Source organism: Marinomonas sp. 63XJN7_7_ISO-PGPR-S23-202 (genome assembly GCF_056173505.1).
The window spans coordinates 3,771,379-4,002,064 of sequence record NZ_CM149677.1 but is presented as its reverse complement, the minus strand read 5'-3'; the positions used below and the strand labels follow the sequence as shown (position 1 = coordinate 4,002,064).

Annotated in this window: 215 protein-coding genes, 2 pseudogenes and 1 riboswitch (2 of these 218 running past the window's edge); of the genes and pseudogenes, 126 read left to right on the top strand and 91 right to left on the bottom strand. The window is 44.3% G+C overall.

Annotated elements, in window-relative coordinates:
• The 21 genes from AC0VYG_RS18565 to AC0VYG_RS18465 all read left to right on the top strand — a co-directional run.
• On the top strand, positions 1–666 hold the 3' portion of the coding sequence (locus AC0VYG_RS18565) for a CheR family methyltransferase (RefSeq protein WP_475429397.1). It extends 165 nt beyond the left edge of the window; the window shows 666 of its 831 coding nt (coding positions 166–831); its start codon lies beyond the left edge, outside the window; it ends in the stop codon at positions 664–666.
• Positions 667–949: 283 nt separating this feature from the next.
• A complete protein-coding gene (gene flgB, locus AC0VYG_RS18560; RefSeq protein ID WP_475429396.1) occupies positions 950–1,345 on the top strand; it encodes a flagellar basal body rod protein FlgB in 396 nt (131 codons plus the stop codon).
• A 5-nt stretch (positions 1,346–1,350) separates the two neighbouring features.
• Positions 1,351–1,803, top strand: coding sequence for a flagellar basal body rod protein FlgC (gene flgC, locus AC0VYG_RS18555; protein WP_475429395.1), 453 nt, complete (start codon positions 1,351–1,353; stop codon positions 1,801–1,803).
• Between the two features lie 9 nt (positions 1,804–1,812).
• Positions 1,813–2,568, top strand: coding sequence for a flagellar hook assembly protein FlgD (locus AC0VYG_RS18550; protein ID WP_475429394.1), 756 nt, complete (start codon positions 1,813–1,815; stop codon positions 2,566–2,568).
• A 12-nt stretch (positions 2,569–2,580) separates the two neighbouring features.
• Complete coding sequence (locus AC0VYG_RS18545) at positions 2,581–4,281, top strand: flagellar hook-basal body complex protein (RefSeq protein WP_475429393.1); 1,701 nt, start codon at positions 2,581–2,583, stop codon at positions 4,279–4,281.
• A gap of 188 nt (positions 4,282–4,469) precedes the next feature.
• A complete protein-coding gene (gene flgF, locus AC0VYG_RS18540) occupies positions 4,470–5,210 on the top strand; it encodes a flagellar basal-body rod protein FlgF (protein WP_475429392.1) in 741 nt (246 codons plus the stop codon).
• Positions 5,211–5,278: 68 nt separating this feature from the next.
• Positions 5,279–6,064: a flagellar basal-body rod protein FlgG gene (flgG, locus tag AC0VYG_RS18535; protein ID WP_475429391.1), complete on the top strand. Its 786-nt coding sequence runs from the start codon at positions 5,279–5,281 to the stop codon at positions 6,062–6,064.
• Positions 6,065–6,078: 14 nt separating this feature from the next.
• Positions 6,079–6,954 carry a flagellar basal body L-ring protein FlgH gene (locus AC0VYG_RS18530; protein ID WP_475429390.1) on the top strand — a complete coding sequence of 292 codons (876 nt, stop codon included), beginning with the start codon at positions 6,079–6,081 and terminating at the stop codon, positions 6,952–6,954.
• 55 nt (positions 6,955–7,009) lie between these two features.
• Positions 7,010–8,101, top strand: coding sequence for a flagellar basal body P-ring protein FlgI (locus tag AC0VYG_RS18525; protein WP_475429389.1), 1,092 nt, complete (start codon positions 7,010–7,012; stop codon positions 8,099–8,101).
• A gap of 21 nt (positions 8,102–8,122) precedes the next feature.
• A complete protein-coding gene (gene flgJ, locus AC0VYG_RS18520; protein WP_475429388.1) occupies positions 8,123–9,163 on the top strand; it encodes a flagellar assembly peptidoglycan hydrolase FlgJ in 1,041 nt (346 codons plus the stop codon).
• 105 nt (positions 9,164–9,268) lie between these two features.
• Positions 9,269–11,245 carry a flagellar hook-associated protein FlgK gene (gene flgK, locus AC0VYG_RS18515; RefSeq protein ID WP_475429387.1) on the top strand — a complete coding sequence of 659 codons (1,977 nt, stop codon included), beginning with the start codon at positions 9,269–9,271 and terminating at the stop codon, positions 11,243–11,245.
• Between the two features lie 4 nt (positions 11,246–11,249).
• Positions 11,250–12,587, top strand: a complete 1,338-nt coding sequence (gene flgL / locus AC0VYG_RS18510) for a flagellar hook-associated protein FlgL (RefSeq protein WP_475429386.1) — start codon at positions 11,250–11,252, stop codon at positions 12,585–12,587.
• 21 nt (positions 12,588–12,608) lie between these two features.
• Complete coding sequence (locus tag AC0VYG_RS18505; protein ID WP_475429385.1) at positions 12,609–14,168, top strand: HD-GYP domain-containing protein; 1,560 nt, start codon at positions 12,609–12,611, stop codon at positions 14,166–14,168.
• A gap of 353 nt (positions 14,169–14,521) precedes the next feature.
• Complete coding sequence (locus tag AC0VYG_RS18500) at positions 14,522–15,631, top strand: flagellin (RefSeq protein WP_475429384.1); 1,110 nt, start codon at positions 14,522–14,524, stop codon at positions 15,629–15,631.
• A gap of 144 nt (positions 15,632–15,775) precedes the next feature.
• Entirely contained in the window at positions 15,776–16,132 is a 357-nt protein-coding gene (locus tag AC0VYG_RS18495) for a flagellar protein FlaG (RefSeq protein ID WP_475429383.1), read from the top strand.
• A 38-nt stretch (positions 16,133–16,170) separates the two neighbouring features.
• Entirely contained in the window at positions 16,171–17,604 is a 1,434-nt protein-coding gene (gene fliD, locus AC0VYG_RS18490; protein WP_475429382.1) for a flagellar filament capping protein FliD, read from the top strand.
• A gap of 45 nt (positions 17,605–17,649) precedes the next feature.
• Entirely contained in the window at positions 17,650–18,087 is a 438-nt protein-coding gene (fliS, locus tag AC0VYG_RS18485) for a flagellar export chaperone FliS (protein WP_475429381.1), read from the top strand.
• On the top strand, positions 18,087–18,380 hold the full coding sequence (locus AC0VYG_RS18480) for a hypothetical protein (protein ID WP_475429380.1): 294 nt from the start codon (positions 18,087–18,089) through the stop codon (positions 18,378–18,380). Before fliS ends, AC0VYG_RS18480 begins: the two co-directional genes overlap by 1 nt.
• On the top strand, positions 18,370–20,478 hold the full coding sequence (locus AC0VYG_RS18475; protein WP_475429379.1) for a motility associated factor glycosyltransferase family protein: 2,109 nt from the start codon (positions 18,370–18,372) through the stop codon (positions 20,476–20,478). The genes AC0VYG_RS18480 and AC0VYG_RS18475 overlap by 11 nt, the downstream gene beginning before the upstream one ends.
• 2 nt (positions 20,479–20,480) lie before the next feature.
• Positions 20,481–21,500, top strand: a complete 1,020-nt coding sequence (pseI, locus tag AC0VYG_RS18470; protein WP_475429378.1) for a pseudaminic acid synthase — start codon at positions 20,481–20,483, stop codon at positions 21,498–21,500.
• Positions 21,497–22,480, top strand: coding sequence for a PseG/SpsG family protein (locus tag AC0VYG_RS18465; protein ID WP_475429377.1), 984 nt, complete (start codon positions 21,497–21,499; stop codon positions 22,478–22,480). The genes pseI and AC0VYG_RS18465 overlap by 4 nt, the downstream gene beginning before the upstream one ends.
• Here AC0VYG_RS18465 and pseF read toward each other — a convergent pair.
• From pseF to AC0VYG_RS18445, 4 genes are all read right to left on the bottom strand, one after another.
• Positions 22,466–23,194 (bottom strand): pseudaminic acid cytidylyltransferase, encoded by a 729-nt coding sequence (gene pseF / locus AC0VYG_RS18460; RefSeq protein WP_475429376.1) that lies wholly within the window; start codon positions 23,192–23,194, stop codon positions 22,466–22,468. The two genes, AC0VYG_RS18465 and pseF, sit on opposite strands and share 15 nt — an antisense overlap.
• Before the next feature lie 2 nt (positions 23,195–23,196).
• On the bottom strand, positions 23,197–24,384 hold the full coding sequence (gene pseC / locus AC0VYG_RS18455; RefSeq protein WP_475429375.1) for a UDP-4-amino-4,6-dideoxy-N-acetyl-beta-L-altrosamine transaminase: 1,188 nt from the start codon (positions 24,382–24,384) through the stop codon (positions 23,197–23,199).
• Positions 24,371–25,366, bottom strand: coding sequence for a UDP-N-acetylglucosamine 4,6-dehydratase (inverting) (gene pseB / locus AC0VYG_RS18450; RefSeq protein ID WP_475429374.1), 996 nt, complete (start codon positions 25,364–25,366; stop codon positions 24,371–24,373). The genes pseC and pseB overlap by 14 nt, the downstream gene beginning before the upstream one ends.
• 133 nt (positions 25,367–25,499) lie before the next feature.
• Positions 25,500–26,069: a DNA-3-methyladenine glycosylase I gene (locus tag AC0VYG_RS18445; RefSeq protein ID WP_475429373.1), complete on the bottom strand. Its 570-nt coding sequence runs from the start codon at positions 26,067–26,069 to the stop codon at positions 25,500–25,502.
• Positions 26,070–26,196: 127 nt separating this feature from the next.
• Between AC0VYG_RS18445 and AC0VYG_RS18440 the strand changes: the two genes are divergently transcribed.
• From AC0VYG_RS18440 to AC0VYG_RS18410, 7 genes are all read left to right on the top strand, one after another.
• On the top strand, positions 26,197–26,814 hold the full coding sequence (locus AC0VYG_RS18440; protein WP_475429372.1) for an NUDIX domain-containing protein: 618 nt from the start codon (positions 26,197–26,199) through the stop codon (positions 26,812–26,814).
• A 206-nt stretch (positions 26,815–27,020) separates the two neighbouring features.
• Positions 27,021–27,473: a DUF1249 domain-containing protein gene (locus AC0VYG_RS18435; protein ID WP_475429371.1), complete on the top strand. Its 453-nt coding sequence runs from the start codon at positions 27,021–27,023 to the stop codon at positions 27,471–27,473.
• 39 nt (positions 27,474–27,512) lie between these two features.
• The gene (locus AC0VYG_RS18430) at positions 27,513–28,100 is read left to right on the top strand and encodes a YqiA/YcfP family alpha/beta fold hydrolase (protein ID WP_475429370.1); all 588 of its coding nucleotides are present in this window, start codon (positions 27,513–27,515) and stop codon (positions 28,098–28,100) included.
• A 184-nt stretch (positions 28,101–28,284) separates the two neighbouring features.
• Positions 28,285–30,186, top strand: coding sequence for a DNA topoisomerase IV subunit B (parE, locus tag AC0VYG_RS18425; RefSeq protein WP_475429369.1), 1,902 nt, complete (start codon positions 28,285–28,287; stop codon positions 30,184–30,186).
• Between the two features lie 72 nt (positions 30,187–30,258).
• Complete coding sequence (locus tag AC0VYG_RS18420) at positions 30,259–31,392, top strand: AAA family ATPase (protein ID WP_475429368.1); 1,134 nt, start codon at positions 30,259–30,261, stop codon at positions 31,390–31,392.
• Position 31,393: 1 nt separating this feature from the next.
• Complete coding sequence (locus AC0VYG_RS18415; protein WP_475449872.1) at positions 31,394–32,140, top strand: hypothetical protein; 747 nt, start codon at positions 31,394–31,396, stop codon at positions 32,138–32,140.
• A gap of 234 nt (positions 32,141–32,374) precedes the next feature.
• Complete coding sequence (locus tag AC0VYG_RS18410; RefSeq protein WP_475429366.1) at positions 32,375–32,995, top strand: UPF0149 family protein; 621 nt, start codon at positions 32,375–32,377, stop codon at positions 32,993–32,995.
• A gap of 128 nt (positions 32,996–33,123) precedes the next feature.
• Here AC0VYG_RS18410 and AC0VYG_RS18405 read toward each other — a convergent pair whose 3' ends face one another.
• Positions 33,124–34,320: an amino acid aminotransferase gene (locus tag AC0VYG_RS18405; RefSeq protein WP_475432558.1), complete on the bottom strand. Its 1,197-nt coding sequence runs from the start codon at positions 34,318–34,320 to the stop codon at positions 33,124–33,126.
• 167 nt (positions 34,321–34,487) lie between these two features.
• Here AC0VYG_RS18405 and AC0VYG_RS18400 point away from each other — a divergent pair, with 167 nt between their 5' ends.
• Entirely contained in the window at positions 34,488–35,666 is a 1,179-nt protein-coding gene (locus AC0VYG_RS18400; RefSeq protein ID WP_475429365.1) for a methyltransferase, read from the top strand.
• Positions 35,667–35,953: 287 nt separating this feature from the next.
• Here AC0VYG_RS18400 and AC0VYG_RS18395 read toward each other — a convergent pair whose 3' ends face one another.
• Positions 35,954–36,718 carry an EAL domain-containing protein gene (locus AC0VYG_RS18395; protein WP_475429364.1) on the bottom strand — a complete coding sequence of 255 codons (765 nt, stop codon included), beginning with the start codon at positions 36,716–36,718 and terminating at the stop codon, positions 35,954–35,956.
• Positions 36,719–36,964: 246 nt separating this feature from the next.
• Here AC0VYG_RS18395 and AC0VYG_RS18390 point away from each other — a divergent pair, with 246 nt between their 5' ends.
• Positions 36,965–37,699 (top strand): alpha/beta fold hydrolase, encoded by a 735-nt coding sequence (locus AC0VYG_RS18390; protein ID WP_475429363.1) that lies wholly within the window; start codon positions 36,965–36,967, stop codon positions 37,697–37,699.
• A 60-nt stretch (positions 37,700–37,759) separates the two neighbouring features.
• Here the strand turns inward: AC0VYG_RS18390 and AC0VYG_RS18385 are convergent, their stop codons facing one another.
• Positions 37,760–38,470 (bottom strand): pirin family protein, encoded by a 711-nt coding sequence (locus AC0VYG_RS18385; RefSeq protein ID WP_067013528.1) that lies wholly within the window; start codon positions 38,468–38,470, stop codon positions 37,760–37,762.
• Between the two features lie 178 nt (positions 38,471–38,648).
• Between AC0VYG_RS18385 and AC0VYG_RS18380 the strand changes: the two genes are divergently transcribed.
• Together AC0VYG_RS18380 and AC0VYG_RS18375 are read left to right on the top strand one after the other, a co-directional pair.
• Positions 38,649–39,554 carry a LysR substrate-binding domain-containing protein gene (locus tag AC0VYG_RS18380; protein WP_199473972.1) on the top strand — a complete coding sequence of 302 codons (906 nt, stop codon included), beginning with the start codon at positions 38,649–38,651 and terminating at the stop codon, positions 39,552–39,554.
• A 44-nt stretch (positions 39,555–39,598) separates the two neighbouring features.
• Entirely contained in the window at positions 39,599–40,552 is a 954-nt protein-coding gene (locus tag AC0VYG_RS18375) for an AEC family transporter (RefSeq protein WP_475429362.1), read from the top strand.
• Between the two features lie 90 nt (positions 40,553–40,642).
• Here the strand turns inward: AC0VYG_RS18375 and yjfF are convergent, their stop codons facing one another.
• From yjfF to AC0VYG_RS18330, 9 genes are all read right to left on the bottom strand, one after another.
• Positions 40,643–41,614, bottom strand: coding sequence for a galactofuranose ABC transporter, permease protein YjfF (yjfF, locus tag AC0VYG_RS18370; protein ID WP_475429361.1), 972 nt, complete (start codon positions 41,612–41,614; stop codon positions 40,643–40,645).
• Positions 41,611–42,732, bottom strand: a complete 1,122-nt coding sequence (locus AC0VYG_RS18365) for an ABC transporter permease (protein ID WP_475429360.1) — start codon at positions 42,730–42,732, stop codon at positions 41,611–41,613. Before AC0VYG_RS18365 ends, yjfF begins: the two co-directional genes overlap by 4 nt.
• Positions 42,733–42,743: 11 nt before the next feature.
• The gene (locus AC0VYG_RS18360; protein ID WP_475429359.1) at positions 42,744–44,318 is read right to left on the bottom strand and encodes a sugar ABC transporter ATP-binding protein; all 1,575 of its coding nucleotides are present in this window, start codon (positions 44,316–44,318) and stop codon (positions 42,744–42,746) included.
• A gap of 102 nt (positions 44,319–44,420) precedes the next feature.
• Positions 44,421–45,410 carry an ABC transporter substrate-binding protein gene (locus AC0VYG_RS18355; RefSeq protein ID WP_475429358.1) on the bottom strand — a complete coding sequence of 330 codons (990 nt, stop codon included), beginning with the start codon at positions 45,408–45,410 and terminating at the stop codon, positions 44,421–44,423.
• A gap of 253 nt (positions 45,411–45,663) precedes the next feature.
• Complete coding sequence (locus tag AC0VYG_RS18350; RefSeq protein WP_475429357.1) at positions 45,664–46,704, bottom strand: Gfo/Idh/MocA family protein; 1,041 nt, start codon at positions 46,702–46,704, stop codon at positions 45,664–45,666.
• Positions 46,705–46,780: 76 nt separating this feature from the next.
• Complete coding sequence (locus AC0VYG_RS18345; protein WP_475429356.1) at positions 46,781–47,458, bottom strand: YceH family protein; 678 nt, start codon at positions 47,456–47,458, stop codon at positions 46,781–46,783.
• A 13-nt stretch (positions 47,459–47,471) separates the two neighbouring features.
• Positions 47,472–48,305, bottom strand: coding sequence for a sterol desaturase family protein (locus AC0VYG_RS18340; RefSeq protein WP_475429355.1), 834 nt, complete (start codon positions 48,303–48,305; stop codon positions 47,472–47,474).
• 164 nt (positions 48,306–48,469) lie between these two features.
• Entirely contained in the window at positions 48,470–48,862 is a 393-nt protein-coding gene (locus tag AC0VYG_RS18335; RefSeq protein WP_475429354.1) for a DUF1801 domain-containing protein, read from the bottom strand.
• 61 nt (positions 48,863–48,923) lie between these two features.
• Positions 48,924–50,078, bottom strand: a complete 1,155-nt coding sequence (locus tag AC0VYG_RS18330; RefSeq protein ID WP_475429353.1) for a MalY/PatB family protein — start codon at positions 50,076–50,078, stop codon at positions 48,924–48,926.
• Positions 50,079–50,414: 336 nt separating this feature from the next.
• On the opposite strand from AC0VYG_RS18330, the gene betI reads away from it, so the two are divergent.
• From betI to choV, 4 genes are all read left to right on the top strand, one after another.
• Positions 50,415–51,002, top strand: coding sequence for a transcriptional regulator BetI (betI, locus tag AC0VYG_RS18325; protein WP_475429352.1), 588 nt, complete (start codon positions 50,415–50,417; stop codon positions 51,000–51,002).
• 112 nt (positions 51,003–51,114) lie between these two features.
• Entirely contained in the window at positions 51,115–52,056 is a 942-nt protein-coding gene (locus AC0VYG_RS18320) for a choline ABC transporter substrate-binding protein (RefSeq protein ID WP_475429351.1), read from the top strand.
• A 105-nt stretch (positions 52,057–52,161) separates the two neighbouring features.
• On the top strand, positions 52,162–53,007 hold the full coding sequence (gene choW / locus AC0VYG_RS18315; RefSeq protein WP_475429350.1) for a choline ABC transporter permease subunit: 846 nt from the start codon (positions 52,162–52,164) through the stop codon (positions 53,005–53,007).
• A gap of 2 nt (positions 53,008–53,009) precedes the next feature.
• The gene (choV, locus tag AC0VYG_RS18310; RefSeq protein ID WP_475429349.1) at positions 53,010–54,197 is read left to right on the top strand and encodes a choline ABC transporter ATP-binding protein; all 1,188 of its coding nucleotides are present in this window, start codon (positions 53,010–53,012) and stop codon (positions 54,195–54,197) included.
• 80 nt (positions 54,198–54,277) lie between these two features.
• On the opposite strand, the gene AC0VYG_RS18305 is transcribed toward choV, so the two are convergent.
• From AC0VYG_RS18305 to AC0VYG_RS18280, 6 genes are all read right to left on the bottom strand, one after another.
• Positions 54,278–55,666 carry an FAD-dependent oxidoreductase gene (locus tag AC0VYG_RS18305; RefSeq protein ID WP_475429348.1) on the bottom strand — a complete coding sequence of 463 codons (1,389 nt, stop codon included), beginning with the start codon at positions 55,664–55,666 and terminating at the stop codon, positions 54,278–54,280.
• Positions 55,667–55,716: 50 nt separating this feature from the next.
• On the bottom strand, positions 55,717–56,043 hold the full coding sequence (locus tag AC0VYG_RS18300) for a (2Fe-2S)-binding protein (protein WP_199474006.1): 327 nt from the start codon (positions 56,041–56,043) through the stop codon (positions 55,717–55,719).
• Positions 56,021–57,142 carry an NAD(P)/FAD-dependent oxidoreductase gene (locus AC0VYG_RS18295; protein ID WP_475429347.1) on the bottom strand — a complete coding sequence of 374 codons (1,122 nt, stop codon included), beginning with the start codon at positions 57,140–57,142 and terminating at the stop codon, positions 56,021–56,023. The genes AC0VYG_RS18300 and AC0VYG_RS18295 overlap by 23 nt, the downstream gene beginning before the upstream one ends.
• A 68-nt stretch (positions 57,143–57,210) precedes the next feature.
• Complete coding sequence (gene dctP / locus AC0VYG_RS18290; protein ID WP_199474010.1) at positions 57,211–58,215, bottom strand: TRAP transporter substrate-binding protein DctP; 1,005 nt, start codon at positions 58,213–58,215, stop codon at positions 57,211–57,213.
• Positions 58,216–58,259: 44 nt separating this feature from the next.
• Positions 58,260–59,558, bottom strand: a complete 1,299-nt coding sequence (locus AC0VYG_RS18285) for a TRAP transporter large permease (RefSeq protein WP_199474012.1) — start codon at positions 59,556–59,558, stop codon at positions 58,260–58,262.
• Position 59,559: 1 nt separating this feature from the next.
• Complete coding sequence (locus AC0VYG_RS18280; protein WP_475429346.1) at positions 59,560–60,081, bottom strand: TRAP transporter small permease; 522 nt, start codon at positions 60,079–60,081, stop codon at positions 59,560–59,562.
• A 161-nt stretch (positions 60,082–60,242) separates the two neighbouring features.
• On the opposite strand from AC0VYG_RS18280, the gene AC0VYG_RS18275 reads away from it, so the two are divergent.
• A complete protein-coding gene (locus tag AC0VYG_RS18275) occupies positions 60,243–61,175 on the top strand; it encodes a LysR substrate-binding domain-containing protein (protein ID WP_475429345.1) in 933 nt (310 codons plus the stop codon).
• A gap of 560 nt (positions 61,176–61,735) precedes the next feature.
• Positions 61,736–63,019 (top strand): MFS transporter, encoded by a 1,284-nt coding sequence (locus AC0VYG_RS18270; protein ID WP_475429344.1) that lies wholly within the window; start codon positions 61,736–61,738, stop codon positions 63,017–63,019.
• Between the two features lie 68 nt (positions 63,020–63,087).
• Here AC0VYG_RS18270 and AC0VYG_RS18265 read toward each other — a convergent pair whose 3' ends face one another.
• A complete protein-coding gene (locus AC0VYG_RS18265; RefSeq protein WP_475429343.1) occupies positions 63,088–63,693 on the bottom strand; it encodes a LysE/ArgO family amino acid transporter in 606 nt (201 codons plus the stop codon).
• Between the two features lie 108 nt (positions 63,694–63,801).
• Here AC0VYG_RS18265 and AC0VYG_RS18260 point away from each other — a divergent pair, with 108 nt between their 5' ends.
• A complete protein-coding gene (locus AC0VYG_RS18260) occupies positions 63,802–64,692 on the top strand; it encodes an ArgP/LysG family DNA-binding transcriptional regulator (protein ID WP_475429342.1) in 891 nt (296 codons plus the stop codon).
• 50 nt (positions 64,693–64,742) lie between these two features.
• A complete protein-coding gene (gene galU, locus AC0VYG_RS18255; protein WP_475429341.1) occupies positions 64,743–65,573 on the top strand; it encodes a UTP--glucose-1-phosphate uridylyltransferase GalU in 831 nt (276 codons plus the stop codon).
• Between the two features lie 131 nt (positions 65,574–65,704).
• On the opposite strand, the gene AC0VYG_RS18250 is transcribed toward galU, so the two are convergent.
• On the bottom strand, positions 65,705–66,493 hold the full coding sequence (locus tag AC0VYG_RS18250) for an inositol monophosphatase family protein (RefSeq protein ID WP_475429340.1): 789 nt from the start codon (positions 66,491–66,493) through the stop codon (positions 65,705–65,707).
• A gap of 298 nt (positions 66,494–66,791) precedes the next feature.
• Here AC0VYG_RS18250 and trmJ point away from each other — a divergent pair, with 298 nt between their 5' ends.
• On the top strand, positions 66,792–67,514 hold the full coding sequence (gene trmJ / locus AC0VYG_RS18245) for a tRNA (cytosine(32)/uridine(32)-2'-O)-methyltransferase TrmJ (protein ID WP_475429339.1): 723 nt from the start codon (positions 66,792–66,794) through the stop codon (positions 67,512–67,514).
• 132 nt (positions 67,515–67,646) lie between these two features.
• Here trmJ and gndA read toward each other — a convergent pair whose 3' ends face one another.
• The gene (gene gndA, locus AC0VYG_RS18240; RefSeq protein ID WP_475429338.1) at positions 67,647–69,170 is read right to left on the bottom strand and encodes an NADP-dependent phosphogluconate dehydrogenase; all 1,524 of its coding nucleotides are present in this window, start codon (positions 69,168–69,170) and stop codon (positions 67,647–67,649) included.
• Positions 69,171–69,667: 497 nt separating this feature from the next.
• On the opposite strand from gndA, the gene AC0VYG_RS18235 reads away from it, so the two are divergent.
• The 4 genes from AC0VYG_RS18235 to AC0VYG_RS18220 all read left to right on the top strand — a co-directional run bounded on the left by AC0VYG_RS18235 (position 69,668) and on the right by AC0VYG_RS18220 (position 73,454).
• The gene (locus AC0VYG_RS18235) at positions 69,668–71,224 is read left to right on the top strand and encodes a phosphoenolpyruvate carboxykinase (protein WP_475429337.1); all 1,557 of its coding nucleotides are present in this window, start codon (positions 69,668–69,670) and stop codon (positions 71,222–71,224) included.
• 124 nt (positions 71,225–71,348) lie between these two features.
• Complete coding sequence (locus AC0VYG_RS18230) at positions 71,349–72,146, top strand: TatD family hydrolase (RefSeq protein WP_475449871.1); 798 nt, start codon at positions 71,349–71,351, stop codon at positions 72,144–72,146.
• Complete coding sequence (locus tag AC0VYG_RS18225) at positions 72,143–73,024, top strand: SDR family oxidoreductase (protein WP_475429334.1); 882 nt, start codon at positions 72,143–72,145, stop codon at positions 73,022–73,024. The genes AC0VYG_RS18230 and AC0VYG_RS18225 overlap by 4 nt, the downstream gene beginning before the upstream one ends.
• Before the next feature lie 19 nt (positions 73,025–73,043).
• The gene (locus tag AC0VYG_RS18220) at positions 73,044–73,454 is read left to right on the top strand and encodes a hypothetical protein (RefSeq protein WP_475429333.1); all 411 of its coding nucleotides are present in this window, start codon (positions 73,044–73,046) and stop codon (positions 73,452–73,454) included.
• Positions 73,455–73,580: 126 nt separating this feature from the next.
• On the opposite strand, the gene AC0VYG_RS18215 is transcribed toward AC0VYG_RS18220, so the two are convergent.
• The 3 genes from AC0VYG_RS18215 to AC0VYG_RS18205 form a co-directional block, all read right to left on the bottom strand.
• Positions 73,581–75,497 (bottom strand): beta-ketoacyl synthase, encoded by a 1,917-nt coding sequence (locus AC0VYG_RS18215; protein ID WP_475429332.1) that lies wholly within the window; start codon positions 75,495–75,497, stop codon positions 73,581–73,583.
• A 161-nt stretch (positions 75,498–75,658) separates the two neighbouring features.
• Positions 75,659–76,579, bottom strand: coding sequence for a glucosaminidase domain-containing protein (locus AC0VYG_RS18210; protein ID WP_475429331.1), 921 nt, complete (start codon positions 76,577–76,579; stop codon positions 75,659–75,661).
• Positions 76,580–76,744: 165 nt separating this feature from the next.
• Positions 76,745–77,722 carry a glutathione S-transferase family protein gene (locus AC0VYG_RS18205; protein WP_475429330.1) on the bottom strand — a complete coding sequence of 326 codons (978 nt, stop codon included), beginning with the start codon at positions 77,720–77,722 and terminating at the stop codon, positions 76,745–76,747.
• Positions 77,723–77,829: 107 nt separating this feature from the next.
• Here AC0VYG_RS18205 and AC0VYG_RS18200 point away from each other — a divergent pair, with 107 nt between their 5' ends.
• The 3 genes from AC0VYG_RS18200 to AC0VYG_RS18190 all read left to right on the top strand — a co-directional run bounded on the left by AC0VYG_RS18200 (position 77,830) and on the right by AC0VYG_RS18190 (position 80,714).
• Positions 77,830–79,005, top strand: a complete 1,176-nt coding sequence (locus AC0VYG_RS18200; RefSeq protein ID WP_475429329.1) for a GGDEF domain-containing protein — start codon at positions 77,830–77,832, stop codon at positions 79,003–79,005.
• A 441-nt stretch (positions 79,006–79,446) separates the two neighbouring features.
• On the top strand, positions 79,447–80,094 hold the full coding sequence (locus AC0VYG_RS18195; RefSeq protein ID WP_475429328.1) for a TetR family transcriptional regulator C-terminal domain-containing protein: 648 nt from the start codon (positions 79,447–79,449) through the stop codon (positions 80,092–80,094).
• The gene (locus AC0VYG_RS18190) at positions 80,094–80,714 is read left to right on the top strand and encodes a LysE family translocator (RefSeq protein WP_475429327.1); all 621 of its coding nucleotides are present in this window, start codon (positions 80,094–80,096) and stop codon (positions 80,712–80,714) included. The genes AC0VYG_RS18195 and AC0VYG_RS18190 overlap by 1 nt, the downstream gene beginning before the upstream one ends.
• A 106-nt stretch (positions 80,715–80,820) precedes the next feature.
• Here AC0VYG_RS18190 and upp read toward each other — a convergent pair whose 3' ends face one another.
• Positions 80,821–81,477 (bottom strand): uracil phosphoribosyltransferase, encoded by a 657-nt coding sequence (gene upp, locus AC0VYG_RS18185; protein WP_475429326.1) that lies wholly within the window; start codon positions 81,475–81,477, stop codon positions 80,821–80,823.
• 321 nt (positions 81,478–81,798) lie between these two features.
• On the opposite strand from upp, the gene lon reads away from it, so the two are divergent.
• Both lon and AC0VYG_RS18175 read left to right on the top strand, forming a co-directional pair.
• Positions 81,799–84,237 carry an endopeptidase La gene (lon, locus tag AC0VYG_RS18180; RefSeq protein ID WP_475429325.1) on the top strand — a complete coding sequence of 813 codons (2,439 nt, stop codon included), beginning with the start codon at positions 81,799–81,801 and terminating at the stop codon, positions 84,235–84,237.
• A 180-nt stretch (positions 84,238–84,417) separates the two neighbouring features.
• Positions 84,418–85,800 (top strand): MATE family efflux transporter, encoded by a 1,383-nt coding sequence (locus AC0VYG_RS18175; protein WP_475429324.1) that lies wholly within the window; start codon positions 84,418–84,420, stop codon positions 85,798–85,800.
• A gap of 12 nt (positions 85,801–85,812) precedes the next feature.
• Here AC0VYG_RS18175 and AC0VYG_RS18170 read toward each other — a convergent pair whose 3' ends face one another.
• On the bottom strand, positions 85,813–86,580 hold the full coding sequence (locus AC0VYG_RS18170) for a TlyA family RNA methyltransferase (protein WP_475429323.1): 768 nt from the start codon (positions 86,578–86,580) through the stop codon (positions 85,813–85,815).
• An 84-nt stretch (positions 86,581–86,664) separates the two neighbouring features.
• Here AC0VYG_RS18170 and AC0VYG_RS18165 point away from each other — a divergent pair, with 84 nt between their 5' ends.
• A complete protein-coding gene (locus tag AC0VYG_RS18165) occupies positions 86,665–87,498 on the top strand; it encodes a sulfurtransferase (protein WP_475429322.1) in 834 nt (277 codons plus the stop codon).
• Positions 87,499–87,576: 78 nt separating this feature from the next.
• Here AC0VYG_RS18165 and AC0VYG_RS18160 read toward each other — a convergent pair whose 3' ends face one another.
• The 7 genes from AC0VYG_RS18160 to AC0VYG_RS18130 form a co-directional block, all read right to left on the bottom strand.
• Positions 87,577–87,894 (bottom strand): hypothetical protein, encoded by a 318-nt coding sequence (locus tag AC0VYG_RS18160; protein ID WP_475429321.1) that lies wholly within the window; start codon positions 87,892–87,894, stop codon positions 87,577–87,579.
• Between the two features lie 192 nt (positions 87,895–88,086).
• A complete protein-coding gene (locus tag AC0VYG_RS18155; RefSeq protein ID WP_475429320.1) occupies positions 88,087–89,121 on the bottom strand; it encodes a glycosyltransferase family 4 protein in 1,035 nt (344 codons plus the stop codon).
• An 11-nt stretch (positions 89,122–89,132) separates the two neighbouring features.
• Positions 89,133–89,918: a glycosyltransferase family 2 protein gene (locus tag AC0VYG_RS18150; protein ID WP_475429319.1), complete on the bottom strand. Its 786-nt coding sequence runs from the start codon at positions 89,916–89,918 to the stop codon at positions 89,133–89,135.
• A gap of 10 nt (positions 89,919–89,928) precedes the next feature.
• Positions 89,929–90,684, bottom strand: a complete 756-nt coding sequence (locus tag AC0VYG_RS18145; RefSeq protein WP_475429318.1) for a glycosyltransferase family 9 protein — start codon at positions 90,682–90,684, stop codon at positions 89,929–89,931.
• A 182-nt stretch (positions 90,685–90,866) separates the two neighbouring features.
• Entirely contained in the window at positions 90,867–91,871 is a 1,005-nt protein-coding gene (waaF, locus tag AC0VYG_RS18140) for a lipopolysaccharide heptosyltransferase II (protein WP_475429317.1), read from the bottom strand.
• Positions 91,864–92,811, bottom strand: coding sequence for an ADP-glyceromanno-heptose 6-epimerase (gene rfaD / locus AC0VYG_RS18135; RefSeq protein WP_475429316.1), 948 nt, complete (start codon positions 92,809–92,811; stop codon positions 91,864–91,866). The genes waaF and rfaD overlap by 8 nt, the downstream gene beginning before the upstream one ends.
• A 61-nt stretch (positions 92,812–92,872) precedes the next feature.
• On the bottom strand, positions 92,873–94,021 hold the full coding sequence (locus AC0VYG_RS18130; RefSeq protein WP_475429315.1) for an AGE family epimerase/isomerase: 1,149 nt from the start codon (positions 94,019–94,021) through the stop codon (positions 92,873–92,875).
• A 97-nt stretch (positions 94,022–94,118) separates the two neighbouring features.
• Here AC0VYG_RS18130 and hldE point away from each other — a divergent pair, with 97 nt between their 5' ends.
• The 7 genes from hldE to AC0VYG_RS18095 all read left to right on the top strand — a co-directional run bounded on the left by hldE (position 94,119) and on the right by AC0VYG_RS18095 (position 103,100).
• Positions 94,119–95,546, top strand: a complete 1,428-nt coding sequence (gene hldE / locus AC0VYG_RS18125; protein WP_475429314.1) for a bifunctional D-glycero-beta-D-manno-heptose-7-phosphate kinase/D-glycero-beta-D-manno-heptose 1-phosphate adenylyltransferase HldE — start codon at positions 94,119–94,121, stop codon at positions 95,544–95,546.
• The gene (gene msbA / locus AC0VYG_RS18120) at positions 95,547–97,355 is read left to right on the top strand and encodes a lipid A export permease/ATP-binding protein MsbA (protein ID WP_475429313.1); all 1,809 of its coding nucleotides are present in this window, start codon (positions 95,547–95,549) and stop codon (positions 97,353–97,355) included.
• Between the two features lie 2 nt (positions 97,356–97,357).
• Positions 97,358–98,584 (top strand): 3-deoxy-D-manno-octulosonic acid transferase, encoded by a 1,227-nt coding sequence (locus AC0VYG_RS18115; protein ID WP_475429312.1) that lies wholly within the window; start codon positions 97,358–97,360, stop codon positions 98,582–98,584.
• A gap of 22 nt (positions 98,585–98,606) precedes the next feature.
• Positions 98,607–98,719, top strand: a riboswitch (TPP riboswitch).
• A 49-nt stretch (positions 98,720–98,768) separates the two neighbouring features.
• Positions 98,769–99,770: a thiamine ABC transporter substrate binding subunit gene (gene thiB / locus AC0VYG_RS18110; protein WP_475429311.1), complete on the top strand. Its 1,002-nt coding sequence runs from the start codon at positions 98,769–98,771 to the stop codon at positions 99,768–99,770.
• On the top strand, positions 99,770–101,374 hold the full coding sequence (gene thiP / locus AC0VYG_RS18105; RefSeq protein WP_475429310.1) for a thiamine/thiamine pyrophosphate ABC transporter permease: 1,605 nt from the start codon (positions 99,770–99,772) through the stop codon (positions 101,372–101,374). Before thiB ends, thiP begins: the two co-directional genes overlap by 1 nt.
• Positions 101,361–102,062 (top strand): thiamine ABC transporter ATP-binding protein, encoded by a 702-nt coding sequence (locus tag AC0VYG_RS18100; RefSeq protein WP_475429309.1) that lies wholly within the window; start codon positions 101,361–101,363, stop codon positions 102,060–102,062. The genes thiP and AC0VYG_RS18100 overlap by 14 nt, the downstream gene beginning before the upstream one ends.
• A 150-nt stretch (positions 102,063–102,212) precedes the next feature.
• The gene (locus tag AC0VYG_RS18095; RefSeq protein ID WP_475429308.1) at positions 102,213–103,100 is read left to right on the top strand and encodes a DMT family transporter; all 888 of its coding nucleotides are present in this window, start codon (positions 102,213–102,215) and stop codon (positions 103,098–103,100) included.
• 146 nt (positions 103,101–103,246) lie between these two features.
• On the opposite strand, the gene AC0VYG_RS18090 is transcribed toward AC0VYG_RS18095, so the two are convergent.
• Complete coding sequence (locus AC0VYG_RS18090) at positions 103,247–103,987, bottom strand: MipA/OmpV family protein (RefSeq protein WP_475429307.1); 741 nt, start codon at positions 103,985–103,987, stop codon at positions 103,247–103,249.
• 267 nt (positions 103,988–104,254) lie between these two features.
• On the opposite strand from AC0VYG_RS18090, the gene rpsF reads away from it, so the two are divergent.
• From rpsF to dapB, 7 genes are all read left to right on the top strand, one after another.
• On the top strand, positions 104,255–104,668 hold the full coding sequence (gene rpsF / locus AC0VYG_RS18085) for a 30S ribosomal protein S6 (protein ID WP_067013621.1): 414 nt from the start codon (positions 104,255–104,257) through the stop codon (positions 104,666–104,668).
• 23 nt (positions 104,669–104,691) lie between these two features.
• A complete protein-coding gene (rpsR, locus tag AC0VYG_RS18080; RefSeq protein WP_067013623.1) occupies positions 104,692–104,922 on the top strand; it encodes a 30S ribosomal protein S18 in 231 nt (76 codons plus the stop codon).
• 22 nt (positions 104,923–104,944) lie between these two features.
• A complete protein-coding gene (locus tag AC0VYG_RS18075) occupies positions 104,945–105,811 on the top strand; it encodes a YybS family protein (RefSeq protein ID WP_475429306.1) in 867 nt (288 codons plus the stop codon).
• Positions 105,812–105,830: 19 nt separating this feature from the next.
• Entirely contained in the window at positions 105,831–106,274 is a 444-nt protein-coding gene (gene rplI, locus AC0VYG_RS18070) for a 50S ribosomal protein L9 (RefSeq protein WP_475429305.1), read from the top strand.
• Positions 106,275–106,397: 123 nt separating this feature from the next.
• On the top strand, positions 106,398–107,774 hold the full coding sequence (gene dnaB, locus AC0VYG_RS18065; RefSeq protein ID WP_475429304.1) for a replicative DNA helicase: 1,377 nt from the start codon (positions 106,398–106,400) through the stop codon (positions 107,772–107,774).
• Positions 107,775–107,864: 90 nt separating this feature from the next.
• Positions 107,865–109,427: a methyl-accepting chemotaxis protein gene (locus AC0VYG_RS18060; protein ID WP_475429303.1), complete on the top strand. Its 1,563-nt coding sequence runs from the start codon at positions 107,865–107,867 to the stop codon at positions 109,425–109,427.
• A 171-nt stretch (positions 109,428–109,598) separates the two neighbouring features.
• Positions 109,599–110,399: a 4-hydroxy-tetrahydrodipicolinate reductase gene (gene dapB, locus AC0VYG_RS18055; protein WP_475429302.1), complete on the top strand. Its 801-nt coding sequence runs from the start codon at positions 109,599–109,601 to the stop codon at positions 110,397–110,399.
• Between the two features lie 97 nt (positions 110,400–110,496).
• On the opposite strand, the gene AC0VYG_RS18050 is transcribed toward dapB, so the two are convergent.
• The 6 genes from AC0VYG_RS18050 to AC0VYG_RS18025 all read right to left on the bottom strand — a co-directional run bounded on the left by AC0VYG_RS18050 (position 110,497) and on the right by AC0VYG_RS18025 (position 117,074).
• Positions 110,497–111,702, bottom strand: a complete 1,206-nt coding sequence (locus AC0VYG_RS18050) for a quaternary amine ABC transporter ATP-binding protein (protein ID WP_475429301.1) — start codon at positions 111,700–111,702, stop codon at positions 110,497–110,499.
• Positions 111,695–112,594 (bottom strand): ABC transporter permease, encoded by a 900-nt coding sequence (locus AC0VYG_RS18045; protein ID WP_475432557.1) that lies wholly within the window; start codon positions 112,592–112,594, stop codon positions 111,695–111,697. Before AC0VYG_RS18045 ends, AC0VYG_RS18050 begins: the two co-directional genes overlap by 8 nt.
• 61 nt (positions 112,595–112,655) lie before the next feature.
• Positions 112,656–113,660 (bottom strand): ABC transporter substrate-binding protein, encoded by a 1,005-nt coding sequence (locus AC0VYG_RS18040; protein WP_475429300.1) that lies wholly within the window; start codon positions 113,658–113,660, stop codon positions 112,656–112,658.
• A gap of 279 nt (positions 113,661–113,939) precedes the next feature.
• Positions 113,940–114,419, bottom strand: a complete 480-nt coding sequence (locus tag AC0VYG_RS18035; protein ID WP_475429299.1) for a MarR family winged helix-turn-helix transcriptional regulator — start codon at positions 114,417–114,419, stop codon at positions 113,940–113,942.
• A gap of 231 nt (positions 114,420–114,650) precedes the next feature.
• Positions 114,651–116,048 carry a deoxyribodipyrimidine photo-lyase gene (phrB, locus tag AC0VYG_RS18030; protein ID WP_475429298.1) on the bottom strand — a complete coding sequence of 466 codons (1,398 nt, stop codon included), beginning with the start codon at positions 116,046–116,048 and terminating at the stop codon, positions 114,651–114,653.
• A gap of 27 nt (positions 116,049–116,075) precedes the next feature.
• Complete coding sequence (locus AC0VYG_RS18025) at positions 116,076–117,074, bottom strand: YbgA family protein (protein ID WP_475429297.1); 999 nt, start codon at positions 117,072–117,074, stop codon at positions 116,076–116,078.
• A 245-nt stretch (positions 117,075–117,319) separates the two neighbouring features.
• Between AC0VYG_RS18025 and AC0VYG_RS18020 the strand changes: the two genes are divergently transcribed.
• Positions 117,320–118,210 carry a MerR family transcriptional regulator gene (locus AC0VYG_RS18020; RefSeq protein WP_475429296.1) on the top strand — a complete coding sequence of 297 codons (891 nt, stop codon included), beginning with the start codon at positions 117,320–117,322 and terminating at the stop codon, positions 118,208–118,210.
• Between the two features lie 150 nt (positions 118,211–118,360).
• Positions 118,361–118,600, top strand: coding sequence for a DUF2061 domain-containing protein (locus AC0VYG_RS18015; protein WP_475429295.1), 240 nt, complete (start codon positions 118,361–118,363; stop codon positions 118,598–118,600).
• Between the two features lie 103 nt (positions 118,601–118,703).
• Here the strand turns inward: AC0VYG_RS18015 and AC0VYG_RS18010 are convergent, their stop codons facing one another.
• Positions 118,704–120,050, bottom strand: coding sequence for a sodium-dependent transporter (locus tag AC0VYG_RS18010; protein ID WP_475429294.1), 1,347 nt, complete (start codon positions 120,048–120,050; stop codon positions 118,704–118,706).
• Positions 120,051–120,550: 500 nt separating this feature from the next.
• On the opposite strand from AC0VYG_RS18010, the gene ectA reads away from it, so the two are divergent.
• From ectA to AC0VYG_RS17985, 5 genes are all read left to right on the top strand, one after another.
• Entirely contained in the window at positions 120,551–121,039 is a 489-nt protein-coding gene (ectA, locus tag AC0VYG_RS18005) for a diaminobutyrate acetyltransferase (RefSeq protein ID WP_475429293.1), read from the top strand.
• Between the two features lie 57 nt (positions 121,040–121,096).
• Positions 121,097–122,410: a diaminobutyrate--2-oxoglutarate transaminase gene (ectB, locus tag AC0VYG_RS18000; RefSeq protein ID WP_475429292.1), complete on the top strand. Its 1,314-nt coding sequence runs from the start codon at positions 121,097–121,099 to the stop codon at positions 122,408–122,410.
• A gap of 178 nt (positions 122,411–122,588) precedes the next feature.
• The gene (locus AC0VYG_RS17995; protein WP_067013657.1) at positions 122,589–122,978 is read left to right on the top strand and encodes an ectoine synthase; all 390 of its coding nucleotides are present in this window, start codon (positions 122,589–122,591) and stop codon (positions 122,976–122,978) included.
• A gap of 80 nt (positions 122,979–123,058) precedes the next feature.
• Positions 123,059–124,057: an ectoine hydroxylase gene (gene thpD / locus AC0VYG_RS17990; RefSeq protein WP_475429291.1), complete on the top strand. Its 999-nt coding sequence runs from the start codon at positions 123,059–123,061 to the stop codon at positions 124,055–124,057.
• Between the two features lie 87 nt (positions 124,058–124,144).
• Entirely contained in the window at positions 124,145–125,584 is a 1,440-nt protein-coding gene (locus AC0VYG_RS17985; RefSeq protein ID WP_475432556.1) for an aspartate kinase, read from the top strand.
• A 111-nt stretch (positions 125,585–125,695) separates the two neighbouring features.
• On the opposite strand, the gene AC0VYG_RS17980 is transcribed toward AC0VYG_RS17985, so the two are convergent.
• The 15 genes from AC0VYG_RS17980 to AC0VYG_RS17910 form a co-directional block, all read right to left on the bottom strand.
• A complete protein-coding gene (locus tag AC0VYG_RS17980; RefSeq protein WP_475429290.1) occupies positions 125,696–127,918 on the bottom strand; it encodes a bifunctional diguanylate cyclase/phosphodiesterase in 2,223 nt (740 codons plus the stop codon).
• A gap of 225 nt (positions 127,919–128,143) precedes the next feature.
• Positions 128,144–128,728, bottom strand: a complete 585-nt coding sequence (locus AC0VYG_RS17975; RefSeq protein WP_475429289.1) for a HupE/UreJ family protein — start codon at positions 128,726–128,728, stop codon at positions 128,144–128,146.
• A 28-nt stretch (positions 128,729–128,756) separates the two neighbouring features.
• Positions 128,757–129,401, bottom strand: coding sequence for an urease accessory protein UreG (gene ureG / locus AC0VYG_RS17970; RefSeq protein ID WP_067013664.1), 645 nt, complete (start codon positions 129,399–129,401; stop codon positions 128,757–128,759).
• 149 nt (positions 129,402–129,550) lie between these two features.
• Positions 129,551–130,228: an urease accessory protein UreF gene (locus AC0VYG_RS17965; protein ID WP_475429288.1), complete on the bottom strand. Its 678-nt coding sequence runs from the start codon at positions 130,226–130,228 to the stop codon at positions 129,551–129,553.
• Positions 130,206–130,652: an urease accessory protein UreE gene (ureE, locus tag AC0VYG_RS17960; RefSeq protein ID WP_475429287.1), complete on the bottom strand. Its 447-nt coding sequence runs from the start codon at positions 130,650–130,652 to the stop codon at positions 130,206–130,208. The genes AC0VYG_RS17965 and ureE overlap by 23 nt, the downstream gene beginning before the upstream one ends.
• 25 nt (positions 130,653–130,677) lie before the next feature.
• A complete protein-coding gene (gene ureC / locus AC0VYG_RS17955) occupies positions 130,678–132,384 on the bottom strand; it encodes an urease subunit alpha (RefSeq protein WP_475429286.1) in 1,707 nt (568 codons plus the stop codon).
• Positions 132,384–132,701, bottom strand: a complete 318-nt coding sequence (locus AC0VYG_RS17950; RefSeq protein ID WP_475429285.1) for an urease subunit beta — start codon at positions 132,699–132,701, stop codon at positions 132,384–132,386. The genes ureC and AC0VYG_RS17950 overlap by 1 nt, the downstream gene beginning before the upstream one ends.
• 24 nt (positions 132,702–132,725) lie before the next feature.
• Positions 132,726–133,028, bottom strand: coding sequence for an urease subunit gamma (locus AC0VYG_RS17945; protein ID WP_067013674.1), 303 nt, complete (start codon positions 133,026–133,028; stop codon positions 132,726–132,728).
• Positions 133,029–133,151: 123 nt separating this feature from the next.
• Positions 133,152–134,093 (bottom strand): urease accessory protein UreD, encoded by a 942-nt coding sequence (locus AC0VYG_RS17940; protein ID WP_475429284.1) that lies wholly within the window; start codon positions 134,091–134,093, stop codon positions 133,152–133,154.
• Between the two features lie 66 nt (positions 134,094–134,159).
• Entirely contained in the window at positions 134,160–134,891 is a 732-nt protein-coding gene (gene urtE, locus AC0VYG_RS17935) for an urea ABC transporter ATP-binding subunit UrtE (protein WP_475429283.1), read from the bottom strand.
• Positions 134,888–135,760, bottom strand: a complete 873-nt coding sequence (urtD, locus tag AC0VYG_RS17930) for an urea ABC transporter ATP-binding protein UrtD (RefSeq protein ID WP_475429282.1) — start codon at positions 135,758–135,760, stop codon at positions 134,888–134,890. The genes urtE and urtD overlap by 4 nt, the downstream gene beginning before the upstream one ends.
• Positions 135,757–136,923, bottom strand: coding sequence for an urea ABC transporter permease subunit UrtC (gene urtC, locus AC0VYG_RS17925; protein WP_475429281.1), 1,167 nt, complete (start codon positions 136,921–136,923; stop codon positions 135,757–135,759). Before urtC ends, urtD begins: the two co-directional genes overlap by 4 nt.
• Entirely contained in the window at positions 136,920–138,545 is a 1,626-nt protein-coding gene (gene urtB, locus AC0VYG_RS17920) for an urea ABC transporter permease subunit UrtB (protein WP_475429280.1), read from the bottom strand. The genes urtC and urtB overlap by 4 nt, the downstream gene beginning before the upstream one ends.
• Positions 138,546–138,721: 176 nt before the next feature.
• Complete coding sequence (gene urtA / locus AC0VYG_RS17915) at positions 138,722–140,002, bottom strand: urea ABC transporter substrate-binding protein (RefSeq protein ID WP_475429279.1); 1,281 nt, start codon at positions 140,000–140,002, stop codon at positions 138,722–138,724.
• Positions 140,003–140,788: 786 nt separating this feature from the next.
• Positions 140,789–141,487 (bottom strand): helix-turn-helix transcriptional regulator, encoded by a 699-nt coding sequence (locus AC0VYG_RS17910; protein WP_475429278.1) that lies wholly within the window; start codon positions 141,485–141,487, stop codon positions 140,789–140,791.
• A 267-nt stretch (positions 141,488–141,754) separates the two neighbouring features.
• Between AC0VYG_RS17910 and nudK the strand changes: the two genes are divergently transcribed.
• Both nudK and AC0VYG_RS17900 read left to right on the top strand, forming a co-directional pair.
• Positions 141,755–142,336: a GDP-mannose pyrophosphatase NudK gene (gene nudK / locus AC0VYG_RS17905; protein ID WP_475429277.1), complete on the top strand. Its 582-nt coding sequence runs from the start codon at positions 141,755–141,757 to the stop codon at positions 142,334–142,336.
• A gap of 110 nt (positions 142,337–142,446) precedes the next feature.
• The gene (locus AC0VYG_RS17900) at positions 142,447–143,079 is read left to right on the top strand and encodes a LysE family translocator (RefSeq protein WP_475429276.1); all 633 of its coding nucleotides are present in this window, start codon (positions 142,447–142,449) and stop codon (positions 143,077–143,079) included.
• Positions 143,080–143,255: 176 nt separating this feature from the next.
• On the opposite strand, the gene yiaY is transcribed toward AC0VYG_RS17900, so the two are convergent.
• Entirely contained in the window at positions 143,256–144,404 is a 1,149-nt protein-coding gene (gene yiaY, locus AC0VYG_RS17895) for an L-threonine dehydrogenase (protein WP_475429275.1), read from the bottom strand.
• A gap of 253 nt (positions 144,405–144,657) precedes the next feature.
• On the opposite strand from yiaY, the gene AC0VYG_RS17890 reads away from it, so the two are divergent.
• Positions 144,658–145,974 (top strand): MFS transporter, encoded by a 1,317-nt coding sequence (locus AC0VYG_RS17890; protein WP_475429274.1) that lies wholly within the window; start codon positions 144,658–144,660, stop codon positions 145,972–145,974.
• A gap of 30 nt (positions 145,975–146,004) precedes the next feature.
• Here AC0VYG_RS17890 and AC0VYG_RS17885 read toward each other — a convergent pair whose 3' ends face one another.
• Positions 146,005–147,093 carry an OmpP1/FadL family transporter gene (locus AC0VYG_RS17885; protein ID WP_475429273.1) on the bottom strand — a complete coding sequence of 363 codons (1,089 nt, stop codon included), beginning with the start codon at positions 147,091–147,093 and terminating at the stop codon, positions 146,005–146,007.
• A 287-nt stretch (positions 147,094–147,380) separates the two neighbouring features.
• Here AC0VYG_RS17885 and AC0VYG_RS17880 point away from each other — a divergent pair, with 287 nt between their 5' ends.
• On the top strand, positions 147,381–147,644 hold the full coding sequence (locus tag AC0VYG_RS17880; protein ID WP_475429272.1) for a DksA/TraR family C4-type zinc finger protein: 264 nt from the start codon (positions 147,381–147,383) through the stop codon (positions 147,642–147,644).
• 241 nt (positions 147,645–147,885) lie between these two features.
• Entirely contained in the window at positions 147,886–148,470 is a 585-nt protein-coding gene (locus tag AC0VYG_RS17875) for a hypothetical protein (RefSeq protein ID WP_475429271.1), read from the top strand.
• Positions 148,471–148,872: 402 nt separating this feature from the next.
• On the opposite strand, the gene AC0VYG_RS17870 is transcribed toward AC0VYG_RS17875, so the two are convergent.
• Positions 148,873–149,769: a LysR substrate-binding domain-containing protein gene (locus tag AC0VYG_RS17870; RefSeq protein WP_475429270.1), complete on the bottom strand. Its 897-nt coding sequence runs from the start codon at positions 149,767–149,769 to the stop codon at positions 148,873–148,875.
• Between the two features lie 124 nt (positions 149,770–149,893).
• On the opposite strand from AC0VYG_RS17870, the gene AC0VYG_RS17865 reads away from it, so the two are divergent.
• A complete protein-coding gene (locus AC0VYG_RS17865) occupies positions 149,894–150,862 on the top strand; it encodes a TDT family transporter (RefSeq protein WP_475429269.1) in 969 nt (322 codons plus the stop codon).
• A gap of 192 nt (positions 150,863–151,054) precedes the next feature.
• Positions 151,055–151,438: pseudogene (gene tnpB, locus AC0VYG_RS17860) on the top strand (IS66 family insertion sequence element accessory protein TnpB).
• A gap of 141 nt (positions 151,439–151,579) precedes the next feature.
• On the opposite strand, the gene AC0VYG_RS17855 reads toward tnpB, so the two are convergent.
• The 3 genes from AC0VYG_RS17855 to AC0VYG_RS17845 form a co-directional block, all read right to left on the bottom strand.
• Positions 151,580–152,311, bottom strand: coding sequence for an AAA family ATPase (locus tag AC0VYG_RS17855; protein ID WP_475429268.1), 732 nt, complete (start codon positions 152,309–152,311; stop codon positions 151,580–151,582).
• Between the two features lie 157 nt (positions 152,312–152,468).
• Positions 152,469–152,882 carry a Rossmann-fold NAD(P)-binding domain-containing protein gene (locus AC0VYG_RS17850; RefSeq protein ID WP_475429267.1) on the bottom strand — a complete coding sequence of 138 codons (414 nt, stop codon included), beginning with the start codon at positions 152,880–152,882 and terminating at the stop codon, positions 152,469–152,471.
• Between the two features lie 2 nt (positions 152,883–152,884).
• The gene (locus AC0VYG_RS17845; RefSeq protein WP_475449870.1) at positions 152,885–153,229 is read right to left on the bottom strand and encodes a hypothetical protein; all 345 of its coding nucleotides are present in this window, start codon (positions 153,227–153,229) and stop codon (positions 152,885–152,887) included.
• On the opposite strand from AC0VYG_RS17845, the gene AC0VYG_RS17840 reads away from it, so the two are divergent.
• Positions 153,218–153,388 (top strand): hypothetical protein, encoded by a 171-nt coding sequence (locus AC0VYG_RS17840; protein ID WP_475429265.1) that lies wholly within the window; start codon positions 153,218–153,220, stop codon positions 153,386–153,388. The two genes, AC0VYG_RS17845 and AC0VYG_RS17840, sit on opposite strands and share 12 nt — an antisense overlap.
• Before the next feature lie 106 nt (positions 153,389–153,494).
• On the opposite strand, the gene AC0VYG_RS17835 is transcribed toward AC0VYG_RS17840, so the two are convergent.
• The 3 genes and pseudogenes from AC0VYG_RS17835 to AC0VYG_RS17825 form a co-directional block, all read right to left on the bottom strand.
• On the bottom strand, positions 153,495–154,712 hold the full coding sequence (locus AC0VYG_RS17835; RefSeq protein WP_475429264.1) for a ribose-phosphate diphosphokinase: 1,218 nt from the start codon (positions 154,710–154,712) through the stop codon (positions 153,495–153,497).
• Positions 154,713–154,898: 186 nt separating this feature from the next.
• Positions 154,899–155,114 (bottom strand): annotated as a pseudogene (locus tag AC0VYG_RS17830) (tautomerase family protein); the annotation flags it as partial.
• 247 nt (positions 155,115–155,361) lie between these two features.
• Positions 155,362–156,894, bottom strand: coding sequence for a DUF3612 domain-containing protein (locus AC0VYG_RS17825; RefSeq protein WP_475429263.1), 1,533 nt, complete (start codon positions 156,892–156,894; stop codon positions 155,362–155,364).
• A 167-nt stretch (positions 156,895–157,061) separates the two neighbouring features.
• Between AC0VYG_RS17825 and AC0VYG_RS17820 the strand changes: the two genes are divergently transcribed.
• From AC0VYG_RS17820 to AC0VYG_RS17800, 5 genes are all read left to right on the top strand, one after another.
• On the top strand, positions 157,062–159,230 hold the full coding sequence (locus AC0VYG_RS17820; protein WP_475429262.1) for a malate synthase G: 2,169 nt from the start codon (positions 157,062–157,064) through the stop codon (positions 159,228–159,230).
• 49 nt (positions 159,231–159,279) lie between these two features.
• Positions 159,280–160,887 carry an isocitrate lyase gene (locus tag AC0VYG_RS17815; RefSeq protein ID WP_475429261.1) on the top strand — a complete coding sequence of 536 codons (1,608 nt, stop codon included), beginning with the start codon at positions 159,280–159,282 and terminating at the stop codon, positions 160,885–160,887.
• A 59-nt stretch (positions 160,888–160,946) separates the two neighbouring features.
• The gene (locus AC0VYG_RS17810; RefSeq protein ID WP_475432512.1) at positions 160,947–162,158 is read left to right on the top strand and encodes an IS256 family transposase; all 1,212 of its coding nucleotides are present in this window, start codon (positions 160,947–160,949) and stop codon (positions 162,156–162,158) included.
• A gap of 486 nt (positions 162,159–162,644) precedes the next feature.
• Entirely contained in the window at positions 162,645–164,279 is a 1,635-nt protein-coding gene (locus AC0VYG_RS17805; protein WP_475429260.1) for an ATP-binding protein, read from the top strand.
• 156 nt (positions 164,280–164,435) lie between these two features.
• Complete coding sequence (locus AC0VYG_RS17800) at positions 164,436–165,845, top strand: esterase-like activity of phytase family protein (protein ID WP_475429259.1); 1,410 nt, start codon at positions 164,436–164,438, stop codon at positions 165,843–165,845.
• 68 nt (positions 165,846–165,913) lie between these two features.
• On the opposite strand, the gene AC0VYG_RS17795 is transcribed toward AC0VYG_RS17800, so the two are convergent.
• Positions 165,914–166,222: a hypothetical protein gene (locus tag AC0VYG_RS17795; protein WP_475429258.1), complete on the bottom strand. Its 309-nt coding sequence runs from the start codon at positions 166,220–166,222 to the stop codon at positions 165,914–165,916.
• A gap of 282 nt (positions 166,223–166,504) precedes the next feature.
• On the opposite strand from AC0VYG_RS17795, the gene AC0VYG_RS17790 reads away from it, so the two are divergent.
• The 3 genes from AC0VYG_RS17790 (at position 166,505) to AC0VYG_RS17780 (ending at position 169,296) form a co-directional block, all read left to right on the top strand.
• Positions 166,505–166,777, top strand: coding sequence for a hypothetical protein (locus tag AC0VYG_RS17790; protein WP_475429257.1), 273 nt, complete (start codon positions 166,505–166,507; stop codon positions 166,775–166,777).
• 240 nt (positions 166,778–167,017) lie between these two features.
• On the top strand, positions 167,018–167,761 hold the full coding sequence (locus tag AC0VYG_RS17785) for a YccT family protein (protein ID WP_475429256.1): 744 nt from the start codon (positions 167,018–167,020) through the stop codon (positions 167,759–167,761).
• Positions 167,762–167,880: 119 nt separating this feature from the next.
• Complete coding sequence (locus AC0VYG_RS17780) at positions 167,881–169,296, top strand: mannose-1-phosphate guanylyltransferase/mannose-6-phosphate isomerase (protein WP_475429255.1); 1,416 nt, start codon at positions 167,881–167,883, stop codon at positions 169,294–169,296.
• Positions 169,297–169,302: 6 nt separating this feature from the next.
• Here AC0VYG_RS17780 and AC0VYG_RS17775 read toward each other — a convergent pair whose 3' ends face one another.
• Positions 169,303–170,181 (bottom strand): carboxylate/amino acid/amine transporter, encoded by an 879-nt coding sequence (locus AC0VYG_RS17775; RefSeq protein ID WP_475429254.1) that lies wholly within the window; start codon positions 170,179–170,181, stop codon positions 169,303–169,305.
• Between the two features lie 321 nt (positions 170,182–170,502).
• Between AC0VYG_RS17775 and AC0VYG_RS17770 the strand changes: the two genes are divergently transcribed.
• Together AC0VYG_RS17770 and AC0VYG_RS17765 are read left to right on the top strand one after the other, a co-directional pair.
• The gene (locus AC0VYG_RS17770; protein WP_475429253.1) at positions 170,503–171,120 is read left to right on the top strand and encodes an OmpW family outer membrane protein; all 618 of its coding nucleotides are present in this window, start codon (positions 170,503–170,505) and stop codon (positions 171,118–171,120) included.
• Positions 171,121–171,339: 219 nt separating this feature from the next.
• A complete protein-coding gene (locus AC0VYG_RS17765) occupies positions 171,340–173,544 on the top strand; it encodes a bifunctional diguanylate cyclase/phosphodiesterase (RefSeq protein ID WP_475429252.1) in 2,205 nt (734 codons plus the stop codon).
• A gap of 132 nt (positions 173,545–173,676) precedes the next feature.
• Here AC0VYG_RS17765 and AC0VYG_RS17760 read toward each other — a convergent pair whose 3' ends face one another.
• The 7 genes from AC0VYG_RS17760 to AC0VYG_RS17730 all read right to left on the bottom strand — a co-directional run bounded on the left by AC0VYG_RS17760 (position 173,677) and on the right by AC0VYG_RS17730 (position 178,309).
• Complete coding sequence (locus AC0VYG_RS17760; protein ID WP_475429251.1) at positions 173,677–174,123, bottom strand: MarR family winged helix-turn-helix transcriptional regulator; 447 nt, start codon at positions 174,121–174,123, stop codon at positions 173,677–173,679.
• 239 nt (positions 174,124–174,362) lie between these two features.
• Entirely contained in the window at positions 174,363–175,451 is a 1,089-nt protein-coding gene (gene modC / locus AC0VYG_RS17755) for a molybdenum ABC transporter ATP-binding protein (RefSeq protein WP_475429250.1), read from the bottom strand.
• Positions 175,451–176,146 (bottom strand): molybdate ABC transporter permease subunit, encoded by a 696-nt coding sequence (modB, locus tag AC0VYG_RS17750; protein WP_475429249.1) that lies wholly within the window; start codon positions 176,144–176,146, stop codon positions 175,451–175,453. Before modB ends, modC begins: the two co-directional genes overlap by 1 nt.
• A 50-nt stretch (positions 176,147–176,196) precedes the next feature.
• Positions 176,197–176,925 (bottom strand): molybdate ABC transporter substrate-binding protein, encoded by a 729-nt coding sequence (gene modA / locus AC0VYG_RS17745; RefSeq protein WP_475429248.1) that lies wholly within the window; start codon positions 176,923–176,925, stop codon positions 176,197–176,199.
• Positions 176,926–177,002: 77 nt separating this feature from the next.
• The gene (grxB, locus tag AC0VYG_RS17740) at positions 177,003–177,674 is read right to left on the bottom strand and encodes a glutaredoxin 2 (RefSeq protein ID WP_475429247.1); all 672 of its coding nucleotides are present in this window, start codon (positions 177,672–177,674) and stop codon (positions 177,003–177,005) included.
• A gap of 103 nt (positions 177,675–177,777) precedes the next feature.
• On the bottom strand, positions 177,778–178,128 hold the full coding sequence (locus tag AC0VYG_RS17735) for a Rieske (2Fe-2S) protein (RefSeq protein ID WP_475429246.1): 351 nt from the start codon (positions 178,126–178,128) through the stop codon (positions 177,778–177,780).
• Positions 178,129–178,159: 31 nt separating this feature from the next.
• Positions 178,160–178,309: a hypothetical protein gene (locus AC0VYG_RS17730; RefSeq protein WP_475429245.1), complete on the bottom strand. Its 150-nt coding sequence runs from the start codon at positions 178,307–178,309 to the stop codon at positions 178,160–178,162.
• 215 nt (positions 178,310–178,524) lie between these two features.
• Between AC0VYG_RS17730 and AC0VYG_RS17725 the strand changes: the two genes are divergently transcribed.
• Both AC0VYG_RS17725 and AC0VYG_RS17720 read left to right on the top strand, forming a co-directional pair.
• Positions 178,525–180,801 (top strand): transglycosylase domain-containing protein, encoded by a 2,277-nt coding sequence (locus AC0VYG_RS17725; protein ID WP_475429244.1) that lies wholly within the window; start codon positions 178,525–178,527, stop codon positions 180,799–180,801.
• Positions 180,802–180,911: 110 nt separating this feature from the next.
• Complete coding sequence (locus AC0VYG_RS17720) at positions 180,912–181,784, top strand: substrate-binding periplasmic protein (protein ID WP_475429243.1); 873 nt, start codon at positions 180,912–180,914, stop codon at positions 181,782–181,784.
• A 90-nt stretch (positions 181,785–181,874) separates the two neighbouring features.
• Here AC0VYG_RS17720 and glgA read toward each other — a convergent pair whose 3' ends face one another.
• Positions 181,875–183,311: a glycogen synthase GlgA gene (gene glgA / locus AC0VYG_RS17715; RefSeq protein WP_475429242.1), complete on the bottom strand. Its 1,437-nt coding sequence runs from the start codon at positions 183,309–183,311 to the stop codon at positions 181,875–181,877.
• Between the two features lie 90 nt (positions 183,312–183,401).
• Here glgA and glgC point away from each other — a divergent pair, with 90 nt between their 5' ends.
• The 8 genes from glgC to acpS all read left to right on the top strand — a co-directional run bounded on the left by glgC (position 183,402) and on the right by acpS (position 191,338).
• Positions 183,402–184,655, top strand: coding sequence for a glucose-1-phosphate adenylyltransferase (gene glgC / locus AC0VYG_RS17710; RefSeq protein WP_475429241.1), 1,254 nt, complete (start codon positions 183,402–183,404; stop codon positions 184,653–184,655).
• 348 nt (positions 184,656–185,003) lie between these two features.
• Positions 185,004–185,636 (top strand): riboflavin synthase subunit alpha, encoded by a 633-nt coding sequence (locus AC0VYG_RS17705; protein WP_475429240.1) that lies wholly within the window; start codon positions 185,004–185,006, stop codon positions 185,634–185,636.
• Between the two features lie 243 nt (positions 185,637–185,879).
• Positions 185,880–187,685, top strand: a complete 1,806-nt coding sequence (gene lepA / locus AC0VYG_RS17700) for a translation elongation factor 4 (RefSeq protein ID WP_475429239.1) — start codon at positions 185,880–185,882, stop codon at positions 187,683–187,685.
• Between the two features lie 59 nt (positions 187,686–187,744).
• On the top strand, positions 187,745–188,569 hold the full coding sequence (lepB, locus tag AC0VYG_RS17695; RefSeq protein WP_475429238.1) for a signal peptidase I: 825 nt from the start codon (positions 187,745–187,747) through the stop codon (positions 188,567–188,569).
• Between the two features lie 13 nt (positions 188,570–188,582).
• Complete coding sequence (rnc, locus tag AC0VYG_RS17690) at positions 188,583–189,260, top strand: ribonuclease III (RefSeq protein ID WP_475429237.1); 678 nt, start codon at positions 188,583–188,585, stop codon at positions 189,258–189,260.
• On the top strand, positions 189,260–190,162 hold the full coding sequence (gene era / locus AC0VYG_RS17685) for a GTPase Era (RefSeq protein WP_475429236.1): 903 nt from the start codon (positions 189,260–189,262) through the stop codon (positions 190,160–190,162). Before rnc ends, era begins: the two co-directional genes overlap by 1 nt.
• Positions 190,163–190,189: 27 nt before the next feature.
• Entirely contained in the window at positions 190,190–190,927 is a 738-nt protein-coding gene (gene recO, locus AC0VYG_RS17680) for a DNA repair protein RecO (RefSeq protein WP_475429235.1), read from the top strand.
• Positions 190,928–190,954: 27 nt separating this feature from the next.
• Positions 190,955–191,338, top strand: a complete 384-nt coding sequence (acpS, locus tag AC0VYG_RS17675) for a holo-ACP synthase (protein WP_475429234.1) — start codon at positions 190,955–190,957, stop codon at positions 191,336–191,338.
• Here the strand turns inward: acpS and AC0VYG_RS17670 are convergent.
• Positions 191,319–194,147, bottom strand: a complete 2,829-nt coding sequence (locus AC0VYG_RS17670) for an ATP-binding protein (RefSeq protein ID WP_475429233.1) — start codon at positions 194,145–194,147, stop codon at positions 191,319–191,321. The two genes, acpS and AC0VYG_RS17670, sit on opposite strands and share 20 nt — an antisense overlap.
• A 55-nt stretch (positions 194,148–194,202) precedes the next feature.
• The gene (locus AC0VYG_RS17665; protein WP_475429232.1) at positions 194,203–194,433 is read right to left on the bottom strand and encodes a hypothetical protein; all 231 of its coding nucleotides are present in this window, start codon (positions 194,431–194,433) and stop codon (positions 194,203–194,205) included.
• Positions 194,434–194,565: 132 nt separating this feature from the next.
• Between AC0VYG_RS17665 and cysM the strand changes: the two genes are divergently transcribed.
• The 8 genes from cysM (at position 194,566) to AC0VYG_RS17625 (ending at position 205,546) form a co-directional block, all read left to right on the top strand.
• Positions 194,566–195,459, top strand: a complete 894-nt coding sequence (gene cysM, locus AC0VYG_RS17660) for a cysteine synthase CysM (RefSeq protein ID WP_475429231.1) — start codon at positions 194,566–194,568, stop codon at positions 195,457–195,459.
• 85 nt (positions 195,460–195,544) lie between these two features.
• Positions 195,545–196,861 (top strand): 23S rRNA (uracil(1939)-C(5))-methyltransferase RlmD, encoded by a 1,317-nt coding sequence (gene rlmD, locus AC0VYG_RS17655; protein ID WP_475429230.1) that lies wholly within the window; start codon positions 195,545–195,547, stop codon positions 196,859–196,861.
• Positions 196,862–196,877: 16 nt separating this feature from the next.
• The gene (relA, locus tag AC0VYG_RS17650) at positions 196,878–199,130 is read left to right on the top strand and encodes a GTP diphosphokinase (protein ID WP_475429229.1); all 2,253 of its coding nucleotides are present in this window, start codon (positions 196,878–196,880) and stop codon (positions 199,128–199,130) included.
• Positions 199,127–200,008, top strand: a complete 882-nt coding sequence (gene mazG, locus AC0VYG_RS17645; protein WP_475429228.1) for a nucleoside triphosphate pyrophosphohydrolase — start codon at positions 199,127–199,129, stop codon at positions 200,006–200,008. Before relA ends, mazG begins: the two co-directional genes overlap by 4 nt.
• 84 nt (positions 200,009–200,092) lie before the next feature.
• Positions 200,093–202,723: a phosphoenolpyruvate carboxylase gene (gene ppc, locus AC0VYG_RS17640; protein WP_475429227.1), complete on the top strand. Its 2,631-nt coding sequence runs from the start codon at positions 200,093–200,095 to the stop codon at positions 202,721–202,723.
• A 225-nt stretch (positions 202,724–202,948) separates the two neighbouring features.
• The gene (gene adk, locus AC0VYG_RS17635; protein ID WP_475429226.1) at positions 202,949–203,608 is read left to right on the top strand and encodes an adenylate kinase; all 660 of its coding nucleotides are present in this window, start codon (positions 202,949–202,951) and stop codon (positions 203,606–203,608) included.
• A 4-nt stretch (positions 203,609–203,612) separates the two neighbouring features.
• Entirely contained in the window at positions 203,613–204,338 is a 726-nt protein-coding gene (gene tsaB / locus AC0VYG_RS17630; RefSeq protein WP_475429225.1) for a tRNA (adenosine(37)-N6)-threonylcarbamoyltransferase complex dimerization subunit type 1 TsaB, read from the top strand.
• Positions 204,339–204,754: 416 nt separating this feature from the next.
• Positions 204,755–205,546: a class I SAM-dependent methyltransferase gene (locus tag AC0VYG_RS17625; protein WP_475429224.1), complete on the top strand. Its 792-nt coding sequence runs from the start codon at positions 204,755–204,757 to the stop codon at positions 205,544–205,546.
• A gap of 41 nt (positions 205,547–205,587) precedes the next feature.
• On the opposite strand, the gene AC0VYG_RS17620 is transcribed toward AC0VYG_RS17625, so the two are convergent.
• A complete protein-coding gene (locus AC0VYG_RS17620) occupies positions 205,588–205,809 on the bottom strand; it encodes a SlyX family protein (protein WP_475429223.1) in 222 nt (73 codons plus the stop codon).
• A gap of 279 nt (positions 205,810–206,088) precedes the next feature.
• Here AC0VYG_RS17620 and AC0VYG_RS17615 point away from each other — a divergent pair, with 279 nt between their 5' ends.
• Positions 206,089–206,559 (top strand): cold-shock protein, encoded by a 471-nt coding sequence (locus AC0VYG_RS17615; RefSeq protein WP_475429222.1) that lies wholly within the window; start codon positions 206,089–206,091, stop codon positions 206,557–206,559.
• A gap of 103 nt (positions 206,560–206,662) precedes the next feature.
• Positions 206,663–207,157 (top strand): thiol peroxidase, encoded by a 495-nt coding sequence (gene tpx / locus AC0VYG_RS17610; RefSeq protein ID WP_475429221.1) that lies wholly within the window; start codon positions 206,663–206,665, stop codon positions 207,155–207,157.
• An 83-nt stretch (positions 207,158–207,240) separates the two neighbouring features.
• Here the strand turns inward: tpx and panD are convergent, their stop codons facing one another.
• The 4 genes from panD to dapE all read right to left on the bottom strand — a co-directional run bounded on the left by panD (position 207,241) and on the right by dapE (position 209,480).
• A complete protein-coding gene (panD, locus tag AC0VYG_RS17605) occupies positions 207,241–207,621 on the bottom strand; it encodes an aspartate 1-decarboxylase (RefSeq protein ID WP_475429220.1) in 381 nt (126 codons plus the stop codon).
• Positions 207,622–207,687: 66 nt separating this feature from the next.
• Positions 207,688–208,062 (bottom strand): hypothetical protein, encoded by a 375-nt coding sequence (locus tag AC0VYG_RS17600; RefSeq protein WP_475429219.1) that lies wholly within the window; start codon positions 208,060–208,062, stop codon positions 207,688–207,690.
• 3 nt (positions 208,063–208,065) lie between these two features.
• Positions 208,066–208,305: a hypothetical protein gene (locus AC0VYG_RS17595; RefSeq protein ID WP_475429218.1), complete on the bottom strand. Its 240-nt coding sequence runs from the start codon at positions 208,303–208,305 to the stop codon at positions 208,066–208,068.
• A gap of 38 nt (positions 208,306–208,343) precedes the next feature.
• Positions 208,344–209,480 carry a succinyl-diaminopimelate desuccinylase gene (gene dapE, locus AC0VYG_RS17590; RefSeq protein WP_475429217.1) on the bottom strand — a complete coding sequence of 379 codons (1,137 nt, stop codon included), beginning with the start codon at positions 209,478–209,480 and terminating at the stop codon, positions 208,344–208,346.
• A 77-nt stretch (positions 209,481–209,557) separates the two neighbouring features.
• On the opposite strand from dapE, the gene AC0VYG_RS17585 reads away from it, so the two are divergent.
• Positions 209,558–209,758: a hypothetical protein gene (locus AC0VYG_RS17585; RefSeq protein WP_475429216.1), complete on the top strand. Its 201-nt coding sequence runs from the start codon at positions 209,558–209,560 to the stop codon at positions 209,756–209,758.
• Positions 209,759–209,842: 84 nt separating this feature from the next.
• Here the strand turns inward: AC0VYG_RS17585 and AC0VYG_RS17580 are convergent, their stop codons facing one another.
• The 5 genes from AC0VYG_RS17580 to map form a co-directional block, all read right to left on the bottom strand.
• Positions 209,843–210,187 (bottom strand): ArsC family reductase, encoded by a 345-nt coding sequence (locus AC0VYG_RS17580; protein ID WP_475429215.1) that lies wholly within the window; start codon positions 210,185–210,187, stop codon positions 209,843–209,845.
• 114 nt (positions 210,188–210,301) lie between these two features.
• Entirely contained in the window at positions 210,302–211,339 is a 1,038-nt protein-coding gene (gene dapD / locus AC0VYG_RS17575; RefSeq protein ID WP_475429214.1) for a 2,3,4,5-tetrahydropyridine-2,6-dicarboxylate N-succinyltransferase, read from the bottom strand.
• 39 nt (positions 211,340–211,378) lie between these two features.
• Positions 211,379–212,593 (bottom strand): succinyldiaminopimelate transaminase, encoded by a 1,215-nt coding sequence (gene dapC / locus AC0VYG_RS17570; protein WP_475429213.1) that lies wholly within the window; start codon positions 212,591–212,593, stop codon positions 211,379–211,381.
• Positions 212,594–212,601: 8 nt separating this feature from the next.
• A complete protein-coding gene (gene glnD / locus AC0VYG_RS17565) occupies positions 212,602–215,295 on the bottom strand; it encodes a [protein-PII] uridylyltransferase (protein WP_475429212.1) in 2,694 nt (897 codons plus the stop codon).
• Positions 215,296–215,384: 89 nt separating this feature from the next.
• Positions 215,385–216,242 carry a type I methionyl aminopeptidase gene (map, locus tag AC0VYG_RS17560; protein ID WP_475429211.1) on the bottom strand — a complete coding sequence of 286 codons (858 nt, stop codon included), beginning with the start codon at positions 216,240–216,242 and terminating at the stop codon, positions 215,385–215,387.
• 382 nt (positions 216,243–216,624) lie between these two features.
• Between map and rpsB the strand changes: the two genes are divergently transcribed.
• The 15 genes from rpsB to rnhB all read left to right on the top strand — a co-directional run.
• The gene (gene rpsB / locus AC0VYG_RS17555; RefSeq protein WP_067013797.1) at positions 216,625–217,359 is read left to right on the top strand and encodes a 30S ribosomal protein S2; all 735 of its coding nucleotides are present in this window, start codon (positions 216,625–216,627) and stop codon (positions 217,357–217,359) included.
• 86 nt (positions 217,360–217,445) lie between these two features.
• Positions 217,446–218,306, top strand: a complete 861-nt coding sequence (tsf, locus tag AC0VYG_RS17550; protein WP_475429210.1) for a translation elongation factor Ts — start codon at positions 217,446–217,448, stop codon at positions 218,304–218,306.
• Between the two features lie 126 nt (positions 218,307–218,432).
• Positions 218,433–219,155: a UMP kinase gene (gene pyrH / locus AC0VYG_RS17545; protein ID WP_475429209.1), complete on the top strand. Its 723-nt coding sequence runs from the start codon at positions 218,433–218,435 to the stop codon at positions 219,153–219,155.
• Positions 219,156–219,162: 7 nt separating this feature from the next.
• Positions 219,163–219,720 (top strand): ribosome recycling factor, encoded by a 558-nt coding sequence (gene frr, locus AC0VYG_RS17540; protein WP_067013803.1) that lies wholly within the window; start codon positions 219,163–219,165, stop codon positions 219,718–219,720.
• Positions 219,721–219,770: 50 nt separating this feature from the next.
• Positions 219,771–220,502, top strand: a complete 732-nt coding sequence (gene uppS / locus AC0VYG_RS17535; RefSeq protein WP_475429208.1) for a polyprenyl diphosphate synthase — start codon at positions 219,771–219,773, stop codon at positions 220,500–220,502.
• A gap of 3 nt (positions 220,503–220,505) precedes the next feature.
• Positions 220,506–221,309, top strand: a complete 804-nt coding sequence (locus AC0VYG_RS17530; protein WP_475429207.1) for a phosphatidate cytidylyltransferase — start codon at positions 220,506–220,508, stop codon at positions 221,307–221,309.
• On the top strand, positions 221,309–222,484 hold the full coding sequence (gene dxr, locus AC0VYG_RS17525; RefSeq protein WP_475429206.1) for a 1-deoxy-D-xylulose-5-phosphate reductoisomerase: 1,176 nt from the start codon (positions 221,309–221,311) through the stop codon (positions 222,482–222,484). The genes AC0VYG_RS17530 and dxr overlap by 1 nt, the downstream gene beginning before the upstream one ends.
• Positions 222,481–223,824, top strand: a complete 1,344-nt coding sequence (gene rseP, locus AC0VYG_RS17520; protein ID WP_475429205.1) for a sigma E protease regulator RseP — start codon at positions 222,481–222,483, stop codon at positions 223,822–223,824. The genes dxr and rseP overlap by 4 nt, the downstream gene beginning before the upstream one ends.
• Before the next feature lie 10 nt (positions 223,825–223,834).
• Positions 223,835–226,156 carry an outer membrane protein assembly factor BamA gene (gene bamA, locus AC0VYG_RS17515; protein WP_475429204.1) on the top strand — a complete coding sequence of 774 codons (2,322 nt, stop codon included), beginning with the start codon at positions 223,835–223,837 and terminating at the stop codon, positions 226,154–226,156.
• A gap of 32 nt (positions 226,157–226,188) precedes the next feature.
• Positions 226,189–226,683, top strand: a complete 495-nt coding sequence (locus AC0VYG_RS17510) for an OmpH/Skp family outer membrane protein (protein ID WP_475429203.1) — start codon at positions 226,189–226,191, stop codon at positions 226,681–226,683.
• Positions 226,684–226,686: 3 nt separating this feature from the next.
• Complete coding sequence (lpxD, locus tag AC0VYG_RS17505) at positions 226,687–227,727, top strand: UDP-3-O-(3-hydroxymyristoyl)glucosamine N-acyltransferase (RefSeq protein WP_475429202.1); 1,041 nt, start codon at positions 226,687–226,689, stop codon at positions 227,725–227,727.
• The gene (gene fabZ, locus AC0VYG_RS17500; RefSeq protein ID WP_475429201.1) at positions 227,724–228,161 is read left to right on the top strand and encodes a 3-hydroxyacyl-ACP dehydratase FabZ; all 438 of its coding nucleotides are present in this window, start codon (positions 227,724–227,726) and stop codon (positions 228,159–228,161) included. Before lpxD ends, fabZ begins: the two co-directional genes overlap by 4 nt.
• On the top strand, positions 228,162–228,938 hold the full coding sequence (gene lpxA, locus AC0VYG_RS17495; protein WP_475429200.1) for an acyl-ACP--UDP-N-acetylglucosamine O-acyltransferase: 777 nt from the start codon (positions 228,162–228,164) through the stop codon (positions 228,936–228,938).
• Positions 228,939–229,007: 69 nt separating this feature from the next.
• On the top strand, positions 229,008–230,162 hold the full coding sequence (lpxB, locus tag AC0VYG_RS17490) for a lipid-A-disaccharide synthase (protein WP_475429199.1): 1,155 nt from the start codon (positions 229,008–229,010) through the stop codon (positions 230,160–230,162).
• On the top strand, positions 230,162–230,686 hold the 5' portion of the coding sequence (rnhB, locus tag AC0VYG_RS17485) for a ribonuclease HII (protein WP_475429198.1). It continues 75 nt past the right edge of the window; 525 of the gene's 600 nt are visible here — the first part of the coding sequence; the start codon lies at positions 230,162–230,164; its stop codon lies beyond the right edge, outside the window. Before lpxB ends, rnhB begins: the two co-directional genes overlap by 1 nt.

Here is a 230,686-nt window from a genome sequence, read left to right as displayed (position 1 = left end):
GTTGATGTTCTTGAACGTGCCGGAAGTACAAAATTAAAAGAAGAAGTGATTAACGCGATGACGACCAATGAAACCTTATGGTTTCGTGACTCTCATCCGTTTAAAATTCTGAAAGAAAAAATTCTGCCTGAAATGACGAAGTCGCCTCTGAAAATATGGTCGGCTGCTTCTTCAACAGGACAAGAACCTTACTCCATTAGTATGGTAATAGAGGAGTTCAAAGCGTCTCGTCCTGGTGTGTTAAGGCCAGGTGAAAAGATTGTTGCGACCGATATTTGTACCAATATTTTACAGCATGCTAAACAAGGTGAGTATGATAGCTTAGCCATTGCCCGTGGTCTGGGTGATGATATGCAACGCAAGTATTTCGATAAAATTAACAATACTACATGGAAGGTGAAACCTTCTTTAAGTGCACGTATTGATTTTCGCTACTTAAATTTGATTGATTCATTTTCAGGACTTGGCAAATTTGATGTCATCTTTTGTCGTAATGTGCTGATTTATTTTACCGCAGATTTGAAGATGGATATCTTGAGGCGAATGCATGCTTCTTTGAATCCTGGCGGTTACCTGTTTCTCGGTGGTTCTGAAGCCTTAAGTGGTTTATCCGATTTGTTTGAGATTGTCCAATGCCATCCAGGGATTGTTTATAGAGCGAAATAACAACAAATTATTATGACTTTGTTGCAGTAAAGAGGCCGTATGTTAGTCTCCTCTTTGAAAGCGACCTTTCAAGGCTCCTCTTGCCGTTACGCCAAGAGGAGCCTTTTGCGTTCATGTCTTCTTCCTCTTCGTGGGGCCTCGCCTTTATGGATTTTGTTACGTTGCCGCTTTTTGCCGATTACCAATAAAAAATTCATAATCAATTGATTTTAAAGTATTTTTTAATTTGGCATTATTATTGCTTTTTACTTTATACGTTTGATCATTGTATGAAGAGAGAAGCATGGCTATATCATTTGAAAAAGCATTTGCAGGGCATGACAAAATGCTGGAGTTTCGCAGTGCTCGCGCTGCTGTATTGGCAAATAATATTGCGAATGCGGATACGCCAAATTACAAAGCCAGAGACATTACTTTCGACTCCATGTTTAACAATGAGAAAAACAAACTGTATTTAGCGGTAGATAATAAGCGACATATAAATGGTGTGAGTGAATTTGGCGACGGCGATAATGGCCTTTTGTATCGCAATCCAAGTCAGCCCTCTTTGGATGGCAACACGGTTGATATGCAAAGAGAAAAAGCAGAATACGCTAAGAACTCTTTGCAATTTGATACCAGTTTTATGTTTTTGGATAGAAAAATCAGTGGCATGAAAAAAGCGCTTAGCGGGAATTAATCAGTATGTCTTTAGGTAATATTTTTAATATCGCAGGGTCTGCAATGAGTGCCCAGACCATTCGCTTAAATACAGTAGCGAGTAATATGGCGAACGTTGATAGTGCGGCAAGCTCAGCAGATCAAACGTATCGAGCCCGTAAGCCTGTTTTCTCTGAAATGATGGTCAACTCCATGAAGGACAATGGTTGGGGTGATACTACAGATGATGATAGTGGAGCGGGAGTGGGTGTCAAAGTTGATGGCATCGTGGAATCCTCAGCACCGCTTAAGCCAAGGTATGAGCCGGATAATCCAATGGCGAATGCGAAAGGGTATGTCTATTACCCAAATGTTAATCCGATTGAAGAAATGGCGGATATGATGTCTGCATCGCGTTCTTTTCAAACGAATGTCGATATTATGAATTCAGCTAAAAGCATGATGCAAAAGATGCTCACGCTTGGACAGTCATCATAGGGGTGATGTATGGCAAATATATCTGATAACAATGGTTTAAAAAACCTGATTGCTCAGTACGGCACAGATGGTGCGAAAGCGAGTTTGAAGAAAAGTGAGCATAAGGGGAGTGTAAAAGACCCTGCTGCCGCTGATGCTCATAATATAAAAGACCCAAAGAAAGATCCGACGAAAGGGTTGGCGGATAAAAACGTATTTTTAAAGCTGTATATTCAACAGCTTAAAAATCAAGACCCAACCGCTCCGCAAGACACTAATGACATGGTAGCCCAGATGTCAGAGTTTAGTTCTTTGGAAAAGTTATCGGGTATTTCAGACCAACTCAAGAATATGACAACGGCTCTTACATCCAATCAGGCGATTGGTGCTTCGAGTTTAGTGGGGAAGTCGTTATTGATGCCTGGAAATAAACTTTCAGTAAGTGATTCTCAGCACTCTATTGATCTTAAAACAGATATCCCCAAGGGCTCAACTTCCGCAGAGCTAAAGATTTTCGACGCCAATAATAAGTTGGTTCGTACGCAGAAATTGACAGAAAACGATGTTAAGTGGGATAGGAAAGACGATAAAGGTAAAGAATTGCCACCTGGCGAATATCATTTTGCCGCTTCATCAGTCAACAAGAAAGGTCAAGTAGCTGCTATGCCTATTCAATTACCCGCTCGTATTCAGGGCGTAACGATTAATGGCAAAGACGGTACTATGTTAAATGTCGAGAATCATGGAAAGATTAAACTGACTAACAAATTGGAAATATTAGGTTAACCGGAGCAGATTATGGGATTTAATACAGCGTTATCAGGCATCAAGGCATCCGCTGATTACTTGGATGTAACAGGTAACAACATCGCTAACGCGGATACAACAGGTTTTAAAAAGTCTCGTGTCGAGTTTGATGATCTATATAGTACCAATGTGTTAGGGGCAGGCAGTAATAACTCCATTGGTTCGGGGGTGGGGGTATCTAAAGTTGCGCAAGAATTTTCTTCTGGTAATTTGAAATACACAGATAACAATTTAGACTTGGCTGTGGATGGTACAGGTTTTTTTGTAATCAAACAGCCAGATGGTACCCAAGCTTACACTCGTGCGGGTGATTTTAAATTGGATGCCAATGGCAATTTGGTGACGAATACTGGCCAAAAAGTACAAGGCTACAACGCGAAGAATGGTATTTTAGGCGGTAATTTAGAGGATTTGGTTGTACCTACTGAGCGAATCCCTCCTAAAGCAACGTCAGATGTAAAGCTTAAATTAAATTTAAACTCAGAAGGTGAAGATGTTCCACCTTATATTCGTGCCGAGTTTGATCCCAAAAACCCAGATACTTATGATTATACTCAAACCCAAACGGTAACCGATGCGAATGGTAACAATCATATTATCAGTTACTATTATGCAAAAGGTAAGGATCCTGATACTTATCGTGTTTATGCGACGGTAGACGGTAAAACCAAAGACGATGCTGGGGCTGCTTTTTTGCCGCCCACCTACGCGACCTTCAATAGTGCCGAAGGCAATACGGATTACAACGGTGATGGGATTAAAGAAAAGCCTTTTCAGCTTTTATATTTGGGAAATACCGAGCCAACAACGGCGAAAATCGCCTCTATGGCGCAAACACCGCTAACCGTCAGTGGCACATTAGGTGGGGTGGCTATTACTGCTGGCTTGACGCCAACGGAGTTGCGTGAACCTAAACAAGTGGCGCGACCTGCATTTGATCCGAATAATCCGAAGTCATACAGTTATGGTAATACTAAGAACATTTACGATTCGTTAGGGCAGACTCACACCTTGGGTTATTACTTTATTCAACAAGGTGAAAATAACACGTATGAAGTGAGAGCGACGGTAGATGGGAAGGAAACCTATACCGATCCAATTACGGGCAAAGAAAAGTCATTCTTACCAAAAGACAGTATGGTGAAGTTCGATGCCACGGGTAAATATCAAGGCACGTTTCAAGGGATTCCTCCTTTTGGGACACCACAACCTGTTAACCTACAAATTACTGGCTTTGATCCGACGAATCGTGATTCCATTATGCCTATTGACCTTGCAGGGTCGACTCAGTTTGCTTTGGCGAGTACCGATAACTTTGAGCAAAATGGCTATACTGCTGGTGAGTTGCAAGGGGTTTCGTTTGATCGTGATGGTAACTTAAAAGCTACTTATACCAATCAGCAAACGTCCGTTCTTGGTCAGATTGCTTTAGCGTCATTCGATAACGTAGATGGTCTGACGCCAGCGGGTGATACCTCTTGGGTAGCAAGTTCTAATTCTGGTCAGGCGAATGTTGGCCGACCTAATAGTGGTACCTTGGGGGGAATCCAAGGAGGAGCATTAGAGCAGTCCAATGTGGATCTTACCTCTGAATTGGTTGCTCTGATTGAAGCGCAACGTAACTATCAGGCAAACAGTAAAACGTTAGAGACGGAAAATACGGTCACGCAAACCATCATTAATTTGCGTTAGTGAGATAAAAGAGATGTTCCTGGCCGGAGTGGTTGCCCACTTCGGCTTTTTTTTGCCTTATGTTTGCTTATTTTTGATGGGTTTTTAATTAAATCCTTATATATCAATGAGTTAGATATTTTCTGAAACTTGGTATGATTCTTGATTGTAAGTGATTAGATGGTAAAAAAGCGTAACGAGAGGGTGTAATGGATAGAGCGTTGTATCTAGCAATGAGTGGTGGTGTTGAAACAATGAACGCCCAAACCATTCACGCGAATAACTTAGCAAATGTTAACACGACAGGGTTCCGCGCAGACTTTGAGCAGGCGCGAGCGATGCAGGTTTACGGAGAATACTATCCAAGCCGTGTCTATGCCATGACGGAGAATCCAGGTACGCGTTTTACCCCAGGCAGTATGATTCAAACAGGGCGTAACCTAGATGTGGCAATCAAAGGCAAAGGCTTTTTAACCGTTTACGACTCAAAAGGACAAGAAGCTTACACCCGAGCTGGCAACCTGCAAATTAATGCCGCCGGGCAATTGGTAACGGGCACCGGGTTACCTGTCGCAGGGGTGAATGGTCCCATTTTTTTACCGCCTTTGCAGAGTCTTACGATTACCTCAGATGGCTCCATTTCGATTATTCCACAAGGGGGAGCTGCGAACCAGGTAGCTGTTATTGGTCAGCTTAAGTTGGTGAATCCTGACCCTGATGATTTGCGTAAAGGTGAAGATGGCTTGATTCACAGTAAAGATGGACAAGTGTTTAATCAGGACGTAAATACGCAGGTTGCTTCTGGTTTTGTGGAAGGGAGCAATGTGAATGCGGTGGAAGAAATGACGCACATTATGGATTTGTCTCGTCGCTTTGAAATGAATATTAAAATGATGAATACCATTCGGGAAGACAGTGCTGCGTCTTCGAGAATTTTACAAAGAGCATAATCGTTTTCGCGCTAATTATTTTCGTTGATCGATTGCTGTTGCGTTATTAAATTTGCAAAGAGGCTTATATGAACTCAGCACTTTGGGTAAGTAAAACCGGCTTAACGGCCATGGACAAACAACTGAATGTAATATCTAACAACCTGGCGAACGTCTCCACCACGGCGTTTAAAAAAGACCGAGCCGTGTTTGAAGATCTGATGTACAAAACGGAGCGAGCGCCAGGTGGCCTCAGTGCTCAAAATGCCGAACTGCCATCTGGATTGCAGTTAGGGACAGGGGTGAAAGTGGATGCCACTCAAAAAGACTTTTCTAATGGGGATTTTAACGTGACAGGCCGAAAGCTGGATGTTGCTATTCAAGGAAAAGGTTTTTTGCAGGTTTTACAGCCTGATGGCACGATGGCTTACACACGTGATGGTAGTCTTCAACTGAGTAGTACAGGACAACTTGTTACAGCAAATGGGCTAGTCGTGCAGCCACCTATTCAAATCGATCCGGATGTGACGAGCATTAATATAGCTAAGGACGGGGTGGTCTCAGTACAAAAAAAAGGCGTGACGGATATGCAGCAAGTTGGCGTAATTAATTTAGCCGGCTTTGTTAATCCAACTGGGTTGGATGCTATTGGCGGGAACCTCTACACTGAAACCAATGCCAGTGGACCACCAATTGTGGGAGCGCCAGGTACTGACTCACTCGGTTCTCTTGGGCAAGGTATGTTGGAAGCGTCTAATGTCAACTCGATTGAAGAGTTGGTGAATATGATTACGACACAACGCGCTTATGAAATGAATTCTAAAGTCATTTCTTCTGCTGATGGTATGATGAGCTTTGCTATTCAGCAGCTCTAGGATAAGTGGATAATATGAAAATTAAACTGGCGCTTTTAGTTTTGCTTTCGACTTGTTTAAGTGGTTGTTTAACTTGGAAGGTTGACAAGCAGGAGGTGGCTAACGCTGCTGGAGCTGCGGCGGGAGCCGCTGCAGGTGCGGCAGTGGGTAATGCGGTAGCGAATGCTGCAACCAACACAGCCGCTCCTGATAAACCTCCAGCGAAAGATGAAAAACCGAAAGAGCCAAAAAGAAAAGGATATGTCCCAGATCCAAATGATCCTATGAAGGGGCCTCCACGAACTCAAGCGAATATTCAAGAAGATGATCCATATTATGCGCCAGTGGAGCCTGATGGATTGAAGCCAGCGCAGGCACCTAATGGCAGCATTTATAGAACGAGCATGGGTGATGTCATGTATGGAGATCAGAGAGCCAGCAAGGTTGGCGACATACTGACTGTCAATTTAAATGAAAGCACTTCCTCAACTAAGGATAATGCCGCGACCATATCGAAGACCTCGTCTGCAACGGGAGATAACCCAACGGTATTAGGGCAAAAACTTCGTGCTGATTCCACGTTGCCACAGCAAAAAACAAATTTTTCTGGCAGTGCCTCGGCGAATCAGGATAACAGCTTAACGGGGACGATTACGGTAACAGTTTATAAGGTGTATTCGAATGGATTGCTGGCCATCCGTGGCGAAAAGTGGCTTAGGCTAAATCAAGGTGATGAATACATTCGTTTTACTGGTTTAGTGCGTAAAGCCGATGTGTCACCACAAAATACGGTTGACTCTTCACGGGTGGCAGATGCTCGTATTACCTATTCAGGTAATGGGGATGTGGCGGCGGGTAGTCAACAAGGCTGGGTGACTCGTCTTTTAAATAGTCCTGACGCGCCAAGGTAATGGGTGTCCGAATAGCAATCATTCGATCAATCGTTTTTTATAGGTGGTTACGAACATGAAACAGTTAGCTCTCGTCTTTTTGTTGATTGCGTCCTTCGGGGTGCAAGCTGAACGCTTAAAAGACATTGCCAGTGTTCAAGGGGTTAGAGATAACCAATTGTTTGGCTATGGTCTGGTGATTGGGTTAGATGGAACCGGTGACAGTACGCCTTTTACCAATCAGAGCTTTGCTAACATGCTGTCACGATTTGGAGTGACTTTGCCTGCTGGCGTGAGCGCGACCTCTAAAAACGTTGCGGCTGTGTCATTGACGGCCACTTTGCCTGCATTTTCTAAACCAGGACAAAAGATTGATGTGACCGTTTCCTCAATTGGTAACGCAAAAAGCCTTCGCGGTGGTACGCTCTTGCTGTCTACCTTGAAAGGGGCGGATGGGCAAGTTTATTCTATCGCACAAGGTAATGTGATTGTTGGTGGTTTTGGAAATAATGGTTCTGATGGTTCGAGAAATTCATTAAGTGTGCCGACGGTTGGCCGTATTCCAGATGGCGCCAGTGTTGAGCGAGTGGTGCCGACGAGTTTTGACTCAGGGGACTCGTTAACTTTTAATTTAAACCGTCCAGACTTTACTACAGCAAAAGACGTGGCGGATAAAATCAATGGCCTTTTAGGAAAAGGGGTCGCAGAAGCCTTGGATGCGACTTCGATTCGTGTCAGAGCCCCGCGAGATCCAGGTCAGCGAGTGACCTTTATTTCGATTCTGGAAAATCTTGATGTGAAGCAAGGTGAAGAGCGTGCACGGGTTGTGATTAACTCTCGCACTGGCACTATTATTATTGGTCAGCATGTGCAAGTGTCTCCAGCGGCGATTACCCATGGTAGTTTGACGGTCACCATCCGCAATACGCCAAAAACAACGGGTCAAAATGGCACGGTAACAGGAGGGCAGACGATTGTGTCCCCCAGAAATGGTGATCCTCAAGTCGATAAAAACAGCGGACATATGTTTTCATTTGCTCCAGGAGCGTCATTGGATGACATTGTTCGAGCGGTGAATCAAGTCGGCGCGGCGCCAGGGGATTTAATTGCTATTTTAGAAGGTTTAAAACAAGCTGGAGCCATTAATGCTGACTTTGTCGTTATCTAAGTAAAAGAATTTGAGACGCTTATGAACGCTTTACCACCCACTAATCCTGATGACTTCTTTGCCGATTTTTCATCTTTGGAATCGTTAAAAACTAAAGCGAAAAAAGATCCAGAAGCGGCTCTTAAGGAAGTTTCACAAAAATTTGAGGCTATTTTTATTGGCATGCTATTAAAAAATATGCGGGCTGGTAATGAAGCCTTGGGAGACGGTTTGTTTTCTAGTCAACAAACGAAGCAGTATCAAGGTATGATGGATGACCAAATGGCGCAAGTATTGGCCAAAACGGGTGGTTTTGGGGTATCCGAGGCGCTGATTCGTGAGTATCAGGCGCAACACCCAAAGGCTCATAAAGCAAGTGCTTCTGATGACAATGATTTTATTAAGCGGGTTTCTAATCAGGATTTGGTGCGGGTGAAAGCGTTGGCCCACCAAGCTTCTACTGAGTTTTTAAAAGCCACACAAAAAGAAGCGTCGGGGGCAACGATTAATCCATCCAGTCCGAGTTCTTCGGCCAAAGATCCTGCTGTTAGTCACTCCCCTTCCTTACCTAATGGTAAAGTGGAAGCGACTAAGCCGACGGCGCAGTCTGTTGCGTTTGATTCCCCAGAGGCTTTTGTAAAAGCCATGTGGCCTCATGCAAAAGCCGTAGCAGAAAAGCTGGGTGTGAGTGCTAAGGCAATATTGGCGCAGGCTGTGTTGGAAACTGGTTGGGGGAAACACCCCATAGCGAAGGACGATGGAACGGCCAGTTATAATTTATTTGGCATTAAGGCGGATCATCGTTGGAATGGTGATCGTGCGGTGGTGAATACGCTAGAGTTTCGCCATGGTATCGCCCAGCGTGAAAAAGCAGCATTTCGTGCTTACGACTCTTTTTCGCAAAGCTTCAATGATTATGCCAACTTTTTAACCGCTGATGAACGGTATAAAGACGCTTTGAAGTCGGGCAATGATCCATCTTTGTTCGCCGCCTCATTGCAAAAAGGTGGTTATGCAACCGATCCTGAGTATGCACAAAAGATAGATCATATTCTGTCTAGTAAGTGGTTTGAGTCTTTATAGGTCAGCGTTAGTTTTCTTTTGTATCGGGTAAAGTTCTTGCGTTAGCAGTCGATAAGTCGTTATGGCGTAGGTGTCATTTTAGAAATTATCCTTAGAGGTGTGAGCATGGGCTCAAATTTATATGCGATTGGTTTGTCTGGCCTGCAGAGTAGTCGGGCCCGTATTGATACGACCGGTCAAAATACATCGAATGTGGATACTGCTGGTTATAGCCGCCAGAGAACCTCTACCATTGCAGAAGCCAATGGCACCGTTAGGATTAAAGATACCGCACGTATTGTTGATAAATTTGTCAATGAACAGGTGCGCAATGATGTGTCTACATACTCATACTATGATACTTATCACTCCATTATGTCGACATCAGACCAATTGTTGGGGGAAAAAAGTGTTTCTTTGAATTCTTATTTAAGTAAGACGTTTAAGGCTATACAAGACGCCAATAATGACCCAACTTCCTCTTCCTTACGTGACATTGCCTTTTCCAATATTAAGGATTTGGTTCAGCATTACCACACCCTGTCTAATTTGGTGGGTGAACAAAAAACCATTGCCGATAAGCGCTTATCAACTTCTGTGGCGGAGTTGAATAATATTACTGGGCAAATTGCACAGTTGAATGGCGATATTCTCAAAGAAGAAAGCCAATCCACTTCACCTGCCAATGAACTGCGGGACAGGCAAGAAGAGCTGGCTAAAAAGCTTTCTGGCTATTTGCATGTCAAAGTGGATTACTCTAAAACAGGCGTCATGACAGTGGCTCTTGCTAATGGACAGCCTCTGGTGATGGATAAAACACCCACTAAGCTTAAAGTCGAAGAAGACCCTAAAAACCCACAAAACAAGAAACTCTACATTGATTTTGGTAAATACCAAGTGGGCGTCAATAACGAAAACTTAGGTGGCTCTATTGGTGCTTTGGTCGATTATAGTGCCGACTTTGCTGTGAAATCGGATCGTTTATTAGGACAAAGTGCGATCGCTATCGCCGACCAGATGAACCAACAAAATAAGCTTGGTTTGGACGGTGATGGTAATTTTGGACAGGATCTATTTCGTATTGGTCGCATCAGTTTTCATCCCGGGCAACATAATATTGGCAATGCATCGGGGCTGGCGGTGCGAGTGACTCCTGGAAAATCCGCTGAAATAACCACCGATACCTATGAGTTATCAAAGGCCGATAACAACCGTTTTTTGATTAAGGCCTATGATGAGCATGGTCATCTCAGAAAGCATGTCACGGAGATTAACACTAGTACGATGAAACCGGATGATAAAGGCTATTATCGGGTGCCTGGTCTCGGTTTCGATATTCGTTTGGGGGATACCAGTAAATATTCGATTAATGATGTATACAACTTTTCACCAACAGAAGGCGCTGCGACAGGATTGTCTTTACAGGCTAATGGTGGAGAAGATTTGGCACTTCGAGCCCCCATTGGCGTACAAACGAATCCAAACAATATGTCGGACGCGAAACTCACGTTAACGTCTGTTACAAATACTAATCCTGATCATTCTGCCTTTAAGAGTAGTGATGAACTCTATCAAAATGCCCCACATAGTATCCTGTTTACGGGGGATCATTCTTTCGAAGTCCGTGATGGTAGTGGAAAGGCTTTAGCAAAAGTCGATAACATGACGAATTTTAAAGACCTTCTAGCTCAGGCTGGATTAGCAAAAGAGGCTGGTTTTGATTTGTCTCTGAAGGGAAGTCCTAAGGCGGGAGATGAATTTAATTTAGGTCCTCAATTTACGGGGGCTGCAGACGATTATAACGGTTTAAAATTAGTGTCTTTGCAGGACAAACCTCTTATTGGAGGAAAAACGTCCTTATCTGAGTCTTTTGCTGACCTTGTCGCCTCTGTCGGGAGCAAAACGGCATCGTTGGAAACCAATAAAGAGTCGAGTAATGTGGTTATGAATCAAAGTATTGCGAGACGTGATTCTGTGTCTGGAGTCAGCTTGGATGAGGAAGCCGTTAATCTACTAAAGTACCAGCAGGCGTATTCCGCTTCCGCGCAAGTGATCACGGCAGCCCGAAGTACATTTGATACACTATTAGCGGCGATGAGGTAAGTTTATGAGAGTCACTAATAATCAAATATACGGTCAGTCCAGCCGTGCTATTAGTCAGGCGAATGATCGTGTGATGGATATTCAAAAGAAAATTACTGAAAACACCAGTATTGTTTCTCCTAGCGATAATCCTGTTGGCGCGCGGGAGGTGCTGCAATATGAGTCGAGCAATCAGTCTTTAAAGCAGTATGATAACAACATGAAAATGGCGAAAGGCCATTTGGAGTACGAAGAAGTGGCCTTGCAGAGTTATAATGGCCTACTAGATGAAGCTAAAACCATGTTGATTCAAGCGGATAATACGGCGAATACGCATCAGGATATCGGCGCGATTGCCGATCAAGTTTCTTCCATGGTGGACTCTATGGAAGATTTGATGAACTCACGCAGTGCGGATGGTAGCTATATTTTTTCAGGGACTAAGACTCAAGCCCCAGCTTTTACTCATTTACCTGATGGTACCTTTAAATGGGCTGGTAACGAGGGGCAAAATTTTGCACAAATTTCAGAGAATCGTAAGGTGGCAGTGAGCGATTCTGGTAAACACATTTTTGAAGATGTTTGGAAACGTAATAGGTTTTCCAGTAAGTTAAGGGTGGGGAACACTGATGTGGTTTCAAACGTCACTAATCAGGATGACTTTGATAAGTTTTTTAAAAGCCACTTTAGTGCCACCAATAAAGATAATAACCACTTTGTGCTGACCACAACACCTTTGTCCATGACTAAACCCGATGCCGCTGCAATTCAGGCTTTAGCGAACCAAAGAGCACTTCATGGTAGTGATAATAATGCCGCTAACAAGGATGACCAAGGCGATGATAAAAATCATTCTGGTCTACAAGGGCGGTATTTTTTTGCCGACTCTGCAGGTAATATTATTTCCTCAGGTACCTATGATCCGAACAAAAAACTCACTATTCACGGGATGTCTTTTTCGTTAAAAGGTCCCCCGGGGGCGATTGTTGACGTTGATTTTAATAAACCTGAGCGTGACAATGTGGTCAATGTGCTACGTAATACAATAAAAGTGATGAAAGACCCTCATGCATCAAGTGACGCTCTCGACATTGCTTTGAAAAATGGGCAAGTCAGTATTAATAATACTCAGACATCGATTGGCCGCGTGCGCTCAATGGTGGGAGCGAGGCTCAATAGCATGACGGAACGGGGTGATTTTTCCACAGCGAACCAGATGGCCAATACCATGGCTCAGGAGCGGGTGGCTGGGCTGGATATGGGAAAAGCAGCGACTGAGTTATCCTCGTCTGAAACGGCCTTAAATGCTTCGCAGAAGTTATTTACTAGAATGAATAATTTGTCTTTATTCAACAAAATTTGATGGCTTGGAAGGTAGTGAGTGATGTCAGCGTTTCAAGTGGAGTCATGTTTTGGGACTGATTTGAGTTCAGGGTTCTTTAACCTTGATGAAATTCTCAGTCAATTTGGCATTAAGAGTGAAGTTCTTAATCACAAACATATTCGTAGTTTGATCCGAACACGTGGGAGAAAAAGTCGTATTGCTAGTGTCGCCATGCGTCAAGTGACGTTTGATTTAGTAAGGCCTGCATTAGAAACCGACTTCTTGCCCTATGACCCTTCTTTTACCTTTGAAAAACTATTGAATACAAAGCGAGAGCGTCTGTATGACGCACAAGAACGATTTTTGTTGCTGTGCTACTCCATGACTCAAGGGAAAACAGTAAAAAGCTTAAAGAAGATTCATAGTTCATTAACCACCAAAGATTGGCGGGATAAAGCCAATAAAGGTCAAAGTCTGTTTAAGTATTTCCGTCAAGAGCTTGATGATAATACCCGTGAGTACATTCTCGCTTATAAGGCACAACAAGCGGATAAGACAAAAAAGGGAAATAGAGCAGAAAAAGCTGAAAAAGAAACGGACGAGTCTCAGGAAAACGCATCGACCTCCTTGTCTTCACAACGTCAAGCTAAGACCAGCTTAGCAGAGAAAAAACTGGCACCGACTTCATTTAATGATGAGGTTATCAAAGCGCTAAAGTTGTTTGATGATGGTTACCTTTTACTCAGGGATCAGGCAGACATAGCTAAAACGGGCTCCCCATTAGACATAGATAAACTACGGGCATTTTGTCAGCAATTGATGCAATCTTATACCCGTAACTCTTTTGCTCTGCTTGCTATTCGTCATATAAAAGACGCTTCTACTTACCTAGAGCAACATGCAATGGGGGTAGCGGTATTGGGTATTCATTTTGCCAAAGCCTTAGCATTATCTGAGCCCTATATTGAAGCCATTGCATTGGGTGGTCTACTTTTTGATCTGGGGCGTTTTCGTTTGCCCATGGCCATCAGCCATAAGGCAGGAAAAATGACGGAGGCCGAATTTGACTTGTTTCGAAAACACATCACATTTGGTGAGCAAATGTTTAAGCAGAGTGACAGTATCCCTAAAGTGGCTTACCAAATGTTGATCGATCACCACGAAAGAGTGGATGGTGCGGGGTATCCCCATGGAAAGCAGGATCAAGAAATCTCTGTGTACGGAAAAATAGCTGGCATTATTGATGCTTATGATGCTATGACCTCGGAGCAAGTTCACAAGCAGTCCATGGGACCATTGCGAGCGCGTCAGCAATTAAAAAAAGAGGCAGGACTGGCATTTGATAAATCTCTCTTAGAGGTTTTTCTAAAAAGCATTGGAAAAATACCAGTGGGCTCCTGTATTGTGTTGTCGAATGGTCGCGTAGGTTTTGTATTGACCCTAAATGCTTCTTTGGAGCCTGCTTTAGTTCGTCAGGTGTATAGCCTGACTCATAAGAGTTTCATTGCGGTATCAGATATTGATCTGAGTAAACCCGGCTACTCTCAGGAGAGCACTAAAATCATCAAAGATATTGTGCCTCAGTCTTTGGGAATTCAGTTTATTAACTACCTTTCTTAATGTACTTTCCCTCTATAGACATGCTGCATGCGCCGTATCACGACGACCTGTTGTTGTCATGAGTATTTTTTTGTTTGTAGTAAATTGTAAATAAGATTTAAATAGTCATTTTTTACATACGATCGTGGGGATTCTTGGCGTATTGGCCTTTGTTATCCTCAATGTAAAGGGCTTTCAGAGAAAATAGAAAAAAATAGAAAAAAAGGTTAAAGATTGAAAATAGAGTGTCGATAAAGGGTATATGGAGTTTGATAACACAATTCAAACGAGCATTTGGTAGATCGCGGTGTATGTGAGTGCCAAGTTGATTTTAGAGCGTTATCTCTCTTTTTTATCACTCAGGAGAAAGCAAAATGGCTTTATATGTAAACACAAATACTTCTTCTTTAAATGCTCAGAACCAGCTGATGAAATCGGGTAAAGCATTGGATAAAGCGTACGAGCGCCTATCGTCTGGTAACCGTATAAACAGTGCTGCTGATGATGCTGCTGGTTTGCAAATTAGCGACCGTTTAACTTCCCAGATTAATGGTTTGAACCAGTCAGTACGAAACGCGAATGATGGTATTTCTGTTGCTCAAACAGCTGAAGGTTCTTTGAATGAATCGACCAACATGCTGCAGCGTATGCGTACTCTTTCTATTCAAGCTGCTAACGGTTCAAACACAAACCAAGACCGTAAAGCGATTCAACAAGAGGTTAACCAGTTGTCAACTGAGATTAACCGTGTTGCGTCTGATACTACTTTTGGTGGTCGTAACTTACTTGATGGTACCTATAAAGGTGTGTTCCAAGTCGGTGCGGACTCAAATCAAACGATTAGTTTTGATATGACCAAAGGCGATAATAAAGATTACGCAGACAACGGCGGCTTTACCATGGATGGTTTGTCTTCTGATGCTAAGAAGGAGAATGATTACAAAAAAGCACAAGAGAGCTATGAAGTTCGCTTGCAAGCTTATGACACCCAAAAAGCCCAACAGAAAGCAGCTGACAAAGCCGCGGCAGAGAAAGAAGGTAAAACATATGTTGACCCTGAAATCAAAGCACGTGCTGAGGCTCAAGCTCGTGGCGAAGTATATGTTGATCCAAATGCGCCAAAACCACCTCAAGTGCCAGATAGATCTCGCAACTTTGGTGACCCATCAAAAGGTTTTGCAACGCCTTCAGTGACAAGTATGGCTAATGCCCAGAGTATGATATCTATTATCGATGGTATGGTTCAAGCGATTGACTCTAAACGTGCTGAGTTGGGTGCGGTTCAAAACCGGTTTGGTGCTACTATCAATAACTTGAGTAATATCTCTGAGAATGTATCTTCTGCTCGTGCTCGTATTAAAGATACTGATTATGCTAAAGAAACTGCAGCATTAACCAATGCGCAAATTCTTCAGAAAGCTAGCTCTTCTATTTTAGCTCAAGCAAATCAGCGTCCACAAACAGCGTTGTCATTATTGGGCTAAGATAACTCAACGGCAAAAATAACCTAGTAGTCTATAGTGGCTACTAGGTTGTTTTGCTAATAGAGGGCATATAGTATGTCGATTAATTCAACTGATGCTTCAAACCAGACATTTAGTAGTTTGCAATTTAGGAAGGATCAACGCATGGGCGACGAAGTACGTGCTCATCGTCAATCTGAAGGAGCAACTGTTCAGAACTCTTCTGGAGCAAATGCAACCCATAATAAAAAAGAAGATGGTCAAGGGGCTGCTGATTCTCAGAAAATTCGCCCAGATGATATTGAACAGATGAATAAAAATCTATCGCAACTCAATCTTCGTCTTCAATTTGAAATGTCAGATGATGGTCGTGATAGTATTGTACGAGTCGTCGATCAGTCTACGGGTAATGTTGTACGACAGATACCGACGGAAGAATATCTAAAAATGTCTAAACAAATTCATGACGTTGCTACGCAAGTGAGTGATATTAAAGGTGTTCTTTTTAACGGCCAAGCGTAAGTGTATAGAGATGATGCACCTGCATCAGGGGATTTATTATGGCGGTAGGCTCATTAGGGTCAGGGGTAGATGTTGACTCTCTCGTAAACAAATTGGTGAGCGCTAGGAAAGACGATAAAGTAAAACTCTTCAATCAAAAAATAGAAGGGTATAACGCAAAACTGTCTGCTTTAGGAACCATTAACTCCGCCATCGATAAATTTAGTGCGTCAGTCAACAAGCTTGACAATCAAATGTTGTTTACTGGTCATAATACCCTTATTGATCAGCCTGATAATGCCAAAGTTCTTGATGTCTCAGCAGGTGGCGCTGCGTCCAACGAAAATTATCTAATTGGTGTAGAGCAGCTTGCAAAAGGTAGCCGTACTATTTCTAAACCGGATACCTTCCCTTCGGCCAATGCTGTGTTGGCCGAGTACGGCGGCAAGCTGAAATTTGAAGCCGGAAAGGATTCCTTCACTCTTGATATTAAACCAAAAACAACCCTTTCAGACCTAAGAAGTCAAATTAATAACGCCAAAGATAACTTTGGCGTTTCTGCAAACATTGTTGATGATGGTAAGGGACATACTTTTTTTACCATTGGTTCAGACAAAGCGGGGAAAGGAAATACACTTAAGATAACGGCGACTGACAACCCTCCGCCTAAGAGCAAAGTACCTATTTCTGACTCCTTGAGCAAAACAGATGCTGAAAGCTTTACGCAGCCTGCATTATCAAAAAATATTTTGTCGTTATCTTCTGTGGCTACAGAAGGTGCCAATCATGGTATGTCAGTGCCTGCAGATGGTCATGCGAAAGATGCCATCATTACTATTGATGGCATTAAAGTATTCAAGGATTCTAATACTTTCGATAAAACCGTTCCTGGACTGGTTATTAAACCTTTAGCCGTTTCAAAACCAGTAAGTGTTCAGGTTACATCTGACAAGAAAACAGTCAAAGATTCTCTTAATACCTTTGTCAAGTCCTACAATAGCCTTGAGGCGATTCTAGATAAGAGTAGTGCAAAAGGTTCCGTACTAAATGGCAATAGTATGATAAGAAACCTGCAATCGGGTATGTCTAGTAGTTTGATGACTCGTTATTCTGGGGCGGGTAATTTGGGCTCTGTTTTTGATATAGGTCTTCAATTAGATCGTTCAGGTATGCTAAGTCTCAATGAGAAAAAGTTTGATAAGGCTTTAGAGAGTAATTACTCCGAGCTTCCTAGGTTGTTCACTGGGAAAAATGGTGTGGCTAAAAACATGTCAGCTATGCTTCAGAATTATACGGGAATTCGTGGCGTAGGTCAGACGATGGTCAATTCGCTTCAAGATTCTAAAAACACGACCCAGCAGAACTTAGATACTTTCGAAGAGAGCATGAAAAAGTATGAAAATACTTTACGAGACAGATTTACACGTCTAAATACTCAGTTAGCAAATATGAAGTCCCAAAGTGAGTATTTGGATAATATATTGGCGAAGTAAGCTAAGTCAGTAGTTCCGAGTTTAACAAGCAAGGTTGTATAGAATATGTACGAAAAAAAAGGTATTCATGCCTACAAAAAAGATTCGTTGAAGTCTGATCTTGCATCGGCTGATCCTCACCGTATCATTCAGTTGCTGATGCAAGGAGCCTTAGAAAGGCTTGCATTAGGGAAAGGGTGCATTGAACGTGGTGATTGGGAGGGCAAATCTAGTGCGTTGACAAGGGCTGTTGAAATTATTAACGCCTTGAGAGATGCCCTAGATCGTGATGCCAATCCGGAGCTTGTTGATAACTTAGCATCCTTATACGATTATATGGTTAGTAAGATTAATGAGGCTAGTGTCAATAAAGATATTGCTATGATTGACGATGTCATTGAGCTTATTTTACAAATTAAAGGGGCTTGGGATCAAATTACTGAACAAGACAAAAAAGAAGCTTATGCTGAGAAACAAATAGAGCGTGTTGAGGGACAGCTTTAATGCAAGATCTTTCTCGTATTGAGGCCCTAATTGAAGCCTTGGAGAATAGCGTTATAGAGCAAGATATAGAGACAACTTTGTCTTTGTGTGAGAATAACGACAGGCTAATTCGTTCCTTGACGCTTTCTGATGATGAACAGGTGAACGTGACTATTTCTCGTTTGGCTGGTGTTCATCGTCTTGCCATTGAGTTAGTTCAAGATGCTCATGGAAAGATGCAAAAAGAGTTGTTTCAATCAACGCAAAATCGTAAAAATGTTTCGACCTATAAAGGCGTGAAGAATGCAGAATGAGAACTTCTATTCATCGGTTGAAGATATTGAAGCATTTATCGCGTTTTACGAAAAAGGGGTCGAAAGGTTAAGAGAAAAAGATCCCGAGCTAATTGCTCGATATAAATCAAATATGGCACTGTTTTCAGAAGTAGTACCTGACATCTATGAGAGCTTCCGAGACTATCAGCCACAAAATCATTACATATACATGGAAGAAAGTGGTGATCTTAACATTTATTGTGAGGAATTAGGGGCCACGCTTTTTTCTCGGCAGCCAAAAGTACAAGCCAAGCAACACCTTCTTGATTCTCTACAAACCCCGAATAAGACGTTCCTGAACTTAGATCGCACAGAGCGAAATGAAAGCCGTCATGTGTTTTATAATAATAAAATGATGGATACTGCTTTAGAAGCATCGCATGGTCTAAAAAAACAGACTGCTTTGCCAAAATTTGTCGGTGCGACAATTTTTTTTGGTATTGAATTTGGATACCAACTTGAAACCTTTATTGAATTGCAGGATACCAAACACCTGTACTTATATGAGCAAAATCTAGATTATTTTTATTACTCTTTGTTTGCGATTGATTGGCAACCTATATTAGAAATATTTAATCGCGATGGACGTACTGTTCACTTTTTTTTAGGAGTGAGTTCCGATGAATTCACTAGTAAATATCTGCTGCAATTAGCTGAAAATGGCTACTTTATGGCGCCGGAGACGTTTCTTCACGTTTCTTACACCAGTCCCTCAAATGAGCAAGCTATTAACTACTTCAAAAAACACTATGCTTCTCAAGTAATGGGATGGGGTTTTTTTGACGATGCATTGATTGGCATTGCTCAGGGATTACGCTCTTTGCCTAATACTCGTTTAGCTCGCTTTAAAGGACGTGATGAGCTCCCGAAATGGGTATTGGATATCCCCGTTTTTATCTTAGGGAATGGGCCATCCCTTGATCAGGGTATTGAGTTGGTGAAAGAAGTACGAGATCGAGTATTAGTGATCAGTTGTGGTTCCACCATCAACACGCTTAAGAAATTAGGCGTTACGCCAGATATTCATGTGGATATCGAACGTATGAAGCAAACTATCGACAAATTTGTCTTCCTGGATCAAGATTATCTGGATCAAATCTGGGGGCTGTCTGTGGATGTGATGCATCCTGAGTATTTCCAATACTTTAAGCATTCTGGTATGGGGCTAAAGCCTGGGGAGGCCGTTACCAGCTTAATTCTGCATCAAGCCCGCGCCCAAGGGGATATGGAAGAATACGTACAGTTGAATTTTTGCAATCCGATCGTTGCGAACTTAGCGTTATCCTATGTGCACTTGTTTGGCTTTAATACGGTGTATTACCTTGGGGTCGACAATGGCTTTAAAGACAAAAGCAGTCACCATTCTATCCACAGTGGTTATTATAAAGATGGCAAAGAGTCCGGCTTTCAAAGCTTTCAAGATGCCTCTTTACTTCAACGTGAGGGTAACTTTGGTGATGTGATCTATGCGACAAGCATGATGGATACGTCTCGGGTCCAGCTAGAGTCCTTAACGCGTCTGTTGAAGAAACGTCGAGGGTTTAATAGCTACAATTTATCCGATGGTGCGAAAATCGAAGGAGTTGAGCCGCTCAAACCAGAAGATCTGATGATTCTTGATCCTAAGATTGACCAAAAAACCGTAATTCATTTACTGGATCAGTGCTTCTTCACAGAACCGCCTGCCAGTGTACTAAAAGAAGCGCCAGAAACACTCATCTCCATCGAAGATTTTTGCAAGATAGCCAAGCAGTTACAACAAGGCTGGGACGACTCCGTCACAACCCGTGAAGCAGTCTGTGATTTATTGTGGTCTCATCACCGTAGACTGTTCCTTCTTCGTTCGAGTGTGCAGTGCCATATTCATGACTTGCTTATTGGCTCTTTTACTTATTCCGCTTTTTTGATTGTGAAATTTATTTTCGCACACGAAGATGAGGCTGAAGCCGTACGTCGTGCACGTAAGATGTTTGATGTTTGGTGCGAGTTTTTAGACGAAATGCCAAGCATGTTACAGCAGGCGTCTGACTTTATAGACAAAGGTAATGATCACCTTATAACCTTTTACAACGGTTAATTATGTTCGAACAAGACCCATTTATTATTGCCGAGCTTTCTGGCAACCATAATCAAGACTTTGAGCTAGCGAAGGCAATGGTTCATGCTGCTGCCAAGGCGGGTGTTGATGCCATTAAATTGCAGACGTACACACCTGATACCATGACCCTCGATGTGCGACGTGATGAATTTATGGTCTCAGAAAGTGATAGTCTGTGGAAAGGGAATAATCTTTACGACCTATATGCCAAAGCGTCAACCCCTTGGGAATGGCATAAACCCTTGTTTGAGTTGGCTGAATCGCTTGGCTTGGTGGCGTTTAGCTCGCCCTTTGATATCAGTGCGGTGAATTTTCTTGAGTCTCTTAATGTGCCAATGTACAAGATCGCCTCGTTTGAAATGACCGATATCCCATTGATTCAAGCTGTGGCGAGAACCAATAAACCGATCATTATGTCGACAGGAATGGCCACGTTTGCAGAAATAGAGGAAGCCATTTCGACCATCCGTGCAATCGGTAATAACCCTCTGACACTGCTGAAATGCACCAGTACTTACCCAGCGAAAATTGAGGACTCAAATCTGATGACCATGGCGGATCTTGCCAAACGTACAGGCTGCCAAGTGGGTTTATCCGATCATACCCAGGGATTAGGGGCGGCTGTTGCCGCAACGGCACTGGGTGCAACCGCAATAGAAAAGCATTTTGTGTTGGATCGTCATGCCGGTGGTGTCGATGCGGCTTTCTCTATGGAGCCTGCTGAAATGGCAGCGTTAGTAAAAGCGTGTCGTGATGCAAAAGCCGCATTGGGGGGTGTTGTTTATGGTGGTTCTGAGGCCGAGCAAGCAGCGAAAAAATATCGTCGTTCTATCTATATCGCACAGGACTTGCCTGCAGGAACGGTACTGGGCGAGGCTCATTTAAAAATCATCCGCCCGTCTTTTGGTCTAGCGCCTAAGTATTGGTCAGAGGTGTTAGGAAAAGTACTGAAAGTGGATGCCATAAAAGGTCAGCCACTGGCGTGGAATATGATGGAATGAAAGCGCTGATCCGAGCTGATGCGTCCATAGAAATAGGTATGGGGCATCGTGTTCGTTGTCAGGCGTTGGCCAGTGCCTTTGAGCGATTAGGCTGGATGTGCCAGTTTGTTGTTCACCATCGTTATCGACAGTTTGCATCGGATGATGATCTTTTTATTGACTGCGAAGACGGTTTGTTGCCATTGGCAGAACAGGCAGACTTGGTGGTTTTAGACCATTATGGTTATCAAGCGGATGACATAATGCGTTTGTTCCTCTCTCAGCCAAACCTTTTAGTAATAGACGATATGAATGACAGAGGCATCTTTCCCGCTAAGTGGCTAGTCAATCCTCTTAATCAAGCGTATTCCTCTCAAGTTGTCATGCCTCTTACTGGCGGACAATACGCCTTGTTACGCCCCTTTTTCTCACAGCATTACTCTGAGTCGATTACTCCAGATAGATTACTCGTGACCCTTGGTGGCACTGACCCATTGGCGCTGACTTTACCTTTGCTCAAAGCATTAGAAAAGGCTAAATTTTCATTAGACAAGGTGCAAGTGATGCTGGGTAAGAACGCCAGAAATAGCGCAGAGGTGCTTGCTTATTGCGAGGAAAAACACATCGCATGCTTGCAAGGTGTGAGTGATGTCACACCATTAATGCGTCAAGCAAGAATGGCCATTTCTGCGGCGGGTGGCACTTTGTTTGAGTTGGCCTGTATGGGAGTGCCAACGGTGTTTGCCCAAGTGGCAGAGAATCAAACACGCTCTCTAGAGCAACATGTACCACTGGCTTGGTGTGATACCGTTCGGTTTGATGAGGTGAACGAAAGACAGCAAATAGAACGCATTGAGCATCTTATTCGTCTAGTGATGATCTATTGGCAGGATGATGTCTGGCTGACTAAGGCCAGACAGGTTGCTCAACGTCTTGTCGATGGCAAAGGAGCTGATCGTGTTGCCAAAACCGTTCACCAAGAATTCTCAGTGATGATATAGCGCCATTAGTTGTGTTAATCGCTGCCAATCTTCCTCCGTATCCAAATCTTGAATGCGATGTCTTGGTAACATGATAGGTTTGGATTTGGCACCAAAAATAACACCATCTTCTAGCCAGTCTTGAACACTTGCCCAGTAAAACTGTCCTGCATCATGAATGGCTTCTGTTAAATCTTGCGAGCGTTTGGCAATGTGTTCTGGAAACATTGGTACAAGTTGGCCATTCTGATCGAGATGCAATGCCCTCTGGATAGGAAAGTCAAAGGTGCAGGCGGAAAAGCAAAATGTAGCATTTTCCAAGCCATTAAAGCCTTGTTGTAAGTCTTCCGGGGTTAAAAGGGGGCAGGTTGCATAGATCAAGCAAGCTTGGGTAGGGCGTTTGGAGTCATCAAGGGACGATTGTTTGATCAGTGTGTGTAGAGCGTGTTGCATCACTGGTGTAGTGCCTGTCATATGGTCAGATAAGTCGCGTGGGCGCATAAATGGAATGTCAGCACCGTATTCCCGTGCGACTTCAGCAATTTCCTCATCATCTGTCGATACGACAATGCGATCAAATAGGCCAGACGCTTTCGCCACCTCGATGGAATAAGCCAACAAAGGTTTGCCGTTTAGCAAACGAATGTTTTTTCTTGGTATCCGTTGGGAGCCTCCGCGGGCGGGAATCACGGCTACCCGATGGTGATTTTCTTGTAGAAGGGCGATGTCTTTCATGGTCAGGCACTCATGACTCGATTAGCAATCAACGCATGTTTTAAAATCAGCGCGACACGTTCCTGTTGTGCCGTGGTTAGGTCGGCAAAAAGCGGCAAACTCAGGGTTCGTGAATAATAATCCTCTGCAACCGGAAAATCCCCCAGCTGAAACCCCAGTGCTTGGTAATAGGGCTGTGTGTGCACGGGTATATAGTGTACCTGTGTACCAATACCAGCATGGCGTAAAACCTCAAACACCCCTTTTCGGGCAGCGTTATTATGTTCTGGCAATAAAATAGGATACAAGTGCAGGGAGGAGTGCGTGTCCTCCGCTTGGAATGGCAAGGTGATCGGAAAATCTTTTAGCAGCTTTTCGTAATATTTGAATTGCTGGTGGCGCTTCTCGATAAATTGATCAAGTCGTGAGAGTTGAGACAAACCAAGGGCCGCTTGCATTTCTGTCATGCGGTAGTTAAAACCCAATGTGTGTTGCTCGTAATACCAATCACCAGGGGATTGTGTCAGTTCATCTGACGCTTTAGTAGTACCTTGTTGGGCATGCGTGCGCATATGCTTGGCAAGTTTGGTGTTGTTTGTGACGGCCATGCCGCCTTCTGCTGAGGTGATGATTTTCACCGGATGAAAACTAAACACACAGATATCGCTATAGCGGCAATCACCGATAGGGTGATCTTGATATTGGCCACCAATGGCGTGAGAGGCGTCCTCAATGATGGCAAAGCCATATTCTTGAGATAAGCGATGGATAGCTTCCATATCACAAGACTGCCCAGCAAAATGTACAGGGATAACCACCTTTGGCAAGGTATTAAGACGTTTTGCTGAGATTAGCTTCTCTTCTAACTTTTCTGCGCTTAAATTGTAAGTACGTGGGTCGATATCGACAAAATCCACTTCAGCACCACAGTAGCGGGCGCAATTAGCGGAGGCAATAAAGGTATTAGGAGAAGTCCAGACGCGATCCCCAGCCCCTACGCCTAACGCCAAACAAGCCAAATGCAAAATGGAAGTGGCGCTGTTGCCAGCAATGGCAAATTGAGCACCGACTTTTTCGGCAATAGCTTGCTCAAATGCTGTGACGCTTGGGCCTTGTGTGAGAAAGTCCGACCTTAAAACCCGAACAACCTCGGCAATATCGTCATCGCTGATGGATTGTTTGCCATAAGGGATAAAATCAGAGTGAGTCATCGAAGGTTAATATCTCGTCAACCGTTAAAAAGTGCGGATTATTACCCGAATGGTATTCGTAACCTGCTTCAACTAAGGAACCTCTTTCTCCCAGTTTGTTGCAATCGAAACGAATGTCTTCTTGATAAAACTTAATACTGGGGGCAATCACGTAATGGTCTGCAAACTCAAAAGTATGGTAAGAATCATCAGAAGGGCACATCACCTCGTGGAGTTTTTCTCCGGGTCGAATGCCGACTTCTTTTGTGGGAATCTCTGGGGCGTAAGCACTCGCGAGGTCCATAATGCGCACAGAAGGAATTTTCGGTACAAAAATCTCACCGCCGTGCATGCGCTGAAAATTGCTGAGCACAAAATCGACGCCCATTTGCAAAGTAATCCAAAAACGCGTCATATCCGGATGAGTAATGGGAATGCTTTGTGCGCCTTCATTGACCAATTTCTGAAAGAAAGGCACAACGGAGCCACGGGAACCAACCACATTACCATAGCGCACCACAGAAAAGCGTGTTCGACCTTGACCAACCATATTATTTGCTGCGACAAAAAGTTTGTCAGAGGCAAGCTTGGTTGCACCATATAAATTAATCGGTGCCGCCGCTTTGTCCGTTGACAGCGCAATCACTTTCTCCACATTGGTTGCAATGGCGGCGGCAATCACGTTTTCGGCCCCATGAATGTTGGTTTTAATACATTCCATTGGGTTATATTCCGCCGCAGGAACCTGCTTAAGAGCCGCTGCATGAATCACATAATCCACATCTCGCATGGCTTGGGTTAAGCGCTCTTTATCGCGTACATCCCCAATGAAATAACGCATGCAGGGAGCATTGAACATTTGCTGCATTTCGTATTGTTTTAGCTCATCACGGGAGTAGACAATCAGACGCTTTGGTTGATAATGCGCCAGAAGCGTTGTGACGTATTGGTGGCCGAAAGAACCTGTACCACCGGTAATAAGAATACTTTTGTTGTTAAACATGAAAAACAATACCAAACCAGAGTGTATTAAATGATATATCGGAAAACCGTTTAAAAACATGAATAAAATCAAGAAACTGATGCCGTTTTTCGATTTAATTTTGGGTAATTAAGGGATCAACCGATCAGACTTGTTAAGCGTCATTCGTTTGACGCGCGATACAGTCAGTAACATGATCATTCACCATGCCTGAGGCTTGCATAAAAGCATAGCAGGTTGTGGGGCCGAAGAAACGGAAACCACGTTTTTTCATATCTTTCGAAAGGCGAGTCGATAATTCGGTTACAGCAGGAACGTCAGAGAGTGAAGAGGGGGCTGTGTCGATCACCTGATGATCGCTAAAGGCCCAATAATAGTCACTAAAAGAGCCGAATTCTTCGGCGATGGCTAAAAAGGATTGTGCATTGGCAATCGTTGCTTCGATTTTTCCTCTATGGCGTACGATACTAGGGTCTTGCACCAGTCTCTCGACATCGTCTGTGGTCATTTTGGCCACTTTTTCTGGATCAAACTGATGGAAGGCGGCTCGGTAACCTTCACGTTTTCGTAAAATTGTTATCCAGCTTAGACCTGCTTGGGCACTTTCCAGTACAATGCATTCAAATAAGGTTGGGTCGTCATAAATGGGCTTTCCCCATTCATTGTCGTGATACTCTATGTATTCTGGTGAACTTAAACACCAACTACAGCGTATTGCTTCCATTGACTTGACCTCTTAATTGTATTTTCTTGGCGCTGTCTTGCTTTTTGAATCAGCATACCCTGTTATGAAAATTCGTAAAGAAAAATGATTGCGTGGCATCAATGGACAGAGACTAACGGGATAAACCATGAGCTTTAAGCCAACTTATACTAAAAACGATGTAGAAATTCTAAACGATGAGTGCGTTTACAAAGGTTTTTTTGAATTTCGTAAATTGACGTTAAAACACAAAAAGTACAATGGGGAGTGGAGCCAACCCATGGTACGAGAAATGATGGTACGCAGTGATGCGGTCTGTGTTTTGTTGTTTGATCCAGTGGCGGATAAGGTGCTATTGATCGAACAATTTCGCCCAGCGGTCTATCAAAAGGATTCCCCTTGGTTGATTGAGCTTGTGGCGGGTATGGTTGAGAAAGGCGAAAGTGACGAAGATGTGGCGCGCCGTGAAGCACTGGAAGAAGCGGGTGTGACCATTAAGCGCCTTGAGTACATGTTTAAATTTGTGCCATCCCCAAGCGGGTTGGTGGAATACATTCGTATGTACGCTGGAGAGTTTGATGCAAGTAAGGTCAATCCAGATGAAACCCATGGCTTAGACAGTGAGCATGAAGACATTAAACTGCATTTGATGAGTGCGGATGAGGCGATTGCTTTATTGGATGATGATATCGAAAATGCCAGTACTATCATGGGCTTACAATGGTTTGCATTAAATAAGCAGCGCTTGCTTGATCGTTGGAAATAAAAGATAGCGAACATTTGCTAAGCTGGTCTGGTTGAATTTGTCTATACTGTCTCGATATAGACATGTTTTATGAGATAGCATTTAATCGTGCTAAGCTAATCATAAAGCGATCAGTTTTTAGTCAACGTGTTTAACTTCTAGATGTTTAACCCCAGATAATGTAACGAAGGAAAGTCGTTTTTATAATGACCAAGGTGATGAAGAGAATGCCAAAGTATGTTCCCGATTTAACCAGTTTGCAGATGCTCGGCGAATTAAATTATCGCCGCGTAGCGAAACTGATGCGTGGGCATGAAAGCGATACCCAGTGGCATTTCTCCATTCATAGTGCTGGGGATCAAGAAAGCCGTTTGCGTTTGACGCTTGGCAACGAGAGTCGTTTCACCACAGACGTCGCACTAGAGTTTGGCCCTGAAATCAAAAATAAGCTGTTATTTGAAAGCAAAGTGAATATGACTATTCGCCTTTATCACGATGTGGGCATCGCGGAAATTACCGATGGCCATCGCCAATACAGCGGGGCTTATCCTTATCCCAATGATGCAATGTATCATAGGGATGAAAAATTCCGTCTGAATCAGCAACTAGCGGATCTACTCGAGCTATGTTTAAAGCATGGTCATCGTTTATACGAAACCACGTATTTTCAATTTGCCTAATGGTTTGTTCACATAACCGCGAGTTTTAAAGGTTGTAGCATGAATACCTTATTGTATATTCACGGTTTTAATAGCTCGGAATTGTCTGAAAAAGCCACCCTATTGGCACAAGCGGTGCGTCAACATGGCGTGCAAGAGGCGGCGTTTTTAGCCCCCCGTTTGGTATGGCAACCCGCCAAAGCTTTGGCTCAGTTAGAGTCGATGATAACCGAACAGCATTCCCAAGGTAATCGAGTGACCTTAATGGGCAGTTCACTTGGCGGCTTTTATGGCAGTTGTTTAGCGGAAAAATACCAAATTCGCTGTATTTTAGTGAACCCAGCTGTACAAGCACCGACTCTATTGGTCGAGCATCTTGGGCCTCAGCATAACCCGTACACAGACGAGCATTATGTGCTGACTCAGGCGCATATGGCTGAACTGCAAGCCATGACGGTCGCTACCCCAACCCCTTCCCTTTATTGGCTAATGGTGCAAGAGGGCGACGAAACACTGGACTACCGTGCCGCTTTACGGGCTTTTCCTGAAACCGCCCGTTTAACTCATGAGCCAAATGGCAGTCATCGTTTTGAGGGCTTTGAGCGCTTTACAGACGATATTCTTCGCTTTGCCAATATCATTGTTTAACGCGTCATTTCATCTCGGTCTCTACATAGTGGCTTAGAAAATATAAAAGAGGATCACACGGCATGTTTTAGCTATTTCACAGTACTGAACAGCAGTGATAGACTTCGGGTCATATTTTTACATACCTACTCGATAGTGTGCTTTACTCCACTATCGCAATCTTAAATTGGAAGAACAAACACGCATGTCTGCTAAAGAATATAATGCCGGATCGATTGAGGTTCTAAGCGGTTTAGAACCTGTCCAAAAACGCCCAGGAATGTACACTGATACCACTCGCCCTAATCATTTGGCTCAAGAGGTGATTGATAACTCAGTGGACGAAGCGCTTGCTGGCCATGCTGATCGTATTGAAGTCACTCTCTATGAAGATGGCTCGTTAAGTGTGGAAGATAATGGACGAGGGATGCCAGTAGATATTCACCCAGAAGAAGGGGTGTCAGGTGTCGAATTGATCCTAACCAAACTGCATGCTGGCGGTAAGTTTTCTGGCGATAACTATCAGTTTTCTGGTGGTTTGCATGGTGTGGGGGTCTCTGTAGTAAACGCCCTATCTACCTCTTTAGAAGTCTGGGTAAAACGTGATGGCAAAATCCACCATATTGCCTTTGCCGACGGTTTTAAAACCGTTGAATTAAATGAAGTTGGTACGGTTGGTAAAAAGAACACGGGGACCAAGCTGAAATTTACCGCCGATGGGAAATACTTCGATAGTCCTAAATATTCCCTATCGCGCCTAAAACACTTGCTTAAAGCCAAAGCCGTCTTGTGTCCTAGCTTACATGTCATCTTTATCGATCAAAGTGGCAGCGAAGAAGTACGCGAGGAATGGTTCTACGAAGATGGTTTAAAAGACTACCTAGCTCAAGCCAATGAAGGGTTTGAATTATTGCCAGAAGAGCCTTTCCTTGGTGGGTTAACAGAAAAAACACAAGGGGTAGACTGGGCCGTGCAGTGGCTTCCCGAAGGGGGAGAGCTGATTACCGAAAGCTATGTCAATTTGATTCCTACCGCTCAAGGCGGTACCCACGTCAATGGTTTACGTACGGGCTTATTAGAAGCCATTCGAGAGTTCTGTGACTTCCATAATCTGCTACCGCGTGGGGTAAAATTGACCGCAGAAGACGTGTGGGATCGTTGTAGCTACGTGTTATCGGCAAAATTACAAGAACCGCAGTTTTCAGGCCAAACCAAAGAGCGTTTATCATCTCGTCAGATTGTTCCTTTTATTTCTGCTACAGCAAAAGACGCCTTTAGCTTATGGCTAAACAAACATGTGGAGGATGGGAAGAAAATTGCTGATCTTGTTATTAACAGCGCGCAAAAGCGTCTGAAAGCCAGCAAAAAAGTGGTGCGTAAAAAAATCACCCAAGGGCCAGCGCTCCCCGGTAAATTGGCCGATTGTGCGGGACAAGACTCCAGCCGAAGCGAATTATTCCTAGTGGAAGGGGATTCCGCAGGTGGCTCTGCTAAGCAAGCCCGTGATAAAGACTTTCAAGCGATCTTGCCATTGCGCGGTAAAATCCTCAACTCATGGGAAGTGGAATCTAGCCAAGTACTTGGCTCCCAAGAAATACATGATATTTCTGTTGCCCTTGGGGTGGATCCTGGAGAAGAAGACTTATCTGGTCTACGCTATGGAAAAATCTGTATCCTAGCCGATGCCGACTCGGATGGACTGCACATCGCCACCTTGTTATGTGCTTTATTTGTACGCCATTTTTCCAGCCTTGTGAAAGCGGGCCATGTATTTGTCGCCATGCCGCCTTTATACCGTATCGATTTGGGTAAAGAAGTGTCCTACGCCTTAGATGATGAAGAAAAAGACATCATTCTACATAAAATGGCGGCAGAGAATAAACGTGGCACGCCAAACGTACAGCGCTTCAAAGGCTTGGGTGAAATGAATCCATCGCAACTGCGTGAAACCACCATGGCACCAGACACCCGTCGTTTGATTCAACTGACCATGGATGACCCAGTCGACACTGGCGAATTGCTCGATAAACTGTTGTCCAAAAAACGCGCTGGGGATCGCAAAAACTGGCTAGAAACCTACGGTAACCTAGCCATCGTAGAAGTGTAATAGGGAGGTCTGGTCTTTGACTTCATGACCAAAGGTGCCAGGTAATGAAATCTAGATTTATTGGTGACAAATATGATCCGTAATATAAAAATCGATAATTTTAAATCACTTGTGGATTTTGAGTTTACGCTGGCAAATTTCACCTGTTTAGTGGGTCTTAATGGCGCAGGTAAATCTACCGTTTTACAAGCTTTGGATTTTTTATCCCAATTGATGATTGGTGAAATGCATGATTGGCTGAACCGCCGCCATTGGGTGAGTGCTGATTTGAACTCAAAGTTGTCTAAGCGAAGTAATATTTCTTTTGTTATTGAGTTTGATATAGAAGGTGAAAGAATATTTTGGGAAGGGAGTTTTAATCGAAGCTCATTAAGTTGTACGAAAGAAACCATTTATGATGGGGATAGCAAAAAAGTGCTTTCTATTGAGGATGGTTACTACACTTTTGAATCCAAACGATATGAGATAGTGTTTGAATATCAAGGCTCTTTTCTTTCCGTTTTTAAAGGCAGTCAGCAAAATAAAATATTACGAAAAGTGAAAGAGTTGATGATGAATATCAATTCTTTAGAGTTAATTTCGCCGGAATTATTGCGCAGCCGTGCACGTTCATCGGATGGAAAGTTAGGGCTAGGCGGAGAAAAACTATCAGCTTATATAGATGAGTCCGGCCCAGTTGTGAAAAAACACTTGGCTGAAAAACTGAAGACAATATATAAAAGCTTGGATGAAATAAAGACGAAGTCACTTGCGTCTGGCTGGAAGCAGTTGGAGGTTGTCGAGCACTATGAAAAGCAAAAAATCACGACGACAGCTAGACATCTTAATGATGGCATGTTGCGCTTGATGGCGATTCTCGTTCAGCTTGAGCTAGGCAATGCCTTCTTGCTATTTGATGAAATTGAAAATGGCATCAACCCTGAACTTATTGAATATCTTATTGATCATTTGGTTGATACTAACGATCAGGTCTTAGTGACAACTCATAGTCCAATGATTTTAAATTTTATGGAAGATGACATTGCTAAAAAAGGTGTTGTGTACTTATACAAAAACGCGAAGGGCCACACCCAATCGATTCGATTGTTTGATATTCCCAGTATGTCTAAAAAGCTTGAATTTATGGGGCCTGGTGAAGCGTTTGTTGATACGGACTTAACGCAACTTTATGAAGAAATAGCCAGTTTGGAAGCAAGGAGCTCTTAACGTGTACTTGTTGTTAAGCGGGGAAGGAGCCACTGATATTGGAGTATGTAATAATGCGACATCAAGTTGCTCAAGCAATATGTTTTCAGCAGGCCCTATGGCACACATTATAGATAGCTTGATTGAGTGTACCCAAGGATACGTTTTATCTCATATTGATACCGAGAGAGTCACCTATGTATCAGAATCTTATCTTGCCGAAAACAAACCAAGATCAAGTAAAAAAGCGCTGTCTATGCCAGGCAAAAAGAAACGAACTGAAACCAAGTATTATTATGAGAATGCCAGAGCGCTAGCGATTAAAGCAAAGTCGTTGTCTGATGAAGTAGATGATGATGTCGTTGCTGTGTTGTTCCGCGACTCTGACGGTACCGCATCCGCTGGGCGAGGCGATTGGACTAATAAAAGACAATCCATGTTAAATGGCTTTTTGGCTGAATCGTTTGATTATGGTGTTGCCATGATGTCTAAACCAAAATCTGAAGCGTGGTTACTTTGCGCTACCAAAGATAACCCATACCAACACTGCGCAAGGCTTGAAAATGAGTCAGGCAACGATAATGTAGATAACTCGCTAAAAGATCAACTTGATCGGGCCTTAAATGGACGGTCTTCTGCTCAGCAGATGAATGAGTTATTGCTAAATAATAATATCGATATTCACCGAATCTCTATGCCTTCTTTCGATGCATTCAAGAGGGATTTAGAGCAAGTAGTTCGTCGTGTTATTGGTGGTCGACTTTTATAGATATTGCTGTTATGAAATGCCCAAATGCTGAATCCAATGGTGAGGTTAGCTAGGTCGTGGTATCTGGACTCCTAATCAGATTTTAATGTACGCCAGAGAGCTATCAGGCCAACAGGGATAAGATGAACCTTTCTCTTGTGAACGGTTTATCTTATTGCATAGCATTTTTCTGCAGGCAAATTTACGTGAATCGCGTTAAAATAAAAGAAACACACATGAAGCGGAATGCAGTCAATGTCTGAGAATGAAGACCAAAGCGTCATAAGTGAAGAAGAGTTATACGAGCGATTAGACTATTATCTGTCTGCCTACGGGTGCGAGCGTTCCTTGCTGTGTGTGTCTGAGTTGGATGGTTTTTTAACCGCTATCGGTTGCAGTGCACAAGAGCTGGCACCAGATCAATGGCTCGCCACCATTTGGGGAGCAGAAGAAGATCAACCTGAATGGTTAACACAAGAGGAAGAAGACGAGTTCCTAAGCCTTGTGTTGATCATGTACATGGAAACCATGAATGCCCTGATTCATGGTGAGATCTCACCCGTCTATCTAGAACAAGAGTTAGAGGGTGAATTTAAGTTAGTGGTCGAAGAGTGGTGTCTTGGGTTTGTGCGTGGTGCTCGCTTGGCAGGTTTAGGCTTAGACGAAAGTAACCGTGATTTTTACAATGAAGTACTTGCGCCTGTACGTCTGTTTGGCACCTCAACTGGCTGGAAAAAGCTGGAGAATATGGTCGAAGAAGAAGTGGAGTTTTGGCGTGATACCATCGAGCCGTCAATCTTACGCTTAGCGCAATTTAACCACCCTGAAATCCAAGGGGCACAACAACAGAATGAAAAACCGCATACCTTGCATTGAAGTATTTCAAGTCAGCTGTCTTGGCTGATAATAGTGTGCTGTTTAAATCTGTATTTGAATATCGATCATAAAAAAAACCGCGAGAGGCTCAGTTGACCTTCGCGGTTTTTTGCTATTTTTGGGTAAAATTAACCAACAACCTTCGCGATACTTTCGCATAGGTAGTCGATGTTATTGTCGCTTACGCCTGAGACGCTCATGCGGCCAGTGTCAGCGATATAGATAGAATATTCGCTGCGCAAAGTACGTACTTGCTCAAGTGTTAAACCTGAGTAAGAGAACATGCCGCGCTGGTCTTTGATAAAGCTGAAGTCTTTGCTCACACCAGAAGTGGCTAATTTTGCAACTAACTTTTCACGTAGGCCATTGATGCGATTGCGCATCTCGGCGACTTCTAGCTCCCATTCCGCTCTTAATTCTGGATTGCTCATAACGGTATACACGACTGCTGCACCGTGTGCTGGTGGCATAGAATAGTTAGCGCGAATCGCTTGGCCAATAATAGACAATGCCGCATCGGCTTCGTCTTTGGTTTCGGCAATCACGCTTAAACCACCACAGCGCTCGCGGTAAATGCCAAAGTTCTTTGAGAACGAGTTGGCGATTAACATATCTGGCACACGGGCCGCCATATAACGAAGGCCTGCTAGATCTTCATCTAAGCCATCGCCAAAGCCTTGATAAGCCGCATCAACCAATGGCAATAAACCTCGCTCGTTGACAAAATCTGTTAGGGCTTTCCAGTGATCGAGTTGTAAGTCAATACCGGTTGGATTGTGGCAGCAAGCATGCAGTAATAAGACATCGCCTTCTTTAACTTCGGCTTTCAGAGTCGCCATCATATCGTCAAAGCGTAGTCCGTTTGTTTCAGGGTCGTAGTAAGGGTAATCTTTGACCTCGACACCAGCAGAATGAAAAATAGACTTATGGTTTCCCCAAGTTGGATCACTCACCCATAAACGCGCATCCTGCAAATTCGCGCTGATAAAGTCCGCCGCCACTTTTAAAGCGCCGGTACCGCCGGGTGTTTGTGTTGAGCGAATACGGCCAGAGCGGATCAACTCATTCCCTTCACCCAATACTAGGTTTTGAATAATGGGCTCAAATTCAGACGCACCAAAAATCCCTAGATAACTTTTTGAATCCTCTTGCTCAAGCAGTATCGCTTCGGCTTTTTTTACCGTGTTTAAAATTGGCGTATTACCAAAATCGTCTTTATAGACGCCCACACCCAAATCAATCTTCTTTGGGTTAGGATCATTCTTATGGGCAATGATAAGGGCTAACAGCGGGTCGCCAGAAACGGCTTTAAGGTGCTTGAACATGATAAATATGGAGTCCTTGTTGTTGGTCACAGCAAAATGACTGCGAATAGGTCGTTGCTTTAGTTGCCTCTTCATTTTGCCGTTTTTATGGCAAAATACAATGTAAAATCTGCGGAAATATTACCCTGTCTGTAAAGAAAAAAAGACAGCCCAATAAGAGCTAAATTATGTCCTCATTACCTGCCACTTTCCAACACATTGATGGCTGGCTAAGAACCCATCAGTCTCTTTGGAAAATCGATACCTTTGTCGATTTAGACATTCCTTGGAAGGGGAACTATCCCGAACTGGCACACTATTTGGCTCGCGTTCGTTTTGCTGAGAAAGACGCCGATCGTAAAGCGGATCTGATCGAACACTTTCCCTTTCTTGCTCCTTGTCAAACCTGGTTGAGGGCTCCCTCCTTGAGTCGCATCATGGAGCGCGACAAAGCCGTACCAAGCTATTTTTCTGTGGGCATCAAAGGACGAAAGTGGCAGCAGATAACCGCTTTTGCTAACGTTACCCCCATTGCTGAGGACTACCTTGAATGGTGTGCAGGTAAGGGGCATTTAGGTAAATTACTGGCCTTTCAAGGCAATACAAAAGTCCACAGCCTAGAATGGCAACAAAGCTTGTGTGAGGCAGGAAAACAAGATGCAGAGCGTCTCAACCTACGTCAAACTTTCAGCCACGCAGATGTGCTCAAAGGAGAAGGGCGCTCAGCATTAGCGAATGCTCACTGCGCTGTCGCGCTGCATGCCTGTGGGGATTTGCATCTTGAACTGATCAAACAAGCCGTGGCCGCTAAGACCCCCGTTTTGTGCCTTTCTCCCTGTTGTTATCATCTCACTAAAGATGAATTTTATCAGCCATTATCGCAAACCGCCCAACAATCGCCATTGATCTTGCGCCAAGCCGACCTGAAACTTGCTGTTAAAGAAGTCGCCACCGCTGGCGCACGGGAACAGCGCCTAAAACAACTTGAACTGACCTACCGACTAGGCTTTGATTCCTGGCAGCGAGCCGCCCGTCAACAAGATGATTACCTACCTGTGCCCTCGGTACAAAAAGCCATACTGACACAAGGCTTCGATGCTTTTTGTCACTGGGCCGCTAAGCAAAAAGGTCTTACGGATTTCATTGCAGCCAATCCATTCGCAGAATTCGAACCTATCGGCGAAGCCAGAGCAAAACAGGTGCAAAAGCTGGAAACCATCAGCCAGCTATTTCGACCAGCATTGGAATACTGGCTTATCCTCGACCGTGCCATGTACCTAGAAGAAAACGGCTATCAAGTGGAGATCGGCACATTCTGCGAGAAAAGCCTCACCCCAAGAAACTGGATGATCAGGGCAACTCGTTGATGAGTCAGTCAATGGGTAAACGAAGCATGGATTGATCTAAATACTAAAGGACGCCAATTGCTATTTGGTTCCCCGAACACACGGGGATAAACCGGGTCTATTGTTACTGGCTCCGAGCTTCCGACTGTGTTCCCCGAACACATGGGGATAAATTGTGAGCTATCAAAACCTACAACAATAGAAATAAACGTTCCCTCGAACGTGCGGGAGTAACGAGATTGATCTATGAGCCAGAAGAGCTGCGGTGATACGTTCGCTGTCGCAGGTGCGGCTTAGGTCAGGTCGATTTACCCCCAGTTGATTTCGGCAAGGGATTCAAAGCTGGGTTTGGCGAAGTAGTAGCCTTGGAATAGGTGGATTCCCATGTCTTCTAGGGTGTGGTATTCGGCTTGTTTTTCGATGCCTTCAGCGATGATGGTGATATTAAGATCGTTAAATAGGTTGATGAGGTTTTTGACGATGGTTTGTCGGGTTTTGTCTTGGTCGATATTTCTGATCAAGGCGATGTCAATTTTGATGATGTCGGTTTGTAGGTCAGCAAGTTGATTGAGGCCATTGAAGCCTGCGCCAAAGTCGTCTGTGGCGGTGAGAAAGCCTTGGTCTTGATAGTATTCGATGATGGATTTTAAGTGCTGGCTATCGATAATTTGTTCGTTTTCGGTGAATTCAAAGATGATTTTTTCTTGCGGAAATTGGTATAACTCGGCGGCGTTTAGTGTGGTGCGCAGGCACAGTTCTGGCTTGTAAATGGCGTTGGGCAGAAAGTTGATGCTTAAGCGGCTGTCGGTTGTTTGTATGCCCAGTTCTGAAGCCAATTTGATGGCTTTTACGCGGCAACTTTGGTCAAAACGGTAGAGGTTGGTTTGGTTGACGTTTTGCAGGACTTGATAAGCACTTTCTTGGTTAAGCCCCCGCACGAGCGCTTCTTGTGCGTAGATGCTTTTGTTCTTGGTGTTAATAATGGGCTGAAACGCCATAGTGAAGTCAAACTCAAGATCGCAAGCGTTGGCGCATTGGGTGCAGCCAAGTGGTTTAAAGTCTGTTTGTCTCATTGAGTTTAAGCCTCTTTTGTTAAGTGGTGACGCTTTATCAGGTGATGCTGCCTTTTTTACCTCGACAAGATTCTAGGTGGTTGTGATTGTGATGCGAATCAAGAGTCTTTTAAATTGTAAGTGACCTTTTAGCGGATTGTCCTTTTGTTTTGTGTGATCTTTTGTTTTTATGGACAGGGGTGAATGGTTAAGTGAAACATGAGTAGGCAGTGTTTATCATGAAAACTTGATAAAAAGGAGGGCGTGATGTCGTATCTATTCCTACCTGGTTTGTTATGTGATGCTGCTGTTTGGCAGTCAGTGTTGTCTCCGTTTCCTCGTGATGAGGTGTCGGTGGTGGATTATGGGGATGCCGATTCCATAGAAGCCATGGCGGAGGTCGTGTTGCAATCGTCCCCAGAGCGTTTTGCTCTGGTGGGGCATTCTATGGGAGGCTTGGTGGCGTTAGAGGTTTATCGTCAAGCACCGGAGCGCGTGAGTCATTTGGTTTTGTTGGATACGGGCTATAAGGCGCTTCCGAAAGATCACAAAGGGGAGCAGGAAAAAGCCTCTCTGCTCGCTTTGCTGGCACTGGCTAAAGAGAAAGGGATGGCAGTGATGGGGCGCCAATTGCTTGCGGAGATGGTTCATCCAGATCGCTTAAAGGACGATCCTTTGGTCACGTCTATATTAGCGATGATGGAGCGGCAAACGTTGGCAACCTTTACGGCTCAGGTCAATGCATTGGTACAGCGTCCCGATGCGACTTGTGTGTTACGTGAGGTGGCGTGCCCTGTATTATTGATGTGTGGTCGTCAGGACAGTTGGACCCCTGTTTCGCTGCATGAGGCGATGTTGTTGCTGGTGCCGGATGGCGAGTTGCATGTGATCGAGGAATCGGGGCATATGACGTCGATGGAGCAGCCGCAGGCGGTGGTCAGTCAGTTGCAAGCTTGGTTAGCGCTTAATCAAGCAGATAAAGAAAGAGAAAGCCTAATTTGATAATAAATTAGGCTTTTTTTATTTCTGTCAGATTGGTCAAAGTCGTCCGATATAAGGAGGTTAGTGCGCGGCTTCCACTAGGTCAAACACTAGGGCTTTGACGGTGTCTTGGCCTGTATTGTGAAGTTGCACTTTGCCCTCTTCGGTGATTTTTGCACCGTCGCCTGGATGGAGTACTGTGCCATCTTGTAGGGTTAGTTCGCCTTCAATTTGATGGATGTAGAGACTGCGTTTGTTTTCCACATTTAGATCCTGTGCTTTGTCTGCTGATAAGATCAATTGATGAAGGCTGGCATTTTGCTTGATGCTTAAGGTGCCGTCGCGGCCATCAGGTGTGATGACGGTGGTTAGGCCTTCTTGTTGACCAAAATCCTTTTGTTGGTAACCAGGTGTGCCACCAAATTCGTTTGGTTGAATCCAAATTTGTAGGAATTTTAGCGTCTGCGAATCGGAGGCGTTGAATTCGCTATGGTAGATGCCTTTGCCAGCGGACATCAGCTGGAATTCCCCTGCGGGTAGCTCTTTGATATTACCAGTACTGTCTTTGTGGGCTATACGGCCTTGTAATACGTAGCTGATAATTTCCATGTCTTTGTGACCATGGGTTTCAAAGCCTGCGCTTGGGGTGACGGTATCGTCGTTGATAACACGCAGATGTGAGAACCCCATGTGTTTAGGGTCATAGTAATGGCCAAATGAAAAAGTGTGGTGACTGTTTAACCAACCGAAGTTTGCGGTGCCACGATCTTCTGCTTTTCTAATGGTGATCATACAGCTTCTCCTAATAGTGTGTTTGTGGCGAGCAGGATGTATGCCTGTTGTGAGCTTGTGTTAAGTCACGTCGCCTAAGGTATAGAAGCAGTGTAGGCGTTAAGAAAGGCAAAGAAAATCGGAAGCTTTTGAGGTAGTATTTCAAAAATATTGAAGGCTAATGGATAAGGGTGTGTTTATGGCTCATGCGGTTACGTTAGAGGCATTACGGGTGTTGGAGGCGATTGAGCAATTTGGCAGTTTTGCTGCCGCTGCGGATGCATTGTATAAAGTGCCGTCTGCCTTGACCTATACGATGAAAAAATTAGAAGAAGATTTAGGCGTCAGTTTGTTTGATCGCTCTCGCCAACGGGCGGTGCTTACTCCCGCTGGACGGCTTGTGCTTGATAAAGGGCGAACGATATTAGACGCCGCGGCGCGCTTGGAGGATTCGGTTAAGCAGTTAGAGTCTGGCTGGGAGCCAAAGCTGCGAATCGCCCGTGATACGGCATTGCCAGAGTTGCCATTATTGACGGTAGTGGGGGCGTTTTTGGCGCAAAACCGTCCAGTGCAGATCAGTTTATCGGAAGAAGCCATTGCCGGGGCTTGGGATGCTTTACAGGATGATAGGGTGGATTTGGTCGTCGGAGCATCAGGGGATTTACCTAAAGGACGCTTTCATACCCGCCCAATTGGGGAACTTGAATTTGTCTTTACGGTGGCACCGACTCATCCGCTGGCGTTAACAGAAGGCCCGATTACTGCAGCTCAGCTGCGTGAACATCCGTCGATTGTGGTGGCAGATTCAACCAAAATTTTGCCACAACGGGATTCTGGACTGTTTGAAAGCCGCCAGGTGCTTCGAGTTGATAATATGATGAGTAAAGTTCAGGCCTTGTGTTTAGGGTTGGGCGTAGGGTATTTGCCGAGGCACTTTGTCGATCATGAAGTGATGTCTGGACGACTGGTTATCAGAGAGTGTGAACTACCAAGACAGAATCACATGAGTTATATCGCTTGGCGCAAAGATGACCCAGGCCGAGGATTGAGCTGGTTTATTGAGGCTTTAGCAGCACAAGACTGGCAATTGTTGAAGGCTGAATAGACGCTAACGCATTTTGCTTAATGAGATGATAAGAAGGACGTGTCATGTTGTCGTTGTCTGTTTCGATTGTTCCGATTTTTTTATTGCTGATGATAGGCGCATTGTGCCAGCGCTGGCGTTTTCCGGCAGACGGTTTTTGGAGTGGTGTTGATAAGCTGGCTTACTGGGTGTTGTTTCCTGCACTGTTATTCAATCACACCTCGACAATGGATTTTTCGAATCCTTTGCTATTTCGTTATGGGTTGATCTTACTGTTGGCTATGGCGGGGACGGCGGTGTTTGTTTTTGCTTGTGCTTTTATGCTTAAGGTGAAAGCGCCTGTCACCTCATCCATGTTGCAAGCTGGGGTACGCTTTAATACGTTTTTGACGCTGGCATTGGCATCCAGTTTGTATGGCGCACAAGGTTTAACGCTGGCGGTGCTTGGGGCGTCTGTGTTGATTCCATCCATTAATGTCTTTGTGGTGGTATCGATGGTGTTGCTGCATGGCAAATCAGCAGCATTACAGCGAGGAAAAACCGCGCCGTCTCTTTCTCAATTGGTGATTAATGCGTTAATACGTAATCCTCTGATTGTTTCTATCGTGCTAGGAGCGGGGCTGAATTTGGCTGGGCTAACGCCCATACCGCTGGTCTCGGATACGGTGTCTATTTTAGCGAAGGCGGCGTTGCCAATGGTGTTATTGGCGGTGGGCGCCAGTGTGCGCTTTGAGGTGATTCGTTCTGTAGGCATGACGTTTGTGTGGTCGGCTGTGGCTCGCTTTGTGGTCTTTACCGGGTTGGTGGCTTTGTCATGTTGGTGGCTGGATATAACCGGTGTGCCTGCCTTGGTGGCGATCTTATTTGGTGTGGTGCCAACGGCGGCCTCTGGGTATGCTTTGGCGCGGCAGTTAGGAGGAGACAGTGAGCGCATGGCGGCGTTTATCACCTTACAAACGTTACTTTGTGTGGTGACCTTGCCAGTGAGTGTGTTATTGAGCCAGCACATCTTTGGTTAGTTGGTTAGTTGGTTAGGATGGCAGGGCATTTGCCATCCTAACGCTTACTCGTGACATAAGATGTGAATATGTATCAGGTGTGATCCGTTGTTATGTGGCAGGGCTACGTTTTTTGGCCCAGAAAACAATGGCTTTTTGCAGCAAGATAAAAAAGAGCAAGAGGCCGCCAATGGCGAGTTTAGTCCACCAACTATTGAGGCTGCCATCAAAGGTAATAAGGGTTTGAATCACGCCTTGGATCATGGCCCCTAAAAAAGAGCCGAAGACATAACCGACTCCGCCAGTCAGCAACGTGCCGCCGATGACGACCGCAGCAATGGCGTCTAATTCCACTCCCACGGCGGCCAAAGGGTAGGCGGAGCTGGTGTAGATGGCAAAGATAACCCCAGCCAGAGCGCTGTATAAACCACTTAAGGCATAGATTTTGACGGTGGTTTTTTTGATGGGGACCCCCAGTAAGGCGGCCGACTGTTTGTCTCCGCCAATGGCATAGACGTTCATGCCAAAGCGTGTGCGACGAGCGATCAAAATTCCTACAACTAAGAGCACCAACATCGCCATGGCGATAAAGGTTAAACCGCCACGCCCTGGCACACTGACATAGATGTCAGACAAGGCAGTGATAAAAGGGTGGTTAATCGGGACGGCATTTAAATTGATTAAATAGGCGAGCCCTCTAAAGAGAAACATACCCGCCAAGGTGACAATAAAGGGCTGAATCTCAAATACAGAGATAATCATGCCCATGGTCGCGCCAAAGGCAGTGCCGACAATCAGTGAAATGGCGATGGCAAGGATGGGATGAATGTGCAAGCTGGTGATTAGATAGGCCATTAACACACCGATGAAGGCGATCATGGAACCGACGGAAAGGTCGATCCCACCCGATAAAATGACAAACGTCATTCCCACTGCGGTGACGATTAAAAAAGCATTGTCTGTTAATAGATTGGTAAAGACAAGGGTGTCGCGAAAGCCTTTGTATTCATACATGCCAAACCCATAAAGTAAGAGAAACACGGTGAGTGTGGCGAAAATAGGAAGATTACGCTCGTTGATCATTGATCTGCTCTCCCATGATTCTGAGATGATGTACTGTTTTGTCCTTTTTTAGCGTTTTGCCCTCTTTTAGATTGGAAGCGTTTTGCTAACCATTGCCTTGTGGTGGGGGATTGAATAAGCAACACCGCCAGAATGATGGTGGCTTTAACAACCAGATTGTATTGTACAGGTAAACCGCTGGTTAAAATCGCGGTGGTAAGGGTTTGAATAATCAATACGCCAATAATGGTGAGCCCTAGATAGATGCGTCCACCCGCGAGGGAGGCCCCCGCTAGCACGACGGCAAGAATGGCATCCAGTTCGAGCCACAAGCCAGCATTATTAGCATCCGCTCCGCGAATATCGGCCGCGATGATAATACCACTTAAGGCGGCGCAAAAGCCGGAAAACATATAGGCGGATAGTACCAATAGGCGTGCTTCAATGCCGACTAAGCGACTGGCTCTAACATTGGCCCCGACGGCTTCAATAAACAACCCCAGTGAGGTTTTACGCATCACGACTATGGTTAGTATTATCATACCAAGGGCAATCCACACACGAATGGGAAAGGCTAAAAAGAATTCATTACCGATGGCATTAAGCACCGTTGAATGAAAGGTAACGATTTGTCCTTCGGTAATCATTTGGGCAATGCCTCGCCCAGCCACCATTAAAATAAGCGTGGCAACAATGGGTTGAATATTAAAAATCGATACCAACAGGCCGTTCCAGAGTCCGCAGACTAAGCCACTGCCCAGTGCACAGGCAATGACGATCCAGACAGGCCAATCTGTGTTTACCGTGAGTACAGCGGTGACCGCACCGGAAATAGCGATGACCGCACCGACAGACAAATCGATGCCTCGTGTTCCAATAACAACTGCCATGCCCAGAGCCACTAAGGCCGTTGGGGTGCCACGATGGAGAATATCGATTAAGCTGCCATATAGATGACCGTTGACAAATTTAACCTCTAAAAAACCGGGTGTGATCAGAGCGGTAACGCTAAGAATCAACAGCAGGGAGACAAAGGGGGCAAGGGTTTTAGGCTGCTTCTGCAGCCGTTTTAATAGATGTTGTAATGCGTGATGTTTTTTCATATTGGTGGCTTTTATGGGAGGTCTAATGTCTATCATAGCGTGTCCATTTAGCTCGCAATGGTATGAAGGATAGCTTGTTCTGAGACATCGCTACCGCGCAACTCAGCGACTTTGTGATGATCTTTCATGACCACCACACGGTGAGCAAACATGACTAACTCTTCGAGTTCGGATGAGGCCACTAATAGGCCCATACCTTGTTCGCAAAGCTCTTGCATGATTTGGATAATTTCGTGATGTGCGCCAATATCAATGCCTCGGGTGGGTTCGTCTAGAATAAGCAGTTTTGGATGGGTAATCAGCCAACGCGCGAGAATGACTTTCTGTTGATTACCGCCACTTAATTCGCCCACGGGTTTGTCCATATCTGGGGTTTTTATGGCTAGGCGTTTGATCATATCGTCAACCAGTTTTTTCTGTTCAGACATGGCAATGGAGCGCCACCAGCCTTTGCTGGCTTGTAAGGCCAGAATCATGTTTTCACGTATACTTAACTCGGCCACGATGCCGTCTAATTTACGATCTTCTGGGCAATAGCCCATTCCCGATTGAATCGTCTGACGCAGCGACTTTTTTGTTAGTGAGGTGGGCTCAGCTGTTGGTGTTGCTGATGAGTCTTGGTGGAGTGTAATGTGACCTTGGTCTGGCTTTGTCGAGCCATAGGCCAGTTCGCATAACTCGGTTCGTCCTGAGCCCAGTAAACCGGCCACACCGACAATCTCACCGGCATGTATGGTCAAATCAAGGGGATGTAGAAAACGTTGTTTTCCGACATGTTGCATGGTCAGTAGAGTGTTTTGAGGCTTTCCAGTGGTTTGATGGTCGCTGGAGGTGGCAAGATCGTCTAACGATTTACCAACCATATGGCTGACAAGATCGGAACGGCTTAACGAGGCGGTGGGAAACGTTCCCACGCATTCGCCATTGCGTAATACCGTGATAACGTCAGTGATGTCATACACTTGGTCGAGAAAGTGGGTGACAAAAATAATGCCCATGCCTTGGTTTTTGAGTTGAGTCATCAAGCTAAAGAGCTGCTTGATTTCACTGGCATCAAGGCTGGCGGTCGGTTCGTCTAAAATCAGCAGTTTTGCCTCATTGCTTAGGGCCCTGGCAATGGCGATAAGTTGTTGTATGGCAATGGAGTAGCGGTCGAGTTGTCGGGATGGATCGATGTTTTCCAGTCCCACTCTGGCCAATAGGGCTCTGGCGCGTGCATCGGCTTTTTTCCAGTTGATTAGGCCAAAGGATTTTTCCTGTTGCTGTAGGGTTAGGTTTTCAGTGACCGACATACTGGGGATTAAATTGACTTCCTGATAGACAGTGCTTATGCCTAATTGCTGAGCATGGCCGCTATCACGGGCGTGGATGGCTCGGCCATCTAGCTTTATATCGCCCTCGTCTCTTGGGTGGACGCCTGTGAGGACTTTGATGAGGGTCGATTTCCCTGCGCCGTTTTCGCCGAGCAAAGCATGAATTTCGCCTTTATTCACTTGCAGGGAGACGGCGTTTAGTGCCTGCACACCTGTAAAGGATTTGGAGAGGGAACGAATTTCTAACAAGGCAGAGCGGTGATCGCTTGTCGTTCTTGAGTGGTCTTTTACATTGCTATGAGGTGCCATGGGTAAGCGCTCCTGTTTGGCCTACTTCATACGTCATTCACGCCTGTGAGCGTGCGGCATCCTAATGAGAAACAGATGACGCACGCCCAAGGGGAAGCCACATTATTTGCGTTTGTTATACTCTGCGGCGGCGGTATCAGGTAAGTACAGCGGGCCGTTGGCTTTGATCCATTTAGGCACTGTTTTTCCTGCACGATAGGCAAGAATGGCATCAAAGGCAGGCGCTCCTAAATGTGGATTAAGCTCAATGGTGGCGTTACTTTCACCATCCATCATGGCTTTGAAAATATCTGGCACACCATCAATCGAGACGACAAGAATGTCTTTGCTAGGTTTGATCCCCGCTTCTTTCATGGCAAGAATGGCACCTAAGGCCATGTCATCGTTATGGGAGAACAGAGCGCAGATGTCTTTTTTAGGATTGCTTTCGGCTTTCAGGAAGCTTTCCATAACTTCTTTACCACCGGCGCGAGTGAAATCCCCAGATTGAGAACGGATGATTTTCATATTTGGGAAATTACTGATAACCGCATCAAAGCCAGCTTTGCGATCAATGGCCGCAGAAGAGCCCACCGTGCCTTGCAATTCGACGATATTGCATTTGCCGTTGGTTTTTGCTGCTAGCCAAGAAGCAGCAAGGGCGCCTTCTTCCCTAAAGTCGGAAGCAACTTTGGTGAGATATAGGTCTGGATTAGCATCCACGCCACGATCCACTAAGACTACGGGGATATGGGCACGCTTTGCTTCTTTGAGCACTTGATCCCAGCCAGTTTCGACGACAGGGGCAAGCAAAATCCCATCAACCCCTTGAGCAATAAAAGAGCGCACCGCTTTGATTTGGTTTTCTTGCTTTTGTTGGGCGTCGGAGAATTTTAGATTGTAGCCACGGCGTTCCACTTCGGCTTTGATGGATTCTGTTTCTGATGTGCGCCAGCCGCTTTCGGAGCCGATTTGCGAAAAGCCAATGGTTAAGTTTTCTGCGCTGGCAGAGACAGAACACACAGGCAATGCGACACAGAGTACGGTCGTTAGGATATGTTGCTTGAGTGTGCCGAACCATGATAACTGTTGACGTCTTGAGCGATCGATCATACGAAATTCCTCTTATTTTTATTATTTTCCATGAGAGAGTTAGCGACTTACTAAGTTCTCTGACGTATTGAGAATAGAGTTCTCTATGAGGTGATTCAAATGCCAGTTGAGGGAATGAATATATCAATATTGGTATAACGAGAAGGGGTGAGAGAGTGTTTTGCAGAAGGTGGCCTAAACCTCCCAAAGAGCAGGAGATTTAGGTCAGATGCTTAGGTCAGATGCTTAGGTTAGATAGCACTGCTTTGCTCAATCAGTGCTTATGATGGTGGTGCTCATGATGGTGATGTTCCAAGTCTTCTTCGTAAAAATCCGGTTCTCCAGGATATTGAAGACCGATGTCTTGACGGACTTCGTCAAGGGTAGCGATCAGTTCTAGGGTGTCTTCCCAACGGTGGTTTGGGCTTTCCAGTAGTTCTTCCATCAGACAACGGTTAACTTCATCTACTTCGAATTGATAGCCGAGTCCTGGAAAATCAAACTCCACGGCGCGTTCTTGTCCTTCGTGATTGATCAAACGACAGGATTTTGCCATGAACCAAGGGGAGTCAATTTCGATGTAGCCTTTGGCTCCCGATAGGACCGCTCGGTTGGGGTTGCAAGAGATTAATGAGGCTTCTAAGGAGGCCAATTGTCCGCTGTTCCAGCCTAAGAGTAACTGCTCAAAAACATCCACATTGGTCTCACCAATAACGGCTTGGTTTTGGATAAAGTCGGGTTTGCCACACAACAATTGTGCTAAGAAGACAGGGTAGATACCAATGTCAAGCAAAGCGCCGCCGCCCATTTCTAGGTTCATTAAGCGATGCTCTGGATCGGTTGGTGCTAGAAAGTTGAAATTGGCTTGAACACTATGAAGCGTACCAATTTCCCCTTCTTCGACCCATTCAATCACTTGCTCTATGACGGGATTAAAGCGTGTCCACATGGCTTCCATAACAAAGACTTCTTTTTCCGCAGCCAGTTCAAAGAGCTCCTGAGATTGTGCCTCGTTGATGGTGAAAGGCTTTTCACACAAAACAGACTTGCCCGCCATAATGCAGGCTTTAGTCAGGTCAAAGTGAGACATGTGTGGCGTGGCGATGTAGATCACGTCGACTTCATTGCTGTGGATCAAGGAGTAGTAATCAACAAAGGCTAATTCAATGTCGAATTCAGCAGCAAAGTTATCCGCTGAGGTCTTTTCCCGTGAGGCAACGGCACGCAGTTCACCGGATTTCGCATGGCAAAAGTCGCTTGCAAATAGGCGGGCTATGTTGCCTGTTCCAATGATTCCCCAGCGTATCTGGTTCATGGGTGTCTCCTTAATGTGAATGTCTGGTGAGCAGAGCCGTTTATATTAAAGACGGCTAGTCTGACGCTAATTGCTATTATAGTCCACTGGCATTTTCGAGGCGCTCAATTCGCTCCAATAGGCTTAGGACTTGTTCTTCCAGGTCAGTGATTCGTTTGATAAGTGAAGGGTCTTGGTCACTTTGCTGGTGGCTGTGAGGTTCACCAAAGGTGGCGGTCACGGCCTTGTCTTGTTCATTATGCTCAGTGCAGAAGCATTCCCGATAACGTGACTCTCTTTTTCCAGGTTCTCTGGCCAGCTGCTCAACATAAGGGCCACCCGTTTTTTCGTGAAGACTTTGTAAGGCGCTTTCCACTTCGTCACGGCTTTGAAAGCCGTATAAACGGCCACTGCGTGAGCGTAATTCCCCTGGGGTTTGTGCGCCACGTACAAACAATAAGCAGATAATCGCGGTTTCCGCAGGCGAAAGTTGTAAGTCTGAAAATTCGGTATTACAAAAGCGGTGTTGATATTTACTGACACGGCTATGGGAGCCCGATATTTCAGTGACTAGGCCGCGATCCACTAATGCATCAAGGGCGTCTTGTACGTCTAATTCGCTGTACTGGGTGACGGGTTCACGATTGGACTTTTGGTTACATGCGTTGATGAGCGCATTCAGGCTTAATGGGTATTGGTCTGGTGTGGTGATTTCTTTTTCGATCAAACAGCCAATAATGCGCATTTCAATTTGGTTAATAGCGTGATAACTCATAGTGTTCCCTATACTATTTATCCCGTTTAATGGGGGGCTTGTTGCTGGATACGTTATGTCCTGTTGCGATAGAAGGTGAAACAAAGGGCATAACGAGAAGGTTAATAAAAGAATGTGGGGGTGAGTAAGCGGGGCTAGGTAGGCCGATGCTCAGTTGCTCATCCCCGTCCAGAGGGCGTGTTGTATTGCTGCGGAAGCATCTGTCCCAAATGCTTAAGCAAAAGCCAAAGTTGCTATGGGCTTCTTGTGGACGCCGTGAATGATGGATGCGGTGCATGTCTGGTGTGACGATAAGCGCGCGTACCCAAGGCTCAAGCCAGTTGGGTAATCGTGTATTGGTGTGGTTAAACATAGCAAAGCCGTTAAGCAAAATATCGAATACTAAAACGGCGGCTAGGGGAATGCCCAATAGCCAAATTGCACAGGCTTTGATCATCAACGATAGGATAATTTCAACTGGATGGAAGCGAACAGCGGAGCTGACATCCAGTTCGGGATCGCTATGATGGACTTTGTGAATACGCCACAACCAAGGAATACGATGGAATAGCCTGTGTTGCCAGTAAATGAGGGCATCAAGCAACATTAAACTGAGAATAAAGGTAAGCCAGTAAGGCAGATTGAGACTGTGCAGGAGTCCATTATTGGTATTGAGTAGCGCGACGAGGGAAAGTAACAGCGGTTGTAAGAGCCGTACACACAATGCATTCGTTAGCATTAAGGCGGCGTTATGTCGCCAGCGTTGTACTGCCAAGCGCAGTGGTTTACGCGGGCGCTGCCATTGCCAAACCAGCAATGTACTAAGTAGCATCAAGAAAATACCTATGCGTTCGGTAAAATCGATCATCAAGCGTGTCGCCTTTATGCGAGCCTTTCTTTTTTCGTTATCTTGTTTTATCAGTGGTTTCTATCTTAAACGTACCGATCAGCAATGACACGCTTTAATTGTGTTATGGCTGATCGGCCTCAAAAGAATGATGGTCAATATTACGCGGCAGCAGTCACAATGGATCAATGTAAATAATGTGTCTGTCGCTCACGATTGCGTTTTACGGCGCTGGCTTTGATTTGGCTGAGTAGCTCAGTAAAGACATTGACATTGATCTCATTAAGGCGATGAAAGCGTAGGCAATTTTCACCAAATTGAGCATGATTCAGACGCTGGGCAAAGGAATAAAACAGGCTGGTATCTGAAAAATAGATACATAGGTGATCTTGGCGGGCCGCCACACCAAAAAGCCAGTCTGATTCTTGTTGGAAATAAGGGATGCCGAGGTCAAAAGAGAGCTCGGCATCCGGCGCTATTATAGTCATTATATCAATGATTTCATGCAGATCATCGCGCATTGCTGAGGCCGCGTGCTGGATATAATAATCGATAAAATTGCTTGCAGGTAACGTCATCGCAATAACCTCTTTTAGTAGAGTTTATTTTTGCCTAACAACCTGTTTTTAAAGAATAACTCTATAAAACCCTATTCTTTTTTAAGGCGACTTCAAGGCGCTCAATTGCTTGTTCAAGTTGACGCATGGGACACCCAAAGTTTAATCGAATAAAGGCCGAATTACCAAATTCTTTACCATCCGAGACACCAACACCTGCCTCAAGAAAAAAATGATGAGGATTATCAACATCTAAGGCCGAAACATCGATCCAAGCGAGGTAGGTTGCCTCAAGTGTTTGCATCGAAAACGGCGTTTTTTCTAGCCATTGTTGCAAAAAATTACGGTTCTTGGTGAGGTAGTTCAACAATGCTTGGTGCCATTGTTGGCCTTCTTGGTAAGCGGCCGTGGCCGCAACCAAACCAAGCATGTTGGGGTAAGGAATTAAGCCGCTTTTGGCGTCGTTAAATGTCTGTCTTAGTTTCGCGTTTTCTATAATGGCAAAAGCGTAGCCCAATCCTGCTATGTTGAAGGTTTTACTGGGGGCCATTAGTGTGATGGTTCGCTTAGCGGCGTCGTCGTTTAGACTGGCAAAAGGGATATGTTGCAGGCCATCAAAAATCAGGTCACAGTGAATTTCATCACTGACGACAAGCAAATCATATTTTTTCGCGAGTGTATGGATTTGCGTTAATTCTTCTCTTGTATAGACGGTTCCACCAGGATTGTGAGGGTTACATAGGAGAATCATTTTCGCATTAGCTTGCGCGCAGGCCTTTTCTAATTGATTGAAATCCGGCACCCAACGGTCTCGTTGGATGGTCATATCAACTGTTATTAGCTGGCGCTTTGCGAGCTGTGGGGCTCGGTTCAGGTGGTAATACACCGGACCGGGTACGACGATGCCATCGCCTTCGTTGGAAAACGCCCTGACCGCCAAATGCAAAGCACAAACCAGTCCCGGCAGATGGGAGAGAGCTGCAGGAGAGATGGACCAATGATATCGATGTTCTAGGTGGTTTAGGATGGCATTGTTTAAGGACTTGGATGCGTGGGTGTAACCAAAAACCCCCTGATCGATGCGTTTATTTAAGGCGCTTTTGATGCATTCAGGCGAGTCAAAGTCCATGTCTGCGACCCACATTGGGATAACATCGTCTGGGTATTTTGCCCATTTATCACTTTGTGTCTGAGTGCGATCTATGAGGGTATCGAAATCAAAATGTGGCTTTTTCATGTGATTTTTCCTTGTTAAATTATTTGAACTCTATCCAATATTATCTTGTCAACACGTATTTTGTAGAATTTTCAATGTGTTATGTCATATTTATGTTGAATTTTTAAGCACATCATGAGCACTTTTTAGTTTTATTTCCTTATTTTTTATCTTTAAGCGTCCATTATATGCCAAAAAAAAGATGTAAATTTTTTTTAAAGCTTATTTTTATTATAAAAATCAATATCTTATGTTCATTAGTGTACTAATATTTAGATTTGTCAAGGGTTGACCATTATTATAAAAAGAGCCTAGTATGTTTTCATTAAACGACCGTTTAATAAAAAAGGATGCATTATGCCAAAAGTTGGAATGCAAAAAATTCGTAAACCTCAGCTTATTCAGGCGGCTATTGAAGCCATCAATGAATACGGTTTTTCTGGTGCAACGGTCAGTATTATCGGTAAAAACGCCGGCGTTTCTCCTGCCATTATTAATCATTATTTTGGTGGAAAAAATGGTCTATTCGAAGAAACCATGAAAAGTTTGATTCGTGAGTTTTTTGACATTTTGAGAGAGCAAGTTCAACAGGCACACAATGCCAGCGCAAAAGAAAGGGTGATGGCCATCGTTCGAGCCAGCTTTAGTCAATCTCAAACGAACCCTGAAGTGGTTAAAGCTTGGATGGGGTTTTGGGCTTCGGCCATGCATACACCGTCATTGTACCGATTGCAAAATGTTTATAACCGTCGTTTGCTTACCTCATTAGTAGTGGTGTTGCGAGATCATTTTGATATTGACGAGGCGCGTAACATTGCGCAGACGGTTGCCGCTTTGATTGACGGCATGTGGCTACGGGGGTCTTTGTCTGGCGGCATTGATAAAGCGCGGTCTGCGAAACAAATTCAAACTTATTTAGATTTTGTTTTTAAACAAGTTTTCTAGGTCGAGGGTTGGCCTGGAAAGGTGGTCGCAAGACGTTTCTTGCATTGCAACCTAGGGTAAGCATTGGTGCTTATTGCTTCATGATGAGTTTTTAAAAAAAAGAGGATAAGTTATGTTAAAGAAGGCTACTAAAACCGCATTGCTGGTTGGTATTGCCAGTATTTCTGGCTTAACGATGGCAGCAAACAGTTGTTCGACGGTGCGATTTTCGAATGTGGGTTGGACCGATATTTCTGCAACAACTGGATTAACGACTCAAGTGCTTCACGGCTTAGGCTACAAAACGACAATAGATCTTTTGTCCGTTCCGGTGACTTTCTCGTCATTAAAAAATAAAAACATTGATGTTTTCCTAGGGAATTGGATGCCAACCATGAAAGGCATTATTGAGCCCTATGAGAAATCTGGTGCGGTACAAGTTATCGGCCCTAATCTTGTGGGGGCGAAATATACATTGGCTGTCAATAGAGAAGCTTACAATGGTGGTGTGCACAGTTTTGCAGACATTGCCAAATATCGTAAAGAATTTAATGGCCGCATTTACGGTATAGAGCCTGGTAACGATGGTAACCGTTTGATTTCCGAAATGATCAAGAAAAATGCTTTTGGTCTAGGTAAATTCCAACTGGTCTCCTCCAGTGAAGCGGGGATGTTGTCTCAAGTAAAACGTGATATTCGTCGTCATAAATGGATTGTTTTCTTGGGTTGGGAGCCACACCCAATGAATACTGAATTCAAAATGAATTATCTAAAAGGAGGCGATGCTTACTTTGGTCCAGATTACGGTGGTGCGAAAGTATATACGAATGTGCGTAAAGGCTACCTTAAAGAATGTCCTAATGTTGGCAAGCTTCTCACCAATCTTAAGTTCTCATTGCCAATGGAAAACCAAGTTATGGGTTACATCATGAACGATGGTCAACAACCCTCTGCAGCCGCTAAAAAATGGCTGAAAGCAAATCCCGAAGTGCTGACTCGCTGGTTAGCTGGTGTCAAAACCAAGTCTGGCGGTAACGGTCTTGCGGCTGTGAAAAAATATCTTGGTGTGAACTAGTTCCCTTATGCATCTTAAGTAATACATAAGGTTGTTAGTGAAAAGGTATGTATTGACGGTTCGCCATGAACCGTCAATACAAAGAAATTAATTCGGGAGAAGACTATGAATTGGCTAACGGACCATAAAATTCCTCTTGGCGCATGGATGGAAACATTTGTTAATTGGCTAGTAAATAATGCCTCCGGTTTTTTTGACATGATTTCTAATGTATTAGGAACCATGATCACATCTATGGTTGACGCTCTGATGTGGATTCCTCCGCTGGCCGTCGTTGCGATTGTTGTGGTGGGTGTTTGGTTTTTACATAAGAACATTGGTTTGATGGTGTTTATCGCCGCTTCCATGTTGCTTATTATGAATTTAGGTTACTGGCAGGATACGGTTGAAACCTTGGTGATGGTGATATCGGCGACGGCATTTAGTGTCCTGATTGGCGTACCTATCGGTATTGCCGCGGCTCATAGACCTTGGTTGTATATGATATTGCGACCCATTTTAGATTTGATGCAAACCATTCCGACGTTTGTGTATTTGATTCCTACCTTGATTTTATTTGGATTGGGCTACGTGCCTGGTTTGATTTCTACCATTATTTTTGCCATTGCCGCACCGATTCGCTTGACCTATTTAGGCGTGAGTAAAGTGCCAAATGAATTGTTGGAAGCCGGGCTCGCTTTTGGTTGTACAAAATCCAAACTGCTGTACAAAGTGGAGTTGCCTGCCGCTATGCCAAGCATTATGGCGGGGGTCACTCAATGTATTATGTTGTCTCTGTCTATGGTTGTGGTCGCAGCATTGGTGGGGGCTAATGGTTTAGGACGCCCTGTGGTTCAAGCATTGAATACGATTAATATCTCGCAAGGTTTTGAAGCGGGTGTATCCATCGTTTTGGTGGCGATCATGTTGGATCGTATTTGTAAAACACCATCAATGACTCGTGAGGGATAATCATGGCTGTTGTTAAAATTGAAAATATAGACATTGTGTTTGGTAAAAACCTCGCTAAGACGCTACCACTCATGGATAAAGGCCATGGCCGCGATGAAATTATTGGTATGACTGGGGATGTGGTTGGTGTACGAGATGCCAATATTGAAGTAAATGAAGGCGAAATTTGTGTCTTGATGGGCTTATCAGGTTCTGGTAAATCGACTTTGCTGCGAGCTGTGAATGGACTCAATAAAGTTGCTCGTGGTCGTTGCATGGTTCGTGATGGAGACAAGATGGTCGATATGGCTTCTTGTGATGATACAACCTTGCGCCGTATGCGTACTCATCGAGTGTCAATGGTCTTTCAGAGTTTTGCTTTGATGCCTTGGCTAACGGTATTAGAAAATGTGGCGTTTGGTTTAGAAATGCAGGGCATGCCAAAACCCAAACGCTTAGAGAAAGCGGAAGAGCAATTAAAAATGGTGGGGCTTGATAAATGGGCTTCTAAATATCCCGATGAGTTGTCTGGAGGGATGCGTCAACGGGTAGGGCTAGCGCGTGCCTTTGCGATGGACACTGATGTGTTGTTAATGGATGAGCCTTTTTCGGCATTGGACCCACTGATCCGCTCTCAGCTGCAGGATGAGTTGATCGAGTTGCAAAAGCGTTTGAAGAAAACCATCATTTTTGTGAGTCATGATCTAGATGAGGCTTTGAAGATTGGTTCTAAAATAGCCATTATGGAATCGGCTCGTATTGTTCAACAAAATACTCCTGAACAAATAGTCCTTAACCCAGCGACTGAGTACGTTGAGCGATTTGTTGCTCATACAAACCCATTGCATGTGTTGTGTGGTAATTCATTGATGACGCCAATTGCAGAGTTACCCATAAAGGATAATCGTTATTCTTTAACGGAAAACCTTTGGATGACGTTGAAAGAAGGTGAGTTTGTCGATGTGCACTCTGCTCAAGGTGACAGTGTCGCAACTGCTCAATGGGAAGAAGGAATGGACATTGAGGATCTTCAAGAAGGCGTTATTGTTCGTGTTCCAGAGACCATTAAAATGCGTGATGCGGTGGAAATTCGCTACCAATCGAAGCAACCTCTTTTACTAGAAAATGCAGGGCAATGCGTTGGTTTATTAAATGACCATAATTTCTATCATGCTTTACTGGGTAAACATTTTAGTCGTGATGATGTGTAACTGCGAGAAGTTGTTAGATGAGACCTTTGCTCGCGATGTCGAGTAAAGGTCTTTAATCGATCAGTGTTTATGGTATGAGGTTAGTCACTTAGGTCCGCTAGCTCATTGAGTGTGAGGGGTTTGATTGGCATACGAATGTGGTAGTAGCCGACTTGCTCTTCTTCTACTTGGAGGGTTTGTGCAATGAGGTTACTGACTGTTAGACCACATAAGCGACCTTGACAAGGTCCCATTCCCGCTCGGCAAAATGCTTTTGCTTGGTTGGGCCCCGTGCAACCTTGTTTGGCTATCCGCCTAATTTCCCCAGCGCTGACTTCCTCACAACGACATACTATGACATTATCTGGCGGTGTTAGAAAGGTTTGAGCAGGTTGATAGAGTTTATCTAAAAAAGGCCTTATGGCTTGGTGTTTATTGAGGGCATTTTTTGCTTCGTTAATCTCGCCTTTTAAGTCTTGGTCATGGATGTTATTTATTTGCTGGTGTATTGTTAATGCACTCAATTTTCCTTGCCATTTGGCGGCTATCGCGCCTGCAATACCTCTGCCGTCACCAGCGATAAAGATGTCCTTTCTAGAGCTTTCTCCAAAGTCGTTAACAACAGGCTTCCAGCACATTTGCAAGTGGTCCCATTTGTGCTCAAGGTCTAGTGCTCGGCTTAACTGTACATTGGGAACAACACCTTGATGAACCAGCAGAGTTTGGCAGTCAATCTTTATGCTGGTGTTTTTGGTTGTTGCAATAACTTGAGCTAATTGTCCGGTATCGCCTTCCAAGGCTGTCAGTTCGTTTACTTGTTTGATGATGCGTATATTGGATTTTTTAAGTTTCCAAAGTAACCCTGTGCCTTTTAACAACAGGGGAAGGTTTTTTAATGCATCAGGGAAGTAGGGAAAGGCTTTCCATAGTTGCCCTTTTCGAGTCGTGTCTAAAATGGCGGAGATGGGGATACCTGCTTGCATAAGCTGCACCGCAACCAATAGCATAAGAGGGCCACTGCCAGCTAGAACCAAGGGGGTTTTAGGAGTGATGCCAGTTGTTTTTAACAGTATTTGTGCAGCGCCACAGGTCATTACACCAGGCAATGTCCAGCCAGCAAAAGGTACAGGACGTTCTAGAGCACCAGTAGCTATGAGAATTTTCTTAGCGCTAAGAAGCTGGCTTTTGCCGTTGCAACTAAACGCAATTTGATTTTTTTCGTCGATCGACCACACCATGCTACTGGAAAAATAGTTTACTTGGCTTGCCTCAAATGGCTGGAGTAACGTTCTTCCAACGTAATAGTCTTTTCCTAGTATTTTGGAGTCACTTAGAGGGGCATCTTTGATACCACGATAGATCTGTCCTCCAGGGGATGCTTGTTCGTCTAGTATGGCAACGGATAGGCCTTTGGAGGCCGCAGTGGTGGCGGCACTCATTCCAGCAGGGCCAGCCCCGATAATGATGAGGTCATAGTTTTTTTGCTTCATATCGTTTGCTTTCATGTTGTTTGGTGTGATGTATTGTTCTTCTATACAAATTAGCTTGGGTTCAGATCATGATGAATGAGTCTGGCGCCATTTTGGGTGCGTATGTCCATATTAGCTTCCACCTTAGTCATGCAAGCTTGGATATTTTCTTTGCCATTGATTTGTACTAAGCAATCAAAGCACACACCCATCATGCAATAGGGTGCGCGTTTTTTTCCGCTGATAGGGGTTCTGCGATTCATCTCTATACCGGACAATAAAATAGCAGCTGCGACACTGTCATTGGGTTGAACCATAATTGTTTGCCCATTGATAGTGACTGGAATAGGTGAAGATTCACGGATGGCTTGTCTATTAAAGTGTGAATCGGTTGGCATTAAACACCTCCCAAGCAGGATCAAAGTCATTATTAGCAATCCAGTCAGCCAGTGGTCCTTGGTGGAAAGCGCCCAAGGTGACGCCGCTGTGACAAGTCACAAGGTACGCTCCTGGATTGGATAGAGACTGTTGGTAAATAGGATAGCCATCTGGTGTCATTACGCGTAAAGCTCCCCATGCTCTGACAAGACGGAGATCTTTGAGAATGGGAAACATCTTGCGGGCGCGTGAAGCAATCAGGGCCATCGTTTCGAGTGTTGTGCCTTGATTAAGCCCAACGTCTTCTTTGGAATCGCCAATTTGCACTGTACCTTCTCCCGTTTGGCGAACATGGCCTGTTGGATAATGGAGAAAGTTCCGAACTCGCTCACTGACCAGTACTTGTCCTCTGTTAGGCTGAACGGGTGCGTTTAGGCCTACCATAGGGGCTAATCTTTGATTCCCCAAACCAGCGGCTAATATGACTTTTTCACAGTGAAAAACAGTATTATTTTGCGTGGTAATGGTGAAGTCTTTGTCTTGTTGTTTGAGACTGATAACTTGGCCTTGGTGAACCAATTTTCCACCGTGTTTTAGAAAAAGTTCTGTCATGGCACGCAGGTAAAGCAATGGATTTAAATGCCCGTCTTCTGGACACCAAGTGGCTCCTGTTACCTCTGGGCCAGCTTCTGGAAAAAACTCTCTAACTTGTACTAAATCTAGGGTAGAAAATGGGTAATCATTTTTCGCTGCTTGCTGTATTTTTGTAAGCATTGCTTGACGTGCTTGCAGTTCATCTTCGCTCAAGCATAAATACAATCCACCTTTTTGTTCTAGCTGAATGTCGATGCCTGTTTCTGCGTTTAGGTGATCAGCAAATGGTTTCCATAATTTGGCGGATTGGCGAGTAATGGTTGCATATTGAGGTAGAGTATCTCCTTTCCCTTGAACCCACACTAAACCAAAATTACCACGAGAGGCTCGAAGTCCATTGTCGTTTTCATCAAGCAAGGTAACATTGTGTCCGTTACGTAATAGGCCTAGTGAGATGGCTAAACCCACAATACCACCGCCGATTACGCAGGTATCTGAGCTTTTTTGATTCTCAGAAATATACATGATTTGAATTGTCCTTATATTATAGGTGGTTCGAAAAATATCGAACCACCATGTTAAATGGTGCTAAATCAATGAGTACCGATGGCTTTATCTAAAACACCATCTGCCCATTTCGCCCCCATATCTTTAATCACCACGGGCCATACTTTTTGACGAACAATTTTTGAGGTCTCTTCAATTTGCTGATCTGTAACGGGTAAAATAGTGGCTCCCGCTTTTACCAACAGTTGTTCGTTACGCTTCTGATCTGCTTCCGCAGATTCCCAACGAGCACTCTCAAACTTTGCTGCTGCTGTCATAAGCGCATTTTGTTCTTGCTTATTCAGGTCATCAAAGGTCTCTTGGTTGATAATGAGGTACCACATTTCAAAATGCGTATTGAGTGGAAGGTAGTATTTGGTGACGTCTCTAAAAGAGGCGTAATATCCTTCCGCTCCTGATCCCATTACACCGTCTACAACACCTGTTTGTACTGCTGTAAAGGCTTCTGAAAAGGGGAGAGGAGAACCAATATAGCCGATATCGTCAGCGGTAAGCTGGAAAGCTTTGACTGGTGGAACACGTAATTTAATCCCTTTTTTAACATTAGGATCTGCCGCGTTAGCGACATATTTATTAAGCGAGATACCTCCAAAGTAAACAGGCCATCCCGCTAGAACTTTAATACCCTGTTTGGCATACAGCTGGCTGACTGTGTTACGAAGGGGGGAATTTGGGGCAAAGACCTTTTTAGCCTCTGCCCAGTTATTGACAAGGTAAGGTAGATACACTATCTGAAAGCGCTTATCTACAGAAGATGAAGGGGGTTGAACTGCCATATCGACAGCACCAAGTCCCACCCGTTGTTGCACTAATGTGTAATCCCCCAGAGCACTGGCAGGGTAAACCTGAATTTTGATCTTGTTGTTTGTGGCTTTGGCGACATCATCAGCAAAGTGTCTGACGTCTACATCTATTGTGGCGCCTTCGGGACGAACGTGGGAAAGCTTTAATGTTGTTGCATACAAGGGGGCAGCAGCAAAAAGACAAACCGATGTTATAAGTGTCCATTTTTTAAGTTTCTTGATAGTCATTTGTTTTCTCCAGTTGTGATTATGAGTTGTTATTCATGCTTTTTTTAATAACCAAATGCTTTGGGGATGTACTCTGATAGGCTAGGCCAGGCGGATACTAGGATCACCACTGGAATGTAACCAAACAGTAAAAGTATCATGGAGGGTTTAACCACCTCAGTGAACTTCACTTTACCTATGCGAGCCCCCAAATATAGAATGCTTGCATAAGGCGGCGTCACACCTCCCATAGCCGTATTAACGCCTATGATGGCTGCAAATTGGATTGGGCTAATATGTAATGCTGTCATTAAAGGCAGGAGCAGTGGGGCGGTTAAAATGATGGCAGTAATATCGTTTACTATCATTCCTATGACAAATAGGAACAAATTGACGAGTATCAACAGGATAATTTTGTTTTCAGTTATATGAAAAATTCCATTAACAATTGCTTGGGGGATATTTTCCATAACAAAGATTTGGCTGAGCATAAGACTGAAAAGAATCATGATCAAAATACTGCCAACTGCTGTCGCAGACTCTTTACCTGCCTCAAAGAAACTTTTTAGAGTTAGTCCTTTGTATATGAAAAAGCCAACGGGAAGAGCGTAAATAACGGCAATAGCGGCTGCTTCGGTCGGTGTCATGATGCCACCATAAATGCCTCCTAAAATGATAAGTGGCATAAGCAGGGCTGGGCCAGCGTGAATAGTTCGCTTGGTAGCCAATTTGACCAGTTCAGAAGTATCGAGTGATTCATCTAATACTAAAGGAAACTTACGCACCATCACTAAATTCACAATCGCAAAGCCTAGCATGATGAGCAGTCCAGGTCCTAAGGTGGCAAGAAAGCTCGCTAGAATAGAAGTATCTGTGACCCACCCATACACTATCATGGTGACACTTGGGGGGATGAGTAGGCCAAGAACAGAAGAATTAGCAATCAAGGCGGTAGCGTAGGCTCTCGGGTAGCCTTTTTTTTCCATTTCTGGAATCAATAGAGGGCCGATAGCGGCGATACCCGTGAGACCACTTCCAGATATAGCGCCAATAATCGCACAACATACTGTGGCAACCACTCCTAATCCGCCACGTATTCTGCCGACAAAGACATTTACAAAATTCAATAAACTTCCAGCAATGCCGCTTACGCTCATAATGGTTCCGGCAAAAACAAACAGAGGAATGGCCAACAATACGGGGTTGGTTAGCTGACTAAAGCCCCAGAGCATCATACCGCGCATTGTGGATTCGCCTAGTAGGGTCATGACCATTAAGGCTGCACCAAAGCAGTAAGGAAGAGGTACGCCAAGTGATAAAAATAGCACCAATACTACAAAGGCCAATATGGCTATTTCGATCATTTTAATGGTCCTTTTTTGTCATGGAGAGAGAGGATATTGATGAGGAATTATTAGGGGGATTTTGATTTTTTATCAGCTTAAGGATGTTTTTGTATAAGTGGCTAATGGTAAATAACGTCATTAAAGACAAGCCTATGAATAAGGATGATTCGTAGGTAAAGGTAGGAATATAGAGTGTTGGCGTTTCTTTCCAGATGCGAATTGAGTATGCAAAGTAACGCCAAGCCCACCATGTTAGCCATAGAGAAACCATGATGCTAAGAAAATCGGAAATGATGTGTAAAACTAACTTCGCTCTGTCTGTTTTTAGAAAAATCTCTAGCACATTTGCGCGTATTTGTGTGTCTTCACGTGAAGCATTTACACTGCCTAAAATATAGAGCCATATGGTTGGTATGAGAGCTATTTCTTCTAACCCCATTACGGGAGTTTGAAGCACATAGCGGGTGACGACTTGTACAAATTGGCTTGCCGCAACAATACTAATGAGTATGGTTAAGACATATTTAAAGACTTGTTCCATTGTGACCTCTTGATTGTCATATTTTTTAATTAGATGGTTATCTGACCGTCATGTTTTTCTTATTAGTTTAGTGATTGATCAATAATGATGGCTTGAATTAATAGCATCAAATCGTTTATAAGTATGAGTTGATCATATTTTGTTATGAACTGGAGAGAGTTTTGGCTCGTCTTACTTATCGTCAAATAGAAGCATTTCGTGCTGTGATGCTAAACGGCACGACCAGTGGTGCTGCCGATATGATGTGTATTAGTCAGCCAGCAGTGAGCCGCTTATTGAGCGACTTTGAAGCAGAGTTGGGCGTTACCATGTTTGAAAGGCACAAAAAAAGGTTAATTGCGACGCCTGAAGCTCATGTATTTTATGCCGAAGTAGAACGCTCTTTTATCTCACTTGAGCGTTTAGCGAGAGCGGCCGACGATTTGAAAGAGTGCCACCTTGGCTTTCTCCGTATTGCTTCCATGCCTGCTGTATCCATTGAGTTTATTCCTACAGTCATCCATGCTTTTAATGCTGCACATCAAGGTGTTTCTCTGTCATTTCAAGTTAGAAGTACTCAACAGGTTGTGGATCTTGTCGCCAGTCAACAATATGATGTGGGGATTGTGTCGGCTATTCCGGTTGCTGATAGAGCGGTTGGCTCCGAGATATTGGCGAAAGCTCGGATGATTTGTATTCTTCCTCCGAATCATCAATTGGCCAATAAAGCCGTAATTTCCCCAGGAGATTTAGCTGGGGAATCGTTTATTTCTCTTGGGATCGAGCAAAGTATTCGTTCTAAGATAGATAATGTTTTTGAAAGTGCTAATGTGTATGTCAAAAAAACGATGGATACTCAACTCGTGCACAGTGCCTGTGCTATGGTTTTACAAGGAGATGGAGTGTCAATTGTAGAGCCTATTGCAGCGTTGCATTATCAAAAGCTAGGCTTGTTATTAAAGCCTTTTGAACCGCTGATTGAATATCGTTACAATTTGATTTACCCCGCCCACAAAGCCAAATCGAGCTTGGTGCAATCTTTTGTTGCGTTGCTTCGGAAGGAGCTCGGCATATTGCGAGAAAATAGTAATGGCATTCTGGAGTTTATCGATTAGGACAAAGCTGTTTAGTTCTAATTTAGATCTTTAACACTTAGAGACTTTTGCACGACTACTGCGCTTGCCAATACTTTGTTAAAAACAGACTCAAAATGCTCATTTATAGGGATAAACTCCGCTTTTTCGTCTGTTTTTGCCGCGTCTTGGCGTCGCTCGTGACATCGTGCAAAGGTCTCTTAATAATATACGAACAAACTTTCTTGCCTTTGTGTTTTTAAAGAGCCGGTCATTCAATGTCTATACTGTATGAGACGTGTGGGTCTATTGTTCCGTCGTGGGTTGCGATGGCAGATGCTACAGTGTATTGGAGCTGTTTTAATGTGCTTTACTTCACACCCCCACGTTTTGTTTGGTAATGGCTATTTAAAAGTTGAAAAGGCTCTTTTTTTATCTATTTATAAGGTGCTCCTTAATTTTGTATTCGTCATTAAATGGACAGGGAGCTAGTCGTTATTTTTGTAACGTCAATTGGTGTTGCATTCCAAATTTCTGCCTGTATAGTTTGCCGAAATTATGACCACTACAATGTTTATTATCGCTAATTCAAAGGAATCTGCATGATCAAGCAAACCCTTTTCCCAATTTGGAGCCTACTTTTCGGTATTGCTATTATCACGATGGCGAGTGCCTTACAGAGCTCATTAATTGGTATTCGTGCCGCGATTGAATCGTTTGATACGACGGCAACGGGTCTGATTATGTCGGCCTACTATTTAGGCTTTATTCTTGGGTCACAGTTAGTACCTACTTGGGTTAAGAGCGTCGGTCATATTCGGGTGTTTGCTGCTGTGGCTTCTTTGGCGTCTGTTACCATCTTAATGCAATCTGTGGTAGTGAACCCATGGTTCTGGATGCTGATGCGTATGGGAACAGGCCTGTGTTATGCTGGTTTGTTCATCGTGACCGAAAGCTGGCTGAACGATATTGCGACGAATAATACTCGTGGACGTTTGTTTTCGATTTATGTTATCGAAATATGGGCCAGTCAAACCTTGGGGCAGTTTTTACTTAATGTCTCCTCGCCAAGTGGTTACGGATTATTTATTTTAACCTCTGTATTAATTTCCCTTGCGTTGGTGCCTTTATTATTGGTGCGTACACCATCACCCACCATTCTTGTGCCAGAAAAACTCAATATTCTTGGTCTGATAAAAACCGCTCCCTTGGGGGTAACCGGTGTCACCATTGCGGGTGTCACTTCTGGGGCGATTTTGGGGCTGGGGGCTCTGTATGCCCAGCGAATGGGCATGGATGTTGGCAAAATCTCGCTCTTTATTGGGGCCAGTTATCTCGGTGGTATGCTTTTACAGTGGCCGATTGGTAAGTTATCTGATCGTCAAGATCGACGAGTGACCATTCTTTGGGTTGGCATAATGGGGGCCATCGGTGCCTTTGTCGTGCCGCTTGGTGCGTCGATGAAGAGTGAAATCGTTATGATGATTGGCATGTTCTTTATTGGAGCCTTTACCTTCCCTATGTATTCCTTGGCCTCATCCCATATTAATGACCAGTTACGACCTGAGCAAATTCTCTCTGCGAGTAGTGGGATGATTCTACTTAACGGGGTTGGTGGGATTTTCGGACCTTTGTTTGCGTCCGCCTTAATGGATTTGGTGCGTATCGATGCATTGTTTTGGTTTATTTCCGCGATGAACTTAAGCGTTGCGCTGGTCGCCTTGTATCGCATAAATTACCAACCACCAATGATCATCGAAGAACAAGGGGATCAAATTCAAGTGGCCTTGGCGGTCAGTCCGGTGGTGACGGCAGAAATGTTGGTCGAAGCCGATTCTTCTATTTCGCCTGTGGAAGAGAGTCATGAGGTAGAGATCAAACTATAAGGTTTGTTGCTCATTGGCTCTTTCAAAACGCCACACTCTTATCGTCAATTGCGCTTTTGTTGATGCGACTAAAACGATGATTGTGTGGCGATTTTTATGGCAATGATACTGATGAGCAGGGCATTTGCTCGATTAAACCAGCGCCAGAAACGAACAGAGCTTAGCCAATTCGCGCACAGGTGGCCGAGAATAGACAGTGATAAAAACCATATAATGGATGCGCTAATTCCACCAAGAACAAAGAATAGTGTGCTGTCTGAAAATTGATTGGCCAAACTGCCCATTAAGACCATGGTATCTAAATAGAAATGTGGGTTTAACCAGGTGACAGCCAATGCCATTAAAAACAGAGGCCATATCGATAGCCTTGATGTTATGTGTTGTACAATAAGGTGCTCTTCCTGAAAAGAGCTTCGCCATTTTTGGTAAGCAAACCAAAGTAAAAATAGTACCCCAAACCAGCGAAATAGTTCCAGAAGACCTGCCTGATGATGTATTAGCACGCCAACTCCAAACGCACCTAAGGAAATCGCTAATGCATCGCTTAGGATGAATAATAGAGCGATGGGGAACGCCATGTGTCGCTTTAGGGCTTGCTCCAATAGAAAGCTATTTTGTGCTCCCACGGCGACAATGAGGCCACCGCCCGTAATCAATCCACTTAGGAATGCCATGATGTTGTTTCTCTGTAGGTTTTTGCTTGCTGATACGTTTAGCTTGATCTTAAACGGATTTTTCGATAAAAATAAATTAATAAAATTTTAATTACATTAGAATATATTATGTTGGATTATCATTCTGTTGCCTGTTTTTGCTCGGTTGTACGCTTTCAAAGTTTTGAAAAAGCGGCTCAGCACTTAAACTTAACGCAATCAGCCGTTTCCCAACGAGTGAAGCGTTTGGAAGAACAGTGTGGCGGGCCACTATTGATTCGAGCTAGACCCATTGAACTTACGGTCTTGGGAGAGCAACTGCTTGCCCATGCCAATAAAGTGGCGATGTTAGAAGACGGTCTGTTTGGTATCTTAAAAGCTGGAAATGCTCGCCAGCCTTTGTCTATTGCGGTGAACAATGATGTACTGGCGACTTGGTTTAGTGAGGTGGTGACGGACTTTTCGCGACTGGATGATACGCGTTTGCATATCAAGGCGGCAGATCAGGGTAAAACGCGAGAGTTGTTACAACGTGGGGAAGTGGTGGCTTGTATTAGTCAAATTGGTACTCCTGTTTCTGGTGGGACTTCCACCTTGCTAGGTTATATGGACTATGAGCTGTTTTCCTCGCCTGAGTTTATAGAAAATGTACTTAGATGTGATAGGTGTAAGATTAATGTTAGGTCGGTGGCTCGTGCGCCGTCATTGATTTATGATGAGAATGATGAGTTATGGGCACGTTATGTGAAAGAGTGCTTAGGAATGCCGTTGGATTCTGATACGAGCCATTGGTACCCATCCTCTCATGGGTTTGTCTCTATGGTACTTGGTGGTACAGTCTGTGCATTAATTCCAAGTATACAAGTAAAGCAAGCGGTGGAGGATGGTCGGCTCGTGTCTTTGTTTCCACAAAAAAAATTATCTGTGCCAGTCTATTGGCATTGGTTTAAGTTAAACTCACCCGTTTTGGAGCGGCTATCTTCTGTTGTTCAGAGAGTCTCTGGAAGGGTATTAAGTTAAAATGACCATGGTTGTGGTTGCTGATAAACTTGTTTATTTAAGGAAAGAGTATGATTCGCAAATGTTTGTTCCCTGTTGCTGGTTACGGTACACGCTTTTTGCCAGCGACTAAATCGATGCCAAAAGAAATGCTTCCCGTCGTTAACAAACCGCTGGTTCAGTATGGTGTGGAAGAAGCCGTACAGGCGGGTTTGGATAATGTCACGTTTGTGACTGGCCGTGGTAAGCGTGCCATTGCTGATCATTTTGATGTCAGCTATGAGCTTGAACATCAGATTTCTGGTACCAGCAAAGAACAGTATTTAGATGGTATTCGTCATTTAATTGACAATGTTAATTTCTCTTTTATCCGTCAAAACAATATGTTAGGTCTTGGACATGCGATTCTGACAGGTGAGCCACTGATTGGTGATGAAGCGTTTGGTGTCGTATTAGCCGATGACCTGTGCTTTGGCGAAGGAGAAGGCGATGGAGTTATGGGGCAAATGGTGAAGCTGTATAATCAGTTCCGTTGTTCCATTGTTGCCATTGAAGAGGTGCCTGAAGATGAAGTTCACAAGTATGGTGTGATTCAAGGTGACTCTATGATGGAAGGTTTATACCGTGTGACGGACATGGTTGAGAAGCCTAACAAAGAAGAAGCGCCTTCTAATTTAGCCATTATTGGTCGCTATATTCTAACGTCTGATATTTTTGATAAAATTCGTAATACGCCTCCTGGTCGCAATGGTGAAGTACAAATTACCGATGCTATTTTGCAGCAAGCAAAAGAGGGCTGTGTGTTGGCTTACCAATTCAAAGGTCGTCGTTTTGATTGCGGTAGTGTGGACGGTTTTGTCGAGGCAACCAACTACTGTTACCAAAATATCTACAAAGCATAAATGTTGGTTAATTCGTTAAACATTAAAAAGCCCGTTTATGTGTTGCCATAAACGGGCTTTTTTATATTACTTATCTGACATAAACAGATAGAGTGGTCGAACCGGTATGCGTCAGCGACCTTTTTACACTGTTAAAGTAGGTGCTTGTTCAAAATAGGCAGCAGTACTTTGAAGAGACGTGCGTTCGCGCACAAAACATCGCCACTTTCAATGTTAGGAGAGCCATCAAAGGTGGCATATAGGCAGCCTGCTTCTTTGGCAATAAACAAAGCGGCTTGCATTTCCCATTCTTGCAGCTTGATGCCCCAAGCTGCATCTAAACGACCTGCAGCAGCGTTTACCAACATCAGTGCTGGTGCATCTTGCATGACAACGCGAGCACCTTTTTGAGCAAGATCCGATAAGACGTCTAATTGGCCTGCTAAATAAGGCGCGGTGCGATCGGTGGCAGGAAATTGTGCTGCTAGAGTGGTTTTGTCCAGATCACGTGCCGTGCTGGTACGAATGCGAGAATTATTAAGATAAGCTCCACGACCTTTGCTAGCGTAGAACTCGTCTTTCGTATGAGGGTTAAGCACCAATGCGTGCTCTACTTTACCAGCAACTAAGTAACTCATGGTAATAACATGGCCAGTTAGACCACGGGTGAACAAATGCTGTCCTTGGATCGCGTCAATAATCCATTCACCTTCTTCACCTGTCTGTACAGTACCTTGTAGACGAGTCGTGATGGTGTCGCCAGGGTAGGCTTTTTCAAGGTGGTATACAATGCTACGTTCTGCACCAGAGCATACAGTTTGGTACACCTGTGCGGCATTTTGGCCTTGTTCTTTGTCGAAAAGGAGCTTTTCTTGAGAGTGGATGATGTATTCAGCTGCTGCGCGAGCGGCTTTGATTGCGACATTAATTCTAGGTTGCATAGGTTACCGTCTTTCTAATGAAAATGCGTCCACGGCCTAAAAAGGGCAGTAGAAGTTGCTAATAAAGTGTTAAAGAGCATAGGCCTATCCAGAGTGAAAAAGAGAACGAAACGAATGGTTTGCCGCTTTTTTATAAGATGCTCTGGATCTGCTTGAATAAGAGGGCGGATTCTAACGTAAAGGTTGTTTGTTGGCTAGTGAATAATTGGTGAAAAACTGAGCAGTTTAAGGTTTTTACTAAAAAAGCTGTTAACATTCGCAGCAATCTTCGTTTTTAGAAAAATGGATAGTGTCTAGCATGCAGAATAAAGTAAGAATTGTCCTTGTTAATACCTCCCACCCTGGCAATATTGGTGGGGCTGCACGGGCAATGAAAAATATGGGGTTAGCCAATTTGTACCTGGTCGCTCCAAAACATTTTCCAAGTGATGAAGCAATTAGTCGAGCTTCTGGCGCGGCCGATCTGCTCGACAATGCGGTTGTGGTAGACACGTTAGAAGAAGCGATTGCTGATTGTCAGTTGGTGATTGGTACCAGTGCTCGTGAACGTCATATTCCTTGGCCTTTAGTGGATCCTCGCCAAGCGGCTGATTTGGCTTTTGATGAAGGGTTAGAAACGGCCTTTGTTTTTGGTCGTGAGGATCGTGGTTTGACCAATGAAGAATTGCAACGTTGTCACTACCATGTGCATATTCCTTCAGTGGAGACCTTCAGTTCATTAAATTTAGCGGCCGCCGTGCAAGTGATCGTCTATGAACTGAGGATGAAATACTTGTTAATGAAGGATGCACCTGTCGTCGCTTCTAGGTGGGATTTGCCCGCAGCGACCGCTGAGCAGATTGATTTTCTGCTTGAGCATTTGGAAACCGTTTTGGTAAAAACAGAATTTTTAGAGCCGAAAACACCTGGAAAAGTGATGACGCGCTTTCGTCGTTTGTTTCAACGATCGCAGTTGGACCAACAAGAATTGGGAATGTTGCGTGGTATGTTAACAGCCATGGAAAAGCAGATGAAAGAGTAGGTAAAGGAAAAGCTACATTGTGCCTGTGTTGCCCTAAAAAAGCCCAAATAATATTTGGGCTTTTTTAGGTATAAACACTCGTTGATAAGTTGCGTTTTGTTCGCTATCTAAAGTGTTGTAATAACTCGCTACTTACACTTTACGCTCAGGGCGACCTTCTTCTTGCCAGAAAGTGTGGTATTTCTGACCTGGTTCACCATCGACGCGCTCATAAGTGTGAGCCCCAAAGTAATCTCGTTGGGCTTGTAGTAGGTTTGCCGGTAACACCTCTGAACGGTAACCGTCGAAGTAAGCCAGAGCAGAGAAGAAAGCGGGAGTAGGCACGCCTGATTGGGCGGCTAATACTACGGCCTTACGAAGTCCAGCTTGTTTTTTGGCCATTGTTTCAGCGAAGTAATCGCTTAATAACAGGTTTTCAAGCTCACGATTACCATCAAACGCATCGGCAATTCTTTGTAGGAAAGACGCGCGGATGATGCAACCACCACGCCAAATTTTCGCGATATCACTGAAGTTGAATGTCCAGTCATATTCTTTTTCTGCTGCACGCATGAGTTGGAAGCCTTGTGCATAGGCACAAATTTTAGCGCAATACAGAGCTTCTTCTATGGCTTTTTCAACCTCTTCCGCAACAATATCGCCGCTTTCTAGCTCTGCCGTCAGGATGCCAGCAGCATGTTCGCGTTCTGTTGTGAGTGTGCTGAGCGCGCGAGCATAAACAGATTCACTGATAATACCAGCAGGGACACCCATTTGTGTTGCGCTGATGGAAGTCCAGCGTCCTGTTCCTTTTTGGCCAGCACTGTCCAATATCATGTCAACCAGTGGCGCCCCTGTTGCTGCATCATATTGCTGCAGAATATCAGCGGTGATTTCTACTAAATAGCTGTCTAGATCCCCCTGATTCCATTGTTCAAACAGTTTGCCAATTTCTTCTGGCTCGTAGCCAAGTAAAGAACGAACCAAATGGTAAGCTTCACATATGAGCTGCATATCGGCGTATTCGATGCCATTGTGTACCATTTTGACATAATGGCCAGCGCCATTGGGTCCAAGATAAGCCGTACAAGGCTCACCTTCGGTGACTGGCTTGCCTGGGGTGTTGCTGATAATTGGCTTGCCGTTTTCATCAACTTTCGCCGCCACGGCTTCCCACATTGGTTGCAAGTGTTTCCATGAGTCTGCGTCTCCACCTGGCATTAAGGAAGGACCAAAACGTGCGCCGACTTCACCACCTGAAACGGCGGTGCCGAAGAATTTAAAATAGTCTTTGTATTCTGCTTCGCGTCGAATGGTATCTGTCCATTGGCTGTTGCCGCAGTCAACGACGATATCATCCGATTCTATTCCGGCTTTAATTAGGTTGTTACAGACGATATCAACAGGTTTGCCTGCAGGAACGAGCAAAACGACCACTCGAGGTTTGGCAAGGTTGCTTAACATGTTTTCCATGTTAGGGCAGCCGATTATACGGGCTTCCTTTTGAGTATCTGGACGCTCACGCTCTTCGGTATCAAGAACGTCTTTAATTTTATTGGCGTCAAGATCAAAACCTGCAACTCGATAGCCATGGTCGGCTAGATTAAGGGCGAGGTTTTTGCCCATGACTCCTAGGCCGACAAATCCAATATTGCAGTTCTGATTTGTGTTTAACATAAGCTTCGATCAACCTTTTAGAATAGGGGGGATTCGAGAACCAATCTTATCATGAAGCCCCCAAGTTAAGGGGCAGAATGACGAGAAAAAACTTAATAATTGTGAAATTTTAATGTTGTTGGCGATAAATGCTCCTTATTTCGTTAACAAAAGACACTTTGTTATTGAAATGAAATGATCAAAAAAAGCAGATCACACCAAGAGGTAGCTTACTATTTAGTCACATAATCACCAAAAAGAAAGAAAATAACAAGAAATAGAGCAATAATGCCAACCTGCACAACGTCGTTTTTTTGTTTTTTTAAATAAAATTATTTAAATCAACTGGTTACCTTGATTTGTGAAATTACAAAACAGTAATAAAATAACATGTTGTTATAACAATACTTTTTTTTAGATTGTTTTGTTACTATCAATCTTACCAGTTTTAATTTCCTATAATAAATGGAAATGCCCAGTACAGGTAAACTTTTTTTAGTTCAGAGGATTTAATACAAATGAGCGCCGCATCAGAGGTTACAACCATTCATTTAAATTTAACGACACCGCAGTTAGTTGAAAAAGCCCTGCAAAATGGCGAAGGTGTACTTGCCGATAATGGTGCACTTGTTGTAGAAACGGGTGCGCGTACAGGTCGCTCTCCTATGGATCGCTTTATTGTGGAAGAAGCATCTAGCAAAGACAGCATTCATTGGGGGCCTGTCAACCGACCTTTCCCAGAGGCGAAGTTCGCTCCCTTGTGGGATCGTGTGGAAGCGTATTTGAATGCTAAAGAGTCGTTTGTTTCTAAGATTCATGTTGGTGCGGGTGATGAATATTATTTACCTGTAATTATGCGGACAGAGACCGCTTGGCATCATCTGTTTGGACGTAATTTGTTTATTCGGCCAGAAGTGTATAACCCTGGTGATAAAGGAGAGTGGCAGGTTCTTAATGCGCCAAATTTTGTGTGTGAACCTGAACGCGATGGCACCAATTCAGATGGTTGTGTGATTTTGAACTTTGCTGAACGTAAAGTACTGATTGCAGGTATGCGTTACGCAGGTGAAATGAAAAAAGCCATGTTCTCTGTGCAGAATTATTTGTTGCCTGCTCACGATGTATTGCCAATGCACTGCGCGGCGAACGTTGGCACAGAAGGCGATGTGACATTATTCTTCGGTTTGTCTGGTACGGGCAAAACAACCTTGTCTGCGGATCCTGAACGCTTCTTGATTGGTGATGACGAACACGGTTGGGGCAAAGACACAGTTTTCAATATTGAAGGTGGTTGCTACGCGAAAACCATCGATCTTTCTCAAAAGAATGAACCTATTATTTGGGATGCGATTAAATTCGGTACGATCGTGGAAAATGTTGTGTTAGATCCAGAGACGCGAGTGGCGGATTATGCTGATACGTCTTTAACACAAAATGGTCGTGCTGGTTATCCTCGTGAGCATATAGAAAAACGCGCTGCTGACAACCGCGCGGGTGAGCCAAATGCTATTATCTTTTTAACCTGTGATCTAACAGGGGTTCTTCCTCCCGTTTCTATCCTGTCAAAAGAATCGGCAGCTTACCATTTCTTGAGCGGTTATACCGCACTAGTTGGCTCTACGGAAATGGGGGCAGGTACGGGGATAAAATCGACTTTCTCGACTTGTTTTGGCGCGCCTTTCTTTCCACGATCTGCGGATGTTTATGCCGACCTGTTGATTAAGCGTATCGAAGAGTTTGGTAGTAGAGTGTATCTAGTGAACACTGGTTGGACGGGGGGCGCCCATGGTCAAGGTGGTAAGCGCTTTAGTATTCCTACGACCCGCGCAGTAATTGCTGCTATTCAATCGGGCGCACTGGTTGATGTGGAGACGGAGCATTTAGATGATGTGAACCTAAACGTTCCAACTCAAGTACCTGGTGTTGATAGTGTGCTGTTGAATCCTCGTAAGACTTGGTCTGACGAGACTGCTTATCATGAGCAGGCGAAGACGTTGATCAGCCAGTTTGTTGAGAATTTTAAAAAGTTCGACACCGTATCGGAGAAAATCGTTAAGGCTGGTCCTGTTTTATAGTAGTTTGTTTATTGTGCTGTTTATTAAGTTGAGTTTTATTTTTGCTTAATAATTTTCAAAAGCCGTGTTTTTTAGCACGGCTTTTGGCTTTCTTATGTCGGTCTATCTGGCCTGATGGCGTCTCATGTTGTACTCTTTACGGATGTATGTGGATACTCATTGCCATTTAGATTTTGCTGCTTTTGATCGTTCTCGTTCTGAGTTGATGTCTGCTTGTCTGGAAAATAATGTTCGGCATTTTTTGGTGCCTGCGACAACTTATATGAGTTGGCAAAAAGTAGCGCAACTTGCGCTTATTTATCCTATGTGGCGAGTGGCGTTTGGTTTACATCCCTATTTCTTGCGTAGCGAATCTATCAAGAGTGTTGAGAAGCTTGGTGACGTCTGCGAGCAGGAAAAGGCGGTGGCCATCGGCGAGATAGGTCTCGACTTCTGGCCTGATGCAGTGGCCGTGGAAGTGCAAAAGCGCTTTTTTGCGGCTCAATTAAATGTAGCAAGAGAGTTAAGGCTGCCAGTTATTTTACATGCTCGTAAAAGTTATGATGTGGTTTTAAAGATGATTGGTGATGCAAATCATACCTGTGGTGGGATTGTTCATGCCTTTAATGGTAGTCTAGAGCAAGCTAACCGATTTGTTGAGCGAGGCTTTTTGTTAGGGGTAGGCGGCACCATTACTTACCCTCGGGCAAAAAAGGCCCATCGAGTGGCACAACAAATAGACGGTCAGGCGTATGTATTGGAAACGGATTCGCCTGATATGCCGTTACATGGTTTTCAAGGGCAAGTGAACACGCCTTTGAATGTCCCTAAAGTGGCTTTTTGCCTGGCCGAGTTAAGAGGTCAGGAGGTAAATGATATTGCAAAACAAGCAAAAAAGAATCTGCTTAGAGTCTTTCCTGAGTGGTATGAGGATGAACGTTGAGTAACCAACACGATATTAATGCGCCAATACGTATTTTGCTATTAGGGTCAGACACGGAAATTGGGAACGCCTTATTGGCTTTTTCGAAGGATCAGAATGAGTTTGAATGGCTTTGTCCCTCAGAAAATATATTGTTGGGGAGCCAGGTTGAGGCGGAATTGGAAGCGCTGCAGTACGATGTGGTTATTGACGCATTAAGTCTGCGCCATGCATTGCAAGATGACTATTCCAAAGTGCAATATGTATTGTCTTTGTTAAGTGAAAAGAAGACCGCACCGATTGTGATGATCAGCTCAGTAAGAGTGTTTTCGGGGGAGAAGTCTGGCTCCTATCTAGAGACAGATGAACCGGACGGAACAGACTCCTATGCTCGTATGTTGATTGCATCCGAAGAGATTGTGCTGCGTTATGAGCAGAATATTGTATTACGAACGGGCTGGTTGTTTAGTGGGCACAGTGATGACTTTGTTTGTCGCACACTTGGCCTGATTCAAGATGGCGTTAATTTGGCTTATAAAGATAATTTGGTGGGATGTCCTACACCGGTATCGGATCTTGCTCGTGTGGCATTGTCTGTGATTAAGCAGCGCCATTATGGGGCAAAAAACACAGGGATTTATCATTATTGCTGTGCTGAAGAAATTAGCTGGATCGGTTTGGTTGAGGCAATTTTGGCGACGTCTGGTCAAATAGACCCCAAGGTCAATGTCGAGGTGGAAGCGATAGAGGATTCTCTGTTGGTCATGGATGGCGAGGTAACACAAATAAAAAGGCAGTCTTTGTCCTGTCGTAGGGTATTTAACCATTATGGTGTTAAGCAGCGTCCTTGGCGATCTAACCTGCGCAATTTAGTCAAAGAGCTTTATAAAACGAATTAATCATTAGTTAGGGTTTGACGTGAATAGAATCAATCACAAAGCGGTCATATTAGTGTTTTTATTGCAACTTCTGGTTGGATTTTTGTGGTACTCAGCCGCGCCGTCTTCACTGTTAAGCAGTGGTCAAAGTGCGGCGCCTTTGCCAAGTCCGAAAACGGTGGTGTTTTTCTGTCTGGCTGCTTTTGTGTATGTGTATTTTACCGCGTGGTTATTGATAAAAGTGAAGTCTCCATCAAGCTTTTCCATGATGCTGGTGATTATTGGGGTTTGGGTGTGTTGCGTGCTACCTAATTTTGTCTTCATAAGCGTGTATTTGCACTTAACGGAATCAACCTGTATTTACCTATTGTCGTTTGGCGCCGTCAGTTGCTTGATATCTTCTATCGTGTTGCCTTTGTGGCGTTCTTCTCGATCTATTTTTAAAGGTTAGGTAGGCGCTATTTTCAAAGCGGACTAGCCTAGCAAATATTCTGAATAGACTTTATAAAAAAACGCAAAGAGCTTTGGGTTCTTTGCGTTTTTTTGTGTTATGACCGATGGATTGGGCGGTTATGGGCTAGCAAATATCATCAAAATCGTTATTAACCTTTAACGACACTGGGATATCATAGCCTGGCAGTTGGATTTCAGACTCCGACATGATTAAGTCTTCACCGCCCAAAACGTGGAAACCAAATTTATAAATAGGATGGCTTTCACCGTGAATGGCCGCTTGGTTATAGGCTTCTGCAGCGATTTGAATCTGTTGGTTTTTCTCTTTATAGTCGGCCATTTGTTCTTGTGAATAGCGTTTGCTTAGCATACTCATCACTTTGTGAGGAGCAAGGAGGATAGCTGTCGCATTGTTGCCGCCAAAGCCTTTTGAATTGAGAAGAGCGGCATCAAAATACTCGCTGCCATATTCTTGGTGTTTCAATTGGAAGTGCAAGCCTTCTTGGTATACGTCATCCGCTAAGGCTTGAGAGGTAATTATTCCAGGAAGAATGCCGTGCTTCCACACTCCTAAAGAGAGATGTAGTTGATCGCCACCAGCGGTGCCTTGAGAGTGGCCAATATAGGCTTTTACGGCCGTGACGGGCATGTCTGTCGCCCCAAAGCTGGTTGCTGCTTTGCTCAGCACATGAGATTCTGTGACACGGTTTTGGGGGGTGCTGGTGCCATGAGCCTGAATGAACGTTCGCTCAGTTAAGCCTGTTTTACCGATCATGTTCTGTAGGTAAGCCATGGCTTTTGTCATGGTGAGATAGTTGCCAACACCGGGGGCCGAAATGGATTTTTTATGGCCGTCAGCGTGTGAGTAAACGGCAGGAATGGCGCCATAAATTTCCGCACCAAGTTCTATTGCCAGTTCATCATCCATGAGTAGCGTCCATTGGCTAGACTCTCCAATGGTAAAACCGCAGTTTTGTGCGAATGGGCGACAGCTGCGGGTATGATCTGGTTCCGCCTGATTGGATATCTGATCAAGTGCGAGCAGTGCGGTATCTTCTGCTAAGGCGCCCATAGTGCGAAAGCCTTCGATGACTTCAGGGGTGATCGGAGCGTCACTTCCCCCTACCATGGCGACACGGAATTTCCCTGTCTTAATGCCTTCAACGGCTTTTTCCAGATTGAAGAAATAGGTCGCACAGGCACCAATGGATGTGCCGACACTACCAACACTGCCTAGCAGGTAAGCGTTCACAAAATCGGCTGGCATTTGGGCATAGCCCAATGGCAAATGTTTAGACGTGGTACGTTTACCCATCAAAGCCGATTTGAGCATGCCGCCAAAACCTAAGTCGTCCATTTGACCAATAGAATTGGCTGCGTAAACGGCCATTTCATCGGGGGCTACTTTGCTGCGAATCACTTCCCAGTCAATCCCTGTGCTTTGTAATGCATCCGAAGCACCGTAAACCGTCATTTGCAAACCGCGAGGATGGTTGCGGCTTTGGTAAAGCTTGGCCGCATCAAAGCCTGTGGGAAGTTGTCCAGCAGATTTGACCGATAACGATTTCGTATCTTTGATAAAGGTTTCTAGGTTACCGTCTACTGTCACCCGGGAAAGGTGGTCTGAAATCGCCGCAACATGCCAATTACTTGGGCGATCATCGGGCAGTGAGCGCGTCTTGATCGTAAAGCTGAGTTTTTCTTCTTGGCTGTTTGGTGCAAGGATAGACTTCTTGTGAAGCGTGACATGGTCAACATCAAACAGACTTGGGTGAATGCGGCGAATCAGAGTTTGGGCGAGTAGCGTTTCGCCGATGCTATCGATTAGCGCGATATCGTCTAGCGCCTCACCGTCTTCGGTGTACCATAAGCCATTTTTATAGTCAGCTGCGTTTGTTAATGTCGCAAGATCAAGTAGCACATCTTGCTGCATATGACTTGGTAGGAGGTCAAAAACAATACGGCGATAGGCTTGATGTGAAGAGCTGCGGCCAGCTGAATTTATTCCGCCAAAGCCAATAATAACAGGTAAACGGGCCAATTGAATTTCCTCGTTTTAAAATGGGTAAAAGTTAGAGCTATTGTAATGAAGGGAGGCTCAGTTAGCCACCCTACGATATGGAAATAGATGTTATTCCAATCGGCTCAACAGGTTTTTAAGAGGCTTTTTTGCTTAGCCTCTGTTTTGTTTCTTTTAGTATATTAGTTAACACTTACTTTTGGGGCATTTAGTGTATTAAAACGCCACAATTTATTGTATTCAATAAGTCCTTCTATTTCGTCAACATAGGCCTGTCCGCGTTGCGAGTAGTTATCTAAGCCATGAACAAGAGCGAGCCCTGTAATGGGGTCGTGGTCTTTGCGCAAGTTGGCTCGGATCGTTCTTAGCTTTTTGTAGGCGGGGTTTTGGTTAAGGTTGTCAATGTAGGAAAACACGGATTCTCTAGCATCATTAAATTTCCTTACTTCATGTGCAGCACCATCATCCCTTGCTTCAGGTACTAGTCCACAACCTTTTTTAAAACACCACTGACCAAAATAATTATTTCCTTCCGTCGCAAATCTAGAGGTTCCCCATGCCGATTCATTTGCCGCCTGAGCAAGTACTAAGGAGCTTGGCACAATGTCGATATAGTTAAGCAATTGCTTTATGTCATTGACACTTGGGCTGTCCACTTTATCAAGACCGCTGCTGGATCTTAAGTCCGCAAGCCAAGCTTTATCTTTTGCTGACAAAGAATCCCCTTTTTTCAGCGTAGCTAACAAAGAGAACAAGCGCTTTCTTTGTTGAAGAATTTGGGTATTTTTTTCATTGACAAAAGGTTTAATAAAACTGAAAAAGACTTTTTTGCGCTTATTCACATCTTTTATCGCCGCAAAGTCAGGTGTTTTAACTGTAATAGGGTGCTTCTTGAAATAATCTTGTTCTTCTGCTGAGCTCTTGCCAGATGCATTTGCCTGATCCTCTAAGCTTGCTTCTTCATCAGATGATTGTTCACTAGACATCTGTCCAGATGAAGCAGGTGATGTGCTTTTTTTGTTCAACTTGCTGACGGATTCTATTTTTAACCAGAGGATAAAAATGAGAGCAAATGATATAAGCCAGAGAATTTTTCTTTCCATAAACGACAACGGGTCTCGATTTCGCAAAGCTCATTGATTTAAATGAGGCTTTTCTTCTTAAGTGTATTTTTATAAAAAAGTGAACCCATTATCTCGAAAAAACGCTCACTTTAATAGCTTTATCATTTATCTCCTTGGCTTTATCTTAATATTGGTTATCTTTCACTAAGTTTGACGAAACAGTGTAGTTGGGCCCTCTGGAACGATTCTGGTCGGGTTTATCATATCGTGACTGTAATAGTAATGGCGTTTTATATGTTGTAAATTGACGGTATTAGAGACATTTTTTGTATTGAAAAGTTTTTGTAAGTATCTGTTTAGATTAGGGTAGTCTATTATTCTTTTCAGGTTGCATTTGAAGTGACCAAAATAGACAGCATCAAAGCGAATGAGAGTGGTAAAAAGGCGCCAATCCGCTTCCGTTTGTTCATCACCAACGAGAAAAGCGGAGTGTTTTAGTGTCTCTTCGATGTCATCTAAAGTGCTGAATAATGGCTCAAGTGCTTCTTGATAAGCCTGTTGAGTGGTGGCAAAGCCACATTTATATACACCGTTATTGACGGTATCATAAACTCGCTGATTAATGCTATCTATGTCAGATGAGCGTTCGCTGGGATAAAAGTCCAGAGTGTTGCCTGTGAGGCTATTGAACGCCGAGTTAAACATGCGAATAATGTCGGCGGATTCATTTGATACAATGGTTTGCGTTTGCTTGTCCCATAATATGGGGACCGTAACACGGCCGCTGTAGTCTGCTTTGGCTCTTGTATAAAGTTGATGAGCAAAGTTTGAGTGATAGAGTGGATCGCCCATGTCGATATACGGATCCTGAAAGTTGGGATCTTCTTTGAACTCCCAGCCATTTGACAGCATATCGGGGTGGACACAGCTAACGGATATGAGATCTTCTAAGTCTTTGAGTTGGCGAAAAATAAGTGTTCGGTGAGCCCAAGGACAAGCAAGAGAAACATAAAGGTGGTATCGACCTGGCTCTGCTGGAAAATGGTTTGAGTTGGCGCTGTCATAATCGGTTGGGCTGACGATCCAGTTGCGGAATGCTGATTCGCTGCGTACAAATTTTCCGCCAGTGCTGTCAGTGTCGTACCATTTGTCTGCCCATTGGCCGTCAATGAGTAATCCCATGTGGTTCTCCTAGTGAGTATCAATCTGTTTATTATCAATGAATATCGAGTAGTTTCGGAGCGTAATATTGATCCTTTTTAATCGAATGATTCGATGTGTTGGTATCTATGATTGAGCGTTTTCAGTCGTTGTTGATACCGTGCTTTATCTTACTGGCTAGTGTGTACGGTAGTTTATACATCAGCCATCTGCCACCTCTGTGGATTGCTTTATTGCCGTGGCTACCTGCCATTTTATCGGTTGTTGCGGTGTTGTTAGCTTGGCACTTCAACAAAGGGCGTGTGCTTGTTGTGATCTGTTTGCTGTTGATACCCAAAGTATATGGGCTTTCCAGCTCGGAATCAGTAAGTGCTTATTTGTCTGTATCCTGCTTTTGCATTGCCTTATTAAGTTTTGTGCGTGAACGTGGTTTTTTCAACCGCTTTGTTGTGAACCGCTTTTTATTCATTTCCATGCTACTGGCATGGTGTTACGCCGTTGATGCTAAATGGGTGTCTTTTTCCTTTCTGGATCAGCCATTTTTATCTTTCCAAATAACATGGTCTACGCTGTTGTTGTGGTGTGTTTTGGCGGTTAGTTTGATGGTAACTGGCTGCTCATGGTGGTTTGCCAGTGATGCTTTTTGTGCCAGTTCCTTGATGAGTATCGTTGGTTTAATGATCATGAGTCTGTTTTCTGTTTCGCAGAATCAGGTCGATGTGCTGTTGTCTGCACAGTGTCTTGTGTGGCTGCTCTTTTTGTTGATGGAAAGCCATCGAATGGCGTATCTGGATGAGTTGACAACCTTGCCAGGGCGACGTGCTTTGAATGAAAGCTTACTTGGATTATCAGGGAAGTATGCTTTGGTGATGGCAGATGTGGATCATTTTAAGGCATTTAATGATACTTATGGACATGATATGGGGGATAAAGTATTGGCTCATGTGGCCCGTCAATTACAGCGTTTTTCTTACCCTGGGAGAGCGTATCGCTTTGGTGGTGAGGAGTTTACTGTGGTCTTTCGCGCCAAAGTGCTGAACGATATTGAGCCAATTTTAGAGGAGGTTAAAACTCAGATTGAAACCATGCCTGTTGAAGTCTATGACCCTAAAAAGAAGAAAACCATTGAGGCCAGTGTAACCGCCAGTTTTGGCGTTGCTCTATCGACCCCAGGGGAGCTGGCTGATGAGGTATTAACACGTGCGGATAAGGCGTTGTATCAGGCTAAGCGCAAAGGGCGAAATTGTGTTGTGTTTTCTAAGCCGACCAATAATCAGTCGAGTAAAAATAAAGCAAATGTGTAAATTTGTACAAACGGTCAACTTTTTATTTCATAGCTATTGCGTTGAGCAAAAAGATGCCTATAATTCTTAAAAATTAAATTACTGACCATTTGGTTATTTTTCTAAACGAAAAGAAGCCAAGTGGTTTGGGGCGATCTGCCTCAGAAGAATATGGTGTTATGAGTTATGAATGGCTTAATAGCACACATAAAAGAGCCAACGTGGTGCAGCAGTTAGCGTAAATGATGAATGCCTAATCATCTTTTTTCGTCTCTGCTGTGAGGGGAAATGGGGAGCTTTTGCTCCCTTTTTTTATGCCTTGTCATCGCTTTCCATCCTTTAAGTCGTGTGTTTTTAATCCATTGTCGTTTTTTCTAGTAATTTCTCTAGTGCCAAAGCCATCCATCTTCGCGTTATAATGCTATTTGCCCATTTCATGACGTCAGTTAAAGAGGTTTTATTTTGTCAGAAGCAAAACGACCAAAAGATCAATTAAAAACTCATATCCGTGAGCATAATCAAACCTTAATTTTGGATGCAGCGGAGCGTGTGTTTGCACGTCAGGGATTGGCTAAAACCACGACACAAATGATTGCCGATGAGGCAGGTTTGCCGAAGGCAAATGTTCATTATTACTATCGCTCTAAAAAAGATTTATTAGAAGCGGTACTCGAAAAAATTCTAACGCTATGGTTGGATTCGGTGAGTCGTTTTACTCTTGAAGAGGGTCCTAAAGCCAATTTGACTCGCTATATTAGTGAGAAAATTGATCAATCGCGAATGAATGTAAGTGCTTCGAAAGTCTTTGCGATGGCTTTGATCGGCGAAGAGGCTTTTGTGCTGGATTTTCTTCGTGAGTATTTTGTCTCTGAATTAAGCCGAGAATCTAAGACGATTCAAGCATGGGTGGATCAAGGGTTAATGGACCCCATTTCTACCGAGCATCTTTTTATCAGTTTGTGGGCGATGACACAAACCTATGCGGATTTTGATGCTCAAGTAAAAATTGTGCTGAAGAAAGATCAGCTTGAAGAGTCTGACTATGATGAAGCAAAGCAATTTTTGACACGTATGGTGTTGGCAGGTTGTGGTGTTAGGGAGGAAAGCTGATGACCATTCAGAGTGCTCTAACGTTCTTTGTGGCGATTTTTATTTTTAGTATCACACCAGGCCCTGGGGTGTTCGCAATTATTGGTCGAAGCTTAGTGAAAGGAGCAAGGCAGTCCATCGCCCTGTGTGCTGGCATGGCCTTAAGCGATATCGTGTATTTGGTCATGGCCTGCTATGGCTTAGCCGCCATTGCGGCTAAATGGGAACTGTTATTTTCCGTGATTCGCTATTGTGGTGCGGCTTATCTGTTGTATCTTGGTTGGAAAATGTGGACCGCTCCTATTACTCAGGATCTGTCCGTCACGGATAATAAAGTGGCTAAGCAGGGAATCGCGAGCTTTTTGCAGGGCTTTCTGATTTCGGCTTCTAACCCGAAAGTCATCTTATTTTATGTAGCATTTTTGCCAAGCTTTATGGATGTGACGGCTTTGCATGGGACGGATATTGTCTTGGCCGCCGCATTGGCCTTTTCTGCTTTGATGCTGGGGTTAATCTTGATTGCGGTGAGTGCCTCTCAGGCTCGGCGTTACATGAAATCTGAAAAAGCGGTGAAAGGATTGAATCGCTCGGCAGGTAGCATTATGGCCTTGGCAGGAGTCTATCTTGGTGTGAAAGGCTAGGCGATCAAGCTTTCCACTGTTTACTCAATGAAAAAGCGCCTGTTGATATCGACAGGCGCTTTTTGCGTTTATATCGTTAAGCTAATGTTTTATAGCTTTTGTCTGATTAACGAGTACCGTAAATGCGGTCACCTGCGTCCCCAACACCTGGTCGAATATAAGCATGGTCGTCTAACTCACGGTCAATCACGCCGATAAACATGGGGACGTCTGGATGTGCTTTTTTAAACGCTTCAATGCCTTCTGGGGCGGCAAATAGGCAAATAAAACGAATGTCTTTCGCGCCCATGTCTTTCATTTTACTAATTGCGGCAATGGCAGAGTTACCTGTTGCAAGCATTGGATCGACTACGATAATGGTTCTTTCGTTGATGGAATGTGGCATTTTAAGGTAGTACTCAACGGGCTGTTTGGTATCTGGGTCGCGGTACATGCCCACATGACCGACACGGGCGGAAGGGGATAGTTTTAATACTCCTTCTGCTAAACCGTTTCCAGCTCGCATGATGGTGACGATACACAGCTTTTTGCCTTTGAGGACTGGGCTTAATGTTGTTTCCAGGGGGGTCTCAACTTCTGTATCAACCGTTTCCAAATCCCGTGTTGCTTCATACCCAATGAGTGTGCCGAGCTCTTCGACTAACATGCGAAATTCACGGGTACTGGTGTTTTTGTCTCGAAGACTGGTTAGCTTGTGTTTGACGAAGGGGTGTTCAATGATTGAAATGTCAGTGTAAGTACTTAATATCTCGTCACGAGTCATGTTGGTGTCCTTTTTTCGAATAGAGAACCAAGCGGATGCTATGCCGTTATTTCTGGTTGCTTGCAGGAATAATACCACAATGCTTTCTCTGTGAATAAATAATCCTGTCTACTCAGTCATAATCGATAAATCATTGTATGAATGAATGGTGACGTTTATGACATCTGACAAATGGATAAGGATTTAAGAGCCCGTTTCATTTCCTTAGGGATTGTTTTTATTCAGTTTGTCACTACATAAATAAGCAAACTTAACAACTGTTTTTATTGAATTGTTTGCCACAAAGCAAGACACACTAATCTTGACGTATTGGGAATATATATGAGTAACGAGGAACAGTACCCAGATCAATATGATGAGTCATTGATGGATGATACTAATGAAGAGGTGGTGATTAGCGACCCACAGGCGTTGGCGTTACCGGACGACGTGCTGCCAGATACTTTGTACATTTTGCCGATTTCTAGTCGTCCGTTTTTTCCAGCCCAAGTGCAACCCGTTATGGTGGATGCGGATCCATGGGAAGAATCATTAGAACGTATTGCCGATAATCCACAAGCGGCAGTGGGTTTGGTGTATACCGATAAAGTCGCAAGTGGAGCGCCACCAGTTGACTCTTTCCGCACTATTGGTTGTGTGGCGAGGGTTCATAAGGCGGAAAAACAAAACGATAAAATCACCTTTTTAGCACAAGGGATTAAGCGTTTTGAAATTGTTGAATGGCTGAGTGATAGCACGCCTTATTTGGCGCGGGTGCGTTATTTAACGGACTCAAAAGAAACGGACAAAGAGTCGAAAGCCTACTCGATTGCCATTTTAGATGCCATTAAAGAGCTCATTCGGTTGAACCCTTTATTCAGTGAAGACTTACGCCAATATTTAGGCCGTTTTTCCTTTAGTGAACCTGGTTTGTTGGCGGATTTTGCTGCCTCCATTACCTCTGCTGATGGAGGGGATCTGTACGAAATTTTGGAGACCATTCCGGTGCAGCCTCGTATGCATTTGTCGTTGACATTGCTGCGCAAAGAGTTGGAAATTGCACGTTTGCAGCATGAAATCAGTGCTGAAGTGAATACTAAGATCAGTGAGCATCAGCGAGAGTTCTTTTTGAAAGAACAGTTAAAAGTGATTCAAAAAGAACTGGGCATTTCTAAAGATGACCGAACTGCCGACGTGGAAGCCTTTGAGGCGCGCTTAAAAGACAAAACGGTTCCGGACTCGGTGAGGGAAAAAATTCAAGAAGAGCTTCATAAGTTGAGTATTCTAGAAACCGGATCACCAGAATACGGTGTGACGCGTAATTATTTGGATTGGGCAACCGCTTTACCATGGGGCGTTCAGTCAAAAGACAATTTAGATATTAAAGCAGCGCGTGAGGTACTGGACTCCCATCACTCTGGTCTAGGGGATATTAAAGACCGCATTGTTGAATTCTTGGCTTTAGGGGCTCAGCGAGGAGAAATGGGGGGCTCCATTTTGCTATTGGTTGGCCCGCCAGGTGTGGGTAAAACGTCCATTGGTAAGTCCATCGCAGAATCACTTAATCGTAAGTTTTACCGCTTTAGTTTGGGAGGGATGCGCGATGAAGCGGAAATCAAAGGTCATCGTCGAACTTATATTGGGGCCTTACCAGGAAAATTTGTCCAAGCATTAAAAGACGTTGAAGTGGAAAACCCTGTGATCATGCTGGATGAGGTGGATAAGATCGGCTCTTCTTTTCAAGGTGATCCGGCATCAGCGCTTCTAGAAGCTCTGGATCCTGAACAGAATAGTGAGTTCTTAGACCACTATTTAGACATGCGCATCGATTTGTCTAAAGCCTTATTTGTGTGCACGGCTAATCAGCTGGATACCATACCCGCACCGTTGCTGGATCGCATGGATGTGATTCGTTTATCAGGCTATATTGCCGACGAAAAGTTGATGATTGCCAAGCAGCACTTGTGGCCTAAGCTGTTGAAGAAAAACAAACTGTTGAAAAAACAGCTAAACATTACCGATGCCGCATTGCGCCACATTATTGAGCATTATGCTCGTGAGGCGGGTGTGCGTGGCTTGGATAAATTACTGCAAAAAGTATTGCGTAAGTCGGTCGTGGAACTGCTCACCGGAGAAAAAGAAACCATCAATGTGGGGGTGAAAGACGTAGAGACTCTATTGGGTATGCCTTACTTCCGTCCAGAGAAAAACTTGCAAGGTGTAGGCGTTGTAACGGGACTCGCGTGGACCTCTATGGGCGGTGCGACCTTGTCCATTGAAGCCAATAAGGTGCATGAATTAACCCGTGGTCTAAAACTCACCGGGAAGCTAGGGGATGTGATGAAGGAATCGGCTGATATTGCGTATTCCTATGTTTTTTCTCATACCAAGAGTTACCAAAGCCATCCGGAGTTTTTCGATAAATGTTTGGTGCATTTGCATGTACCAGAAGGGGCTACCCCAAAAGATGGCCCAAGTGCTGGGGTGACCATGGCAACGGCTTTACTGTCCTTAGCGAAAGGAAAACCAATACGTAAAGGCTTGGCGATGACAGGAGAGTTAACGCTCACCGGCCAGGTGCTTGCCGTTGGCGGTATTCGTGAGAAAATCATTGCCGCCAAGCGCAGTAAAATCAGCGAAGTGATTCTACCGGAACCTAATCGTCGTGATTATGAGGAGTTACCGGAGTCAGTGAAAGAAGGCATGACTGTGCATTTTGCAGAGCGTTTTGCGGATGTGGAAAAAGTGGTGTTTGATCGTCGTAGCAATGATATCCACTAAAGCTGGCAGGTAAAGTGGACTGAGTGTCATGATCGTATTGTGATATATTCACAAAGAATGCGTTCTCACTAAGCTAGAGACATGAGAAAATATCGCAGCCGGGCAGGCGAAAGCTTGTCCGGCTTTTTCATGTCTTTGAGCTATAATTTTGCGGCTCAATTAATCGTATAGGGGAAATGAATGCCTGATCAGGCAAAACTCACACAAGGTTCGACGTTAAAGCATGTGGTGGTGATGTCTTTTACCAATGCGCTTGGCTTGATGTGCATGTTTTTGGTGGATTTGGTGGATATGCTGTTTCTGTCCTTTCTGGACGAGAAAGAGGCCTTGGCTGCTGTTGGCTATGCCAGTACCGTGATGTTTTTTACTATTTCCATCAGTATTGCGGTGTCGGTTGCGGCCACCGCATTAGTGGCAAGAGCCATTGGTGAAGGGCGAATTGAAGAGGCTAGGCAGCGGGCCGTTAGTGTTTTGGTGTTTGGGGTATTTTTTTCCACCGCGATAGTGGCTTTGCTCTGGCCTAATGTGTCGATGATCTTGTCTTTTATTGGTGCAAGTGGTCGTTCTTTATCTTTGGCATCTGGGTATTTGCATATTTTGATACTTGGCATGCCTGCTGTGATGATTGGTATGATTGCCTCTGGCATTATGCGTGCGCTAGGCGATGCGAGACGAGCGATGTATGTCACTTTGGTTGGTGGCATTATTAATGCTGTGTTGGATCCGATTTTTATTTTTTCCCTTGGGCTAGGAGTGGAAGGAGCCGCGTTGGCTTCTCTGATTGCTCGTCTTTCAATGGTTGTGGTGTCGTATTACGGTGTGGTGTATATCCATAATATGCTGGGAAAATTCCATCTCTCACATTTTTGTCGTGATATACGGCCGATTTGTGTCATTGCCTTACCCGCCATGTTAACCAATATGTCTTCACCCTTGGCCAATGCGATTGTCATGGAACATACCGCGACTTTTGGTGACGGTGCTGTCGCTGCGATAGCCATTATTGGTCGTATCATTCCTGTGGTATTTGGTGGTTTATTTGCTTTATCCGGTGCGGTGGGACCCATTCTGGGACAAAACTATGGGGCGGGACATTTTGACCGTATGCACAGAGCCATAGGCAGTGCCGTGCTCTACGCTTTTGCTTATTGTTTGGTCTTGTGCACGGTTTTATATTTGGTTCAGGATTGGTTGGTAGCGATTTTCCATGCTACGAAAGGGACGGCGGATTTGATTCATTTTTTTGCGACCTATGTTTCCTTTAGTTTTTTCTTTCAGAGTTTGTTGTTTATCGGTATTGCGGTGTTTAACAACCTAGGTAAACCCTTTAATAGCACCTTGTTGAATTTTGGCCGTGCCACCTTGGGGACTTGGCCGTTGATCATTGTTTTTGGTTGGTTTATGGGGGCTGAAGGGGTGCTGTTAGGGCAGGCTGTTGGGTCGGTTATTTTCGGTTGTTTAGGGTTCTTTTTAGGTCGTCGTTATATTCATACCCTTGAGAAAAAGGAAGCACGAGACCTTCGGATTAATGGCAGTCTAGCCTATGATGACCCTCTTCTTTAGATGTTACTTTTGCTAGTCTTGTATGGATCTGCTTGCCCAAAGTAAGAACTCTTGGTTGCCATCGCCACCTTTAATAGGGCTCTCAATATAGCATTTTACTTGGAACCCCAAGGATTGCACAAAGTGTTGCATATCTTCAGACAGCTGCTCGATACGTTGCTTGTCTTTGACTAGGCCACCTTTGCCAATGAAGGCTTTGCCGACTTCAAATTGAGGCTTTACTAACGTAATGAGTTGTCCTTGAGGGCTTAATAGGGCGGGAAGTTGCGGTAATATTTTAGTTTGAGAAATGAATGATACGTCCATCACAGCGATATCAAAGCCTCCCGTTGGGAAATGCGCACCAAGATCTTGCTGGCTTAAATGACGAGCGTTGATACCTTCTAGGCAAATCACTCTGGGATCCGCTTTTAATCGCTGATCCAGTTGGTCATGACCCACCTCAATGCCAACGACTTGAGCTGCCCCATGTTGTAAGGCGCAGTCTGTAAAACCGCCGGTCGATTGGCCGACATCCAAAACTTGATAGCCTTGAATATTTAATTGTGTATGGGCAAGGGCGCCTTCCAGTTTGAGCGCACCTCGCGAGACATATTTGTCAGCATCCGTTGCGGTGACATGTAACTCACAGTCTGAGTCTAATTTTAAGCTGGGTTTGGTAACGGCTAACCACTTTCCATCCTGACAATAGGTCACTCGACCTTCACTGATAAAGGTTTGGGCCTGCGAGCGTGATTTTGCGAGGCCACGTTCAGTCAGTAATAAGTCGATTCGAGTCATTGGTAAAGCTCAGTGGTTAATGGTAAAAAGACCTCATATTAACAAAAAGTTCCAATCCACAGTAGATTTTAAGGAAGCGAATGTATGCCATTAAAAACATTAATCACCGTTGATGAGTTAAAGGCGTGTGCAGACGATAGCAAGGTGGTGATTTTAGATTGTCGTTTTTACTTAACGGATCACGGGAAAGCAAAGCGTGAGTACGATAAGGGACACATACCGAAAGCGATCTTTGTTGATGTCCATCATGAACTAGCTAGTGCAGAAACGACAACCAGCGGACGGCACCCTTTACCAAGTGAAGAGGTGTTTGCTAAACAGCTACAACAGTGGGGTGTGGATCTCGATAGTCATGTGGTGGTTTATGATGATGCGAGTGGCGCTATTGCTGCACGGGCTTGGTGGATGCTAGCGCAGCAGGGAATCGATGTGCGGGTATTGGATGGTGGACTACCCGCTTGGGTTCGTGCAGATCTGCCCTTGTCGAATACAAACGGAGTGCCTATTGCTTCGTCAAAGGTGATGTCTGTTGCTTTTCCATGGGTCGTAGATGTGACTCAAGTGATTGAAAACATGGAAACAGATATATTTCAGTTGGTGGATGCCAGAGCAGAAAGTCGTTATCAAGGGGAAGAAGAAGCCATCGACCCAGTGGCAGGTCACGTGCCTGGGGCGTTGAACCATCCATACTCGCAAAACCTTGATGAAAATGGCTGCCTAAAAAGTCCTGAAGCGCTGCGTGGTGTCTGGCAAGATCTTGTCGATCAAGATAAAACCTTGGTTAGCTACTGTGGTTCAGGAATCACGGCTTGTCATAATATTTTAGCGTTGAATCATGCCGGGTTGGATTTTAATCAGGTGTATGTTGGCTCATGGAGTCAGTGGTCAAAAAGAATGGTGCAAGCCGCTGGCTTGTAAATAACCCACCTCAAAAAGCTCTTCTACATTGGTGTAGCAGAGCTTTTTGGTTTTTTTAGGAAGAGTGTTCTCTAAGGATTATTTGGGGGTAATGCCAGCGATGAAGGTTTGTACTTGCTGGTGGTTTTCTCCCCAAATGTGTGTTTTGATCGCCTGTAACATTTTTTCTGCTTCTTTTAAGGACACCACGCCGTCTATTAGTTTTACCCCTACCCCTTCTTGTGTAAAGAAAAAATGCCAAATGTGGCCGTCAATGCGAACTTCGCCTTCGCCATTACTATAACTTAATTGCTCAAATGGGTAATCTGCAGGTACAAAACAAGCGAGTTCTTTGCCAGCGCTGCCGTAATTTAGGTCTGGGATATAGCCTTGTCGGTCAACTAGTTCAAACTTCATATACCACTCCTCATTGTTATTGTTGGTCATTTCTTACGTCGGGGGAGCCTTGTTCATCCCGTATTACCAAGTTAGCACGAGAGAAGGGCTGGGTGTGACAAAAATAAGCGAAAGATTGATCTTTCGCTTATTTTTTAAGGGGATATCGTTGCCGCATGATATGAAGTGCTTAGATGACCCGAGGGAGTGAGTTTAACGAGTATATATTGCCATATAGCGCTCGGCCATTTTTTGCGGCGTGTAGTTGATGAGTCTGGCGGTCGCACCAGCTTTCAACTGTTCTTGTAGGGAGGGACTTTCGTATAAGGTGACAATGGCTTCTTTAAGAGCCTTGCTGTCATTGGGGGGTACGAGTAAGCCGGTTTCTTGGTCTAAGATGATGTCAGGAATGCCACCTACACGGGAGGCAATAATCGGCACTCCTGCATCCATCACGTCTAATAAAGTAGAGCCTAACCCTTCATTTCTAGAGGGGAACGCAAACATATCCAAGAAAGGCAGATAATCTCCAATGTTGTTCTTAAAGCCCATCCAAGTGATATTGCCAAGGTCTTTTGCGTATGCTTTGAGTTCTTCTTTATCAGCACCATCACCAAAGAATACAAAGTGTAGCGCTGGGTGGCTTTTTTCAAGCAGAGCGGCGGCATCTATCAGGACTTTTTGCCCTTTATGACGATCCACCAAGGCTCCCACGTGGCCCACGAGGACTTTATTGGGAAACTTGGCTTTAAAGGCTTCGCCTTCTTGGCGGTTCGCTTCTAGGTGTGCCAAGGTGCTGGGAATTTGTTCTACTTCTCCCCAGTGTTTATCGCGAATATGCTCCGCAATCAAAGTGGAAATCCCGACACGCATCTTGGCGTTGCGATAAGACGCTTTATTCGACCATTTTTCTTTGATTGGTGTATCAACACGGCGAGTCAATATGTAGGGAACTTGTCGCAAAAGCTTGTGAAGATAAGCCCAATGTACGGCTTTGGCTTCATGAGCGTGAACGATATCCACACGAGGAGCGGCAAAATGCCCGTTTAATTGGTGGTTAGCGGTTAAAAACGAGACGTTTGGCACGCTTGCTAGTCGGTCTCTCAGGGGCGAGGCGTCGCGGCAGGCAACCACTTGTTTGACCGAAAAATGTTTGGCAAGCGCCTTGATAAGCAGCTCTGTTTGTCTTTCTCCACCACGAAAACCCTTAGCTAGGTTGACGTGCATGATTGTCGGTGTTTTAGTCAAAATAAGCCTACTTACCAGATATTATTGAAGTCGTCTTGCTTGGTGACACTTGGATCTCGCTGATATTCAAGCAGTTTTGCGTATTTTAAGTAACTATTAATCGCGGAACTAAGAGCAATGGTCATGCCATCGACGCCACCTAAAAAGCCCCGTTGAAAAATATACTTGCGAATAAACGCATTGAGCCCGTGAAGAAAAGGGGAGAACGCATGGGCTTTTTTGCCCTTGGCATACATGATTTTTGCCGCACGACCGCTGAAATTGCGCCCAGGTTTGGCAAATAATTCACCGATGTGATTGAAAGAAAAGTGAATAATGTCTGCGTTAATGTCTTGAGTCGTTTTCGCTTGCACACTGGCATGTTGTTTGACGTCAGAAAAGCGTGTCTTATCCGTATCATAAAGGCGAATACAGCGGTCAGGGTACCAGCCGCAGTGTTTTATCCAGCGGCTACCAATGCGGTTTTGTCGACGAAAGGAATAGCCTTCCACCGTTGAAACGGCTAAATCCAGTTGTTGGATGGCTTGCGTCATTTCAGGTGTGAGGCGCTCATCGGCATCCAAGCTGAGTACCCATCTGTGTTGGGTATGGGCCAGAGCAACGTTTTTTTGTATGCCGTCACCGAGATAAGGCTGATGTACTACGGTGGCACCGAGTTTAGTGGCGATTTCCACTGTCTTGTCTGTGCTGCCTGAATCGACAACCACGATGTCATCGCACACGGTTTGCATTGATTCTATGCAGGCGGCGATGTTTCTTTCTTCATTTAGGGTAATAATGTTGCCGGAAATCTTCATGATGGGCTCTTTAGTATTGACTCTCTAATAGATGAACAGCGTGCTCTGTCACGCTTTCGATGTCGATGGTTTTAATATCTTGGCCTGTTTGTGGAATCACTTTACGAGACAAGGTGTGGTTAAGAAACCATTCGGGATTGGGTTCTCTGTAGATACCGATATAGGGTTTTTGTAAGCACTGAGCAATATGGGATGGACCACAATCGTTGGCGATGGTTAAGTCGCACAGACTGGCTAATTGGGCAATGTCTTTAATCGGTATATTGGTGTGCAACGACAAGTTATCAGATGTGACCACTAATGCTTTCATGATATTGATTTCATCTGTTTCGTCTGGCCCTAATAAAACATGAAGATGGCAGGTTTTATTCAATTTTGTCGCGATTTCATTGCCCGCCGTGATGAAGTTATCAATACCCCATTTTTTAATTTCGCCTGCTCCCCCTCCAGGCATTAACAGCAGGTTGAATTGTGTTTTCTCCACTTCTAAAGAAGAGCGTTGAGCCAGAACTTGGAATGGGGCTGCCAGTGCTGGTAAAAGTGCCGATTCTTCTTTTATGAATATCTTTAAGTAGTTGAGGGCTCGATATTCATCGTCACACATTTTATTGTATTGCGTAGCCGTTAATTCAATCAAAAAGTCATTAGCTACTAAATCAAAGACTTGCCCCCCCTTAAGCGCTTTATACATAATCATAAGGAATCGATTGTTGGGGCGTAAATTCAACAGATTGTCGCACTTGTTGAGTTGTTTTACGTCGTCCATGCGATGTCTTGAATGGATACACTCCTGTACCCAGGGTAACTGGCTATAAATCCAAGACACGTTGTTTTTAGATAAGAGTACCAGTGGCTTTTTTTGGCAATAGTGCTCACTAAAAAAGTGGAGTACTGGAATCGTTGTGATTTGAGCACCAAAGTGTGGCCTGTTCCTGAGTAAGACGACGTTCATTGTGGGAGAATGGTCCTTATGACGATGTCAGGAGTGAGTTGGTTTTGACAGTTTGTGTGCCCAAGAGGGCAGGTTCGTTTAAAACAAGGTGAGCAGTCCAAATGAAGGCTATGAATGGTTTTGTTCTGTGTTAAGGGGGGAGTGAACTTCTCGCTGGTCGAACCATAAATACCATGGACTTCGGTCCCCACGGCGGCGGCAACATGCATTAAACCAGAATCATTGCTGACCGCTTTATTGGCGGCGGCAAGCAAGTCGATTGCATCGACCAGTTTGGTTTTTCCACATAAATTAATCGCGTATTGTCCCAGTCCTTGAATGATTTGTTCTCCCCCTTCCACATCTTTTGGTCCCCCTAATACCCAGACCTGATAGCCTGCTTCAATGACACTTTTTGCTAAATCGTGAAAATAGGCAAGAGGCCATTGTTTCGATGGGCCATATTCTGCGCCAGCCATAAGGGCAATGGCAGGACGATCTGATAATTGGTAAGTGTGGTAAAGTGCTTGTTGATTGTCCAAGTCGACTTGCAGTGACGGGTGAGGGATAGTGCTTGGCGCACTATTCAAGTTTTCTGGCAGTCCAAGGGAGACAAAATGCTTAACTGTCTGATCAAGAAGCTTTTTATCGAGCTTACGGCGTTCATTGAGCAATAGGTAGCGCTGCTCGCCTAAAAAGCCTACGCGATGTTTTGCTTTAGCAAAGAAGGGGACTAAAGCCGATTTCCATGAGCGTGGCATGACAATGGCGTGGTCATACTGTTCATCGCGAAGGGAATGACCGAGCTTGCGGCGCGTACTAATGCCCCATTCCCCATGCCCTGTCGGTAGTGTAATAGCGCGGCGAACTTCCGGCATTCTAGCCAGTATCGGTGAGGACCAGTTAGGGCCAATAACATCAATAATTGCCTCTTTATCACGTTGTTTTAACGTAATAAAGAGACTTTGAGCCATGACCATGTCACCTACCCATGAAGGGCCGACGATTAGGTATTTAGCCATTCGTATCCAACCAGTTCAGATAGTCTTGAACACCTTGTGCTAAGCCACGGAAACAACCTTGATAGCCCGCTTCACGAAGCTTGCCGATGTCCGCTTGTGTGAAGCTCTGGTAGGCTCCTTTTAAATGCTCAGGAAAAGGAATGTATTCAATCTCGCCACGCTGGTAATGGTCAATCACGGTTTCAGCGATGGTTCTAAAGGGTTCTGCTTTACCTGTACCCAAGTTAAAAATACCGGATTTATCGGTATTGTCTAAAAACCACAGTTTGGTTTTGACTAAGTCTTCAACATAGATGAAGTCTCGGCTTTGACCACCCGCTTCGTAACCATCGTAAGCACCAAATAATTTTGGGTTTTCACCTTCTAAGACCTGATTACGAAGGTGGAAAGCGACACTGGCCATACTGCCTTTGTGCTGTTCACGGGGGCCATATACGTTAAAGTAACGAAAGCCGACAATCTGGCTACTAGCTGCGGGAAGAACCGCGCGAATATATTGGTCAAATTGGAATTTTGAGTAAGCGTACATATTCAGAGGTTTTTCATTTTCTCGCGCCTCTTTGAATACAGGACCAGAGCCATACACAGAGGCTGAAGACGCGTAGGAAAAAGGGACTTTATGGCGTAAACAGAAGTCCAATACGGCTTTAGAGTATTGGTAGTTCACATCCATCACAAACTTACCATTCCATTCGGTTGTGGCCGAACAAGCGCCTTCGTGGAAAACGGCAGTAGGAATGATGCCGAGCGTATCGTTTTTAATGGCATCAAGGAAATCGTACATGTCCATATAATCGGCAATATCAAGATCCGATAGATTAAGGCATTTTTTGCCATCGGTTAGATCGTCGACAAGAAGAATGTTCTTGATGCCTTTTTGGTTTAAGGCTTGAATAATATTACTGCCAATAAAGCCAGCGCCGCCTGTTACAATATACATAATAGTTTGTCCTGCTAATAAAGAGGTCTCGTGGAAGTCTCATCGACTTAAATGGCTGTTGTTAACGCAATCCGTTAAAGCCTGTATTCAGTTGAGCCCATGTTATCACTTCCGTTAGACCTAGAAAAATATGATAGCTGCTTGTGCCGGGTAAGGGGTAATCTTTTGCTTGGTTATGCTCATCTAGGTATTCATTCCAGCGTCCATTCTCTAAAAAATAGTGACATTGCATAAAGTCTAATGCTTTTGCTAAACGGTGTGTTTTTTCTTCCTTACCAATGGGCATCACGGTAATGGCTTTTAAATACTCTGTTATCGGCCAGATACGCTTTTCTTTATCGATGGCCTGATAGTGATTACCATCAATTTGATTGTAGATGCCACCATTGCTGGCCATGCCGTATCGGGTGGCGGTTAGCCAGAGTTGCTGTGCCAGATCGGTATAGTCACTGTTAGGAAAGATGGCGTTGGCCTGATAGAGCAACCAAACCCATTCAAAATGATGCCCAGGCTCGACCTGATGACCTGTATCTGGATCCGGTTGCCAATCCGTGGTGAAGAACTCGCGTAAGGTTTGACTCTTTTTATGATAAAAATGTTCGAGGGCTAAATCGAGTAGTGAGCGGATGGTGTCTTTATAGGCGTTCGTTCCTGTGGCGTTGAAAGCCGCGATATAACCCTCCAATAGGTGCATATGAGGATTTTGACGGCGCGTTTGTTTTTCATCCACAGGAAAGGATTCGTAAAAACCACCAGTCTGGGCTGTCATATTAGCCAGCAGAAAATGATGGGTTTTCTCCATATAGGGCAAAGCACGCTTATCTTGGCTAAGCTGATAGTAATAACTAAAAGATAGTAGGATAAACGCGAGGGCGTAAGCATCCGATTGAGTATCTTGAATGCTTAAGTTGTCATCTAGAGAGAAAATCCAGCGGTTGTCGACAAAGTAATGGTGGGTAATAAAGTCGAACAAAGGGGTGAGTTTTGCCTGCCACTCGTCATTGTTTGTTAAAAGGCACGCATGACTATAAGTGTAGAGTTGGCGGCATTGGGTTAAAAGGCGAAGACGCCCTGTCTGATTTCTTGTCCAGTCGTGATGCATGCTTTCGTAGCTGTACCCTTGGGTGGCATCTAAACCATAATTGGCCCAATGGGGAAGTAGCTTGTCAAAAACAAAAGCCTGACAAGAAGATAGTGCGGAATTCAGCATGGGGTAAACAGCCTTATTTCGTGTGTTTTAGGTATGTCCAACTTATATAGGGAGTATGATAAGATGGGCGCTCTCAAAAATCGATTATTATGTGCTTATGAACTCTTCGTATCTAAATTTTAAGGATAAACACATTCTCGTTGTTGGGGATGTTATGTTAGACCGCTACTGGTATGGCGGCACGTCACGTATTTCTCCAGAAGCACCAGTCCAAGTGGTGAAAGTTTCAAACATTGAAGATCGCCCAGGCGGTGCCGCGAACGTTGCGCTTGGCTTATCTAAACTTGGCGTGTCTGTGACGCTGATCGGTGTGGTAGGCAGAGACGATAATGCGGCTGTCCTTTCCCGTTGTTTAGAAGCAGCAGGGGTGAACTGTCGTTTTGTTTATTCTGATACCTTGCCAACAATCACGAAACTAAGAGTGATGAGTCGCCATCAACAATTGATTCGTTTAGATTTTGAAGAGCGAGAAGACAGCCTGTCGCAAAATGAAGCACTGGCAAAAGAAGTGGCTGCCTGTTTACCGGAATCCGATGCGGTGATTTTTTCCGATTATGCAAAGGGGTGTTTGGCTGATGTACGGTCACTGATTAGCCTGGCTAATGCGGAAGATGTGCCGAGTTTTGTTGACCCTAAAGGCAATGATTTTTCTATTTACCAAGGGGCGACCTTGGTGAAGCCAAATTTGCTTGAGTTTGAAAACATCGTTGGCAAGTGTCGTTCGCTGAAAGAATTAGAGGAAAAAGGCAAAGCATTACGCGAACAGTTTGGTTGGAAAGCGCTGTTGGTCACCCGTGGTGAAGATGGGTTAATGTTACTAAGTGAAGGTAAGCCGCCTTTTTCATTGGCGACAGCCGCCAAAGAAGTGTTTGATGTGACGGGGGCGGGAGACACTGTGATCGCGGTATTAACGGCGGTTTACGTCACGAGTAAGCGTTTTATCGACGCAGTGGAATACGCGAATCAGGCCGCTGGCTATGTTGTTGGTAAATTGGGCACCGCTTCCATTGATGCTGAGCATTTAGGCGCCATTATGTTTCAGCGTTCCCATACGACGAATTTTGGCGTATTAGCGCCAGAAGAGCTATTGAAGCAAATTAAACTGGCACAGCTGAGTGGCGAGAAAGTGGTGTTCACCAATGGCTGTTTTGATATTTTGCACCCAGGGCATGTGGCTTATATAAAGCAAGCAAAAGCCCTAGGGGATCGTCTTATTGTTGCGGTCAATACGGATGCCTCAGTCAAACGACTAAAAGGCGAGAAGCGCCCAATTAATAACTTGGAACACCGTATGGCGGTGTTAGAAGGGGTGGGAGCAATCGATTGGGTGACTTGGTTCGATGAAGATACGCCACAACGTATTATTGAGCAATTGACGCCCGACGTGCTGGTTAAGGGTGGCGACTACACCATTGACACGATTGTTGGTGCGCAGCATGTTCTTGACCATGGTGGCGAAGTAAAAGTACTTACCTTTGTGGATGGTTACTCGACAACGTCGATTATTGAAAAGGCAAATTTCTAAATGCAAGACAAAGAAAAAACGAAGTCAGACAAGACCGCCAAAGATATGTCAGGCATGACGCTCTATTTCAGATTATTAGGGTACGTTAAGCCATCCATGGCCTATTTTCTGATCAGTGTCCTTGGCTACATTTTGTATTCTTCTATGCAGCCTGCTTTGGCGGCATTGCTCAAACATATTGTGGATGTGGTATCCCATGGCAAGGTAACGGAAAGTCGTGCTTTGATTCCGTTGGCCATTCTTGGGGTGTTTTTAGTGCGTGGTTTGGGGACCTTTTTAGGCTCTTATGGCATGGCTAAGGTGGCCAATAATGTTGTGTTTGATCTGCGTACCAGTATGTTCAATAAAATGGTGACCTTGCCATCTGGCTATTTCAATAATATGCCCAGCGGGCGATTATTGGCCAAATTGACTTATGATACGGAGCAAGTAATCGACTCCGTTACTCAGGCCATTCAGGTTATTTTGCGTGAAGGTTTAACCGTTGTTGGCTTGCTGGGTTATATGGTGTTCATTAACTGGCGTCTGTCTTTGTTGTTCTTATTTGTGCTTCCATTGATTGGCGCCGTGGTGCGTTATGCGTCAAAGCGCTTCCGCAAGCTTAGTTTAAAAATACAAAATGCCATGGGTGGGGTGACTGATGTGGCTTCAGAGGCGATCAAAGGCCATGAAGTCATAAAAGTGTTTGGTGGCAAAGAATATGAAATAGAGCGCTTTTATAAAGCGGCTCAAGAAAACCGTCGCTCACAGTTAAAAATGGAAATGACCAAAGCGCTTAATGTGCCCATTATTCAGTTTATTGTGGCGGTTTCTTTGTCTTTGCTGATTTGGTTAGCGCTTGATCCCAGTATCTCGGCAAGTATGTCGGCTGGGGATTTTGTGGCCTTTATTGGGGCGGCGGGTATGTTGAGCCGTCCGATGCGTCAACTTACCTCAGTGAACAGTATTCTACAAAAAGGTATTGCGGCTGCCCAGAGTATCTTCTCTTTCTTAGATATTGAAAGTGAGAAGAACACAGGAACAAAAGCGGTTGAGCATATGCAGGGGAACATTGAATGGCGAGGTTTGACATTCCGTTACCCAAGTGTTGATAAAAATGCGTTGACGGATGTGAGCTTATCTTTGCCAGCGGGCAAGAAATTGGCCTTGGTCGGACGCTCAGGCAGTGGTAAGTCCACCTTGGCAAACCTGATTCCGCGTTTTTATGATGTAGAAGGGGAGTCGTTGTTGATTGATGGGGTCAATATCAATGATTATGACTTGAGCAGTCTGCGTCAAAACATTGCGCTCGTTAACCAACAAGTGGTGTTATTTAACGGCACGATTCAAGAAAATATTGCTTATGGTGGCTTAAAAGGCGTTTCAGAAGAAGAAGTAATTGAGGCGACTAAAGCGGCTAACGCATGGGATTTTATCCAAGAATTGGAGTTTGGCTTAAAGACTAGGATTGGGGAAAATGGTGTATTACTGTCTGGCGGTCAGCGTCAGCGTATTGCCATTGCCCGTGCCATTTTGAAAAATGCGCCTATTCTGATTTTAGATGAAGCTACCTCGGCATTGGATACGGAATCAGAACGCGCGATTCAGCAAGCGTTGGATAAATTGATGGAAAATCGAACCACCATTGCCATCGCCCATCGTCTTTCTACTATCGAAAATGCCGATATCATCGCCGTGATCGATCAGGGGGTGGTCATCGAAAAAGGCTCCCATGCAGAATTGTTAGCGAAGAATGGGGCGTATGCACAGTTGCACAACCAGCAGTTTAATGATTCACCAGCGGTTGAAGCTGCTGACGATAAGAGCTGATTATGTGGCTATATCGCTTATTGTTATGGGTTGCTACGCCGCTTATTCTCGTTAAAGTGCGGCGTTTTAAAAAAGGCTATGACCACTATCGAGCGAAAGAGGCGTTAGGTGTTTGGCCTTCAGTGAAGGCAGACCTTTGGATTCATTGTGCTTCTGTTGGCGAGGTGTTAGCGGTTCGTCCATTAGTGGAGCAATGGCGAGCTAAATATCCCAATCGCCCTTTGCTGATTACAACCATGACGCCAACCGGGGCGGAACAAGTGGCAAAGACCTTTCCATTTGCTGAACATCGATATTTACCCATGGATTGGCGTTGCAGTGTTAGGCGAGCGCTTAAGCGTCTTGAGTGTCATCATTTGCTGATTGTCGAAACGGAGCTTTGGCCGAATCTCTTACGTCAGGCTAAGCGCAAGGGCATAAAGGTTGATATTGTGAATGCTCGCATGAGTGAGCGCTCGTTTCGTCGTTATGAAAAGTTTTCCATGGTGTCACGTCCCCTGATGCAATTACCGGATACGTTTCTTGCTCACGCTCAAGCCGATGCGGATCGCTTTGCGGCCTTAGGAGCAAAACAGGTCATTGTTACTGGCAGTATTAAATTTGATTTGACGGTGCCAGAAGCAGTTGTTGCAGATAATTGGCAAACTCAGATAACCAGTCCGTTTGTTTGGGTGGCGGGCAGTACCCATCAAGGGGAAGATGAGATCCTATTAACTGTCCATCGACAGCTGGTGGAGAAAATACCCGGCGCACTTTTGGTGCTTGTACCTCGCCACCCAGAACGCTTTGCCGCGACTTTCGAGTTAGCAAAAGGCATGTTTGATAAAGTGGCGTTACGCAGTGGCGTTGAGTTATCTCAGTGGGCCGATTTTAATGTGATCATTGGCGATACCATGGGAGAGTTAATGCACTATTATCAGGCGGCGGATTTGGCTTTTGTCGGCGGTAGCCTGATTCGTCGTGGTGGTCATAACCCTATAGAGCCTGCGCTTTTGGGTAAAGCGACCTTAGTAGGCCCACATACGTTTAATTTCGCAGAGATTACCGAACAGCTGTTGCGAGCCAATGGGGCGATTCGTTGTCAGGATGAAGCCCAGTTAGCAGAGGTGGTGCTATCGTTGTCTGGAAAAGCGAGCCAGCGTCATCGTCTTGGCCAAGCCGCGATGCGATTCGCTCAACAAAATCAAGGCGCGGTAACTCGAGTGCTATCAGAAATAGACTTCCGCTGAACGACTCTTTACAATACTCACACATTATCTCATGGGGTGTGTTCATTATCTTGTTATGAACGCTGAGAGGCTCACGCTAACCCATTGAACCTGATCCAGATCATGCTGGCGTAGGAATCGAGATAGCAAGTTATGCTTGCCTTTTCCCTCCCGTACGCCGCTCAATTTTTTAGGAGCGACAATTATGAATAAATCTTTTGTTTTAGCCTCTTTGGTGGCAGGGGCGCTATCGTCTTTATCTGCCAGTGCGACGGCGAAAACCTTAAATGTGTACACTTATGATTCTTTTGCTTCAAAGTGGGGGCCGGGTCCAGCAGTTAAGGCCAATTTTGAAAAAGAGTGCGGTTGTACCTTGAATTTTGTTTCCGTTGATTCCTCCGTTGGAATTCTATCGCGTGTGCAGTTGGAAGGATCAAGTTCCAATGCTGATGTGGTGTTAGGACTGGATTTAAACCTGATGCATAAAGCGGAAAAAACGGGGTTGTTAGCCAAGTCGGGGGTGGATACCAGTAAAGTGACCTTACCAGGCGGTTGGCATAATCCTATTTTTGTGCCGTTTGACCATGGCTATTTTGCGTTTGTTTATAATTCAGACAAGCTTAAGACGCCGCCGACCAGTTTAAAAGACATCGTCGATAATCAGCATTTACGGGTGATTTATGAAGACCCTAGAACCAGCACCCCAGGTTTAGGGTTGTTGCTGTGGATGAAGTCTGTTTATGGGGATAAAGCCTCTCAAGCGTGGGCGACCTTGGCAAAACATACAGTTACGGTGACTAAGAACTGGTCAGACGCTTACAGCTTATTTTTAAAGGGAGAAGGGGATGTGGTGTTGAGCTACACCACTTCTCCTGCCTACCACATTATGGAAGAAGGAGTGACTAAGTATAAAGCGGCTCCAGCAAGCGAAGGTTACTATCCTCAAGTGGAGGTCGCGGCGATGATGAAACATGCGCCACACCCTAAATTGGCTAAAGAGTTTATGGCATTTATACTGACCCCTGGCTTTCAGTCGACGGTGGCGACGGGAAACTGGATGTTGCCAGTGATTAAGTTGCCCAAAGGGTTGCCTAAAGCCTTTGCAAGCAGGCAACGACCGACTAAGGTGCTGACACTGCCAGCGGCCGAGGTGGCCAGCCATCGTGCCCAGTGGACCAACGAATGGCTTGAAGCGACGACTCGCTAATGCCTGGAAAGGGTTATCATCTCGCTACTTGGTTTCGGTTAACGCCTGCTTTGCTTGGCTTATTGGTATTTGTGTTGGTGGGAGCTGCCAGTCTGGCAGCTCTTTTGCGTTTTAGTCAGTTCGAGTCTTGGTCTGGTTATTTACACAATATCTATCTTTGGCGTGTTGTTCGCTTTTCTCTTTGGCAAGCCCTGCTGAGCAGTGTACTGAGCTTATTGATAGCAGTGCCCGTTGCTTCCTGTTTAACCCATCGTCGGTTTAGGGCGCGCGGGGTGTTGTTGCAGCTGTTTGCTGTGTCTATGGTTGTTCCGACCATCGTGGCGATCTTGGGAATCGTGGTGGTGTATGGCCACTCAGGTTGGTTGCATGCCTTGTTTGGTGTTGAGACACCGCTTTATGGGTTGCTTGGAATTTTATTGGCCCATGTGTTTTTTAATATGCCATTGGCGGTTCGCTTGTTATTGCAAAGTTATGGGCTGGTACCGTCTGGTCAATGGCGGTTAGCGTCTCAGCTTGGGTTTTCTCGCTGGACGGCGTTTCGCTTAATCGAGTGGAGTTATATTAAAAAAGCCTTGCCGGGTGCATTTGTCTTGATTTTTATGTTGTGCTTTTCGAGTTTTTCGGTGGTATTAAGTCTAGGGGGCGGTCCGAAATCAAGTACGTTAGAAGTGGCTATTTATCAGGCATTAAGGTTCGACTTTGATCTTAATAAGGCGAGTTTTCTGTCTTTGTTGCAGGTGAGTATTTGTAGTCTCGTTGCTTTAATGGTGTATCGGTTTGCCCCAGCGAACCAGCAAGATGTCAGCTTACTAGACGCTCGTCTATACCCTTTAAAAGACAGTATTGTGGCTCGGTCCGGGGATAGTCTGGCCATGGCGTTAGCGGTCTTTTTAGTGATTCCTCCTTTTTTGGCGATTTTTGATCCCATTTTCTCGATAACGTTTTATCAGACTCTTATGGCGGATGCGACGTGGCAGGCCGTATGGGTATCGCTGAAAATTGCCATTCCCGCGGGCTTGTTAAGTTTGTTTTTGGGGGGCAGTTTTGGCGTGCTGGCTCGCACGGCTATGGATCGAGGGCGGCTGGCTTTTTTATCCAGTAAAATCGAACAGTTGGGCAGTATGATTCTTATGGTGCCAGGGCTAGTGTTGGCAACGGGACTGTTTTTATGGTTGCGAAGCATTGGTTTAAGCCCCCAATCTGGATATTGGGTGGTGGTCTGGGTTAATGCTGTGATGGCTTTGCCCTTTGTATTGCGAGCCTTGATGCCAGTGTTATATCAGCAAGAAAAACGCTTTCGTAACCTGTATACAAGTTTGGGCATTCATGGGGCGAACCGGCTAGTGATTGAGTGGCCGCTGATTCGGAAAAGTGTTTCTCAGGCATTTGGTTATGCCGTATTGCTTTCCCTCGGGGATATGGGGGTGATTGCGTTATTTGGTAGCCAAGGCTTGGTGTCTTTGCCTTTGTATCTCTTTCAATTGATTGGCTCTTATCGACTACAAGAGGGCTCTTGCATCGCGGTTATTTTGATTTGTCTGTGTTTGCTGCTTTTTTATCTATCGGTACGTTTTATTGGCGGAAAAACACATGTTAAGTATTGATTTATATTATGACTGGGACACGTTCCATGCTCATTACCAAACGTCTTTAGCGCCGGGTATGACGACGTTATTAGGTGCCAGTGGGGAAGGGAAAAGTACCTTGTTGCATTTGCTTGGCGGTTTTCTGCAAGGCCGTGGCCGTGTGTCTTTTCAGGGGCAGGCTTTAGAGCATTTATTGCCTTATGAACGTCCTATTTCGACCTTGTTTCAAAGTGATAATTTGTTTCCTCAATTGACTGTTTGGCAGAATGTGGCCGTGGGGATCGCTCCTTCGTTGTCATTGCAGGCTGAACAAAAGGCTAAGGTCAGTTGGGCACTCAAGCAAACACAATTATCGGATAAGGCGGATCAATATCCACAAGCTTTGTCTGGTGGACAGGCGCAGCGTGTTGCCATTGCCCGAGTACTGGTGAGAGAAAAACCTATTTTATTATTGGATGAGCCGTTTAGTGCTCTCGACCCAGCATTGCGAGAGGAAATGTTAGCCTTGGTGAACGATGTGACTGAGCGTTTTGACATGACGACGTTGCTTGTCTCTCATATGCCAAGCGAGGCGGTTTTTGTTGGTGGAAAGGTGATGTTGATTGAAAAGGGCAAAATTATGGCAAATGAAGAGGCGTCAGTCTTGTCCGGTGGTCAGATTCCCGAGGCGTTTTCGCATTACCTAAGGATGACAACGGCCTCCTAAAGCGTTTTATCCTACTGGATAAAGTCGAGATGGGTTGTGGAAATATAATGCTATTTGCTTGTTTTGATTAAAAATGCTTTTGCCTTCACTTGTCTCGTGACATGTTGCTGCAGTCTCAGTATATTTGAGAGAGTTAGGGCGATTTAATAGATGGAGAGTGCAATAGTGGCTGGCTTAGCGAATGAGGCGGATTTACTCAAAAAAGGGATTATTGCCACCGTTGTGTATGCCTTCATCATGTCTATTATGGGGGTGGCTGCAAAACAGGTTCAGCAGACGATCCAAGTACCTGTTTTGGTATTTTGGCAGAGTGTGTTTTGTATTATTGTGCTGTATCCCCAGCTTTATGGACATTGGCAACGTCGTTCAAAAGAGGTTTGGAAAATTCATTTTCTGCGCAGTGTCGGGGGCTTTTCTGGTTTTCTATTTTACTATTTGGCGCTGAACCATATTCCTCTTGTTGAAGCCACCTTACTACGCTATTGCGCGCCACTTTGCGTGCCTTTTGTGGTGCTGGTGATGCATAAAATTACCATACCTAAAGCGCGTTGGTTGCCGTTAATCATTGGTTTTATTGGGGTGTCTTTGGTCATTCAACCTAGTATTGACCATATTGATCCTTGGCAAATTGTTGGGTTGTTATCGGCGGTAGGATTGGCGTTTTCTATGGTAACGACACGAATGCTGTCCCATCAGGTGAGTGGTCAAGAAACCATGATCGTTTACTTTATCATCTCGGCGTTATTATCGCTTTTGCTGGTACTGGTACGTGGTGATTCCCTTGTTTTGCCAATGTCGACTTGGCCTTGGGTGTTGACGGTCTGTGTGACTTTGTATTTGGGCATGTATTTATATACAAAAGCTTATTCCTTTGCCCCAGCCAGTATTGTTTCTCCTGTTAGTTATGTCGGGGTGATTTTTAGTGGTCTTTGGGGATGGGCAATTTGGGGGCATGTGCCTAATGCACTTGCGGTCCTGGGTATTGTCTTTATTTTTTTCAGTGTATTGATCAGCGCTCGCATGGTTCGACGACGATAACGCTATGCTTGTTAGGCTTTGTCTGCCTTTTATTTACTACGATTTAAGAGTGTGGCGATGCCAATACCGACAGGACGATCTCTCATGGGGACCCAAGCCATATAGCATAGCTTGGGAGTATTCGATATTCGAAAGCCTATGTTTGCTTAGAAGTGGTAAATAATCCCAGTAGAAAGAGAATAGCTATAGTCTTTCGTCACCATTGGACTGTCTAACACTCTTTTGTAGTCCGAATGACTGACCCCTACAAATAGGTTTAAAGAAGCATTGACACTGTAGTCACCGCGCACGGCAATGGTCATTTTGTGTGTGCTGGTTGAGTTGTATTCTGGGATGATACCACCTGTTCTGATGGATTCTGCTTGGCTAACACCGTAAAGGTGGTTGCTCATTTTTTTATCCAGATATTTATAGGTAATTGATGGTGTAACTCTCCAAGCAGAGACATTAACAGGGTAGGCTGCACCGACTAGTCCATAATAACCATCATGTCGATTGCTAATATCGGTCACGAATTTAGCAAACAAAAAATTGTATTTGAGGCGTATCCCCGTCATGGCTGCAGCTTTGCGTCGGTCCAGCTGTTGCATTTGTTTATTATTAGAATCATCAGGATCAAAACTATCCATGTTGTATTCGACAATAGCCGAAATGTTTTGACGGGACCCATTTGGTAAAAAGCTATAGCCCACTTCTGTACCTTTTAGGTAGCCGCGTTCGCTGACAATGGAAACAAAAGGAAACGCAGCATTTTGAGGCGGAGTGTCTTTATAGACAGAAGACGCGCGAGTGCCTACGACACCAAATGAAAGGTCGGCACCAAAGGCGTTACTACTTAAGACCAAAGGCGTTACTATGGCGATTAGACAGGGGAGAGAACGCAACATGGGTGTAAATCCTTTCATAACATTGACACAATGATAAATTAAGTAAAGAAATTGTATGCTATGAGTATTATTGTGCTTTGTAAATAAATTAAGACCATATTGCATATCTTAAAGAGTGGGTGGGAAATTTATCCATCAAAGCATTAGTAAAGCGTTTATTTATTGTGCGATCTGCTATATACTTCGCGTCCCTGTAAATCAATACTCCTTGTCTCACAGCTTCATAACAGGGGAAGTGTGGAGACTAAGAACCCATAAGGAGCTTAAATGCGTCATTATGAAATCGTCTTTCTGGTTCACCCAGATCAAAGCGAACAAGTACCAGCAATGGTTGAGCGTTACACTAACCTAATCACTGAAGATGGCGGTCAAGTTCATCGTCTAGAAGATTGGGGTCGTCGCCAACTAGCTTACCCAATCAACAAAATTCACAAAGCACATTACGTTCTTATGAACGTTGAGTGTTCTGATAGTGTTTTGAACGAACTAAACGACACTTTCCGCTACAACGATGCGATTATCCGTAATTTGGTTATTCGTCGTAAAGAAGCGGTAACTGACGTTTCTCCAATCAAAGCTTCTGAAGGTCGTGAAGATCGTCGTTCTGCTCCTCAACGTGAAGAGCGTAACAACACTGAAAACACAACTGAAGAAACGTCTTCTGAAGAATCAGAAGATTAATTTATTTGAACTAGGAGATACTCATGGCTCGTTTTTTCCGTCGTCGTAAGTTCTGCCGTTTCACAGCAGAAGGCGTTAAAGAAATCGATTACAAAGATTTAGAAACACTAAAAGGTTACATCACTGAAACTGGTAAAATCGTACCTAGCCGTATTACTGGCACTAAGGCACGTTACCAGCGTCAGCTAGCGACTGCGATCAAACGCGCTCGCTACATTGCTTTACTTCCTTACACTGATAGCCACTTTAATTAATTGGCAGGGCTGAAGTAACAGAATGAGTGGTTTAGCAAAATGGGTTATGCAACGTCCTCGTAATGCCATTATTGGTGTGATGGCGTTTAGTATAATTCCTCTCTTATTCTGGATAGCTGCCGCCATTGTTGGGCTGGTAGTGCTTCGCCGTGGTGTAAAAGAAGGAATACCTGTATTAGCTTGGGGCTGTCTGCCTATATTGGTGTTGACAGTCATCCAAGGTGATGCAAGTGCGATAATGGTATTGATTGACGTGACGGTGTTGGCCTATTTACTTAGATCGACAACGTCGTGGAGTTGGGTGTTATTGGTCAGCAGTTTTCTAGCTGTCATTAGTACCATGCTGCTACCACTCATTATGCATGATATGTTGACGCTTGTTACTAACATGATTCAACAAGTCTTGGTGAAAGAGAAAGTAGCGGCTTTACCTGATAAAAGTGTTATTTACCATCAGGCGGTGATGGCCTTGTCTATCGTCCAAGTGATGGCTGCGGTTGGCTCGTTATTTTTAGCGAGAAAATGGCAGGCGGGGCTCTATAATCCAGGTGGATTGCGTAAAGAATTCCATGAACTAAGGTTGCCAATAGCATTTAGTTTGATTTTGGGGGCAATGGTGTTACTAGGCGAAAGTCTAGGGGGCCAGTACCTTATTTTATCTCAAGCAGCTATTCCAGCGTTGGTATTATCCGGTCTTGCATTAGTACACGGTGTTCTAGCAAAAAAAAGAATTGGGGTTGTTGGACTGATTGCGTTTTATCTTGTTGGTATCGTTTTTTTGCATATGTTGTTTGTGAATATTTTGATTACGCTGAGCGTAATTGATAGCTTCGTTGACATACGAAAACGCATCCGAGATACGTCATCCAACTCAAGTGATAGCGAATGATTAATTAGAGGTGATCGAGATGGAAGTTATTCTACTCGACAAAGTAAACAAGCTAGGTGGTATTGGTGACGTTGCTGTCGTTAAACCAGGTTATGCTCGTAACTTTTTGATTCCAAACAAAAAAGCTGTGATGGCAACAAAAGCTAACTTAGCTTCTTTTGAAGAGCGTCGTGCCGAGCTTGAAGCTCAAGCGGCAGAGCGTAAAGCAGCGGCTGAAGCGCGTGCTCAAACACTTGAAGGCAAAACATTCAAAGTCGAAGCGAATGCTGGCGATGAAGGTAAGCTTTTCGGTTCTATCGGTACACGTGATATCGCTGAAGCTATTTCTAAAGAAGTGGCTGTTGAAAAGGCAGAAATTCGCCTTCCAGAAGGTGCTATCCGTCATACTGGCGCTTTCGAAATCGACGTACAAGTACACCCAGAAGTGCTTGTAACCGTGACGTTGGAAGTGGTTGCTCAGTAATTCGTTTTAACGAATCTCTGACACTGAAAAAGGGTATCTTGTTTAATGCAAGATGCCCTTTTTTTATGGTCATGGTAAGCTTGTTTCCTTGTCATTTTTCCATTCTTTCTTGGGTGTTTTTACGTGCAATTAAACGATTCTGAAGTCGCTTCTATCAAGCTACCACCATATTCTATCGAAGCGGAACGTTCTGTTATCGGTGGTCTAATGCTGGACCCACAAGCGTGGGAAAAAGTGTCTGAGTTGGTCTTAGCTGACGATTTTTATCGTCCCGAACACAAGCTTATTTTTTCCGTCATTGCCCGTTTAGTGGATGACAGTGAGCCCGTTGATGTTGTCACTATCGGGGAGCGTCTTGATAAACGGGGGGATTTAGAGTCCGTCGGTGGTATGGCTTATCTTATCGAAGTGGCTGAGGCGACGCCAAGCGCCTCTAACATCGCTTCTTATGCGGATATTGTGCGTGAACGCTCGATTCTGCGACGTTTGATTATGACCACCAGTGATATTTCTGCTCGTGCTTTTCATCCTGAAGGAATGACGGCAGCAGAAGTATTGGATGAAGCGGAACGAAAAATTTTCCAAATCGCTGAAGGGGGAGAGAAAAAAGGCGGGCCTAGAATCGCCTCTGATATCTTAAGCGCCACCGTGGATAAGATTGATGAGCTGTATCATCAGGATGGGGCGATTACTGGATTGAGTACTGGCTTTACGGATTTAGATAACATGACGGCAGGCTTGCAACCTGCGGATTTAATTATCGTCGCTGGCCGTCCTTCCATGGGGAAAACGACGTTTGCGATGAATCTGGTTGAAAATGCGACCATGATCAGTGAGAAGCCTGTGATTGTCTTTAGTTTGGAGATGCCCGCGGAAGCCCTTATGATGCGTATGCTGTCCTCCCTTGGCCGGATTGACCAAACACGCATGCGTTCAGGGCAGTTAGTGCAAGAAGACTGGGACAAACTGATGTCAGCGGTGAAAATGCTCAAAGATCGTAAGCTGTTCATTGATGACACAGGGGGCATTAGCCCGACAGAGATGCGCTCTCGTGTGCGCCGTATCGCTCGAGAGCACGGTGGTGTGGCCATGATCATGGTCGATTACCTTCAATTGATGCAAATACCCGGTTTCACAGAAGGTCGAACCAATGAGATTTCTGAAATCTCACGGTCTTTAAAAGCCATTGCTAAAGAAATGGAGTGTCCAATGGTGGCACTTTCTCAGCTTAACCGTAGCTTGGAGAATCGTCCAAATAAGCGTCCAGTCAACTCGGATTTGCGTGAATCCGGTGCCATTGAGCAGGATGCCGATGTGATTTCCTTCGTCTACCGTGATGAGGTTTACCACGAAGATACGCCACATAAAGGTATTGCTGAAATTATTATTGGTAAACAGCGTAATGGTCCGATTGGCACCTGCCGACTTGCTTTTGTCGGTAAATACACGCGCTTTGAAGATTTGGCGCCTGATGCCTACCGTGATTTTGATGATGAGTGATATTTTTTAATATCGATATTAATTGATTGATAAAATGCAACTGGACAAATAAAGTTACAAGCTCTAATTATTATAAAACGAGATGAATATATGCGTAAGATGCCTGTTACCAACAAGGAATGTGATTATCCGAGCAACTATGTGCTTGTCTCTAGTACGGATGTGAAGGGGCGAATAACCTTTGTCAATGATGCCTTTTGTGAAGTGGCTGGTTACACTAGGGGAGAGCTCATTGGATCACCGCATAACCTTATTCGTCATATTGATGTGCCTCCAGCTGTATTCGCCGATATGTGGGCAAATCTAAAGCAGGGCAACAATTGGATGGGGATCGTAAAAAATCGCTGTAAAAGCGGTGATCACTATTGGGTAAGTGCCCACGTTAGTCCTTTGATAGACAATCAAAAGATTATTGGTTATGAATCCGTCCGTCGTAAGGCGACAAGGGATGAAATTCATCACGCACAAAGTATTTATGATCGTATCAATGCGGGTAAAGGCCTGTTACCCACTAAGACAAAACTACTTGCTTATTTGACCAATCATACTTGGCCGGTACTGTTTTTCTTCGTGTTACTAGGGATTATCAGTCTGTTAACCAATTCACTTGCGCTGCAAATAGCTGGCCCAGTAGTAGCCTTGCTAGGTTTTATACTGTCTTGGGTACAAAGTGAATCTCTCAATGCTACTGCGTCTGCTTTACCCGTGGAAGCCAATAATCCGATTGGCCAGTATCTTTATACAAAAAGTGTGGGTTTAAAGGCGGCGATCCCCTTCGCTCATATTCATCAACAAGCGGCGGCGGACACATTTCGCTATCGTTTAAAAGAAGGGGCAGCGCAATTGCGTCGGCGAGCAGCAGGCGCCAAAGAAAGCGTCACTGGCAATTTGGCAAATTTTAATCAGCAGCGCCACACGTTTCAGAGTATTGTATCGGCCAGTTCACAAGTGCTGGCCAGTGCAAACGATGTGTCTGATCATGTAGGGAAAGCCGTTGAGGCGACTGGGGAAGTAGAGGTGGCTTCCAGAGAAAGTCAATCGCTCGCCAAGATAACGGGTGATACCATGCGTGAGGTTTATCAGGAAATTTTAGCCGCGAAGAAAGTCGTGGAAATCTTGGCATCACAAAGTGATGGTATTAACACCGTGGTCAACTCCATCAGTGATATTGCGGAACAAACGAATTTATTAGCATTGAATGCGGCTATTGAGTCTGCGCGTGCGGGCGAAGCGGGACGAGGTTTTGCCGTTGTGGCGGATGAAGTGCGAGCGTTGGCGATTCGTACTCAAGATGCGACTCAGAATATTCATAAAATGACTGAAACCTTGAAGAGCAATACCGTTGAAGTCACTAAAACCATCGATAAAGGGGCGGCGGTTGCCCAGGATGGTGTAGAAAAAGTGACGCTTGTCGCGGAAAAAATGAAAGATATTGAGGTGTCGATTAGTCGAATTGTTGAGATGACTTCGCAAATCAATGTGTCGTCTGAAGAGCAAGCGTCGGTTGCTCGGGATTTGAATAATCAAATGCAAGAAGTTGATGGGTTAAGTTTAAGAAGTATTGAAAGTGCGGAAAGCATTGTGACGAATATTGCCCATATTGAAGAAGAAGCTTATGAGCAAGGCAACTTAGCAGAGCGAATGAAAGCCTAACTAAACACTTGCTGGCGATGAAAAAAAGCCCAAATGCAGATTTACTTAGATTAAGTTAACCTGCATTTGGGCTTTTTTGCTATCTCACTGGTATTTGTTGTGGGTTATAGCTGAGTTTTGAGTACGTATTTGTTATGGTTTATGCAATTGATTGTTAAGGAATAGAGTTGGATGAGAATTGCAGTAATTGGCGCTTCTGGGCGCATGGGTAAAAATCTAATTATCGCGACCAATGAAACCGATGGGGTGTCTTTAGGGGCCGCCATTGTGCGATCAGATAGTTCTCTTGTGGGAGCGGATGCTGGTGAGATAGCGGGTATTGGTAAGCTTGGTGTTTCGGCTACCGCTTCACTTGCCGATTGTGTAGCGGATTTTGATGTGTTGATCGATTTCACCACGCCAAGCCTAAGCCTTGAAAATGCGGCGTTTTGTGCGGAGCATAATAAAGCCATTGTGGTGGGCACCACAGGCCTTAGTGATGTGGAAAAAGAACAACTGGCCAGTTATGCAGAAAAAACGTCAGTGGTTTTTGCGCCCAATATGAGCATTGGTGTGAATCTGACATTAAAGTTACTTTCTACCGCTGCAAAAATTCTAGGCGATGATTATGATGTAGAGATCGTTGAAGCGCATCATAGACACAAGGTCGATTCGCCTTCTGGTACGGCGATTCGTATGGGAGAAGTGGTTGCTGAGGCGTTAGATCGTGATCTAAAAGAATGTGCGGTTTACGGGCGAGAAGGTCAAATTGGCCCCCGTACCCAAAAAGAGATTGGATTTGAGACCATTCGTGCTGGGGATGTGGTAGGCGAACACAGTGTTTGGTTTGCAACCGAAGGTGAGCGCATTGAGATTGTTCATAAAGCCAGTAGCCGTATGACATTTGCCAAAGGGGCGGTTCGTGCTGCCAATTGGTTGTCTGGTAAGTCAGTAGGCTTGTACGATATGCAGGATGTGCTGAACCTTAAGTAGGTAGTAACAAGCTTGTTCATGGATATGTAAACACAAAAATGGCCGCTTGTGCGGCCATTTCTATATCTTTTGGTGCTTAAGAAAGCGTTAATATGTGTTAGGGAGACAACACGTCGGCTAGTTTTTTCGCCTCTATTCGCCCTTTTAATACGCCTTTCTTATTAATCACCGGAATATCGAAGGGGGAAGTGAGGGCAATCGGAATCACATCTTGCAATGGTGTGCTTTGACGTACAGACTTGAGTGGTTGCAATGCTTCTTTGATAAGCATGCCGTCGTCCATATCATCCAACTTTGCTCTGCTTAATATGCCTTGATAGCCTTCTTCATCGAAAACAAACGCATGGTCCTTATCTTTGGGAAAATCAGCTCTCACATCACCTGCTGTTTTGCCTGTTAGTTTTTCAGTATTAGCAGTCATGATGGTTTGTACGCTGAGTGCTCTGGCTCGGTTGACATCTTTTGCAAAAGCTCGAACATACGCATCCGCTGGCTTCAGTACGATATCAACAGGATTGCCGACTTGAACCAGTTTGCCATCTTTCAATACTGCAATTCGATCACCAAGTCGAAGAGCTTCATCTAGATCATGAGTGATGAAAATGATGGTTTTTTGCAGGTTTTCCTGTAGATCCAAGAGCTGTTCTTGCATTTCACTGCGAATTAACGGGTCCAATGCTGAGAAAGCTTCGTCCATGAGCAATATTTCCGCGTCTGTACACAACGCTCGAGCGAGGCCGACACGTTGCTGTTGTCCACCCGAGAGCTGTGATGGGTATTGTTCTCCGTATCCTGTGAGACCAACCGTATCAAGCCATTGATTGGCCTTTTCTTCCCAGTCCTTCTTGCTTTCACCCTTGATGGATAGACCATAACCAACGTTTTCTAGTACGGTTCGGTGAGGCATTAAGCCGAAATGTTGAAAGACCATTGACATCTTATGACGGCGAAAAGTTGTTAAGTCTTTCATGGAAAATTCCATGATGTTATCACCATCCACCCGAATGAGACCTGCCGTTGGGTCTATCAAGCGGTTAAAGTGACGGATAAGGGTTGATTTTCCTGAGCCTGATAGGCCCATAATCACGAAGATCTCACCGCGTTTTATGTTTAGATTAATATCCTGTAAGCCAACGGTGTGACCCGTTTCGGCAAGAACTTCCTCTTTGCTTGCTCCCGCTTTGACTTTAGGGAGCACCTCTTTGGGGGTGTTGCCAAAGATCTGATAAAGGCCTTCTATTTCAATCAAGGTTGTGCTTTTTTCTTGAGAAGGCTCACTAGTGTCGTTTTTATGTTCAGTCATTGTGGGCGCTCTCTAAGTGTTTTTGGGTACGTTTCGCGTAGCTTTGGGACACTCGGTCAAAGATAATCGCTAGCGCAACAATGGCTAAGCCATTTAAAAGTCCAAGCGTGAAATATTGGTTGGTAATGGATCTGAGAACAGGCTGACCAAGTCCATTAACCCCAATCATGGAGGCAATAACAACCATGGCGAGAGCCATCATGATGGTTTGGTTTATTCCCGCCATAATGGTAGGCATGGCAAGAGGGAGTTGCACACCTAGCAATCTTTGAGTTGATGTGGCCCCAAAGGCAGTAGCCGCTTCAAGGGTTTCTTTCGAGACGAGCCTAATGCCTAGGTTTGTTAAGCGAATAACGGGGGGGATCGCATAAATAACCACTGCTATCACACCTGGAATTTTACCTATGCCAAGGAGCATAACCACTGGAATTAAGTAAACAAATGCTGGCATGGTTTGCATGACATCAAGTAGCGGTGTGATGATGGATTGTGCTCGATCAGAACGTGCCATTAAGATGCCAATTGGAATACCCAGAGCGATAGAAATAAGAGTACACACTGTGATAATACTTAGGGTTCGCATCGTGTTTTCCCACATGCCAAAGTAGCCAATGAGTAACAATGAGATAACGACGCCTAAGCTCAATTTCCAAGAGCGGGTGGCGGCATAAACTAAGCCTGTGATGGCAATGATGATGATCCACCAAGGAGTTTGAAGAAGTAGATTATCAAACCATATAAGAAATTTTAAAAGAGGATGAAAAGCCGATTCAATTGCATCACCGTATTCGCGCGAAAAATGTAGATAAGCGCCATCTAATGTTTGTCGAATGGTGAGTAAGTCTCGACGGCTCAGGTCAGGAAATTGTGTTAGCCAACTTGAAGACATAATATGGATCTCTTGCCAAAATAAAAATAAGAGAGGGCTTTATTAAGCCCCCTGAATACAAGATTTATAGATTTTTAAGTGCTTTATCGAGCTTGGCAGCCACTTTTTTGCTAACCCATTTTGACCAAATGTCTTTATGTTTTAGCATGAAGTTTTCTGCAGCGTATTGGCCGTCTGCTTGGTTGTCTTCCATCCACGCTAATAAGCTGTTCATTTGCTTGTTGGTATATGAACGATGCTGCAAATACGAAAAGGCTTGAGGGGATCTTTTCTCGAACTTAGCCGTAGTCAGTGTATAAACAGGGGAAGGTGGGTACATCGTGGGTTTTGGGTCTAAGCAGTTTGCCTGAGTGATACAGCTTGTAAACTCTTTTTTATTGACGCCAGTACCGAATTTCACTTTCACCATTTTATATTTCCCTAAAAGGGCCGTTGGTGCCCAGTAGTAGCCAAACCATGGCGCTTTTTTCTGATAAGCATGTGCTAACGTGCCTGCTAAGCCTGCTCCAGAACCTGGGTTGACGAGAACAAAACCTGCTTTTTTTAGATGTAATGCGTTAAAAAGGTTCTGTGCTGATATTTGGCAGTTCCAACCTGGAGGGCAGCCATAAAATGCAGAGACTGCGCTATTTTGAGGGTCTGGGAAATCTTTTGCGTGTTTAATAATACCTTGAATAGTGGCAAGTGATGGATCCTTGTCAACCATGTATTTAGGTACCCAAAATCCTTCTTCGCCGCCATCAGAAAGGGATTTCGCTGCAATTTTAAGACGACCTTCTTTAACGCCTCGGTCAATGGCGGCTTTCATGGCGTTTGTCCACATTTCTGGTGCTATGTCTGGCTGTCCTTTTTCTATCATGGAAGTCCCCGTTGGCATGGTATCACCAGGAACGAGTTCGGCATGACAGCCATATCCATGATTCAGGATGAACTTGTCTACGTTCGCCATTAATGTGGCTGAGTTCCAGTTCATATTTGCGATAGTGACTCTTCCGCATTGGTTACTCGCCGCGAAAACAGAGGTGGTTGCAAGGGTCATTAACCCCGCGATAAGTGCTTTTTTATACATAGTAGATTCCTTTTGATTATGACGTGGTGTTTTTATCTTATTAATTTAGTTTACATATCTAAGTATTTATAGCAAATTTTTGTCAAAATTATCAAAGATTGAGGATCTATTATCTTGTCGATGTCTTGAAAACTGTTGAGATAGACGCTCAGAGAGCCCTAGAATAGTGGGGTTAGAGTGACGTCAGGGCTATGTTAGAAGCCCATATATTGACAAAAAACTCGACTATATCGCACAGTCGAGTTTTTATAAGATTTGTGATGTAAGGATGTGTTATCGTTATTGATTGGGAGAATTAATGTCCAGAAGAGGTGCGGCATCGATATGCTCTGCGTCCATCATGATGGCAATACGCTGCAAAGAGGATAGAACTTGAGTTTGTTCCCAGCCTTGTAGGCTTTCAAATTCGCTAATGAATTTTTCATGTAACAAAGGTGGCGCTGAATGCAATAAAGTGCGACCTTGATCCGTTAGTCTAGCGTTTACAATGCGTTTGTCTTTTTGCGCTCTGACACGCTCAACCATTTTGCGATCTTCTAACCGATTCAAAATAGTGGTTACTGTGGCTTGGCTCAATGAGACACTGTCGGATATTTTGCGAACAGTAACATCACCCAAACTCTCAATAGAGCGTAACACCATTATTTGAGGAATGGTTAACCCACAAGCTTTTACGACTCGTTTCGACTGTAAGTCTGTCGCACGAATGATTCGTCGTAAATGAACAAGGACATCATGTAAATATTGTGATTCAGGCATATTGCTAGAGCAACTCGTAAAAAAGGTGACAAGATAATCGCCGATGTTGGCAAGTTAGAATCCTATATTATATGTAAAAAAAATACACATCAAATAGACTCAGTTATGAAATATTATAGCTCTAATTATAGTGTTAAACCAATCATTACGAAAGTTTTATTGTAAAAAGGGCTTCTAGGTGATTGCTTTCAACAATCTACAAGGCAATTTGTAAGAGTATTTAACCGCGGCTTAATGGTTTTTTAATCGATCAAACGCTTCAATGGCCGATTTTCGAGCCGTTTTATAATCCACTATCGGGAGCGGATATCCCAGTGCTTTTCGTTGCTCAGTAGACGGGTTATGAATCGATGTGCTGTCCAGGCTTTTTAATTCAGGGACAAAGCGGCGAATAAACTCACCGTTTGCATCGTAGCGCTCTGACTGTCTCGTAGGGTTGAAAACGCGAAAATACGGGGCTGCATCGCAACCTGTCGAGGCACTCCATTGCCAGCCACCGTTATTGGCTGCGAATTCGCCGTCAATGAGTTGACTCATAAAATACTGTTCCCCTTTTCGCCAGTCTGCAAATAATAGTTTGCTGAAGAAGCTTGCTGTAATCATCCTTAGGCGATTATGCATCCAGCCCGTTTTATTGAGTTGTCTCATGGCCGCATCGACGATAGGAAAGCCTGTTTGGCCTTTTTGCCAAGCAAGCTGCTCCGCTTTATTATCGCGCCATACAATCTGGTTTGTCTCAGGTTTAAAGGGGAGGTGTTTTGATAACGCAGGGAAGTGCCCCATAAGCTGACGATAAAAATCTCGCCAAGCCAACTCTTTTAACCAGACACTGTCTTGCCATGATCGGCCCTGTTCATTGCAAACATAAACTATGGCATACACGCATTCCCTAGGTCCTAATGCCCCAAGGGCAAGGTAAGGAGATAACGTACTGGTTCCTGGTGTCATGGGGAAGTCGCGTTGTTCGTCATACTGGCCTTCTTTGCGGTGGCAAAATTGCCAAAGTGTCTGGTTGGCTTTGTCTTGATCTGGTTTCCAGAGGTCGTCTCGAAATGGACGCTGCCATGTCATGGTAAGGGGCTGTTCAGAGAGCGCATCTGCTTGTTGTTTGGGGGCGGGCAATGGTTCAATAGATTGCTCATTGAGCATGGTGAGCCAGCGCTTATAAAAGGGAGTAAAGATCTTAAAAGGTGTGCCTTGTTGACTTAGCACGGGGCGTGACACGATCAAGTCGGGCTCTTGCGGATGTACTTCAATATGAGAGGTTTGGAGTACTTGGTTAACCGCCTGATCTCTCTGTCTTTCATGGACAGGAAAATCTTGGTTGTACCAGACATGCTTTATGGCGTTGTCCTGACAATATTGGCGCAGAATATCAGGTACTTGCTCAAAATAATCTGCTTCAATGAAATCCGTTGGAATACCAAGACTGGCAAGCTTGCTAAACAAACAGCGAATCAAGCCTGCTCTTAGCCCGGTTTTTGCCTCGGATTCATTATGTTCTTGCCATTGTTTGGGCGTGGCAATCACAATCACCCGAATGGGGCCTTTTAGGGAGGCAAAATATAGGGCTGGATTGTCTTGCCAACGTAGATCGTTCCGGATCCAGACGAGCTGTTCTATGACCATAAGGGGCTCCTGCTATTCTACGATTCACTAGATGGTATTGCGAATGCCAAGCGCACTTGGATAGGGGGCAAAATAACGTTGTTCTTGCACATATTGACTGCCGTAGTGTTTTAAGTAGTGATGTAACAGGGTCATGGGGGTAGCGAGATTCACCTCTTTGCGGCGATACTGTTCAACCACGTTTAATATGTCTTGACGAATCGAGGAATCAACGGAGCGTTTTAGATAGCCAATAAGGTGCATTAGCACATTGCAGTGGTTTTTCCGTTTAGCGGGTTGTGACAGAGCCGTCATAAAAACTTCAAAGTAGGCTGCTGTTAGTTCATCTAGTGTTCTGGGGTCATTACCTGAGAGCATTTTGCCCAATTGTTTGTAAGCGGCTTGAGAATGGGCCATGACCAAATATTTGTAGCGGCTATGGAAAGCAATCAGGGCTTTCATGCTTGGTTTGGCGTTCACGCAGTGACGAAATTCATGGTGGGCGAACACGCGTGTTAAAAAGTTCTCGCGCAGAGTCGGGTCGTTGAGTCGACCGTCTTCTTCGACAGGTAAAAGTGGGTAACGAGATTTTAAGGCGCGGGTGAATAATCCTATTGTGCGTTTCATGTGAGGGTGACCATTCTCTTGATAAACCTTGATGCGTTCCAGTCCACAGCTTGGGGAATTTTTCATTAATATATAACCGTCTAAGTGACTTAGCTGATCAATATAGGCTTGGCTGGCGACCATGAACACATCGGAAACATCGCCTCCTTTTTGATCGGAATAGGTCATTCGTGGATCTTCTGGGTTACCTTCTAGACGTAGTGTTGGTCGTGGTGTTCCAAAACCTGCGGCAACTTCTGGGCAGAATTTTTGATAATCAAAATAGGTGCTTAGATGTTGATCGCAATAAGTGGACCGGCTATGTCCGCCATTAAAGCGAACATTGTCACCCAGTAAGCAAGCACTGATGCCAACAGGAATGCGGTGATTTAAATGATCCGCATGAAATTGCTTTTGTGGAAGCTGTTCAATGGTTGTCATCTTGTTATCCTCATCTGATAGAGATAGTTGCCTAGACCCAAAGGGCTTATCAGGGGGTCTTCAGCATCATCTTGTTCTGTGTTTTCTGTTGCAATACTTGTACGATAATATTGCTTGTACAAGTTATTATTTATACAATATAGATACTTGTACAAGAAATGCAATATATCTTGTACAAAAAAAAATTTGTATAGCTTTTTGGTTCGAAAACTGGGACTGGATAGGCTAGTGGGAGAGATCGCTAGGTGAAAAATGATTTGAATGAAGAAAATGCAAATGTATTTGCTATCCGAACTTTATCGGAAAAGACAGGTGTAAATTCTGTGACCTTGAGGGCTTGGGAGCGCCGTTATGGTTTGTTAAAACCCAAACGAACTGCGAAAGGCCATCGCCTATACAACCAGAATGACGTGCAACGAGTTGAATCGATTGTTCATTGGATCCAGCAGGGTGTTTCTGTTAGCAAAGTACGTTCTTTATTGGACAAGGTAGACAAAGGGACACCATTAGAGAGTTTAGAACTCTCTAATGAATGGTTAGACTGGCAAAACCAGTTAGTAGTGGCCTCATACGCATTTGATGAGGATAAAATACAACACTTGTATCAACAGATATTCTCTCAATACCCAACGGACATTGTTGTGCGTAATTGGATTATGCCCAGCCTTGATAGGCTTGCACGAGAAACCGCTGGTCGCTTTTGTGAAACCGTTCTGACGGCTTGCTTGTCCTCTCGGTTAATGGCATTAAAAGATCAACAAAAAGCGGCCCCCAAGGTATTGATCACCGGATTGTTGGGGCAACGTACTATGTGGTGTTTTTTAGCCGCTGCTATGCTAAATGAGCAAGGTTATTCTTGTGTTGTCATGCCAATGATGACCACTCATCAAGAGCTTAATGAGCTAGTATTGGGGGTCGACCCTCAGGGTGTGATTGTATTTGCCGAAGGGGAGTTTATTAGCAATATTGATGACTCGATAACCATTATGTCTTCCTGGAATAGACCCACTTCTGTTATTGGGGCCGGTTTCTGGGTGGCGTTGCAAGAGAGTAAAGCGGTGTTGGCAAAACCAGTTTGTGCTTATTCGGAGCCATTAGAAGGGATCTTAGGGTTCGCTTTATCCAAACCTCGCTAATTGGAATTTGGTCTCTTTTGTCAATGGCCAATACGGCATATTTTAATAAAATATCTATTAGAACTATGCAGACAATGTATTTAGTTAATTAAAAAATCTCCTCTATTATCAAAGCCATCAACAGAGCTTAGAAAAACAGAGGAGATTCACATGACGAAAACACTTACTTTTGCCGCGATGCACTTTACTATCGCCTTTACGGTTGCCTATGTTATTACTGGAAGTTTACTGGTTGGTGGTGCGGTGGCTCTTATAGAGCCTGCCATTAATACAGTGGCCTTTTATTTCCATGAGAAAATCTGGACGCGTTATTCTGGGTCAAACAGTCAAGCCATGTTGGCGAATATTGTCGAATCAACCAGTGAGAGCTATGCGCTAAGATCCATGTAATCTGAGGGCCTGTTTGATCATGTGATCTAACATTTTTATAAAAAAGCCTCATTTACCCATTAGGTAAGTGAGGCTTTGATGTGTTTACTAAACTGCTTTTCAGTTAAAGATTTAGAACAAAAACGATAGCAACGGCAATTGGACTAATAACCATCACACTTATTTTCCAATAAGAGAAAAATAGCTTAGAGATTGACAGTTCTTCTTCAGAGAATTTTGATTTAACGGCCCAGCCAGCGAAGAGCGCTGTGAAGATGCCACCAAGGGGTAACATGATATTCGCCGTCGCATAGTCTAAGAAGTCAAAGATATTTTTACCAAAGAGGGTAATGTTGCTCATAAAGTTAAAGGAACCAAGGCAAGCGATACCAAGCAACCAAACGATGAAGCCAATGCCGATGGAAGCGGTAATACGTTTGACCTTCATGCGTTCTACGATAAAAGCAACGGTTGGCTCCATTAGTGAGATAGAGGATGTCCAAGCAGCGATGCCCACAAGAACAAAGAATAGGAAACCAAACAGTTGACCAAAAGGCATTTGCCCAAAGGCAACGGGCAAGGACATAAACATCAAGCCTGGGCCAGCTGCGGGATCCATCCCATTGGCGAAGATCACAGGGAAAATACATAAGCCAGCAACCAGCGCAACCAATGTGTCCAAAGCGCCAATGGCTAACACAGTACTGCCAATCGACGCTTTCTTAGGCATATAGGAGCCGTAAGCCATCATGGTGCCCATGCCAAGGGATAAGGTAAAGAAAGAGTGGCCTAAGGCAACTAACACCGCCCCCCAGCTAAGCTTACTGAAGTCAAAATCAAACATGAAATGCCAACCAGCAGAGAAGCTTTTTGTGCTCATGGCATAACCAAGCAGAACAAGCAGAAGGATGAAAAGCGCAGGCATCATAATGCGAGTTGCCATTTCAAGTCCCTTATTGACACCTCTGGCTACCACAAACACCGTCATCACAACGAACAAGGTATGCCAGCCGAGCAGGGTCATGGGATCGGCTAACAAGGCTTTAAAGGTGGCACTGGCTTGATCGGATGTCAGTCCTGCCAGTTCTCCTGTTGCCATGGCTTTGATGTAGTTCAATACCCAGCCTGCGACAATGGAGTAGAAAGAAAAAATCATAATGCCTGTGAACATGCCAACGATGCCAATCAGTCCCCATGCTTTAGTTTGACTAGACTCCCTGGCAACATCCTCTAGAGAATCGACGGGGTTTTTTCTACCACGACGACCAATAAAGACTTCAGCCATCATGATAGGAATGCCCACAAGCAAAATACACACGAGATAGACTAGAACGAAGGCTCCGCCACCATTTTCCCCCGTAATGTAGGGAAATTTCCAAATATTTCCAAGGCCGACAGCAGAACCTGTTGCCGCCATAATAAATACCCATCGGCTCGCCCATGAGCCCTGACTAGATGTCTTATCTTGCATAATAATCTCTAAAAAAGTTGAAAGTTAAACAGCAATATCACGCCGCCCCCTACAAACAACATGCATTGAGAACTTTGCGAGTGATGTTGTTATGCAAGGTTCTCTCTTCACCATTAAGTAAGCGGTGACAGGTTCAATTTGTGGTAGCTGGCTTTGTTAAGGGGCAGGATTTTCCGAATTTTGTCTCGATCATGCAACAAAAAAACAACATTTTTTATTTTAACTCGATCTTTCTGCAATGCCTTATGTCTTAAGGGGTTCAGTCAATTCTTCTAGCTCATTGTGAATAAAATATTTCTAAACAAAACATTAGTTCTCTAAATAAATGCTGGACATGCGAGCTAATCTGTCTAAAATAGTTAGACATCAAATCACTTTGTTGAAGAGCTGAGTGATAAAAGAATCATTAATACTCCGTAATACGGGGTTTATATGGGTGTTTGTATATTAAAGAACACTCATTTATTGGAATAATACTTTGTTTTCTAACTTGTTGAGGTGTGGTTTTGAATAACATAGAGCTTATTAAGCCAAGTGCAGAGCACGGTATGTTAGTTAACCAGTTAGTTGCTAGTTGCCCACCACTGGATACCAATTCGGTGTACTGTAACTTGCTGCAAGCGGATCATTTTAGTGAGACCAGTGTTTCGGCAATGCTAGGGGATCGTTTAGTGGGCTTTATTTCTGGCTACTTGATTCCGAATCGAACAAATACCTTGTTTGTATGGCAGGTAGCAGTTGGTGAAGCGGCAAGGGGCCAAGGCTTGGCTAAAAAAATGTTGACTGCCTTATTAGATCGCCCAGCTTGTTCCGATGTGGCTTATATAGAGACCACCATTACCCAATCTAACGACGCTTCTTGGGCGTTATTTCGCAGTATGGCTAAGCAGTTAAACGCACCGTTAGAAGACTCTGTTCAATACGATAAAGATAGTCACTTTCAAGGACAGCATGACACCGAATTTTTGGTTCGCATTGGGCCTTTCTAATAAGGCCTCAGTTCTGTTTGTTGATTTGTATAAATTTAATTAAGAGGAAGCATTAGCATGAAAATTTTTGAAGAGCTTGAATCGGAAGTACAATCATACGCACGTTCATTCCCTCGTGTTTTTCATCGCGCCCAAGGTGCCCATTTGTTTGACGAAGATGGCAACAAATACATCGACTTCCTAGCAGGGGCTGGTACGTTAAACTATGGTCATAACAACCCTGTCTTCAAAGAAAAATTGATTGAATACATTATGGAAGACGGCGTAACTCATGGTTTGGATTTGCATACCAAAGCGAAAGCAGCCTTTCTGGAAAGTTTTAATGAGTATATTTTAAAGCCTCGTGATCTGGAATATATGGTTCAATTCACCGGGCCCACAGGAACAAACGCCGTTGAAGCCGCGTTGAAGCTTGCTCGAAATGTAACAGGCCGTGAAAACATTGTGAGTTTTACGAACGGTTTCCATGGTTGTAGCTTGGGCGCCCTATCGGTAACGGGCAACTCTCATCACCGTGGTGCGGCTGGAACGAGTTTAGGTGCAGGTGTTTCAACGGTTCCTTTTGATGGCTACCTTGGCGATGACATTGAAACCACGGAATATCTAGACAAAGTATTGTCGGATTCAAGCAGTGGTGTGGATCTTCCCGCTGCGGTTATTGTTGAAACGGTTCAGGGTGAGGGCGGTATTAATGCTGCTAGCTTTGAATGGTTGCAGAATCTGGAAGCCGTTTGTAAAAAACACGAAGTGTTACTGATTGTTGATGATATTCAGGCTGGTTGTGGCCGTACTGGTACATTCTTTAGTTTCGAGCCTGCGGGCATCAAGCCAGACATCGTTACCATGTCGAAGTCTATTGGTGGTTATGGTCTGCCATTTGCCATTGTCCTTATGACTCCTGAATTGGACCAATGGAAACCTGGTGAGCATAACGGTACTTTCCGGGGTAATAATTTGGCGTTTGTTACGGCAAAAGCCGCTATTGATACCTTTTGGAAAGACAATACCTTTGAAAAAGAGATTCAGCGTAAAGGGGATTACATCCTGAAGCGTACTCAAGCCATTGTGGATAAATACGGTGAAGGTAACTTTACCTTACATGGACGAGGCATGATGCGCGGTATCAACTGTGTCAGCGGTGAGCTTGCTGGCAAGATCACGCACAAATGTTTCCAAAATGGCCTAATGATAGAGACCTCTGGTGCAGATGATCATGTTGTTAAGTTCCTTTGCCCTTTGATTATTAGCGACGAAGACCTGAAGCAAGGTATCGACATTCTTGAGAGCGCAATCAAAGAAGTGTGTGCTAAAGAAGACGACATGCCAGAGGCAAAGAGCTATTTTGATGAAAACTACGACATCGCCGTATAACAGCGCTGTCGAAAAATTGCTACACACTCTTAAAGAACTCGGTGTTGTTATGAGTAGCTGGTGTTGCCATAAGAATCGATATGGCATACACCGAGCTTAAGAGTGAGGTAAATGTATATTGTATCAAGGTGGTCTACCACCTGTTTAAAATTGTGAAGATCGTTTATAGGAGAATACTATGTTTGCACGTGATTTAGCTGAATGCGAAAAGACCGAACGTCGTGTCGTTTCCCCTGATGGAAATTGGGAAAGTACTCGTTTACTGCTAAAAGAAGATAACATGGGGTTTTCTTTCCACATTACGACGATTTATGAAGGCAAAGATTTTGATATGCATTATCAAAATCACTTGGAATCCGTATATTGCATCTCCGGTGAAGGGGAAGTGGAAAGCCGCGAAACGGGTCAAAAACACCATATCAAACCCGGTGTTGTATATGTCTTAGATAAACACGATGCCCATACTTTACGAGCTTTTAAAGAGCTTAAATTGGCATGTGTGTTTAATCCACCGATTACAGGCAAAGAAGTGCACAACTCAGAAGGCGCTTACGAGTTGTTAGATTAATAAGACATCTTTTAATAGAGTCAAGTAAAGGTACAAAGCTCATTTCGTTAACATAGAGGAGTATAGAAGGAGGAGCGATAATGTCATCGTCGGCGTATGTTCTAGATAGTGAGTCTCCTGAAGTATTGGGGCAAACTAAATGGAGTGTTACTACTGATGAAGTATTGAAAAAAGATAGGGTAGTCGATGATTATCCATCTAGACAATATCAGAAGCCTACGTATTTCAATCGCAAAGACCCCGTTATTTTCTCTGATGATCAACAAAAAGCGCCTTTAGATGAGGCGCTTTTAGATCACTATGAAAAAAACGGCTTTTTATTTCTAGATCATCTTTTTAGCGAAGATGAAGTCGCAAAAATGCAGCAATACATGCAGTGTTTGCGAGATGATGAGTTTATCAAACAGCGTGAAGAAAGTATCACCGAAGCCAACAGTGGCGACATTCGTTCAGTGTTTGATGTGCACAAACTGAATGACTTTTTTCAAAGCATTGCCGAAGACCCGAGACTGGTAAGAATCGCGGAATACATATTGGGTGATCAGGTTTACCTCCATCAGACCCGCTTAAATTACAAGCCAGGGTTTAGAGGGAAAGAGTTTTATTGGCATTCTGATTTTGAAACCTGGCATGTAGAAGATGGCATGCCGAGAATGCGAGCACTGAGTATGTCCATTACCCTCACACCTAATGACCATAATAATGGTCCTCTTCTTATCATTCCTGGTTCTCACCACACGTACATTTCTTGTGTAGGGGAAACGCCCGACAATAACTATCTGTCATCGTTAAAAAAGCAAGAAGTAGGCGTACCAGATGATCAAACTGTACAAAACTTGGTGGAATCATATGGTATAGAGGCTGCAGTGGGACAACCGGGGCGAATTATTTTATTTGATTGCAATGTATTGCATGGCTCCAACGGTAACATTACCCCCGCACCTCGCTCAAATTTGTTCTTTGTTTACAATGCTTTATCCAATCGTGTTGGCAAACCGTTTGGTGATACTAAAGTAAGACCAGAATATATTGCCGCCAGAGAGGACATTAGGCCGCTGAAAAAAGTGATTAATACTTAAACTTTTTGCAGCCTTATGACAATATAGCGGCAGTTTAGATTTTGGCTGGAGATTGTTCTTCAGCCCCTTAATAAATTGGGTTTAATGATGGGACTACATACAGTTGAAAAAATCGGTGGTACGTCCATGAGCGACTACCACTCTGTACGCGATAATATCGTGTTTAAACCAGCTCAAACGAATGACTTATATAACCGCATCTTTGTTGTATCGGCTTATGGAGGTATGACGGATCAGCTGCTAGAGCATAAAAAAACCGGTGATGCTGGTGTTTATGCTTATTTCGCCAAAGAGCGAAATCAAGAGTCTTGGTCAAAAGCACTGAAAGATGTGCGTGCTGCCATGCTAGAAATTAATCACTCCTTATTTGAAGGTGCTTTGCTGGAAGAAGCGAACTACTTTTTGAATCGCCGTTTACAAGATGCCCAAGAGTGTTTAGAAGACCTCCATCGCCTGTGCCAGCATGGTCACTTTTCAATCAGTGAGCATTTGGCGACGGTGCGTGAAATGTTGGCGAGTCTTGGTGAAGCACACAGTGCTTGGAATACTGCTACCTTGCTAAAACGTGATGGGGTTAATGCGGTATTTGTTGACTTGACGGGGTGGAATAGCCCTTGTCATATGTCTCTTGACGAGCGAATAATCGATACATTTAAGGACATTGACCTGTCTACTCAGCTGCCTATTGCAACAGGTTACGCTCATAGCGAAACGGGTTTAATGTCAACATTCGACCGTGGCTACAGTGAAATGACCTTTAGTCGAATTGCGGTTTTGACTGAAGCTCGTGAAGCGGTTATTCATAAAGAGTTTCACTTAAGCAGCGCGGACCCTCGATTGGTTGGTGAAAACAAGGCGGTCCCCATTGGTCGCACCAACTATGATGTGGCTGATCAATTGGCTAATTTGGGGATGGAAGCGATTCACCCTAAAGCGGCAAAAGGGTTGCGTCAGCATAATATCGCGTTACGTGTGAAAAACACCTTTGAGCCAGAACATACAGGTACCTTGATTACGGGTGACTACGTCAGTGATGAGCCTTGTGTTGAGATTATTGCGGGTTCTCGTGGTGTGTTTGCGGTTGAGATCTTCGACCAAGATATGGCCGGTGATATTGATCAGTTCGATGTGGCGATACTGAAAGTGATGCGTCAGTTTAAAGCCCACATCATTGCCAAAGATATTAATGCGAACACTATCACCCACTATTTAGGTGTAAACCTGAATACACTGAAACGAGTGATGAAAGTATTGCATGAAAAGTTCCCCGACGCAGAAATCTCTCAGCGTAAAATTGCCATTGTGTCTGCTATTGGTAGTGATATGAAAACCACTGGTATGTTGGCCAAAGCGGTGAAAGCCATTGCTGAACAAGAGATTAACGTGCTTGCAATGCACCAATCTATGCGTCAAGTGGATATGCAGTTTGTTGTGGAAGAGGAAGACTACGAGAAAGCGATTTGCAGCTTACACAAAGAACTTGTTGAGGTGCACGAACACGGTCGGGCTATCTGTCTTGCTTCTTAAAAGAGGCTTGTTACCAGCTATTATTTGGTAATGGATTACCTGTCGTTACCTGTCTAAAGGGGGCGTTAAAAAGAGGCGGGAGCTTGCTCTCACTCTTTGACGCCTCACCTTTTAGGCATCTTGCTCGAGATTTTTTCTATAGGCTTGTTTGTTTTTTTCGACTAATGCGTTGAATGCGGCTTTGGGCAAGGGACGGCTGACAACATAACCTTGACCATATTCACATGAGTAATTTTCTAATAGACGCCACTGAGTTTCATTTTCAATCCCTTCTGCGACCACATGAATACTTAACTTGTGTGCCATCGCGATAATGGCTTCGACAATTTTTTTGTCATTTGGGTTGGTTTCTAAATCATCAACAAAGCTTTTGTCTATTTTTAATACGTTGACGGGAAGGTTTTTCAACTGACCAAGAGAGGAAAAACCCACACCAAAATCATCAATGGCAATGACAATTCCCATATTTTTAAAGGCTTGTAGAATATTACTTGCTAAGGTGATATCACTGAGTAAAGCGGTTTCTGTTACTTCAAAGCCTATTTCTTTTGGCGATACTTGGTACTGATCCAGTAACTTGGTGACTTGTTTGATGAGTTTTGCATCCCTGAGTTGCAAAGCGGATAAATTGATGTGTACACAGATGGGACTTAACCTGTCTTTATGCCGTTGCGCAACAAACGCAATGCTGGTTTCAATGACCCAATATCCCATGTCGATAATCAATCCTGTTCTTTCTGCTAAAGGAATAAAGGCGTCAGGCCCAATCAGTCCTTTTTCTGGATGATGCCAGCGAATCAGAGCTTCAGCAGAAAAGATCTTGCCATTGGATAAGTCAAATTGTGGTTGGTAATACAACTCAAACTCATTTTTTGTTAAAGCTCTTTGTAGCTCATCCTCCTCCAATATATCTTTCATGGTATTGTCTTTAATGTTTTTGGTATAAAAAGCGTATTGGTTTTTTCCTAATTGCTTCGCTCGATATAGAGCCATATCAGAGTGTTGCATGATACTGATTAAGTCTTGTCCATCCTCTGGGATCATCGCAATCCCTAACGATGTACTTATCATAAAGTGGTGTTTGTAAATGGTGACGGGTTTTTGAATGATTTGTAAAATCTGTTCGGCGTATTGGTTCACTTCATTATGGCTGTCCACATCACTTAAATAGATGCAAAACTCATCGCCGCCCAGACGAATGACATGACTTTTTTGGTGAGGGATACTGAGTAGCCTTTCTGCTACGAGTACCAAAACTTGGTCACCAATATCGTGTCCAACAGAGTCATTGATTTTTTTAAAATTATCCAAGTCAAAATAGATAAATGCAGAGCGCTTTACCTTCTTTTTCTTCTTGAAAATAGTGTGCTGCAGCTTATCGGTTAAAAAACGTCTATTGGGCAACCCCGTTAATGGATCCTGATGCGCAAGCTTTTCAAGTTCTTGGGTTTTTTCATTTACCAAGAGTTTTAAGCGAGAAGGCTGCAGCAGCATATAAAAGAAAAATAAGGATACTAACGCTGGTATCAACAGCGCCAGTGTATAACGAAATTGCATTTCACCAAGGACGCTTTTAGGTGTGCTATGACTGATGGTTAATTGCCATCGACCAGATGGTAGAGAAAGGGATCTGCTTGAAAACAGTTTACCGATTGGTTCTGAGGAATGCGCCACAACAATGGGATGGGAGTTCGGTGTTTTCAAATAGAGTATTTTGTATTGATAGCCCTGTTTTTCTAAGTCGTTAAAACGGCTGCTTGAAATGAGCTCATTGAGATTGATAACGGCTGACACAAAGCCCCAAAAATAATTTTCGTGTTCGTTGTCTGTGATGCTCACTGGGACTCGATAGATTATTGCTCTTCCCCCCTGAACGAGTTGAACAGGACTCGTTAAAATGGCTTTGTTATGACGGATGGAAAGGTCTGAAAATTCGTTATACGGGGGGCGCTTTAAGATATTTAGGCCGATTGCGGCTTCGTTTCCTGCTAAGGGATAAATTTTCTCGATAACACCTTTTGGCGCCAACTGTAGGCTCGATATACTGCTTATAGAATCAATTATATTTTTTGCATATTTATTAAAGTAGGGTATGTAGCCTCGATTTAGCTGGATGTTGTAGGCCAGTATCTGAGTGCTAGTAAAGGTAAGCGATAAGTGGCGCTGTAGAACTGCTTTTTGATCCTGCGTCACGCTATCGAGTAAAATTTTCTGTTCATGGGTGAAGTGGCTGTTATAGGTATGCACGAAATAAATAGAAGCCGTTGATAACAATGTAAACAGACACAAACAGATGGCGGTGACAAAAGGGAAACGAATTTTAGGTAAAATCAAAGACAGTCCTCGCCAATGTATTTTAAAGAGAGTGAGCTAACAGACCTCGACCATGAGTACAGAGGATTTTTCATCCTATAAAATCATCTTATCTTATGGTACATGAAATATACTGCTTTTAATCTAGCTAAAACAGGCAATAAGTAAAAGAAAAACGTTGACTAGTTTGACTAGGCAACGTTTTCCAGAAAACAACTGAGTTTGCTATTTAAGAGGCTAAGGTGGTTAAGCGACTGCCATAAAAACGCCTGCAGCAGCGATCATTCCACCAGTCAAACGTGTTATAACTGGCATTTCAAGACGGGCTAGAATCATACCTAACCCCATACCGACCACGTGCAATAGTGTAGTCGCTAGGGCAAAGCCAAGAGCGTATTCTGCTCCATGAGCGTTTAGCGGCATTTCCATACCGTGGGCTGCACCGTGGAAGAAAGCAAAGACGCCAGCAATAGCGACACAGGTCATCACGTTAAAGCGTGCCGCACCAATTAATAAGGTGCCCATTAGTACAACTGACATCAAGATACCTTCTTCAACAAAAGGAACTTGCATGCCAGCCATTGCCAACGCACCGCCGACTATCATAGTGCCAACGAATGCCGCAGGAACGGCCCATAAAGCACGACCTCCCATGCTAGCAGCCCAAAGGCCAATGGCAATCATGGCTAACAAGTGGTCTAAGCCGCCCATTGGGTGCATAAAGCCTGTGGAAAAACTGGTGGACCCATCATGTCCTGGGTGAGCTAGGGCAAGCGTGGGTAGCATAGCAATAAGAGCGGTGAATCCTATTTTTAGCGTAGAACGACGCATAGTTAATCTCCTGAATAAAATCAATGGGTTAAACCACCGCTCTTGCGGCTGGAATGGTTTTGGATTCTAACATACCTTCGTTAATGATGAGTTGAATGATTTGGTCTAAACCTTGGGCATTTTTCAAGTTGGAGAAGACAAAAGGCCGTTCACCACGCATCATCTTCGCATCTCGATCCATGACCTCTAGAGAAGCGCCAACTAAAGGAGCTAAATCGGTTTTATTGATGATCAACAAATCGGATTTAGTGATACCTGGGCCACCTTTGCGTGGGATTTTATCCCCAGCGGAAACGTCGATCACATAAATGGTGAAATCGGATAATTCAGGGCTAAAAGTTGCACTCAAGTTATCACCACCGCTTTCCACAAAGATCACATCCAATTCACCGTGACGCTCTAAAAGCTGATCAATGGCAGCAAGGTTCATGGAAGCGTCTTCACGAATCGCTGTATGTGGGCAACCACCGGTTTCTACACCAACAATGCGATCAGCATCCAAGGCTTCGTGCTCGGTTAAAAACTTTGCGTCTTCTTGGGTATAAATATCATTCGTGACGACAGCAATATTGTAATGGTCGCGAAGGGCAGAACATAACGAACGTAGTAGGGCGGTTTTGCCCGAGCCGACAGGGCCGCCGACACCAACGCGTAAGGTTTGTTTTTTACTCATAATCTTTTTCCTTGTTGTCACTTGAATAATAAATAGCCTGTTTGTTCTAAAACCCCACCCTAGCCCTCCCCTTAAAAAAGGGAGGGAACGATCTCTCTCAGACCTGAAATTCCCAGTTCCTCTCCCTCATCGAGCAGGTTAGGAGGAGGTTAAGAACGAAACAGCCGTGAATATTGTGTTTCGTGAAGCGAACTGGCGATGGCAATGGCTGGTAAGCCAGCCCCAATTCTGTCTTCCTCAATGTTTTTCCCGTGTGCGATGGCCTCATTGATATCCGTCTGTAGCTCGCCAAGCAGTTCTTGTGCTTGGGTTTGTCCAAGAGGAACCAGCTTAGTCGCAGCAGCCACTTGATTTTCTAGCCAAGACCAGGTAAATCCCACTGCCGCTAGGTCGGAATCGATCTGCCAATGGTTCGCGGCAATGGCAAATAAAGTGACAAAGCTGATGTCTTCCAAACGAACAAAGGGGATTTCAATCTGAAGGCTGCGCATTAATCGAGCCAGTGCTTCGCCCATGGCGGTATCGTTTAAGCGCAGCTCTTTGGTTTCACGACAGGCCAAGGCTAAGTCATTCAATTCCAGCAAACGTGGTATGTCTTGTTCTCTCGCGGCTACCATGCAGAGTCGTAAAATAGGTAAATCCACACGAGCAACCGATTGCTGAAGCTGCAAACTGATCCAGTTGGACACATCCGCTTTGCGCTTGACCCAACCTTGGTCAATGGCGTATTCCATACCTTGAGAAAACGCATAGCCACCCACTGGCAGACTGACACTGCTTAACTGCAAGAGGCGCAGAACACGGCTATCCGTGGTGGTGATGACCATGGCTATAGGCTCCAGACTCAGGGATAAACACCGCCTCCTCATGGCTAATCACCAACCCCAGCATGTGTAACATTTCTTCTAATACATGGTCTGGCTTAATGCGTAACCAACGTTCGCCAATTTGGATTTTGGTATGACGATTACCAAGGTGATAGCAAGCTTTGGAAAAGGCTTCCCAGTCGTCGCAGCTTGCGTGGGCTACGTCTTCAACGGCACCTTCTATCTGCACTATTTTGTTGCATTCAGATTTGAGAAACTCCCCAACTTGGAGCGGTTTGCCGCGTTCTAGAAAAACTCGAATGTCTTCGCCATTTTCGCCTACTAGCTTTAAGCGACCACGATCTCGTTGCTCGTGGGTCAAAATGACTTTGGTGTAGACTTCATCGTGGCAGTGTGTGCCTAAGCGTTCGTAAATATTCAGCATCTTGTGTTCCTTTAAATAGACGTTCCTAGAATAAGCAATAGAGTTGAGCAAGTGGTAACACCTCAGCAGGCTCACAGGTCAGCAACTCCCCATCGGCACGGACTTCATAGGTTTGTGGGTCGACCGTAATATTGGGCAACCAATCGTTATGCACCATGTCCAGTTTGGAAATACTGCGGGTGTTTTGGCAGGCCACTAAGGTACGATCCAGCCCCAGTTTTTCTTTTAGTCCATTATTCAGTGCCGCTTTGGAAACAAAGGTCACAGAAGTCGCTGCTGCAGCTTTGCCAAATGAGCCAAACATTGGGCGGTAGTGAACGGGTTGTGGTGTTGGAATAGACGCATTTGGGTCACCCATCGGCGCACTGGCAATCATGCCGCCTTTAATAATCATCGACGGTTTGACACCAAAGAACGCGGGTTTCCATAACACCAAGTCCGCTAATTTTCCCGGTTCGATGGAGCCCACTTCGTGACTGACGCCATGGGCTATAGCAGGATTAATGGTGTACTTGGAAATATAACGACGAGCACGGAAGTTATCCGCTCCCAGCTCTTCATCTTCTGGTAGCAAACCAAATTGCTGTTTCATCTTATGAGCGGTTTGCCATGTGCGAGTAATCACTTCGCCAACACGGCCCATGGCTTGGGAGTCAGACGAAATCATACTGAACGCCCCCCGGTCATGAAGAATGTCTTCGGCAGCAATGGTTTCTTTACGAATACGAGAATCGGCAAAGGCTACATCTTCTGGAATATTGCTGTCCAAATGGTGACACACCATCAACATATCCAAATGCTCATCCACGGTATTGCGTGTGTAGGGTCGAGTTGGGTTGGTGGAGGAAGGCAAAACATTGGGGTTAGAGCACGCTTGGATAATGTCTGGTGCGTGTCCACCACCTGCGCCTTCGGTATGATAAGTGTGAATCACACGATCTTTAAAGGCTCCAATGGTGCTGTCTACAAAGCCGGACTCGTTTAAGGTGTCAGTATGTATTGCCACTTGTACATCGTATTTTTCCGCGACACTTAAACAGCAATCAATGGACGCGGGTGTGGTTCCCCAGTCTTCGTGAAGTTTTAAACCAAAGGCGCCTGCTTCAAGTTGTTCTTCTAAAGCTTCTGGTAAACTAGCGTTGCCTTTGCCGAGGAAGCCTAGGTTCATGGGCATGCTGTCTGTGGATTGTAGCATTTTACCTATGTACCAAGGCCCTGGTGTACAAGTAGTTGCATTAGTGCCTGTCGCAGGACCTGTACCACCGCCGAACATGGTTGTGACGCCAGAGGTTAGCGCTTCTTCAATTTGCTGCGGACAAATGAAGTGAATGTGTGCATCGATGCCACCTGCGGTGAGTATTGAGCCTTCCCCAGCAATCACTTCCGTCCCTGGCCCAACCACAATGTCTACATTGTCCTGAACATCTGGATTCCCCGCTTTGCCAACTTTGACAATACGGCCTTCTTTGATGCCAACATCGCCTTTTACAATACCCCAGTGGTCTAGCACTAGAGCATTGGTGATGACCAGATCTACGGCGATGTCATTGGTGGCCTGGCTCTGTCCCATACCATCTCGGATGACTTTACCACCGCCAAATTTCACTTCATCACCATAGGTGGTGAAATCTTTTTCCACTTGAATCCAAAGGTCAGTATCCCCTAAACGCACACGATCTCCCGTGGTGGGGCCGAACATTTGGGCGTAACTTTGTCTATCCATCTTTGCCATTATTCTGCTCCTACCAAAGTGCCCATGACATCAGCACGAAAACCGTAGATGGTTTTGGTACCTGCGTATTCCACCAATTCCACTTCCCGGCCTTGGCCTGGTTCAAAGCGAATGGCAGTGCCCGAAGCGATGTTGAGTCGAAAGCCTTTGGCAGACTCACGATCAAAAGAGAGAGCGGGATTAACTTCGTAGAAGTGGTAATGGGAGCCAATTTGAACAGGGCGGTCTCCAGTATTTTCGACACGAACTTTGATGGTTTTACGGCCAACATTGAGCTCAATGTCCCCTTTAGCAACTTGTATTTCACCTGGAATCATGATGCTTTCCTTTTAAAAAAGAACCTAGTTGATTGGGTTGTGAACAGTGACTAGTTTTGTTCCATCAGGGAAGGTGGCTTCCACCTGAACCTCATGAATCAAATCCACCACACCGTCCATCACTTGATCGGCACTTAATAAAGTCTTGCCATAGCTCATTAGCTCAGCAACGGTTTTACCATCGCGCGCGCCTTCAATGATTTCCATGGTGATGTAAGCCATGGCTTCAGGGTAATTCAGTTTCAAACCACGGTTTAAGCGACGTTCGGCAAGCAGAGCAGCGGTGAAAACAAGAAGTTTGTCTTTTTCTCTTGGGAGTAATTCCATCTTAAATGCCTTTTTCTGTCTTTCGTTATTAGTTGTTAATTTCTTAACCCTTACTAAGAGGGTCAAGGTGAGGTATTTGCTTTAACCCCCTTCCTGCCTCCCCCTTAAAAAGGGGGAGGAGTGTTAAGTTGCCCAAATTCTCGGTTCACAGGCCTCTTTATTAATCAAAGCTGGGCGAAGGAAATGCCAGCATTGGGTGAACAATTGTTTTACCTGTTCGCTATCATGATGAATACAACGCACCATGATAAAGTCGTCAACCAGGGTCGCGCCGCTTAATGCAGGATGGGCTTGGCACAAGCCACGTAACGCATCGATGAGTTCATCATAATTGTGCTTTTGGTCAAAAGGGCCTGCAATCATCAGGCCATTTACTGGTTTGTTGTCTAGCCCTGCTTTCGCTGTGAATATCTCTCGGCTCTGGTCGTCAATAACGAGTCGTTCACGTACTTTTAGGCGACCATTTTGATAAATCTGCAAGCCTTGCTCGGCGTGGCCAGCTTCAAAGGTTTCTTGGTTCGCTGGTAAGCCGAAACAGGTAATTTCCCAGCCAATGAAGGTTGCATTACCGGTGAGATTAATACGGTTTTCTAGGCGAACATGGGCGTTTGGGTAAAGAATCGTCTCATGAGGCAACCATTCCATGGTGCTGTTGTGAGCAACGTTCAACTCAACGGTTTGATGCTGTAGGGTTTTGTCTTCACGGGCACGATAAGCACGCCCAGCACCTGGCGTGGTGATGAGCGTGTGGGTGTTTTCCGCGAGGTGGGCGGTGATGGTTAAGCGATCTCCCGAGACCATACCGCCAGGAGGATGCAGCAGGTAAATATGGGCGACTGCTGGGCCTTCAGGGTAAAAGGGTTTTTGAACATAAAGCGGGCCTTGGTGATCACAGGTTTTCAGCACTGTACCACGGGCGGTTTTGGCTAGCCCTAAGGTTAAAAAAGCATGCCAAGATGAGGCTTGCTTACCTGGCCCTGTAACTGGTGATGTATTGCCTTGGGGATCGGTTCCATCTTGGAGAGCGGTTTCATCCACCAAGGCAAGATTATGTGTGTTGTTCATCGATTCCCTAATGTTTTGGATATTGCAGGTCTAGTCTTTGCAAACATGGGGTATGAAATAAAATTTTCACACGGCGAGATACTGTTTTATCAGTTTCTCATCAAGTTTGTCCATATCATCAGACGCGACAATACGACCTTTTTCCATTAAACGGAACTCTTTACCAACACGTTTTGCAAAGCCTAGCTTCTGCTCCACCAGAATAACGGTGAGGTTTTCCTCTTTATTGAGCTTGAGAATGACATCACCAATTTGCTTTACAATGTTTGGCTGAATCCCTTCGTTAGGTTCGTCTAGAATCAGTACTTTGGGTTCAATTACTAAGGCTCGACCGATGGCAAGTTGCTGTTGCTGGCCACCGGACAAATCGCCACCACGGCGATGCAGCATGTCTTTTAACACCGGAAAAAGCTCAAAAATTTTATCAGGGATGTCCTTTGGACTATCTTGTAGTGTTCCTTGTAGAGAATCTTTAGCGCGCTTGCTGCGAACGGGCAAACCAATGCGCAGGTTTTCTTCTACGGTGAGCATGGGGAAAATATCGCGACCCTGTGGCACATAGCCTATGCCCGCGTAGGCGCGTTTTTCAGCACTCTGCTTATTTAACACCTCACCATCCATGGTGATTTCGCCACTTTGGATGGGTAGTAATCCCATAATGGCTTTAAGTAGTGTGGTTTTTCCGACACCGTTGCGGCCCATGATGCAGGTAATAGAGCCCGGTTTGATTGTTAAATCCAGCCCCCAGAGGATTTGTGTGCCACCGTATAATTGATCGACATTGTTAATGGATATCATACTTCTTCTCCTGTCGCTGTGCTGCCTTCACTTTCGCCAAGGTAGACCTCAATCACATCTTTGTTGTTTTGAATTTGATCCATCGTGCCTTCAGCCAGTACCGAGCCCTGATGTAGGACCGTTACTGTTCGTGCGATGCTGCGCACAAATTCCATATCGTGCTCGACGACAATGACGGTGCGCTCGCCTGCAAGGGAAGTTAGTAGCTCAGCCGTACGCTCGGTTTCCTGTGGTGTCATGCCCGCGACGGGTTCGTCAATCAGCAAAAGTCTGGGATCAGACGCCAATAACATGCCGATTTCTAGCCACTGTTTTTGCCCATGAGATAAAGCGCCAGCCAGCATAAAGCGTTGCTGCGCTAAGCCGATGATTTTTAACACCTCATCAATACGATCTATTTGCGTGGGAGTTAAACGGGAAAACAGGGTCGGTAGCACACGTTTATCGGTTTTCAGTGATAGTTCCAAATTATCGAATACGGTTTGCTCTTCAAATACCGTGGGTTTTTGGAATTTACGACCGATACCGAGTTGGGCTATTTGCGCTTCGTCTTTGCTCAGCAAGTTTTGGGTTTGACCAAAATACACTGTGCCACTGTCGCATTGGGTTTTGCCCGTGATCACATCCATCAAGGTGGTTTTGCCGGCTCCATTGGCGCCGATCAAGCAGCGCAATTCACCATCGTTCACATAGAGGTTAAGGTTATTGAGGGCTTTAAAGCCATCAAAACTCAGGTTCAAACCTTCTACATAGAGAATGATATTCTTGTCCACATTCACTTTGTTGTTTTCTGGGGCAAGAAACGGCCACACTTGATCGGGGCGAAACGTCTCACGTAAGCTGCCTACAGCGTTATCAATCGCTCTCATGCGTTAGACTCCTTGACAGATGCGGTGGTGTTGGCGGGTGGGGTTGGTGGCGTTTTTGAGCCGCGTTTACTCATAAGTTGTGCGTATACGCCTACCAGTCCTTTGGGTAAATACAAGGTGACGAGCACAAACATTGCTCCCAGAGCGAACAGCCAAGCATCCGGCATAATGGCGGTAAAGCGGGTTTTCGCATAATTGACTAATAGAGCACCAATGATCGCTCCAATCAAGGTGCCTCGACCGCCTACTGCTACCCAAATGACCATTTCAATGGAGTTGATGGGAGAGAATTCGCCCGGGTTAATAATGCCCACTTGTGGCACGTATAACGCTCCGGCAATCCCCGCAATGACTGCGGAGAAGACAAACAACCACACTTTATAATGATCTGTTCGATAGCCAATAAAACGCGAGCGCGCCTCGGCATCGCGAATGGCTAGAATGACTTTGCCAAAACGGGAGGAGAGGATTTTTTGGCTAATGACAAACAGCAAGGCCAGAATGACGCCCGTAATGGCAAAGAGTGCCACACGGGTATGATCCGATTGCAGATCAAAACCAAGGATGTCTTTAAAATCTGTTAAGCCATTATTGCCACCAAAGCCCATCTCGTTACGAAAGAAAGCCAGCATCAACGCATACGTCAGTGCTTGTGTCATGATGGACAAATAGACGCCCGTCACACGGGAACGAAACGCCAGCCAACCGAACACAAACGCTAATAGGCCAGGGACGAGCACTACCATGATCATGGCAAGCCAAAAGTGATCCATGCCGTGCCAGAACCAAGGTAACTGCTTCCAACCCAGGAAGATCATAAAATCGGGTAGGTTAGGGTTGCCATACACTCCACGGTCACCAATTTGGCGCATTAAATACATCCCCATGGCGTAACCGCCCAAGGCGAAAAAGGCGCCGTGGCCTAAACTTAATATTCCGCAATAACCCCAGATAATATCCACAGCCAATGCCAGCATGGCATAGCACAGATACTTACCCAGCAAGGTAATGGAGTAAGTACTCACATAGAAGACAGAGTCCGCAGGCAGTAATAAGTTAGACAAACAAGCAAAGGCGGTGAGCGCCAACAAGATCACCACAAACGGCATGGTGTGCTTGCCAGAGGTACGTCCAGCGGAAAAATACTGACTAAGGCGGCTCATTCTGCGGCCCTCCCTTTTTGTGGAAAGAGTCCTTTAGGACGTTTTTGAATAAAGAGAATAATGAACACCAGTACTAAAATGGCAGACAATACTGCACCTGTGACGGGTTCTAAGAACTTGGTGGCAATCCCCAGCGAAAAAGCCGCCACCAAGGTGCCCAGCAAGTTGCCGACTCCGCCAAACACCACCACCATAAAAGAGTTGATGATGTAGTCTTGTCCTAAATTTGGCCCGACGTTGGTCAGTTGGCTTAAGGCCACGCCCGCAATGCCGGCGATACCGGAACCTAAGCCGAATGTCATGGCATCCACCCAGGCGGTCCGAACTCCCATGGCTTTTGCCATATTACGGTTTTGTGATACCGCTCGAACGTTTAAACCCAATGAGGTTTTCTTCAGCACCATCACCAGAACAAGAAACACCAAAAGTGAAAAAGCCAAAATGTACAAACGGTTTAGTGTAAGGGAAAACACTGGATTGATTTCCCAAGAGCCGCTCATCCAGCTGGGTGAGGACACTTGACGGTTTAAGGGAGAGAAAATTGTGCGCACCAGCTGTTGCAGAATCAAGCTGATACCAAAGGTTGCCAGTAAGGTTTCCAATGGACGGCCATGAAGATGACGAATCACCAATCGCTCGATTAATACGCCGACCGATCCCGATACCAAAAAGGCTGCAGGGATCGCCACCCAGATAGAATAGTCAATGTAATTTGGCATCATCAATTGCACTACATAGGTGGTGTAAGCGCCAAGCATGATCATCTCGCCGTGGGCCATATTAATGACTCCCATGACACCAAAGGTAATCGCTAGGCCAATGGAGGCTAGCAACAAGACAGAACCAAGGCTCAGACCAAAGAATAATTGGTTTAAAAAGTTAAAGCGTTCCACTCGTTGGGCAATGTGTTTAAGTGCCGTTTGAGCGGCGCTCTTAATGGCAGGATTATCTTGATAGGTTAAGGTCGTCAGCTTATTACGTACATCGTTTTCCAAGCTGGTGGACAAACGGTCAATGGCGGCGATACGTGTTGAGTCAGGGAGGTTGGTTTGCGATGCGGTATTCATGGCTAAGGCCAAGCCCATTGTCTCTTTCACCTTTTTATTGGGCTCATTCGGATACAAGCGCTCCAGTGTGGCGATCGTATCTTTATCCAAATGGGCCAATAGCTCGCGTACCGCTGCTTCTCTGACGTCTGGAGAAGCGGCGGTTAAATGCACTCGTGCAATGGCATTACGCAAATACCCGCGCAAGCGATTATTAACGCGTATTTTTTTCAGGTCGTCTTCACTGATACTGGGCATCATGACATGGCTGTATAAACCTTTGTAAAGACGTTGTCCCGACTCTTCTGTTGCGACAACAAGCTGACGATTGGCTTTAATAAAGTACAAATCACCATTCATCATGGCATGGAACAGTGGCACCATGGATTCATCACTGACAGCTTCTAGTTGTTTCAGGATGGGCAATAACTTATTGAGTTTTGCTTGAGTCAAATCAAGCACCAAAGGGGCGATGTTTGCTGGTGGTTGATTGGCGGTTGTATTAGATTCAGCGCCTTGCGCCAGTGGGGCCAACAACCCAAAAAGGCAACAGCAAAAGGCAAGTAAATGTCTCAAAGCGATACTCCATGGAATGGTTATGAAGGGGCAAAAAGATCGAGATGAATAGGATGTAGCAATGACTTCGTACCGTGAGGAAAAAGGGCTCTCTGCTAACCGCTTAGAAGAGAGCCAACATTAACCGAGGAAGGTCAAATGCATTCATTCAATAGGTCATATCCAATGACGAATGATCAGTTTCCGCCAGAACATTGCTTGGTGACTGTGTTGTAATGGCCACAGTTAATTGGCGAGGTCCAATCCGCAATGATGTTTTTAGAGCTTGGTAAATAGTTGGACCAAGCGTCTCCAGGGACGGTTTTATCTGTCTGCCAGACGGTTTCGAATTGACCATCGTCTTGAATTTCGCCAATCAGAACTGGTTTGCTGAGGTAATGGTTTTTGCCCATCACTGCCATGCCGCCTGTTAAGTTTGGAAACTTCTGACCAATCATGGCTTTTTCCACCGCATCGACATTCGTCGTACCGGCTTTTTTCACGGCATCGACCCACATATTAAAGCCAATATAAGTAGCTTCCATTGGGTCGTTGGTAACGGCATTTGGGTCGTGTTTATAGGCTTTCCATTCTTTAATAAATTTCTCATTCTCTGGCGTATCAACGCTTTCAAAATAGTTCCATGCCGCTAAATGCCCCACCAAGGGTTTGGTATCGATGCCAGACAGTTCCTGTTCTCCCACGGAGAAGGCAACCACAGGAATGTCTTCAGAGGAAATCCCTTGGTTCGCTAACTCTTTATAGAAAGGCACGTTTGCGTCACCATTGATGGTGGAAATAACGGCTGTTTTTACTCCTTGGCTACCGAATTTTTTGATCTGAGAAACGATAGACTGCCAATCAGACTGACCAAATGGGGTGTAATTGACCATAATGTCTTTAGCCGGAATGCCTTTCGATTTTAAATAGGCTTCAAGAATTTTATTGGTGGTACGAGGATAAACGTAATCTGTACCAGCAAGAACGAAACGTTTCACACCCAAATCGTTTATTAGGTAATTTACCGCAGGAATCGCTTGCTGATTTGGCGCGGCGCCAGTGTAGAAAATATTTTTAGAAGACTCTTCCCCTTCGAATTGCACCGGGTAGAACATCAAACCATTGAGTTCTTCTAATACTGGCAGCACTGATTTACGGGAGACCGACGTCCAGCAACCGAAGATCACACTTACATGGTCCTTACTGATTAACTCGCGGGCTTTTTCCGCAAACAATGGCCAGTTAGAAGCGGGATCTACAACCACAGGAACAAGTTTCTTACCCAGCAAACCACCTTTGGCATTTTGCTCCTTGATCAGCATTAACACGGTATCTTTTAGTGTGCTTTCAGAAATCGCCATGGTGCCAGAAAGCGAATGCAACACCCCGACCTTAATCGTATCGGCGGCCAACGATGGCAGGGCGATCAGCGTCGCCCCAGTTAAGGCTATAGCGGAAACTAACGTCTTCATTTTCATGTTCGAGTCTTCCTTCTAATGGGCTTGTCGTTTGAGAGAGCTAATGATCTAAATACCGTGTTCAACACGGCTTGAATCAAATTAAGTAAGCCAAGTCAGTATCTATAGAAATCGTCAAGAAATGTATTCGCAGAATGACCCAGGGGGATACGTCAAATGACGTAGTTGTTATTTTGCTTCTTACGAAGATGCCGCTGTATTGGTGGAGATTCCCTTCCCTTGTGTCTTTGAAGGCGAGGGAGAGGGGTAGGTTTGACTTTAGTCAGACTCTCATGCTCTTCCCCTTGCCAAGGGGAAGCTGGATGGGGTTGTTTTTGGGTTTGCGAGTAAGTTCGGTATTCTCTCAATGGCTTGGCATTCATGACCTTTTTTCCGCTCTGTTGAGCGTGTAACTTTTGTCAAACGATACAAAAGTAACCAAAAGATCTGTTTTAACGAGAAGCGTGTGATCGGCTTTGTATACGACACACTTTCTCTAAACGCTATTTAACGTAAGGCATGGATTGTTTCTTTAGATGTGAGAAAGGGATTTTTTGACGGACTCTGAAACGCCATAGAGTCGCGCAACTTCGTCGCGTCGAAACGACTGATCACCGTCATCCCCGCGAAGGCGTGGGATCCAAGGGGGTTGGGTATGCCGATTTTATTAGACCACTACATTCTTCTACTGACCCTGAAACGCCATAGAGTCGCGCAACTTCGTTTCGTCGAAGCTGCTTTTTCAGACCTTTGAGTAAAGATGGTGAGTGTAACTAACCTGTGATTTTCTTCCCTCTGTCTAAGAGCTTAGAGGGCGTATTTGGCGAGTTTCGAGATCAGTTCTGCATTCGAATGAACATCTAATTTGCTATAGATGCGTTGCATGTGGGTTCTAAGGGTGGGTAATGATATCCCCAAATGTCGGCAGAGAACCTTATTGCTGACTCCTGTGAGGGCAATTTCGATAACATCAACTTCGCGGGCCGTGAGATGGTATTCGTCAATTAAACTTGAGCGGTTATGCGCTCGTTCAGAGATATACATCTTCGCCAAGCAATATTCGATAAAGGGTTGGGTGTGGCGAAGCAGATCCATTTCTGCGTCTGTAAAGGGCGAAGCAGGCTTTTTACGTACCATGGATAGAATCGCGACAATGCGATCTTTTTGTCGGAAAAACATATCACAGTTGTGGAAATAGCCATTTGGGCGGTAGAACTTATTGAGAATTTCGGTTTGCGACCATTCTTCATGGCTCATAAGTTGAGAATTACAAATAACAGTGTGATCAGCATCCTCATAATGAGAGGGATGCATGGGATCAATGGACCAATATTTCTTTGGATAATCTTCCATCATGTCATCAAGGTCGTGGTCTGAACTGAGTTCCTGCTTTAATTGTGCCCATGGCACATAGATAAAAAAACGGATGCCATCAACAGGTAGCAACCGATGAATGAGCGAAAACAGCTCTTGCTCAAACTCTTCTGTTGGATGTGGCTCGCTCATAAATCACCGTTATTGTACTCTATTGGGCCGTCCACTTAAGTCAGGCAAAGCGTTAAAGAGAATGGGAGTCATTAACTTACTCTCTACTTAACGAATAGTAAAATCTCTATATGATATTTTTTAGATAAAACCTGCTGAAGTATCTGGTTTTTTGGGTGATTTTCTTATTTTTTGTTTAGCCCTTGGTGGTGTCAGTCTGGCTACAAAGCTAATTTTTTATGTTATCAATCTCATCTGGTATCTATTGTATAAACGAAAGGGAAAATTATGGGTGTGACTATTCGTAATCTAGAAAAAACGCTTTTATCTGATAACTGGTACACCTTAAATAAGGTGTCGTTTGACTTGCAGAATCAGCGAGGGCAGTGGCAACGGCAAGAGCGTGAAGTCTACGATCGGGGCAATGGGGCGACAATTTTGCTTTATAACCTGAAGAAAAGAAGCGTGATTCTGACGAGTCAGTTTCGGATACCGACCTATTTGAATGGTAATACTGATGGGATGTTGATCGAAACCTGTGCTGGGCTTTTAGATCAGGATAATCCAGAAGACTGTATCAAGCGGGAAACCCAAGAAGAAACTGGTTTTAAAGTGGACAAGGTGAAGAAGGTGTTTGAAGCCTATATGTCCCCTGGTGCTGTAACGGAGTTGTTGTATTTTTTTGTGGCGGAATACTCGGACGATATGAAAGTATCGGAAGGCGGTGGTCTTGAGCACGAGCAAGAAAACATCGACGTGCTGGAGTTGGACTTTAAACAGGCTTGCGATATGGTGGATTCGGGTGAGATCAGAGATGGGAAAACCATTATGTTATTGCAATATGCTAAATTGAATGGTCTATTTGGGTGATCAGTAAATAGTGGATCATGACCACGATTATGTCGGTCATGGTGCCTTATTTTACCCTGTCAGTCTGGGTTTTATATTTTTAGCGGATTTTTATCTATAGAGAGGGATGAATGATGGAATTTCACATATGGACGGTGTTTTTCTTGGCGTATTTAGTGACCACGCTTTCTCCTGGTCCGAACGTATTATTGGTGCTTAAAAACAGCATTCAGTTTGGTTGGAAGTCGGCTTTTATTACCATTTTGGGTAACCTCTCTTGTCAGTTTCTTATTGTCTGTCTTGTAGCATTGGGGGTGGGTGCTCTCCTGCAAACGTTACCCACTTGGTTTTTGGTGATGAAAATCATGGGTGGAACTTATTTGATCTATCTTGGTATCAAGGCGATTAGGGCGAACAAAAAGTCAGCGTTTGATGCATTGGATACCAACGTCACTCACAAGAAAGCCGGTGGGGCGCTTTTTGTTGAAGCCTTTTTGGTATCGGCGAGTAATCCCAAAACATTGATCTTTTTATCGGCTTTTTTACCTCAGTTTTTAACGCTTGATTTGCCTGCCTACCAACAGTTTTCCGTTATGTTTGTCACCATCTGCGCTATTGTTACCTGCGTCCACATCGCTTACGCTTTTGGCATGGCTCGATTAGGAAAACGCTTCTCTTTGAAGAACATGGAAACCAAAATATCTAAAGTGACGGGTGGTTTATTTATCACTATGGGCGGTGGTATTTTGTTAAGTAATCGCTGAATTTTATCCTGAAAAATGAGGCGCGCTACCTAAAAAGCGATTCTTCGTATGCTTAATAGGAAAGGCTTTCGGTGCTTGGAAACAGCTATTTGCTTTACTGGATAAAGTACATATCAAATTTTGAAAAAAAGGCCTTGTAGATGGGCTACAAGGCCTGTGGTTTCGTCGCGGTTGGGTTAGAAAGCCGATTTGAAGATGGCGACGACATCTTCATGGCTTGGTTGAATTGGGTTGGTGAATCCGCAAGCGTCTTTCATCGCATTGCTTGCCAGTGTAGCAAAGTCTTCTTCTTTCGCACCTAGCTCTTTTAAGCCTGCAGGGATATTCACGCTCTGAGATAATTTGACGATGGCAGCAATGGCTTCATCCGCGCCTTCTTTGTCACTCATTCCTTGAACTTCCACACCTAGAGCTTTCGCAACGTCTTTCAGACGAGGGGCCGCCACTTGGCTGTTGTAGCGTTGCACATGGGGTAATAAAACAGCGTTACAAACACCGTGTGGCAGGTCATAGAATCCACCAAGTTGGTGCGCCATGGCGTGTACATAGCCCAAAGAGGCATTATTAAAGGCCATCCCCGCTAGAAACTGTGCATAAGCCATTTGAGTGCGAGCTTCCATATTAGATCCGTTGTGAACCGCTTCGTGTAGGTTGTCACGGATGAGTTCAATGGCCTTAATGGCGCAAGCGTCAGTAATCGGATCGGCTGCGGTAGAGACGTAGGCTTCAATGGCATGGGTTAAGGCATCCATCCCCGTTGCTGCGGTAAGAGCTGAGGGCATTCCCGCCATTAATCTCGGGTCGTTAACCGATAGGATTGGTGTAACATTTTGATCGACAATGGCCATTTTTATATGGCGTTCTTGGTCTGTAATGATACAGAAGCGTGTCATTTCAGAGGCGGTGCCTGCGGTGGTATTGATACTGATTAATGGTAGTTGTGGCTTTTTAGAAACGTCCACGCCTTCATAGTCACTAATGTGGCCGCCATTTGTCGCAACCAGTGCGATGCCTTTGGCACAGTCATGAGCAGAGCCACCGCCGAGAGAGATAACACAGTCACATTGGTGCGTATGCAAAACATCAAGACCAGCATTCACATTCTCGACTGTTGGGTTAGGTTGAACACCATCGTACACCAAGCTTTGTACCCCTTGTTCTTGCAGAAGGGTTTTGATTTCGGTTGTCACGCCCAATTTGGTCATGCCTGGATCTGTCACTATCAATGCTTGTGTAAAGCCTAATGCTTGAATCTGTTTGACGGCATCGTTAAGCGCGTTTTCGCCCATGATGTTTACAGCAGGTATATAGAATGTACTACTCATGATGTTTACCTCTTTGTATATTTAGGCCACATGTTTTTTCGTGATCTTTGATGCTATTGTGGCCCTGCTGGTCATAGAATGATTTGATTTATGACAAGGATTCAGCATAAAAAAGAGGGGTGATGGAGTTGTTGATGGCTTGAGTCGTCTGTTTGCTGACACAAAAAAGTCACTCTCTTGTTGTAGTACATGAGGTGGTCGACATGTTTTGTCGTTTTCTAAAGGTCTGTCATCCTTTTAAGGGAGTCATATTGTGTCCAATGCTTTTACAAAAACGGAGCGTAGTTGGGTTGTCTATGATGTCGGTAACTCGGCTTTTTCGTTAATCATCTCGACGACGATTTATACGATTTTTTTTAATACCATCAGTCAGCGTGCGGGCCTTGCACCAGAAGACAGTACCACCGCTATTGGTTTGATTAATGCGGTCGCATTTTTATTGATTGCTATTATTTCACCTTTGCTTGGCACCTTTGCCGACTACCAAGGGAATAAGAAAAAGCTATTTAGTGTGTTTGCCTTTTTAGGGATTATCAGTGTTACTGCCATGATGTTAGTGGGGGATACTCAGTGGTTGTTAGCGGCGGTAATTTACAATATTGCTATGTTGGGGTTTGCTGGGGCGAATATTTTTTATAATGCCTTTTTGTTGGATGTTTCACCCAAAAATCGTTTGGATAAAGTGTCTGCAGCAGGGTTTGCATGGGGCTACATTGGTTCGACCATTCCGTTTGTTATCACCCTAGGTATTATTTTTGCCTTTTTCAAAAATGATGATGGCATTACGATGATGGGATTTGCCTCGGCGTTTTTGATTACCGCTGTTTGGTGGCTTATTTTCACTGTGCCATTGTTAAAGAACGTCGAACAAAAATACGGTATTCCACCCTCTGCAACCCCTTTAAAAGATACTTGGCGTCGACTGGCGCAGACAGTGGCAAAAATCAAACAACAACGAGCGATTTATCTCTTTTTAATTGGCTATTTTCTTTATATTGATGGGGTCGATACCATCATTGTGATGGCGATGGATTTTGGTATGAAAAACTCGACCATGGGACAAGTGGATTTAGTGCTGATTGTATTAGCTATTCAGATTATCGCTTGGCCCAGTACCTTGTTGTATGGTCGTCTGTCAGAGTCCCTTGGAACGCGCACCATGATTTTGTTTGGCATTGCTACTTATGGGGTGATTACCCTCGTAGCCGCTTTGATGGAATCTATGCCGTCGTCTTGGATTAATGGTGCTTTTATTCTACTGGCGGTGTTGATTGGCACCGCGCAGGGTGGCGTTCAGTCTTTGAGTCGATCGTATTTTGGCTCTTTGATTCCGCCTGAGCAATCGGCGGAATTCTTTGGCTTTTTTAATATCTTTGGTAAGTTCGCCGCCATTTTAGGGCCCGCTTTGATTGCGCTGTTTACTTATTTTATGAAGGGGCATGTACTCGCGTTCGCTGGCCTGCAGTTTACAGGGTATTCGCTCGGCGTATTGTCTTTAATGGTCTTTTTTATCGTCGGTGGCGTGGTCTTGGTGATGGCCGATCGTGAAGCAAAAAAAGACCTTGCCTGAGGTCTTTTCATAAATCTAACGTGAGTGTATTTAGAAATGATGGGACACTTTTAACCCCAATCCCGTGGCGTGATTATTATCGAATTTGGTGTCGTTTCCCGATAGGCTGGTTTTGGCATCACCAATCCATGAATAGCTGACTCCTGCCGCAATGGCCGTACTTGGTGTTGCTTGATATTTCAGTCCGGCAATTAAGGCTTTATAGCCATCGGTTGGGGAAAGGTTGCTGACGATATTACCGGACGATTTTTCATAGGCCACCGCTAAGGAACCAGACAAGGTGTCTGTGAGTTTTTGACCAATGCCTAAGCGATAAGAAATCGTATTTTCACCGTAATCAACGATATTTTCTCCAGGTTTGACATAGGTCGTGTAAAACTTGGGGGTAATTTGCGTTTTTTTCCATTCCACCCAGCGTGCTGAAAACAGTAATAATGTGGTGGGAGTGATGCCCGTTTGAAAGTCAAAATTGACGGATTTTGGCATGGTGACATTAAGCGGTGTTTCGGCGGCCAGCGAATGGCTTGTGATGGCCTCATTATTTTGAAAGTGGATCTTGATTGGTGAGTTATAGGTCAGTGCGGCTCGTAGGGCAATGTCAGGGATTTCGTAGGCTACCCCTACTAAGTAGCCCCAATCGTTTTGAGTGTCGGTCTTCATCGAGTAGGTTGCACTGGGTAAATGTACTTTCCCCTTGGAGGTAAGATTTCGTGCGCCTGCGTAGACCGAAAAAGGCGTATTAATTTTGTAGCGCAAGATACCGCTTACTTCCACCGAGTCTACCGAGGCGGTGGTTCCTGCAAGTGGATACCCCGTCCCTGATGGGTAGCGGAGATCGGCGCCATAGGGTTGATCGACTATGATTGCCATCGACCAGTCGTTTGAAAGATCTTGTTTATAAGCGCCGCCAAATTGTGTAAAGCGTTTGCTGACATCACCAGAGTGGAGAGGACCCAAAGAACCAGAGATATTGGGTTTAACGGTATAAGCGTTGAGCTCTAAATAGGTTCCTTTTTCAAACAGGGCTGTAATGGGCTGACCTGAGCGGTCCATCCCCCCTGCATAAACAGTCGTTATACTGAGGCTGCCTAAGCTAACCACTAAAAGTGTTTTTTTCATTCTATTTCCCCTGTTTATTGACGATCCGCAACTGCTTAATAATTATCGAGAGCATTTTTATGAGAGAGGACAACGAGCATATGCAGTGAATTCTAAGTGTATTATGTTTCATTTATGTATTCTTGTGTGGTTAGTCGAACGAAAGGGGAAAGGTTGGTGTAAAAATGGTGTCATAAATATGTATTATATGGCCATTTTTTTGATGGTGATAGTGTGAATGCCCCTATCTTGTCGTGGGAAAAGGGCGGTAAGATATTCATCAAGGTACGTTCGTAAGGGGAGTTATCATGGCCAGTGGGTGGGCGCAAGATGGCGCAGTACAAGATCAAATAGATGCAACGGTAGATTCTGAAGTTGAGCGTGCTAAGCAAAGCCTGCCCAAAGGAGAGAGTTTGACCCATTGTGAAGAGTGTGATGCTGTGATACCTGAGAAACGGCGCAAGGCGATTCTTGGCGTCCGCTTGTGTATAGCGTGTCAGTCCGAACAGGAGAAGAAAGGTCGCTCTTCTTTATATAACCGTGCTGGTAGTAAAGATAGCCAGTTAAGGTAGTTTCTTGGGTTATGACTGTCTGTCGTGGCGGCGGTTCACTCTTGAGGAGGAGACCCCCCAATAGTGGCAAATGAATGGCTTATGTCATTGGCTTCTGATGCTTCGTAGTAGGGTGAGACCGTGGGACAATTTCAACTGCCGAAATCTTGTGTATGTGATAAGGTTCTGCTCATCTAAGGTGTCAGCCAAGTTGATGGCGCCCATTGTATAAAAGTTTAAAAGTTTGAAGAAGGAAGAGGTTGTGACTGAGTCAAAATCGGTACAGATTGAACAGTTAGAAAAATTACGTACGGCTTGGTTGCCAGCGGTTGAATTTTTATTTGGCAAAGCGCCTTCCCAAGTAGAGTTTGTGGGCTTTGAAATCGATGATAACTCGGCTAAACCTGTGCTGTTGTTCGAAAATGATAAGGCTCCTTACCAATATAAAATTCAAATACCTGCGAGAAGCTTCACCAATGATGTAATGCTACTTGCTGACGTGATTCAAGAAATGGTTCGTGGCTTGAATCCTGTGGGGAAAGCAGGCGCTGAGACGAATGCATTGTATGAAGGCGCTACTGTTTATGGCTCGGTTATGGCGATTAAACAGGTATTTGGCGATGAAGCGGTTGACTCCTATTTGAATGCACTAAAAAAACAGGCTTTTGCTTATTATGATGCTTTTTCATATGTGTCGGTGCTACTGAGTGATGACCCCCAGGCAGTGAAAAAATTGCGTGCTGTTCAGCCTTTTTTGTATCTAGTTGAGAAAGTGGATTTTGAGACTGCAGAAATAGAAATAGACCGGAAAATCAAAGATATTTTATTACTCTCATTTCGAGGATAAGATACCTGTGTGAGTGCTGATTAGCATGATATAACAAAGGCCATCACAGGATTGTGATGGCCTTTTGACTCTTATTTACTACCTAAGATACTGGTTTCGTTTTTCTTAGTGTTCTTAGCCGCTTTTTTTTCTTTTGCTGTTAAAAGAGGCTTTTTCTTAGCGTTCTTTTTGCTGTCTTGACCCTTACTCATGATAGTCACCATTTGTCATCACTCAATAAACCTGCAGTCGCTTTGAGCCAACCTAAGGGCTGTGTTACGGGGTTATGTAACGAGATGAGTATGTGCTTATTGGGGAAGAAGAGAAAGCGCTATATGATAAATTTATTTTAATCGTCAGCATGAATAGTTGCCCTTTATCACCATTAATTGAATCAATCATGACAAGGCTGTTTCTATAACATTATGACAGGTTGTGATGTTCCCCCCAGTCTTTTAAAAATTGACTGAACTGCTGTAATCGCCCCGTTAAGTATTTTTGTTTATGCCAGACAAGGTGTAATTGACGGGGAAAATTTTGCTCGATGTTTATTTTATGAATTCGTCCTATTGCTAGTTTGTCTTTCGCTGCGAGGTTGGAGATAAAGCTGATTCCTAAGCCTCGTTCTACCGCTAATAGTACGGACTCCAAACTACTTAGCTCCAAGACAGATGTGATATTAGTCAGGGATGGGCGAATACGTCGTTCGAATTGCTGTCGGCTACCAGAGGCCGTTTCTCGCAACACCCAATCTTGATCGTTTAGGTCATTGAGTGTTAGCGATGTTTCTTGTGCTAAAGGATGCTCTGCTGAGCAAATCAGTAGCATAGTATCTTGAATCCACTGTGTTGTGGCGAGTTCTTGATAGCCGTGTTGTCCTTCAATTAATGCCATGTCTAATTCGAAGTTGAGTAGCATTTGGCATAAGGTTTGGCTGTTGGTGATGGTAACTTTGGTTTCCTGTTGTTGCTCGATACCTTGCTCTGCTAACAAGAGGGGTAACAAATAATTCCCGATTGTTTGGCTGGCACCAATGTGAAGGGCTCCTAGGTTATCTGTGTGTTTGCCAAAGGTGTGCTCGATTTCGCCTGCCCGTTCAATTAATTCGTCAGCCATGGGTAATAAGCGTTTACCTTGTTGATTGAGTTGCAGCCTTGGGTGAACGCGATCAAACAAAGGGGTATCTAAATGGCTTTCAAGTTGCTGCAGTGATTGAGATAGGGCACCTTTGCTAAGGCAAAGAATGTCTGCCGCAGTGGTTAAATTACCGTGGCGAGCCACAGCGGAAAACACTCGGATTTGTTGTAGTGTGATTTTCATCTGATTGGATCTTATTTGTGTTGTTTAGTAAAACCGAACGACTTATTAAAAACATTTAGATTTTATGATTTCATATATCCTTTTACCATAATCTTATTCCTAATTGATAGCTTGGAGTCAGGTTATGTTTACATTATTGCGTCATCGATTGTCTTTTGCACCAACCCCCATAGCGGGTCTTGCTCTGGGTATTGCCAGTTTAGGGTGTAGCTGGCATTTTGTTGTTCAAGAGTCTTCTTTTTTACCGTATTTCTCTGCGACTATTGGCGCCTTTTTATTGATGTTGCTGGTTGGGAAATTCTCCTTACACCCGAGATTATTGGTACAGGATCTACAGCATCCTGTCGTGGGAAGCGTGGTTCCAACGTTCGCGATGGCATTAATGGTAATTACCATGTCGCTTCATCATTTTATGCCGAAGCTGGCGGTCGCTTTGTGGTTGTTTGCGATTGCGATTCATACGGTGTTTCTTGTGACTTTTGTGTATCACAGATACAAAGGGTTTACCTTGGCAGATATGGTGCCAAGCTGGTTTGTGCCGCCAGTGGGCATTATTGTCGCAGCGATTAGTTATCCAGCGTCTTTATTTCAGCCCTTGGCGGAAGGCATTCTATGGTTTGGCATTGCTTGTTATTTGGTTCTTTTGCCTCTCATGGTGTATCGCTTGAGGTATTGTGGAGAATTACCGGATAACGCCAAACCCACTTTTGCCATTATGGCAGCACCTGCCAGTGTCTGTTTGGCGGGCTATTTAACCGTTGTGGATGCACCCTCTAAATGGTTTGTGTTGGTTTTATTAGGAATAGCACTACTGAAAACCGCAACGATTTACCGATTTGCCCTGCGTTTATTAAGACTGCCTTTTAGCCCAGGTTATGCCGCTTTTACTTTTCCTTTAGCGATTGGTGCGACGGCTTTGTTTAAAGTACAAGCGCAGTGCGTTGCATGGGGAATGGATGTTGCTGTGATTCAACTTTTGGGGGTTATCGCAGAGGTTGAGCTTGTCATCGCTACGTTTGTTGTTGCTTATGTTATCACTCGTTATGCTTACTATTATGGCATTACTTTACAGCGTGAATTAGTATTTTCTTAAGGGTCTTCTTTGAACAAAAGCCCAGATAAGACTTTGTAATCTGGGCTTTTGTTCAATAGTAAGGCGTGATTTTAAAAGGCTTACTTTTTATTTTTTAGTTCTTGTAACTCATCGCTAAACCAGATTTTACGTTTGAAGCGTAAGCGTCTGGGGAACGACACCTTAATTTAGCTTTTCTCATTCTGCATAGTTATGATTTTTGGAAGCATAACTATGTTCAACACCAGTGATTCTTTGCCTGTGATTCTGATCTGTGGGCCAACCGATATGCGTAAATCCATTGATGGCTTAACTTCGATCGTCGCCTACGATCTTGAGCAAGAGCCCTGCTCAGATAGACTGTTTGTCTTTTGTGGTCGAACACACAATCGACTGAAAATTCTGCAATGGTCTACCAATGGCTTTTAGCTGCATTATAAACGCTTGGAAAAAGGTGTGTTTTTATGGCCGGGAATAGAAGATGAGTTATTGTCTTTGCAAGTGTCCCCTAGACAGTTTCATTGGTTGTTGGATGGGCTACCGCTTCATCTCGACCAAGCTCACCCCAAAATAACCTATCGTTATCATGACAATTAATACTCTCATTTGATTCTGGATAGTAATTGCTTTTGTTGTTTGGTTCGTCCTGGTGATGACTGGCATATCTATCCAATGTATCTGGATTTAAGACGTCGCTCTTGGGGCTATTGTATAATTCTCTTGTTCGTTTTTTAGACACTAGTCTTCCATTAGTATTTGCATCATCTTTTCGTGGTTATTAAGGAAGTCTTTTGTCACTTCATAATGCTCAGTGTCTTCATAGGCGACTTCCGATATGCCGACTTTCGAAAAGTGATAAATTTTAGATCTAGGATATGCCAGTAGGATAGGGGAATGAGTCGCAATGATGAATTGTGAGTTCTCTTTTACCAGTTGATGGATGGCCGATACGGCCGCCATTTGACGAGCTGGGGATAGCGCGGCTTCCGGTTCGTCCATGAAATAAAGACCATTGCCACGGAGTTTATTCATTAATGTTGCCATAAAAGATTCTCCGTGGGATTGTTCGTGGAGAGATTTTCCACCGTAGGAGTCAAAATAGCCAGTTTCATCCATTAATGTTGCGACATTATAAAAACTTTCAGCTCGTAAAAAATAGCTATCTTTCGGTCGTTTGAAACTCTTAACCGACTTCAGGTATTGGTGTAATTCAGAGTGGGTTGAACTGGTCGAGAATATGGAGTTTTTTGTGCCTCCCTCTGCATTTAACCCTTGAGTAACGGCAATGGCCTCCAAGAGAGTTGATTTCCCCGAGCCATTTTCTCCCACAAAAAAAGTCACATCAGGGTGAAATTCCAAGTGATCCAATTCTTTGACGGCAGGGATGTCAAAAGGATAGACATCGTAATTGTCGATCTTATCTCTTTTTAGTTGTATCTCTCTTAAATAAGGTCGATCTTCGAAGCTCATCCTGTCTCTCCCAGCATTAAATAACATCTTTATGCCCCATGTTAACGTGTTGATCTTTGAAATTTAATGTTGATCCTCGGAAAAATGGGGTGATAGAACATCTTCATTGATACTAAAACGTTTTTTTATTTTCTGCGAGTCTAAAATGTCAATGTTGTTAGCGAAAACAGCGTAACCCTTTTAATGTGTCTTCTACTGCTTTGTCGATGGGCGCGGTAGGCTCTTCTCCTAGATGCTGTAGTAGTTTACTGTTGTTCATTCGAATAGGCTGTTGCCATAAGTACTTCATTTCCATCATTTCTCTTAGGGTTTCGTTGAATGTCGCGATTAGCGGCATCAGCCGCCAAAGAAAAGCCGAAATGTTAGGAGTTGTTTGAGTGTTTTTTTCCAGTACTCGACGAATGGCTTTTGCCATTTGCATACCATATTGATTCCAAAATCCATTCATATGAAAGGTTGCAAAGGCATCTAATGTATGGCGAATTTCGATCAATTTGAGCATGGTTGCTGCGACATCTGGTAAGTAAGACCATTGATGACCAACACTGATTTTTGAAGGGTTACTGATCATTTTTATTGGTTTATTAGGTTTGATAAGCTCTTGAGAAAACCAATTGTTGGCAGCATTTGACCCAAAGAAATCCCCGCTCGGACTATGATGACTTGTCCACCTTGTTCGGCAAAATCCTCTAAGCGTTGTTCCATTTCTACGCGAATTTGGCTCTTTTTAGTCTCCGGGTTTTGTGGGGAGGTTTCGCTCAATAAAGGAAAGGCATCTTCCCCGTAGTTGTAGACAGTATCTGGAAACACAATACAAGCGCCGGCCTTTTTCGCGACGACAATTGTGTTATTCAGCATAGGTAACGCTAAGTCTTCCCAATGTTTATAGCCTGGTGGATTGACGTCATGCAATATCACGCAACAGCCTTGGGCTGCTGCTTCTACATCCGCTTGATTGGGAGCATCGTCTTGGAACCAAGTGATGTTGTCATTCTCAACTGTTTGTTGAGTGCCGCGTTTAAGCGTTATGCTTACTATTATGGCATTACTTTACAGCGTGAATTAGTATTTTCTTAAGGATCTTCTTTGAACAAAAGCCCAGATAAGACTTTGTCTAATCTGGGTTTTTTGTTCAATCTAATCTGGGCTTTTTGTTCAATAGTAAGGCGTGATTTTAAAAGGCTTACTTTTTATTTTTTAGTTCTTGTAATTCTTCGCTAAACCAGATTTTACGTTTGAAGCGAGGGTTTTTAGACGACATGTCGATTTTATAAGGGTTTGGCTCATGGTTCTGTGGCAAATCAAGGATATTGCAAAGCTCTTGGGCCAGCCATTTTTCGACTTTTAGCACCACCATTTTTTTCCGCAAGCGACCTTGTTCGTCACGGTTTAGAATCGTTGGTAGTGTGTTCAAGGTAAGGATTTCACCAAGGGCTGGGTGTGCCATACGCTGGCGGCCTTCGTCGCTGGCATAAAAGTGTGATACAGCGAATACCATGCGTTTGGGGTTTATTTGTTGTAGGAATTGGCAGGATTTCACCACCGTAGAACCGGTTCGAACCATGTCGTCGAATAAGACAATGCTGGCACCATCCAACCCATCAAAGGTGTGTTCGCTTTCTTTGTGTAGGGTGATTTCGACTTTACGCTCATCGGTTCGCTCTTTGTCTAGCATGATGAACTTCGCTTTTGGTAAGCCAAGAGTATGGAACATCTGTTTGACGAAATCACGAGCGCCTTTATCAGGTGCACACAATACCAGACCTTCACCTTTTTCACCGTAATCCAGCATATCGGAGTTTAACAAGTAGTGGGCGTAAATTTCATAAGGGATGAGATTATGAAAGTCTCCCTCAAAGACCTCGTTAAACATCTTTTGTACTGAATCGGAGTGATTATGTATCGTCATAACCGTATCGACGCCCGATAGCTTGAGCATTTGGGCATAGAGCTTAGCGGTAAAAGGCTGGCCATCGAATTTCTTTACGTCTTTAATGTCACGTTGAAAGCTGGTTTCGCCTAAGCTCAGATGAGGGCCACGATCCTGTGCACTGTAAAATAAGTCTGGCTCGACAAGGATCACACGAGCCGCTCCGTTCTCTTTTGCTGCGCGAGCGATGATCAAGTTTGCCATGGCCAATTCTTGGCGACTTTTTACATGGCTGGTGGTACTCACAATGATCACAGACTTGTCTCTTAGTTTGCGACCAATGTTGTCGAAGTCATGTTCGTCAGAGATGAAACGCGGGCAGAACTCGGAGTTCATGAATTGTTTCATACTGATAATATCGTCAATATCATCGTACTGACCCATAGCATAGGCAATATCAATAGCAAATGGATTATCGGAAGAGTTACTAACAACGACAACATTCGTTGACTGGCCGGTCGACAAAGTCATGAAAAAAAATCCTTAACTGAAGGGGGAGGGGAATTCGAGACAATTTTAATACTTGTAGGTTCATTTTGATAGAGTCGATAGCGCCAATTACCAATAAATGGCATTTTCCTATCGCTCTCCACAAAACATCTAAAGCATCTGTCAATGAGCGTAAACGGAGCCCATTCAGCGGATAAATCTTATAGCTTAGTCCTGTTGAGTAGCCTTTTTATCGCAATGTAACCTTCCTGCTTTCCCCCAATGTTCATCATCGAAATTTTGAAAGAAGACCGTCACCGCTTCAGGAGGCAACTCATAAGCTTCTTCAAACGCTTCTGTTATACGTTTTATTAACAATTGTTTCTGCTCTTTGCTTCGACCGGGTGATTGCTGGATGGTGATGACTGGCATAGATTGTCTCCCTACTGAAAGATACTGCTGTTATTTGATTCGTTGTGAGTAGCGTGGCTTCCCATTTATGCTATTTCTACTAACATTAAGTAGCCTCTTTATACCTCTTGTCTTAGGATGGTTGCAAGGGTATTCACCTTCGTCTCATTGCCCGTCATTCTAATGGTCATGGTGACTATAATATTGCTAAACACCGAGCGATTAAGGCTCTTTCTCAATCACTATCAGCTTCCAAGATCAACTTTCCCAAACGCGCCAACTACTTCGCCTCACATTGCTGATAGCAACTTGGCGATCTTGGACAGACGGCGCCACGGGAGCAAATCAAGCGTGCATCATTATCTATTCCCCGTTCTATCCAATTAATATTGAGAATTTTCGCCACGCTCATTAAGTCTTTTTTGATACTTCTCGGAATGGGTGAGGAACCTCCTTTGGTTACGCAGGCTTGGCGCAAATCGGCGGCAATGCTTAGGGCATCTTTACTTTGAGCGTCAATGGCTGGGTTTAAGTCGATGCCGGAACAAAGTACATGACTGTTGCCCGCTAGGTCGTGCACTTTAATGGATTCACAAGCATAAATTCGTGGCTCATCCCCAACATTGAGTATGGATATTTGCGCTGAGGTGCCAGTACTTGGCTCGCTGATTTTGCGAAACACCGACCAATGCTGGCAAGGGTCTTCCACCATGCTCATATTTCCCCAAGGTAATGGGATGCCATTGCCCCGATACACAGCTTTGAGCTTCCCTGGCGCGTAGGCATCAAAGTAATGCCAATGGGGATAAGGCGAAGCGGCGGTCATGCGCCGCATGGTAACCGATTCGGACACATCTGCCAGCTTTGCGGTATTGATTTCATAGCCATTGCGATCCAGCATTTGCCGAAAGGGCACTTTGGGACACAGTAAAGCGCCAGCAAAAAAGCTGCATTCGAAGTCTCGCCAGGCATACAGAATGTCCTGGGCATCCATGCCAGCGCCTGATGAGTGGGTCTTAGTGCTTTTTGATTGAAGTGGTGAGATTTCATTACGTCCTGTGACCAAGACGTTTTTCATCCCATCTTTATCGTGTAATACCGTGTGGCCGATGTGCACCGCAAGGTTGTATTTCAAACGTTGCGGCTGGTTTTTCATAATTTGATTGATGTAGATGGTGCTTGGCGGATCAAAAAAGGAGGTCACCACATGGCCTCCATTAATGCCCATGTCTTGTAGGACGGCGACGGGCGTTTTTCGAAACCATTTGATTTGTAGCCCCATTTGCTTGGTGATAGCGATCAGGTCATCGAGACTTAAGGGTAAGCGCTTAAGTCCTACTTCTTCGGCGGCTCGCTCTAAATCCGGAAAGTGATTTTGATGATGTTCTTGGTGAGCACGAATCAGCAAATGGGCAAATTGACGGCCACTGGTGCCCGTTTGAGAAAGCATTTCAGGAATGGCGATTTGTAAAATTTCTTTGGAGAAGAGAAAGTTTGGTTCTAATGCCATGCCATTGATGCCGCCCCCCGAGCCTTTTGTCGGGGTAATGGCTTCTTCCTCGGGAATATCGTCTAAAAACCAAGCCACATTTTTTTGAAAAACACTGGCAATGACTTCCAATACCTCCTCACTAGGAATGCGTTTTCCCCTTTCGATCATGGATAAATAAGACACCGATGGGGCAGATTCTGCGTCCATTTTTATACAGCGGGCGGATAAGTCTTCCATTGTCAAACGGTTACGTTTACGCAGGTTACGGATCTTGGTGCCCAAAAAATGGGCTTTACGGTTGAGGCTATTTTTATTTTTCATTTTTGTGAAATTTACACTGTGTAATTCTTATTGTGAAATTTTAGGTTATTAGAGAGTAGTCTATAAATCAAGCAATGGTTAACACGAGTGACCCCTTTGCTACCTGATAAACCTTGGTGTTTTACCGTAGGTAATTATGAACAGACCGATTTAAGAAGGAAAGTGAGATGACTATGCCCTTACCAAAAAATAACAGTGTGATTCACTCAGGGTTTTACCGTTTCATCAATGACGATGTATTGCCCCTTCATACTATCGAGCCTGATCAATTTTGGCGTGATCTTGATCAGTTGATTGCCGATTTATCGCCTGTGAATCGTCAATTGTTGGCGACTCGAGATGAGATGCAACGTCAGATTGATCAATGGCACCTTGCTCATAAAGGACAACCATTGGATGTACCTGCCTATGAGGCTTTTTTACGGGAGATTGGCTACTTGGTCGCTGAAGGGGAAGATTTCACCATTACCACTGCAAATGTGGACGATGAAATCGCGACTTTGGCGGGGCCTCAATTAGTGGTGCCTGCGAAGAATGCCCGTTTTTCGTTGAATGCGGCCAATGCCCGTTGGGGCAGTTTGTACGATGCCTTTTACGGCACTGATGTGATCCCAAAAAACGCGGAATTAGGAAGCCGTCAAGGTTATAACGCGGTTCGTGGTGAACAGGTCATCACGAAAGCCAAAGGGTTTTTGGATGACGTTTTTCCACTGGAGTCTGGCTCCCATAAAGACGTCATCAGTTACATGGTGTACTACCGCCATCTATTAGCCTTTTTTGAGGATGGCAGTCAAACGGGGTTGAAACAACCTTGTCAGTTGGTCGGGGTGAATGGTCAGCGTAGTGAGCCGGAAGCCATCCTGTTAAGAAACCATGGTTTGCATGTGGAAATTCAGTTTGATCGTAATGGTCTGAACGGTACTAAGGATAAAGCGAATATCAACGACATTGTTATTGAGTCGGCCCTAAGCACCATTATCGACTGTGAGGATTCAGTGGCCGCCGTGGACGCGGAGGATAAGATTGAAGTCTATCGAAACTGGTTAGGCTTGATGCAAGGTACCCTAGAAGCCACGTTTGAAAAGGACGGCCAAACGCAAACTCGCAGAATGAACCCGGACCGAGTTTACACAGATTTAGAGGGTAATGAATATCGCTTGCCAGGCCGTGCTTTGTTGTTGGTGCGCAATGTTGGGCACTTAATGGAATGTGATTTGATGCAAGATGCGCAGGGTAACTTCGCCCCCGAAGGCATAATGGACGCGGTCGTCACGGCGTTAATTGGTGCGTTGGATTTGCAGGGAGCTGGGGGCATTCACAATAGTCGTACAGGCAGCATTTATATTGTGAAACCTAAGATGCATGGACCCGAGGAGGTAGCGTTTAGTTGTGAGCTGTTTGATCGAGTTGAACAAATGCTGGGGCTACCTGAGAACACCATTAAGATCGGCATTATGGATGAAGAACGTCGCACGACAGTGAATTTAAAAGAATGTATTCGTCAGGCGAAATCTCGGGTGTTTTTCATTAATACCGGCTTTTTGGACCGCACTGGCGATGAGATACATACCAGTATGCAAGCGGGGCCTTTTTTACCAAAAGAACAAATCAAGCATCAGCCTTGGATCCAAGCCTATGAGGATCGCAATGTCACCATTGGCTTGCAATGTGGTTTGTCTGGAAAAGCACAAATTGGCAAGGGCATGTGGGCCATGCCGGATGAGATGGCTGCCATGATGGAGGCAAAAGTTGCGCATCCAAAAACGGGGGCGAGTACGGCTTGGGTGCCTTCTCCCACCGCAGCGACATTGCATGCTTTGCATTATCACCAAGTGGATGTTTTTGAAGTGCAAGAACGTATTAAGCACCGTCCGCAAGCGAGTCTAACGGATCTACTTCTTATCCCGACGATTCCGGACAATTTAACCCTGTCTCGCCAAGTGATCGACCGAGAGATCGAAAACAATGTACAGGGCTTATTAGGGTATGTCGTGCGTTGGGTTGAGGCTGGCGTGGGGTGTTCCAAAGTGCCGGATATCAATGACGTTGGTTTGATGGAAGACCGTGCCACTTTGCGAATTTCCAGTCAGCATTTGTCTAATTGGTTGCTTCATGGCGTGTGCACTAAAGAGCAAATTGATGAGGTAATGCAACACATGGCTCAAGTCGTGGATAAGCAAAATCAGGCCACTGACGGTTACCAACCGATGGCTGAGAATCCATCGACCAGTTATGCCTTCCAAGCGGCGCAAGATTTGATTTTTAAAGGAACGGATCAGCCTAACGGTTACACCGAGCCTTTGTTACATGCTTATCGTCTAAGAGCAAAAGTTTGATCCAAATACATTAATTTTATCTTAAACAACCTGAAGAGCGAGAAATCACATGATGACGTATAAAAATAAAACTCAACAAGTAAGCCAAAGCCTTTCTCAACAAGGCCCAACTTGGGCGGCGATGAACCCAGAATATGTGGTGAGAATGCAATTACAAAACCGCTTTAATACAGGGTTAGAGATTGCTAGGTACACAGCTAAGATCATGCGTGAAGACATGGCAAGCTATGATAAAGATCCAGCGAATTACACCCAGTCTTTAGGGTGCTGGCATGGCTTTGTCGGTCAGCAAAAAATGATTTCCATTAAGAAGCATTTTGGTACCACGCGCAGTCGTTACTTGTATTTGTCTGGTTGGATGGTGGCCGCCATGCGTTCTGAATTTGGTCCTCTGCCTGATCAATCTATGCATGAAAAAACGTCTGTACCGGCTTTAATCGAAGAACTGTACACCTTTTTGAAACAAGCCGATGCGCGTGAGTTACAACATTTGTTTAAAGAAATGGACGAGGCGAGAGACGCAGGCGATCAAGTCCGTGAGCAAGCGGCTCAGCAAAAAATCGATAACTTTGAAACCCATGTGGTGCCGATTATTGCCGATATTGATGCGGGATTTGGTAACGAAGAAGCCACGTATTTGCTCGCGAAGAAGATGATTGAAGCCGGGGCGTGTTGTATTCAGATCGAAAACCAAGTGTCTGATGCAAAACAATGTGGTCACCAAGATGGGAAAGTGACCGTGCCTCATGAAGACTTCCTGGCAAAAATTAATGCCGTTCGCTATGCCTTTTTGGAGCTGGGGGTGGATGATGGTGTGATTGTTGCCCGTACCGACTCTTTGGGCGCAGGTCTAACGCAAAAAATCCCTGTGTCTCGCAGTGCGGGTGACTTGGCTGAGCAATACACGGCCTTTATAGATGGAGAGGAAGTGACCTCCCTTGAGCAAATGAAATCGGGTGATATGGCCATCAAACAGGGTGACCGTGTGATCAAACCTACTCGCTTAGCCAATGGGTTGGTGCGTTTTAAACCCAATACAGGTGAGGATCGTGTGGTGTTGGATTGCATTACGTCTTTGCAAAATGGGGCGGATTTATTATGGATTGAAACAGAGAAGCCGCATATTGGGCAAATTGCTAATCTTGTGAACCGTATCCGTGACGTTGTTCCCAATGCTAAGTTGGTTTACAACAACAGTCCATCTTTTAACTGGACACTGAACTTCCGTCAACAAGTATTTGATGCTTGGTTGGAAGAAGGCAAAGACGTGAGCCAGTATCAACGTGAAAGACTGATGTCAGAAGATTACGATGCTAGTGCATTGGCAGAAGAAGCTGATGAGCGTATTCGCCGCTTCCAAAAAGACGCCGCCGCTCAGGCTGGGATCTTCCATCATTTGATTACCTTGCCAACCTACCATACTGCCGCGTTGTCTACGGATAACTTGGCGAAAGATTACTTCGGTGAATTAGGTATGTTGGGTTATGTAAGAGAAGTGCAGCGTCAAGAAATTCGTCAAGGTTTGGCCTGCGTGAAACACCAAGACATGTCAGGTTCTAACATTGGGGATGATCACAAAGAGTATTTTTCTGGTGAACAAGCGCTTAAAGCGTCTGGTAAAGATAATACCATGAACCAATTCGGAGACTGTAACTAATTTTGTGTAACTGCCTACCACAACATATTCTATTAAGAATTAAGGATAGGTAGATGCAAATGAACAAAAAAGAACTTGAAGCGTTCGCAAAAGAAGCCGCCAAGGGAATTAAAACGCCTGAGGATCTCAACGAATTTAGCCAAATGCTGAAGAAGATTACCGTTGAAGCGGCATTGAATGCAGAAATGGATGACCATCTGGGTTACGAGAGACATCAAAAGTCCACCTCAACCAATAGTCGTAATGGCAAGAATAGCAAGCGTATTAAGACGGAAGATGGTGAGTTTGAACTGGATACGCCTCGTGACCGAGAAGGCTCTTTTGAACCCAAGCTGGTCAAAAAACACCAATCCCGATTCACTTCTATGGACGATAAAATCCTGTGGCTCTATGCGCAAGGCATGAGTACCCGAGACATCGTCAATGCCTTCGATGAATGGTATGGTGCCGAGATATCTCCAACACTGGTATCACGCGTTACCAATGCGGTCATTGAGCAAGTGACTGAATGGCAAGCACGCCCTTTGGATGCCATCTACCCCATTGTGTATCTTGATTGTATTGTGTTGAAAATCCGCCAAGATAAACGCGTCATCAATAAATCGATCTTCTTGGCACTCGGTATCAACACTGAAGGTCATAAAGAACTCATGGGCATGTGGATTGCGGAGAACGAAGGTGCGAAGTTCTGGCTCAACGTCCTCACTGAGCTTCAGCAGCGCGGCGTAGAAGATATTCTCATCGCTTGTGTTGATGGTCTAAAAGGCTTCCCAGAAGCCATCAATGCTGTTTTCCCACAAACTAACATCCAACTGTGCATCGTACACATGGTACGCAACTCATTGAAATATGTATCATGGAAAGACTATAAAGCAGTGACGGCGGATTTAAAGCAAGTTTACCGCTCCGCAACGGAAGAAGAAGCCTTGCTAGAGTTAGATCGTTTCGGCGACATCTGGGACGATCAATACCCGCAAATTACCAAATCATGGCGCAATCACTGGCATCACCTCAATACGTTGTTTAATTACCCTGACGATATCCGAAAAGCGATCTACACAACGAATGCGATTGAGTCCCTGAACAGTGTTATCCGTAGAGCCATTAAAAAACGTAAAGTCTTCCCAAGCGATGATTCTGCGAGGAAAATGGTATACCTTGCCATTAAAGAAGCCAGTAAGAAATGGACGATGCCAATTCAGAACTGGCGCCAAGCAATGAGTCGATTTATTATTGAGTTCGAGGAGCGTCTCGAAAAGCACCTTAACTAAATGGCAGTTACACAGAATCTGTTACAGGGTCCCAATTCGCGGCCATTTGATTGGATAGTGAGTCCAATCAACAACACTAGCGAAGTGTGCAAGTAAGCAAAAAGGCTAACTGTTTCCCTCAGTTAGCCTTTTTTTGACTGCGTACTGCCTGTGTCATAGTTTCTACCGTCCCCCCTGAAAAGCCGCTTTTCTTTTAAGAGGAAAACTGACTTATTAGTTCTCAATATTTTTGAAATGTTCTATGATTGAGTCCACTGGTATCTTTTTTTTGATGCAGGTAAGACTCTTAACCCCCATGAAATTCTGAGAGCTTTTTTGAAGAATGCATTTTATAGGCTTGATGATAGTCAAGTTAGTGATATTAGCTTAAAAGATATTGCCAGACGTTCCAGGTACGGCGGGATATTTTATTTATTTGCCTTTTGGGGAGCTGTCTTTAGCTCAACAACTGCGCGCGAGCACCTATTTATTATTGGTGTTTTTTCTGTGTGCTTTTTGGTATTGCAGATTTATCGCTTGGCTTTGTTTAATAAGCTCTTTTCAGCCAATGAGATAAACGTTTCTCCTTACTACACTCACTACTGTTTTCTCTATTTGGCATCTGCAATCGTGTGGGGGAGCTGTTCTGCATGGTTGTTTTTTGTTAATCCCTCAGTTGATCTCGCGGTGACAATTAATATGATGTCAGCGGCTTGTCTTAGTATTGGGGGGGTTAATGTCTTGGCTCCTAGTTATAAAATATTGCGCCTCTATTGTTTTCTTATCTGCGTCCCCTTTGCTTTAGCCGCCGGAATATTTTTAGAGGCACCTGGGAGCTATACCATTGCTTGTTTAATACTGGGTTATGGCTTGTTTATTTTCGAGACAGGAAAGCAGCAACATCGCACTTACTGGCAAGCACTGAATGATAATTTGCGCCTATCCGCTCAGGCCGCTGAATTGGAAAAGGCGAAAGTTGCCGCCGAGCAGGCTGCTCAGGCGAAAGCGGATTTTCTCGCGTCGATGACCCATGAAATAAGAACGCCCATGAATGGTGTGCTTGGTATGGCTCAATTATTGGCTATGAGTGATCTGAACGAGCAACAACAGCAGCAAGTCAATGTGATCAATAATGCTGGTCGAACATTGATGCACATTATTAATAATATTCTTGATTACTCTAAAATGGATGCAAAACAACTGGCATTAGAACAGCTGCTATTTAACCCTCGCAATGTGGTTAATGAGGCGGTGTTGTTATTATCAGTACAGTTTGAAAAAAAGCTGATAAAGCTGACTTGCACCGTGGATGATGTCCCTGAATGGGTGTTGGGCGACCCTTATCGACTTCACCAAGTGCTCTATAACCTTATTGGCAATGCCTTCAAATTTACGGATGAAGGTGAAATAACCATTAAGGTCTCTTGTCAAAAAAATCGTGATGACAATACTCTGACATTGCATTTTGCTGTGGCTGACACGGGGATTGGTATTGCCCCAGAACATCGACAACATATTTTTGATCAGTTTTATCAGGTCAATCAATTTAATTCAAATATTCGTGGGACTGGATTGGGACTGAGTATTACGCAACGCCTGGTTGAATTTATGGGGGGAACGATTTCCGTAGAGAGCACCCTTGGTGTGGGAAGTGTTTTTACTGTCGAACTTCCATTTACCATAACGGATGAAACTCAAAAAAGATTATTGTCTATCTCAGAAAATGAGTCCGGTATTCATACTGAGATGCCAAGTATTTTACATATTTTATTAGCTGAAGATAATAAAATAAATCAAATGATCTGTGAGCAATTGCTTTGTAAATTGGGTTGTGCTGTTGATGTGGTTGAAACGGGACGGATGGCGCTGGAAAAGTTTACTGAGAACAAGCATTACGATGCCATTTTTATGGATTGTAATATGCCCGATATGGACGGTTTTTTGGCCACTGCTGCTATTCGACAAGTGGAGAAAAACACAGGAAGAAGTGAAACACCGATTATTGCACTTACCGCTCATGTTGAAGAGGAGGTAAGACATAAATGCCTTGAGTCAGGTATGAATGATTTTTTGAGTAAACCTTTTTTGCTTGAAGACCTGGAAGCCGTTATTGACCGCATTCGAACGGGAACGTTTTTTTAGTCCTTATTAGGTGTCATGAATTGCTCTTCATACGCTGTTGTTAGGCCTGCTTTTAAAGCAACTGCTGGCTTTTAATCAAACTGTCATGCTAATTCTTTACCTTATGTTGACAAATTGGCGTTCGCTTAAGCGCCCTATAACATAAGAGGATGCGTTATGAATAAGTTGTGGTTTGCAGGTGTGCTGTGTGCAGGCGTGTTATCAGGTTGTGCTAGTCAGTCTTCTATGTCAAAAACGCCCCAGTTTGTTGAGTCTTTTCCGAAAACGGGGAGTTATTTACCCTATACCGTGTTACGTCATGATTTGATTGATGACAAAACCCATAAGCCATTTGAAATTCGTAATGGCGGTTATGGCTCTTCCATGACTGGCAACCCAAATCAAGCCAATCAATTTTACGCCCTGACGGATCGTGGTCCGAATGCGAGCTATAAAGGGGATTATGGCAAAGGTAAGATTTTCCCTGTGCCAAATTATACCCCTCGGATTGGTTTGTTTGAGGTAGAGGATAACGGTCAAATTCGTCAGGTAGATACCATCTTACTACGTCGTCCTGATGGACAACCTATTACAGGGCTACCAAATTCTCCCGCACTGGGCGGCACAGGGGAAACCCCTTATCATGTTGATGGTAAGCCTATTTTAATGGACGATGCTAAGCCTTATAACAAAGTCACTAATCCGATAAAAGTGGATGATTATGGCTTAGACAGTGAAGGCCTCGTGGCCATGAAAGATGGTACCTTTTGGGTAAGTGATGAGTATGGGCCTCATATCGTCCATTACGATAGCAACGGCGTTGAGATCGGTCGTATTAACCCATTTAAGAGTGACGCCCGCGATGTGTTTCATTTGCCAGAAGTATTTGCCCATCGTCGCCCTAACCGTGGTATGGAAGGGTTGGCTGTGACGCCAGATCAGAAAACCTTGGTTGGCATCATGCAATCAACAATGCGCAATCCAAATAAAGCGGCTCAAAAAGGGGATCTAACGCGCATTGTCACGGTGAACCTTGAAACAGGCAAAACGGAGCAATACCTCTATCGTCAAGATAAAGCGCAAAATTCGAATTCTGAGTTAGCAGACTTAAATAGTCATGAATTTTTGGTTGATGAGCGCGACGGAGGGTTCTTGTTAGGTGGCCCGAATGGTAAGGCGAACCCTAATGTGCAAAAGAAAATTTATCGAATTGATTTAAACAGCGGAACGCCTTTGTCTACAGTCGCTTTGTCTTCATCCGTTACCCGCGATGCCAGCCATGGCTTGATGATTAATGGCTTGACACTTGAGCAGTATACGGAGAAAAATGGCTGGGATGCACTAGCGCAAAAGGGCATTTATCCTGTTAGTAAGTCGCTGGTCGTTAATGTGGCCAAAGCGGTTTCCTATCCGCATGATAAAATGGAAGGCATGTGGGTAATTGATCCCCATCACCTAGGGATATTAAATGATGATGATTTTGCCACTTGGTCTACCAAGGGCAAGCTAGAACAGAAGTACTTGAATGGTAATACAATAGACGCGGCGCAATTGTATATTATTAAGGCAAATTTGATGGGGAACTAACGGCTGTAGATTAATCAAAAGTGGGCTGCTTCGACAGCCCATTTTGACATTGATTACCGTAGGGACGACTACTTTTCTAAAATACCACAGCCAATCCGCGCCCCGCTTGCATCATGAATCACTACAGCGTGCCCTAAGCTGGCTTTGTAATCTAATCCTGATATCAGCTGCCTTTGCAAGACCTTTAGAGTCAGATACCCATTGAGCGCTTTTCCAGTAGTCTCTGCCAGCTTTTGGAGAGACATAGTGACCACCAACTTTGTCAGCTTTTTTACAGCTGGTGCCCACATGGAGATGAAGACCACCATCATATCTTTTTTATCAAAATGGACTGAGACATGGCCTGTTGCCGTTGTTTTCGTTTTTGGGGGAAGCATTTATCTTCGCGTGTAGAGAATGTGTGCTGACAGCGAAAAAGAGGCCATCATGATGCTAAACACTCCTTGAACCACTGATATGAAAGTTGGCAGATTGAAGAGTATTTCAGTCATGTTAAGTATCGACACTACGACATACTGAAAGTGGTTCAACCACCCGTCGTATTACTCCTTTTCTTACTCTGTCTGTCAGAAAAGGCAGCACTTAATGAGAGGGACTGTTTGCTTTTACCGACTAAGGCTCTTAGGATTCGCTTTATGAAAATGGAATAAGGTATTGAGATGAAAATACTTTTAGAAATGAGCAGGGTGATCATACCGAGCGTTGTGCTGCTTGGTTTAACGGCATGCTCGTCTCTGGATAACACAGGCTATAAAGGAGGAGACCATCGTGGTGGAGGGCCAGCAGGGGCTTATGGTGTGCCTGATGCTAAGACCAGTATGGAAACGTCGGACAAGGCCGTGAAAAAAGAAAGCACCACGCAAGCGCAAAAGGAGGATGTATATACTGGAGGAGATCATCGTGGCGGTGGCCCACACGGCCCGCTGGGTTAAGTTGAATCCCCTTAAATTTATAAAAAAATGTTATAAAAGATAGTCTTATCAGAATAGCTTGTGGTGTCGAATCAAGTCAAAATTGGGAAATCGTGTATAAAAAGTGCTGTTTTCTCTTAACTTGCCATCTGTTTGTGATAAATTGACGCTCGATACGGAGTTCGAACCAGTTTCGAATAATAATATTTTTACTATATAAGTTCGTGATAACAAAGATCGCGCTTTTTAGGGAGCCAATATATGCGCTTTAAAAAATCAATTTTCCTTGCCAGCTCACTTCTTCTTGGAGCTGTTACCACCCATGCTATGGCCGCCACATTTAAAGTGCCAATATCTTATGAAATCATGTATGTCGACCTAAAAGACGGTGATAATTATGGCGGTGACTTTGAGGTAACCATTCCATCAGGCCATCACCAAATTGTTGTTCGTTATCATCAAACCCTTCGTCGTGGTGGCGATGTTGATACTATTGAGTCTGAACCATTGATCATTGATATGGATGTCAAAAAAGGCGCTAATCTTGAATTAAAAGCGCCTTATATCCACCAAAAAGCGCGAGCAGAGAAGTACTCTCAGAAGCCAACATTTGACATTGTGAACGGCAAAGGCAATGAGGTTCAATATAAAGTCAGTATGTTGCCGCTTAAGCCAGGTTTCCAACCCCTACGTAATTATCGAGAAGAAATCAAAGAGTTTACTGGTGAGGGTGCTACGAAGCCGCAAGCGAATGTCGCTGCTAATGCGTCTTATTCGGCCCCAGCCCCTGCTCCTAAGTCTGTTACTCAAACAAACGAATTTGAAATGATGCAATTTTGGTTTAATAAAGCAGATAAACAGACTCGCAAAGATTTTCGCATTTGGATAGTGGATCATACCTATCAAGCTAAAGTGAAGAATACAGCATTTGAGATGCTGAAATTCTGGTATAACAAAGCTAATAAGGCTGAGCGTAAAGCTTTTCAGGTTTGGTTGCTTCAATAAAATGAAATAATAGCTTAGGCGATAAACGCCAATGCTCTTGTATAAAAAGCCCTGTTTTGACAGGGTTTTTTTATACATCCTAGTAGAGTAGTGGTTTTATCCTATGTAAAGGAGCAAATGTGGTTCTCATTCCTGTTATTTTAGCGGGGGGAAGTGGCGAGCGGTTATGGCCGTTATCCCGTCATCATACCGCCAAGCCGTTTATTGACTTATTCGGTTCTACTTATACGCTTTTTCAAGAAACACTGTTGCGCGTGCAAGGACTATCTGAGCATGCGCCTATTATTGTTTGCAATGAGGTGCATCGTTTCTTAGTCGCTCAACAGCTACAAGAACTCGGCATAAAAAACGCCAGTATTATGCTGGAGCCTGTGGGACGTAATACGGCACCTGCTATCACATTGGCGGCACTAGAAGCGCAGAGACGACACCAGCAAGATGATGACTCGGAGCAAGAATGCATTATGTTAGTGTTGCCTGCGGATCATCTTATTAAGGATCTGGATGCTTTTAGTGAGGCCATCAAGCAAAGTATTGAAGTGGCCAAAGAAGGAGGTTTAGTGACCTTTGGTATAGAAGTCACCCGACCTGAAACGGGTTATGGCTATATTCAGTCCCTGAATGGTTCATCCGTCACCGCCTTTGTTGAAAAGCCAGATAAAGACACTGCCCAGCGTTATTACTTATCCGGAGAGTATCTTTGGAACAGTGGCATGTTTGTGTTTAAACCAGAATGTTACTTGACTGAGTTGGGGTTACATCAAGCACAGATACTGCAGTCGGTGAGTTTGGCCTATCAGGAACGTAAAGAAGATTTAGATTTTATTCGCATCGATGAAGCGAGTTTTGCCGCCTGTCCGAGTGAGTCCATTGATTATGCACTCATGGAAAAAACTGAACAAGCCAAAGTGGTTGCCTATAAGGGGGATTGGAGTGATGTGGGATCTTGGGAGGCGTTATTCGAATACGCTGAGAAAGACGAACACCATAATGCTCTAATGGGGGATGTGATGCTTGAAAGTACCTCAAACAGTTTGGTTAGAGCTGAGAGTCGTTTAGTGGCAACGGTCGGAGTTGATGATTTGGTTGTGATTGAAACGGCAGATGCCGTGCTGGTGATGGATAAGCAGCACTCACAAGGACTGAAGAAAATTGTGCAGCGTATTCAGGCCAGTGGTCGTGAAGAGCATAATTTCCATAAAAAAGTGCATCGTCCTTGGGGCAGTTATGAAATTATGGATATGGGGAAACGTTACAAGGTGAAGCGTATTGTCGTTAAGCCAGGAGAAAAACTCAGCATGCAGATGCATTACCATCGGGCCGAACATTGGGTTGTGGTCTCAGGTTCGGCCCGTGTTTACAGGGGAGACGAGAGCTTTCTTCTCTCAGAGAATGAGTCCACCTATATTCCTTTGGGAGAAACTCACTCTCTCGAAAACCCAGGAGAGATAGCGCTAGAACTGATCGAGGTACAGTCTGGTGGCTACCTTGGTGAAGATGATATCGTCCGGTTTCATGACCGTTATGGACGTTAAACCTTTTTATGCCATTTTGGTAAGGTGCTTGCTGAATCTCTGGTTGAATTTATCGTTCACGACCAAGGCTAATAGGATGATGGAGCCACCAATAGAGAGCCGCAGTATGTCGGCATTATGGTTCCAAAAAACCACATTGACAAAAATACCTGCAGGAATCAGCAGGTTATTGGCAACGGCTAAGGTTCCCACATTGACCATTGTCGCCCCTTTGTTCCAAGCGAAATAACCGACTCCTGAGGCAATGACGCCGAGATAAACAAGGATGCTCCATTGTAAAGGGGTGGTAGGAAGTTTATGAATATTGCCCAGCGCTAAGAAACAAGGAATCACGACGGCAAGAGCACCAAGAAAGAACCAGCCAAATACTGTGCGCTGAGGCAGGTCTGGACGCTCTTTGGCGATGATGCGTTTATAGCCCACTTGACCTGCAGCAAAGCATAAGTTCGCCCCTTGAACAATCAAAAGACCTTTTATGTATCCGTCACTCACTTCTTGGTAGCGAATGGCGACCGCGCCGAGAATGGCAAGTAAGGCACTGATAATAAAACCAATGTTTAAGCGGCGATCTAACAAGTCATTAAGTAAGGTGACGTAAATAGGTGTCATGACGGTAAAGAGTAAGACTTCGGGGACCGTCAAAAAGAGAAAGGACTGATAGTAAAAACCGTACATGATACCAAGCTGTAATGCGCCACAAACCATGAGTTGTAGTGCCACTTTGGCTTCGATTTGGCGTACTTTCAAAAAAGGTAAAAACACTAGAGTCGCGAGCGATACTCGCATTAATACAGAGAACCAGGCATCGACTTGCCCAGCAAGATAGACACCGATTAAGCTAAAGGAAAAAGCCCACAACAGGGTGACAGCAAGGAGTATTGACATGAATCTGGTTTCCAATGTGATGATGGCGTAAGTTTACCGATTTCAGTGTATTAGGTAAATTAGTAAACTTATAATTTTTCTTGGTTTACTAATGTTGTTGTTTTTAAAACCGAAAAAGAGAGATAAGGTTCGGCAGAGTGATAATTAATCGATGTTTTCTGGATTATCAAGTTGCATTTTATTGATCTGAGTGGGTATTTCTCATCTATAAAAAAGCTGGGAAAGAGAAAAATTGATCTAGATTAATATTTTAATGCGAGATCCTTGTTACTTTTCTTGTCATTGAAACTTTGTTTGATCAAGAAAAAAAAGGAATCTATCATGAAAGCTTTACTACCTGTGGCTCTTGTTTCTGCTCTTTGTTCTACCGCTGCTTTGGCGCATCAAGCAGGCGATTTCTTCGTTCGTGGTGGTGTCGCTACCGTGATGCCAAACGAAAGCAGTGATGACGTTAATGCAAGTAATAACGAAGAGCTAAAAATCAGTAACGATACCCAATTGGCTGCCACATTGACTTATATGATAACCGATAATATTGGGGCTGAGTTGTTATTGGCGACGCCTTTTAAACACGATGTCTCCACTGCTAAACTTGGAAAAGTGGCAGAGGTTTCTGAGCTACCACCTTCTTTAATGGCACAGTATTATTTTGGTAAGTCAAGCAGTGGTATTCGCCCTTATGTCGGGGTGGGTTTAAACCACACAGTGTTTTTTGATGCGAAAGGCAAAGGGGCGCTTGCTGGCTCGGATGTGAGTGTGGATAATACTTGGGGGGTTGCTGCACAAGCGGGCGTCGATATGAAGATTAACGATAAACTGTTTGCTAACGCCTCTGTTTGGTACATGAATATTGATACCGATGTTCATATACCTAATCAGACAATCAGTACCAAAGTGAACCCTCTTGCTGTTATGGTTGGCGTTGGTTATACCTTCTAGTTGTTAAGACACCGTAAAGTTTGGAAACCCTGATGCTCGAAAGAGGTCAGGGTTTTTTGTTATCTGAGCTTTGTTGATTTTAACCTATTGCTAAATGGGATGTTGTGTTACGTATTGATATGTAACTTTCGCTACATCTCTTCACTAATTCTATAACGAGAAGATGCCGGTTCTGTCTCATACTTTCTATACCTTTTTTATGGGGATGGGAGTGTATTCTTGACCCGACTTAAACGAAATTTTATCTGTTATGGCGTCTTCTTCTCCCTGCTATGTGTTGGGATATTTTTTACCCATCAAACAGAAGATATTAAGCGTAAAGAACAGACAGCATTGGTCCAAGAGTTTGCGGTCTCACAGGCTCGTGCCATTGAACGTCGGCTCATTACCTCATTGTCTGCCACGTATTTTTTAGCATTGGAGTTGGGGAATTTAGACTCTCCTGAACGATTTGCTTTTTATGCTCATAATATTATCGAGTCCATTGGCGGAATTTCCAACTTACAGCTGGCTCCCGGCGGTATAGTGTCGATGATTTATCCATTAAAAGGTAATGAAGCCGCGATAGGGCACGACATTTTAAAAGATGATAAACGTCGAAAAGATGCGCTGGATGCTATTAAAGATAAAGCACTCACTTTAGCGGGACCGTTTAATTTGATTCAAGGAGGGGTGGCTGTGATCGGTCGTAATCCTGTTTTTATCAAGAATAATGGGGTTGAAGAATTTTGGGGATTCGTTTCTGCTCTGATTTATTTGGAGGATTTGATTAATGCAACCGACTTGCAGGCACTTGAAAAGAAGGGGTTTCGTTATCAGCTTAGCTATTTTGATCCAGACAAAGGACAGAATCATGTGTTCGCTAAGTCAGCGCAGCCACTAGATGATATTGTGACATCGACCCCAATAAATGTGCCTAATAATGTGTGGCGTTTGTTTTTGTCGCAAAAAGAACCGAATAGCTTAATCGTCTATGTGATTGGCTATGCCGTTACCTTGTTAGTCGCTCTATTCGCCGTGTTTAGTTTACGCTACATATTGCTAGAACCTGAAAGGCTTAAACTGATTATTCGCCTTAAAACCCGTGAGCTGGAAAAACTGGCTTTTTATGATCCACTAACGCAATTAGCCAATAGACGTCTTTTTCTTGAAAAGGTGTCCTTTGCCTGTTTAAACAGTGATAAGAGTCGTTGTGCGATTATGTACTTAGACTTGGACAGGTTTAAAGAAATCAATGATAGACTTGGGCACAATGCAGGCGATGTGTTGCTGTTGGCCGTTGCGGCACGTTTAGTGGGCATTATAGGGGGGAAAGGATTGGTTGCTCGTCTTGGCGGAGATGAGTTTGCTATTTTATTGTCCGATTATCGAGACCGTAAAGCGGTTAAGTTGTTAGCTCAAGATCTCTTGAAGTCCATCAATGAGCCTGTCGTCTTACAAGGGAAAAACTATTCTGTATCGGCTTCCATTGGTGTTACTTTGATTCCTGAAGATGGTGACTCATCGGAAGAAGTGCTTGGTCGAGCGGATATGGCCATGTACAAGGCGAAAGAGTTGGGGCGCAATAACGTTTACTTTTTCAAAGAGGGGCTGAAACCGAAAGAGTTCAAACAATATGGGCGACAACAAAATTGCGCGGATTGTTCGAAAAATATTGATGATGAATTGAGCTTAGCCATAGAAAACCAAGAGCTGATGCTTTGCTACCAGCCTTTAATAAACATGAAAAAGGGGGACGTGGTTGCATGCGAAGCGCTGATCTGTTGGCATCATCCTGAAAAAGGTGTACTCCATAATACAGCATTTTGGTCTTTGGCTCAGGAGTCAGAAAAGGCTGTCGATGTCGGTTTTTGGATGTTTGAGCAGGCCTGTTTAATGGTTCAATCTCAATTGGAAGAAGACGGCGTTGTTCAACCCATTTGTTTAAACATTGTCTTTAACCATTTCATCGAGCCTAATTTTATTGATGTCATTGCTTCTATGCTTGAGACCCATAATTTACCTGCTCATTACTTCATATTTGAGTTAGACCAGACCATTGTGATAAATGGTTCAAAATCGGTCATCTCGACATTGGAGGCGCTACGGGAAGTGGGCATATCGGTTTCGATAGATGGTTTTGGTGCCGACGATGCACTTTTATCGACGTTGACAAAGTTGCCAATCGATATGATAAAAATTGCGCCGCAATTCATAAGGCATTTAGAGAGCTCTTTAGTGCAGCAAAGTTTGGTGAGTAGCGTTATTTCTGCTGCTCATAGAGCGAACGTAAAAGTGGTTGTGGAAGGGGTTGAACGGGATACGCAAGTCGCACTATTAAATCGTTATGGGTGCGATATCGGACAAGGGTATTTGTACTCAAAGCCTATGAAAAAGGAGATGTTAGCCTTTTATAGGTTATCGAAAAAAGCGTCAGCTGGTTGATTGAACCTATTAATAGGGGCTCCACTTCAGGAAGCGCTATTAGCTAATAAACACACGTGATAGTCAAAAACGATGAACGAATAATTCATTTCATTGGTTTAGCACGGGCTATATTGCTCCAACGTTGCCAATTTATGGCTCGTTAATGTGACCTTGAATATTTTGTAGCATGCGTTGTCCTACTCTTAGAAATGTATCAAGCTCTTCCGGGCTGATGTTGGCTTTCATCAGGGAGATGGTTTCATTATCGACAGCCTTTAGTGCTTGGTGGCATGTCTGTCCTTGCTCTGTTAGGAAAATAAAGTGGCTACGTTTGTCGTGCTGATTTAATTGTTTAGTGACGAATCCCTTGGTAATCAGCTCTTTGATAATTCGCGTAATTTGTCCCTTATCACGATGCATTTTTTGGCTGATGTCCTGGGCGGTGCAGTTAGGAGTGTTTTGGATATGATCTAATACAAAAAAAAGCAGCGGTGAACCAGAGATATTTTGTTCTACCATGGCTTTTTTCATCGCGATTTTTAGGCTATCGATTGATCCAATAAAGAGGGAGCGAAGTGCTAATGCTTGATCTTCCATAGAATACTGTCTTTTTATTAATTTGTATCATTATCATTTTTTGTTTTAGGTTTGTCTCATCTAAAGAATACATAGAACTTATTAGTATTAACTATTTCCTTGAGACTTTTTTCACGACGACTGCGCTTGCCAATACTTTGTTAAAAACAGACTCAAAATGCTCATTTATCGGTATAAACTCCGCTTTCTCGTCTTTTTTTGCCGCGTCTTGGCGTCGCTCGTGACATCGAGCAAAGGTCTCACCTTAATACCGCGACGGATTTGATTTGTGCAATGACGTGTTGGCCAATGGTTAAATTCAGTTTTTGGGCCGAATAGGCGGTAATGCTTGCGAGAATCGGGGTTTGACCTGCCATCATTCTGACCAAAACCGTGTTTGGGGCCGCTTCATTGTGGCTTATCTCATCAATATAAACCGCTAGACGGTTGATGATACTGGAGTCTTCATTGGCAGAGAGCGCGATGCTGACATCCCGTGCTTGAATTTGCAGTTTTACTGTGTCGCCAATGACTTCATGTGTACGCGAAATCATTAAGCTGTGTTGACCAAAGGATAAGGTGGATAGTCCCCATTGTTCATTTTGTTCTGTGATCTGACCCGTTATCATAAAACGCGTGTTTTGATAGGTATATCGGGACGTTGATAATTTTCCGAGAAGGTATTGGGTTTCTCCCTGATCGACAATTCTCCCTTGATCTATAATGACGGTATATTGGGCCAGGCGAATGACCTCGTCTAAAGCATGGCTGACATAAATAATGGGAATGGACATGGTGGAACAAACGGCTTCCAAGTAAGGAAGAATGTCCTTTTTCAAGCCCTCATCCAGGGCGGATAATGGCTCGTCCATGAGAAGAAGCTTTGGTTGAATTAATAAGGCGCGCGCGATGGCAATACGTTGCCTTTCGCCACCTGACAGTTGGTGGGGAAATTGCTCCAGTAGTGAAGCAATATTTAATAGGTCAATCACGTCTTGATAGGCGATGACACTGTCTGCTTGGTTGGCCCTTTTCGTGGCAAAAGTCAAATTATCGCGAGCTGATAGGTGAGGGAATAGACTCGCTTCTTGGAAGACATAACCGATGGGGCGTTTATGAACGGGCAAGAAATCCCCCGCTTCACTCTGCCAAATAGCCTCGTTAAAGGCGATCTGCCCCTGGTGGTTTTTCTCTAAACCCGCTAAACAGCGTAATAGCGTTGTTTTACCCGATCCGGAGCGGCCAAATAATGCTGTGACGCCTTGATTAGGTAGAGTGAGGTCGACTTCTAAGGCGAAATTTGATGTGCTTTTTTTAGATCGGCTCAGGCGAATTTTGATTGCGTCCATCACCATGATCCTATATGCGCTTTTTGTTTGCTTACTTTTTGAGTCGCGTATAAAAAGGCTAATACTACAAAAGCAAACAACACCATGAATAAAGACAATGTATGGGCTTGAGCGTATTCAAGAGCTTCGACATGGTCGTATATCTGAACCGATAGCACGCGAGTTTCCCCTTCTATATTACCGCCAATCATCAGTACCACACCGAACTCACCGACGGTATGGGCAAAGCCTAATACTGCCGCACTAAGGTAACCAGGTTTTGCCATGGGGAGGGCAACATGAATAAAACGATCCCACGAAGATGCTCTTAACGTGGCAGCAACCTCCATAGGGCGGCTTCCCATGGCGACAAAGGCATTTTGTAAAGGCTGGATGACAAAGGGAAGAGAATAGATCATTGAAGCGAGGATTAAACCACTAAAACTAAAGGGCAGTGGGGATAGCCCCATGTTTGCTAAAAAGTGGCCCAGTGCTCCATTAGGGCTCAGGAATATTAATAAATAAAACCCCAGTACCGTAGGAGGGAGAATCAGAGGCATAGCAACAATGGCGCTAATTGGAGCCTTAAGCCAGGAGGATGTCCTAGCCAGCCACCAAGCTAATGGGGTGCCAAGAATAAGCAGCAGTATGGTGACACTGGTTGCTAATTTGAGCGTTAACCAAATAGCCGTCCAATCTCCTGAGCTTAATAACATGGGGTTGTCACCTTAAGGCAAGACTTTTAAAGAATATGGAGCGAGTCGCGTCACTGAGGTTTTCCTATGTTGACATGCCGACCAGAATCATAACCAAAGCTTTTAATGCGTTTTTGAATATCTGCACGGACTAAAAAGTTAAGAAATTCCTGGGCCTGAGTTTTGTGTTGGCTATGAGTTAACAGGACTGCCGCTTGTTTGATTGGGCTGTGATCGTCATTTGGGACTTGCCAGTAGTGGCCTTTTACAGGGCCTGCTAACACTTGGGACAGGGCAACGAACCCCAGCTCTGCATTTTGTGAATAAGCAAATTGATAGGTTTGTCCTATGTTTTCGCCTTGTACTAATTTGCTCTGTAGGGTGGTCCATAAGCCTAATTTAGTTAAGGTTTCTTGAGCGGCCAAGCCATAAGGTGCCAGTTTTGGGTTGGCAATGGCTATTTTTTTGGCTTGCTCTAAAGTGCTCTTAATTGGCTGGATATGTTGTTTTGTCGCGGACCATAAGACGAGTATTCCCTTTGCATAAATGACTTTACTGCTTTTTTGAGCTAAGCCTGCTTTGATTAATTTATCAGGCTTGGCTTGGTCGGCTGATAAAAAGACATCGTAAGGGGCACCGTTATGAATTTGCGCATAAAACTTCCCTGAGGAGCCGAAGGATAATTGCAGTTTTTCACCGGTTTCTCGTTCGAAAATGGGCGCGAGTATCTGCATTGGAGCGGTAAAATTAGAGGCTACAGCAACGCGCAGGGGGGAAGCAAACACATTACCGGTTAGCATGATGAGAACATTGCAGATCAATATGTTAGGAAGCTGCAAGCGAGCTTTCCATAAAAGGGTTTTCCAAGGCATTTCAACTAAATCTCGAAGTGGTAATAAGTATGAATAGAGGTGGCTTGCGCTACTTCATCGATATAACGGCGTAAATGATCGGGGAATTGTAGGTTTAATACCATGGTTAGGTTTCTAAGCTTCGGAAATAACATGACATCATCCCAGCTGATGGTGTGGTCATGGTTTGAGGGTAATACCTGTTCGGGGAGCTTTTGCAAAGCTGTTTCAACGATTTTTTTATGGTGCTGAGTTTCTTCGAGGGCTTTCTCAAAAGGCCGGCGTATCTCATTTTCTTTTTTGATACGGAACTCATCGCGAGACTGTCGTGATGAGAATTCAGGGAGTCCCAATAGAATATTACGGGGAAAGACAAGGCAATTGATGTGGAGTTCGGCTTCCTCAAGGATATTGTGAGCGGTGATATCTTTAGCTGAAGGTCGGATAGGTTTTTCTGAGCCACCTATCTTATCTAAATATCGGGCAATCTTTAATCCATCCGTGATGATGGTGTTATCATCACTTTTGAAAATGGGTAACTGTCTGTTTTTTAAAGAGGGTTGTTTTTTTAATAAAGCGTAACACTCATCATCGTCACCATGAAGAAGGTAGATTTTTTCATGGAAAAGTGCTTTGTAATTGGCCACCATATCGGCACGAACACAATTTGGGCAATGATCATACTGATATAACTGCATCGTACTCTCCGCAGGCATTATGCTGATTGGTCTAAGACATCCGACACAGTTAGGCTGTATTTAGGTGTCATTATGGTGGATACAAGCAAAATGGCTTTGCTTGTTATGCCACGGCAGGGCTGCCTTCCCCGATCAGTATATAAAAATCGCCCTTTTCTACACCAAGCGTTGCTTTTTTTAAGGTTTTGCCTTGGCATGGCCCAGCAATACACTGGCCATCATTTGGTGAAAAAAGAGCGCCGTGATGATGACACTTTATATAATCACCATCTTCATCAAAAATTTCTTCTGTATGACAGTTTAGCGCACGCTTTTGATGTGGGCAGCGGTTCTCATAGGCACGCAATTCACCCTTTTGTTTGATGATAACAAATTCACTTTGATTTACTTTGAAGTGTAGCGCTTTACCTTCAGATAATCGTTGTGCATTAGGAATTAGATGCTTATAAAACATACATTCACCACATTCTTCCAAATAAAAAGTACTATTTATGCCAGTTTTGGGCAGAGGCTTTGTTCGCTGAGCGTTTTTCTGTAGAGAACATTGCTCTTGTTATACTGATACTATCGGGCAGAACCAAGCCATTATACTGTGTGGTTATGGCATTAATGTATTGTTGTTTCGTGTCGCTCATTATGTCCTTACGCTCCATGACCGTTATTTTCCCTAGCCGTTGAAAATGTCAGATTACCCTATACCTTGTCAATATCAAGCTAACAAAGGTATCTTTTTTTACGTTTGCTATAAAGAGTTTATGTTTGTTGCTTTATCATGTTGCTTGCCTTTGCCAAGCTACTTATACTTGGCGCTATGGCTACTAAACCCCCTTCTAAATCTTCTCGTAAGTCTATGACTTCAAAAACGAAAAAGAAATCTTCCCCGAAAAAAACACGTGGATTTTTCGGGCGAGCGTGGCGTGCTGTTTTAAAGTGGGGGCTGATTCTTTGTTTGATCGGCAGTATTCCTTTTGCTGGCTGGGTATGGTGGCTTGATCAAAAGGTTGTGACACGCTTTGAAGGTCAGAAATGGCAAGTGCCCTCCGAAGTGCTCAGTGCACCCGTTTATTTGAAAAGTGGCGCCCCTTGGAAAAAGGCCGAGCTTGAAGCGTTGTTGAAAGAAACAGGTTATCGTTTTGGCCGTAACAGTCAAAAAGTTGGCTGGGCGGCAAGAAGTAAAACAAAAGTGAGCGCCCATCTAAGATCTTATGTTTACTACAACGGCTTTCACCCTAGTGAAAGGCGTATTTTCTCGTTTGTGGATGGTAAACTACAGATTCATGCTTTGAATGGGGATCCTGTGGCGGAAGCCAGTATTGAGCCTCAGCGTATCGGTTTTCTGTATGGCGGTAACACTGAGCGCCGACAAATCTTAACCTATCGTGATATTCCCAAGTCTTTGATTGATATTTTAACCACAGTGGAAGACCGAGATTTCTTTCACCACTGGGGGATTTCTTTAACGGGTATTGCTCGAGCGGCATGGGTCAACTTTACTCACGACTCTCGTAGTCAGGGGGGATCTACCTTGACTCAGCAGTTAGTGAAAAACATGTTTTTAAGTCCTGAGCGTACTTATACCCGAAAACTGACTGAGGTCGTCATGAGCTTATTGTTGGAGTATCACTATTCCAAACAAGAGATTATTACCGCCTATATGAATGAAGTGTACTTGGCGCAAGTTGGCAATGAAGGACTACATGGTTTTGCGGCGGCCAGTCAGCACTTTTTTGGGCGCCCTCTAAAGGAGCTGAATATTGATGAAATGGCGTTACTGGTCGGTATGGTTAAAGGACCTTCTTACTATAATCCTGAACGTCACCCCAAAAGAGCGCTATCAAGACGTAATACTGTTTTAGCGATTTTAAAAGATCAAGGACGGTTGACGCCCACAGACTATCAAATACTGGTGAAGCAGCCCATTCGTCTAGCGGACAAGCGTAGGACGCGTTCAATTTATGGTGATTATTTAGACCTTGTGTCTTTGCAGTTGTCTCGGGATTTTGACAAAGAGACCTTAGCAACGAAAAATTTGCGTATTTATACAGGGGTCGATATTCGTGCTCAGTTAGCCGCGACGCGAGCTATGCGGCGTCAGGTTGCGCTTCTTGAAAAGCATGATAAACGCTTAGCTGGCCTGCAAGGGGCCATGGTGGTGACAGATCGTCAAAATGGTCAGGTGCGTGCTGTGGTGGGGTCTAGCGATAAACAGTATTCAGGGTTCAATCGAGCGCTGGGTGCGGTGAGACCCATCGGCTCTTTGGTGAAACCACCTTTGTATATGGCTGCATTAGCGACGGGGAACTATACTTGGTGGAGTCGCATTGATGACAAGCGCATGCGTTTTAATGTTGATGGTAAGATTTGGGAACCTGAAAACTACTCGCGTAAGACTCATGGTGTGGTGCATCTTTATGAGGCCATGGCCCACTCTTATAACTTAGCGACGGTCAACTTGGCTCAACAAATTGGCTTTGATCGAGTTGGTGATACCCTTCGTCAACTGGGTGTGAAGCGTCCTTTTACGATGCATCCTGCTATGGCATTAGGAGCGCTTGAACTCTCGCCTTTTGAAGTGGCACGTATGTATCAGCCGATTGCCTCCCGCGGCAAAAGTAGTGAGCTTGGCGTGGTGTTGGCGGTCATGGATCAACACGATCATTTATTGAAGCGTTTTGACCGCTCAACCAAAGTGCCCTTTACGGATGCTTTGTTGGCGGTAACGTTAGATGGCATGACCAAAGTACCTGAAATTGGTACCGCTAGAGCGGCTCAACGTGCTTTTCCTAATTTAACATTTGCTGCAAAGACAGGGACGTCTAATGGTGAGCGGGACAGTTGGTTTGAGGGCATTACTGGTGATTATGCCAGTACTGTTTGGTTGGGAGACGATGATAATGCGCCCTTAGATATCACAGGTGCAACGGGCGCACAAAAGGTATGGATTGATTTTACTCGGCATATGAATCCTCGCTCCTTACCAGACACATTGCCTAATGGTGCAGTCAGGTATGATGTTCTGGATGATTCCTTTGAAATAGCCGCAAAGCGTTGTAAAAATCGTGAGTCTTTAGCCTTTATTGATGGGACTCAACCCACTAGTTCGAGTTCGTGCTTCTGGCCTTTTTAGAAAAAGATGTCATACAAAGTAATGCATAAATTCATTTTCATTGTATGCTTTATTTGTTGCTGATGAGTTTGCCACCGAATTGGTGTTTGTTTGAGGAGTGTTCTCAAGTTATGCGTCTACATAATAAACTGCTATTTCGCCTTGTGCCATTGATGGGACTCTTAGGAGTGTTGTTCAGTGCTCAAAGCGTTGTGGCTCAGACGTCGACAAGTAAAGGACAATGTCGCTCGTTGACAGCAACGGGTAACTCTGAGTACCCACCTTTTTTATGGCGTAATCCGAATAATTCTCACGGGTTATTAGGGGCGAATGCTTTCTTTATAAAGGCACTGAGTAAGCGTATTGGTGTGCCAATTAAGCTGGAACATGTTGGTCCTTGGTCAAGGGCGCAATCGGAAGTGAAAAGTGGACGTATTGATTTGATGGCAGGGGCTTTTTATACCAGCTCTCGTGCCGATTATATGGATTATTTTTCCCCTGTAATACTGCATACCACGAGCGTCGTTTGGCAGCGAAAAGGTAATCAATTTCCGTTTCATTCTAAAGAGGATTTGATTGGGAAATGGGGGGTGACGGTAATCAATAACAGTTTTGGTCAGGCGTTTGATGAATTTGCTCAGCGTCACCTCAATATTCTCAGCGTGGCCAGTTTGTCTCAAGCGTTTTTGATGCTCGCTGCGGATCGTGTCGATTATGTACTGTACGAAAAAAATCCCGGAGAGGCTTATGTCTTGATGCTTGGTTTGAGTGGTAAAATCGTGCCTGTCGAGCCCTCTATTAGCAGTGAAGGTTTGTATTTGACCATGTCTAAAGATTCGCCTTGTAATACAGATGAACTGAAACAAAAAATTGCTAAAGCATTGCGGGATATGCGTCAAGACGGCGTAGCAGAGGCATCTTTGATGAAAGGGTTAAAAGAATGGGATAAAACCCATGTAAAAGAGGCAAAAGAGCTTAAATCTCTTTCTCGAAATGATGAATGACGCAGAGAGCAGAGTTGGAAAAACGTAGAAGAGAAACCTGATATAGACTGTCTCTCTTCTACATAAAACACTTTGTTGTTCGAGCGATTATCACGTAAGTTGGTTGTAGAGTTCTATCCATTCATCGGTGACGGTTTCCCAGCTAAAATCATATTGCATGGCGTTGAACTGCCGTGTTCGCCACGCTTGCATGTCAACAAAGCACGTTAAACAGCGCTCAAGCGCTTTGCTCAAATCCAATGCGGTGGAGTTTTCAAAGACAAACCCGTTTGCTTGGTCTGTGTCCTCAAAGACGGTGTCTGCTAGTCCTCCTGTTTTTCGAACAACGGGAAGTGTGCCGTACTTTAACGCATACAGCTGTGTTAGGCCGCAAGGTTCAAATCGAGAGGGAATGAGTAGGGCGTCAACGCCTGCCTGAATACGATGAGAGTACGCTTCATCGTAGCCAATACGTATAGATACTTGCTCAGGGTAGGACGCTTGTAGCGCTTGATAGGCGGTCTCAAGAGCCCTATCACCGGAACCTAGGATGATTAAACGAGCACCTTTGTTGAGCACCTGTGGAATGGCCTCAAGAGTCAGATCCAGGCCTTTTTGTTCTGTGAGTCGACTTACCACCCCAAAGACCAGTTTAGTTGGGTCTTCTGAAAGGCCATTTTCTCTTAATAAGGCCAGTTTGTTGTCCAATTTTTTCTCAATGGTGTCTGGCGAATAGTGCGTGGTGATGTGATCGTCTTTTTCGGGGGACCATTGATCGTAGTCTACGCCATTTAGAATCCCCGTTAATTTATAACGCATAGCGCGCAGCGTGCCATCCATACCGTCACCGTATTCACTGGTGAGGATTTCTTTTGCATAAGTCGGGCTAACGGTGGTGATTCGGTCTGCATAGGCCAGTCCCGCTTTGAGTCCAGAAAAACGGCCATAAAACTCCATACCATGCAGGTCTAATAATTCATTAGAGAGACGCATGTCTCCGTATCTAGTCATATCAAAACTGCCATTGTAGCGTAGGTTGTGAATGGTGCTGACAATAGGAAGGTGGTTGAGTTTCCAGCTCGCTAGATAGGCTGCGGCAAATCCAGTTTGCCAGTCGTTAAGGTGAAGAATATCTGCTTGCCAGCCGAGCAGGCTGCCATGCTGAGCCAGCATGGCAATTGCCCAAGAAAAGGCACCAAAGCGCAGGTGATTATCGACATAGTCTAGACCATTGCTATCTAAGTAAGGACCGCCATCGCGCTCATAAAGTGCTTGACATTGTACAAGCCAAATAGGAGTGTCATTCTCACGGAGGCGAGTTTCTAAGAGAATAATATCGCCGACGCCAAACGGATTTCCCAAGTTAGTGCTATGATAAATAGGCTCGACTTTGTCGAGCATGCCTTGGTAAGCTGGCATTATGAGCCTGACATCGAGACCCTTTTCTCTAAGCGCTATGGGTAGTGCGCCTGCGACATCAGCAAGCCCACCAGTTTTTATTAAGGGATGTATTTCGGATGCGGCAAATAGAACTTTCTTCATCATCATATAGGTATCTTATTGATTTAGCACAGTCTCAAGAGTATACCTAAATAAAAATTAATGTAGAGTTAGCAGATAATATTTAAAGGGTGAAATATGGATTTAAACACTGCATGTATGAAAACCCTGGCAATTATTTTAGCGGGCGGGCGTGGCTCAAGGCTAAAACAATTAACTGACAATCGTGCGAAGCCTGCTGTGCCTATTGCTGGTAAGTACAAAATCATTGATTTTCCACTCTCTAATTGCATCAATTCGGGTATGCGTCGAATTGCCGTGCTGACTCAATATCGTTCTCATACTTTGAATCAACATGTACAGCGAGGCTGGAACTTTTTACGTTCAGACTTCAATGAGTTTATTGAGCTTTGGCCTGCTCAGCAACAAACGGGTGGGGATTGGTATCGTGGTACTGCCGATGCTGTGTATCAGAATTTAGCCATGATTAATGGTTTGGACAGTGAGTACATGCTCATTCTAGCGGGCGATCATGTGTATAAACAAGATTACAGCTTGATGCTAAAAGAGCACATTGAAAGCGGTGCTGATGTGAGCGTGGCGTGTATTGAAGTGCCCATCCAAGAGGCCGATCAATTTGGCATTATGCATGTGGATGAGGACGATAATATTATTGCTTTTGAGGAAAAACCGACCCATCCACCAACCATGCCGGGTAACCCCAATGTTGCTCTGGCGAGTATGGGGATCTACATTTTTAACACCAAGTTCTTATGTGAAAATTTACGCTCTGATGCAAAGGATGACGACTCCAGCCATGATTTTGGTAAAGACCTTATTCCGATCTTTGTTGGCCGCTCCAAAATAAAAGCCCACCACTTTTCCCATAGTGTTATTCCAAACGAAAGTTATCCACAAAAGCCTTATTGGCGAGATGTAGGGACGTTGACAGCTTATTGGGAGTCTAATATGGACTTGACTAAGCTCGTACCTGAGTTGGATTTATACGATGAAAGCTGGCCCATTCGCACCGCACAGTATCAGCGTCCTGCTGCGAAGTTTAACTATAACTATGAAGAACGCATCGGTACTGCGCTTAACTCGGTGGTGTCTGCTGGTTGTATTGTGTCGGGCTCAACGGTCGAACAGTCGATTCTTTTCAATAACGTTCGAGTGAATTCATACTCACATGTGAATAAATCTGTGATCCTGCCCCGTTGTGATATTGGTCGTCATAGTCGTTTACATCGTGTGGTAGTGGATTCGGACTGTCGCATTCCTGAAGGGACCATCATTGGGGAAGATCCTGCCGCAGATTCTGCACGTTTTTATCGTAATTCTGACGGTATTACTTTAGTGACTCAAGATATGATTGAGGCGTTGAATAACTAAGTCCTCTTAGTTTTATTAGCATATTAGATAGATTGAGCCGCTCGCCAAAGCGGCTTTTTCGTCACATGGTTGGGCTAAACACGAAAGCAAATGAGTCGTTCCTTATATTGCTTGCAGAATAAAGTTGCTTGAAAAGTGGGATTTTAGACACATAACTCAGGGCAATAAATGTTACGATTTGTTATCCCCGCATGCTGTGGATAACCCTATTAGTGAATCTATGATAACTCTTGCGAAGGTAGAGTTGGCGGTGCTTTGTGTGGAGGTGATTAATTCTTCTCCAGTTGAGCATAAGTTGCCCGTATTGTATAGGTTCTGATCAATGATAAAGGTAGTCAAAGGCTTCTTATGTTTACAGGAATTGTTCAAGGTGTTGCGGCTGTTAAATCTCTTAAAGCAGATGGCCGTAATAAAAAACTGGCAATAGAGTTTCCGATGGGCACTATGTTAGATCAGCAAATGGGCGCAAGTGTTGCGATCAATGGTGTCTGCTTAACGGTTTCTGAGATCAAACAAGATATATTATCTTTTGATGTTATTGATACCACTCTCAAATTAACCAATATCGGTTTGTTGAATGATGGCGATGAGGTCAACTTTGAACGTGCCGCCAAAATGGGAGACGAAGTGGGCGGGCATGTCATGTCTGGGCATATCATGACCACGGTGACCGTATCCCGAGTAGAGCAGATTAACGAAAGTGTTCATATTCGTTTTGCTATTGATCGTCAGGATGAAGTGGATGCGCGACGTTACTTGTTTGATAAAGGCTATGTTGGCCTCAATGGTGCTAGTTTGACCATCAGTGGTATCGGTGATGATTGGATTGAAGTGTCGCTGATTCCAGAAACACTACGCTTAACCACCTTTGGTAAGCTTGTTGCGGGCGATAAAGTGAATTTAGAAATTGATGCTCATACACAAGCCACAGTGGATACGGTTGAACGTGTCTTAAAACAACGGGGCATCGTTTTACCCTGATTTTTACTGTGTCGTTTGTGATGACTTTGTCTGTTTGTTCATTTAAATAAATGGAGTCCTTGGTTGATTTTCGGTAGAATGCTCGCCAATTTCCGATCCGAATGCAGAATGGTTCGTATTTTGTTGTGGTGATTTCCCATCACGTCGTTTTTTGTTATGACAATAAACGGCCAAAAAGACAGCAATCTCGAATAAAAGAACGTCGTATTCAACCAAATATCGCTTTTAAAGTGTGAGTAAATAGTGTCTTCAAAAAATCTTAAGCACATACGCAATTTCAGTATTATTGCCCATATTGATCATGGAAAGTCGACCTTAGCAGACCGTTTTATCCAAATCTGTGAAGGGTTGAGTGAGCGTGAAATGTCGGCGCAGGTTCTTGACTCTATGGACATTGAACGTGAGCGTGGCATTACCATCAAGGCGCAAAGTGTGACCTTGGATTACCATGCCAAAGATGGCCAAACCTATCAACTGAACTTCATCGATACACCAGGGCACGTGGATTTTTCTTACGAAGTATCTCGTTCTCTAGCCGCCTGTGAAGGTGCACTTTTGGTGGTGGATGCGGCTCAGGGTGTGGAAGCTCAATCCGTGGCAAACTGTTACACCGCGATTGATCAAGGCCTTGAGGTTATGCCTGTATTGAACAAAATCGATTTGCCTCAAGCTGAACCAGAGCGTGTGTGTGCCGAGATTGAAGAGATCATCGGTATCGATGCCATGAATGCCGTAACCTGTTCTGCCAAAACGGGAATGGGGGTTGAGGAAGTATTAGAGCGATTAGTCGCGACGGTTCCACCACCGGAAGGGGATGTGGATGCGCCATTGCAAGCGCTCATTATTGATTCTTGGTTCGATAATTACTTAGGTGTCGTGTCTTTAGTGCGAATTAAACAAGGTACTTTGCGCAAAAAAGATAAGATTTTTATTAAATCGACTAAGCAAGCGCATCTTGTGGATATGGCCGGTATTTTTACACCGAAGCGTAAAGAAACCGATATTCTAAAAGCGGGCGAAGTGGGTTTTGTTGTTGCTGGGATCAAAGACATTCACGGTGCACCAGTAGGGGATACTATTACCCATGCAGCGACACCAGATGTTGCCCAATTAGCAGGTTTCCAAAAGGTGAAACCTCAGGTCTATGCCGGCCTGTTCCCTGTCAGTGCTGACGATTATGAAGATTTTCGCGTGGCTTTGGATAAATTAACCCTCAACGATGCCTCGCTTTTCTTTGAGCCTGAAAGCTCCGATGCATTAGGTTTTGGTTTCCGCTGTGGCTTCTTGGGGATGCTACACATGGAAATTATCCAAGAACGTTTAGAGCGTGAATACGACCTTGATTTAATTACGACCGCACCGACGGTTATTTTTGAAGTCGAATTGGCAAATGGTGAGGTCATTAATGTTGATAGTCCTTCTAAAATGCCAGATCCAGGTTCCATCAAGGAAATGCGTGAACCGATTGTAGAAGCCAATATTTTAGTGCCACAAGAATACCTGGGTAGTGTGATTACCTTATGTGTGGAAAAGCGCGGTGTTCAAAAAGATATGCAGTTTGCTGGCAAGCAGGTGCAATTGCGTTATGAATTACCAATGAATGAGGTGGTGATGGATTTCTTTGATAAGCTGAAATCTTGTAGCCGTGGATTTGCGTCGCTGGATTACAGTTTTTCGCATTTTGCTCCCGCTCCATTGTGTCGTTTAGATATTTTGATCAATGGCGAACGAGTAGATGCCTTGGCGTTGATCATGCATAAAGACAATGTGCAATATAAAGGTCGTGCTTTGTGTGAAAAAATGAAAGATTTGATCCCGCGTCAGATGTTTGATGTGGCGATTCAAGGGGCCGTCGGTGCTAAAGTCATTTCTCGTACAACCGTAAAAGCTTTGCGTAAAAACGTGATTGCCAAGTGTTACGGTGGCGATGTAAGTCGTAAGAAGAAACTGTTACAGAAACAAAAAGAAGGTAAAAAACGCATGAAGCAGGTTGGCAATGTGGAAGTTCCACAATCCGCTTTCCTTGCTGCATTGCAAATAGATAGCTAAGCGCAGCATGAACCTAGATTTGGCCCACTTGACGTGTGCGCCGTAATGGAGACAGATGTATGAGTTTTAATTTTGAGTTGATACTGACCTTGGCTTTTTTAATTACCGGGGCGTTTTGGTTGTATGATCGACTGGTTTTTGCACCAAAACGCAAACGGTTATTGGCTGATATGCCAGAAGAGGCTCGCTCAGCACTGAGTAAAGCGGAAAAAGAGCGATTAGCGAATACACCAAAGTATGTATTAGAAGTGAAGTCGTATTTTGGCATCATTGCGGTCATTTTTTTCGTGCGATCTTTTGTGGTAGAGCCCTTTCAGATTCCGTCTGGTTCAATGTTGCCAACATTGAAAATAGGTGATTTTATACTGGTGAATAAGTTTGATTACGGTATTCGCTTGCCCATACTCAACACCACATTGATCAAAACAACGGAGCCAAAGCGTGGCGATGTGATTGTCTTTAAATACCCACGTGATCCGAGTATCAATTATATTAAACGGGTAGTGGGCTTACCTGGCGATCATATTAGCTATCACAATAAAATTCTTAAGATCAATGGCAAGCAGGTAAGCAAACAGTTTATTGCGAATTTACCGCCATCACCGGATCAAAACCAAGAGGCGGTGAGTTTGTATAAAGAAGATTTAGACGGTACGGTTCATTATATTTATAACAACCATTATCCGGACCCACTCCAAGGCAATTATGTTGTGCCAAAAGGCCACTATTTCGTGATGGGGGATAACCGTGATAACAGCTCTGATAGTCGAGTGTGGGGCTTTGTACCAGAGTCTGACCTAAAAGGTCGTGCTTTCTATGTATGGCTGTATTGGAATAAGTTTTTCAGTCTTCCAAGTTTTGAATATAACGGTTTTATTAAATAATGCTGGAGAGATTTTGAGTTCACTGTATCAGAAGTTGTGTCGGCGAATAGGGTATTTTTTCGCCGACCTTGGATTGCTTGAATTGGCGCTAACACACCGCAGTTTTGGTGGTAAAAACAATGAGCGCCTTGAATTTTTGGGTGACTCCATTTTAAATTATGTCATCGCTGAAGAGTTGTTCCATCGCTTTCCAAAGGCGAAGGAAGGCGAGTTAAGTCGACTAAGAGCCTCCTTGGTAAAAGGCGACACCTTAGCGGAGTTAGCTCGCGAATTTCAGCTTGGCGACTTTTTAAAGCTGGGAGCCGGGGAGCTGAAAAGCGGCGGGTTTCGTCGTGATTCTATCTTAGCCGATGCGGTAGAAGGGATTATCGGTGGTATGTATCTTGATGCGGGGATGGATGTTTCTCGCCAACATATACTAGCTTGGTACAAAGATAGACTGGATGCGACCTCTCTTAAAGTGGTCACTAAAGATGCCAAAACGCGTCTGCAGGAATTTTTACAAGCCCGCAAACATGCATTGCCGCACTATGAAGTCGTCGAGATTTTGGGAGAGCCCCACGATCAAACGTTTCATGTACATTGTCTTGTTGAGCTTTGCGATAAACCGATAGAAGGCGTAGGTAACAGTCGTCGTATTGCCGAACAAAATGCGGCGGCCGCTGCTCTTAAATTACTGGAGCAAAAATAATGTCTGACGTTGAGATCACCCACTGTGGTTATGTCGCGATTGTTGGTCGTCCGAATGTTGGTAAATCAACCTTACTGAATCACATTCTAGGGCAAAAATTATCGATTACTTCTCGTAAGCCTCAAACAACCCGTGACCAGATTTTGGGGGTAAAAACAGAAGGGCATATTCAGGCAATTTATGTGGATACGCCTGGGTTGCATCTTGGTGAGACCAAAGCGATCAACCGTTTTATGAACAAAACGGCTTCCGCTGCTTTGAAAGATGTGGATGTGATTTTGTTTGTGGTGGATGTTGATCGTTGGACCGAAGAAGACGAATCCGTGCTGCAAAAAGTCAAGTATGCTCGTTGTCCTGTGGTTCTCGTGGTCAATAAGGTGGATCAAGTTAAAGAAAAGGAAACGATTTTACCTCGCTTAGCAAACTTATCTGAACGCATGGAATTTGCGCAAGTGGTACCGATTTCCGCATTGCGCAACGATAATTTGGATCGCCTTGAGCGGTTGGTGGAAAGCTATATCCCAGAAGGTGTCGCGTTTTATCCAGAAGACCAAATTACCAACCGCAGCTCGCGTTTTTTGGCGGCCGAAATAGTGCGTGAGAAAATTACCCGCCAATTGGGACAGGAAGTGCCTTATGAAGTGGCGGTGCAGATTGAAGAGTTTGTCTATGAAGAAACGGCAATACACATCAGTGCATTAATTTTGGTCGAGAGAAACGGGCAAAAGCGCATCATTATTGGTGAGCGTGGTGAGAAAATTAAACTGATTGGTAAAGAAGCCCGTATTGACATGGAAAACTTATTTCAACATAAAGTGATGTTGAATCTATGGGTCAAAATTCGTTCTGGCTGGTCCGATGACGAGCGTGCTTTGGCGAGCTTGGGATACCAAGAAGAATAGTTTGGATGATTAAGAAGAGTAAATAGAATGCGCGCCAGTGCGTATGTTATTCATACACGTCCTTTTCAAGACAGTAAAATTCTGGTGGATTTGTTGAGTCTTGAGCAGGGATTAGTACGTGGCGTATGGCGTTTACCAAAAAAAGAGGCTCGGGTTATACCTGGGCCTTTTTTGTGCTTTGAAGTCGAGTTAACCGGACGAGGTGAGCTTAAGACCTTAAAAAGTATGGAAAGCTTGCAACGACAAAGGTCGTTAGAGGGCATGCCTTTGTATGCCGCTTTATATGTCCATGAGATTCTGGCCAAGCTACTGCCTTTGAACTTACCTTTGTCGGATGTGTATTACCTCTATCAGTGGCTGATTGAAAACTTGCATTCGGGGGTGGCGATAGCCCCTTTGCTGCGGCGTTTTGAAGTGGGTCTGTTTAGTGAGTTGGGGTCGGCGATTAACTTGTCGTCTACAGGCCGTGGGGAACGGCTTGACCCCAAGCAACTGTACCAGTTTCATGAAAAATTTGGTTTACGTCCCTATTTTGGAGAGATTCCAAAACTAACGCCACTGTTGTTTGTTGAGGGAAAAGTTGCGCTGGATTATCATGCCGGCCATTGGTCGGATAAGCAGGTACTGAGTTTAGCGAAAGAGCTGCACAGGGCTTGGTTGGACAGTTTATTAAACGGCAAACCTGTTACGGCTCGGCGTTTACTGCCAAAGCAGCCTTTTCAAGGTGAGCGCCTTTTAGGTGTGCCCATCTTTCGTGCCATATAGAGATTTTTATACAGATAGGGGTTGGAAGTGATTGTTGGAATAGGTACTGATTTAGTGGATATTGCGCGGATGGCAAAGTCAATTGAGCGCTTAGGAGAGCGGTTTATTGATCGTATTTTAACCTCCGAAGAAAAAGCGCAGTGGGCGTCGATTAGCAATGTAGACAATGGAAACGCCTTTGTTGCTAAGCGCTTTGCTGCAAAAGAGGCGGCAGTGAAAGCGCTTGGCACGGGGATTGGTCGTGGTGTGAGCTTCCAGCATTTTTCTGTACGCAATTTGCCATCAGGTCAGCCTACGTTGTGGGTTGATGATGAAATAGCGGCGCGTTTTGATCATCCTATAAGCTGGCATTTGAGTTTGACTGACGAAAAGGCCTATGCCCAAGCTTTTGTTATTCTTGAGGCCATTTGATCCAAGGTCTGGCATTAATGACTTGATCGATGGCATCAAGGAAGTCCTCTAGCACACCTTCAACTTCTTCAAATCCCAACTCTTTTAAGTGCGTTTCTAAATAGCCTGCGTGTCGTGTCATATTAATGGTGCCCGTATATTTGGATGCACCATGGATACGATGTACAACATGGATTAATTTTTCAAGATCCTGATGCTCGAAGTGATGCTTGATAAGGCGTTTCTCGTCTTCTAGGGTGTCTGCCAGCATATCAAACATTTCTTTAGCAACGTCGGCTTTATGATTCACAATATCTAACGCTTTGTTCACATCAAAGGCATTGGCTATCTCGCTATTGAGTTGTTCTTGGTAATTCCCTTTTTTAGAGCACCATTTTACGATGGTGTTTAATAAGATATTTTCATCGATGGGCTTTGTGAGATAGGCATTAATGCCACTAAGCAGCATTTTTTCTTGCTCTATACCGAGAGCGTGGGCCGTGACGGCAATGATGGGAATGTCTTGGTATGCCTCAAGAGTGCGTAGTTGTTTTGTTGTTTCAATCCCATCCATTTCTGGCATCTGAATGTCCATGAGAATCAGGTCAAACGTATTCTCTTTGGCAATATTGATGGCTTGTTGTCCACTGTATGCCAAGGTGACTTCGATGCCGTTAGGGGCTAGCCAATGTGACATAAGCTGCAAGTTAATGGGAGTGTCGTCTACAGCAAGCACTTTCAAACCATGTGTTTGCTGCTCTTGAGGGGCTATTGGTTGTTGTGACTCTATTTGTGCTTGATACGCCGCAACGTGGGATTGTTGTTTGGGCAACAAAGGTGTGGCCGTATCGATTTTCATTGGTAACGATATGGTTTTTAGCGCCTGGTATAAGTGCTTATGGCTGATTGGTTTGAGCAATGTGCTACTACAAATGGCTTTGAGAGCGGGGTAGTGGCTTGTTTGTCCAGGTGGTTGGATCATCAAAATACTGGGTATCTGGAATTGTAAACTGGCGTAGCTGATCAGCTCGTGAGCCTCGTTAGCGCTTTTGTCAGACGGGGTGATGCTGATTAAAAGGCCGTCAATGTCGGCGTCCTGTTGACCTAATTTGGCGATGACTTGTTCTAAGGTTGAGCAAGCGGTGCACTTCACACCGATACTTTTTAGGTAGTGGGTAAGATAAAGGCGATAGAGATGGCTTGGTTCAAGCAGAATAAACTGTTTATGCAGCTTTTCCGGTGTTTGGGCTGGCTTTTCAGAGGGTTGGAGATTTAATGTAAAGTAAAAAGTAGAGCCATTTTTTTGATCGCTGTAGACATCGATATTACCGTCCATTTGCTCAACGAGTTTTTTGGTGATCACAAGACCCAACCCTGTGCCACCAAATTGGCGTGTTGTGCTGTTATCGACTTGAGAGAAGGGCTTGAATAGGCGATTTAGTTTGTTTTCAGGGATGCCGATACCTGTGTCGATCACTTTAAAGGAGAGTAATAGTTGGTCGCTGGCTTGTTTAACCAGTGTGACTTTGGTTCGAATGGAGCCTTTGTGGGTGAATTTGATGGCATTACCGATTAAGTTGTTAAGGATTTGTCTGATGCGTACTGCGTCACCAGTGACCCATTGTGGCACGTCTTCTGAAAATTCCGGCACGAGGTCTATTTGTTTTTCACTGGTTAGCAGGCTGGCACTCAGAATTTGATACACATCATCGACTAATTCTCTTAGGTTGACATCACCATGATCTAAACTGAGTTTGCCTGCTTCAATTTTTGAAAAATCAAGAATGTCACCAATGATAGCTAGTAGACTATTCGTCGACTGCTCAATGGTGTCTATGTAGATCTTTTGCTGGTCGTCGACCAGATTCTTTTGCAGTATTTTGGTATAGCCCAAGATGGCGTTGAGAGGGGTGCGAACCTCGTGGCTAATATTGGCTAAAAATTGCGATTTAAGGCGATTGGACTCCATGGCCTCTTTATTGGCAATATGAAGTTGGGCGCTTTTTTCTTCGAGGCTATCCAAATTGCTACGCAGGTCCTCAGTAGATTGTTCTATGCCGGCATTAAGCTCTTCCTTGTGGCTTTCTAAGCGCTCGGCTAAATCTCTAATGCCTTTTTCCAGTAAGCTAAATTGAGGGGAGAGTTTAAGGGATTTGGCAGACGCGAATTGCCCTTTGACGAGGTTGTTGATTGCCCCAGTAATAATTTCCGATGGGCGAGCTAGGTAATGGGATGCTTGCCAAGCGATGTAAGCCGTGATGCCATTAAAAAACGCGAAGAATAGCGCCAAAAGACTAATGAGCTGATAGGTTTGTATAGCAAGCTTGTCTTTGCTTATTTCTACTTTGACCCAGCCAATTAAATGGTTCGGAGTACGCAAGTTGGTGAAATCTGGTTGGCCGCTGATGTCATCAACTTGCTTAGGGGGCATATGGTAAATAGGGGTGATGCGAATAATGGCATTGTCTTTCTGCTCATTGACCGTTTGTTCTGTTAAGGTGGGAGATGGCAAGTAGGGTTCCGCTCCCGTTTCAGCAACAACACGGTATTTGCTGTTAAAAATCTGAATATTGTGGACATCACCGTAGCTTAAGGCATTTTGTAATAGCTGAGGCGATAGAGGGGCGTGGTTAGAGGCCAACTGACTGGTAGAGACTAATAAATCTGAAATGATCAGGGCTTTGTTTTCCAGTTGTTGCTCTAAATCACTTGTTCGGGAAAAAAATAAAAAGCACGCGGCGGCCAGTGAGAGGATAAGTGGGGGCGTAAAAATAACCCAAAAGAGAGTCTTACTTGGCGAAAGTGTTTTGATCTTTCCCAGTGGCTTCATATTGTCATGATCCGTTTTTCCTTGCTATTTTTGTGGCTAGTAGTAAGCAAGCTGACTAGTAGCAAGCAAGTGTTCCTGCCTTTTTGCGTTTTTTGCACTGTTTCTCGTAGTTACTACAGGCTGTGGCTTTGAGTCGAGAGATGTCTTTGATGCTTTGACATTCTTTCCATTTGGCTCGGAGTGTGTCATCTGATAACTTATCCATGTCGCTCTCAAATAAATCGCAACCTGCTAGTAAGGTGATGGCCAGCATTAAAGCGCCTGATTTTAGGGCATTGTTCGTCATTAGTCGCTCCAGAAAAGAGAGTGTGAGCTAAGTTTATAACGCTTTCTTATTTTATTCTTTTAATGAAGTGTTTTTTAATGCGTTATAACGTTAAGTTTCTTTTCCCACATCATTAATGTCAATGAAGTTTTTATGATTGAATATCCTAGTATAGAGTCTATTGTTGGGCAAACGCCTTTAGTGCGATTGCAAAGAATCAACCCAAACCCAAGCAACACGGTGTTATTGAAGCTTGAAGGACAGAATCCAGCGGGGTCGGTTAAGGACCGTCCTGCGTTAAATATGATTTTACAAGCAGAATTACGTGGTGAGATCGCACCAGGTGATAGCTTGATTGAGGCGACCAGTGGCAATACGGGTATTGCCTTGGCAATGGCGGCGGCGATAAAAGGTTATAAAATGCACCTTATCATGCCAGACAATATGAGTCAGGAGCGTAAATCGGCCATGACTGCCTACGGCGCTGTCTTACATTTGGTGACCAAAGCAGAAGGTATGGAGCGGGCGCGGGATCTGGCGATGGAAATGCAAGCGAAAGGGCTTGGTAAAGTGCTCAATCAGTTTGGTAATCAAGATAACCCTAATGCGCACTATCTAACAACAGGACCTGAAATTTGGCAGCAAACACAAGGTACTGTCACCCATTTCGTTAGCTCAATGGGGACAACGGGTACCATTATGGGGGTCTCTCGCTATCTTAAAGAGCAAAACCCCAATATTGAAATTGTTGGCTTACAGCCTTCTGATGGGGACAGTATTCCTGGTATTCGCCGTTGGCCGAAAGAGTATTTGCCGACTATCTTTGATGAATCGCGAGTTGATCGTGTGGTGGATGTCGAGCAGAACCATGCGGAAGTAACCATGCGGCGCTTGGCGAAAGAAGAAGGTATCTTTGCCGGTGTGTCATCTGGCGGATCTGTTTATGCGGCGTTAGAGTTGTCTAGAGTTCTTAATAACGCGGTGATTGTCGCGATTGTGTGTGACCGTGGTGATCGTTATTTGTCCACTGGGGTATTCGATCAGTGAACCTATGCCTGCAAGAATAGGGTATTGGGGCAATATGCGTTAGAATAGGGCATACTTTTATTTATCCTGTTGAAGAGACGTACCCTTGAGAAGAAGAAATCCAACGCGACGCCCATCTAGTCCCCCGTCACTTGGTCCTATCCAGGTCTTTGAAATTGAGGGACTGACACATGATGCAAAGGGGGTAGCTCGCCGACAGGGTAAAGTCACCTTTATTGCGGGTGCATTACCGGGTGAGACGGTAGAAGCGCAAGTCAGCAAGACGGGTCGTCGTTTTGATGAGGCATCTCTGAATCAAGTTATTCACCAGAGTCAGGATCGGGTAGCTCCAGCCTGCCCGCATTTTTTTCAATGCGGCGGATGCAGCTTTCAGCATTTAGCTCAAGAAAAGCAACTAGATGCGAAGTACGATTGGTTAAAGGGGCAGATTCGTAAAGTGATTGCCTCTGATGAGACCTTGTCCGTGCTAGCGGATCAGCCGATAGCGTATCGTCGACGTGCCCGTTTATCGGTTCAGGTCAAAAAACAAAGGGTACAGTTAGGTTTTCGTGGAAAATCCTCTAACGACATCGTATCAATTGATCGCTGCTTGGTGCTGACCACACCTTTGCAAGCGGTTTTCAAATCGCTCAAAACATCGCTTAGTGGTGACACTTTAGCCGAAAAGTTAGGGCATATTGAGTTATTAGAAGACAGTAAAGGTCTTGCGGTCACTTTTCGTTTGATTCAAGTTCTGGATAATTCCCTCAAAGCGCAGTGGGAGTCATGGGCTCAACAGCAGAAAGTGGCGCTCTACTGGCAACCACCTGAGATGAAAAGGGCTTTGGTTGATGGCTCAGCTCGACGTTTTTATCAGCTTGATGGTTTAAAGCTCCACTACCACCCCCAAGACTTTATTCAAGTCAATGCCGCCATGAATGAAAAAATGGTTGCGCAGGCCATGGCTTGGTTAGCACCTTGTGAGCAAGATACCGTATTGGACTTGTTTTGTGGTGTCGGCAACTTTTCTTTGCCTTTGGCTAAGCGCGCAAAACAGGTAGTAGGGGTTGAGCTTCAAGAAGAGATGGTGATGATGGCGAGGGAGAATGCGTCCGCTAATCATCTTGATAATGCATGCTTTATCGCCGCAGATTTAACCAAGCCAGCGAATCAAGAGCTTGCCAATATGTCATTTACGAAAGTATTGTTAGATCCGCCTCGTGCGGGGGCGTTTGAGTTTTTGGAGACAATAATTAATATGCATCCTAAGCAAATCTTGTACGTTTCTTGCAATGCTTCTACCTTGGCAAGAGATGCTGAATATTTAGTCACGAAAGGATATCGTGTTTTACGTACAGGCTTGATGGATATGTTTCCTCAAACCTCACATGTAGAGACTATGATGTTACTGCAAAAGAAGTAATTTTAAGGGTAAGGCAATGGTAACAGTAAGAAAAGATCACCCGATTTCAGCAGACGGAACGGTTGATATTGATCTATGGATGGCGCAGTTTGCCAATACGGTTGATGACGGTTCAAGAGTGCCGTTACGTATGGCGTGTGAGTTGGCTCGTAAAGCTGAGTTTCAGTCTCCTCGCCCTTCTTACTGGGGGCCGCAAGCGAGCACCTTTCGAGCAGGGCTTGAGATGGTTGAGATATTATCCAGCTTTCGTGCCGATCAGGACTCACTTGTTGCGGCGGCTTTGTACCGTGTGGTTCGAGAAGATCAGCTGCCTATTTCCCGCGTGGTCGATATGTTTGGGCGTAAAGTCGCCTCTATCATTGAAGGTGTGGTGCGCATGGGTGAGGTGTCGAAAAACCTAACCGCTGATACCGCAGCTGAAGTATTAGGAAGCAGTGAAAACCAGTTGGAGTCACTGCGTAAGATGCTGGTGTCGATCATTGATGACGTGCGTGTGGTGTTGATCAAGCTGGCAGAACGAGCCTGCGCCATCAAGGAAGCCAAGCACCAAGATGAAGCGCGTCGCGTTGCCGTTGCCCTAGAAGTACAAAGTGTTTATGCCCCGTTAGCTCACCGTCTGGGAATTGGGCATATTAAATGGGAGTTAGAAGATTTATCGTTTCGTTATCTTTATCCGCTGGAGTACAAGCGTATTGCAACTTGGTTGGATGAAAAGCGTCTTGATCGCCAACAATACATAGATGACGTGATCGCCATACTGCGCAAGCGTTTAGAAGGTATTAATATTCACGCGGATTTAATGGGCCGTGCGAAACATATTTACAGTATCTGGCGCAAAATGAAGCGCAAAAACATCGGCTTTGATGAGGTATACGATGTGCGGGCCGTCCGTATTTTGGTGGATGAAACCATGGAGTGTTACGGGGTTCTAGGGGTGGTGCATAATTTATGGAAGCCCATCCCTCAAGAGTTCGATGACTATATTAGTAATCCGAAAAGTAATGGTTATCAGTCTTTGCATACGGCGGTTATTGGTCCACAGGGCAGAGCATTAGAAATTCAGATTCGTACCAAAACCATGCATGAAGATGCCGAACTGGGCGTGTGTGCTCACTGGAAGTACAAGGGGACGGATTTAAGCTCCAACAGCACAAGCTATGAAGAAAAGCTTCAATGGTTAAGAACGATTTTGGACTTCCATGAAGTACAAGATGATTTTGAATCTTTATCAGAGCAAATTCGCAGTGAAATTGAGCAAGATCGTATTTATGTGTTCACCCCTGATGGGCACGTTGTGGATTTGCCAATTAATGCCACTCCGGTCGATTTTGCCTACCGTGTCCATACAGAAATTGGTCATCGGTGCCGTGGCGCCAAAATAAACGGCAAAATAGCCTCTTTGGTTACCCATCTTAAAACCGGCGATAAAGTTGAGATTCTTACCTCTAAAGAAGGTTCTCCTAGCCGAGATTGGTTGCATCCAACGTTTGGTTATGTAAAAACCAATCGTGCTAGAGCGAAAATCCAAAATTGGTTTCGAAAAGAAGATCGCGAGAAAAACTTAGAAGCAGGGAAACTGATTCTTGATAAACAGATTAAGCGACTCGGTGTGGATGAAAGTCGTCTTGACTTAATGAAGTTGTCTTCTCGCTTTAACTTTTCTAATGCCGATGAAATCTACGTGGCTTTAGGAGCTGGCGATATCCAGTTATCCCGAGTGCTTCATGCGATTGATGGCTTGATGAGTTTGGATGGTAATGCGTCGTCTACCGTGCGACCTGTGAGACTGAAGAAAAGCCGTCATAAAACCTCTGATAATGATGTGCATATTCTGGGTGTTGGTAAGTTGCTGACGCAGATGGCGAAGTGTTGTTCGCCTGTACCTGGGGATGAGATTGTCGGCTACATAACACAAGGTCGGGGCGTATCTATTCACAAACAAGATTGCACGAACATCATTCAGATGAGTGGTGAAGAGCCTGAGCGTATGGTGGAGGTTAGTTGGGGAGAAGAAGTGGATAACCTCTATCCTGTAAACATTCAGGTAGAAGCTTATGATCGAACTGGTTTGCTCAACGATATCACTGCTCTTTTGGCGAATGAAAAAGTCAATTTGTTATCCATGAACACATTGTCAACAAAAGAAAGTCATACGGCGGTTATTCGTTTCACCATTGAGGTGGGGGAGTTAGGCGTGTTGAGTAAGTTGCTGCATCGTATTGATCAGCTACCCAATGTGCTAAACGTATTTAGGGAAAAAGACTTTTGAGTGAGTTAGGACCCATTATGACGCCTATGGAGCGCTTATTAACACTCATGGCCTGTTTGCGGGATAAAGAACATGGCTGTGATTGGGATAAAAAGCAGACCTATCAGACGATTGCGCCTTATACATTGGAAGAAGCTTACGAAGTGTTGGACGCGATTGAGCGTCGTGATTACGAGCATTTGAAGGAGGAGCTAGGGGACTTGCTCTTCCAAGTGGTGTTTTATGCACAAATAGGCAAAGAAGAGCAGCGTTTTGACTTTGATGACGTGGTTAATGAAATCGTCAATAAGATGCTGCGCCGCCATCCTCATATTTTTCCTGATGGGGATTTAGCGCGTTTTGGAGAGGCTCCTCCGGTGTCGCAAGAAGCGTTACAAGGTCAGTGGGAGCGTATCAAAGCAGAAGAAAAACGGCTGAAAAATCAACGCTCTCAAGCTGAGGCCCTTGACGACCATGCCCACAAAGATCGTTCCTACGCAGAAGAGAGTCTATTAGATGGGGTTCCTGTCTCCATGCCTGCCTTGATGCAAGCTGAGAAACTGCAGAAAAAAGCCGCTAAAGTGGGCTTTGATTGGCCGGATACGGCACCTGTCTTTGCCAAGATACGGGAAGAGCTAGCTGAATTGGAAGAAGCCATTCAACAAGCAGAGCAAGCGCACATCGAAGCGGAAATGGGCGATGTTTTGTTTGCCATGAGTAATCTGGCTCGTCATCTGAAAGTGGCACCTGATGTGGCTTTAAATCGTACCAATGTAAAATTTCGCCGTCGCTTTGCTCGTATAGAAACGTTAGTATCAGAAAGTGGAAAACGCTTAACGGATTGTTCTCTTGGGGAATTAGATGTCTTATGGGAGCAATCGAAACGAGAAGGGTTGTAAGCTCTCGTTTAACAATAATGATAACTATTGAAGCCAAAAGACGCAGACATCTTGTTGCGTCTTTTGTTTGAAAGGAGGGGTGAAGTGAGTGACCGTCAAGCATCATTACGTGAAAATGTGAGATTACTAGGAGATTGTTTAGGGGAAACCATGAGCAATCACTTGGGAGAGGATTTTTTACAAACGGTCGAAAACGTCCGTCAGTTATCAAAAGATGGTCGTCACTCAGGGGACTCAGCTGCCCTGATTGAAGCGCTGGAGGCGTTGGATGAAAAAGACATAGTGCCAGTGGCCCGTGCTTTCAATCAGTTTTTGAATCTGTCGAATATTGCTGAGCAATATCATCGAGTTCATCGTCGTCGTACTAACGAAAGCCTTGGCATTTACCAAAATCCGGTAGGGGATTTACTGGGACGTTTGTCAAAGGAAGGGTTTTCATCAGAGCAAATGCTTAACGCCCTGCAAGGACAATCAATTGAGTTAGTACTCACTGCTCACCCAACAGAAGTCGTTCGTCGTTCTCTTATCCGGAAATACGACAATATTTCAACGGAACTTGAAGCATTAGATAAAGATAATATTCTTCCTTTAGAAGAAGCGAAACACATTCGCCGTCTTAAAGAAATCATTACCCAGGCATGGCATACCGATGAAATTCGGGAGCACCGTCCCACGCCAGTTGATGAGGCAAAATGGGGCTTTGCGGTCATAGAGCAATCCTTATGGGAAGCGGTACCTGGATTTTTCCGTCAATTAGACAAGCAGTACCGTCAGTATTCCGATATGGAGCATTTGCCTCTGAACTTAGCGCCCATTCGCTTTGCGACTTGGATGGGGGGAGATCGAGATGGCAACCCTAATGTCACCCACAAAATTACCGAAGAAGTCACACTGCTGGCTCGTTGGATGGCCGCTGACTTATATATTAAAGATTTGAATGTTTTGCGTTCTGAGTTTTCGATGACTCAGTGTAACGCGGCATTACGTGAGCGTGTGGGGGACAGTCCACAGCCTTACCGAGAAGTATTGCGCCGTTTAGAGCAAAGTATGATCGCGACTAAAGAGTGGGCTCAAGCACGCTTGGATGGTCGGCCGGAGAGCACTGAGAATATTATGCTGAACAGTCAGGCGTTGATGGACGGTCTGACTCTATGCTACCAGTCTCTTATCGATTGCGGCATGAAAGTCATCGCGAATGGTGCTCTGTTAGACTTGATTCGCTGTGCTGCCACGTTTGGCTTAACCCTAGTGAAGCTGGATGTGCGTCAAGATGCCTCGCGCCATATTGAAGCCTTATCAGCGATTACCCGCTTTTATGGGGTAGGAGATTATGCCGAGTGGGATGAAGCTTCCCGTCAGGCGTTTTTGTTAACAGAACTGAATTCTAAGCGTCCTTTGTTGCCTTTAGATTGGTCGCCGACGCCAGAGGTTAAAGAGGTATTGGATACCTTTGCCATGATAGCCAGAGGGGAGGCCAGTTCATTTGGTTCCTATGTGATCTCCATGGCCAGTGCGCCGTCGGATGTGTTGGCGGTGGCTTTAATGCTAAAAGAGTCGGGTGTGAGTTTCCCCATGCGCATTGTACCGTTGTTTGAAACCTTAGCGGATCTCGATAATGCTGAGCCAATCATTGAGCAACTCTTTAGCATTCCGTGGTACAAGGCTTATATCAACGGGCATCAAGAAGTCATGATTGGGTATTCTGACTCGGCCAAAGATGCGGGGCAAATTGCGGCAACATGGGGGCAATATCGGGCTCAAGAGGCCTTAACAGGGTTGTGCAAACGCCATGGCGTGCATTTAACCTTGTTTCATGGTCGTGGTGGTACCGTTGGTCGTGGTGGTGGTCCCGCTCACGTAGCCATTTTGTCCCAACCTCCTGGCTCAGTAAATGGTTCCATTCGTGTCACAGAACAAGGGGAGATGATTCGTTTTAAGTTCGGTATCCCTGATATCGCGGTACGCTCATTGGAGCTGTATTGCTCTGCTGTATTGGAGTCGACTTTGACGCCTTCTTCTGCACCAAAAGAAGAATGGCGGGCCATTATGGATGAGATGGCCGAAGTCGGTATGAACCAATATCGTTCTATTGTACGCGGCCATGAGGATTTTGTGGCGTATTTTAGAGCGACAACCCCTGAGCAAGAGTTGGCTAAGCTGCCTTTAGGGTCTCGGCCTGCGCGTCGTCGCTCTGATGGTGGAGTTGAGAGCTTGCGAGCTATTCCCTGGATTTTCGCGTGGATGCAAATTCGTCTCATGTTGCCAGCATGGCTAGGGGCTGAGAGTGCGTTAGAGCAAGCCATCGAGTCGGGTAACTTAGATAAACTACAGGAAATGCATAAAAAATGGCCATTCTTTGGTGCTTATTTGGATATGCTTGATATGGTATTGGCCAAGGCTGAGCCAGATATTGCTGAGTACTATGAGAAGCGTCTTGTGGACGAAGAGCTTAAAGGGCTAGGTCGTTTATTGCGTAGCAAGTTATTACAGGTGAGTGAGTTGGTCAAAGAATTGAAACAACAAGACCGACTGATTGAAGACAATAAAACCATTCGCCAGTCGGTTGATGTTCGCAATCCTTACATTGATCCTTTGCATTATTTACAGGCGGAGTTGCTGTATAGAAGCCGTAAAAACCCAGATAATCCAGAGGTGAATAAGGCGTTAATGATTACGATGGCTGGGATTGCTAGTGGTATGCAAAATACGGGCTAAATCAGTATTTGATTAAAAAACATTCGATATAGGCGCGAAAATAGCGAAAATAAGACAGTAAATTTGCATCTTGAAGGCTTGCTTGGGTATGCTAGGCGACCATTCAAATTTTTACAACGCAAGTCATCTGTTTTTTGTTGCTTTTTTTGCGCCTTTTTTGTGCGTGTTTTTTCATGTGGCAGATGGTTGCTTTCCAGTTTATAGAGTGACTTTTGGAGACGTGTTATGCGAGTAATATTATTAGGTGCCCCAGGCGCTGGTAAAGGGACTCAGGCTCAATTCATTACTGAAGAGTTTGGTATTCCACAAATTTCAACGGGTGATATGTTGCGTGCAGCGGTCAAGGCCGGAACAGAGTTGGGTTTAAAAGCGAAAGCGGTCATGGATGCAGGTCAATTGGTTTCCGATGATATTATTATTGGGCTTGTTAAAGAGCGCCTAACACAAGAAGACTGTGTTAACGGTGCCTTGTTTGATGGCTTTCCTCGTACGATTCCACAGGCTGATGCCCTAAAAGAGGCGGGTGTTCACATTGATTATGTGGTGGAAATTGACGTTGCCGATGAAGAAATTGTGAAACGTATGAGCGGTCGTCGAGTACATGAAAGCTCAGGTCGTACCTATCATGTGATTTACAACCCACCGAAAGTGGAAGGTAAAGATGACGTAACCGGTGAAGATCTCATTCAGCGTGTTGATGACACAGAGGAAACGGTGCGCAAACGCTTAGGGGTGTATCATGAGCAAACAGCACCACTGATTGGGTATTATCAACAATGGTTGAAAGAAGATCCTGAGAATGCACCACAATTTGTCAAAGTCAATGGTATTGGTGACTTGAACGACATTAAGCAAAGCTTGCTGAGCTCTTTAAAGGCATCATGATTCAATGGCGGCAATTTTAGCGTTAGATACATCAACCTCAGCTTGTTCTGTTGCATTGAATATAGATGGAGTGGTGCTGGAAGACTTTCGTATGGCACCACGTCAGCATAATGATTTGATTCTACCTATGGTAGAACAAATCTTGCAGCAAGCCGGTGTGGCGTTACAGAATTTGGATGCCATTGCTTTTGGGCGGGGGCCAGGATCTTTTACTGGGCTTCGTATCAGTGCCGGTATCGTGCAAGGGTTGGCTTATGGGGCGGATTTGCCTGTTATTCCTGTCTCGACGTTGGCGGCTCAAGCATTAGAAGGTTTTCAGAAAACCGGATTGCATTATTGGTTGTCAGCACTGGATGCTCGTATGGGCGAGATCTATGTTGCAGGATACTTTGTTGACAAAGTGACGGGGGGGAATAAGGCAACAGAGCAATACAGCGTGAAGACCTTGCTCGATGAGCGTGTGATTCAGCCACAAAGGCTAGAAACACTTTCGTTACCCTACCAAGGGGTCGGGTCGGGTTGGCGATACGATGAAATACTTACTGGGTTGTTGCCTGCTAAACCGGAACAGGTGTTAGTGGAGGTTGCACCACGAGCAGCCTGTATTGCCCAACTGGCCATTGCTGCTTTTGAAAAAGGGGAGACTGTGTCGGCTTACGATGCTATTCCCATTTATTTAAGAGATGAAATTACCTGGGAGAAGCAAGCGCCTCGAATAGGAAAACGCTAACAGGAGTTTTATTTTTCTTTGCTGCGTGTTTTGTAATGGTTTTGTTATCACCTCTTTAGAGGTGATTTTTTTTAAAGCGGATTTTATTGGGGTCGTAAAACCGATTTGTAGATATTGCTTTGGAATATCTGTTAAATCGCTATTTTAATGAGAACAGGCGACCTCGATTATTTATACGTCATTATTATTGATGTGAACAACAAATATTTTTCCATGGGAATTCGTTCTCAACTTCCTGCAACGATAACCAATAAGAGTATGCGGCTTCTGTAGAGCCTTTTGAAAAACTTATTCCCATGACTGTGCTTTCTGCTTTCGTGCATGGGGATCGACAAAAGTACAATCCGTTTTTCAGACATACCATAATACCAAGACGATGGCGTCGAATAACCCTCGAAATCAATTAATTGGAGTAGATGTTTTTGCTTAGCCATTTTGCTGTCGCCTCATTAGATGTTGGATTCGAGCACCCTGCTAAACAGCTGGCGGATGAATTAAGTGTATCGCTTTATCGACTGGATAAGCCGTTGAAGTATGTGGATGAATACAGTTATTTGTTGTTAGTGGGTGAAAACGGTGTGAGTTTGGCTAAAACGGGCAAGGGTGCCCCCAAACCTGTGCAGGTTGAGTTCACTTCTGGTGCGACGGATCACCGACGACGCTTTGGCGGTGGAAAAGGTCAGGATATAGCCAAAGCCGTTGGTTTGAATAAGCGTAATGGACTGCATGTGCTTGACGCCACGGCGGGACTGGGTCGTGATGCGTTTGTGTTAGCCAGTCTTGGTTGTCAGCTGTCCTTGTGCGAGCGTGTGGGCTTTGTTAGGGCAATGCTGAAAGATGGCTTAACTCGTGCTTTAAATCATCAGGAAGTGGGTGAGATTGCCGCTAGAATGACTTTATTAGATGCGAATATTCAATCTATCACCGGACAAAGGTTTGATGTGATCTATCTCGATCCTATGTACCCACATACGGACAAATCGTCTGCGGCGGCCAAAAAAGAAATGGCATTTTTCCGTGATTTAGTCGGTAAAGATGAGGACGCTGATGCACTTTTACCAACAGCGCTTGAGTTGGCGGAATATCGAGTCGTTGTAAAGCGACCTAAAGGCGCGCCTTTTTTGAATGGGGTGGTGCCAACTTATCAACTTGAGGGGAAAGCTGGGCGATTTGACATCCATGTTCTAAAATCATTAGAGGCCAGTTAATTCTTATTATCTGTGTTGATATAGTGAGTTTGCTATTATCACTAATAATGGGGTGGTTTGTCGTCGCCATGGATAGTTTGTTGTTGGCGATAGTTTTCTAATTGTTTGGCTAGAAAAGATACTTTTTCTTGTATCAATAAAAGATCTTTCTGTTGTAGAGCGATGGTTTTATTTAGGCTATCGATTGTGTCTTCTTGGAATTGCAGTTGGTATTCGAGTTCATCGACCCGTTGCTCGATATCTGAGGTGTTCATTGATGGCATCAGTATGGTAACCTTAATGAGCTAAGCTCTTAATTTGGGAGCCATTCTCTATGGATTACGCGCAATTGATTGCGTATAAAAATAGAAAAGGCGAAAAAATTGCTCTTTTAAACAAGATGGTTATCTTACTACGATCATCTTTCGCTTCACATGGCAATTTTGAAAGAGTGTAGTAAAATTTTTAATTTTCCACATTTGTATAAAATAAAACGGGGTGTCTTGTTATTGTAAATAATCGCCTCGTCTCAACAACTCAACACATTAATAAGAGATACAGTTATGAATGATCATCAGGATAATGTTGCAAGTACGAAAGGCTCTTCTGTTGGTTCAAGCTTGTTTTCAGTACGTGCATTTATTACAAGTCTAGTTATTGCGCTTATTGTTCCTTTGCTGATTGCCGGTGTATTAGGTGAAGTGCTTGGAACAAACTATTTAGTTTACTTTGCATTTACTTTGGTTTCTGTTTATGTCGGTGCCATTATCAGTCAGGGTAATGCCTCTGCTGATAAGCCGCAGTCCGATGAGGATGAAGACGATGACCGTGAGCAGGGAACAGTGAAATGGTTTAACTCTTCAAAAGGTTTTGGTTTTTTAACCATGGAAAATGGCGACGATGTCTTTGTTCACTACCGTGCCATTCGCGGCCGCGGCCGTCGTTTTCTTGTAGAAGGCCAGTTAGTTCGGTTTTATGTGACGGAAGGTGAAAAAGGAAAACAAGCTGAAAACGTGTCTATTGTGCGTGGCTAAAGTTTAGATATGTGGGCAGCGCTTGTTGGGTCTTTTGTCGTATAAGCTGCTCAATAAGTCATTTATTAATAGTCATTATATTGATTAATATCAAGGGGATAGTATGGCATTTGTTACATTGAAAGGTAGTTCAATCGAAACCGTTGGTTCACTGCCTGCCGTGGGATCCGTGGCGCCAGATTTTGAATTAGTGAAAACCGATCTATCGTTAGTATCTTTAAAAGATTATCAAGGTGCTAAGCTTGTGCTGAATATTTTTCCATCGGTTGATACGCCTACTTGTGCGACTTCTGTTCGTAAGTTTAATGAATCGGCGGCCTCGTTAAAGGGCGTGAATGTGCTTTGTGTGTCCGCGGATTTACCTTTTGCAGCAGCTCGTTTTTGTGGTGCCGAGGGGATTGATCATGTTGATATGGGGTCTAGCTTTCGTTCAACGTTCGGCGATGATTACGGGTTAACCTTTAAAACCGGACCACTGGTTGGGCTGTTGTCTCGTGCTGTTATTGTATTGGATGAGAGTGGGAAAGTGCTTTTTAGCGAGCAAGTTGCTGAAATTGCCGATGAGCCCAATTATGATGCCGCACTTGCGGTGCTATAAGCTCGTTAGTTAACTATTTTGCGTGTTTATCAAAAAACCAGCTATATCGACATAGCTGGTTTTTTTGTTCAGGGTCGTAGGCATTAATCTTTCTGAACCGCAATCGTATTGGTGGTACGCTCAACCGTATTGTCTTTATTTAAGTAGACTAGCTTAGGTTTAAAGCTGTCTGCTTCACTTTCGTCCATGGTGCCGTATGCTGCGATAATGACTCGGTCACCGACTTGTACTCTTCTAGCGGCGGCGCCATTCATTGAAATGGTACCTGAGCCTGCTTCAGCAAGAATGACATAGGTGTGAAAGCGTTCGCCATTATCAACATTGTAAATATCAATTTGTTCAAACTCTCGAAAGCCTGCCAATTCAACAAGGTCCTTATCTATTGCGCAAGAGCCGTCATACCAAAGTTCTGCTTGCGAGACGCTGGCCATATGGAGTTTGCCTTTTAAGAGTGTAATTTGCATGAATTGTTTCCCTTTAAATAATGGTTTGTTGTTTTGTGTTGTAAGCTGATTGGATGAGTCGTGCTGTCACTTCCAAATAAATGGGCCTTCTTCGTAGTCGTTGATTTTCCACCATTGATCAGGGTCTTGGCTGTCGTCTTCAGACCAGCTTTGAAGGTTGCAGCGAATTTCGCATTGTAGAGCGCGGTAGGCTTCTTTTGCACAGCTAATGTCATCATCCCAAGGGGTTTTGTCGGTATCAAATAGGATCGAGGTAAAGCGCTTTCCTGCGGCCTGTTCTATGATGGTGACGGGAATAATTTGGCTTTGGTGTGACATTACCAATTTTGTGCAAATCGCCGACGGCGTTTGCTTGTCTAACAAGGTAAACCTTTCGCTCAACCAGGTGATAATCTTCTCAGTTGGACAAGGTAAAAGGTAAATTTCGATGTCAGGTTGCATCGTTTAATCCTTTTTGTTGATCATATTGTAGAGTCGCAAAATACTCATGGATAAATAGCCTACTAATGTCCAAATGACGCCCGCGCCGGCAATAATCAGTCCGAGTAGGGCAATAAGCTCTGCTTGTATGGAGTCTTCCAATACGCGATTGGCGACCATAATCATTAATGAACCAAAAGCAAATAAAAGACCGCCTTGTATCATTTTGAGCAATGCGAGACGAGGGTTGTTGCCAAGTTTCATTGCAAGTTTATGGAGGCGGCTTTTTAGGGACATAATAGTTAAGTAAATAAATTATGTAGAATGCGCTCATAGATGATGCTGAGCTGGTTTAGGCTTTTGGCTTCGACGCATTCATTAATTTGATGAATGGTGGCGTTAATTGGGCCAAGCTCGACCACTTGAGTGCCCATTTTGGCGATAAAGCGCCCATCCGATGTGCCACCAGAGGTCGACAGTTCGGGTGTAATCTGTACAGTGGCTTCAATGGCATTTTTAATCGCATCGACCAATTCACCGGGACGAGTGAGAAAGGGTAGGCCGTTGTAAGTCCACTCCACATCGTAACGAAGTTGATGCTTGTCTAGAATGTCAATGACACGGGATTTTAATGTGTCAAAATCCAACTCAGATGAAAAGCGGAAGTTAAATAGCGCTTTTAATGTGCCAGGTACGACATTGGTTGCTCCTGTTCCGGCTTTTAAATTTGACATCTGAAAGCTGGTGGGAGGGAAAAAATCGTTACCGTCATCCCAATGGGTGCTCGCCAGTTCGGCAATGGCGGGCGCCGCTAAATGAATGGGGTTTTGTGCTAAATGGGGATAGGCCACATGGCCTTGTTTGCCATAAATCGTCAAGTCGCCACTGAATGAGCCTCGACGGCCATTTTTAATAATATCCCCCAGCGTATGGGTGCTAGATGGTTCGCCAACGATGCACCAATCAACCTTTTCTTCTCTTGCCATAAGAGCATCGACAACCCGTGTTGTGCCATCCACAAATGGGCCTTCTTCATCACTGGTAATCAAAAAGGAGATCTGTCCATTATGGTTCGGGTTGGCTTCAATAAAGTTCTCAACGGCTGTGACCATCGCCGCTAAGCTGCCTTTCATGTCTGCGGCACCGCGTCCATAGAGTATGCCGTTGATAATCTCGGGGGCAAATGGCGGAACTTTCCATTCGCTTTCAGGGCCAGTTGGCACCACATCAGTGTGACCAGCAAAGCAAAGGTTAGGGCCTGATGTACCGCGTTTGGCGTAAAAGTTTTTGACTTCACCGAACGGCATCGGTTCGATATGGAAGCCGATGCGTTTGAGTCGCTCTATCATCACATCCTGACAGCCTGCATCTTCAGGAGTGACAGAAGGGCGGGATATTAGATCCAGAGCAAGTTTTAACGTGGGTGACAAGTTAGACATTCTTTACCTTTGTGTTCGATTTAGCTACCTTATAATAACATTACTGTATTGGCTCGGGTGTTATCACAAGGTGGGTTATGAAATTTAGTATGGTTATTCTGTTAGGGCTGTTGGGTAGTGGTTGTAGCTGGCTTATGCCCCAGCCTGTTATTGAGCAATCTTATTATGTTCCCGTCATACGTTCTGATGACTCCATTAATGGATATACACCCAGTGTCACGCCCGTTATAAAACATCCACCATCATCCCCACAGATATATACACCAGTTCTCCGCTAACGCTGACCATTTGCTGAATGGATCAAACATCACGTCATTGGCACCTTACGTTAGCAAATGATGTCATTGGATAAACCGTAAGCCTTATTGAAAGATTGCTTGATAATCAGACGGCTTGAATCCTAAGATAATCTCATTGTTTTTAATTAGCAATGGGCGCTTAATGATGGACGGTTGTTCTTGAATGGTTTTCAGTGCCAGTTCATTATTCATGGTATCTTTGGTTTTATCATCTAGTTTTCGCCATGTGGTACCGCGTTTGTTGATGATGTTTTCCCAACCTAATTGCTCAAGCCACTGTTTTGCCTGTGTTTCATTCACACCTTCTTTTTTGTAATCGTGAAAGGTGTACTCGATGTTGTTCTCGTCTAACCAGTGAAATGCTTTTTTCATGGTGTCGCAGTTTTTGATGCCGTAAATATCGACCATGTTTTGTTTCCTTATCTCATGTCTGTTTAGTCGTTAGTCGAATATTAGTTTTCGTGCTGGCCGTCACTGACTGCTCAAGTTTGTTTCGTTGAGCAGTCAGATCGCGGTTTGGATTTAGTTATGAGCGTGTAGCTCTTCGTTTAGGGCGATGGCTGTTTTATTGGTACGGCATTCAACAGCACCGGTTTCTGAGTTACGAATAAAGAGCAAATCTGATTTGCCAGAGAGTTCGCGAGCTTTAACTGTCGCAACAGGTTCGCCATTGCTGTCGCGAACCAGTATTTTTTGGCCTGCTGTCACATACAGCCCTGCCTCAACAGTACAGCGATCTCCTAGGCCGATACCAATACCAGCGTTGGCACCAACAAGGCATTTTTCACCAATACCAATGATGATGTTGCCGCCACCAGAGAGGGTGCCCATTGTAGAGCAACCTGCGCCGAGATCAGAGCCCTCGCCAACAACGACACCAGCAGAAATACGTCCTTCAACCATGCTGTTGCCTAATGTACCTGCGTTAAAGTTGCAGAAGCCTTCGTGCATGACGGTTGTGCCTTCGCCAAGGTGAGCCCCCAAACGAATACGGGCGGCGTTGCCGATACGAATACCGCTTGGTACCACAAAGTTGGCCATTTTAGGGAATTTATCAACGCTGAATACTTCAATGGTGCGGCCTTGCATGCGAGCGGTTAGTTGGCGGTCAGCAAGTTCGCGTACATCGATAGGGCCCTCACTGGTCCATGCAGTGTTGATCAGTAGGCCAAACATACCATCAAGCACGGTGCCATGAGGTTTGACCAAACGATGAGAAATCAGTTGGAGTTTTAAGTACACTTCAGCAGGGTTGGTAGGGGCTTCGTCGGTTGCTAGGATACACAATACAATCGGTTGAGAAGACGCTTTTAGGCGTGAGGCAAGTTCAGCTTGCTCAATGTTGCCCGCTTTTAGTAGGCTCATGTGTAGGCGGTTTAGGTCGCTGTCATCTAGTACTAAAGTGCTGTTGCCACCTTCGTAATTTGTGCTTTCTAATAGCGCATCAAGGGTGCTTTTTTCTACATCAATGCTGGGCGCGGAGTAGAAGACTTCTAGCCAGTTGCCTTCTTTGTTTTGTGTTCCGATACCAAGACCGAATGCAAAAATTTGATCGCTCATTATGTTCTCCATTGAGTTTCTTTAAAGGGATAGGTTAACTTATTGATGTTTGGTCATAAGATGTTGATTATTAGTGATAAAGTCGCGGATTCGTTGTGCCGCTTCAACACACTGTGATTCCTCTGCAACAAGGGCCATGCGTACATGCTTGCTGCCAGGATTATAGTCATTGATTTGGCGCCCTAGGTAGCTGCCGGGCAGTACTAGTACGCTTTCTTGCTTGTAGAGTTCGGTACAGAATGTTTCATCATCCATGTCGAGTTCTGGCCACAAATAGAACCCCGCTTCTGGCTTACTGACCTTCATAATAGGGGTCAATATTTCTAACACACTAGTAAATTTGCGCGTGTAAATGTCGCGATTTTTTTCAACGTGCTCTTCATCCTGCCAAGCGACAATCGAGGCCTCTTGATGGTGAAGTGGCATGGAGCAGCCCTGATAGGTGCGATAGAGCAAGAAGGGTTTTAAAATGTTGGCGTCCCCCGCAACAAAACCAGAGCGTAAGCCAGGGAGGTTGGAACGTTTTGATAGCGATTGAAAAATCAAGCAATGGTCGTAGCTGGTATTGCCTAATTGTTGGCAAGCTTCAAGGAGACCAAGTGGTGGTTTATTATCAAAGTAGATTTCTGAATAACATTCATCGGCAACAATAGTGAAGTCAAATGCTCTGGCTTTTTCAAGTAGGTAAGCATAGTCATCGAGTGTTGTGACTGTGCCACTTGGGTTGCTTGGTGAACAGACAAATAGCACTTCGCAGCGTTGCCACACGTCATCGCTGATGTCTTGGTAATTAATTTGATAATTCGTTTCAGGGCCGCAAGGTAAGTAGTGCAGTTCTGCACCCGCTAAAATGCCTGCGCCTTCGTAGATTTGATAGAATGGATTGGGACTAACCACAAGGGCGTTGGGTTTTTCTCCTACTAAGGTTTGTGTGATGGCAAAAAGGGCTTCACGAGTGCCTGTTACGGGTAAAATTTGGGTCTCGGGATCAATTGAATCCAAGTGAAAACGCTGTGTTGTCCATTCAGCGATGGCTTTGCGTAAAGACAACTCGCCCTTTGTGTTGGGGTATTTGTTGACGCCGCTTTTTAGGCTGTCTGCTAACTTATCAAGTACGCACTGAGGTGACTCGTGTTGGGGTTCGCCAATGGTCAGCCGAATAAGCGGTTTCTCTGGATTGGGCGTTAATCCTTCCAAAAGTTCTGCTAGCTTTTGAAAAGGGTAAGGGTGTAAAGAACGAATAAATGGGTTCATTTTTTGTCTCAATCCATGGCTTGTGAAAAACGGTCAATTTTTTCTTTCAACAGAGTGCAGATGGTATCCATCCTTTCAGGATCAGTAATCAACCTGCCATCTTCTTCTGTGACATAAAAGGTATCTTCTACGCGTTCACCTAATGTAGCAATTTTCGCTTTATGTAGCATAATATTCTGATTCATAAAAAGCTGCCCAATTAAGGCAAGCAATCCTGGTCGATCTGGTGCGGTCACTTCTATTGCGGACCAGACCTCTTCTGGTTGACTGACAAAGTGTGCGGTGGCGGGCGAATTAAAGATTTTTAAAATGCGCGGTGTATAACGTTGAATCACACTTTCGTACAAAGAGGGGTTGTCCAGTTGCTCGGTTAGGGTTTCGCGGATAAAGGTAATGCGTTCTTTGTCTAGATGTAAGCTGGTTTCGTTGTCGTTAATGTCCATTACCACAAAACTATCGAGTGTATAGTTATCTGTTGTATTGCTGATTTTGGCATCTAGTATGGTGAATCCAAGTTGTTCGAACAGGGTGGCCGTCACCGCAAACAGGTGTTTGTTATTTTTCGTATAAATGAAGACTTTGCTCGCCCCTGAGAAATTTCTTCCGCCTAATGGGCTGATTGCAACGAGGGGTTTTTCGCTCGGACGGTGACGAAGTATGGCCTCTGTATTCCAGGCGATTTCTTCACCATTGGAGCGAATAAAATATTCTTCTTCTATTTTATTCCAAACGTTTTCCGCATCTATAATATCAACGTTGCGCTCGATAATGATTTCCAAAGCGCGCTGTTTGTGTTCGTCGCTTTGCATGTCGGCGTCAATAGGGTAATCAAGCCCACGACGCAAGGCGCGCTTGGTTTCTAAATACAGTTGGCGCATTAGGGAGGCTCGCCAACTGTTCCACATGGTTGGGTTAGTGGCATTGATGTCTGCGACCGTCAGGATGAAGAGGTAATCCAGGTGCTCTTGATCCTTCACGTAACTTGCAAACTCCCAAATGACCTCAGGGTCAGAGATGTCCTTACGTTGAGCAGTAACTGACATAAATAAGTGGTTACGAACAAGCCAAACCACGAGATCCGTGTCTCTTTTGGAGAGTCTGTGTCGTTCACAGAAGGCTTGTGCATCCACGCAGCCGAGTTCTGAGTGGTCTCCGCCGCGTCCTTTTGCAATGTCATGGTAGAGTCCTGCAATGTATAGCAGCTCAGGTTTCGGAATATGGCGCATGGCTTGAGTTGAGATGGGAAATTGCTGCTTGGATTCCGGTAGCCACAAGCGACGCAGGTTTTCCACTAATTGCAGGGTATGAGCATCGACCGTATAAATATGAAACAGATCATGCTGCATTTGCCCAATGATGGCGCCAAATTCAGGAAGGTAGCGACCTAGCAAACCAATATGTTTCATGGAGCGCAATGTGCTGGTCAGTCGGTATCGGCTTGATATAATGTCTAAAAAGAAATCGGTGTTTTGGGGATTGGTTCTAAATTCATCGTCTACTACATCCAAGCTGTCGCGTAATTGGCGCATGGTGTTGGCGCGAATGCTTCGTATTTTTTCGTTATTGCCTCTCAGCACATACATTTCAAGCATGGCGGAGGGTGTATCTTGAAAAAGGGTGGGGCTGGTGGCTTCAAGTTGACCGTTGCAAATCTGGAAGCGCTCATTGATGATCTCTATAGTGTCTTCTTCATCAATCAACAAAAATGACTCTTCGAAGTGTTGAAGCAGTAAATCGTTAAGTTGTTGAATAGCGGCCACGCTTTGGTAGTAGCCCTGCATAAAACGTTCTACATTGCGTTTGAGGTCATCATCCTCAAAGCCAAATACTTTTGATAGGGTGCGTTGATGATCAAATAAAAGGCGATCCTCTTTTCGACCTGCGATCATATGGAGTGCCCAGCGAATACGCCATAAATGACCAACTGCCCCTTTGAGCTGGATGTACTCATCTTCGGAGAGGAAGTTTTTATCAATCAGAGCGCTGAGTCGGTGAGTGTGTAAGTGCCGTTTGGCTACCCAGTCGATGACTTGCATATCGCGAAGACCGCCAGGGCATTCTTTCAGGTTAGGCTCAAGGTTGTAAGCGGTATTTTGGTATTTGGCGTGGCGCTGTTTTTGTTCTTCTATTTTGGCTTTGTAAAACGTGTGGCCATCCCACATGTGGTCTACATCAATATTGAGTTTTAAGTTTGCCAAGAGGTCAGCAGGGCCAATCAGTGTCCGAGATTCGATCAGATTAGTGATAATAGTAATGTCATGGGCTGCTATCTCGGTGCATTGACTCACCGTTCTGACGCTGTGGCCAACATCTAAGTTGATGTCCCACAAAAAAGTAATGAAGGATTCAATTTTCTCGCTGTCTGGTGAGGCATTATCATCCAGTAAAATAAGTAGGTCTATGTCGGATTTGGGATGAAGCTCACTGCGACCATAACCGCCAACTGCTAACAAGCTCATGTTGTTCTCTTGGGCTAATCCTTTGGCAGTCCAAGCGGCCTGTAAAGCTTCATCGTAAACTGCCGCTAGTCCTTTTACCAATTTTTCGATCGGGTAAAGGGCATGGAATAGATCATCATAAGCGGCCGTTTTTTCTTCCAGAATCGCTTTGTAACGAGAAATGGAGCAACTAGGTTGTGATAGCTCTTGTTTCTCTTCAGAAGTTAGTAGTGGCGGAGCATCAGGAAAAGCAGGAAAATCCATATAAGGCCTCAGAAAAGCGTTATCAAGATGATAGTTTAGCAAGGATGGTTACTACAGTACTCATACTTGTAAGGGGGCTCACGCTTCCCTTAAGAGAAGCGTGTTTCCTCAGGACGTCGTGTTAGTACTTCGACGCCCGTTTGTGTGACTAATAGTGTGTGTTCGTACTGTGCAGAAAGTCTTCCATCTTTGGTTTTCGCAATCCAGTTGTCTGGTCCTGTGTGCTTGACCTGTTTTTTTCCTGCATTAATCATAGGCTCAATGGTGAGTGTCATACCTTCTTCTAACACAACGCCAGTGCCTGGTTTTCCGTAATGAGCCACTTGTGGTTCGCCATGAAAAGTTGTTCCAACACCATGACCACAATATTCCTCTACCACGGAGTAGTGGTTTTTATGGGCGTGAGCAGCAATGGCGGCGCCGATGTCGCCAAGGCGCACACCAGGTTTGACCATGTCGATGGCAAGATAAAGACACTCTTGAGTGACCGTACACAGGCGTTCTGCATGGGGGGCAACTTGGCCGACAAAGAACATTCGGCTGGTGTCACCATAGTAACCGTCCTTAATAACGGTGATGTCAATATTAACTATGTCGCCCTTTTTTAGTGGCTTGTCATTAGGGATGCCGTGACAGATGACATCATTAACCGATGTGCAGCAAGATTTAGGGAAGCCGTGATAGTTTAGTGGGGCTGGAATGGCGCCTTGTACATCGACTGAGTAGTTGTGGGCAATAATGTCCAGTTGTTCAGTGGTGACACCAGGGACAACAAACTCTTCGAGCATCACTAGTACGTCTGCTGCCAGCTTGCCTGCCACACGCATCCCTTCGATATCGCTAATATCAGTGAATCGTGTGGAAGGGGCTTTGGGCGTCCGGCTGGGTACGTCACTACGACCGTTGCGGGTTAATTCTTCAATTTTGCTTAGTATTTCATTGCTCATAATTAAGTAATATATCTTTTTAAATGTAGGAGTGGTGTTCTGCTGCAGTCTAGTTGCGAGCAATAACACAACGTAAAATTGTCACATATAGGCCTTATTCTACATGACTTAATGTCTAGAATCGCCCCTGTTAGAGTGAAAAAAATACAAACTATTGAAGGATAAAAGCTCGCTTTTAGTCTTTAGGTTTGGGGTGAAATATGGTATAAATCGCCCGCTCGCTAGACTTGTGTCTCAGTGAAGCAAAAACTTAATGACGAAAACTAACGATCTTGCCACATTAAAGTGAGTGTGTCTGGGGTGCCAATGGTTGCTTGAAACCTTGTCTGGCTGACGTACTTGGTTGGTAAGCTTAAATAACCCAAATTTAAAGGATAGTAAAATGCCTACAGTTTCTATGCGCGACCTGTTACAGGTTGGTTCACACTTCGGTCACCAAACTCGTTACTGGAACCCAAAAATGAAGCCTTTCATCTTTGGTGCTCGTAACAAGATTCATATCATTAACCTTGAGCACACTGTTCCAGCTCTTAACGAAGCGTTAGAGCTTGTTAAGAAAATGGCTGAAAACAAAAACAAGGTTTTGTTTGTTGGTACAAAGCGTGCTGCGTCTAAAACGATCAAAGAACAAGCTGCTCGTTCTGGTATGCCATACGTTAACCATCGTTGGTTAGGTGGTATGTTAACAAACTACAAAACTATTCGTGCTTCTATCAAGCGTCTTCGTGACCTTGAAACTCAAATGTCTGATGGTACTTTCGACAAACTAACTAAGAAAGAAGCCTTGATGCGTACTCGTGAGCTTGAAAAACTGGAGCTTTCTATGGGTGGTATCAAAGATATGGGTGGTCTTCCTGATGTTATGTTTGTTGTGGATGTGGACCACGAGCGTATTGCAATCAAAGAAGCGAATAAGCTTGGTATTCCCGTTATCGGTATTGTAGATACCAATAGTGATCCAGACGGTATCGATTACGTTATTCCTGCAAACGATGATGCTATCCGTGCTGTTCAGTTGTACGTTGGCGCTTTCGCTGATGCAGTTTTAGAAGGTCGTGCTGCGACGGCTGGAAATGCAGATGAGTTTGTTGAAGTAAACGAAGCGGCTGAAGCATAAGCGAACCCTATAGTTTGCTCTGGTTTCTAAAGGGGGGCATCTCGCCCCCTTTTTTAAATTTGAAATAGTATTAAGAGGATTTGGACATGGCGGCAGTATCTGCAGCATTGGTAAAAGAGCTACGTGAACGCACTGGCTTAGGTATGATGGAGTGTAAAAAAGCACTTGTAGCGGCAAATGCTGACATCGAAGTGGCAATTGAAGAGCTACGTAAATCAAGTGGTATGAAAGCAGCTAAAAAAGCGGGTCGTACTGCTGCTGAAGGTACTATTATCATGCGCGTGGCTGACGATGCTTCTTACGGTGTATTGGTTGAAGTGAACTCTGAAACAGACTTTGCCTCTCGTGATGAAGGCTTTATTTCTTTTGCAAACAAAGTCGCTGACGTTGTATATGAAACAAAAGAAACAGACATGGCTAAAGTGATCTCAGGTGAAATGCTTGAAGCTCGCGAAGCACTGGTTCAAAAAATCGGTGAAAATATCACGCCTCGTCGTGCTGTGATCATTGAAGGTGGTCTGATCAATGGTTACCTACATGGTAATGGTCAAATCGCTGTGTTGACACAGTTAGAAGGTGGTGATGCTGAGTTGGCTAAAGATGTGTCTATGCACATTGCCGCTGTTTCGCCTCGTGTTGTCCGTGGGGATGACATGCCTGCTGATATTTTGGCTAAAGAAGAAGAAATTATCCGTGCTCAGCCTGATATGGCTGGTAAGCCTGCCGAAATCGTTGACAAAATGATTGTCGGTCGTATGAAGAAGTTTTTGGCAGAAAACAGCCTTGTTGAGCAGCCTTTCGTTAAGAACCCAGAAATTAAAGTGGGTCAACTTGTGAAAGACGCTGGTGCAACAGTCACTTCTTTCGTTCGCTTAGAAGTGGGTGAGGGTATTGAAGTAGCGGAAGTCGATTTCGCAGCTGAAGTGGCAGCTCAGCTTAAAGGTTAATTTTTGCTGTAATGTTTTTGTAAAAGGGGCAGTTTATCTGCCCCTTTTTATGAAGCAAGCGTTATAGATAGTCGTGAAAGTGGCTCACGTCTGTTATTTTAGACAACACCATTGCCGGAGATTGAGATGCCAAAAGAGAATAACCCAAACTACAAACGAATTTTGTTGAAACTAAGTGGTGAAGCCTTGATGGGTGAGGAACCGTTTGGTATTGATCCTAAAATATTAAATCGCATTGCCTTAGAAATTGGGCAATTGCGTGGTATTGGTGTCGAAGTTGGGATCGTCATTGGTGGTGGTAACTTGTTTCGTGGTCAAGCGTTGAGCCAAGCCGGTATGGACCGCGTTACTGGTGACCATATGGGGATGCTGGCAACAGTGATGAATGCCTTGGCGATGCGTGATGCCTTGGAACGTGCAAATATTCGAACCCGAGTGATGTCGGCTATTACCATGACAGGGATTGTTGAGCCTTATGACCGCCGCCGAGCAATGCGCTTGCTGAAAGAAGGTGAAGTGATGATTTTTTCTGCGGGCACAGGGAACCCTTTCTTTACAACAGACTCTGCTGCTTGTCTACGCGGCATTGAGATCGATGCTGATGTTGTACTGAAAGCAACAAAAGTCGATGGAGTTTACTCTTCTGATCCAATGAAAGATCCATCTGCCATGAAATATGATACATTAGGCTATGATGAAGTTTTGGAAAAACAGTTAGGTGTCATGGACTTAACAGCCATCTGTTTGACTCGTGACCATTCGATGCCAATTCGTGTATTCAATATGAGTAAGCCAGGTGCTTTGGTTAATATCATCGTGGGTGGCAATGAAGGCACGCTAATTAAGTGAGGAAATTATGATTAACGACATTCTTAAAGATGCAGAAGAGAGAATGGCAAAGGCTGTGACAGCGGTTGAGTCTTCTTTTAATAAAATTCGTACAGGCCGTGCGCATCCTAGTATTCTTGATTCTGTAAAGGTAAATTATTACGGTTCTGAAACACCATTAAATCAAGTAGCAAACATCACAGTAGAAGATGCTCGTACTTTGGGGGTTTCTCCTTGGGAGAGTAATTTGGTGCCTGAAATTGAAAAGGCCATTATGAAATCAGACCTTGGTTTGAATCCCGCAACTAATGGTAGTTTGATTCGTATTCCTATGCCTGCATTAACCGAAGAAACACGTCGTAACTATTTCAAACAAGCAAAGGCCGAAGCGGAAAATGGCCGTATTGCGATTCGTAATATTCGTCGTGATGCGAACGGCAGTTTGAAGGATTTGGTTAAAGAGAAAGAAATCTCTGAAGACGACGAACGTCGTGGTCAGGATCAAGTTCAAAAGGTCACAGATAAGTATGTTGCTTTAGTAGAAGAGCGTCTTGCTGCGAAAGAAAAAGACTTGATGGAAATCTAAATAAAAGGGGCAGGTATCGTCCTGCCCTTTTTATTGACTAAGGTAGAGTTATGTCAGATTTGGCTGAGTCAGAAGATCATTCTGGCGTCGTTCCTGCTCATATTGCCATTATAATGGATGGTAATAATCGTTGGGCAAAAAAGAAGCATCTTCCGAGTATCGCAGGTCACTCAGCAGGGGGTGGGGCGGTAAGGCGTGTCGTTGAAATAGCAGTCAGAGCTGGCGTGAAGGTATTAACTTTGTTTGCTTTTTCCAGTGAAAACTGGAAGCGTCCTAAGTCTGAAGTAGATGGTTTGATGAAACTGTTTGCTCGCTCACTAAGAAAGCAGATAAAGCGTATGAATCAGCATGGAATTCGCCTAAGAGTTATGGGGGATGTCTCTGGTTTTAGTTCTTCCTTGCAAGAAGAGATTACAAGGACTGAAGCCTTGACCGCTGATAACAATAAGATGGTGTTAGTTATTGCGGCCAACTACGGTGGTCGTTGGGATGTTGCTCAAGCGGCTAAAGAATTGGCCAGACAGGCCGTGCTTGGTCATATTAATGTGGACGATATTAACGAAACCATGCTAGGGAATCATGTTCAATTAGCGGATTTACCAGCACCTGATTTATTAATTCGTACTTCTGGAGAACAGCGAATAAGTAATTTTTTATTGTGGCAAACTGCGTATACTGAATTTGTTTTCTTGCCTGTCTTATGGCCGGACTTTGATAAAGCGCATTTTGATGATGCCATTTCGATTTATCAAAATCGCCAACGTCGTTATGGTGGTCGGTAAACCATGTTATTTCCTCGTATTCTAAGTGCCATTGTTATGGCTGCTCTCTTTATCTGTGCTGTATTTATTCTAGGGCCAACCAGTTTTATGTTGGCGATGGGAGCGGTTGTCTTGGTAGCTGGCTGGGAATGGGCGCGTTTATCTGGTGTACAATCATCGTTGGCTCGGTTTGCCTTCGCCATTGTGATCGCAGGGTTGTGCTTTGCTGTTCACATGTGGGGATGGCAAAAAAGTATTCTTTATGTTGCCCCCCTTGTCTGGCTAGTTGCCCTTTACTGGGTAGTCTGTTATCCATCTCTAAAGTTATGGCGATTTAGTTGGAGCCGGATTGTTCTAGGGGCCTTGGTGTTGACCACAACTTGGTCTGCCATGGTGGTGTTAAAAGAGTCCAATAATTTTGTTGTTTGGGTGCTGGTATTGATGGGGCTTATCTGGGGGGCGGATTCGGGTGCGTATTTCTCCGGTAAAGCATTTGGTAAACGCAAATTAGCGCCTAAAGTAAGCCCTGGAAAATCCTGGGAGGGGGTGCTTGGTGGTTTGGTCTTTACTCAGATCGGTGTGGCACTGTTTTCCTATCAAGTAGGGTTTGATGTTAGAGCATGGGGAATTTTGGTTTTCATCGGCTTGGTGACGGTCTTTGTTTCTGTATTGGGCGATTTAATGGAGAGTTTACTAAAGCGACATGAGTCCATGAAAGACTCCAGTCACCTTATTCCTGGTCATGGTGGTGTGATGGATAGGGTGGACAGTCTGACCGCTGCTGCTCCGATTTTTGTCTTGCTTTTAACAATCTTTGGGTGGCTATAATGCAGGGTATTTGTTTGTTAGGGGCGACTGGCTCTATTGGTCAAAGTACACTGGATATTATTGAGCAACACCCAGATAAATTTTTCTTAGCTTGTGCGTCGGCAAACGAAAGTGTTGATAAAATGGCGGATATTTGCCGTCGTTTTTTACCAAAGCGGATTGTCATGGGAACCCAGAAGGCAAGGGATCAAGTGGCGGCTATGTGCGACGGTTTGCCTATTTCTTTTGAGTGGGGTAGCGATGCGTTAGACAGTATTGCTGAAGACGCTCAAGTCGATCAAGTGATGGCAGCCATTATGGGGTTTGCAGGGCTTAAACCCACCCTAGCTGGTATTCGAGCTAAAAAACGCATTTTGTTAGCGAACAAAGAAGCTTTGGTGACCGCAGGCCAGTTGTTTATGGATGAGGTGGCTAAGCACGGTGTCAGCCTATTGCCGATTGATAGTGAACATAATGCTATTTTTCAGAGCCTACCCCAGGATGAACATGGGGCCCATAAGCGAGATTTTAGTAAGATTGTTTTAACCGCCTCTGGTGGACCATTTCGAAGCTGGTCATTAGAAGCGATGAAAGAAGTGACATTGGCGCAAGCGTGCGCTCATCCCAAGTGGTCTATGGGGCAAAAGATTTCCATTGATTCGGCTAGTTTGATGAATAAGGGACTTGAGTTAATCGAAGCGTGTTGGCTATTTAATGTCACGCCCAATGAAGTGGATGTGGTTGTCCATCCAGAAAGCATTATTCATTCCATGGTGTCTTACCGAGATGGCTCTGTGATTGCGCAAATGGGCAATCCTGATATGAGGGTGCCTATTGCTTATGGCATGACTTGGCCCAATCGAGTGGAGACTAATGTTGCACCATTGGATTTTGTGAAAGTGGCGTCATTGCATTTTGAAGCGCCTGATTTAGAGCGATTCCCTAATTTACAGCTCGCAGCGGAGGCTTGGTATCTTGGTGGAACGGCAATGGCGGTTCTTAATGCGGCAAATGAGGTGGCGGTTGATGCGTTTGCTAAGGGGCGGATCCGCTTTTTGGATATCGCAACGGTAAATCGTGCAGTTCTACATTCTGCTGACATTCAATCCGTTGATTCCCTTGATATTGTGTTTGCAGCGGATAAAGTAACACGGGTAATGACGAAACAGTATATTGCTGAGAGAAACTGGATATGATCGAGAGTATTTTATCGATTGTTGTTGCCTTAGGGGTATTGATCACTTTTCATGAGTTTGGACATTTTTTTGTCGCACGCTGCTGTGGCGTGAAGGTGCTACGCTTTTCGGTTGGTTTTGGTAAGCCAATTTTTCGTTATGTTGGAAAAACTGGAACGGAATATACATTAGCAATGATCCCACTAGGTGGGTATGTGCGCATGCTTGATGGACGTGAAGGGAATGTTCCCGAATCGCTAAAAGAGCAGGCCTTTGATAATAAATCTGTTTGGCAGCGAATTGCCATTGTCGCAGCGGGCCCTATTGCTAATTTTATTTTGGCGATCCTCATCTACGCCTTAGTGGCGTTAATGGGGATTCAGTATTTAGTACCAAAAGTCGGTAAAATACTGCCTGACTCACCTGTTTCGCAAACCCAACTTCGCCCTGGCGATGAGTTACTTGCGATCAATAATAAACCAGTCTCTTCATGGGAAGATGTAAATTTAGTGCTAGCGGACTTGATTGGTGATAGTGGAACCATTACCGTTCGCTACCAAGCTGATAAAAAATCAGCAAAGCAAGATAAAATTCTTTTAAATCGTTGGATGGCGGGTAAAGAGCCAAAAAACTTGATTGCCTCCTTTGGTTTACAACCTTGGCAGCCTAAAGTGGAACCCCTTATTGCTCAAGTATTGAAAGACGGAGCGGCGAAAAAAGCAGGTTTTCAAGTAAAAGATAAAGTTATAAAGGTTGATAATCAGCCTGTGACGGATTGGGAGCAATTCGTTCAATTGGTGCAGAACCACCCCGGCTCAAGCTTATCGGTAACGGTCGATAGAGCAGGTCATCGGGTGAATTTAACCTTGATACCTCAATCGGTTGCTCGAGGTAAGAGCGATGTTGGTTATGCTGGGTTGGCGGTTGTTCCTCCAAAATGGGATCAGGGGTTAATACGAGAACGTGAATTTGGTCTGCTTCAGTCACTTGTTTATGGTGCCGATCAAACGTGGAAGATGGTATCGTTAACGGTTTCTTCTATAGGAAAAATGTTGCATGGGCTAATTTCTATAGACAATTTGTCTGGCCCTATCACCATTGCAAAAGTAGCAAGTGCTTCTGCTGAGTCTGGTTTGCAATCATTTTTGACATTTATGGCGTACCTAAGCGTGAGTTTAGGTGTGCTTAATTTATTACCTATTCCCGTGTTAGATGGGGGGCATTTGGTATTTTTTGGCATTGAAGCGATTCGTCGTAAGCCTGTATCTGAAAGAGTTCAGGGACTGGCTTATCGCGTTGGGGCTTCTCTATTGTTTACTTTGATGGCGGTCGCCATTTTTAACGATATTGCCCGTTTGTAGAGAGGTATTTGTGAAGGTCGTTTCAGCTGTATTGTTGGCTTTAATAAGCGTGCAAAGTGTCGCGAAAAATGTGGAAGATGTTCGTATTGATGGCTTGGTTCAAATGCCATCGACTAGGGCTTTTGATCTTATCGGTTTTCATCAAGGGCAACCTTATAATTCCGATGAAGTCTACAAAGCGATTAATTCGCTTTTTGATACTGGATATTTCAGTAATATTGATGCTTATGAAAATAAAAAGGGCGTACTGATTTTTAAAGTGGTCGAGCGCCCTTCCATCGGTAATTTAACCATCAAAGGTAATGAGCTGATAAAAACCAAAGATTTAAAACGCGGTTTAAAACTGTCTGGCTTAGAAGTTGGAGAGATATACAAACCAGAAACGTTGAATAAAATTCAGCAAGAGCTTCAGCGTCAATACTATGCTCTAGGGCGCTATAGTGCAAAAGTTGACGTGACGACGACAAAAATGCCGCGTAATCGAGTCGATGTTGCCATTAAAATTGACGAGGGAAAAACGGCCAAAATTGTTCACCTCAATATTGTTGGTAATAAGCATTTTACGGATGAACAATTAACAAAAGATTTTAAGTCTGGTGTTGAGGGGGCCTCTTGGAATCCCTTTAGCTCAGCGGATGAATACACCAAGGCGAAACTGCAAGGAGATTTAGACAGTCTTAGAAGTTTCTACCTTGATCGTGGCTATTTGGATTTCCAGATCGTGTCGACTCAAGTGAGTGTGTCTCCAGATAAGCGTAATGTCTACATAGTCATTAATGTAAGTGAGGGCAAGCCTTATACAGTGAATAAGATTTCACTGAATGGTAGTTTGCCTATTTCGGAAGATTTGGTCTGGAAACAGATAAATCAGAAAAAAGGTGATGTATTCTCACGCAGTAAAGTAACCAAGACCATTGAAGACATTACCAATGAATTAGGGAATTTTGGCTATCTGTTTGCTAATGTGAATGTGATTCCGGAAAAGCTCCCTGATCATAAAGTGAATTTGACCTATCAAATTTCTCCAGGACCAAAAGTGTATGTTCGTCGTATTGTGTTCAGTGGTAACAGTGAGACACAGGATCATGTGTTACGCCGTGAAATGACACAGTTTGAAGGAGCATTAGCAACGCGTTCTGAAATTGAAGATTCGAAACGTCGAATTGAGCGTCTTGGTTTCTTTAGTAATGTGGATGTTAAAACACGTCGTGTACCAGGAACAACGGACGAAGTGGATTTGGATGTGTCGGTAGAAGAGCAAGCTTCTGGTAGTATTCAGGCAAGTATTGGTTTCTCTGATTCCGATGGGGTTGTGCTAGGTTTTGGTATTTCTAAGTCCAATTTCTTAGGCTCGGGTAATAAGCTTGCTTTTAATGCGCAGCGCTCGAATAAAACATCTAACTTTGCCATTAATTACACCAATCCGTATTTCACTGTGAACGGGGTTAGCCGCGGCGTGCAGCTTTTCTATCAAACCAGTGATTATGCAGCGGATGATGTAGAAGATTACCAATTAGATGAAGTTGGGCTGGGCTTAAGCTACGGTTATCCTATTTCTGATACTCAGCGCTTGACCTTTGGGACAACGGTAAAGAAAACCACTGTCAAACTTGGTTCTACTCCGTCTCTTGAGACCAGTTCTTATATCGATAAATACGGCAATACTTATAATGATGTATTAGGGTCCATTACTTGGTCAGATAGTGATTTGATCGGTGGTGTATTGCCGACGCATGGTTATTCGACGTCGGCGAGTTTGCAAGTGTCAACGCCGTTGGGTGACCAAGAATATTACAAAATAGGGCTGAATTCCCAGAAGTATTGGAATATTGACCATTCTAACCTTTGGTTGTTCCACGTAAAAGGACGTTTGGGATACGGTAGTGGCTATGGCTCAAGCGATGAGTTGCCATTCTTTGATAACTATTTTGCTGGTGGTAGTTACTCTGTTCGTGGTTATAGTGCCTCGTCACTTGGGCCTAAAAACTCTTATCCACCTGGATCAACGAGTACGCCTTCAGCATTAGGGGGAAATATCTTAACCACGGCAACAGCAGAGCTAATTTTCCCAATGCCTGGTGTTGAAGATCACAAATCGGTTCGGACGGCATTATTTTTAGATGCGGGTAACGTCTTTGCGTCCCATTGTTTGCCTTCAAATAATATGTGTAAAGAGGGATTTAATCCTTCAGAGTTGAGGTACAGTATGGGGTTAAGTTGGACTTGGATTACGCCTATTGCTCCACTTTCCTTTAATATTGCAAAAGCATTAAATGCGAAAGAAGGTGATAAAACCGACTTCTTCCAGTTCCAGTTAGGGACAACATTTTAATAATTAATAGTGGGTATGAGAGGAGATAGAGAATGAAAAAAATATTGGGTGCTCTTGTTGGTTTATTCATGGTTGGCTGTGTGCATGCAAACAATGTTGCGGTTGTGGACTTTAGAGCAGCGCTGTTACAGAGCAATATGGGGCAAAAAGCATCGGCTGAACCGAGAAAACAAGTTGCTGAAATGGATGCACGCTTAAAAAGTGAGCGAGAAAAAGTTCAGAAAAAAGCCGATGCATTAAAACGAGATGAACTAACGTTAAGTCCAGCGGATTTAAAAAAACGTCGTATGGAATTGATGCAAAGTGAAAATCAATTGCGCTCCATGGCGGCGGGTATGCAGCGTCAGGCTCAAGGCTTGGAACAAAGTGTGATTAATAAGTTGACTCCAAAAGGTGAAGCGGCGCTGAAGGCCATCATTAAAAAACGTAAGTTGGATTTAGTGATAAACCGTGATGTTGCTGTGTACGCTGCACCCGATTCCGATATTACAAAAGCACTAGTTGATCGTCTGAATAAAGGTAAGTAAATCATGGGCTATACTTTGGCGCAGTTAGCAGAAAAAGTTCAAGGAAAAGTAAAGGGGAATCCTAATCTTCAACTTTCTGGATTAGGGACGTTGGAAAAGGCGACGAGTCATGAACTGAGTTTTTTGGCGAGCCCTAAATATCAAAGTCAACTTTATGATACCTCGGCAGGTGCTGTATTAGTGAAAAGTGATGAAATTGCTGAGTTAGTCAGTAACGCCATTATTGTCGCCAATCCCTATTTAGCCTTTGCCAAACTTTCTCACTTATTTGCGCCCGCAACACAAGGCTGGTCAGGTATCGATTCAACCTGTGTTGTATCCAAAACAGCAATGGTAGCTGAAGATGTTGTATTGGCCCCCAATGTGGTACTTGATTATGATGTGGTGATTGAGCGTGGCTGCGTCATAGGGGCCGGTTGTGTGATCGGTCGAGGCTCTAAAATTGGTGCCAATTCCACGATTTATCCCAATGTGACCATTTATCATGATGTTACTATAGGCGCTAACGCTATCATACACAGTGGTGCTGTCATTGGGGCTGATGGGTTTGGTTTTGCGCCAAAAAAAGATGGTTGGGAAAAAATCAGCCAGATTGGTCGTGTTATTATTGGTGATGACGTAGAAGTTGGTGCCAGTACCACCATTGACCGAGGAGCTTTAGACAATACCACTATCGGCAATGGTGTCAAAATTGATAACCAAGTACAAATTGCCCATAACGTTGTAATTGGCGATAATAGCGCTATTGCAGGGTGTACAGTGGTGGCTGGTAGTACAAAAATTGGTTCTTTTTGTACTATTTCAGGAGGTGTTTGCATTGCTGGGCACCTTACGGTTGTAGACAAAGTACATATCACGGGTATGAGTATGATTACTCACTCTCTTTTAGAGTCAGGGTCTTACTCTTCTGGAATAGCGATGGAACCAACGAGTAAATGGCGTCGCACCGTGGCTCGGATTAGAAGAATTGATGACATGGCAAAGCAATTTGCACAACTGAAACAACAAGTTAATAAGTTATTAGAGAAGGTTGATAATAAATGATGGACGTGAATGAAATCCGCCAATACTTGCCTCATAAGTATCCGTTTTTACTGGTGGATCGTGTTGTAGAACTGCATTTGAATGAGTCCATTATAGCTTATAAAAATGTTACGATTAACGAACCGTTTTTTAATGGTCATTTCCCTAATCATCCTGTGATGCCAGGGGTATTGATTATTGAAGCAATGGCACAAGCTGCGGGTATCCTAGGCTTTAAAACGAGTGATAAAACACCCGCTGACGGTTCTATTTATTATTTCGTTGGATCAGACAAAGCACGATTTAAACGTCCTGTTGTGCCTGGAGATCGTCTACAATTAGAAGCTAAGATCCTCACGCAAAAGCGTGGTATTTGGAGATTTGAATGTAAAGCATCGGTTGATGGTGAGTTAGTTTGTGCCGCAACGATCATGTGTGCAGATAGGAAGATATAAGTGGCAATACACCCAACAGCTTTAGTTGACCCAAAAGCCGAAATTGACCCAAGTGTAGAAATTGGGCCTTTTTCCGTTATTGGGCCTGATGTAAAGATTGGTTCTAATAGCGTTGTTAAGTCTCATGTTGTGATCAATGGCCATACGACCATTGGCCAGCATAATGAAATTTATCAATTTGCCTCTGTTGGTGAAGCAAACCAGGATAAAAAGTACAAAGGTGAGCCGACTGAGCTCGTGATTGGTGACCATAACGTTATTCGGGAAAATGCGACGATTCATCGTGGTACTATCCAAGATAATGGTATAACTCAGATCGGTGACCATAATCTCTTTATGGCAAGCACTCATGTTGGACATGATTGTATTATTGGAAATAATAATATCTTTGCCAATTACGCCGCCTTAGCAGGCCATGTAAAGGTGGGGGATTTTGTGATTTTTGGTGGCTATACCGGGATCCACCAATTTTGTCAGGTTAATTCCTATAGCATGTGTGGCATGGGATCTCTGGTAGCAAAAGATATTCCTCAGTTTATGATGGTATCTGGTAGCCCAGCCAAGGCCCATGGCATGAACTTTGAGGGGATGCGCCGCCGTGGTGTGTCTCAAGATGTTATTAGGGCTTTAAGAAAAGCGTATAAAATCATTTATTTAAAAGGCTTAACCTTAGAGCAAGCTTTGCACAACATTGAGCAAGATGATATTTATCATATATCAGATGTCGCTGAATTTGTTTTATCAATTCGGCGCTCTAAACGGGGCATCATCCGATAGCCCAATAATAGCTCTATAAAAACCCCGGATTATTTCGGGGTTTTTTATTATAAAGATGGACGATATGAAATGGCGTCAGTAACACGTTATGTAATAGTGGCTGGTGAGGCATCAGGTGATATTCTAGGAGCGAGCCTTATTGATCACCTAAAGAGATTACAACCCGATGCGGTATTTGAAGGAATTGGTGGGCCGTTAATGGAGGCACAAGGCTTGAAAAGTCTTGTGCCTATGGATCGTCTTTCTGTGATGGGGTTGTTTGAAGTGTTGGGACGCCTAAGAGAATTGTTAGGTATCCGCAAACAGTTATTTCAGTTATGTACTGATGATCCGCCGACGGCTTTTATTGGAATAGATTCTCCTGATTTTAATTTACCATTAGAGCGCAAACTAAAAGCTCAAGGCATTAAAACCATTCATTACGTGAGCCCATCTGTCTGGGCGTGGCGTAAAAAGCGTATTTTCAAAATCAAAAAATCCGTTGATTTAATGTTAGCCTTGTTTCCTTTTGAAATGCCTATTTATCATGAGCATAACATTCCAGTTGTTTGTGTTGGGCATACGCTAGCAGATGAAATTCCCCTAGAAAGTGACGTCAAACAAGCGAGAGAGCAGCTTAACTTACCGACTCATCTTGAGGGGCCTGTATTTGGTATTTTACCCGGATCTCGTAGCGGCGAAGTCGGACGCTTGGCTCCTTTGTTTATTGAAACGATGAAGCTTGTTAAGCAACAGCAACCTAAGGCCGTTTTTTTGATACCTGCCGCCAATCATGATCGTCAAAAGCAAATTGAGGCACTTTTACACGAAGCGCATATGGAAGCCATTGTCATTGATGGTTCATCGCGAGTGGTGATGGCCGCTAGTGATGCCATTTTATTGGCGTCGGGAACGGCGGCCTTGGAAGCCATGCTGGTAAAAAGACCCATGGTCGTCGCTTATCGGTTTAATAAATTGACCTATGCGATTGTGTCTCGTATGGTGAAAGTACCTTATGTTTCTTTACCAAACTTGTTGGCAAATGAGGCTTTGGTACCGGAGTTGTTACAAGACGATGCAACGCCAACTAATTTAGCTCGACGTTTATTGCAGACTTGGCAAGCCTTTCTGAGTGATAAAAATATTCAGCATAAATACTATACTTTGCATGATATGTTGCGTAAGAATGCAGGTCAGACAGCCGCTAAAGCAATCGTAGATATGCTGCAAGGAAGAATACACTAATGGAACCTTTTGTTAGTAATGTGTATTTTGGCGATCTTGTTGCGGGTGTGGATGAAGCAGGACGTGGTCCCCTAGCTGGTGAAGTGGTTGCGGCGGCGGTGATATTAGATCCAAACAACAGAATTGATGGGTTGGCTGACTCTAAAAAACTCAGTGAAAAAAAACGCGAAGCTCTGTTTATTGAGATTCAAGAGAAAGCACTTGCTTATGCCATTGCTAGCGCTTCCACAGAAGAAATAGATGAGTTAAATATCCTCCATGCTAGTATGTTGGCAATGAAACGAGCCATTGATCAGCTGCCGATTCAAGCGGAGCATGCTTTGGTGGATGGCAACCGTATTCCAAAAGATTTGCCTTGCTCTGCGGAAGCGGTTGTTAAGGGTGATGCCCGTCATATGGCCATATCCGCTGCCTCTATTTTGGCAAAAGTTACACGTGATAGAGACATTGTTAAACTGGCTGAGCAGTACCCGCAATTTGGCTTTGAAAAACATAAAGGCTATCCTACGGCAGTGCATCTTGCT

Bases quoted from the DNA above. Each gene is read 5' to 3' on its own strand.
- flgB (WP_475429396.1), top strand. From the start codon at position 950: ATGGCTATATCATTTGAAAAAGCATTTGCAGGGCATGACAAAATGCTG.
- flgC (WP_475429395.1), top strand. From the start codon at position 1,351: ATGTCTTTAGGTAATATTTTTAATATCGCAGGGTCTGCAATGAGTGCC.
- AC0VYG_RS18550 (WP_475429394.1), top strand. From the start codon at position 1,813: ATGGCAAATATATCTGATAACAATGGTTTAAAAAACCTGATTGCTCAG.
- AC0VYG_RS18545 (WP_475429393.1), top strand. From the start codon at position 2,581: ATGGGATTTAATACAGCGTTATCAGGCATCAAGGCATCCGCTGATTAC.
- flgF (WP_475429392.1), top strand. From the start codon at position 4,470: ATGGATAGAGCGTTGTATCTAGCAATGAGTGGTGGTGTTGAAACAATG.
- flgG (WP_475429391.1), top strand. From the start codon at position 5,279: ATGAACTCAGCACTTTGGGTAAGTAAAACCGGCTTAACGGCCATGGAC.
- AC0VYG_RS18530 (WP_475429390.1), top strand. From the start codon at position 6,079: ATGAAAATTAAACTGGCGCTTTTAGTTTTGCTTTCGACTTGTTTAAGT.
- AC0VYG_RS18525 (WP_475429389.1), top strand. From the start codon at position 7,010: ATGAAACAGTTAGCTCTCGTCTTTTTGTTGATTGCGTCCTTCGGGGTG.
- flgJ (WP_475429388.1), top strand. From the start codon at position 8,123: ATGAACGCTTTACCACCCACTAATCCTGATGACTTCTTTGCCGATTTT.
- flgK (WP_475429387.1), top strand. From the start codon at position 9,269: ATGGGCTCAAATTTATATGCGATTGGTTTGTCTGGCCTGCAGAGTAGT.
- flgL (WP_475429386.1), top strand. From the start codon at position 11,250: ATGAGAGTCACTAATAATCAAATATACGGTCAGTCCAGCCGTGCTATT.
- AC0VYG_RS18505 (WP_475429385.1), top strand. From the start codon at position 12,609: ATGTCAGCGTTTCAAGTGGAGTCATGTTTTGGGACTGATTTGAGTTCA.
- AC0VYG_RS18500 (WP_475429384.1), top strand. From the start codon at position 14,522: ATGGCTTTATATGTAAACACAAATACTTCTTCTTTAAATGCTCAGAAC.
- AC0VYG_RS18495 (WP_475429383.1), top strand. From the start codon at position 15,776: ATGGGCGACGAAGTACGTGCTCATCGTCAATCTGAAGGAGCAACTGTT.
- fliD (WP_475429382.1), top strand. From the start codon at position 16,171: ATGGCGGTAGGCTCATTAGGGTCAGGGGTAGATGTTGACTCTCTCGTA.
- fliS (WP_475429381.1), top strand. From the start codon at position 17,650: ATGTACGAAAAAAAAGGTATTCATGCCTACAAAAAAGATTCGTTGAAG.
- AC0VYG_RS18480 (WP_475429380.1), top strand. From the start codon at position 18,087: ATGCAAGATCTTTCTCGTATTGAGGCCCTAATTGAAGCCTTGGAGAAT.
- AC0VYG_RS18475 (WP_475429379.1), top strand. From the start codon at position 18,370: ATGCAGAATGAGAACTTCTATTCATCGGTTGAAGATATTGAAGCATTT.
- pseI (WP_475429378.1), top strand. From the start codon at position 20,481: ATGTTCGAACAAGACCCATTTATTATTGCCGAGCTTTCTGGCAACCAT.
- AC0VYG_RS18465 (WP_475429377.1), top strand. From the start codon at position 21,497: ATGAAAGCGCTGATCCGAGCTGATGCGTCCATAGAAATAGGTATGGGG.
- pseF (WP_475429376.1), bottom strand. From the start codon at position 23,194: ATGAAAGACATCGCCCTTCTACAAGAAAATCACCATCGGGTAGCCGTG.
- pseC (WP_475429375.1), bottom strand. From the start codon at position 24,384: ATGACTCACTCTGATTTTATCCCTTATGGCAAACAATCCATCAGCGAT.
- pseB (WP_475429374.1), bottom strand. From the start codon at position 25,366: ATGTTTAACAACAAAAGTATTCTTATTACCGGTGGTACAGGTTCTTTC.
- AC0VYG_RS18445 (WP_475429373.1), bottom strand. From the start codon at position 26,069: ATGGAAGCAATACGCTGTAGTTGGTGTTTAAGTTCACCAGAATACATA.
- AC0VYG_RS18440 (WP_475429372.1), top strand. From the start codon at position 26,197: ATGAGCTTTAAGCCAACTTATACTAAAAACGATGTAGAAATTCTAAAC.
- AC0VYG_RS18435 (WP_475429371.1), top strand. From the start codon at position 27,021: ATGCCAAAGTATGTTCCCGATTTAACCAGTTTGCAGATGCTCGGCGAA.
- AC0VYG_RS18430 (WP_475429370.1), top strand. From the start codon at position 27,513: ATGAATACCTTATTGTATATTCACGGTTTTAATAGCTCGGAATTGTCT.
- parE (WP_475429369.1), top strand. From the start codon at position 28,285: ATGTCTGCTAAAGAATATAATGCCGGATCGATTGAGGTTCTAAGCGGT.
- AC0VYG_RS18420 (WP_475429368.1), top strand. From the start codon at position 30,259: ATGATCCGTAATATAAAAATCGATAATTTTAAATCACTTGTGGATTTT.
- AC0VYG_RS18410 (WP_475429366.1), top strand. From the start codon at position 32,375: ATGTCTGAGAATGAAGACCAAAGCGTCATAAGTGAAGAAGAGTTATAC.
- AC0VYG_RS18405 (WP_475432558.1), bottom strand. From the start codon at position 34,320: ATGTTCAAGCACCTTAAAGCCGTTTCTGGCGACCCGCTGTTAGCCCTT.
- AC0VYG_RS18400 (WP_475429365.1), top strand. From the start codon at position 34,488: ATGTCCTCATTACCTGCCACTTTCCAACACATTGATGGCTGGCTAAGA.
- AC0VYG_RS18395 (WP_475429364.1), bottom strand. From the start codon at position 36,718: ATGAGACAAACAGACTTTAAACCACTTGGCTGCACCCAATGCGCCAAC.
- AC0VYG_RS18390 (WP_475429363.1), top strand. From the start codon at position 36,965: ATGTCGTATCTATTCCTACCTGGTTTGTTATGTGATGCTGCTGTTTGG.
- AC0VYG_RS18385 (WP_067013528.1), bottom strand. From the start codon at position 38,470: ATGATCACCATTAGAAAAGCAGAAGATCGTGGCACCGCAAACTTCGGT.
- AC0VYG_RS18380 (WP_199473972.1), top strand. From the start codon at position 38,649: ATGGCTCATGCGGTTACGTTAGAGGCATTACGGGTGTTGGAGGCGATT.
- AC0VYG_RS18375 (WP_475429362.1), top strand. From the start codon at position 39,599: ATGTTGTCGTTGTCTGTTTCGATTGTTCCGATTTTTTTATTGCTGATG.
- yjfF (WP_475429361.1), bottom strand. From the start codon at position 41,614: ATGATCAACGAGCGTAATCTTCCTATTTTCGCCACACTCACCGTGTTT.
- AC0VYG_RS18365 (WP_475429360.1), bottom strand. From the start codon at position 42,732: ATGATAGACATTAGACCTCCCATAAAAGCCACCAATATGAAAAAACAT.
- AC0VYG_RS18360 (WP_475429359.1), bottom strand. From the start codon at position 44,318: ATGGCACCTCATAGCAATGTAAAAGACCACTCAAGAACGACAAGCGAT.
- AC0VYG_RS18355 (WP_475429358.1), bottom strand. From the start codon at position 45,410: ATGATCGATCGCTCAAGACGTCAACAGTTATCATGGTTCGGCACACTC.
- AC0VYG_RS18350 (WP_475429357.1), bottom strand. From the start codon at position 46,704: ATGAACCAGATACGCTGGGGAATCATTGGAACAGGCAACATAGCCCGC.
- AC0VYG_RS18345 (WP_475429356.1), bottom strand. From the start codon at position 47,458: ATGAGTTATCACGCTATTAACCAAATTGAAATGCGCATTATTGGCTGT.
- AC0VYG_RS18340 (WP_475429355.1), bottom strand. From the start codon at position 48,305: ATGATCGATTTTACCGAACGCATAGGTATTTTCTTGATGCTACTTAGT.
- AC0VYG_RS18335 (WP_475429354.1), bottom strand. From the start codon at position 48,862: ATGACGTTACCTGCAAGCAATTTTATCGATTATTATATCCAGCACGCG.
- AC0VYG_RS18330 (WP_475429353.1), bottom strand. From the start codon at position 50,078: ATGAAAAAGCCACATTTTGATTTCGATACCCTCATAGATCGCACTCAG.
- betI (WP_475429352.1), top strand. From the start codon at position 50,415: ATGCCAAAAGTTGGAATGCAAAAAATTCGTAAACCTCAGCTTATTCAG.
- AC0VYG_RS18320 (WP_475429351.1), top strand. From the start codon at position 51,115: ATGTTAAAGAAGGCTACTAAAACCGCATTGCTGGTTGGTATTGCCAGT.
- choW (WP_475429350.1), top strand. From the start codon at position 52,162: ATGAATTGGCTAACGGACCATAAAATTCCTCTTGGCGCATGGATGGAA.
- choV (WP_475429349.1), top strand. From the start codon at position 53,010: ATGGCTGTTGTTAAAATTGAAAATATAGACATTGTGTTTGGTAAAAAC.
- AC0VYG_RS18305 (WP_475429348.1), bottom strand. From the start codon at position 55,666: ATGAAGCAAAAAAACTATGACCTCATCATTATCGGGGCTGGCCCTGCT.
- AC0VYG_RS18300 (WP_199474006.1), bottom strand. From the start codon at position 56,043: ATGCCAACCGATTCACACTTTAATAGACAAGCCATCCGTGAATCTTCA.
- AC0VYG_RS18295 (WP_475429347.1), bottom strand. From the start codon at position 57,142: ATGTATATTTCTGAGAATCAAAAAAGCTCAGATACCTGCGTAATCGGC.
- dctP (WP_199474010.1), bottom strand. From the start codon at position 58,215: ATGACTATCAAGAAACTTAAAAAATGGACACTTATAACATCGGTTTGT.
- AC0VYG_RS18285 (WP_199474012.1), bottom strand. From the start codon at position 59,558: ATGATCGAAATAGCCATATTGGCCTTTGTAGTATTGGTGCTATTTTTA.
- AC0VYG_RS18280 (WP_475429346.1), bottom strand. From the start codon at position 60,081: ATGGAACAAGTCTTTAAATATGTCTTAACCATACTCATTAGTATTGTT.
- AC0VYG_RS18270 (WP_475429344.1), top strand. From the start codon at position 61,736: ATGATCAAGCAAACCCTTTTCCCAATTTGGAGCCTACTTTTCGGTATT.
- AC0VYG_RS18265 (WP_475429343.1), bottom strand. From the start codon at position 63,693: ATGGCATTCCTAAGTGGATTGATTACGGGCGGTGGCCTCATTGTCGCC.
- AC0VYG_RS18260 (WP_475429342.1), top strand. From the start codon at position 63,802: ATGTTGGATTATCATTCTGTTGCCTGTTTTTGCTCGGTTGTACGCTTT.
- galU (WP_475429341.1), top strand. From the start codon at position 64,743: ATGATTCGCAAATGTTTGTTCCCTGTTGCTGGTTACGGTACACGCTTT.
- AC0VYG_RS18250 (WP_475429340.1), bottom strand. From the start codon at position 66,493: ATGCAACCTAGAATTAATGTCGCAATCAAAGCCGCTCGCGCAGCAGCT.
- trmJ (WP_475429339.1), top strand. From the start codon at position 66,792: ATGCAGAATAAAGTAAGAATTGTCCTTGTTAATACCTCCCACCCTGGC.
- gndA (WP_475429338.1), bottom strand. From the start codon at position 69,170: ATGTTAAACACAAATCAGAACTGCAATATTGGATTTGTCGGCCTAGGA.
- AC0VYG_RS18235 (WP_475429337.1), top strand. From the start codon at position 69,668: ATGAGCGCCGCATCAGAGGTTACAACCATTCATTTAAATTTAACGACA.
- AC0VYG_RS18230 (WP_475449871.1), top strand. From the start codon at position 71,349: ATGTTGTACTCTTTACGGATGTATGTGGATACTCATTGCCATTTAGAT.
- AC0VYG_RS18210 (WP_475429331.1), bottom strand. From the start codon at position 76,579: ATGGAAAGAAAAATTCTCTGGCTTATATCATTTGCTCTCATTTTTATC.
- AC0VYG_RS18205 (WP_475429330.1), bottom strand. From the start codon at position 77,722: ATGGGATTACTCATTGACGGCCAATGGGCAGACAAATGGTACGACACT.
- AC0VYG_RS18200 (WP_475429329.1), top strand. From the start codon at position 77,830: ATGATTGAGCGTTTTCAGTCGTTGTTGATACCGTGCTTTATCTTACTG.
- AC0VYG_RS18190 (WP_475429327.1), top strand. From the start codon at position 80,094: ATGACCATTCAGAGTGCTCTAACGTTCTTTGTGGCGATTTTTATTTTT.
- upp (WP_475429326.1), bottom strand. From the start codon at position 81,477: ATGACTCGTGACGAGATATTAAGTACTTACACTGACATTTCAATCATT.
- lon (WP_475429325.1), top strand. From the start codon at position 81,799: ATGAGTAACGAGGAACAGTACCCAGATCAATATGATGAGTCATTGATG.
- AC0VYG_RS18175 (WP_475429324.1), top strand. From the start codon at position 84,418: ATGCCTGATCAGGCAAAACTCACACAAGGTTCGACGTTAAAGCATGTG.
- AC0VYG_RS18170 (WP_475429323.1), bottom strand. From the start codon at position 86,580: ATGACTCGAATCGACTTATTACTGACTGAACGTGGCCTCGCAAAATCA.
- AC0VYG_RS18165 (WP_475429322.1), top strand. From the start codon at position 86,665: ATGCCATTAAAAACATTAATCACCGTTGATGAGTTAAAGGCGTGTGCA.
- AC0VYG_RS18160 (WP_475429321.1), bottom strand. From the start codon at position 87,894: ATGAAGTTTGAACTAGTTGACCGACAAGGCTATATCCCAGACCTAAAT.
- AC0VYG_RS18150 (WP_475429319.1), bottom strand. From the start codon at position 89,918: ATGAAGATTTCCGGCAACATTATTACCCTAAATGAAGAAAGAAACATC.
- AC0VYG_RS18145 (WP_475429318.1), bottom strand. From the start codon at position 90,684: ATGGACGACGTAAAACAACTCAACAAGTGCGACAATCTGTTGAATTTA.
- waaF (WP_475429317.1), bottom strand. From the start codon at position 91,871: ATGGCTAAATACCTAATCGTCGGCCCTTCATGGGTAGGTGACATGGTC.
- rfaD (WP_475429316.1), bottom strand. From the start codon at position 92,811: ATGTATATTGTAACAGGCGGCGCTGGCTTTATTGGCAGTAATATTATT.
- AC0VYG_RS18130 (WP_475429315.1), bottom strand. From the start codon at position 94,021: ATGCTGAATTCCGCACTATCTTCTTGTCAGGCTTTTGTTTTTGACAAG.
- hldE (WP_475429314.1), top strand. From the start codon at position 94,119: ATGAACTCTTCGTATCTAAATTTTAAGGATAAACACATTCTCGTTGTT.
- msbA (WP_475429313.1), top strand. From the start codon at position 95,547: ATGCAAGACAAAGAAAAAACGAAGTCAGACAAGACCGCCAAAGATATG.
- AC0VYG_RS18115 (WP_475429312.1), top strand. From the start codon at position 97,358: ATGTGGCTATATCGCTTATTGTTATGGGTTGCTACGCCGCTTATTCTC.
- thiB (WP_475429311.1), top strand. From the start codon at position 98,769: ATGAATAAATCTTTTGTTTTAGCCTCTTTGGTGGCAGGGGCGCTATCG.
- thiP (WP_475429310.1), top strand. From the start codon at position 99,770: ATGCCTGGAAAGGGTTATCATCTCGCTACTTGGTTTCGGTTAACGCCT.
- AC0VYG_RS18100 (WP_475429309.1), top strand. From the start codon at position 101,361: ATGTTAAGTATTGATTTATATTATGACTGGGACACGTTCCATGCTCAT.
- AC0VYG_RS18095 (WP_475429308.1), top strand. From the start codon at position 102,213: ATGGAGAGTGCAATAGTGGCTGGCTTAGCGAATGAGGCGGATTTACTC.
- AC0VYG_RS18090 (WP_475429307.1), bottom strand. From the start codon at position 103,987: ATGTTGCGTTCTCTCCCCTGTCTAATCGCCATAGTAACGCCTTTGGTC.
- rpsF (WP_067013621.1), top strand. From the start codon at position 104,255: ATGCGTCATTATGAAATCGTCTTTCTGGTTCACCCAGATCAAAGCGAA.
- rpsR (WP_067013623.1), top strand. From the start codon at position 104,692: ATGGCTCGTTTTTTCCGTCGTCGTAAGTTCTGCCGTTTCACAGCAGAA.
- AC0VYG_RS18075 (WP_475429306.1), top strand. From the start codon at position 104,945: ATGAGTGGTTTAGCAAAATGGGTTATGCAACGTCCTCGTAATGCCATT.
- rplI (WP_475429305.1), top strand. From the start codon at position 105,831: ATGGAAGTTATTCTACTCGACAAAGTAAACAAGCTAGGTGGTATTGGT.
- AC0VYG_RS18060 (WP_475429303.1), top strand. From the start codon at position 107,865: ATGCGTAAGATGCCTGTTACCAACAAGGAATGTGATTATCCGAGCAAC.
- dapB (WP_475429302.1), top strand. From the start codon at position 109,599: ATGAGAATTGCAGTAATTGGCGCTTCTGGGCGCATGGGTAAAAATCTA.
- AC0VYG_RS18050 (WP_475429301.1), bottom strand. From the start codon at position 111,702: ATGACTGAACATAAAAACGACACTAGTGAGCCTTCTCAAGAAAAAAGC.
- AC0VYG_RS18040 (WP_475429300.1), bottom strand. From the start codon at position 113,660: ATGTATAAAAAAGCACTTATCGCGGGGTTAATGACCCTTGCAACCACC.
- AC0VYG_RS18035 (WP_475429299.1), bottom strand. From the start codon at position 114,419: ATGCCTGAATCACAATATTTACATGATGTCCTTGTTCATTTACGACGA.
- phrB (WP_475429298.1), bottom strand. From the start codon at position 116,048: ATGGTCATAGAACAGCTCGTCTGGATCCGGAACGATCTACGTTGGCAA.
- AC0VYG_RS18025 (WP_475429297.1), bottom strand. From the start codon at position 117,074: ATGACAACCATTGAACAGCTTCCACAAAAGCAATTTCATGCGGATCAT.
- AC0VYG_RS18015 (WP_475429295.1), top strand. From the start codon at position 118,361: ATGACGAAAACACTTACTTTTGCCGCGATGCACTTTACTATCGCCTTT.
- AC0VYG_RS18010 (WP_475429294.1), bottom strand. From the start codon at position 120,050: ATGCAAGATAAGACATCTAGTCAGGGCTCATGGGCGAGCCGATGGGTA.
- ectB (WP_475429292.1), top strand. From the start codon at position 121,097: ATGAAAATTTTTGAAGAGCTTGAATCGGAAGTACAATCATACGCACGT.
- AC0VYG_RS17995 (WP_067013657.1), top strand. From the start codon at position 122,589: ATGTTTGCACGTGATTTAGCTGAATGCGAAAAGACCGAACGTCGTGTC.
- thpD (WP_475429291.1), top strand. From the start codon at position 123,059: ATGTCATCGTCGGCGTATGTTCTAGATAGTGAGTCTCCTGAAGTATTG.
- AC0VYG_RS17985 (WP_475432556.1), top strand. From the start codon at position 124,145: ATGGGACTACATACAGTTGAAAAAATCGGTGGTACGTCCATGAGCGAC.
- AC0VYG_RS17975 (WP_475429289.1), bottom strand. From the start codon at position 128,728: ATGCGTCGTTCTACGCTAAAAATAGGATTCACCGCTCTTATTGCTATG.
- ureG (WP_067013664.1), bottom strand. From the start codon at position 129,401: ATGAGTAAAAAACAAACCTTACGCGTTGGTGTCGGCGGCCCTGTCGGC.
- AC0VYG_RS17965 (WP_475429288.1), bottom strand. From the start codon at position 130,228: ATGGTCATCACCACCACGGATAGCCGTGTTCTGCGCCTCTTGCAGTTA.
- ureE (WP_475429287.1), bottom strand. From the start codon at position 130,652: ATGCTGAATATTTACGAACGCTTAGGCACACACTGCCACGATGAAGTC.
- ureC (WP_475429286.1), bottom strand. From the start codon at position 132,384: ATGGCAAAGATGGATAGACAAAGTTACGCCCAAATGTTCGGCCCCACC.
- AC0VYG_RS17950 (WP_475429285.1), bottom strand. From the start codon at position 132,701: ATGATTCCAGGTGAAATACAAGTTGCTAAAGGGGACATTGAGCTCAAT.
- AC0VYG_RS17945 (WP_067013674.1), bottom strand. From the start codon at position 133,028: ATGGAATTACTCCCAAGAGAAAAAGACAAACTTCTTGTTTTCACCGCT.
- AC0VYG_RS17940 (WP_475429284.1), bottom strand. From the start codon at position 134,093: ATGAACAACACACATAATCTTGCCTTGGTGGATGAAACCGCTCTCCAA.
- urtE (WP_475429283.1), bottom strand. From the start codon at position 134,891: ATGATATCCATTAACAATGTCGATCAATTATACGGTGGCACACAAATC.
- urtD (WP_475429282.1), bottom strand. From the start codon at position 135,760: ATGAGAGCGATTGATAACGCTGTAGGCAGCTTACGTGAGACGTTTCGC.
- urtC (WP_475429281.1), bottom strand. From the start codon at position 136,923: ATGAGCCGCCTTAGTCAGTATTTTTCCGCTGGACGTACCTCTGGCAAG.
- urtA (WP_475429279.1), bottom strand. From the start codon at position 140,002: ATGAAAATGAAGACGTTAGTTTCCGCTATAGCCTTAACTGGGGCGACG.
- AC0VYG_RS17910 (WP_475429278.1), bottom strand. From the start codon at position 141,487: ATGAGCGAGCCACATCCAACAGAAGAGTTTGAGCAAGAGCTGTTTTCG.
- nudK (WP_475429277.1), top strand. From the start codon at position 141,755: ATGGGTGTGACTATTCGTAATCTAGAAAAAACGCTTTTATCTGATAAC.
- AC0VYG_RS17900 (WP_475429276.1), top strand. From the start codon at position 142,447: ATGATGGAATTTCACATATGGACGGTGTTTTTCTTGGCGTATTTAGTG.
- yiaY (WP_475429275.1), bottom strand. From the start codon at position 144,404: ATGAGTAGTACATTCTATATACCTGCTGTAAACATCATGGGCGAAAAC.
- AC0VYG_RS17885 (WP_475429273.1), bottom strand. From the start codon at position 147,093: ATGAAAAAAACACTTTTAGTGGTTAGCTTAGGCAGCCTCAGTATAACG.
- AC0VYG_RS17880 (WP_475429272.1), top strand. From the start codon at position 147,381: ATGGCCAGTGGGTGGGCGCAAGATGGCGCAGTACAAGATCAAATAGAT.
- AC0VYG_RS17870 (WP_475429270.1), bottom strand. From the start codon at position 149,769: ATGAAAATCACACTACAACAAATCCGAGTGTTTTCCGCTGTGGCTCGC.
- AC0VYG_RS17865 (WP_475429269.1), top strand. From the start codon at position 149,894: ATGTTTACATTATTGCGTCATCGATTGTCTTTTGCACCAACCCCCATA.
- AC0VYG_RS17855 (WP_475429268.1), bottom strand. From the start codon at position 152,311: ATGAGCTTCGAAGATCGACCTTATTTAAGAGAGATACAACTAAAAAGA.
- AC0VYG_RS17850 (WP_475429267.1), bottom strand. From the start codon at position 152,882: ATGATCAGTAACCCTTCAAAAATCAGTGTTGGTCATCAATGGTCTTAC.
- AC0VYG_RS17840 (WP_475429265.1), top strand. From the start codon at position 153,218: ATGCAATATCACGCAACAGCCTTGGGCTGCTGCTTCTACATCCGCTTG.
- AC0VYG_RS17835 (WP_475429264.1), bottom strand. From the start codon at position 154,712: ATGACTTTGTCGACCGGCCAGTCAACGAATGTTGTCGTTGTTAGTAAC.
- AC0VYG_RS17825 (WP_475429263.1), bottom strand. From the start codon at position 156,894: ATGAAAAATAAAAATAGCCTCAACCGTAAAGCCCATTTTTTGGGCACC.
- AC0VYG_RS17820 (WP_475429262.1), top strand. From the start codon at position 157,062: ATGACTATGCCCTTACCAAAAAATAACAGTGTGATTCACTCAGGGTTT.
- AC0VYG_RS17815 (WP_475429261.1), top strand. From the start codon at position 159,280: ATGATGACGTATAAAAATAAAACTCAACAAGTAAGCCAAAGCCTTTCT.
- AC0VYG_RS17810 (WP_475432512.1), top strand. From the start codon at position 160,947: ATGAACAAAAAAGAACTTGAAGCGTTCGCAAAAGAAGCCGCCAAGGGA.
- AC0VYG_RS17800 (WP_475429259.1), top strand. From the start codon at position 164,436: ATGAATAAGTTGTGGTTTGCAGGTGTGCTGTGTGCAGGCGTGTTATCA.
- AC0VYG_RS17795 (WP_475429258.1), bottom strand. From the start codon at position 166,222: ATGCTTCCCCCAAAAACGAAAACAACGGCAACAGGCCATGTCTCAGTC.
- AC0VYG_RS17790 (WP_475429257.1), top strand. From the start codon at position 166,505: ATGAAAATACTTTTAGAAATGAGCAGGGTGATCATACCGAGCGTTGTG.
- AC0VYG_RS17785 (WP_475429256.1), top strand. From the start codon at position 167,018: ATGCGCTTTAAAAAATCAATTTTCCTTGCCAGCTCACTTCTTCTTGGA.
- AC0VYG_RS17775 (WP_475429254.1), bottom strand. From the start codon at position 170,181: ATGTCAATACTCCTTGCTGTCACCCTGTTGTGGGCTTTTTCCTTTAGC.
- AC0VYG_RS17770 (WP_475429253.1), top strand. From the start codon at position 170,503: ATGAAAGCTTTACTACCTGTGGCTCTTGTTTCTGCTCTTTGTTCTACC.
- AC0VYG_RS17760 (WP_475429251.1), bottom strand. From the start codon at position 174,123: ATGGAAGATCAAGCATTAGCACTTCGCTCCCTCTTTATTGGATCAATC.
- modC (WP_475429250.1), bottom strand. From the start codon at position 175,451: ATGGACGCAATCAAAATTCGCCTGAGCCGATCTAAAAAAAGCACATCA.
- modB (WP_475429249.1), bottom strand. From the start codon at position 176,146: ATGTTATTAAGCTCAGGAGATTGGACGGCTATTTGGTTAACGCTCAAA.
- modA (WP_475429248.1), bottom strand. From the start codon at position 176,925: ATGCTAACCGGTAATGTGTTTGCTTCCCCCCTGCGCGTTGCTGTAGCC.
- grxB (WP_475429247.1), bottom strand. From the start codon at position 177,674: ATGCAGTTATATCAGTATGATCATTGCCCAAATTGTGTTCGTGCCGAT.
- AC0VYG_RS17735 (WP_475429246.1), bottom strand. From the start codon at position 178,128: ATGTTTTATAAGCATCTAATTCCTAATGCACAACGATTATCTGAAGGT.
- AC0VYG_RS17730 (WP_475429245.1), bottom strand. From the start codon at position 178,309: ATGAGCGACACGAAACAACAATACATTAATGCCATAACCACACAGTAT.
- AC0VYG_RS17725 (WP_475429244.1), top strand. From the start codon at position 178,525: ATGACTTCAAAAACGAAAAAGAAATCTTCCCCGAAAAAAACACGTGGA.
- AC0VYG_RS17720 (WP_475429243.1), top strand. From the start codon at position 180,912: ATGCGTCTACATAATAAACTGCTATTTCGCCTTGTGCCATTGATGGGA.
- glgA (WP_475429242.1), bottom strand. From the start codon at position 183,311: ATGATGATGAAGAAAGTTCTATTTGCCGCATCCGAAATACATCCCTTA.
- glgC (WP_475429241.1), top strand. From the start codon at position 183,402: ATGGATTTAAACACTGCATGTATGAAAACCCTGGCAATTATTTTAGCG.
- AC0VYG_RS17705 (WP_475429240.1), top strand. From the start codon at position 185,004: ATGTTTACAGGAATTGTTCAAGGTGTTGCGGCTGTTAAATCTCTTAAA.
- lepB (WP_475429238.1), top strand. From the start codon at position 187,745: ATGAGTTTTAATTTTGAGTTGATACTGACCTTGGCTTTTTTAATTACC.
- era (WP_475429236.1), top strand. From the start codon at position 189,260: ATGTCTGACGTTGAGATCACCCACTGTGGTTATGTCGCGATTGTTGGT.
- recO (WP_475429235.1), top strand. From the start codon at position 190,190: ATGCGCGCCAGTGCGTATGTTATTCATACACGTCCTTTTCAAGACAGT.
- AC0VYG_RS17670 (WP_475429233.1), bottom strand. From the start codon at position 194,147: ATGAAGCCACTGGGAAAGATCAAAACACTTTCGCCAAGTAAGACTCTC.
- AC0VYG_RS17665 (WP_475429232.1), bottom strand. From the start codon at position 194,433: ATGACGAACAATGCCCTAAAATCAGGCGCTTTAATGCTGGCCATCACC.
- cysM (WP_475429231.1), top strand. From the start codon at position 194,566: ATGATTGAATATCCTAGTATAGAGTCTATTGTTGGGCAAACGCCTTTA.
- relA (WP_475429229.1), top strand. From the start codon at position 196,878: ATGGTAACAGTAAGAAAAGATCACCCGATTTCAGCAGACGGAACGGTT.
- adk (WP_475429226.1), top strand. From the start codon at position 202,949: ATGCGAGTAATATTATTAGGTGCCCCAGGCGCTGGTAAAGGGACTCAG.
- tsaB (WP_475429225.1), top strand. From the start codon at position 203,613: ATGGCGGCAATTTTAGCGTTAGATACATCAACCTCAGCTTGTTCTGTT.
- AC0VYG_RS17625 (WP_475429224.1), top strand. From the start codon at position 204,755: ATGTTTTTGCTTAGCCATTTTGCTGTCGCCTCATTAGATGTTGGATTC.
- AC0VYG_RS17620 (WP_475429223.1), bottom strand. From the start codon at position 205,809: ATGCCATCAATGAACACCTCAGATATCGAGCAACGGGTCGATGAACTC.
- AC0VYG_RS17615 (WP_475429222.1), top strand. From the start codon at position 206,089: ATGAATGATCATCAGGATAATGTTGCAAGTACGAAAGGCTCTTCTGTT.
- tpx (WP_475429221.1), top strand. From the start codon at position 206,663: ATGGCATTTGTTACATTGAAAGGTAGTTCAATCGAAACCGTTGGTTCA.
- panD (WP_475429220.1), bottom strand. From the start codon at position 207,621: ATGCAAATTACACTCTTAAAAGGCAAACTCCATATGGCCAGCGTCTCG.
- AC0VYG_RS17600 (WP_475429219.1), bottom strand. From the start codon at position 208,062: ATGCAACCTGACATCGAAATTTACCTTTTACCTTGTCCAACTGAGAAG.
- AC0VYG_RS17595 (WP_475429218.1), bottom strand. From the start codon at position 208,305: ATGAAACTTGGCAACAACCCTCGTCTCGCATTGCTCAAAATGATACAA.
- dapE (WP_475429217.1), bottom strand. From the start codon at position 209,480: ATGTCTAACTTGTCACCCACGTTAAAACTTGCTCTGGATCTAATATCC.
- AC0VYG_RS17585 (WP_475429216.1), top strand. From the start codon at position 209,558: ATGAAATTTAGTATGGTTATTCTGTTAGGGCTGTTGGGTAGTGGTTGT.
- AC0VYG_RS17580 (WP_475429215.1), bottom strand. From the start codon at position 210,187: ATGGTCGATATTTACGGCATCAAAAACTGCGACACCATGAAAAAAGCA.
- dapD (WP_475429214.1), bottom strand. From the start codon at position 211,339: ATGAGCGATCAAATTTTTGCATTCGGTCTTGGTATCGGAACACAAAAC.
- dapC (WP_475429213.1), bottom strand. From the start codon at position 212,593: ATGAACCCATTTATTCGTTCTTTACACCCTTACCCTTTTCAAAAGCTA.
- glnD (WP_475429212.1), bottom strand. From the start codon at position 215,295: ATGGATTTTCCTGCTTTTCCTGATGCTCCGCCACTACTAACTTCTGAA.
- map (WP_475429211.1), bottom strand. From the start codon at position 216,242: ATGAGCAATGAAATACTAAGCAAAATTGAAGAATTAACCCGCAACGGT.
- rpsB (WP_067013797.1), top strand. From the start codon at position 216,625: ATGCCTACAGTTTCTATGCGCGACCTGTTACAGGTTGGTTCACACTTC.
- tsf (WP_475429210.1), top strand. From the start codon at position 217,446: ATGGCGGCAGTATCTGCAGCATTGGTAAAAGAGCTACGTGAACGCACT.
- pyrH (WP_475429209.1), top strand. From the start codon at position 218,433: ATGCCAAAAGAGAATAACCCAAACTACAAACGAATTTTGTTGAAACTA.
- frr (WP_067013803.1), top strand. From the start codon at position 219,163: ATGATTAACGACATTCTTAAAGATGCAGAAGAGAGAATGGCAAAGGCT.
- uppS (WP_475429208.1), top strand. From the start codon at position 219,771: ATGTCAGATTTGGCTGAGTCAGAAGATCATTCTGGCGTCGTTCCTGCT.
- AC0VYG_RS17530 (WP_475429207.1), top strand. From the start codon at position 220,506: ATGTTATTTCCTCGTATTCTAAGTGCCATTGTTATGGCTGCTCTCTTT.
- dxr (WP_475429206.1), top strand. From the start codon at position 221,309: ATGCAGGGTATTTGTTTGTTAGGGGCGACTGGCTCTATTGGTCAAAGT.
- rseP (WP_475429205.1), top strand. From the start codon at position 222,481: ATGATCGAGAGTATTTTATCGATTGTTGTTGCCTTAGGGGTATTGATC.
- AC0VYG_RS17510 (WP_475429203.1), top strand. From the start codon at position 226,189: ATGAAAAAAATATTGGGTGCTCTTGTTGGTTTATTCATGGTTGGCTGT.
- lpxD (WP_475429202.1), top strand. From the start codon at position 226,687: ATGGGCTATACTTTGGCGCAGTTAGCAGAAAAAGTTCAAGGAAAAGTA.
- fabZ (WP_475429201.1), top strand. From the start codon at position 227,724: ATGATGGACGTGAATGAAATCCGCCAATACTTGCCTCATAAGTATCCG.
- lpxB (WP_475429199.1), top strand. From the start codon at position 229,008: ATGGCGTCAGTAACACGTTATGTAATAGTGGCTGGTGAGGCATCAGGT.